203 protein-coding genes and 8 tRNA genes (2 of these 211 only partly in view) are annotated in these 230,686 nt (G+C 41.9%); 177 read left to right on the top strand and 34 right to left on the bottom strand.

Annotation, left to right across the window (positions count from 1 at the left end; translation table 11 throughout):
• On the bottom strand, positions 1-7 hold the beginning of the coding sequence (locus HXT60_RS06135; protein ID WP_004114108.1) for an RNA degradosome polyphosphate kinase. Its footprint begins 2,231 nt before the window's first position; the window shows 7 of its 2,238 coding nt (coding positions 1-7); the start codon lies at positions 5-7; its stop codon lies off the left edge, out of view.
• Between the two features lie 575 nt (positions 8-582).
• Here HXT60_RS06135 and HXT60_RS06130 point away from each other — a divergent pair.
• The 3 genes from HXT60_RS06130 (at position 583) to HXT60_RS06120 (ending at position 3,349) form a co-directional block, all read left to right on the top strand.
• Positions 583-1,314: an MIP/aquaporin family protein gene (locus HXT60_RS06130; protein WP_004573623.1), complete on the top strand. Its 732-nt coding sequence runs from the start codon at positions 583-585 to the stop codon at positions 1,312-1,314.
• Between the two features lie 150 nt (positions 1,315-1,464).
• Positions 1,465-2,514, top strand: a complete 1,050-nt coding sequence (locus tag HXT60_RS06125; protein ID WP_004137679.1) for a glutamyl-Q tRNA(Asp) synthetase — start codon at positions 1,465-1,467, stop codon at positions 2,512-2,514.
• Positions 2,515-2,548: 34 nt separating this feature from the next.
• Positions 2,549-3,349 (top strand): YggS family pyridoxal phosphate-dependent enzyme, encoded by an 801-nt coding sequence (locus HXT60_RS06120; protein WP_004137718.1) that lies wholly within the window; start codon positions 2,549-2,551, stop codon positions 3,347-3,349.
• A 49-nt stretch (positions 3,350-3,398) separates the two neighbouring features.
• On the opposite strand, the gene HXT60_RS06115 is transcribed toward HXT60_RS06120, so the two are convergent.
• Positions 3,399-4,214 carry a fumarylacetoacetate hydrolase family protein gene (locus tag HXT60_RS06115; protein ID WP_004137642.1) on the bottom strand — a complete coding sequence of 272 codons (816 nt, stop codon included), beginning with the start codon at positions 4,212-4,214 and terminating at the stop codon, positions 3,399-3,401.
• 218 nt (positions 4,215-4,432) lie between these two features.
• Here HXT60_RS06115 and clpB point away from each other — a divergent pair, with 218 nt between their 5' ends.
• From clpB to HXT60_RS06060, 11 genes are all read left to right on the top strand, one after another.
• The gene (clpB, locus tag HXT60_RS06110; RefSeq protein ID WP_004137632.1) at positions 4,433-7,027 is read left to right on the top strand and encodes an ATP-dependent chaperone ClpB; all 2,595 of its coding nucleotides are present in this window, start codon (positions 4,433-4,435) and stop codon (positions 7,025-7,027) included.
• Positions 7,028-7,296: 269 nt separating this feature from the next.
• Positions 7,297-7,485: a hypothetical protein gene (locus HXT60_RS06105; protein ID WP_016812439.1), complete on the top strand. Its 189-nt coding sequence runs from the start codon at positions 7,297-7,299 to the stop codon at positions 7,483-7,485.
• Positions 7,486-7,529: 44 nt separating this feature from the next.
• Positions 7,530-8,285 carry an ABC transporter ATP-binding protein gene (locus HXT60_RS06100; RefSeq protein ID WP_174190822.1) on the top strand — a complete coding sequence of 252 codons (756 nt, stop codon included), beginning with the start codon at positions 7,530-7,532 and terminating at the stop codon, positions 8,283-8,285.
• Between the two features lie 273 nt (positions 8,286-8,558).
• A complete protein-coding gene (locus HXT60_RS06095) occupies positions 8,559-8,705 on the top strand; it encodes a hypothetical protein (RefSeq protein WP_162860817.1) in 147 nt (48 codons plus the stop codon).
• 110 nt (positions 8,706-8,815) lie between these two features.
• Entirely contained in the window at positions 8,816-9,910 is a 1,095-nt protein-coding gene (locus HXT60_RS06090) for a hypothetical protein (RefSeq protein ID WP_415707034.1), read from the top strand.
• Entirely contained in the window at positions 9,900-10,631 is a 732-nt protein-coding gene (locus tag HXT60_RS06085) for a hypothetical protein (protein WP_415707013.1), read from the top strand. The genes HXT60_RS06090 and HXT60_RS06085 overlap by 11 nt, the downstream gene beginning before the upstream one ends.
• Before the next feature lie 54 nt (positions 10,632-10,685).
• The gene (gene rmuC / locus HXT60_RS06080) at positions 10,686-12,026 is read left to right on the top strand and encodes a DNA recombination protein RmuC (protein ID WP_004137617.1); all 1,341 of its coding nucleotides are present in this window, start codon (positions 10,686-10,688) and stop codon (positions 12,024-12,026) included.
• A 57-nt stretch (positions 12,027-12,083) separates the two neighbouring features.
• Positions 12,084-13,013 (top strand): hypothetical protein, encoded by a 930-nt coding sequence (locus HXT60_RS06075; RefSeq protein WP_421791035.1) that lies wholly within the window; start codon positions 12,084-12,086, stop codon positions 13,011-13,013.
• Between the two features lie 57 nt (positions 13,014-13,070).
• Entirely contained in the window at positions 13,071-13,877 is an 807-nt protein-coding gene (locus HXT60_RS06070) for a TrmH family RNA methyltransferase (protein ID WP_421791033.1), read from the top strand.
• A gap of 130 nt (positions 13,878-14,007) precedes the next feature.
• On the top strand, positions 14,008-15,027 hold the full coding sequence (locus tag HXT60_RS06065; protein WP_004573631.1) for an ATP-binding cassette domain-containing protein: 1,020 nt from the start codon (positions 14,008-14,010) through the stop codon (positions 15,025-15,027).
• The gene (locus tag HXT60_RS06060) at positions 15,024-16,013 is read left to right on the top strand and encodes an ABC transporter permease subunit (RefSeq protein ID WP_009993690.1); all 990 of its coding nucleotides are present in this window, start codon (positions 15,024-15,026) and stop codon (positions 16,011-16,013) included. The genes HXT60_RS06065 and HXT60_RS06060 overlap by 4 nt, the downstream gene beginning before the upstream one ends.
• 142 nt (positions 16,014-16,155) lie before the next feature.
• Here HXT60_RS06060 and vly read toward each other — a convergent pair whose 3' ends face one another.
• Entirely contained in the window at positions 16,156-17,706 is a 1,551-nt protein-coding gene (vly, locus tag HXT60_RS06055; RefSeq protein ID WP_004573633.1) for a cholesterol-dependent cytolysin vaginolysin, read from the bottom strand.
• 500 nt (positions 17,707-18,206) lie between these two features.
• On the opposite strand from vly, the gene gatC reads away from it, so the two are divergent.
• The 31 genes from gatC (at position 18,207) to nucS (ending at position 50,770) form a co-directional block, all read left to right on the top strand.
• Positions 18,207-18,503 carry an Asp-tRNA(Asn)/Glu-tRNA(Gln) amidotransferase subunit GatC gene (gene gatC, locus HXT60_RS06050; protein WP_004114131.1) on the top strand — a complete coding sequence of 99 codons (297 nt, stop codon included), beginning with the start codon at positions 18,207-18,209 and terminating at the stop codon, positions 18,501-18,503.
• Between the two features lie 3 nt (positions 18,504-18,506).
• Entirely contained in the window at positions 18,507-20,048 is a 1,542-nt protein-coding gene (gatA, locus tag HXT60_RS06045; RefSeq protein ID WP_020760446.1) for an Asp-tRNA(Asn)/Glu-tRNA(Gln) amidotransferase subunit GatA, read from the top strand.
• A gap of 32 nt (positions 20,049-20,080) precedes the next feature.
• Positions 20,081-21,580, top strand: coding sequence for an Asp-tRNA(Asn)/Glu-tRNA(Gln) amidotransferase subunit GatB (gatB, locus tag HXT60_RS06040; protein WP_004105892.1), 1,500 nt, complete (start codon positions 20,081-20,083; stop codon positions 21,578-21,580).
• Positions 21,581-21,801: 221 nt separating this feature from the next.
• On the top strand, positions 21,802-22,725 hold the full coding sequence (locus HXT60_RS06035) for a GNAT family N-acetyltransferase (protein ID WP_004114137.1): 924 nt from the start codon (positions 21,802-21,804) through the stop codon (positions 22,723-22,725).
• Positions 22,722-23,036, top strand: a complete 315-nt coding sequence (locus tag HXT60_RS06030) for a DUF2469 domain-containing protein (RefSeq protein ID WP_004105898.1) — start codon at positions 22,722-22,724, stop codon at positions 23,034-23,036. The genes HXT60_RS06035 and HXT60_RS06030 overlap by 4 nt, the downstream gene beginning before the upstream one ends.
• A gap of 103 nt (positions 23,037-23,139) precedes the next feature.
• Positions 23,140-24,756, top strand: a complete 1,617-nt coding sequence (locus tag HXT60_RS06025; protein WP_004114139.1) for an NAD(P)/FAD-dependent oxidoreductase — start codon at positions 23,140-23,142, stop codon at positions 24,754-24,756.
• Positions 24,757-24,935: 179 nt separating this feature from the next.
• Entirely contained in the window at positions 24,936-26,930 is a 1,995-nt protein-coding gene (gene rho, locus HXT60_RS06020; protein ID WP_004116351.1) for a transcription termination factor Rho, read from the top strand.
• A 432-nt stretch (positions 26,931-27,362) separates the two neighbouring features.
• Entirely contained in the window at positions 27,363-27,860 is a 498-nt protein-coding gene (locus HXT60_RS06015; protein ID WP_004114142.1) for an Lrp/AsnC family transcriptional regulator, read from the top strand.
• A gap of 7 nt (positions 27,861-27,867) precedes the next feature.
• Positions 27,868-28,227 carry a chorismate mutase gene (locus HXT60_RS06010; protein WP_004573640.1) on the top strand — a complete coding sequence of 120 codons (360 nt, stop codon included), beginning with the start codon at positions 27,868-27,870 and terminating at the stop codon, positions 28,225-28,227.
• Positions 28,228-28,325: 98 nt separating this feature from the next.
• On the top strand, positions 28,326-29,378 hold the full coding sequence (gene fbaA / locus HXT60_RS06005; RefSeq protein WP_101886641.1) for a class II fructose-bisphosphate aldolase: 1,053 nt from the start codon (positions 28,326-28,328) through the stop codon (positions 29,376-29,378).
• Positions 29,379-29,482: 104 nt separating this feature from the next.
• Complete coding sequence (locus HXT60_RS06000; protein WP_004114149.1) at positions 29,483-30,784, top strand: adenylosuccinate synthase; 1,302 nt, start codon at positions 29,483-29,485, stop codon at positions 30,782-30,784.
• Between the two features lie 47 nt (positions 30,785-30,831).
• On the top strand, positions 30,832-31,389 hold the full coding sequence (locus tag HXT60_RS05995; protein WP_004114151.1) for a fluoride efflux transporter FluC: 558 nt from the start codon (positions 30,832-30,834) through the stop codon (positions 31,387-31,389).
• Positions 31,386-31,805: a fluoride efflux transporter FluC gene (locus HXT60_RS05990; protein ID WP_421791029.1), complete on the top strand. Its 420-nt coding sequence runs from the start codon at positions 31,386-31,388 to the stop codon at positions 31,803-31,805. Before HXT60_RS05995 ends, HXT60_RS05990 begins: the two co-directional genes overlap by 4 nt.
• A 112-nt stretch (positions 31,806-31,917) precedes the next feature.
• Positions 31,918-33,276 carry a ClC family H(+)/Cl(-) exchange transporter gene (locus HXT60_RS05985; RefSeq protein WP_004114154.1) on the top strand — a complete coding sequence of 453 codons (1,359 nt, stop codon included), beginning with the start codon at positions 31,918-31,920 and terminating at the stop codon, positions 33,274-33,276.
• A 117-nt stretch (positions 33,277-33,393) separates the two neighbouring features.
• Positions 33,394-34,575: a hypothetical protein gene (locus tag HXT60_RS05980; protein ID WP_004114156.1), complete on the top strand. Its 1,182-nt coding sequence runs from the start codon at positions 33,394-33,396 to the stop codon at positions 34,573-34,575.
• A complete protein-coding gene (locus HXT60_RS05975) occupies positions 34,556-35,614 on the top strand; it encodes a CpaF family protein (RefSeq protein ID WP_020760134.1) in 1,059 nt (352 codons plus the stop codon). The genes HXT60_RS05980 and HXT60_RS05975 overlap by 20 nt, the downstream gene beginning before the upstream one ends.
• Positions 35,615-35,644: 30 nt before the next feature.
• The gene (locus HXT60_RS05970) at positions 35,645-36,283 is read left to right on the top strand and encodes a type II secretion system F family protein (protein WP_048730763.1); all 639 of its coding nucleotides are present in this window, start codon (positions 35,645-35,647) and stop codon (positions 36,281-36,283) included.
• A 30-nt stretch (positions 36,284-36,313) separates the two neighbouring features.
• On the top strand, positions 36,314-36,931 hold the full coding sequence (locus HXT60_RS05965; RefSeq protein WP_048730761.1) for a type II secretion system F family protein: 618 nt from the start codon (positions 36,314-36,316) through the stop codon (positions 36,929-36,931).
• A 101-nt stretch (positions 36,932-37,032) separates the two neighbouring features.
• Positions 37,033-37,308 carry a DUF4244 domain-containing protein gene (locus tag HXT60_RS05960; RefSeq protein ID WP_421791026.1) on the top strand — a complete coding sequence of 92 codons (276 nt, stop codon included), beginning with the start codon at positions 37,033-37,035 and terminating at the stop codon, positions 37,306-37,308.
• 159 nt (positions 37,309-37,467) lie between these two features.
• The gene (locus HXT60_RS05955; protein ID WP_004573653.1) at positions 37,468-37,872 is read left to right on the top strand and encodes a TadE/TadG family type IV pilus assembly protein; all 405 of its coding nucleotides are present in this window, start codon (positions 37,468-37,470) and stop codon (positions 37,870-37,872) included.
• The gene (locus HXT60_RS05950) at positions 37,869-38,279 is read left to right on the top strand and encodes an Rv3654c family TadE-like protein (RefSeq protein WP_048730759.1); all 411 of its coding nucleotides are present in this window, start codon (positions 37,869-37,871) and stop codon (positions 38,277-38,279) included. The genes HXT60_RS05955 and HXT60_RS05950 overlap by 4 nt, the downstream gene beginning before the upstream one ends.
• Positions 38,280-38,433: 154 nt before the next feature.
• The gene (gene dnaX, locus HXT60_RS05945; protein WP_421791024.1) at positions 38,434-40,749 is read left to right on the top strand and encodes a DNA polymerase III subunit gamma/tau; all 2,316 of its coding nucleotides are present in this window, start codon (positions 38,434-38,436) and stop codon (positions 40,747-40,749) included.
• A gap of 6 nt (positions 40,750-40,755) precedes the next feature.
• Positions 40,756-41,364, top strand: coding sequence for a recombination mediator RecR (gene recR / locus HXT60_RS05940; RefSeq protein ID WP_004114171.1), 609 nt, complete (start codon positions 40,756-40,758; stop codon positions 41,362-41,364).
• Between the two features lie 202 nt (positions 41,365-41,566).
• Positions 41,567-42,331 carry an aspartate kinase gene (locus tag HXT60_RS05935; RefSeq protein WP_004116323.1) on the top strand — a complete coding sequence of 255 codons (765 nt, stop codon included), beginning with the start codon at positions 41,567-41,569 and terminating at the stop codon, positions 42,329-42,331.
• Between the two features lie 70 nt (positions 42,332-42,401).
• Positions 42,402-42,983, top strand: a complete 582-nt coding sequence (locus tag HXT60_RS05930) for an ACT domain-containing protein (RefSeq protein ID WP_004114175.1) — start codon at positions 42,402-42,404, stop codon at positions 42,981-42,983.
• A gap of 88 nt (positions 42,984-43,071) precedes the next feature.
• Positions 43,072-44,139, top strand: coding sequence for an aspartate-semialdehyde dehydrogenase (locus tag HXT60_RS05925; protein WP_415705230.1), 1,068 nt, complete (start codon positions 43,072-43,074; stop codon positions 44,137-44,139).
• 51 nt (positions 44,140-44,190) lie between these two features.
• Complete coding sequence (locus tag HXT60_RS05920) at positions 44,191-44,811, top strand: DUF5701 family protein (protein ID WP_004114180.1); 621 nt, start codon at positions 44,191-44,193, stop codon at positions 44,809-44,811.
• Positions 44,812-44,890: 79 nt separating this feature from the next.
• A complete protein-coding gene (locus HXT60_RS05915) occupies positions 44,891-45,592 on the top strand; it encodes an ABC transporter ATP-binding protein (protein ID WP_004114181.1) in 702 nt (233 codons plus the stop codon).
• Between the two features lie 21 nt (positions 45,593-45,613).
• Positions 45,614-48,388, top strand: coding sequence for an FtsX-like permease family protein (locus tag HXT60_RS05910; protein ID WP_421791021.1), 2,775 nt, complete (start codon positions 45,614-45,616; stop codon positions 48,386-48,388).
• A 78-nt stretch (positions 48,389-48,466) separates the two neighbouring features.
• Entirely contained in the window at positions 48,467-49,939 is a 1,473-nt protein-coding gene (locus tag HXT60_RS05905; RefSeq protein ID WP_004114185.1) for an amino acid permease, read from the top strand.
• Between the two features lie 42 nt (positions 49,940-49,981).
• Positions 49,982-50,770, top strand: a complete 789-nt coding sequence (gene nucS, locus HXT60_RS05900) for an endonuclease NucS (RefSeq protein WP_004114187.1) — start codon at positions 49,982-49,984, stop codon at positions 50,768-50,770.
• A 146-nt stretch (positions 50,771-50,916) separates the two neighbouring features.
• On the opposite strand, the gene HXT60_RS05895 is transcribed toward nucS, so the two are convergent.
• Positions 50,917-51,912, bottom strand: coding sequence for an FKBP-type peptidyl-prolyl cis-trans isomerase (locus tag HXT60_RS05895; protein WP_004114189.1), 996 nt, complete (start codon positions 51,910-51,912; stop codon positions 50,917-50,919).
• 247 nt (positions 51,913-52,159) lie between these two features.
• Between HXT60_RS05895 and HXT60_RS05890 the strand changes: the two genes are divergently transcribed.
• The 3 genes from HXT60_RS05890 to HXT60_RS05880 all read left to right on the top strand — a co-directional run bounded on the left by HXT60_RS05890 (position 52,160) and on the right by HXT60_RS05880 (position 56,104).
• Entirely contained in the window at positions 52,160-53,965 is a 1,806-nt protein-coding gene (locus HXT60_RS05890; protein ID WP_421791019.1) for a hypothetical protein, read from the top strand.
• Between the two features lie 15 nt (positions 53,966-53,980).
• A complete protein-coding gene (locus tag HXT60_RS05885; protein WP_101887800.1) occupies positions 53,981-55,006 on the top strand; it encodes a hypothetical protein in 1,026 nt (341 codons plus the stop codon).
• A gap of 66 nt (positions 55,007-55,072) precedes the next feature.
• The gene (locus tag HXT60_RS05880; RefSeq protein WP_421791017.1) at positions 55,073-56,104 is read left to right on the top strand and encodes a co-chaperone YbbN; all 1,032 of its coding nucleotides are present in this window, start codon (positions 55,073-55,075) and stop codon (positions 56,102-56,104) included.
• 91 nt (positions 56,105-56,195) lie between these two features.
• Here the strand turns inward: HXT60_RS05880 and HXT60_RS05875 are convergent.
• Positions 56,196-56,269: transfer RNA gene (locus HXT60_RS05875), tRNA-Met, on the bottom strand.
• Positions 56,270-56,649: 380 nt separating this feature from the next.
• On the opposite strand from HXT60_RS05875, the gene atpB reads away from it, so the two are divergent.
• The 9 genes from atpB (at position 56,650) to HXT60_RS05830 (ending at position 64,905) form a co-directional block, all read left to right on the top strand.
• A complete protein-coding gene (gene atpB, locus HXT60_RS05870; RefSeq protein WP_004116298.1) occupies positions 56,650-57,510 on the top strand; it encodes a F0F1 ATP synthase subunit A in 861 nt (286 codons plus the stop codon).
• 90 nt (positions 57,511-57,600) lie between these two features.
• Entirely contained in the window at positions 57,601-57,834 is a 234-nt protein-coding gene (atpE, locus tag HXT60_RS05865) for an ATP synthase F0 subunit C (RefSeq protein ID WP_004105752.1), read from the top strand.
• A 60-nt stretch (positions 57,835-57,894) separates the two neighbouring features.
• Complete coding sequence (locus tag HXT60_RS05860) at positions 57,895-58,437, top strand: F0F1 ATP synthase subunit B (protein WP_004116293.1); 543 nt, start codon at positions 57,895-57,897, stop codon at positions 58,435-58,437.
• A 75-nt stretch (positions 58,438-58,512) separates the two neighbouring features.
• Positions 58,513-59,094 carry a F0F1 ATP synthase subunit delta gene (locus tag HXT60_RS05855; protein WP_004114200.1) on the top strand — a complete coding sequence of 194 codons (582 nt, stop codon included), beginning with the start codon at positions 58,513-58,515 and terminating at the stop codon, positions 59,092-59,094.
• A 17-nt stretch (positions 59,095-59,111) separates the two neighbouring features.
• A complete protein-coding gene (atpA, locus tag HXT60_RS05850; protein ID WP_004574834.1) occupies positions 59,112-60,773 on the top strand; it encodes a F0F1 ATP synthase subunit alpha in 1,662 nt (553 codons plus the stop codon).
• 3 nt (positions 60,774-60,776) lie between these two features.
• Positions 60,777-61,781: a F0F1 ATP synthase subunit gamma gene (locus HXT60_RS05845; protein WP_004116288.1), complete on the top strand. Its 1,005-nt coding sequence runs from the start codon at positions 60,777-60,779 to the stop codon at positions 61,779-61,781.
• 6 nt (positions 61,782-61,787) lie between these two features.
• Positions 61,788-63,275: a F0F1 ATP synthase subunit beta gene (gene atpD, locus HXT60_RS05840; RefSeq protein ID WP_004114207.1), complete on the top strand. Its 1,488-nt coding sequence runs from the start codon at positions 61,788-61,790 to the stop codon at positions 63,273-63,275.
• A gap of 2 nt (positions 63,276-63,277) precedes the next feature.
• Complete coding sequence (locus tag HXT60_RS05835; RefSeq protein ID WP_004114210.1) at positions 63,278-63,592, top strand: F0F1 ATP synthase subunit epsilon; 315 nt, start codon at positions 63,278-63,280, stop codon at positions 63,590-63,592.
• A 581-nt stretch (positions 63,593-64,173) separates the two neighbouring features.
• Positions 64,174-64,905: a hypothetical protein gene (locus tag HXT60_RS05830; protein ID WP_101887743.1), complete on the top strand. Its 732-nt coding sequence runs from the start codon at positions 64,174-64,176 to the stop codon at positions 64,903-64,905.
• Between the two features lie 254 nt (positions 64,906-65,159).
• Here HXT60_RS05830 and HXT60_RS05825 read toward each other — a convergent pair whose 3' ends face one another.
• A complete protein-coding gene (locus HXT60_RS05825; RefSeq protein ID WP_020760658.1) occupies positions 65,160-66,443 on the bottom strand; it encodes an ATP-binding protein in 1,284 nt (427 codons plus the stop codon).
• 267 nt (positions 66,444-66,710) lie between these two features.
• On the opposite strand from HXT60_RS05825, the gene HXT60_RS05820 reads away from it, so the two are divergent.
• On the top strand, positions 66,711-66,920 hold the full coding sequence (locus HXT60_RS05820) for an ATP-binding protein (protein ID WP_004116236.1): 210 nt from the start codon (positions 66,711-66,713) through the stop codon (positions 66,918-66,920).
• 236 nt (positions 66,921-67,156) lie between these two features.
• On the opposite strand, the gene HXT60_RS05815 is transcribed toward HXT60_RS05820, so the two are convergent.
• Together HXT60_RS05815 and HXT60_RS05810 are read right to left on the bottom strand one after the other, a co-directional pair.
• Complete coding sequence (locus tag HXT60_RS05815) at positions 67,157-67,459, bottom strand: HigA family addiction module antitoxin (protein ID WP_004116234.1); 303 nt, start codon at positions 67,457-67,459, stop codon at positions 67,157-67,159.
• Entirely contained in the window at positions 67,431-67,718 is a 288-nt protein-coding gene (locus HXT60_RS05810) for a type II toxin-antitoxin system RelE/ParE family toxin (RefSeq protein WP_004116232.1), read from the bottom strand. Before HXT60_RS05810 ends, HXT60_RS05815 begins: the two co-directional genes overlap by 29 nt.
• 383 nt (positions 67,719-68,101) lie before the next feature.
• On the opposite strand from HXT60_RS05810, the gene HXT60_RS05805 reads away from it, so the two are divergent.
• Both HXT60_RS05805 and HXT60_RS05800 read left to right on the top strand, forming a co-directional pair.
• Entirely contained in the window at positions 68,102-69,352 is a 1,251-nt protein-coding gene (locus tag HXT60_RS05805) for a Fic family protein (RefSeq protein ID WP_421791014.1), read from the top strand.
• 23 nt (positions 69,353-69,375) lie between these two features.
• Positions 69,376-70,425: an FAD:protein FMN transferase gene (locus HXT60_RS05800; RefSeq protein ID WP_421791425.1), complete on the top strand. Its 1,050-nt coding sequence runs from the start codon at positions 69,376-69,378 to the stop codon at positions 70,423-70,425.
• Between the two features lie 307 nt (positions 70,426-70,732).
• On the opposite strand, the gene HXT60_RS05795 is transcribed toward HXT60_RS05800, so the two are convergent.
• The gene (locus HXT60_RS05795; RefSeq protein ID WP_020760678.1) at positions 70,733-72,142 is read right to left on the bottom strand and encodes a sensor histidine kinase; all 1,410 of its coding nucleotides are present in this window, start codon (positions 72,140-72,142) and stop codon (positions 70,733-70,735) included.
• Between the two features lie 6 nt (positions 72,143-72,148).
• Positions 72,149-72,850, bottom strand: coding sequence for a response regulator transcription factor (locus tag HXT60_RS05790; RefSeq protein ID WP_004114219.1), 702 nt, complete (start codon positions 72,848-72,850; stop codon positions 72,149-72,151).
• Positions 72,851-72,989: 139 nt separating this feature from the next.
• Between HXT60_RS05790 and HXT60_RS05785 the strand changes: the two genes are divergently transcribed.
• The 13 genes from HXT60_RS05785 (at position 72,990) to HXT60_RS05725 (ending at position 90,351) form a co-directional block, all read left to right on the top strand.
• A complete protein-coding gene (locus HXT60_RS05785; protein WP_004138603.1) occupies positions 72,990-73,754 on the top strand; it encodes an ABC transporter ATP-binding protein in 765 nt (254 codons plus the stop codon).
• On the top strand, positions 73,751-74,476 hold the full coding sequence (locus HXT60_RS05780) for an ABC transporter permease (RefSeq protein WP_004138748.1): 726 nt from the start codon (positions 73,751-73,753) through the stop codon (positions 74,474-74,476). Before HXT60_RS05785 ends, HXT60_RS05780 begins: the two co-directional genes overlap by 4 nt.
• Positions 74,477-74,489: 13 nt before the next feature.
• Positions 74,490-75,254, top strand: a complete 765-nt coding sequence (locus tag HXT60_RS05775) for an ABC transporter permease (protein ID WP_004114222.1) — start codon at positions 74,490-74,492, stop codon at positions 75,252-75,254.
• A 494-nt stretch (positions 75,255-75,748) separates the two neighbouring features.
• On the top strand, positions 75,749-77,353 hold the full coding sequence (locus HXT60_RS05770; protein WP_421791011.1) for a type I restriction-modification system subunit M: 1,605 nt from the start codon (positions 75,749-75,751) through the stop codon (positions 77,351-77,353).
• Entirely contained in the window at positions 77,350-78,477 is a 1,128-nt protein-coding gene (locus tag HXT60_RS05765; RefSeq protein ID WP_421791009.1) for a restriction endonuclease subunit S, read from the top strand. Before HXT60_RS05770 ends, HXT60_RS05765 begins: the two co-directional genes overlap by 4 nt.
• Positions 78,478-78,714: 237 nt before the next feature.
• Positions 78,715-82,002 carry a type I restriction endonuclease subunit R gene (locus tag HXT60_RS05760; protein WP_421791007.1) on the top strand — a complete coding sequence of 1,096 codons (3,288 nt, stop codon included), beginning with the start codon at positions 78,715-78,717 and terminating at the stop codon, positions 82,000-82,002.
• Between the two features lie 247 nt (positions 82,003-82,249).
• Positions 82,250-83,986 carry an FTR1 family iron permease gene (locus tag HXT60_RS05755; RefSeq protein ID WP_004116200.1) on the top strand — a complete coding sequence of 579 codons (1,737 nt, stop codon included), beginning with the start codon at positions 82,250-82,252 and terminating at the stop codon, positions 83,984-83,986.
• Positions 83,987-84,058: 72 nt separating this feature from the next.
• Positions 84,059-84,691 carry an iron transporter gene (locus HXT60_RS05750; RefSeq protein ID WP_004116196.1) on the top strand — a complete coding sequence of 211 codons (633 nt, stop codon included), beginning with the start codon at positions 84,059-84,061 and terminating at the stop codon, positions 84,689-84,691.
• 112 nt (positions 84,692-84,803) lie between these two features.
• Positions 84,804-86,075: a Fe-S-containing protein gene (locus HXT60_RS05745; RefSeq protein WP_410310758.1), complete on the top strand. Its 1,272-nt coding sequence runs from the start codon at positions 84,804-84,806 to the stop codon at positions 86,073-86,075.
• 12 nt (positions 86,076-86,087) lie between these two features.
• On the top strand, positions 86,088-87,491 hold the full coding sequence (locus HXT60_RS05740) for an ABC transporter permease (RefSeq protein ID WP_101887734.1): 1,404 nt from the start codon (positions 86,088-86,090) through the stop codon (positions 87,489-87,491).
• On the top strand, positions 87,481-88,770 hold the full coding sequence (locus HXT60_RS05735) for an ABC transporter permease (protein ID WP_174142943.1): 1,290 nt from the start codon (positions 87,481-87,483) through the stop codon (positions 88,768-88,770). The genes HXT60_RS05740 and HXT60_RS05735 overlap by 11 nt, the downstream gene beginning before the upstream one ends.
• A gap of 65 nt (positions 88,771-88,835) precedes the next feature.
• Positions 88,836-89,681: an ABC transporter ATP-binding protein gene (locus HXT60_RS05730; RefSeq protein ID WP_081264778.1), complete on the top strand. Its 846-nt coding sequence runs from the start codon at positions 88,836-88,838 to the stop codon at positions 89,679-89,681.
• A 55-nt stretch (positions 89,682-89,736) separates the two neighbouring features.
• Positions 89,737-90,351, top strand: coding sequence for an FMN-binding protein (locus HXT60_RS05725; RefSeq protein ID WP_410310759.1), 615 nt, complete (start codon positions 89,737-89,739; stop codon positions 90,349-90,351).
• Between the two features lie 151 nt (positions 90,352-90,502).
• On the opposite strand, the gene HXT60_RS05720 is transcribed toward HXT60_RS05725, so the two are convergent.
• The gene (locus HXT60_RS05720) at positions 90,503-93,490 is read right to left on the bottom strand and encodes an InlB B-repeat-containing protein (protein ID WP_101892061.1); all 2,988 of its coding nucleotides are present in this window, start codon (positions 93,488-93,490) and stop codon (positions 90,503-90,505) included.
• A gap of 25 nt (positions 93,491-93,515) precedes the next feature.
• On the opposite strand from HXT60_RS05720, the gene HXT60_RS05715 reads away from it, so the two are divergent.
• Both HXT60_RS05715 and HXT60_RS05710 read left to right on the top strand, forming a co-directional pair.
• Entirely contained in the window at positions 93,516-93,695 is a 180-nt protein-coding gene (locus HXT60_RS05715) for a hypothetical protein (RefSeq protein ID WP_048730728.1), read from the top strand.
• Between the two features lie 441 nt (positions 93,696-94,136).
• Positions 94,137-94,907, top strand: a complete 771-nt coding sequence (locus HXT60_RS05710) for a DUF3800 domain-containing protein (protein WP_004114245.1) — start codon at positions 94,137-94,139, stop codon at positions 94,905-94,907.
• Positions 94,908-95,035: 128 nt separating this feature from the next.
• Here the strand turns inward: HXT60_RS05710 and HXT60_RS05705 are convergent, their stop codons facing one another.
• Positions 95,036-95,272 (bottom strand): hypothetical protein, encoded by a 237-nt coding sequence (locus HXT60_RS05705; RefSeq protein ID WP_004114248.1) that lies wholly within the window; start codon positions 95,270-95,272, stop codon positions 95,036-95,038.
• Between the two features lie 247 nt (positions 95,273-95,519).
• Here HXT60_RS05705 and HXT60_RS05700 point away from each other — a divergent pair, with 247 nt between their 5' ends.
• The gene (locus HXT60_RS05700; RefSeq protein WP_004573685.1) at positions 95,520-95,867 is read left to right on the top strand and encodes a hypothetical protein; all 348 of its coding nucleotides are present in this window, start codon (positions 95,520-95,522) and stop codon (positions 95,865-95,867) included.
• Between the two features lie 26 nt (positions 95,868-95,893).
• Here HXT60_RS05700 and HXT60_RS05695 read toward each other — a convergent pair whose 3' ends face one another.
• Positions 95,894-96,397, bottom strand: a complete 504-nt coding sequence (locus HXT60_RS05695) for a hypothetical protein (protein WP_248902681.1) — start codon at positions 96,395-96,397, stop codon at positions 95,894-95,896.
• 192 nt (positions 96,398-96,589) lie between these two features.
• On the opposite strand from HXT60_RS05695, the gene HXT60_RS05690 reads away from it, so the two are divergent.
• The 5 genes from HXT60_RS05690 (at position 96,590) to HXT60_RS05670 (ending at position 101,193) form a co-directional block, all read left to right on the top strand.
• Positions 96,590-97,330, top strand: coding sequence for a response regulator transcription factor (locus tag HXT60_RS05690; protein WP_421791000.1), 741 nt, complete (start codon positions 96,590-96,592; stop codon positions 97,328-97,330).
• Entirely contained in the window at positions 97,324-98,556 is a 1,233-nt protein-coding gene (locus HXT60_RS05685) for a histidine kinase (RefSeq protein ID WP_421790998.1), read from the top strand. The genes HXT60_RS05690 and HXT60_RS05685 overlap by 7 nt, the downstream gene beginning before the upstream one ends.
• 280 nt (positions 98,557-98,836) lie before the next feature.
• Complete coding sequence (locus HXT60_RS05680; RefSeq protein ID WP_004114257.1) at positions 98,837-99,298, top strand: hypothetical protein; 462 nt, start codon at positions 98,837-98,839, stop codon at positions 99,296-99,298.
• 34 nt (positions 99,299-99,332) lie between these two features.
• Positions 99,333-99,986, top strand: coding sequence for a LuxR C-terminal-related transcriptional regulator (locus tag HXT60_RS05675; RefSeq protein ID WP_415690769.1), 654 nt, complete (start codon positions 99,333-99,335; stop codon positions 99,984-99,986).
• A 34-nt stretch (positions 99,987-100,020) separates the two neighbouring features.
• Entirely contained in the window at positions 100,021-101,193 is a 1,173-nt protein-coding gene (locus tag HXT60_RS05670; protein ID WP_421790996.1) for an exodeoxyribonuclease V, read from the top strand.
• Positions 101,194-101,389: 196 nt separating this feature from the next.
• On the opposite strand, the gene HXT60_RS05665 is transcribed toward HXT60_RS05670, so the two are convergent.
• From HXT60_RS05665 to HXT60_RS05650, 4 genes are all read right to left on the bottom strand, one after another.
• Positions 101,390-101,563: a hypothetical protein gene (locus HXT60_RS05665; protein ID WP_004110365.1), complete on the bottom strand. Its 174-nt coding sequence runs from the start codon at positions 101,561-101,563 to the stop codon at positions 101,390-101,392.
• On the bottom strand, positions 101,560-101,853 hold the full coding sequence (locus HXT60_RS05660; protein ID WP_421790994.1) for a DUF2089 family protein: 294 nt from the start codon (positions 101,851-101,853) through the stop codon (positions 101,560-101,562). Before HXT60_RS05660 ends, HXT60_RS05665 begins: the two co-directional genes overlap by 4 nt.
• A 285-nt stretch (positions 101,854-102,138) precedes the next feature.
• On the bottom strand, positions 102,139-103,590 hold the full coding sequence (locus HXT60_RS05655) for an ATP-binding protein (protein WP_421790992.1): 1,452 nt from the start codon (positions 103,588-103,590) through the stop codon (positions 102,139-102,141).
• A gap of 286 nt (positions 103,591-103,876) precedes the next feature.
• A complete protein-coding gene (locus HXT60_RS05650; RefSeq protein WP_004114266.1) occupies positions 103,877-104,146 on the bottom strand; it encodes a type II toxin-antitoxin system RelB/DinJ family antitoxin in 270 nt (89 codons plus the stop codon).
• Positions 104,147-104,355: 209 nt separating this feature from the next.
• On the opposite strand from HXT60_RS05650, the gene HXT60_RS05645 reads away from it, so the two are divergent.
• A complete protein-coding gene (locus HXT60_RS05645) occupies positions 104,356-104,655 on the top strand; it encodes an addiction module antidote protein (protein WP_421790990.1) in 300 nt (99 codons plus the stop codon).
• A gap of 177 nt (positions 104,656-104,832) precedes the next feature.
• Here HXT60_RS05645 and nrdF read toward each other — a convergent pair whose 3' ends face one another.
• From nrdF to HXT60_RS05625, 4 genes are all read right to left on the bottom strand, one after another.
• A complete protein-coding gene (gene nrdF, locus HXT60_RS05640) occupies positions 104,833-105,927 on the bottom strand; it encodes a class 1b ribonucleoside-diphosphate reductase subunit beta (protein ID WP_004114270.1) in 1,095 nt (364 codons plus the stop codon).
• Positions 105,928-106,009: 82 nt separating this feature from the next.
• Entirely contained in the window at positions 106,010-108,232 is a 2,223-nt protein-coding gene (nrdE, locus tag HXT60_RS05635; RefSeq protein WP_421790988.1) for a class 1b ribonucleoside-diphosphate reductase subunit alpha, read from the bottom strand.
• A 95-nt stretch (positions 108,233-108,327) separates the two neighbouring features.
• Positions 108,328-108,822, bottom strand: coding sequence for a class Ib ribonucleoside-diphosphate reductase assembly flavoprotein NrdI (nrdI, locus tag HXT60_RS05630; RefSeq protein WP_004116137.1), 495 nt, complete (start codon positions 108,820-108,822; stop codon positions 108,328-108,330).
• Between the two features lie 66 nt (positions 108,823-108,888).
• On the bottom strand, positions 108,889-109,140 hold the full coding sequence (locus HXT60_RS05625; RefSeq protein WP_004114274.1) for a glutaredoxin family protein: 252 nt from the start codon (positions 109,138-109,140) through the stop codon (positions 108,889-108,891).
• A gap of 430 nt (positions 109,141-109,570) precedes the next feature.
• Here HXT60_RS05625 and gndA point away from each other — a divergent pair, with 430 nt between their 5' ends.
• Entirely contained in the window at positions 109,571-111,031 is a 1,461-nt protein-coding gene (gene gndA, locus HXT60_RS05620) for an NADP-dependent phosphogluconate dehydrogenase (RefSeq protein WP_013399773.1), read from the top strand.
• A gap of 246 nt (positions 111,032-111,277) precedes the next feature.
• On the opposite strand, the gene pgl is transcribed toward gndA, so the two are convergent.
• The 4 genes from pgl to HXT60_RS05600 form a co-directional block, all read right to left on the bottom strand.
• Positions 111,278-112,099 (bottom strand): 6-phosphogluconolactonase, encoded by an 822-nt coding sequence (gene pgl / locus HXT60_RS05615; RefSeq protein ID WP_421790986.1) that lies wholly within the window; start codon positions 112,097-112,099, stop codon positions 111,278-111,280.
• A 33-nt stretch (positions 112,100-112,132) separates the two neighbouring features.
• The gene (locus tag HXT60_RS05610; protein ID WP_416451150.1) at positions 112,133-113,086 is read right to left on the bottom strand and encodes a glucose-6-phosphate dehydrogenase assembly protein OpcA; all 954 of its coding nucleotides are present in this window, start codon (positions 113,084-113,086) and stop codon (positions 112,133-112,135) included.
• Positions 113,083-114,663 carry a glucose-6-phosphate dehydrogenase gene (gene zwf / locus HXT60_RS05605; protein ID WP_421790983.1) on the bottom strand — a complete coding sequence of 527 codons (1,581 nt, stop codon included), beginning with the start codon at positions 114,661-114,663 and terminating at the stop codon, positions 113,083-113,085. Before zwf ends, HXT60_RS05610 begins: the two co-directional genes overlap by 4 nt.
• A 96-nt stretch (positions 114,664-114,759) precedes the next feature.
• Entirely contained in the window at positions 114,760-117,204 is a 2,445-nt protein-coding gene (locus HXT60_RS05600) for an acyltransferase family protein (protein ID WP_410313173.1), read from the bottom strand.
• Between the two features lie 440 nt (positions 117,205-117,644).
• On the opposite strand from HXT60_RS05600, the gene HXT60_RS05595 reads away from it, so the two are divergent.
• Entirely contained in the window at positions 117,645-118,139 is a 495-nt protein-coding gene (locus tag HXT60_RS05595; protein WP_004105658.1) for an inorganic diphosphatase, read from the top strand.
• A gap of 100 nt (positions 118,140-118,239) precedes the next feature.
• Here the strand turns inward: HXT60_RS05595 and HXT60_RS05590 are convergent, their stop codons facing one another.
• Positions 118,240-118,965, bottom strand: a complete 726-nt coding sequence (locus HXT60_RS05590) for a hypothetical protein (protein ID WP_004114286.1) — start codon at positions 118,963-118,965, stop codon at positions 118,240-118,242.
• A 189-nt stretch (positions 118,966-119,154) separates the two neighbouring features.
• Here HXT60_RS05590 and HXT60_RS05585 point away from each other — a divergent pair, with 189 nt between their 5' ends.
• From HXT60_RS05585 to brnQ, 6 genes are all read left to right on the top strand, one after another.
• Positions 119,155-119,928, top strand: a complete 774-nt coding sequence (locus HXT60_RS05585) for a response regulator transcription factor (RefSeq protein ID WP_004114288.1) — start codon at positions 119,155-119,157, stop codon at positions 119,926-119,928.
• A 31-nt stretch (positions 119,929-119,959) separates the two neighbouring features.
• Positions 119,960-120,661 (top strand): endonuclease III, encoded by a 702-nt coding sequence (nth, locus tag HXT60_RS05580; RefSeq protein ID WP_004116115.1) that lies wholly within the window; start codon positions 119,960-119,962, stop codon positions 120,659-120,661.
• Positions 120,662-120,866: 205 nt separating this feature from the next.
• The gene (locus HXT60_RS05575; RefSeq protein WP_410313174.1) at positions 120,867-122,414 is read left to right on the top strand and encodes an ABC transporter substrate-binding protein; all 1,548 of its coding nucleotides are present in this window, start codon (positions 120,867-120,869) and stop codon (positions 122,412-122,414) included.
• Positions 122,415-122,546: 132 nt separating this feature from the next.
• Positions 122,547-125,315: a valine--tRNA ligase gene (gene valS, locus HXT60_RS05570; protein WP_421790981.1), complete on the top strand. Its 2,769-nt coding sequence runs from the start codon at positions 122,547-122,549 to the stop codon at positions 125,313-125,315.
• 167 nt (positions 125,316-125,482) lie between these two features.
• Positions 125,483-127,279, top strand: a complete 1,797-nt coding sequence (argS, locus tag HXT60_RS05565; RefSeq protein ID WP_285068346.1) for an arginine--tRNA ligase — start codon at positions 125,483-125,485, stop codon at positions 127,277-127,279.
• A gap of 215 nt (positions 127,280-127,494) precedes the next feature.
• Positions 127,495-129,051, top strand: a complete 1,557-nt coding sequence (gene brnQ / locus HXT60_RS05560; protein ID WP_013399771.1) for a branched-chain amino acid transport system II carrier protein — start codon at positions 127,495-127,497, stop codon at positions 129,049-129,051.
• Between the two features lie 121 nt (positions 129,052-129,172).
• On the opposite strand, the gene HXT60_RS05555 is transcribed toward brnQ, so the two are convergent.
• Positions 129,173-129,520, bottom strand: coding sequence for a phenylpyruvate tautomerase MIF-related protein (locus HXT60_RS05555; RefSeq protein ID WP_004114298.1), 348 nt, complete (start codon positions 129,518-129,520; stop codon positions 129,173-129,175).
• Positions 129,521-129,656: 136 nt separating this feature from the next.
• Here HXT60_RS05555 and HXT60_RS05550 point away from each other — a divergent pair, with 136 nt between their 5' ends.
• The 9 genes from HXT60_RS05550 (at position 129,657) to HXT60_RS05510 (ending at position 139,826) form a co-directional block, all read left to right on the top strand.
• Entirely contained in the window at positions 129,657-130,166 is a 510-nt protein-coding gene (locus HXT60_RS05550) for a GtrA family protein (protein WP_016636012.1), read from the top strand.
• A 23-nt stretch (positions 130,167-130,189) separates the two neighbouring features.
• Positions 130,190-130,822 (top strand): histidine phosphatase family protein, encoded by a 633-nt coding sequence (locus tag HXT60_RS05545; protein WP_415702511.1) that lies wholly within the window; start codon positions 130,190-130,192, stop codon positions 130,820-130,822.
• 90 nt (positions 130,823-130,912) lie between these two features.
• Positions 130,913-131,851 carry a hypothetical protein gene (locus HXT60_RS05540; RefSeq protein ID WP_421790978.1) on the top strand — a complete coding sequence of 313 codons (939 nt, stop codon included), beginning with the start codon at positions 130,913-130,915 and terminating at the stop codon, positions 131,849-131,851.
• Positions 131,852-131,878: 27 nt separating this feature from the next.
• Positions 131,879-133,441: a glutamate--tRNA ligase gene (gltX, locus tag HXT60_RS05535; protein ID WP_421790976.1), complete on the top strand. Its 1,563-nt coding sequence runs from the start codon at positions 131,879-131,881 to the stop codon at positions 133,439-133,441.
• Positions 133,442-133,626: 185 nt separating this feature from the next.
• Positions 133,627-133,699: transfer RNA gene (locus HXT60_RS05530), tRNA-Glu, on the top strand.
• Between the two features lie 40 nt (positions 133,700-133,739).
• A tRNA-Gln gene (locus HXT60_RS05525) sits at positions 133,740-133,811 on the top strand.
• Positions 133,812-134,300: 489 nt separating this feature from the next.
• Complete coding sequence (locus HXT60_RS05520) at positions 134,301-135,758, top strand: FHA domain-containing protein (RefSeq protein WP_421790974.1); 1,458 nt, start codon at positions 134,301-134,303, stop codon at positions 135,756-135,758.
• A gap of 18 nt (positions 135,759-135,776) precedes the next feature.
• On the top strand, positions 135,777-139,598 hold the full coding sequence (locus HXT60_RS05515; protein ID WP_421790972.1) for a helicase: 3,822 nt from the start codon (positions 135,777-135,779) through the stop codon (positions 139,596-139,598).
• A gap of 24 nt (positions 139,599-139,622) precedes the next feature.
• Positions 139,623-139,826, top strand: a complete 204-nt coding sequence (locus HXT60_RS05510; protein WP_004114310.1) for a hypothetical protein — start codon at positions 139,623-139,625, stop codon at positions 139,824-139,826.
• 7 nt (positions 139,827-139,833) lie between these two features.
• Here HXT60_RS05510 and HXT60_RS05505 read toward each other — a convergent pair whose 3' ends face one another.
• Both HXT60_RS05505 and HXT60_RS05500 read right to left on the bottom strand, forming a co-directional pair.
• Positions 139,834-140,505 carry a hypothetical protein gene (locus HXT60_RS05505; RefSeq protein ID WP_004138559.1) on the bottom strand — a complete coding sequence of 224 codons (672 nt, stop codon included), beginning with the start codon at positions 140,503-140,505 and terminating at the stop codon, positions 139,834-139,836.
• Positions 140,506-140,676: 171 nt separating this feature from the next.
• Positions 140,677-140,853 carry an FmdB family zinc ribbon protein gene (locus HXT60_RS05500; RefSeq protein WP_004114314.1) on the bottom strand — a complete coding sequence of 59 codons (177 nt, stop codon included), beginning with the start codon at positions 140,851-140,853 and terminating at the stop codon, positions 140,677-140,679.
• 240 nt (positions 140,854-141,093) lie between these two features.
• On the opposite strand from HXT60_RS05500, the gene HXT60_RS05495 reads away from it, so the two are divergent.
• The 10 genes from HXT60_RS05495 (at position 141,094) to fdxA (ending at position 148,153) form a co-directional block, all read left to right on the top strand.
• Positions 141,094-142,137, top strand: a complete 1,044-nt coding sequence (locus HXT60_RS05495) for a hypothetical protein (protein WP_410310075.1) — start codon at positions 141,094-141,096, stop codon at positions 142,135-142,137.
• Positions 142,138-142,329: 192 nt separating this feature from the next.
• Positions 142,330-142,623: a co-chaperone GroES gene (gene groES / locus HXT60_RS05490; RefSeq protein WP_004114319.1), complete on the top strand. Its 294-nt coding sequence runs from the start codon at positions 142,330-142,332 to the stop codon at positions 142,621-142,623.
• Between the two features lie 148 nt (positions 142,624-142,771).
• Positions 142,772-143,866 carry a histidinol-phosphate transaminase gene (gene hisC, locus HXT60_RS05485; protein ID WP_004114321.1) on the top strand — a complete coding sequence of 365 codons (1,095 nt, stop codon included), beginning with the start codon at positions 142,772-142,774 and terminating at the stop codon, positions 143,864-143,866.
• 128 nt (positions 143,867-143,994) lie between these two features.
• Positions 143,995-144,076: transfer RNA gene (locus tag HXT60_RS05480), tRNA-Tyr, on the top strand.
• Position 144,077: 1 nt separating this feature from the next.
• A tRNA-Thr gene (locus HXT60_RS05475) sits at positions 144,078-144,149 on the top strand.
• A 4-nt stretch (positions 144,150-144,153) separates the two neighbouring features.
• A tRNA-Met gene (locus HXT60_RS05470) sits at positions 144,154-144,227 on the top strand.
• A 50-nt stretch (positions 144,228-144,277) separates the two neighbouring features.
• Positions 144,278-144,448 (top strand): 50S ribosomal protein L33, encoded by a 171-nt coding sequence (gene rpmG, locus HXT60_RS05465; protein ID WP_004114322.1) that lies wholly within the window; start codon positions 144,278-144,280, stop codon positions 144,446-144,448.
• Between the two features lie 88 nt (positions 144,449-144,536).
• Positions 144,537-145,820: an FAD-binding protein gene (locus HXT60_RS05460; RefSeq protein WP_101886617.1), complete on the top strand. Its 1,284-nt coding sequence runs from the start codon at positions 144,537-144,539 to the stop codon at positions 145,818-145,820.
• A 213-nt stretch (positions 145,821-146,033) separates the two neighbouring features.
• Positions 146,034-147,665 carry an APC family permease gene (locus HXT60_RS05455; RefSeq protein WP_421791423.1) on the top strand — a complete coding sequence of 544 codons (1,632 nt, stop codon included), beginning with the start codon at positions 146,034-146,036 and terminating at the stop codon, positions 147,663-147,665.
• Between the two features lie 167 nt (positions 147,666-147,832).
• Complete coding sequence (gene fdxA, locus HXT60_RS05450; RefSeq protein WP_004114327.1) at positions 147,833-148,153, top strand: ferredoxin; 321 nt, start codon at positions 147,833-147,835, stop codon at positions 148,151-148,153.
• Here the strand turns inward: fdxA and dinB are convergent.
• The gene (dinB, locus tag HXT60_RS05445; protein WP_421790969.1) at positions 148,150-149,484 is read right to left on the bottom strand and encodes a DNA polymerase IV; all 1,335 of its coding nucleotides are present in this window, start codon (positions 149,482-149,484) and stop codon (positions 148,150-148,152) included. The genes fdxA and dinB overlap by 4 nt on opposite strands.
• 113 nt (positions 149,485-149,597) lie before the next feature.
• Here dinB and HXT60_RS05440 point away from each other — a divergent pair, with 113 nt between their 5' ends.
• The 52 genes from HXT60_RS05440 to mmsB all read left to right on the top strand — a co-directional run bounded on the left by HXT60_RS05440 (position 149,598) and on the right by mmsB (position 196,295).
• On the top strand, positions 149,598-150,536 hold the full coding sequence (locus HXT60_RS05440) for an EamA family transporter (RefSeq protein WP_020760791.1): 939 nt from the start codon (positions 149,598-149,600) through the stop codon (positions 150,534-150,536).
• 119 nt (positions 150,537-150,655) lie between these two features.
• A tRNA-Ser gene (locus HXT60_RS05435) sits at positions 150,656-150,742 on the top strand.
• Between the two features lie 319 nt (positions 150,743-151,061).
• Entirely contained in the window at positions 151,062-154,409 is a 3,348-nt protein-coding gene (locus HXT60_RS05430) for a hypothetical protein (RefSeq protein ID WP_421790966.1), read from the top strand.
• Between the two features lie 180 nt (positions 154,410-154,589).
• Positions 154,590-154,883 carry a metal-sensitive transcriptional regulator gene (locus HXT60_RS05425; RefSeq protein ID WP_004114342.1) on the top strand — a complete coding sequence of 98 codons (294 nt, stop codon included), beginning with the start codon at positions 154,590-154,592 and terminating at the stop codon, positions 154,881-154,883.
• A 78-nt stretch (positions 154,884-154,961) separates the two neighbouring features.
• Positions 154,962-155,603: an IMPACT family protein gene (locus HXT60_RS05420; RefSeq protein WP_020759949.1), complete on the top strand. Its 642-nt coding sequence runs from the start codon at positions 154,962-154,964 to the stop codon at positions 155,601-155,603.
• Positions 155,604-155,697: 94 nt separating this feature from the next.
• Positions 155,698-156,366 carry a hypothetical protein gene (locus HXT60_RS05415; RefSeq protein ID WP_004138770.1) on the top strand — a complete coding sequence of 223 codons (669 nt, stop codon included), beginning with the start codon at positions 155,698-155,700 and terminating at the stop codon, positions 156,364-156,366.
• Between the two features lie 109 nt (positions 156,367-156,475).
• Positions 156,476-158,644 carry a 4-alpha-glucanotransferase gene (gene malQ / locus HXT60_RS05410; protein ID WP_421790964.1) on the top strand — a complete coding sequence of 723 codons (2,169 nt, stop codon included), beginning with the start codon at positions 156,476-156,478 and terminating at the stop codon, positions 158,642-158,644.
• Positions 158,645-158,910: 266 nt separating this feature from the next.
• Complete coding sequence (gene rplM / locus HXT60_RS05405; RefSeq protein WP_004114349.1) at positions 158,911-159,360, top strand: 50S ribosomal protein L13; 450 nt, start codon at positions 158,911-158,913, stop codon at positions 159,358-159,360.
• Positions 159,361-159,380: 20 nt separating this feature from the next.
• Positions 159,381-159,869 carry a 30S ribosomal protein S9 gene (gene rpsI / locus HXT60_RS05400; RefSeq protein ID WP_004114350.1) on the top strand — a complete coding sequence of 163 codons (489 nt, stop codon included), beginning with the start codon at positions 159,381-159,383 and terminating at the stop codon, positions 159,867-159,869.
• Between the two features lie 372 nt (positions 159,870-160,241).
• The gene (gene adhE, locus HXT60_RS05395; RefSeq protein WP_004573722.1) at positions 160,242-162,947 is read left to right on the top strand and encodes a bifunctional acetaldehyde-CoA/alcohol dehydrogenase; all 2,706 of its coding nucleotides are present in this window, start codon (positions 160,242-160,244) and stop codon (positions 162,945-162,947) included.
• A gap of 365 nt (positions 162,948-163,312) precedes the next feature.
• Positions 163,313-163,621 carry a 30S ribosomal protein S10 gene (gene rpsJ, locus HXT60_RS05390; RefSeq protein WP_003808013.1) on the top strand — a complete coding sequence of 103 codons (309 nt, stop codon included), beginning with the start codon at positions 163,313-163,315 and terminating at the stop codon, positions 163,619-163,621.
• Between the two features lie 15 nt (positions 163,622-163,636).
• Positions 163,637-164,287, top strand: coding sequence for a 50S ribosomal protein L3 (gene rplC, locus HXT60_RS05385; protein ID WP_004116043.1), 651 nt, complete (start codon positions 163,637-163,639; stop codon positions 164,285-164,287).
• A 5-nt stretch (positions 164,288-164,292) separates the two neighbouring features.
• Positions 164,293-164,958, top strand: coding sequence for a 50S ribosomal protein L4 (rplD, locus tag HXT60_RS05380; protein ID WP_004114353.1), 666 nt, complete (start codon positions 164,293-164,295; stop codon positions 164,956-164,958).
• Between the two features lie 5 nt (positions 164,959-164,963).
• Positions 164,964-165,260 carry a 50S ribosomal protein L23 gene (rplW, locus tag HXT60_RS05375; RefSeq protein WP_004114354.1) on the top strand — a complete coding sequence of 99 codons (297 nt, stop codon included), beginning with the start codon at positions 164,964-164,966 and terminating at the stop codon, positions 165,258-165,260.
• 34 nt (positions 165,261-165,294) lie between these two features.
• Entirely contained in the window at positions 165,295-166,125 is an 831-nt protein-coding gene (gene rplB / locus HXT60_RS05370; protein ID WP_004114355.1) for a 50S ribosomal protein L2, read from the top strand.
• Positions 166,126-166,140: 15 nt separating this feature from the next.
• Entirely contained in the window at positions 166,141-166,419 is a 279-nt protein-coding gene (gene rpsS, locus HXT60_RS05365) for a 30S ribosomal protein S19 (RefSeq protein ID WP_004114357.1), read from the top strand.
• 16 nt (positions 166,420-166,435) lie between these two features.
• On the top strand, positions 166,436-166,795 hold the full coding sequence (gene rplV, locus HXT60_RS05360; RefSeq protein WP_004114358.1) for a 50S ribosomal protein L22: 360 nt from the start codon (positions 166,436-166,438) through the stop codon (positions 166,793-166,795).
• Between the two features lie 2 nt (positions 166,796-166,797).
• A complete protein-coding gene (gene rpsC / locus HXT60_RS05355) occupies positions 166,798-167,613 on the top strand; it encodes a 30S ribosomal protein S3 (RefSeq protein WP_004114360.1) in 816 nt (271 codons plus the stop codon).
• Positions 167,614-167,617: 4 nt separating this feature from the next.
• Positions 167,618-168,037 (top strand): 50S ribosomal protein L16, encoded by a 420-nt coding sequence (rplP, locus tag HXT60_RS05350; RefSeq protein ID WP_004114362.1) that lies wholly within the window; start codon positions 167,618-167,620, stop codon positions 168,035-168,037.
• Positions 168,037-168,288 carry a 50S ribosomal protein L29 gene (gene rpmC / locus HXT60_RS05345; RefSeq protein ID WP_004105502.1) on the top strand — a complete coding sequence of 84 codons (252 nt, stop codon included), beginning with the start codon at positions 168,037-168,039 and terminating at the stop codon, positions 168,286-168,288. Before rplP ends, rpmC begins: the two co-directional genes overlap by 1 nt.
• Before the next feature lie 2 nt (positions 168,289-168,290).
• A complete protein-coding gene (rpsQ, locus tag HXT60_RS05340; RefSeq protein WP_004114365.1) occupies positions 168,291-168,557 on the top strand; it encodes a 30S ribosomal protein S17 in 267 nt (88 codons plus the stop codon).
• Positions 168,558-168,647: 90 nt separating this feature from the next.
• Complete coding sequence (rplN, locus tag HXT60_RS05335) at positions 168,648-169,016, top strand: 50S ribosomal protein L14 (RefSeq protein WP_004114366.1); 369 nt, start codon at positions 168,648-168,650, stop codon at positions 169,014-169,016.
• A 1-nt stretch (position 169,017) separates the two neighbouring features.
• Entirely contained in the window at positions 169,018-169,353 is a 336-nt protein-coding gene (gene rplX / locus HXT60_RS05330; protein WP_004114367.1) for a 50S ribosomal protein L24, read from the top strand.
• The gene (gene rplE, locus HXT60_RS05325) at positions 169,350-169,922 is read left to right on the top strand and encodes a 50S ribosomal protein L5 (RefSeq protein WP_004114368.1); all 573 of its coding nucleotides are present in this window, start codon (positions 169,350-169,352) and stop codon (positions 169,920-169,922) included. Before rplX ends, rplE begins: the two co-directional genes overlap by 4 nt.
• 1 nt (position 169,923) lies before the next feature.
• Entirely contained in the window at positions 169,924-170,109 is a 186-nt protein-coding gene (locus tag HXT60_RS05320; RefSeq protein WP_004114370.1) for a type Z 30S ribosomal protein S14, read from the top strand.
• Between the two features lie 82 nt (positions 170,110-170,191).
• A complete protein-coding gene (rpsH, locus tag HXT60_RS05315) occupies positions 170,192-170,590 on the top strand; it encodes a 30S ribosomal protein S8 (protein ID WP_004114372.1) in 399 nt (132 codons plus the stop codon).
• 16 nt (positions 170,591-170,606) lie between these two features.
• On the top strand, positions 170,607-171,146 hold the full coding sequence (gene rplF, locus HXT60_RS05310) for a 50S ribosomal protein L6 (RefSeq protein ID WP_004114374.1): 540 nt from the start codon (positions 170,607-170,609) through the stop codon (positions 171,144-171,146).
• A gap of 1 nt (position 171,147) precedes the next feature.
• Entirely contained in the window at positions 171,148-171,519 is a 372-nt protein-coding gene (rplR, locus tag HXT60_RS05305) for a 50S ribosomal protein L18 (RefSeq protein ID WP_004114376.1), read from the top strand.
• Positions 171,516-172,244: a 30S ribosomal protein S5 gene (gene rpsE, locus HXT60_RS05300; RefSeq protein ID WP_004114377.1), complete on the top strand. Its 729-nt coding sequence runs from the start codon at positions 171,516-171,518 to the stop codon at positions 172,242-172,244. Before rplR ends, rpsE begins: the two co-directional genes overlap by 4 nt.
• Positions 172,244-172,426: a 50S ribosomal protein L30 gene (gene rpmD, locus HXT60_RS05295; RefSeq protein WP_004114379.1), complete on the top strand. Its 183-nt coding sequence runs from the start codon at positions 172,244-172,246 to the stop codon at positions 172,424-172,426. Before rpsE ends, rpmD begins: the two co-directional genes overlap by 1 nt.
• Positions 172,427-172,428: 2 nt before the next feature.
• Positions 172,429-172,884 carry a 50S ribosomal protein L15 gene (gene rplO, locus HXT60_RS05290; RefSeq protein ID WP_004114381.1) on the top strand — a complete coding sequence of 152 codons (456 nt, stop codon included), beginning with the start codon at positions 172,429-172,431 and terminating at the stop codon, positions 172,882-172,884.
• Between the two features lie 202 nt (positions 172,885-173,086).
• Complete coding sequence (gene secY, locus HXT60_RS05285) at positions 173,087-174,427, top strand: preprotein translocase subunit SecY (RefSeq protein ID WP_004116039.1); 1,341 nt, start codon at positions 173,087-173,089, stop codon at positions 174,425-174,427.
• A gap of 63 nt (positions 174,428-174,490) precedes the next feature.
• Positions 174,491-175,051 carry an adenylate kinase gene (locus HXT60_RS05280; protein WP_004114385.1) on the top strand — a complete coding sequence of 187 codons (561 nt, stop codon included), beginning with the start codon at positions 174,491-174,493 and terminating at the stop codon, positions 175,049-175,051.
• Between the two features lie 148 nt (positions 175,052-175,199).
• Positions 175,200-175,418, top strand: a complete 219-nt coding sequence (gene infA / locus HXT60_RS05275; protein WP_004105485.1) for a translation initiation factor IF-1 — start codon at positions 175,200-175,202, stop codon at positions 175,416-175,418.
• A 21-nt stretch (positions 175,419-175,439) separates the two neighbouring features.
• Positions 175,440-175,553 carry a 50S ribosomal protein L36 gene (gene rpmJ / locus HXT60_RS05270; protein WP_003842636.1) on the top strand — a complete coding sequence of 38 codons (114 nt, stop codon included), beginning with the start codon at positions 175,440-175,442 and terminating at the stop codon, positions 175,551-175,553.
• A gap of 132 nt (positions 175,554-175,685) precedes the next feature.
• A complete protein-coding gene (gene rpsM / locus HXT60_RS05265; RefSeq protein WP_004105472.1) occupies positions 175,686-176,063 on the top strand; it encodes a 30S ribosomal protein S13 in 378 nt (125 codons plus the stop codon).
• Between the two features lie 83 nt (positions 176,064-176,146).
• Positions 176,147-176,545, top strand: coding sequence for a 30S ribosomal protein S11 (gene rpsK / locus HXT60_RS05260; RefSeq protein ID WP_004105468.1), 399 nt, complete (start codon positions 176,147-176,149; stop codon positions 176,543-176,545).
• Between the two features lie 79 nt (positions 176,546-176,624).
• On the top strand, positions 176,625-177,620 hold the full coding sequence (locus tag HXT60_RS05255; RefSeq protein ID WP_004114387.1) for a DNA-directed RNA polymerase subunit alpha: 996 nt from the start codon (positions 176,625-176,627) through the stop codon (positions 177,618-177,620).
• Positions 177,621-177,699: 79 nt separating this feature from the next.
• Positions 177,700-178,134, top strand: a complete 435-nt coding sequence (gene rplQ, locus HXT60_RS05250; RefSeq protein WP_004114389.1) for a 50S ribosomal protein L17 — start codon at positions 177,700-177,702, stop codon at positions 178,132-178,134.
• A 153-nt stretch (positions 178,135-178,287) separates the two neighbouring features.
• Positions 178,288-179,568: an Mbeg1-like protein gene (locus HXT60_RS05245; protein ID WP_014554349.1), complete on the top strand. Its 1,281-nt coding sequence runs from the start codon at positions 178,288-178,290 to the stop codon at positions 179,566-179,568.
• 99 nt (positions 179,569-179,667) lie between these two features.
• A complete protein-coding gene (gene truA / locus HXT60_RS05240) occupies positions 179,668-180,600 on the top strand; it encodes a tRNA pseudouridine(38-40) synthase TruA (RefSeq protein WP_004116034.1) in 933 nt (310 codons plus the stop codon).
• Between the two features lie 99 nt (positions 180,601-180,699).
• Positions 180,700-180,785: transfer RNA gene (locus HXT60_RS05235), tRNA-Ser, on the top strand.
• A 616-nt stretch (positions 180,786-181,401) separates the two neighbouring features.
• On the top strand, positions 181,402-182,799 hold the full coding sequence (locus tag HXT60_RS05230) for a hypothetical protein (RefSeq protein ID WP_421790961.1): 1,398 nt from the start codon (positions 181,402-181,404) through the stop codon (positions 182,797-182,799).
• 585 nt (positions 182,800-183,384) lie between these two features.
• Positions 183,385-184,728: an ABC transporter substrate-binding protein gene (locus HXT60_RS05225; RefSeq protein ID WP_020760479.1), complete on the top strand. Its 1,344-nt coding sequence runs from the start codon at positions 183,385-183,387 to the stop codon at positions 184,726-184,728.
• A 133-nt stretch (positions 184,729-184,861) separates the two neighbouring features.
• Positions 184,862-185,749, top strand: a complete 888-nt coding sequence (locus HXT60_RS05220; protein WP_421790959.1) for a carbohydrate ABC transporter permease — start codon at positions 184,862-184,864, stop codon at positions 185,747-185,749.
• Positions 185,750-185,877: 128 nt separating this feature from the next.
• Positions 185,878-186,651 carry a carbohydrate ABC transporter permease gene (locus HXT60_RS05215; RefSeq protein ID WP_020760477.1) on the top strand — a complete coding sequence of 258 codons (774 nt, stop codon included), beginning with the start codon at positions 185,878-185,880 and terminating at the stop codon, positions 186,649-186,651.
• An 84-nt stretch (positions 186,652-186,735) separates the two neighbouring features.
• Positions 186,736-187,785 carry a LacI family DNA-binding transcriptional regulator gene (locus HXT60_RS05210; protein WP_004116267.1) on the top strand — a complete coding sequence of 350 codons (1,050 nt, stop codon included), beginning with the start codon at positions 186,736-186,738 and terminating at the stop codon, positions 187,783-187,785.
• A gap of 163 nt (positions 187,786-187,948) precedes the next feature.
• Entirely contained in the window at positions 187,949-189,955 is a 2,007-nt protein-coding gene (locus HXT60_RS05205; RefSeq protein ID WP_421790957.1) for a glycoside hydrolase family 36 protein, read from the top strand.
• Between the two features lie 685 nt (positions 189,956-190,640).
• Positions 190,641-191,990, top strand: a complete 1,350-nt coding sequence (xylA, locus tag HXT60_RS05200; RefSeq protein ID WP_004116263.1) for a xylose isomerase — start codon at positions 190,641-190,643, stop codon at positions 191,988-191,990.
• 220 nt (positions 191,991-192,210) lie between these two features.
• Positions 192,211-193,323, top strand: a complete 1,113-nt coding sequence (locus tag HXT60_RS05195; RefSeq protein ID WP_004138575.1) for a sugar-binding protein — start codon at positions 192,211-192,213, stop codon at positions 193,321-193,323.
• Positions 193,324-193,454: 131 nt separating this feature from the next.
• The gene (locus HXT60_RS05190; RefSeq protein ID WP_032834003.1) at positions 193,455-194,999 is read left to right on the top strand and encodes a sugar ABC transporter ATP-binding protein; all 1,545 of its coding nucleotides are present in this window, start codon (positions 193,455-193,457) and stop codon (positions 194,997-194,999) included.
• A gap of 66 nt (positions 195,000-195,065) precedes the next feature.
• A complete protein-coding gene (mmsB, locus tag HXT60_RS05185) occupies positions 195,066-196,295 on the top strand; it encodes a multiple monosaccharide ABC transporter permease (protein WP_004116257.1) in 1,230 nt (409 codons plus the stop codon).
• A 207-nt stretch (positions 196,296-196,502) separates the two neighbouring features.
• On the opposite strand, the gene HXT60_RS05180 is transcribed toward mmsB, so the two are convergent.
• Positions 196,503-198,011: a xylulokinase gene (locus HXT60_RS05180; RefSeq protein WP_174190794.1), complete on the bottom strand. Its 1,509-nt coding sequence runs from the start codon at positions 198,009-198,011 to the stop codon at positions 196,503-196,505.
• A gap of 235 nt (positions 198,012-198,246) precedes the next feature.
• Here HXT60_RS05180 and HXT60_RS05175 point away from each other — a divergent pair, with 235 nt between their 5' ends.
• From HXT60_RS05175 to HXT60_RS05165, 3 genes are all read left to right on the top strand, one after another.
• On the top strand, positions 198,247-199,482 hold the full coding sequence (locus HXT60_RS05175) for an ROK family transcriptional regulator (RefSeq protein ID WP_174190795.1): 1,236 nt from the start codon (positions 198,247-198,249) through the stop codon (positions 199,480-199,482).
• Positions 199,483-199,975: 493 nt separating this feature from the next.
• Positions 199,976-201,265, top strand: a complete 1,290-nt coding sequence (locus HXT60_RS05170; protein WP_421790954.1) for a hypothetical protein — start codon at positions 199,976-199,978, stop codon at positions 201,263-201,265.
• 170 nt (positions 201,266-201,435) lie between these two features.
• Positions 201,436-202,290: a hypothetical protein gene (locus HXT60_RS05165; protein ID WP_421790952.1), complete on the top strand. Its 855-nt coding sequence runs from the start codon at positions 201,436-201,438 to the stop codon at positions 202,288-202,290.
• Positions 202,291-202,600: 310 nt separating this feature from the next.
• Here the strand turns inward: HXT60_RS05165 and HXT60_RS05160 are convergent, their stop codons facing one another.
• Entirely contained in the window at positions 202,601-203,587 is a 987-nt protein-coding gene (locus HXT60_RS05160; RefSeq protein ID WP_009994299.1) for a LacI family DNA-binding transcriptional regulator, read from the bottom strand.
• Positions 203,588-203,862: 275 nt separating this feature from the next.
• Here HXT60_RS05160 and HXT60_RS05155 point away from each other — a divergent pair, with 275 nt between their 5' ends.
• The 8 genes from HXT60_RS05155 (at position 203,863) to HXT60_RS05120 (ending at position 213,853) form a co-directional block, all read left to right on the top strand.
• Positions 203,863-204,606 (top strand): glutamine amidotransferase, encoded by a 744-nt coding sequence (locus tag HXT60_RS05155; protein ID WP_009994300.1) that lies wholly within the window; start codon positions 203,863-203,865, stop codon positions 204,604-204,606.
• A gap of 65 nt (positions 204,607-204,671) precedes the next feature.
• A complete protein-coding gene (locus HXT60_RS05150; protein WP_004114440.1) occupies positions 204,672-205,643 on the top strand; it encodes a DMT family transporter in 972 nt (323 codons plus the stop codon).
• A 46-nt stretch (positions 205,644-205,689) separates the two neighbouring features.
• A complete protein-coding gene (locus HXT60_RS05145; protein WP_246943584.1) occupies positions 205,690-206,712 on the top strand; it encodes a linear amide C-N hydrolase in 1,023 nt (340 codons plus the stop codon).
• A gap of 411 nt (positions 206,713-207,123) precedes the next feature.
• Positions 207,124-208,152, top strand: a complete 1,029-nt coding sequence (locus HXT60_RS05140) for a LacI family DNA-binding transcriptional regulator (protein WP_004116592.1) — start codon at positions 207,124-207,126, stop codon at positions 208,150-208,152.
• A 296-nt stretch (positions 208,153-208,448) separates the two neighbouring features.
• Entirely contained in the window at positions 208,449-209,432 is a 984-nt protein-coding gene (locus tag HXT60_RS05135; protein WP_020759438.1) for a carbohydrate ABC transporter permease, read from the top strand.
• A gap of 19 nt (positions 209,433-209,451) precedes the next feature.
• Positions 209,452-210,252, top strand: coding sequence for a carbohydrate ABC transporter permease (locus HXT60_RS05130; RefSeq protein WP_004116594.1), 801 nt, complete (start codon positions 209,452-209,454; stop codon positions 210,250-210,252).
• Between the two features lie 22 nt (positions 210,253-210,274).
• Entirely contained in the window at positions 210,275-212,410 is a 2,136-nt protein-coding gene (locus HXT60_RS05125) for a glycoside hydrolase family 43 protein (protein WP_421790948.1), read from the top strand.
• 114 nt (positions 212,411-212,524) lie between these two features.
• Positions 212,525-213,853, top strand: coding sequence for an ABC transporter substrate-binding protein (locus HXT60_RS05120; RefSeq protein WP_415686564.1), 1,329 nt, complete (start codon positions 212,525-212,527; stop codon positions 213,851-213,853).
• A gap of 209 nt (positions 213,854-214,062) precedes the next feature.
• Here HXT60_RS05120 and HXT60_RS05115 read toward each other — a convergent pair whose 3' ends face one another.
• Positions 214,063-215,193 (bottom strand): RelA/SpoT domain-containing protein, encoded by a 1,131-nt coding sequence (locus HXT60_RS05115; RefSeq protein ID WP_004116602.1) that lies wholly within the window; start codon positions 215,191-215,193, stop codon positions 214,063-214,065.
• 47 nt (positions 215,194-215,240) lie between these two features.
• On the opposite strand from HXT60_RS05115, the gene HXT60_RS05110 reads away from it, so the two are divergent.
• Positions 215,241-215,699 (top strand): Panacea domain-containing protein, encoded by a 459-nt coding sequence (locus HXT60_RS05110; RefSeq protein WP_004116604.1) that lies wholly within the window; start codon positions 215,241-215,243, stop codon positions 215,697-215,699.
• A 258-nt stretch (positions 215,700-215,957) separates the two neighbouring features.
• On the opposite strand, the gene HXT60_RS05105 is transcribed toward HXT60_RS05110, so the two are convergent.
• Positions 215,958-216,623 carry a biotin transporter BioY gene (locus HXT60_RS05105; RefSeq protein WP_421790945.1) on the bottom strand — a complete coding sequence of 222 codons (666 nt, stop codon included), beginning with the start codon at positions 216,621-216,623 and terminating at the stop codon, positions 215,958-215,960.
• A gap of 150 nt (positions 216,624-216,773) precedes the next feature.
• Here HXT60_RS05105 and HXT60_RS05100 point away from each other — a divergent pair, with 150 nt between their 5' ends.
• From HXT60_RS05100 to pulA, 4 genes are all read left to right on the top strand, one after another.
• Positions 216,774-218,621 (top strand): biotin carboxylase N-terminal domain-containing protein, encoded by a 1,848-nt coding sequence (locus HXT60_RS05100; protein WP_421790943.1) that lies wholly within the window; start codon positions 216,774-216,776, stop codon positions 218,619-218,621.
• A complete protein-coding gene (locus tag HXT60_RS05095; RefSeq protein ID WP_116437030.1) occupies positions 218,618-220,270 on the top strand; it encodes an acyl-CoA carboxylase subunit beta in 1,653 nt (550 codons plus the stop codon). The genes HXT60_RS05100 and HXT60_RS05095 overlap by 4 nt, the downstream gene beginning before the upstream one ends.
• 171 nt (positions 220,271-220,441) lie before the next feature.
• On the top strand, positions 220,442-229,990 hold the full coding sequence (locus HXT60_RS05090; RefSeq protein WP_421790941.1) for a fatty acid synthase subunit beta domain-containing protein: 9,549 nt from the start codon (positions 220,442-220,444) through the stop codon (positions 229,988-229,990).
• A 542-nt stretch (positions 229,991-230,532) separates the two neighbouring features.
• On the top strand, positions 230,533-230,686 hold the beginning of the coding sequence (gene pulA, locus HXT60_RS05085) for a type I pullulanase (RefSeq protein WP_421791421.1). 5,885 nt of this gene lie beyond the right edge of the window; 154 of the gene's 6,039 nt are visible here — the first part of the coding sequence; its start codon is at positions 230,533-230,535; the stop codon falls past the right edge of the window.

The raw sequence follows: 230,686 nt of genomic DNA, 5'->3' as shown, positions 1-230,686 counted from the left end.
GTACCATACTCCGTAATTGTATGCGCTGTAAGGGATGTGCGCGACTGAGTGTCGGCAGCTGCGCGTGCTCGACACGCCGATAATTGCAATATGTGAACGCATCTGAACATGACAACCATTGCATATTCACAAAATGATGCAAAACCATCTATTTTTTATGTGCGAATGAACACTAATTACAATATGTGAACAAAGATGGTTTTGTACTTTACTAAAGAACAAAAAACAGTAATAATAAGAATCACAAGAACAAATTAAAAGAGCGGTAGACCACAGAAAATGTATGGATGTTAGATTCCAATTACGTTGGACGGATACATAAGACTTTACCGTTGCAACGAGGATGTTGTGCAGATAGAACCGCTGAAGATTGTTTTTGTAAGTAAGAGGCTCGCCAGTGTGGCGGGCCTCTTTTGATATATGACTATTTGATATTTACTCGCAGTGTCGTGTTCATAGGGGAAACTATCAAAGAATAATTGTTGGAATAATAATTGCTGGATTCATTTTCTTAGCTTCTTTGAAAATGAGATGTGGTACAAAAGCAAAAGCAACAAAACAATTAAGAAGGATCGAAGGACCATGCAACATTCATTTACAGTAATGTTGGCAGCCGAGTTTATTGGAACTGCCATTCTTATGATTTTTGGCAATGGAGCCGTTGCCAATGTTGAACTTAAAAACACTAAAGGTCATCACGCAGGCTGGCTAAACATTGCTATGGGCTATGGTTTTGGCGTTATGTTCCCAGTGCTAATGTTCGGTGGAATTTCTGGCGCGCACATAAATCCTGCTATGACAATTGCGCAAGCTGTTTGCGGAATGTTCCCTTGGGCAAACGTACTTCCGTATATTGTGGCTCAGCTTTTGGGCGCATTGGTCGGTCAGCTTATTGTGTACGTAACTTATTTGCCACATTACAACGAAACCGAAGAGCCAGAGGCTATTCTTGGAACGTTCTGCACTACGGATGCTTACAATAACAAGCTTAACTACTTCCTAAACGAATTCTTTGGCACGCTCGTGCTTGTTTTGGCTGCGCTTTGCTGCCTTACTTCTCCTTGGGGAGAGAAGAATTTGGCTGGAGCATCAATCGTAGTTGGCTTTGTTGTTTGGGGATTGGTGACTTCTATGGGTGGTCCGACTGGTCCTGCTTTGAATCCTGCTCGAGACCTTATGCCGCGTTTGCTCCACGCCATTTTGCCTATTCCACACAAGGGTTCTTCTCGTTGGGGCGAGGCGTGGATTCCAGTCGTAGCCCCTATTGCCGGCGCAATCTTGGGCGTGCTTATGTTTAAGTCGCTATTTGCATAAAACAGTTGCTTTTAATTGTTATTGATTGTGATTAATTGCGGTTGTAAGAAGCGCGTGATGCTAGTATGAATGCGTTACGCGCTTCTTGTTTTGCAAGTTTATGCTTTGCAAACTTGTGCTTATTAAGAAAGATATTAGAAAGACGAAATCATGTTTTCTAAGTCACCTATTGCAATTGGTCGTTTTGCGCCGACTCCTTCTGGGCGTATGCATATTGGCAATATGGTAGCAATGTTGGCTGCTTGGCTTTCTGCAAAGTCGCAAGGTGGAAGCATGATTTTGCGTCTGGAAGATCTCGATATTGCTAGAATGCCAAAAGATGCAAGCGCGCGAGTGATTGACGATTTGAAGTGGGCTGGGCTTGATTGGGTTGGTGAGCCGACTTATCAGCATGAGCGCACTGCACTCTACCAAGAAGCTCTTGATGCGTTAGAATCTTTGCAAGACGGAGACGGGAATTCCCTGATTTACCCGTGTTTTTGCTCGCGTTCCGATATTCGCGCGATTGCAGCGCCGCAAGAAGGCGACGGCTTTATACGCTATCCCGGTACGTGCAGAAATCTTCGCAAAAATGCGCAAGGCTTGGCGCAAATCGAAAAGCGTTTGCAAAATAATCAACAACATTCTTTGCGGCTTGCTGTACCGACTGCTGATTTAAACCAAGCGAATGTGAGTTTTATAGACGCGATTTTTGGTGCGCAATCGTTTAACATTAATCGCGACTTGGGAGACATGGTGATTCGTCGCGCGGATGGCGTGTTTTCCTACCAGCTTGCGGTTGTTGTTGACGATGTGCTTTCGGGAGTAAACGACATTGTGCGCGGACGCGATTTGCTTCGTTCTGCTGCGCTTCAAATTTGGATTGGTGAATTGCTTGAAAAATCTGGATTTTTTGCGGCTAACGGCGTGCACTATGTGCGTCCGCAATTTGCGCACTTGCCACTAATTGATAACGCTCAAGGCGAGCGACTTGCCAAAAGTAAACATTCGCTTGATGTTGGCGCACTTCGAGAAGCTGGTTGGAGCGCCGAGCGCATGATTGGCTATTGCATGTATCTTTTGGGATATAAAAATCCTGGGCAAACTCGCCCAGTAGATATGAGCGCTGCAGATGCGCTCGCTTTGTTTGAAAGCGACGAAACGCCGTGGGATTCTGTTAGCGCAAACCTAGCAGACAAATCCGTGCCCTTCCTTGACTAAACTATGTATTTAGAATGATAGATTGGGGTAATAAATGGCATACATGACGCAAAAAGATTTAGCGAATACTTGGGTCGATTGTGTTCGTGCGCGTCAAATTGCCGACGGTGTGCACAGTGTGCAAGACGCCATTGCTCAAGCCGAATCGCATTATGGGTGCAAATCTGAGTCGGTTACGCTGCTTGCTGCAACTAAAACGCGAGATGTTGGCGAAATTATGGCAGCGCTTAAAGCTGGAGTGCGCGTAATTGGGGAAAATCGTCCGCAAGAAATTGTCGCAAAAGCCGAAATTTTACGCGTGGAGTCCTCTAAAGAAGGCTTAAATGTTGGTGTAAACGGCGAAATTCCGCTCTATTTAATAGGTCAGTTGCAAAGCAATAAAATAAACAAAGTTTTGCCGCTTGCAAATGGTATTCAGTCGGTTGACAGCATTGAGCTTGCGCAAAAAATATCTGCTCGCGCTCAAAATTTGGGACTTTGCACAAACGTTATGTTGGAAGTGAATGTTTCGGGAGAATTTACGAAATCCGGATGCGCGCCAGAACGTGCGATTGACGAAGCTCTCGCTATATCTAGCCTGCCTGCGCTTAATTTGCACGGATTTATGACACTTGGAGCGCGCGTGGATGATGAAAAAATAGTGAGAAGTGGTTTCGCAAAATTGCGAGAAATTAGAGATTGCGTGAGTGAACAACTCGCGCAAGATCATGATGGAAACTCTACAAAATTAGAGCTTTCAATGGGAATGTCTGGTGATTTTGCGTGGGCGATTGCCGAAGGTTCGACGATGGTTCGAATTGGTTCGGCAATCTTTGGCCCGCGCGCATTTGTATAGTATTAAGTTTTGTCTAGCTTCTGATTTTTATCTTTTACTTTTATTACCGTTACGCATGCATAATCACATTGCGCAGCGAACCAATACCATCTACATGCACAATCGCTTCGTCGCCAGCGTGCAAAGTTCCTGCTGGATACGGCGTTCCTGTCAAAATCACATCTCCTGGAAGAAGAGTTGAGAAGCTTGAAATCGCAGCGATTTGCTCTGGAATACTGTGAATCAATCGCGCTGTGGTGCCGCTCGCCTCTGGCACATCTTTTCCATTAAGCGTAAACGAGATATGCGCGTCTCGCCAATTTAGCTCGGTTGTAATCCATGGACCAAGTGGGCAAGACGTGTCGAATCCTTTTGCGCGCGTAAACATTGGATCGCTGCCTGCGCAATCACGCAAAGTCACGTCATTTACGCAAGTAAAGCCAAAAACGTAGTCCATTGCCTTATCGACCGACACATTCTTGGCGATTTTGCCCATAACAACAGCCACTTCTGGCTCAAAATTCATATCGTTTGAAAAAGCAGGAATAACAATTGGGTCGTCTGGGCCAATTACAGATGTGCTCGGCTTTGTAAAAATCACCATGTCTGCTGCCGTGTGGCTTGACGACGCAGCAGAAGATGCGCGCTCTTCGGCAGAACGCGTATCGTAGTTTTTTGCCAATCCGTATACTTTTGAAGGAATCACTGGTGCAAGCAGGCGCACGCCATCGGCATCTAACTCGTAGCGCTTGCCTGTTGGCTTAACTCCTTGAGGGCTTAGTGGATGACCTTCTAGCGCTACTAAATAATCCTTGCCGTCTGCTTCGTCTTTTTGGACAAACGCGTATTGAGGAACTTCATTATAGGAAAAACGTGCAATTCTCATATTTTTAAGATTACGACATATTTAATACTTAGGAAAATACTTAGGAAAAGTCGCAAGCAACCGTTGTATAAGGAAACGCCACAAACATCTTGAAAACAAAACTTGAGTGTAGTAGACTCAAGTTTTAGAAATTGACAGAATGTGGTTTGAGTGCAATCGCAAAAAGTGCACGTAAATCACCTAAAATCCGCTAGATAGCGGTGCAAATGGGGGTAAATATGGAACAAAAATTTACGACCTTAGCGCAAGATGCATTAAGTGATGCTGTGCAAAGCGCGGCGGCAGCTGGCAATGCGCAAGTTGATACGTTACATTTGGCAGATGCTTTACTTCGCCAAGAGCAAGGCGTAGTGCGCGCGCTTATTGCACAGGCAGGGGCGGACGCGCAACAAATCGGCGCTGAAATTCGCAACGCATTAGTGGCACTGCCTTCATCTACTGGCTCAACTACAACTAAGCCAGACGCAAGCCGTCAGCTTTTAGCTGCGCTAAGTCAAGCAGAAAAAGAAATGCGCACAATGGGAGACGAATACGTTTCTACAGAGCACATGCTTATTGGCATAGTTGCAAGCGCGCCAAATGCTGTTGCGGATATTTTCAAAAAGCACAATGTTTCTGCAGACGCGTTGCGCAAGGCTGTGCCAACTGTGCGTGGAGGTGCGAAAGTTACCAGCCCAGACGCGGAAGGCAACTACAAAGCGCTTGAAAAATATTCGGTTGATATGACTGCGCGCGCTCGCGAAGGAAAGCTTGACCCAGTAATTGGACGAGATCAGGAAATTCGCCGCGTGATTCAGATTCTTTCTCGACGCACGAAGAACAATCCTGTGCTAATTGGCGAGCCAGGTGTTGGTAAAACGGCAGTTGTAGAAGGATTGGCTCAGCGAATTGTTGCCGGAGATGTGCCTACGACTTTGCAAAACAAGCGTCTTATCAGCCTCGACTTGGCTTCGATGGTTGCAGGTTCGAAGTATCGCGGCGAGTTTGAGGAACGCTTAAAGGCAGTGTTGAAGGAAATTCAGCAATCAGACGGTCAAATTATTACGTTTATTGATGAGATTCACACTGTTGTTGGCGCAGGATCTGCAGAAGGTTCAATGGATGCTGGCAATATGCTTAAGCCAATGCTTGCGCGCGGTGAGCTGCGCTTGGTTGGCGCGACTACGCTTAATGAGTATCGTGAGCATATTGAAAAGGATTCCGCTCTTGAGCGCAGATTCCAGCAAGTATTCGTTGGCGAGCCATCTGTTGAAGATACGGTGACGATTTTGCGCGGACTTAAGCAACGTTACGAAGCGCATCATAAGGTGACGATTAGTGACGATGCAATCGTAGCTGCAGCAACGCTTTCAAACCGCTATATTACTGGCAGACAGCTTCCAGATAAGGCGATTGATTTGGTGGATGAAGCGGCAGCTCACTTGCGTATGGAGCTTGATTCTCAGCCAGAAGAAATCGATGAATTGCAGCGCAAAGTTACGCGTCTTGAAATGGAAGAAATGCAATTAAAGAAAGCGGAAGATGCTGCTGCACGCGAACGCTTAGAAAAGTTGCAAGAAGAATTAGCAAACTCGCGCGAAAAGCTTACTGGATTGAAAGCGCGTTGGGATGCGGAAAAAGCTGGCCATAACAAGGTTGGCGATTTGCGAGCGCAACTCGACGCTAAGCGCGTAGAAGCCGACAAATTCACGCGAGAAGGCAATTTGGAGCAAGCAAGCCGTATTTTGTATGGCGAAATTCCAAGCATTCAAAAAGCTTTGGAAGAAGCAGAATCCGAGGCTGCTAATGCTAAGAGTGAAGCAAAAGAGCCAATGGTCCCAGACCAGGTTGATGCTGATTCTATTGCTGGAGTCGTTAGCGAATGGACTGGCATTCCTGTTGGCCGCTTGATGCAAGGCGAAAATGAGAAGCTGCTTAACATGGAAAAGGAGCTTTCTAAGCGCGTTGTTGGTCAAAGCGAAGCAATTCAGGCTATAGCGGATGCTGTGCGCAGAAGCCGTGCTGGAATTGCAGACCCGAATCGCCCTACCGGTTCGTTCCTATTCTTGGGTCCTACTGGCGTTGGTAAGACGGAGCTTGCAAAGGCTCTTGCTGACTTTTTGTTTGACGACGAGCGCGCAATGGTTCGCATTGATATGAGCGAGTACATGGAAAAGGCTTCCGTTTCGCGTCTAATCGGTGCTGCTCCTGGTTACATTGGCTACGAGGAAGGCGGCCAGCTTACTGAAGCCGTGCGACGCCGCCCGTATTCTGTAGTGCTTTTTGACGAAGTTGAGAAGGCACATCCAGAAGTATTCGACGTTTTGTTGCAGGTTTTGGATGATGGTCGTTTGACTGACGGACAAGGTAGAACGGTTGATTTTACGAATACGATTTTGATTATGACATCAAACTTGGGTTCGCAATTCCTTGTGCAAGAAGGCTTGGACGATGCTGCTAAACGCAAGGCTGTTATGAACGCTGTTCACGCTGAGTTTAAGCCAGAGTTCATTAACCGTTTGGATGAGCTTGTTATGTTCCATCCGTTGAGCCGCGAAGAGCTTGGTGGAATTGTGTATATTCAAGTTCGCCAAGTGGCTGCACGCTTGAGTGACCGCCGCATTAGCTTGGATGTGAGTGATTCTGCTCGCGCTTGGCTTGCGGAGCATGGCTACGATCCAGTTTATGGTGCTCGTCCGTTGCGTAGATTGGTTCAAACGGAAATTGGCGATCAACTTGCGCGATTGCTGCTTTCTGGCAAGGTGCATGATGGCGCTCGCGTAGTTGCGGATTGTGAGAATACTAGCGACCATGTAACTCTCAAGATTGCGTAATATATGCACTATTTAATGTAGTCAAATAATGTAGTCAAATAAAACAAAGCGTGCTGTTTATTGGATTATTTTCCATTAGACAGCACGCTATTTTTGTATCTAAATAAAAAATATTTGTAGAAGGAACTTGAAATAAAAAGGTGGAATCCCCCTTAATTTTTCAAGTTATTGCTGATAATTGGCATTATAGGATATGCATATCTTTTAAAATTTTAATTGGTTTTTATAAAAATCTATTTTTTTTTTCATATTAAATTATCATAAAATATATGTACTTATTCAAGGCTGAATACGTTATGAAGCAGATTGAAAATGGAGATACGAATATGTTCGCAAAGAAAGGATTTGCAATAGTTGCGCTTGCTACTATTGTTTATGCTGTGCCAATTTCAGCTTATGCTCAGATGAGTGGTTCTGTAGTTGGAATAGACAGAGAAAATATACGAAGTTGTAGGTAAGTAGTCTAGTTATTAAGTGGTGAGATATGCAACAAGAATCATTTATGGGCTCAGATGTGCAACTTGTTAATGTGAATTTTTCGTATGGGAAAAAACAAATTTTGCATAATCTTTCTATAGATTTATCTTTTGGCATATGTGGTCTTTTGGGGCCAAATGGTGCTGGGAAAACTACTCTGCTTAACGTTATAGCGACGATTTATGCTCCCTCTAGTGGAAAACTTTTTGTTCATGGCTTTGACGCGACTTGTCGTGCGGAAAGGGCTAAAGCTCGGTCAAATATTGGTTATTTGCCACAATCATTTGAACTTATGAATGCATCGAGTGTGTTAAAAAATGTTCAATATGCCGCATGGGCGCGAGGTTTATCGTGGAGCGCTGCGTATCAAGCTGCTTGGAATGCTCTCAAACAGGTTGGCTTGGAAAAACAAGCACATCGCATCGTTGCTAAAATATCAGGAGGTCAGCGTCAGCGTGCTGGTATTGCTTGTGTGATTGCTAGTCAGCCTGCAGTACTAATACTTGATGAGCCTACTGTTGGTTTAGATCCTGAGCAGCGTATTGATATTCGTAATTTTCTTAAGTCTTATTCGCAAAAGCATACTGTTATTGTTAGTACACATTTAGTAGAAGATTTAGCAGTAATTGCGGATCGGGTTATAGTTCTTAATGAAGGAATTATATTGCTTGATGGGAAAATGGATAATCTTCTTCAGTATGCTAATCGTGAAGATCTTATGGTAACTCCATGGGAATCAGGATATAGGCATTTGCTATCTAAATTTCATAAAAGTGAGTAGTAGCAGTAACTGGATATGTATAGTTTCTTATTTTGTTAATGTGGTAGTGAGTAGGGATGTGATTAAATATGCGTCAATATTCTAACTTTTTAACTGAATTCAGATTTTTTACGAAAAGTCATAAGAAGTGCACGATTGTTTCACATATTATGTCCCCATTATCTCTAATAAGCAGTTGTATTTTTAGCTTATTTTTGATTGCATATCCTATTTTTTTGGGTGTGGCAAATTTTTTAGCGCATAATAATAATTATGCGCTTTGGTTAAGAATTGATGTCACATGGATGCATTGTTTGTCTGATATTGTTGCTTGCATTTTTGGCGCATGGTGTTCATGTAAAGCTTGCTCGCCCAGATGTTTGGTCAATTCTGCGTGGTGTGCAGGAAAATCAGCCAGTCGTTACGCTATTCCTATACTAAAAGGCGCTATACTGTGCAGTTTGTTATATTGCGTAAGTATATTGCCAACAGTAATTCAGAGTGATGTAAATATTACAAATTTTCCGTATTTTCCACTATTGTGTGGAGGCGTGACGCCGAGTGCATTTTTTGCAATTGGTTTTACTTTAGGGGTAATTATTGGCAATCGTTGGGCAATTGTATTATCAGCTTTATTATCTTTTGCAATAATTTGGTGCTGTATTTATGGCGTCATTATAATGCGTAATGGCGTTATCCCTCAGGGAGATATTTTTCCTAGATATTGGGGTAGTAGTTTATACGCAACACTTCCAGTGTCGGATGCTGGTATTGGTGCTGAGCCTGGTTTGCGAATGAACCCATGGTTGGTGACTTTGCGCATATTCTTTGTGTGTGTTGTTATCGTTTCATGCATTCTTTGTTGCGCGCATATTAGATATTTTTGGCAAAAGGGATCTTATTGGTGCATAAAAGCAATAAGTATTTCTTTAATTATGCCAATAGTATGTGCTTGTTGTATAGCTATGTGGGGTCCAAAACCTTGGATTCGCTCTGGACCTTTTGTGCCTCAGTGTACGACGTTTAAAGATACTGCTTTTTCTGTTTGTGTACATCCTGAAGAAGCTTATATTCGTAAACTTCGTGCTGTTAAACATTTGAAAACTGTTGCTTCTTGGTTTCCTAAGAATCAGAGAGATTCGCAAGGCAAAGGAATTGTGCTTGTGCTTGGAAATGCGTTTACTCCAACAAATACTGAAAAATCTTGGAATCTTACTAATAGTGGTTTAATAAAGTTACGTAATCTTAAAGCTACTGTTATTCAACAACAAACAGATACATTTGTTAGGCGTTCTGAGAAATATGGTGATATGACTGGTATCGCTCAAGAAGTGTTACAAAGATTTGTGCCTGCAAAATGTGCATCAAATGCTATGAAAGAAGTATATGTAAAAAAGAATCTTGATTCAAACGCTTCTGTTACAGCATTTTTGCTTGCTCAGCTTCCTTCTCGTATAAGTAATGATGTGTATGGGTCATATGGATTTATTCCAGGTGAAGCAAACGATAAAGTGGCTATGAGTATTAATAATGCTGATGATGCTAAGCTGAAACAATTTGTAAAAAATCATGTTAAAGAACTTAATCAATGCCGCATAACTCCACAACAAGTCTTATCGGAACTTGGTGATAAGCATGAAAAATAATTTTCGCGCTTGGCTTGAAGGTAGGCATTATATTGTTGCAATCGTTGCAATTTTATTGTCCGTAGTCCTTCCCTCTTTAATGCTTGTTATATTCAGATCATTTGTAACGCAGTTGCCAGTTTATGTTGGTTATATTTGTTTGCCGGATTCTGCTAATGTGCATAATGCGGTAGGAGGTATAACGTTTCAATGTCAATCTGGTAGTAGTGTTGTTAATTTTGTTGTTCCTCTGTATGAAGTTATTGTAGTTGGGTTTATTGCCGCGGCATTCGTTTGTCTTGCTCCGATTATGGTATCGTGGGAACGTTTCGTGATGAAAAGGTTGCGAATATATGCATTGAGTGCTGCTTTATTGTGTTTGTTTGTTTCATTTGGCGCTTCAGTGTTGATTGTTCGTATAGTTGACTTGCAGCTATTTAGTACATTGCAGATGATTTTAGGTAATGCGTGGATTGATATTGTGCTCATAATGATTGGATTAGCCTGTTTTGGAAGGTTTTACGGTCTTGCATTTGGTGTCTTTTTAGTGGTGATGAATATTGCTACACAAGGTTTGCAAAGTAAAATTGGATTGATTTTGCGATGGTATCCTTATGGAACTTTGCCTGTAATTCCTGGACAATCCATATTGTTATACGTCATTGTTGTGCTTACTGTAATTGCAGTTTGCCTATGGAGCGGCACGTGTGGACGTGGATTGCTTTATTTTGAACGTGCTTAAAAGACGTGTCTAATTATGTTTCAAAAGTCAACTCAATAGTGTTTAATAGAACGTATGTTCGATAATATTGTGATGTTTGTTTTAATGGTGGTTGCTGTCGTAATAACCGCCATTGTTGTGCTGGCTATTGTTAAGCACAACAATGGAACGCAAGGCTCTAATGGCGTAAGCCAACGCGAATTTAACGAATTGCGCTCGCAGTATGAACAAGCGCGCGCTCAAGCGCAGGAAAATGGCAATCAAGCTATACGGTATCGCACTCAAGCAGAGCAGCTTGCTGAGCGATTGAAATTTGTTGAGTCTGAGCTGTTAAAAGCACAGCAAGCAGAGCAATTGCGAGTGAATCGCGAAGAACAATTGCGCGCAGAGCGAGAAGAACGCGAACGGTTAAATCGTGAAAAAACTTTGAAAGAGCAAGGTAAAGTCTTGGAAGCGCTTGCTCCAGTAAAAGACAATCTCGAAGCTTTGAAGAATAAAGTTTCGCAGATTGAAGAAGGGCGTAAGCAAGAAATGGGCGTGCTGAGCACTCAGCTTAAAGGCTTAAGCGAGCAGCAAACAAGGCTTGACCGCGAAACTAGTTCGCTTTCTGCAGCATTGCGAAATAATAAGGTTCGCGGAGCTTGGGGCGAGGCTCAACTAAAAAATATTGTGGAATCTGCAGGTTTGCTTGAGCATGTTGATTTTGATACGCAAGTTGTTGTAACGGGAGTAAATGGCGAACAGCAGAGACCAGATATGGTTGTGCATCTGCCAGGAGGCAAAACAATTCCAGTTGATGCAAAAGTTCCGTATGCGGATTATCAGCGTGCTTGCGAAATCCCAGATAACGCAAGCGACGAAGAATTAGCTAGAAGGAGCGAGCTTCTAAAAGCGCACGCTAAGGCTTTGCGAGAACACGTTAGAGTGTTAGGAGCTAAAGCATATTGGCAGGCTTTTGAAACAGCACCAGATTTTGTAGTTGCATTTATTCCAAACGAAGCATTGCTTCAGGCGGCTCTTGAGGCGGATCCAACGCTTATGGATGATGCATTTGCGCAAAAAGTAGCACTCACTTCTCCAGTGACTTTGTGGGCTGTGCTTAAGTCTGTTGCGTACGCATGGCAGCAGCAAAGTCTTACAGATGATGCAAAAGAACTTTTCGATTTATCTCGAGAATTGTACGATCGCTTTGCGGTTCTTGGAGAAAATGCTTCAAAACTTGGCGTATCTTTGGCAAGAACAGTTGCAGCTTACAATAAGTTTGCTTCCTCGCTTGAGTCGCGAGTGTTGGTAACAGCGCGTAAACTTCAGAAGTTAGATCAAAGTAAAGTTATTGCTTCAATAGATCTTATAGATTCTGATAAAGCTGATGTTAAAGAGCTGAGCGCTCCGGAAGTATCAGTAGAAGATCGTTAAGCATAAAAACATTAAAGCATCAAAAATTGAACAACTCTAAATGCTAAGGAGTGCAAAATGACAGAATTACAAGAAGAGCGCGCGGAACTTAAGCGCATGCTTTGTGCGGATATGAGTGCGAAACCATTTAGTGAACTGTTTTCTGTTACATTTGCTCAGCGCGGCTCCAAGTTGGTTGGTGATGTTCTTTTTGATGCAATTGAGAAAGCTGGGTATTCGTTAGAACGCGATGTTGACGCAGTTGGAGCGTTAACTGCTGCTGCAGTGCCTATGGTTTTTGCGCTTATTCATGCTGCAGAACGTAAAGGAATTGCACTCGACGGCTTTGTTATGGATTTTGTTTTCCCTGCAACAAAAGGTCCGTCAGTTAAAGGCAAGCGAGTATTGTTACTTGACTCTTGGCTTTCTGAAAAATCGTATGTTCAAACTTCTTCGCTTGTGACTTTACGACACGGAAATGAATTAAGTCTTGATTTTGGCATTGTTAATCAGCAAGGCGCGCAAATTCTTGCTATAGTTGCATTAATTGGTGGTGTTGACGCCGACGAACAAGGCACAAGGCATCTTCAATTAGTAAATCCAATAAGTAAGGAGAGTACTAAAATGGCATTTGTTCAAGCTTTCGGTGAAGAAGAATTACGCGCAGATGCAGAACACGAAGATTGCTGCAACGATCATTGCTGTGGCGGTCATTGCGAGGTTAAATGCACGGGTGATTGTGCTCATGATGGTTGCACTGAGCCTTGCTGTGAAGATAATTGCTGCGGTGGCCATTGCAAAGTAGAGTGCACTGGCGATTGCAAGCATGACGGTTGCACTGAGCCGTGCTGCGAAGACAATTGCTGCGGCGGTCATTGCAAAGTAGAGTGCACGGGTGATTGTGCTCATGATGGTTGCACTGAGCCATGCTGTGAAGATAACTGCTGCGGCGGCCATTGCAAGTCAGGTTGCACAGGCGATTGCGCAACAGACGGCTGCCAAGATTAGTTGCAATTACTAGCTACCAATACTAAGCAAAAGCATTAAACGGAGCAAAACTCACACATGCACGAACCGAATCCAATTACTTTGGCTGCAAAAGCTTCCGATGAGCCAGAATTCCGACCTATAGGAGTTGGCCCATGGGAAGAAGAACACCTAGGTGAGCCTCGTCCAGATAATCCAGAATCGCCAAATTATGATGCGCGGTTTAGCACTGAATTACTAGATGAAGGCGACCAGCGTAACGTTTTAGACCGTTACCGGTACTGGAAAGTAGAAGCCATAAAAGCGGATCTCGATTCTAAAGGCCGTCATGAGTTTGAAGTAGCTGTAGAAAATTGGACTCACGATTTCAACATAGGCTCTATGGTTCGCACTGCAAACGCGTTTACTGCGAAAAAAGTGTATATCGTAGGGCCTCATAAATGGAATCGCAAAGGCTCGTTAATGACTGAGCTTTACCAATACGTTGAGTGCTGCCCAACTATTGAAACTCTAGTAACTAATTGGCGCGAAAATATAGCACGAGAAACAGAAGAAGCGCATCAACTTTTGCTTAAAGCACAAGCAGATGGCAATAAAGAAGCCGAAAAAATCGCAAATATCAAGGAACAAGACGCTAAAAACGCTCGCGTTATAGCGCTCGATATTATTCCAGGCGCAGTTGCTATGGAAACCTACAAGTTCCCTAAACGTTGCCTTATGCTTTTTGGCGCGGAAGGTCCTGGTCTTTCTAAAAAAGCACTAAAAATGGCGGATGACGTTGTTTACATTTCGCAATTTGGCTCTGTTCGCTCGCTAAACGCAGGAGCAGCCGCAGCTGTTTCCATGCACGCGTGGATTGCGCAACATGCAGCACCAAATTGCTAACACAAACTACAAACGAGCGAATATAAAAAACAATCGCAAACAAACAATCACATTACAAAACGCATTAGCCTGTACTCATAAACACTTACATTTTAGGTGTATTTTTTTTTATTTGTGATATTGTTAATTTATGTTAGAATTTCAACATATTACAAAGCGTTTCGGCGCAAAAACAGCGCTTAACGACGTTTCTTTCGTCGCCGAAGACGGCAAAGTCACAGGCTTTTTAGGACCTAATGGCGCTGGTAAATCTACCACCATGCGTTGCGCGTTAAATCTTATTCATGCCAATAGTGGTACTTCTCTTATTGACGGAAAACCTTACGCAAAAATCGTATCCCCAATGACAGAAGTTGGCGCAGTTCTTGACGCAAAGTCTGCTCACAGGGGCCGTACGGCTTACAATCACCTGTATTCATTGGCTTTAACTCACGGAATATCAAAAAAGCGCGTTGACGAAGTGATTGATATTACTGGATTATCAAGTGTTAAAACCCGCAAAGCAGGATCTTTCTCGCTTGGTATGAGCCAGCGTCTTTCCATTGCGGCGGCTCTTTTAGCAGATCCGCACAATCTTATTTTGGACGAGCCAATTAACGGCTTAGATCCAGAAGGCGTTAAGTGGGTTCGTGAATTATGCAAGTATTACGCAAGCGAAGGCCGTGCAATACTTCTTAGCTCGCACTTAATGAGCGAAGTTGCGCTTACTGCAGATAATCTTGTGATTATTGCGCATGGCGAGATTTTGAAGCGCACAACGGTTCAAGATTTTGTTGACGCACATTCGCAGCACGCTGTGCGACTTGTAACTCCAGAAGGCGAAAAGCTAAAGCAAGTGCTTGCTCAAAATCATCCTGAGTGCAAGATTTTGCCAGATAATCGCACACCTCAAGACGTTCAAGAAGGCGAACTTTTTAGAATAACAGATTGCGAACTAAGTCAGATTGCGCGAGAAATTGCGGATAATCAAATTTTGGTATATCAGCTTAATTACGAGCACGCGTCACTTGAGGAAGCATATTTGGCTCTTACACACGGTCAAGAGCAGTATGTAACGAAGGCTGTTCCTAGCAGCGGCTCGAAGCCGAGTGAACAAAAGCCGAGTGAACAAAACGTAGAGCAATCTAATAATGAGGAGAGTGCAAAATGAGTGAGCAAGTAGCAAATCAACAAGTGCAATCTTCTGAGTTCAACGCACACCAATCCAACGCGTACAAAACAGGCCGCAGCATGAACGCTCAACACTTGCGCCTAACATTTATGCACACGCTTAAATCCGAGATTGTTAAGTTGCGCGGACTTGCATCCACCTGGTGGTGCATGGCATTAACAATTGTTTTGCCAGTAATCTTTAGCTTTATTATAGCGATTGTGCAAAAAGCAATGTCTAAAGTTGACATTAAGAATGGAGCAAATCAAGGCAAATCAAGCGCTGCAATTACTGTTGGGCCGAGCAATAAAAGTAGCCTTATTGCATCTCAAGATAGCATTTTCCACTTAGTTATTAGTTTTGCTTCTGTATCTTTGATTGTTCTAGCGATTTTTGCAGTGCTTGCTGTAACCGCGGAGCATTCTACAACTTCGATTCAGGCTTCTCTTACTGCTGTACCTAGAAGGGGTATGTTCTTTACGGCTAAATTTATTGCTGTTGCAATCTACGTTTTTGTAGTGCAACTTATTGCAATGGCAGTTTCGCTAGGCGCTGCAGAATTAGCCTTTATAGGAGACAACACTTCTGGATTATCTGGAAGCAACGCGTGGAAATTGCCTCTTACGCTGTTTCTTGGCTCTCCTGCAATTATGGTTGTTGTAGCAGCAATGGCGTACGGCTTTGGCATGATTTGCAAGTCAACTGCTGGCGGAATTATGTGCGTTATTGGAGCCGTGATGATTTTGCCTAGTGTTCTTAGCATTATTATGTTTGCAAGCAATTTCGCGAAGTGGAATTCAATACTTATACAGCTTTTGCCAGCCACAGCGGTGGAGAAATTCTTGGGCGGCTCCCCTAATTCGGGTGCACAGCTTCCACCAAACGCATATGTTTTTACATGGTGGCAATCAGGCTTGGTGGTTCTTGCTTGGGGCGTAGTCATGTATGCAATTGGCCACGTTGTGGAAAAGCATCGCGATATTTAGCGCGATATCTAAAATATTTAAATATTCTGCAAATAATATTTTGCAAAAACAATAAGGGCTTTATCTCGTAACTGACTACAAGATAAAGCCCTTTCCTGTGTTTACTTTTCTATTTTTCTATATTTAATCATGTGTTATGAATTCAGTCGTTCTTTACAGTTTCAGCAACGCGAGGCCACAAGGTTGTGCCCCAGTTGCTAATAGTACGCTGACGAACTAGTGGCAAATCAGAACGGTCATATACTGTGCGCCATGGTTCCCAAACCAAACCAGTCTTTTCAACCAACTTGATTCGTAGATTGCGTACATTTCCTTTGAACTGAATAGTGGTGTTGAAGTGAGCTGTACGATACTTACCATTGCCTTCCCAAGCGCGAGAACGCACGTAAGGAGTGCCGTCAATTTCGGTGCCGTACTCATCCCAGTAGATGTAGTAGCGAGCTACATAAGCTCCACGGTGGTCCAAAGTCAAGTAGCCATTGCGATAAGAAGAAACCTTCGTTTCAATATAATCGCTGTTGGATTGCAAAGTTGCTACTTCGTTATCCTTGACGAAGGAAGTGGTGTATGCAATTGGAACCGCTGGGCTAGAGGTGCTCAAATTTGCACCTTCCTGAATCAAAGCCTTAAGCGTATCGATATTGCCTGTAATAACTTTAGCTGCACCATTAGCGCTGCCACCAAGAATCACTGCAGTAACAGAAGTATTCTGGAGAATGCGATGGAATTCGGTGTTTGGCTTGATTTCTACGCCCTTAATTGCTGCTTCTACCGCAGCCTGGAAATCAGTGCTCTTGCTGGTGGTATCGAACTTTACGTACATTGAGCGACCATAAGCTACGTTTGACACGTAAACTGGTGGGCGCTTGTTGTCAACGCCACGGTTCTTCAAGCTGTCTGGCGTAGTGCAAGGAGCAAAGAAATCTGCTGGGCTATCTGGTGCATCAACGCTTACGGTGTAGTAAGTTTGCTTGAAGTTCACAATTTGAGTCTGCTTCTCACCCTTGTGTACTGCATCGAAATCAATCTTCAGCGGAACACCAATCTTGGCAAAATCAGCACCAAACTTAGCCTTGAGCTGGTTCATGCTTTGTGCGCTTGCAGAATCGTACTGCATGCGAGCTGCAACATGATGACTTGCTCCATATTGTGCATTCCACTTAGAAACTAAGCCGTTCACTGCGGAAGTTACAGAGCTCTTGGTTGGGCGCTGAACAGTTACAGCACTTTCGCCGCCGTGGAATCCCGGCAAATCAACGCTCAACGTTATTGGAGCGCGGTTTGCAGAAATCAGGCTTGGCATATTGTCCATCAAATTCTTATCAGCACGGAAAAGAGCACCTGGGTATACGCGATCATCGTTGGCGGAAGTAACCGACAAATTTGAAGTTGTATTGGTGATGTTCTTCTTCTGATGCTCAACAACAACGAATTCACCGTTCTTGTTGAAGCTGTCGCTGGAGAATTTGTTCTCAATGGTTTCGCCATGACGGGCGAGAATGTTTGTTTTATCGTATTGCAAATCCCACAAATAATTATTCAACGAGTCTTTCTTAGCTGCGCAAGATGTAGCTGGTTCAGAATCCTTAGCGGAAGGAGCGGCCATTGCTGGTGCTGCTAGGCATTGTGGAACAATAGTTGCGCCCGCGAGGAGCAACATTGCTGCATTACGGTAGAACTTTGTACTCTTCATATGTATCCTTATATTATGATATTTTCTGTTATTTTTTATGAGATACCGTAACTTATTTGCTTCTATGCATGGCATGCTTCGCTGCATTAGCTTAATATCTCATAGCATCTTATTATTACATGCTTTTTTATTTCTGGGATAGTGAAATAAAACAAATTTTTTTATTCTGCAAATAAACGTATGAAGAAGGTTGGAATGCCAACATTCTTTTATTGAATTATTTACATTTCATGGCGTGTTGACATGCATAGACCTTCGTTTTCACATATTTTATACTCGTTAATTTTATGAAAACTGTATGTGACAATAATTGTTATTTCGCTTATTGTCTCACTAATAAAATTTTTTTAATATTACACATAATTTTCCCTAGAAAATATGGATCGACAATCATGTTCTAAAATTGGGAAAATATTTCTACAGTAACGTGTGTAAATCTTTTATCAATATTGCTTTTTTCTTCTATAAGAAGGTCACGCATCACACATATAGTTGAGGTTATGCCTACATTCACACGCGAAGAAATTGAGCATTTGGGTGTTTTGTCCCAGATTGCTTTAAGCGACGAAGAAATCAGTCGCTTGCAAGGCGAATTAAACGTCATTGCAGAATCTATTAACAAAGTGCAGGAAGTTGCTGGCGAAGATGTGCCACCTACTGCAAATCCAGTACCTCTTGAAGCGTATTTGCGCCCAGACGAGCCTGCTACGCCATTGACTCAAGAAGAAGCGCTTTCTGGCGCTCCTAGAAGTGAGTCTGGCATGTTTGTAGCACCTCGAATTTTGGGGGAGGAATAAAACATGACTAATACTCAAGATTTAGTAAAGCTTTCTGCTGCCGATATGGCAAAGGCTGTAAAAGCTAAAGAAGTCTCTAGCCGCGAACTTGTTGAAGCTCACTTGGCAGTAATCGAAGCAGCCGAACCAGAAATCAAAGCATTCTTGCATGTTTCTGCAGATATTGCTCTTGAGCAGGCAGATGCTTTTGATGCTAAGAACGCTAAGGGTGAGACTGAAGGATTGCCTGAGCTTGCAGGTGTTCCAATTGCCATTAAAGACATGATTGTTACTAAGGGCATTCCAACTACTGCAGCCTCTAAGATTCTTGAAGGCTGGGTTCCACCTTACGATGCTACTGTTATTGAAAAGCTCAAGGCAGCTGGCATGCCAATTCTTGGCAAGACTAACCTAGATGAATTTGCTCAAGGTTCTTCTACCGAGCATTCCGCTTACCAAACCACTTGCAACCCTTGGGATACTGAGCGCGTTCCTGGCGGTTCTGGCGGCGGTTCTGCAGCTGCTGTTGCTGCATTCGAGACTCCTATTGCTTTGGGTACAGATACTGGCGGCTCTATTCGTCAGCCAGGCGCTTTAACTGGTACTGTTGGCGCAAAGCCAACTTACGGCGGAGTTAGCCGTTTTGGCGCAATCGCCATGGCAAGCTCGCTTGATCAGATTGGCCCTGTTTCTCGTACCGTTCTTGACTCTGCACTTTTGCAGGAAATCATTGGCGGCAACGATAAGCGCGATTCAACTTCGATTCCTGCTCCTGTTCCTCCAATGGCTCAGGCTGCGCGCGAGGGTGCTCGCCGTGATTTGAAGGGCGTAAAGGTTGGTCTTGTTAAAGAGCTTAGCGGAGAAGGCTTCCAGCCAGGCGTTGAAGCACGCTTTAATGAGGCTGTGCAATTGCTTAAGGATATGGGCGCAGAAGTAACAGAAGTCTCCTGCCCTCATTTCCCTTATTCTTTGGCTGCTTACTACATTATTATGCCTTCCGAAGTTAGCTCTAATTTGGCTCGCTACGATGGCATGCGCTACGGTTTGCGCGTAATGCCACCAGCAGACAAGCCTCAAACTGCTGCAAACATGATGGCTGCAACTCGCGAAGCTGGCTTTGGCGACGAAGTAAAGCGCCGTATTATTCTTGGCACTTACGCACTTTCCGCCGGCTACTACGATGCTTGGTATGGCTCTGCGCAAAAGGTTCGTACGCTTATTATTCGCGACTTTGAAGAAGCGTTTAATAAGGTAGATGTTCTAGTCTCTCCAACAAGCCCTACAACGGCATTTAAGTTTGGCGAGAAGATGAACGATCCACTCTCCATGTACATGAACGATATTGCTACGATTCCTGCAAACATGGCTGGCGTTCCAGCTTTGAGCCTCCCAGCTGGCTTAAGCGACGATGCCCTGCCTGTTGGTATTCAGATTATTGCTCCGCAATGCCATGATGAAAAGATGTACAAGCCTGCAGCAGCGTTGGAAGCAGCGCTCGAAGAAAAGTGGAGTGGCCCAATCTGGAAGTCGCTTAAAGCTGGTTGGCTCGATTCATTGGCTAAGTAAAGTGAAATAAAGCTTAAGTAAGAAGGATTCTCATGGCTGAAAAACTTATGAAATACGCCGATGCTGTGGAGCAATTTGACCCAGTTTTCGGCTTGGAAACTCACGTTGAGCTTTGCACGCGCACAAAGCTGTTCTGCCCAGCAGAAGTATCTTTTGGTGGCGAGCCAAATACTCAGCTAACTCCTGTAAGCCTTGGTTTGCCAGGCTCTTTGCCAGTTGTAAACAAGACTGCAGTTGATTACGCTATTAAACTCGGTTTGGCATTGCATTGCGAAATCGCTGAGTGGAGCCAGTTCGCTCGTAAGAACTACTTCTACCCAGATATGCCTCGTGATTATCAGATTTCCCAGTACGATAAGCCTACTAATGGCAATGGTTACTTGGACGTTGAGCTGGAAGACGGCACCGTGTTCCGCGTGCCGATCGAACGTGCTCATATTGAGGATGATGCTGGTAAGAATACTCACGTTGGCGGCGCTGACGGTCGTATTGAAGGCGCAAATCATTCTTTGGTTGATTACAATCGTGCAGGCGTGCCTTTAATTGAGATTGTAACTAAGCCAATCGAAGGTGCGGGTAGCCGCGCTCCAGAAATTGCTGGTGCTTATATGCGTGCTATTCGCGATATTGTTCGCGCTCTTAACATTTCCCACGCTCGTATGGAGCAGGGCAATATGCGTGCTGACGTGAACGTTTCGCTTCGCAGAAAGCCAACCGATCCATTTGGTACGCGTTCCGAAACTAAGAATGTGAACACATTCCGCGGTATTGAAAAGACGCTGCAATATGAGATTCGTCGTCAGGCTGCTATTTTGAGCGAAGGTGGCGAGATTTTGCAGGAAACTCGTCACTGGGATGAAGCAACTCAGACTACTGCTGGCGGTCGTGTGAAGTCGGATGCTGACGATTATCGCTACTTCCCAGATCCTGATTTGGTTATGCTTCATATAACTAAAGAGCATATTGAGCGCATGAAGGCCGAGATGCCAGAAATGCCTCGCGAGCGCCGTAACCGTTTGCAAAGCGAATGGGGCATTAGCGATCTTGAAATGCGAGATATTCTTAACGCGGATGCTCTTGATTTGGTTGAAGAAACCGTTAAGGCTGGTGCAAGTGCTGCTGGTGCTAAGAAGTGGTGGCTTGGTGAGCTTGCTCGCGAAGCAAACACTCGTGGCGTGACTTTGGAAGAATTGCCTATTACTCCGCAAGATGTGGCTGAAGTTGAAAAGCTAATTGCAGATGGCAATCTTAACGATAAGCTCGCTAAGCAAACTGTTGCATGCGTTTTGGCTGGCGAGGGTAAGCCTGATGAAGTTGTTAAGAAGCACGGATTCAAGGTTATGAACGACGACGGCGCTTTGGAAGCTGCTGTTGACGCTGCTCTTGCTGCTGATCCTGAAGTTGCAGAAAAGCTTAAGGCTGGAAATATGAAGCCGATGGGCGCAATTATTGGCGCTGTTATGCGTGCGACTAAAGGTCAGGCTGATGCTAAGGCTGTTACTAAGATCGTGATGGCAAAGATTAAAGGCTGATTTAAATTTTAGTTAGATTAAAATTTAGCTAGAAAAGAATAGTTTATAGATGCACTTTTTGCATTTTATGCTTTGCGTTTTAACCTTGTGTTTTATAGCATTGTGTAGAGTGCAAAAAGTGTAATCTTATATTGTAGTTGCTTACGCATTTGTATTTTGCTTATGCTTTTTGTAGAACTTTTTGTAACGCAAGGTCAATTAGGTACAGGAAACAGGTGAATATGCAGGAAGTCAATGCTGACTCTACAAACTCTCGAGAGTTACCAGAAAGTATTGTAATTCCGTCAATACGCGGCGAGATGGCTCGTCTTAGGCAAGCAACCATCGAAGATTTAGCGAGGATGGATTCATTACATGCTTTTGATGGTGCGGCTGTTATAACTGGCAAGGATTCACAATCTGAACGTGCTATGGTTCATGCGTGGGTTGAGCGTTCTGTGCAGTGGTCTTTGGGCAATAATGATAAAAGTATGTCTGATTATGCTGGGGTTGTTGGAGATGCTCAATCACGCCCAACAATCGCATGGTCAATTGTGCCAGATCTTATTGATGACGCTAAAAATACCAATGGCGATATTATTGGAATGATTTTTTTGATCGACATTGATGGTTGGTCTAAATCCGCTAGAATTCAGGTGATTCTAGGACGCGATTATAGGGGTCGTGGGTATTCTAGAGATGCAATGCCTAGAGTTATGACGTATGGTTTTGCTCCAGACACAGTTGGTTTAGCATTGCATAGGATTTGGGTTGGTGTTCCAGCAGCGAATACGCGTTCTCTTTCTGTTTATCAGTCTCTTGGTTTTGTAAAAACTGGAACAGCTAGAGATGCTTTGTGGGATTCACAAAATCAAAAATATCAAGATTTTGTTGTTATGGACACTCTCGTAGATGAATATGATGCCATTCGTTCTTTAGACGCTTTTGGTCTGCACGTTATTGAAGATAATCCTGGTGTTTGTGAAGCGCTAAGTGCGCATGAGCATTCAATTGCAATACCTGTTAGCAAAGATAATTCCGACGAATCGTGGCCGTATAATGCGGCTACAGTCAAAGAAGATTCTTCTAAACGTGCATGGTGGCGTATTATAGGACGCGGTCGTAAGCGTAACACTAATGGCAATAATGCGGAAGGGAAGCGATGAGCGCTGAAGATCTCGACAATTACGAAACTGACGCCGAGCTTGCGTTGTACAAGGAGTATCGTGACGTTATTAAGCTTTTTACGTATGTTGTAGAAACTGAGCGACGATTCTATTTGGCAAACAAGGTGGATTTTAACGTGCGTTCTGCAGGTCAAGATGTGTATTTTGACGTGCAATTAACAGACGCTTGGGTGTGGGACGTTTACCGCCCTTCGCGGTTTGTGAAAAACGTTCGTATTGTTACGTTTAAAGACGTAAATGTGGAAGAAGTGCAGAAAACAGATATCGATATTCCAGAATCTATCGCATGATAAGAGTATGCTAGTAAAGCTTATGTTTAGATTTTAATATAGATACGTGCTTGCAATTTTGCGATTTTGACTTTATAAAGCGTCTTTTAGGTATGGAGGAAAATTGACTGATACACAATCCCAGAAACAATCTGTAGTGATTATTGGTGGCGGTCCGGCAGGGTTGACGGCTGCATGGGAGCTTGTAAAAGATGGCGGAGCTAGCCGCTACGATGTAACTGTTCTTGAAGCATCTAAAGAGTTTGGCGGAATTTCTCGCACTGTAAAATACAACGGAAACCGCATGGATATTGGCGGTCACCGATTCTTCTCTAAAGATGATCGAATTATGCAATGGTGGCGAGATATGCTGCCACTTCAAGGCGCTCCTTCTTACGACGACAAAAAACTTGGCAGACACCACGATTTAGAGAATGGCGGCCCAGACCCAGAAGTCGAAGATGAGGTTATGCTTAAGCGTCATCGCGTTTCTAGAATCTTCTGGAATCATCATTTCTTCGACTACCCTATCTCTCTTTCTGCGTCTACTTTGCGCTCTATGGGCTTTGTTCTTACTATGAAGGTTGGTTTTAGCTACCTTTGGTCTATGATTCACAAGTTGCCAGAAACAAATCTCGAAAACTTCTACATTAATCGCTTTGGCAAAAAGCTGTATTCTATGTTCTTTGAGGGCTATACCGAGAAGCTTTGGGGAAGGCATCCAAGTCAGATTTCCGCAGATTGGGGTGCTCAGCGAGTTAAGGGTTTGAGCATTGTTGAAGTTTTAAAGAATGCTTTCTCTAAGCTTATGCCGAAAAAGAAGGCAAATCAGGAAGTTGAAACTTCACTGATTGAAGAATTCTGGTATCCTAAGCTTGGTCCTGGTCAGCTTTGGGAGACTGTTGAACGTCGTTGCCGTGAAAATGGCGCTACTGTTTTAACAGATGCAAAAGTTGTTGCTATTAAACAGTGCGACGGTAAAATTTCTAGTGTTGTCGTTGAAAATCAAGATGGTTTGCAGCAAGAACTTCATGCGGATCAGTTTATTTCTTCTATGCCAATAAAAGATTTGGTTGCAGCTATTGAGCATGGCGCCGAAGGAAATGAGTCTGTGCAGGTTCCAGCCGAATTACAACGAGTTGCTAAAGGCTTGCCTTACCGTGATTTCGTAACCGTTGGACTTCTTGTTAAGCGTATGCGTTTGCGTAATACGACTGATATTCCAACGTTAGGTAACCCTCCTATTGTGCCTGATTGCTGGATTTATGTGCAGGATCCAGGATACAAAGTTGGTCGTTTGCAAATCTTTAACAACTGGAGCCCATATCTCGTTAAGGATGTTGACAACACTGTGTGGATTGGTCTTGAATACTTCTGCAATGAGGGCGATGATTTTTGGAATATGAGCGACGAAGAGGCTCGTAAATCTGCGATTGATGAGCTTACTCGTATGCAGGTTATTGATGGCGAAGATGATGTTTTGGATGCGCATCGTGAGCGTGTTCCAAAGGCTTATCCAGCTTACTTCGATACTTATGCTCAGATGCCTGAGCTTGTTAAGTATTTGGATGGTTTTGGTAACTTGTATTGTGTTGGTAGAAATGGTCAGCATCGTTACAATAACCAGGATCATTCTATGGCTACTGCTATTGAAGCCGTGTCTAATATTAACAGTGGAAAACAGTCTAAAGATAATGTTTGGTCTGTTAATACAGAAAAGTCATATCACGAAAAGAAGTAGCGTTTTTTCTTTTTGCCACGCCGTGTTGTTGTGAGTCGCATGAGTGTAGTAGCATACATTTATCAGCGATTAAGTCACATTGTTATGTGCTTATCGTTGTATTCACAACGGATTTTTCCGAAATCTTCCATGTAAAGCTCCAAGTAGTTTGTTTCTTGGGGTTAGGGAAAGGTATAACTGTGGCAACAAGCCAAAATCTTGATGATATGAAGCTTTCTGAGCTTAAGGATCTTGCGAAGCAAATGGGCCTGCGCGGTACGTCTACAATGCGTAAGCCGGATTTGATTGCTACGCTTACCGCTGCGCGCAATGGTGGGGATGCGCCAGCAGGAGTTAGCGTACATGTTCCTAAAAGCATTGTTAGGGATAGTCGTTCGTCGCTTAATGATGAGGATGAGTCTAAATACGATTCATCTTCATCTTTTAGGTCGCGTCGCAATTTTGATGATGATAGTGGTGAGTCTGCTCGTAAATCTGCTGATGAGGATTTGTTAGAAAATCTCGGCTTGCCTGATTCTGTTGAATCTTCTGATTCTGATGATTCTGTTGATTCAAATAGAAGCGGTAAGTCTAGGCGTCGTCGTGAGTTTACGCGTGATAATCAATCTCAGCGTCGTCGTCAGTCTGATTTTAAAGATAATTATCGCGGAAATAACTCGGATGATGCAGATGATACGGAAGATGATTTAGATCAGATTCTTGCTACTTTGCCAAGTGAAAAGTCTTCTGATTCTAATGCAAATCGTGATTCTGAATCTCGCAGGCAACGCGGAGCTTCGCGTTCTAATGGCGATGACGATTATGATACGCATTCAGATAGGAATGACAGGTATCAACGCCGTATGCGTGGTCGTGGACGCGATAGAGATGATTACGATTCCCGCTCGGATCGCTCTGATCATTTAGAGCGTGAAGATCGACCTACGAGGAATGATCGTTCTGATCGCAATGATATTCGTGAAGACCACGAGTCTCGTGAATCAGCTTCTCGTAGAGAGGAACCAAAAGAAGAGCTTGTTCCAGTTGCTGGTATTGTAGATGTGCTTGAATCTTATGCGTTTGTGCGCACTTCTGGATATTTGCCTGGTCCAAATGATGTTTACGTTTCTATGAGCCAAATCAAAAAGTATGGTTTGCGCAAGGGAGATGCGGTTCAAGGCTCTATTCGTGCTCCTCGCGAAGGTGATCGTAGGAATCAGCGCCAAAAATTTGTTCCTTTGCAAAGCGTTGACAGCATTAATGGCATGAGCGTAGAAGATGCTCAGAATCGTCCACAATTCGCTAAGCTCACGCCTTTGTATCCGCAAGAGCGCTTAAAGCAGGAGACTACGCCAAATCGTATGCTTGGCAGAATCATTGACCTTGTGGCTCCTATTGGTAAGGGTCAGCGTGGTTTGATTGTTTCGCCTCCTAAGGCTGGTAAAACAATCACTTTGCAAAATATTGCGAACGCGATTGCTGTTAATAATCCAGAAGTGCATTTGATGGTTGTTCTTGTAGACGAGCGTCCAGAAGAAGTTACCGACATGGAGCGCACTGTTCAGGGTGAGGTTATTTCTTCTACATTTGACCGTCCAGCATCAGACCACACTACTGTTGCTGAGCTTGCGATTGAGCGTGCTAAGAGGCTTGTAGAGCTTGGCCAAGATGTTGTTGTTCTTCTTGATTCTATGACTCGTCTTGCTCGTGCATACAATATTGCTGCTCCTGCATCTGGTCGTATTCTTTCTGGTGGCGTGGATGCTCAGGCGCTTTACCCTCCTAAGAAGTTCTTTGGTGCCGCGCGAAACATTGAAAATGGCGGTTCTTTGACTATTATTTCTTCCGCTTTGGTGGAAACTGGTTCAAAGATGGATGAAGTTATTTTCGAAGAGTTTAAGGGCACTGGAAACATGGAGCTTCGCTTGAGTCGCGATTTGGCAGATAAGCGCTTGTTCCCAGCAGTGGATATTAATTCTTCTGGCACGCGCCGCGAAGAGTTGATTACTCCTGCTCAAGAATTGCCTATTATTTATCGCTTAAGGCGACTATTTGGCGGACTTGAGCCAGAGCAGGCTTATCAGACTTTGGTGCCACGCTTAAAGAAAACTGCGTCGAATCGCGATTTTCTCGCGGCGATTGTGCAGCAAGCGAATAACTCTACAAATGGCGGGTCGCCAGCAACCGCTGCTTAAGTAGGTTATGTTCGTGTAATTTTATAAATATAACTTTAAAAAATACACTTTAATTACCCCTTGGTTTGATCAATCGAGGGGTAATTTTTATTGTTTATTTTTTAATACTGTTTTTATTACAAACTCATTTTGTGTTTTAAAATAAAAAAATATACGTTTATATATAATTATTTTCCTATAAAATACACTATTCTTGGTAATTTTTACTATTGATAATGCGTATGCAAATAATAAAAATTAAATAATTATAATTACTTGTCAAAAGTTTATTCCTATAAACATTTGATATTTAATGTGAAAAACCGTGATTTTTTATATAATTTTGTTCTTTTTCGTTAAAAAATACGATACGATTGAAGAGACTGCAGGGTAGCGCAATCTGAAATCTACAACAGTATTCAGGAAGATGCGCTGTATGAGGATGGAGGTCGTATGACAGGAAACTCTCATAAGATTGAAAATAATATTCCTTCTGGCTTGAACGCTAATGTGAGCACAGTTGCTCCTATAGATTCTACAGATGCGATTATTGTAGATATTCTTGAACATGATGGTCGTGCAACATTAACCAGACTAGCTAAAGCATCTGGATTATCGGTTTCTGCCGTACAATCTAGAGTACAAAAGCTTGAGCGCAGAGGAATTATCACTGGTTACCGTGCGTTGATTGACTATGAGCGCAGAGGCTTGCCAGTAAGCGCATTTGTTGCTGTAACACCTCTTGACTTTGAGCAAGAAGCATCTGTTCCAGCCAAGTTGAAAGATATTGAAGGTATTGAAGCCTGCTATTCTATCACTGGAAGCCCAAGTTTCATGCTCGTAGTTCGTGTTGCTACACCTAGCAAGCTAGAAGAGCTAATTAACACGATTCATAGGATTGTGCCAGTTAGCACAGAAACAACTATGGTTTTGCAGACTTATTTCGACTAGAAGTAATATGTGTGAATTTCCTAAAGAATCGGTTGGCGCGCGTAAGCATCAGATTGAACCGAGTTGCAATGATTGTAACGATTCAATAAGCGAGATTTTTGCGTTGCGTCAATCGATTGACAATATTGACAATGCAGTTGTTTCACTTCTTGCAGAGCGTTTTAAAGTTACGGAAAAAGTCGGAGAAATAAAAGCTCGCGCAAATCTTGCTGCGGAAGATAAATCTAGAGAAAATCGCCAAGCAAATCGACTTAAAAAAATTGCTGAAGAATCTGGATTAAAAGAAGAAATTGCGCTCGAATATTTACATTTTGTTGTAGCTGCCGCAAAAAAGCGCCATCAAGAAATAAAAGATAGCCAGAAATAGTTAAAAATAGCTACAAATTTAATCAAAAATCTAGTCAAATTTAGTAAAAAATCTAGCAAAATATAAAAAATATGCGCGCTTAGAGTCATAATAAAAATATGACTATTGCAACCGTTGAACGTTACGCACAAATGCTTGATGCCGCCAGCAAAGGTGGATACGCCTACCCTGCAATTAATGTTACTAGCACGCAGACTTTAAATGCTGCACTACAAGGATTTGCAGAAGCGCAAAGCGACGGAATTATTCAAGTATCCGTTGGGGGGTCCGCGTATTTTTCGGGACAGTGCGTAAATAATCGCGTTGTCGGTTCGCTAGCGTTTGCTCAATTCGCGCATCAAGTAGCAGCGCAATATCCAAATATTACCGTTGCCTTACATACGGATCATTGTGCAGAAAGCTATTTAGATGATTGGATTAAGCCGCTTTTAGCCTATGAGGCAGATCAAGTTGAGCACGGCAAAGAGCCGATTTTCCAGTCGCATATGTGGGACGGATCCACAGTTAAGCTTGAACACAATTTAGACGTTGCGGAAGAATTGCTTGAGGCGTCGGCGAAGGCTCATACGGTGTTAGAGATTGAAATTGGGGCCGTGGGAGGCGAAGAAGACGGTCATAGAGCAGACATTGATGAAAAACTATACTCAACGCCGCAGGACGCTATGCGAGTAGTTGAACGATTAGGTTTGGCAGAGAGCGGAAGATATATGGCTGCTTTTACGTTCGGCAATGTGCATGGTGCATACAAGCCTGGTGTTGTCAAGCTGCGACCACAGTTGCTAGACAACATTCAAAGCGCTGTATACAACAAGTACAAGCTTGATTTATGTAATCGCAAGTTTGGTGTGCCAACAAAACCATTCTTATTGGTATTCCATGGAGGTTCTGGATCTACTCCCGAAGAAATTGCGCAAGCTGTAAGCTACGGCGTAGTAAAAATGAACATCGATACAGACACGCAATATGCGTTTACTCGAGCAATAGCAGATCACATGTTCCACAACTACGACTCAGTTCTTAAAATCGACGGAGAAGTTGGAGCCAAAAAACTCTACGACCCAAGGTCTTGGGGCAAAGAGGCAGAAAAAGCAATGGCTCAGCGTGTTGTTGAAGCCTGTGTACAGCTTGGCTCTGCCGGTAAAGCCTTATAAGTTCATCAAGTTGCAAATTAAATTCGGTATTGGCTTTGCGCTAGTCTTAACACGTAGGAATTGTGTTTATTTGGGCAACGTTAGCCCAAAAATGGAGGTTCAGCATGCCTGGAATTGTGCTTATTGGCGCTCAATGGGGTGACGAGGGTAAAGGCAAAGCGACTGATTTAATTGGTTCTAAGGTAGATATTGTCGCAAGATTTAATGGCGGTAATAACGCTGGACATACTGTTGTTGTGGGAAACGAGTCTTACGCTTTGCATTTACTTCCTAGCGGTATAATCAGCCCTAATGTAACTCCTGTTATTGGTAATGGTGTTGTTGTAGACCCAGAAGTTCTGTTTGAGGAGATTGACGCACTTGAATCTAGAGGTGTTGATTGCTCTCGTTTGAAAGTGAGCGAGTCTGCGCATGTGATTACACCTTATCATCGCGTAATTGACAAGGTTACGGAGAGGTTCCTTGGCAAGCACAAGATTGGTACAACAGGTCGCGGAATTGGCCCGACTTATGCAGATAAGATTAATCGCGTTGGTATTCGTGTGCATGATTTATTTAATGCAGAGCATTTGAGGGATAAGGTTGAAGCTAGCTTGCATCAAAAGAATCAGATGTTAGTTAAACTTTACAACCAGCATCCAATAGATATTGATGATGTTACAGCACAGCTTGTGGAGCTTGGAAAGCGTTTGAAGCCTTATGTTGCAGATACTTCGCTTATACTGAATCAGGCTATAGAAAATGGCAAAACCGTGCTTTTTGAAGGCGGTCAGGCAACCATGCTGGATGTCGATCATGGAACTTACCCATTTGTAACATCCTCAAATCCTACTGCAGGAGGTGCTTGCACGGGAACTGGCGTTGGTCCAACTCGTATTACGCGAGTAATTGGAGTTGCTAAAGCCTATATCACTCGTGTTGGTGAAGGTCCATTCCCTACGGAACTTTTGGATGAAAGTGGCGATTGGCTGCGTGAGCAGGGTCACGAATATGGCGTAACTACTGGTCGCCCTCGCCGATGCGGATGGTTTGATTCCGTTGTAAGCCGCTATGCTACTCGCGTAAATGGCTTAACTGATATTGTCCTTACTAAGTTAGATGTTTTGACTGGCTTAAAAGAAATTCCAGTTTGCGTAGCTTACGATGTAACTTTGTCTGACGGAAGCGTTGAGAGAATGAACGAAATGCCAGTAGATCAGTCTCTGTTTGCTAGCGCTAAGCCAGTTTACGAGATGCTTCCAGGATGGAGTGAGGATATTTCGCAAATTCACAAGTTTGAAGAATTGCCAGCAAATACTCAAAGCTACGTAAAGCGCTTAGAAGAACTCTCAAAGTGCCGCATTTCGGCAATTGGTACTGGTCCTCAGCGCGACCACATTATTAGCGTTCATTCGTTGATTGATTAGTGACTATTTGAATAGCTATTTAAGGCTATTTAAGGCGGCTAAAAACTATGAGTATTCCAAGCAGTAATTGCCACGACTTGCCTAAAAAGCATAAGCATAAATCACTTGGTGCAAAAACATATTTTGTTGTGTTTATTGGCGGATTGCTTGGCGCTTTTGTGCGTAGTGAAATAAGTGGTTTTACGCACGGCATGCATTGGGACTCGGGATATTCTATGCTTTTTAGCCGCTTTACTTTTGCAACTCTTTTGTCGAACGTTTTAGCATGTTTTATTCTTGCTTTAGTAAGTTCACTTGTTGTAAGTGGGAAGAGCTGCAAGAACAAAGACTTAATAAAATACGGTTTTTGCACAGGATTTTGCGGCGGACTTTCAACAATGTCTACTTTTGCTTTTGAGGGCGCGCATTCCGCATTTACTGCAATGAACATTGTAGAAGTAATTGCCATTATGGCGTTGTCTATGGTTCTTGGCGTTTTAGCAGTGCTTGTTGGGAGTCTAATTGGAGATAAAATTTTTGCTTTTAAAGGCAATGGCAGCGTAAAAAATGCTGGTGATTCAAACGTCATCAATAAAATAGACGCTAACAGGGGCGGTGCAAAATGATGTCTTACGCATATGTTCTTTTTTGGCTGCCTGTTGTTTTCGCTGGACTTGGTGCTGTTCTTCGTTGTGCAATATCTGACGCAATCGGGCGCGTTTATAACCATGATTTTCCAATCGCAACTTTGCTAATCAACGCTTTTGCGTCTTTTATAATGGGCTTAGTTGTATTTTTAAGTTCTTCGATTATATACGATTTAACTTTTGCTTCGACTATTATTTACACGTGCGCATTGGGATTTTTAGGCGGATTTTCAACGTTTTCAACCGCAATCTTAGAAATCGTAAGCCTGTTTAAGCTAAAGAAAATCAAGCTTGGACTATGGCTTTTTATTAGCGAACTAATAGTGACATTCTTGTGCGCATTTATTGCATACGCTGGACCGTCATTTGTAATATTTATGCTTCTAAAGTCTTAAGTTTTGAATTTTATTAATTGACGTATTTTATTAATTTATATTTATTGTGTTATTAAAAATGTTAAAATGCTTGATGTATTTGTTTGCGATTTGATTTAAGAATAGGTTTATTGTGACTTTAAAGAACGTAGGCGGTTTTATACGCGATTTTTTGCGCGACTTTTCTGATCGCGTTCTTAAAACGCTTAAGCATCTTAGATGGAAGATGGTTCTTGCTGGCATAGTTGTTGGTCTTGTTTCTGGCGCGCTTGTAGCAACTTATAGACTTGGGATTGAGTACGGAACCGATTTTGCGCGATGGATGTATGCGCAAATATTGCAAAACATGCTTTGGATTGTGCCTTGCGTGGTTTTTGCAATTGCTGCTGGGCTTTTTATTGGCTGGATGAGTCGCAAAGAAAGTATGGCGTCTGGAAGCGGCATTCCACAAGTTGTTGGATACGTTCAACGCGGTCTAAAAATGTGTTGGAACACTATTTTGCCTGTTCGATTTGTAGGCGGATTGTTGGGTTCGCTATTTGGCTTGTCTCTTGGGCGCGAAGGCCCTTCGATTCAAATCGGAGCTTGCGGCGCGCAAATGATGTCTCGCATCTTTAGAAAGGGCAATAAAAACGATACGCAAGAGCATTATGTTGTAACCGCTGGAGCGGCAGCTGGCTTATCTGCAGCGTTTAGCGCTCCACTTTCTGGGCTTATGTTTGCTATGGAAGAAGTTCAACACGGATTGTCTTCTACAGTTCTTATGGGAGCTGCTGCTGCATCTATTTGCGCGGACTTTGTGTCTCAAACATGCTTTGGACTTCGACCTGTTTTAGACTTTGGAAGAATTCCAGACTTACCAATGACACTTCATTTTTGGCTGATTCCACTTGGCATTTTTGCAGGGCTTATTGGCTCTTTAATGAACAGATCCTTGCTTGGATTACAAACGCTGTATAAGTATTTGCCAAAGTGGGCTCCCGTATCTGTAGCATGCTTAATCGCGATTCCTGTTGGCTTATATTTGCCAGATGTTCTTGGAGGAGGATCGAATCTTGTTAAGCTCTCTGAATATGGAAAAGCAAGTATAGCGCTTCTGTGCATCCTGTTTGTTGCAAAAATGCTATTTACTTCTACAAGTTTTGGATGCGGAGCGCCTGGCGGAATTTTTATGCCAATTCTTGCTGTCGGCGCACTTGCAGGCGGCGTTGCTTCTCGCGCAATAATAAGCATTCCGATTCTTGGCATTGACGCAAAGCTAATGCCAATTTTTACAGTGTGTGTTATGGCTGGCACGCTTTCGGCTTCTGTAAAAGCTCCGCTCACTTCGATTTTGCTAACTGTAGAAATGTCGGGAACAATGATTCACACTCTTCCAGTTGCTGCATCTGCTTTTATTGCGCTTCTTGTATCCGATATTTTGCACACTAAGCCAATCTATGGCGAACTTCTGGAAAGATATATGGCTTCTAATCCAAAACTTGTGCGTTAATACAACAAAAACAGCAATGTGGATAACTTTTTGGCGGAATTGCAACGTTTATTGATCCTTTAACCACATTGTTTAAATAGTATTGCCTAATGGTTTAGTATGCGATTCAATAGCCACATGGACAATATGACTATTGATAATTACGATGCTCCTTCTTGCGTTCCGCGCATTATAGAAACGTACCCGCCTCAGGCGAGTGCGATAAAAAGTATGCGCAAAAGTACATCTGATAGTAATAAGTTGGAAGATTCGACTGTTATCGCATCTTTGAATCATGCGAATCATGTGGATAATGCAGATTACGCAAATCATGTAGATTACGCGACTGGTGTATCTTCTACTTCAGTTCATAGCGATTTTGATGCATTAGATAATCATAGTGTTCAAAAAAATATTGGTAGCTTGAACTATTCGCTAAAGCCTTTTCCAAAAAATGTTGTAATCGGTTCATCGGCAAATGATGGAGTTGGTTTAAGCACTACTCTTGCTCTTCTGGCAAGTCATATATCTAGTAAAAAATATGTTGTTGCACTAATCGACGCAGATATTTCTAACGGCGGATTAGATGTTTTGTTGGGATTGGAGCAGGACGAGGGTAGAAGATTGCAAGAGGTTCAAGCTCCTTTAGGACGATTAGACGGATATGTATTGCGTTGTGAACTTCTGCACTGGAATAACGTTGATATTTTGGCTTACGCTCCTTGGAAAAGTGAAGAGCCTAAGCCATGGGTTATTGAAGCTGCTATTAGAGGTCTTTCCAACGCTTGTGATGTAGTAATTGTTGATATTGGATCTGGTTTTTCAGCAAGAAGGCTTTTAAAGAATCTTCCAACTTTGGCGCAAGTTCCAACCATATTTGCTGCAGAGCTTAGTGTTCTTGGTCTTGCCAGATTGCGCGCATATTGGCGAAGCCTAGAATCTGACCATAAAGATTACTCTAGAAAACAAACTTCTATTGTCGCAGGATTAAATCCGCGTGGTCTTTCTAAAAGGTTTTGCCCTGTAAATGTTAATGAAGCTTGTGATTATTTGCTTTGCGATGTAGAAGGCCCAATTGGTCACGATCCTAAAATGTACGAAGACATAATATCTGGTTACGGTATAAGAGATATTCCAAAATCCGCCAAAATTCCAATAGAAAAAATAACAACATGGTTGCTTGGAGACTCCTCTAATTCCTCTTTGAAAATATCTGGAAAACAATCTGAACAACAATATAAACAATCAAATTCACAATCATATGAATCTGAAAGATTCTCAAAAATATCAAGGGGTAAGCATGGTTTTAGAAGATATTGATTTTGGCATTCTGCAAGAGCTTGCGGATAACCCTCAAACAACAGATATTGTTGTTACAGACACAGGTCGCGTTTGGGTAGATAAAGGTTTTGGGTTGCAAGAGTACAATCCAAGAATTCCATTTGATAATCCTATGATTTTGCGAGAATATGCAGTTTGGCTTTGTGCACAATTAGGCAAAAGATTAGATGATTCATGCCCAATCGCAGATGCTTCTAGCCCAGTAGGAGTGCGAGTACACGCTCTTATTGCTCCAATAGTTTTAAGTGGTGCTGCTATTTCGATTCGTTTTCCCGCTTTAAAACGCTATTGCTTAACAGAGTTAAGTAGTAGAGGAATGTTTCCTATTGAATTATCTAGAATACTTTATTTATTGGTAACTCAACGTGCGAATATTTTGATTACGGGAAGCACTGGCTCTGGTAAAACAACGTTAATGAAGTCTCTTTTAGCTTCTTGTGATGAAAAAGACAGAATAGTTACTGTTGAAGAAACAAGAGAATTAGGTTCATTATCTAAGGATCATGTGTCTTTAGCTACAAGAGAAGCAAACGTTGAAGGAGTAGGCAGCGTTGGCTTGTCGGATCTTGTAAAGGCAACTTTGAGGATGAGACCAGACAGAATTATTTTAGGTGAGTGCAGAGGTCAAGAAATAGCTGATTTATTACGCGTTTTTACATGTGGTCATAAAGGTGGAATGACAACTTTGCATGCTGATAAAGTCCAAAAGGTGCCAGCCAGATTAATGTCTTTAGGGCTTCTTGCAGGACTGGAACCTTCTTCACTATGTGCTCTTGCCGCTGATGCTTTTGATGTTGTTATACATGTAGAAAGAGTAAATGGTATGCGAATTGTAAAAGAACTTGGAATATTGCGTTCTACGGATTCTGGCGCGTTAGAAGGTGTGCCAATTTTAAGATTAAAAAATTGCGTTAATTCTAAGGATAGTAATTTTTCTGCTCAGATAGAGGCAACGTCTGCTTGGAAAAATTTTGCTGTTAAATGGCATTTACCGTTGAATACAGGGTTGTTTCTGTAATTGATACCGACAGTAAAGGATTTTTTGAAAATGGGTATTGAAGAATCACTAGCTGCTCTTATTGCTTCTTTGCGTTCTGGTGCTTCTTTTGAATCGATTATAAGAGGAGACAGCAATAATGAGAATCGCAATGGACTTATTGAAGAGACCGATAATGACAATAACAATTACAACAGCAATAACAGCGAAAGCTATTTCCAAGTTATAAACGTTGAATCGGTGTTTAAATGGATTGATTCTCGCTGTTCTAATAGGATTAAAAATCTTAGCGCTCGCCAAAGAAGTAAAGTTAGAAAAGACATGCGCAAGATTGCACAATCGCTTATGTCTGTATACGAATTGAGCAGTTCTATAGGATGCTCTATGACTGATTGCGTTCAAGCTGTTTCTGACTCTTATCATGCCAATAAGAGGGTTAATGATTTAAGCTCAGAAGTTTTTGCGATGCCTAAAGCAACTATTAGATTGCTAACTGCTCTACCATTTTTGGCCCTTCTTACTGGACAATTGTTGGGTGTAAATCCAATATTGATGATTTTTACAAGTTCTAGAGGATACGCACTCTTAGGTATTGGCTTATTGTTTTATGTAATCGGTCTTTTATGGGTTACATGGATCATGAAGTCATCTAAAAAAGCAATGCTGAGTGCTGTTTCTAATGTCGATTAATGAGTTAATGGTTATTAAGGATCGTGGAAAATGTTTAAGGCAATTATCGTTTGGATTATTTTAGTAGCTTATATAGTTACATTATGCAAATTTTTTACTAGACAGATGATTCTTAACCCGTGCTATGAGCGCGCTTGTAAACCTGCGATTTCTATGAGAGACAATTACGATTTTAGGCGTAACAAAGTTGAAGATATAGATCCAATTTTGGGTTTGCAAATGATGATAGTTGCTTTAAAAAGTGGAGTCGCAATTACTAGAGCGCTTGACGCTGTTGGATCATCTATTCCTGGAGGAAAAGGGATTTGGCTAAGGAATGTTTCTAAAGCACTACTTTCTGGAGATACTTGGATAGAAGCTTGGAGTGCTCCTTATGTGTGCTTCGATAAAAAAGATAAAAATCCATCTGCATCTTTTGTGTTAAGTATGTGGCTTAGACAGTCACTTAGAGAGTCATGGAGTTGTGGAAGTTCTCCAGTTCCTGTACTCATAGCGATTTTACAAAATTATGAGCAATCTATGCGAAACGTGGCAAAAAAAGAAAGCTCTAGGCTTTCTGTTCGTCTGCTTCTGCCTGTTGGGTTATGTTTTCTGCCAGCGTTTATTTTCGTAGGAATTTTGCCGACAGTATCTGCATTTATGTATTAATCGCAATCTAAAAATAAAAAATTTGTATCCCAATATTGGGTACATAAATAAAAGAAAAATAACAATAAAAATAACAAAAAGAAAGGTAACGGTGAGTGATTATGAGATTAATTACTGCTGCATTGTCAACATGGTATTGCATGTGTTCAATGCGAATGAATGAAGGATTAATTAAAGCTGAACAAGCATGTAATAGAGTGCAGAATCGTTTGAGCAAAGATTTAAAGCAGTGTGATTATGGGGCTGTTACGGCAGAATATGCTGTTGTTCTTATAGCTGCCACAGCTTTTGCTACAGTGCTTATTGCTATTGCCAAATCAGATGCTGTTCGTACAGCTATCAGTGAGCTTGTTACAAAAGCTCTACATGTTAGCTAGCTTTAAGTAAATAGTCATTTGTAAAACTGTGAAACATTGCGTGAAACTTAAAACATACTTTGAAAAACGTGATATGAAATATTTATAAAGTTTTTTTGACCGTGATGTTTATGTGATTTGTTGTGGGATTTTAACTAATGCGAAAAGAAACGAGACAAAATGGAGAATCATGTATTTTTGAACATTTTAGATAAGAGAACGACTAAGAATAATTGTCATAAGATAAATAATTCAAAAGATTCTGGGGCTGTTACCGCAGAATTTGCGATTATTCTTCCTGCAGTTGTGGTACTTGCTTTAACGTTATTTTTTGTTGGTAAATCAGTAGTAAATACAATGAATTGCCATGATGCAGCAGGTCAAGTAGCATACTATGTTGCTTCGCACCACAATTCTAAAGATGCGCAAAATATAGTATCTAAAGTATCTGGAGTTAATAGTTCTGTAAAAGTCAAATATGTTGGGAATATGGCAGATATTGTTGTAAGCTGCCCAGTTGTGCCAGACCCTTTAAAAGTATTGCCATTGTCTGTGGAAGCTCGCATTAGCCAGGTTTTAATATGAGTCAAAAAATATGTAAGCGATTAAGCATTTTAAATACGCAATATTACAGTTTTAAACATTTGCGTAGAGCAGATTGTGGTTCTGGAACTATGCTAGGCATAGGATTGGTAATAGCAATCTGCTCTATGCTTGTTGTTTGTGCGACTTTAGGGTCAATTTTGGTGCAAAAACACCGAGCTTACGCTCTTGCAAATGCATCGGCTATATCAGGTGCAGTTGCTATGAGAAATATGCAAGATGATGCATGTCAAGTTGCAGAGCGCACAGCAAAGGCAAATAATGGGAAAATAGAATCTTGTGTTGAAAAAGATGATGATGTATTAATCAGTCTAAGTGTGCCTTTACGACTTCCTATGGTTAATAAGATAAATGTAACGGCTAGAGCTGGTTTAATAGATTGTGACTAATAAGTGTGTGGAAAATATCAAGTATTCATGCGATTGGTCATAATGTAGCATGTTAATAGGCGATTAGCATGTTAATGTCTAAATGTTTAGAATAGAACAGAAACTTTGCTCAAGTAGAGTTGAGCTAATATTCAGGTGACGGTAGGTTATAGTTATGGCACTTGCATTGTATCGAAGGTATCGTCCAGACACGTTTGAAGGAGTGATAGGACAGAATCAAGTTACCGTTCCTCTTATGAGAGCGCTAGATCAAGGCAAAATAACGCACGCCTACCTATTTTCGGGTCCACGCGGTTGTGGAAAAACAAGCTCTGCGCGTATTCTTGCTCGTTGTATTAACTGCAAAGAGGGTCCTACTTCTAAACCATGCGGAAAATGCCAAAGCTGTAAAGATCTTGCAACAGGCGGATCAGGTTCAATAGACGTTGTAGAAATAGATGCTGCAAGCCACAATGGTGTTGACGATGCTAGAGAATTACGCGAACGTGCAGGTTTCGCTCCAGCGCGCGATCGATATAAGATTTTTATTCTTGATGAAGCGCACATGGTAACTCCGCAAGGATTCAATGCTTTGCTGAAGATTGTGGAAGAGCCACCTGAGCATGTTATGTTTATTTTTGCCACTACTGAACCAGATAAGGTGATTGGAACTATACGTTCTAGAACCCACCATTATCCGTTTAGACTTGTTCCTCCAGAAGTAATGGGACCGTATTTGCAAGACATTTGCAAAAAGGAAGGTATTCAAGCGCAAAAGGGCGTTTTGCGGCTTGCTATGCGCGCTGGCGGCGGATCCATGCGAGACACATTATCTGTTTTAGATCAGCTTATGATTGGTTCAGATAATGGTGTTATCTCGTTAGATTCAGCAGTTGCTTTGCTTGGTTTTACGCCTTCTAATCTTATTGCAGATGTTATTGATGATCTTATTGAAAAAGACGGTGCAAAATTATATGAAGTTGTACAAAAAGTGGTAGTCGGAGGATTTGACACTCGTAAGTTTGTGGAAGATCTTCTCGGACGATTGCGTGATTTGTTGCTTTTGGTTTCTGCTGGTCCAAATTGTGCTAAAAACTTGTTAGGCGATTTATCGCCAGAAGACATGCAAGATTTGCAACGACAATCAAGTCAGCTCACTTTGCGAAGCTTGTCCAAAATGGCAGAAATCGTCAATAATGCTTTTGCTGGAATAGCAAATGCGGTTTCTCCTAGAATGAATCTTGAGATTCTTATGGCTAGACTTCTTGCTGATATGCAATCTGGTACTACTGCGCAGGAACCATTTTCTAAAGCCACTAATCAATCTCTTGCAAAGTCCTCCTCGCATCCTGCATCTTCTGCAAGGCATTTTATTGGTTCAAATTCTGCTGTAAATTCAGTTAATCCTGTTAATCCAGTAAATCCAGTAAAAATTGCTGAAGCTCCTTCGGTAATTCTTGATGATAAATCTGAAATCAACAATAACACGCAAGCGAATTGGTCAACTGCAACCGTTGAAAAACAGACAACACAAGAGCTTGACGTGGACGAAACTTGGGATAATCTGGTTAAAAATCTGCCAGACGATGTTCGTGAATACGTAGAGAGAGATCGCGTTCCAAAAGTTAGATTAGACGATGGAAATGCATCAAAAAGAAGGCTTGTATTAACTTTTGACCAGCCTATAAGCCAACATGCTTTTGCGCTCGCGATTTGCACAACAGAACCTTACGATGGTAAAAAAGTGCCAGTTGTGGTTATGAACAAAGTAAAAGACGCATTTGGAAAAAACGTTGCAATAGCGCCAGATTTAGTAGCTGCAAACGGCGAAAAAGTGGAGTCTGTTGCAAGAATGACTCCGCAACGACTAGCACAAGTTAAGCGAGACTTGCTTATGCGAAAAGCTGGAATCGTAAAAGGATTCGGAAAAATAATCGAGAAAAGTTCTGATTCAAATTCAAATAATTCGAATTCCAGTAGCGATGATGCTGGCTCTAGTGACGATTCAAGTGCTGGTGCGGAGACTAGCGATTTATCTGGTTCTGCAATTTCAGAAAGTGCTTTAGATTTAGATATTGAGAAAGATGACGCATGGGCAGGTATGGGATCTGCTCCAATGGGAGATGCGATTGCTGCATTGCAGAATGCAGATTTTAATGCTGAAGTAGTAAACGATTCAGAAAACGCAGATAACGATGCATCTAACGCGCAGCAATGGGGGCAAAAGTCGAAGATAAGCCAGCAAAATCCTCAGCGCGCAAATTCAGAATCACAGGCAGATAATGAGTCAAAAGCACGAATCTCTGATGGTGTAAACGGCGCGCAAGAAGACGAATGTTCAATGCAGGACGAATCGTTAGAGTCTGCAACCAATTTGAGCATAGATGATTTAGAGAAGATGTTTGAGGTGAAATCTGTAAAAGAATTCGCTGCAAGTGATCCAAAAAATCCTAAAAATGCAGGATTGCATAAGCGAAAGCAAGAGGAGTAAGTAAAAGTGCATAACGTGTCATCGTATGACGGTGCAATAGGCAGAGTTATTGATGCGTTCTCTAAGCTTCCAGGAATAGGACCAAAAGGCGCGCAGCGAATTGCATTCTATATACTTTCATCATCTGATGTACAAACGCAGGATTTAATTGACGCAATCAGTGACTTGCGCGAGAATGTGCGATTTTGTGAAATTTGCGGAAATGTTTGCGAGCAAAGCCCTTGTGTTATTTGCCAAGATCCGCGAAGAGATCACACAAAAATATGCGTTGTAGAAGAGCCAAAAGACATTATGAGCATTGAGAGAACTCACGAATACGCTGGCGTTTACCACGTTTTGGGCGGTGCCATTAATCCAATGGCAAACATTGGACCTGCAGACTTAAAAATAACGCAACTACTTGAGCGCTTAAAAGACGCGCAAGTAAAAGAAGTCATTTTAGCGCTTGACCCAAATATTGAAGGAGAAGCTACAGTAACTTATTTAGCACGTTTGCTTGAGCCGCTTGACATAAGTATTACGCGACTTGCAAGCGGATTGCCAGTTGGTGGAGACTTAGAGTATGCAGACGAGATAACTCTTGGTCGCGCATTTGCAGGAAGACAAGAAGTATAGAAGATTTGTGAATTCATAAGCAAACGCGTTTGATAAGTCGCAAGAAACCGCTTGTTGTATATACGCCACTCATAATATCTCTAAAACTAAAAATAAATAGAGCACAGTTGATAGTCTAATTTTAGATTAGTCTTATTTGGATTAATTCTTATTGCATTAGCGTGCTTTAGATAATAGTGACGGCTGAACATAAGGGGTTACAGTGGCTCTTATAGTGCAGAAATACGGTGGATCGTCCGTAGAAGATACGGACGCAATTCAGCGTGTAGCCAAAAGGATTCTTGATACAAAAGCTGCTGGTAACGATGTTGCTGTTGTCGTTTCCGCTATGGGAGATACCACAGACGACTTGATAGACCAAGCAATGAGTGTAAATGCGCATCCTCCTGCTAGAGAGATGGATATGCTTATGACTGCAGGAGAGCGTATTTCCATGAGTCTTCTAGCAATGGCTATTCATGCTCAAGGCTCGCACGCATACTCTTTTACTGGTTCTCAAGCTGGATTTATGACAGACGCGCAATTTGGAGCAGCTCATATTCGCGCTGTTAAGCCAGATCGTGTTCAGCATGCGCTTAAAAAAGGCAGTGTTGCTATTGTTGCAGGATTCCAAGGAATCAGCGAGATTGGTGACGACACAACGCTTGGTAGAGGCGGATCAGACACTTCGGCAGTGGCGCTTGCTGTTGCTCTTGGAGCAGATGTTTGCGAGATTTACACAGATGTTGATGGCGTATTTACGGCAGATCCTCGAATTGTTCCAACCGCAAAGCGAATTCCTGTTATCGATTATGATTCAATGCTTGAGATGTCATCTTGCGGATCTCGAGTGTTAGCTTTGAGATGCGTTGAATACGCACAAAGATTCAGTATGCCTCTTCATGTTCGCAGCTCGTTTTCGCACAGAAACGGAACATTAATTGTGCCGAGTGGAGTAAATCCAAAGAGCTTGCCGAATTTAAGCTAATTATTTATTAAAGAAGACACAAGCATAACAACAGACAGAACGCATAGGCAATAGACATAAGGCGGCAAAAATGGCAAATAAAATAACAAATGTAGACATTCGCTCAACAATGGGCGATTTATTCCCAGACTTAGGCCCAGAGACCCCTGTGATTTCTGGCGTTGCACACGATAGAAGCGAATCTATGATTACTCTTCGAGGCGTTCCCGATAAGCCTGGAAACGCTGCAAAAGTGTTTACAACTCTTGCTGCTGCAGACGTTAACATAGACATGATTGCTCAGGCAAGCGCATCCACCGAAACGGCTGACATATCGCTTACGGCTCCAAGCTCGTCCCTAGACGCCGTTTGCAAGGTTTTGCAGGGCGCGCGCGGCGAATTGCAATTTACGTCTATGGACGTGGACCCTTCTGTTGGCAAAGTCGCAGTTGTTGGCGTTGGAATGAAAACCTATTCTGGTCTCGCAGCAACCTTCTTTACAGCGCTAAGCGATCACGGTATTAATATTCTTATGATTTCTACATCAGAAATTCGTATTGCAGCGATTGTTCCAGTAAAACAGCTTGACGAAGCGGTTCGTGCGCTTCACACAGCCTACGGATTAGACGCAAGCAAAGTCGAAGCCGTTGTTTATGGAGGAAGCGGACGCTAATCGCGCGCAAAAATTACGCAAAAATCACGCTTAAATAATCGCAAAAATCAAAGAAAATCGCAAAAACACGCAAAATAAGGGAGACAAAATGGCAATTATAAGCAACAAAGGCGTAAACCTTGCGGTTTTAGGCGCCACTGGCCAAGTTGGAATGGTTATGCGCCGCGTATTAGACGAGCGCGATTTTCCAATTAAAAACTTGCGATTTTTGGCTTCCGCACACTCTGCTGGAACTGTTTTGAACTATCGCGGCAAAGATGTTGTTGTAGAAGATGTAGAAAAAGCAGATTTAAGCGGAATTGACATTGCGATTTTCTCCGCAGGCGGCGGAACATCCAAAGTGTGGGCACCGCGATTTGCAGATGCGGGTGCAATAGTAATAGATAATTCTTCTCAATGGCGTATGCATAACGATGTTCCGCTGGTAGTTGCAGAAGTAAACCCAGAAGATTTAAATGATATTCCGCGTGGGATTGTTGCCAACCCTAATTGCACAACAATGGCGTGCATGCCTGTTTTAAAACCGCTTTCTGACGCTTTTTGTCTAAGGCGACTTATTGTATCTTCTTATCAGGCAGTTTCTGGAGCTGGTAGAGCTGGAGCATTGCAGCTTATGAACGAAGCGCAAGCTGCCTTAGATCAGGGCGCGGATAAGCTTGTGTTTGATGGAGATGCTATTGATTTTCCGCAGCCAACCAAAGTTGCGCGCACAATCGCATTTAACGTTGTGCCATTCATTGGTGCGATTGTTGAGGACGGATCGCAAGAAACCGACGAAGAGCAAAAGCTTCGCAACGAAAGTCGTAAGATTCTTCATCTGCCAAAGCTCGCAGCAAGCTGCACATGCGTGCGCGTAGGCGTTTTTACAGGTCACGGAATGAGCATTAATGCCGAATTTGAGCGCGATGTAACTCCAGATATGGCTCGCAAAGTATTAAGCAAGGCTCCGGGAGCCGAGCTTAGCGATATTCCTACTTCGCAACTTGCTGCAGGAAAGTCTGCAAGCTACGTTGGGCGTATTCGCCAAGATCAAGCGGTTGATGGAAAGCACGGATTGGCAATGTTTATTACAAATGACAATCTTCGTAAGGGTGCTGCTCTTAACGCTGTGCAATTGGCGGAAATCGTAGCTAAAAAACGACACTTTGTGGATTGATTAGACCTGCGCGAATTCGCTATTATAAAAAATTTTACGTAAAATGTAATTATGTCTATAGCTTCGCAAGAAATACAAAAGCAGCTTGATCGTATTGTTGCTCTTGGCTACCCAGATGTTGCAGATATGAGTGCTGCATCGTTTCGTGCTTTAGCTTTGCCGCTTATTCGCGCTCTTGATCAAAGCGATTTGGGTACTAATATTCTTCTTGTGCCTACTCGTGAGCTAGTTTCGCCAGAATCCTTAATTTCTAGGACGAGTATTGATCGTATGGCTGGTTTTACAACAATGCCGCCTAGAGATATAGCTAGTTTTCTGCCACAAGATGGTTTTGAGCCTCCAGAAGGTCCATTTTACTTGGCATTAGACCCTCATACAGGCACATCGTATTTGAATCGTGAGCCAGATGTTGCCAGAAAACTTATAGATTCAGACGAGCGTCTTCCTTTGACTTTAGAAGAAGGATTGGCGGTTGTTACTCAGCATCCAGACTGGCTTGAAATAAAAAATGGTTTTAATCTTCTTGGGTCTAAAAGTTCCGATGGAAGAGTGCCGAGTATTTGGATGAGTCAAGGTGCTCCTCGTCTTGGAGCTGTATGGCCAAATTCAAGGCATACTTGGCTTGGCAACGCATATTGTACAGCACGTCGTGGTGTATCTCTATTCCAATGAAGAGTATTAAATATTAATCTAATAAATTAAGAAGTTGATAGAAAAAGCGTCATTAGGTAGTAAGTAAGCAAGGTGTATTGTGGCATACATAACTTTTGATCATGTTGTAAAAGAGTATCCATCTGGATCAAGTGTTGTGCGCGCTCTAGATGATGCTAGTTTTACAGCCGAGCGCGGTAAGCTCACCGTAATACTAGGGGCTTCGGGCGCAGGTAAAACTACAGCATTGAATATTTTAGGCGGTATGGATACGGCAACAAGCGGTAGCGTAACTGTTGGTGATTTAAATATTACAAAGCTAAATGGTCGTGGGCTTGTAAAGTATCGAAGAGAAGATATTGGTTTTGTTTTTCAATTCTATAATCTTGTTCCAAACTTGACGGCGTTAGAAAACGTGGAGCTTGCTTCACAAATCTGCTCAGATCATTTTGATCCAGCTCAAACACTTATTGACGTAGGTTTGGAAAAAAGACTTAATAATTTCCCAGCGCAACTTTCTGGAGGCGAACAGCAGCGAGTTTCTATTGCGCGCGCACTTGCTAAAAAGCCTAAGTTGCTTTTATGCGATGAGCCTACGGGTGCGCTAGATTATGAAACCGGAAAAGCTGTTTTGCAATTATTGCAAGATATTTGCCAAAAAGAAGGAATGACGGTTCTTATTATTACTCATAATGCTGCTATTGCTCCTATGGCTCATAAAGTTGTGAGATTCCATTCTGGAAAAGTCGTGAGCGAAACAGTACAAGAAAATCCTACGGCAATTGCAGATATTGAATGGTGATTTGTAGAGTGGTGGTTTGTAGTGAGTAGCGAAACTGTAAAATCTAAGAAAATCAAGCGTAAATATGCGATTAGTAATAAGCGCTCATGCTCTATTTTTCCAATGGTTTTTATTAGTGCTATTAGAATGTGGTTTCACGAATGGCGTCGTTTTTGCATACTAGCAGTTATAGCAATGCTTGGCGTTGCTGTTATGACTGGCATTTATGCAGGATGCAACGATATGCTTCTTGGAGCAAATGATACTTACTCTAAGCTCAAAGCTTACGACCTACAAATTATTTCTACGCTTGGTTTGACTGACAAAGATGTTAAAGCAATCAAAAAATTGCCATTTGTTAGTGAAGCAGAGGCGGGAAAGTCGTTTAAAGCTACTGCTCATCCTTCGAATAATGCCAATTTGTCTTATGCAATGAACGTTGTGCAATATAATCACAATGTTAAAAAACTGAATCGTCTGCATTTGATGCGTGGCGATATGCCAACAAACAATCGTCAAGCTGTGGTAACTGAACGATTTTTGCACGATAGCGGATTGCGAATTGGTAGCACACTGTTTTTGAGTATGCAACAAGTCACTAATCAGCCTAATTCGTCTAATCAACCGATTCAAAATCAAAAATATAAGCTTCTAATTACAGGAAGTGTGTTAGACGTAAACGATTTGGATAATCCAAACGGGTATCAATCAAAAGCTTTCCGCAATTCCGTAATATCACGCTACCCTATTTTTACCTCTGCGATTACTGAAAGCACAAATAATCTTCCATACACAGCTATATATGTGCGCCTAAATGAGGCTCGACGCGTTAACGATTTTTCGCAAAAGTATCGCGCAATTGTGGCAAATGCTTCAAACCAAATTAAAGACAGTGTGCAGAGTGATTGCCAAGAGGCGCGCACAAATCAGGTTGTAAAAGACCAGACTGATCAACAAGTAGATCAAACTATAGCCAATATGCCAATGCTTAAAAACGCTCCCGACTCGGTTTTAGCTAATGCTCGCGCACAAATTTACGCAAAAATTAAGCCAGAAGTGCAAAAGCATGTTCCTAAAGCAAGATGGCATATTTTTGCTCGCATATCAAACGGGAGCTATACTCGCTTGCGTTCTGATGTTGCCTCGATTCAATCTCTTGGATACGCTTTCCCAGTGCTTTTTCTTGTGGTGGCAATGATGATGAGCCTAACAGCCATGGCAAGAATGGTAGAAGAAGAACGAGGACTAATTGGAACGTACTTAAGCTTAGGTTATGGACGTTGCGCAGCAATAACAAGGCACGCTTTCTTTGCGATTTTTGCTTGTCTAGTAGGAGGCGGAATTGGCGATATTCTAGGATTCTTAGCAATTCCATCTTTACTACTTAAGATTTTGCGCGGATTGTACACAGTTCCAGGGGTTGTTTTACGATACGATTGGCTTTATGGTTCGATTTGTGTACTCGCGTTTGTAATACCAGTTGCAATATGCACAATAATCGTAAGCTGGAGGGAGACAAGGCAAGTGCCAGCGGCATTATTGCGTCCAAAATCTCCAAAAGCTGGCGCTCGCGTGCTTCTTGAACATTTACCTTTTATCTGGAATCGTCTAAGTTTCCTCAACAAAGTATCTATAAGGAATCTGGCTCGTTTTAAAGGCAGACTATTTATGACGATTGGTGGCGTGGCTGGTTGCACGGCATTAATCGTGTGTGCTTTAGCATTAAACGATACTGTAGCAACTCTTGGAATCCGCCAATATGACGGCATTTACCGCTACGATATGATTTCTATTTCCACTCCAGACGCATTCCAAAATATGAAGAAAAGTGTGCAGAAAGATAAATCCAACAACCTTGTTGATGTTATTTTGCCTGCCTACATTAGTTCTGGGGAAATCGCAAAAAGCGATGCTAATAATGGTAAATCTAATAGCAATTCCAATAACAATTCGCATAATAAAATCGTTGAAGATTCTGAAAGCGTGCAAATTGTAGTTGTTAAAGATGCCGAAGCTTTGTCTAATATGGTTCGTCTACAAGATGTTAACAATAATTTGCAAAATATTTCGCTTAATGATGATGGTCCGCTTCTTTCGCAGAGCGCAGCATCGTCGTTGGGAATTGCGAATGGAAACTATATTACAATAACAAACTCCAGTTTTAAGCGCGCAAAAGTGAAGTTGCGTGCAATCGTGCGTAATCTTATTGGTTCAAATATCTATATGACTTCTCGCTGCTATGAAAGAATATTCAGTTTTAAAAATGGGAAAAACGTTAAGAATAATGCGCTAATATTGCGCCTTCGTGGAGACGATGATGCAAAAATGTGTTACGCAGACCATGTGTCAGATAGGGATGGCGTGTTAGCTGTTATGAACATTACGCGCATGAAACATTCGTTTAGCTTTGATTTAATGAATGCTGTTGTAGCGCTTATAGTAACTCTTGCAGCAGGCTTGGCGTTAGCCGTGCTGTTTACATTGGCAAGCACTAATATTTCGGAACGCACGCGAGAGATGGCAACTTTAAAGGTTCTTGGCTTTTATCGTAGAGAAGTTCATGCTTACGTGCATAAGGAGATGCTTACTCTTACTGTAATTGGTATTCTTGTTGGTTTGCCTCTTGGAAGATTGGTTGCAGGCTTGTTAACAAATGCTTTGCGCATGCCTTCTCTGTATTTTGAGGTTGAAGTGTCTCCATTAAGCTATGTTATTGCTGGCTTTGCAACGCTGATTTTTGCTTTAATTGTTCAATGGTCAACTAATCCCGCGTTAGACCGCATTGACCCTGTTAGTTCGCTTAAAAGTGTTGAATAAAGTTGAATAATGAAATTCAAATATTTACGGGTTCTTATAAAATTGAAAGCTCACGCCTAAAAGAATGGAGTTATAGCAATGAGTGATATTGACCAAACTAACAATGGTCACACTAACAAGATGGAGCGCAGCCTTACAAAAAGACACGTGCAATTCATTGCTATAGGCGGAACAATCGGCACGGGACTATTCTTAGGTTCTGGCAAATCCATTAGTCTTACGGGTCCAAGCATTATGCTTGTGTACATAATTGTTGGTTTAATCATGTTTTTGCTTATGCGCGGCATCGGCGAACTTATGTACAAGGATCCAAACCAGCATACATTTATTAGTTTTATTACTAAATACTTGGGCAAAGGCTGGGGCGATTTTGCAGGATGGTCGTATTGGATAGTGCTTGTGCTTATTGGCATGAGTGAGATTACGGCTGTAAGTACGTATTGTGTTACATTTTTCCAAACTTTTGGCATAGACGTTAGCAGCTGGAAATGGCTTATAGAAATAGCGTTTTTGGCTGCTTTAGTGTGCATAAATCTGGTTGCTGTTAAGCTATTTGGCGAAACAGAGTTTTGGTTCTCAATGATTAAAATCACGTTGATTGTGGCTCTTATTGCAACTGCTGCAGTTATGGTTATTATTGGCTACCATTACCCTGCAACACAGATTAGCGGCGTTGCAAATCCTGCAGGCCACGCAGGCTTTGACAATATTTTCAACAACTTCTCGCTTATGCCAAATGGATGGTTGGCATTTTTGATGAGTTTCCAAATGGTGTTCTACGCATACCAGCTTATTGAGTTTGTAGGCGTTACGGTTTCGGAAACTAAGAATCCTCGCCAAGTTTTGCCAAAGGCAATCAACGAGATTATTATGCGAATCTTGATTTTCTACGTTGGAGCGCTTGCTTCAATCATGCTAATTGTTCCTTGGCAACAATTTAAAGCTACCGATTCTAAAGGCGTTTATATGTCTCCGTTTATAATGGTTTTCCAATATGCGGGGCTTCATTGGGCTTCGGCGCTTGTGTTCTTTGTGGTAATAACAGCCGCATCTTCTGCGCTTAATTCGCTGCTTTATTCTGCAGGAAGGCATATGTATCAAATTGCGCTAGAATCTAATTCTCCTGTTCTTTCACATTTGCGCAAAGTTTCGCGCACTAAAGTTCCTGCACGAGCAATCATTTTTTCTGCTGCGCTAATCCTGTTCTCTCCGATTATTAACTCAATTCCTGGAGTGCATGGCGCGTTTATTGTGTTTGCTTCTGCGTCTTCGGCAGTAATAATCATGATTTACATTTTGATTATGGTTACGCACAGAAAGTACCGCGCTTCTGCTGATTTTATGCCAGATGGTTTTGTTATGCCGCATTATAAGCTGCTTAATTCTCTTACTATTGCATTCTTTGTGTTTGTGTACATAACGCTGTTTATTAGCGAAGACACTCGCGGATCGGCAATTGGCGGCATTATTTGGCTCTTGCTTTTTGGAGGCTATTGCGCGTTGCATCAGCGCTGGCAGAATCGCGATTTAGCGGCGGCTTTGGGCAGATAGTTTTTGTGCAAGTAGTTACGCGATTTATGCTACGCTTTTTGTGTGCGAATTATTGTTGCGGATTGTAGTGCAGAATATACGGGTAGGCTTAATGCAAGTCTTCCAGTGGCTAAGCGCGTGTTGCTTATTAAGGCTGATGGTAGTGTACTGATTTTTTCAGAGTTAGGGTCCTATAAGCCACTTAATTGGATGGTTGCTCCTTGTACTATGCGCGTTATTGATGGAAATGTTTCTAAAGATAACGATTGTTCTTGTGAAGACGACGATTCGAGTTCTGTTTCTTCAGATGGTGCTGTCGGCGCTTGTAGCACGGAGGCTTTCGACTTTTCGCGCGTTTTTGGCGATGGAACTGTTTTAAAAATTGCTGCAAAAAAGGGCAATGACCTGCTTCGCATTGTTCTGCAACACGTTTATAGCGATTCTTCGTATGATTTAGGCACAGACCCAGGTCTTGTTAAAGATGGTGTAGAAGACCATTTGCAGCGCTACTTAGCTGAGCAAATTGAGCGTATTGGCGATGGTGCTACATTGGTTCGCCGAGAATATCCTACTGCTATTGGCCCCGTGGATATTATGGCGCAGGATTCAAACGGTGTTCATGTTGCTATTGAGATTAAGCGACACGGTGGTATTGATGGTGTTGAGCAGCTTACTCGTTACTGTGAGTTGTTGAATCGAGACCCGTTGCTTAAACCAGTTCGAGGTATTTTTGCTGCGCAGACTATTAGCCCGCAAGCGCGAGTTTTGGCTGAGGATCGTGGCTTTACTTGCTTAATCCTCGATTACGATGAAATGCGCGGTGTTGAGTCTAACGATCTTCGCCTGTTTTAGCTTAGCGATTTTTTGCTTTATCTGTAATTTATTACGAAATTTACGTAAATTTACGTATAAAAATGCCGCGCAAGATTTATTCAAGCGCGGCATGATTCGATTGGTAATTAATCACTAAGAGAATTAATCATTAAGAGATTAATAGATCAGGAAGCATAGAGAATATCTACAACAAAGTAAAGCGTTGAATTTGCAGGAATTGTTACATTTCCTTGTGCATCCTTCTTATCTTCTTTGCCATAGCCATCTTCTGGAGGAATTACCAAAAGAACTTGAGATCCGACTTTCTTCCCAGCTAAGCCTTTAGTCCATCCTGGAATCACTTGACCTGCAAGAGAGAAGTCTGCAGGCGTGCCGCGCTTCCATGACGAATCAAATTGATGCAATTTGCCGTCTTTATCGATAGTCCAGCCAGTGTAATGAGCGGTTACAGTGCTTTCTTTGGTCACCTCTTTACCAGTTCCTTCAATCAAAGTTTGAGAAACCAACTTTCCATCTGGCACGTAGTTATTCTTATCTAACGATGGTTCTCCAGATTTACTCAGAGTTACTTTCGGCAGATTTTCAGGGATATCCTTAACTTTATTGCCTGTTGCGCGTTCAAGAGATTTCATTGAAGAAACAAGAGTTAACACCATTACGTACGCATCTTGCTTAGTTTGCGGATTTGCAGGCACACCAAATGCAATCGTGGAATTAATTTTTCTTCCCTTAAACAGTGCATAATAAGGTTTACTCGTAACGCCTTTTTTAACAACGATTGAGCAATCTGGTTTGCCTTGTTTCCATGTGTTCATAAGCTCTTTGCCGTTTTTAGCATTGTACACAATGCCATTAGCGCATACGCGACTATTTTCTTGGATTTTAGCACCGTTTCCGTTTTGCAAAATGGCGTAAGAATTTGGCTTTACGTCTATAGGAGTAGTTATATCGACCTTTGGTTGTTTGCCTAAAGTTCCACTAGCCTTAACGCCGCCTAAAACTTGCATTCCAGCAGCATTCGCGGCTGGGTCTGCCATTCCGTTATCATTCGTGCTATTCCCGCTGCAAGATGCCATTGTAAAACACAAGGCTGCAGCGCTAATTGTGCTAATTGCGCGTATTGCAAAAGATTTGATTGTGTATAATCTGGTTTTTCTCATAGGTTTAAGACTATCGCTTGAGTCTGATTTTAATTATTCAGTAGCAAATATATTAAATATTACGAAGAATTGTAAAAGATTAATAAATATAACAATCGATTAATTATAAAAGATTATGAAAGATTGTAGAATAGATAGGAGCAAATACGATATGACGATTATTAAGGCGAATATCAAAAAGAATTCATGCTCTGATTACAAGCATAATGCATGATTTATTGCTGATTAGGATGCAGAAAGAGGTTTGATGCAACGACCTACAAAACGAGCTAAGTTTATGCGAGGAATCGTGGCACCTATTTTTGGGTTGCTTGCTGTGCTTAGTATTGTTCTTGGTGTTCTTAATGCCACAGTTTGGAAGCCAAACTCTATTGTTTCGGCTCATACAAACGTGTATGGTTCAAGATACATTGTTACGGATCCAGGTGTTTTAAATCTTGTGGATTACCGCGTAAAAATTAGTGTTGCGGCTCTTAATACTCGTAAGCCGATTTGTGTAGCAGTTGGTTTGGCTAAAGATGTTCGTGGGTGGACTCGTGGCTACTCTGTACAGAGAATAACTGGTTTGCAAGATTGGGAGAATCTTTCTACTGTCCCTATGAAGGCGGATGATTCTGCAAAGTCAGATGTGAATAACAAAAATTCTGTAGATTCCGCGAATAACTCTGATTCTAAGGCTTCTAAAGATGTAGATTTTAAAGATTCAGATTTGTGGACTAATGCTACTTGCCAAATGGGTTTGGCTAAATTGTTTGTTAATGCGGAAGATTTTGAACAATCTGAGAACATTGTTCCTGGAGATTTGAGCAGTGGCAATGCTGTAAATCAAGAAAATCAAGCAAATCAAGAAAATAGCCAGTCGAATCATCAAAAAGTTTCATCCGCATTGCGTGCAAGGATTTCTCGACGCGTGCTGATTATTGACTTAGGTAAAAATTCTCCTGAAGCATTCGTAGAGTTTCGTTGGCGTAGACACAATCTTCCAGATTTTGCAACTCCTTTGTATTTTGTTGGAGCACTGTTTGCTCTGCTTTGTGTCCTTTCTGCTTCTGTGTTCGCTATGGCTCCACATCGCAGGCGTAATAAGCGTTTGGTGGCTAGTAGAAGTGGTCTTATTACTGTAGAAAGTGTATCCAGAGACGAAGAAGTTAAATTCTCAGATGCTTTTGCTGGCACAATGGCTAGTATTTTTGGCAGTTTTGCTAAAGATAAGAAGTCAAGGCATAAAGGTTCTTCAGCTTCTCATGCTCGTCATGGTTCTCATTCAAAAACTCGTGTTGCAAAGTCGCAAGCAACCGTGGATTTGTCTGTAAACGTAAAGTCTGGTTTAAATTCTTCTCCAACTCCATCTTTGGATGAAACTGCTGTGATTTCTAAAGAAGATTTGCAGTCTTATTTTGCTCGTTTTGCTAGTGAATCATTCTCGGATGTTTCCAAGAATAATAGCGATTCGTCTACTGTTTTAGAAGTTTCTGATGCTTCTTCTGATAAATCTTCCTATGATTCTTTTAAAGATGAAGATGCTATACGTGATTCCAAAGATTCTTTGAATGATGATTCTAATAAAAAGCAATCTTCAAAGGAATATTCAGGGAATAGTAGCAATAATAATTCTAGAAAGTCGAGTCATAGCAATCGCGGCAACCGCAATAGTAGATATGGTAGAAGAAATCGTGATTCGCATGACAATCAAGATGGTCGTTCTAGTAGTAGAGATGTAGAAAATCGCAAATATAGGGATAATCGTAGTAAATCAGCGGAGGCTTGCGACTCAAGCAATGAAAAGTCAAATAATCGCAGCAAGTCGCGAAATCAAGGGAATAATCGTGATTTGAGTAATCATCGCGACCAGCGTAAGAATAGTCAGAATAATCAGCATAGTCAGCGCGGGCAAAAATATGGCAAAAATCGTCGATCTAACGAATTAGATAATCGTAATAGAAATAGCGGCGAAAATAATGCAAATAACAGAAACGCTGGTGGCAACACGAATTCAAACTATAACCAGAATCGTAAGCGTAAAAATAATGCGCGTGGAAATGAGCAAAAGTGAGTGTGGAAAGTAAGTATGACTATGTTTTATGCGCATAAAATCAAATATTATGTAAGATTTACATTCGCTACAATAATGACGCTAATTATGTGTTTTGCTCTTAGCGCTTGCGATGGTCAAGTTCCTAAAGCCGCTGAGGGGCATAGCACAAAGGAACTTCCAAACGTAACGTCTATTAGAGAAAAAGATATACGTTTAAGAGTTTTGAGGTCTCTAGAGCGCGCGAATGAAGAGAAGAATTCTAGTAATCTTGATTGCTATATGAGTGGTCCTGCAATGCTTGTGCGAACTAGTGAGCTTGCGATTGCGGCTAAAACAGGAAAATTGGATCCAAAAACAACAATTCCTCGTGAAGTTGCTCAGACTATTGTGCCTACGAATGCAAACTGGCCTCGTGATTTGATGACGATTACTACTACAACAAAAGACCAGCAGTCTAAGAGATTGTTGGTGATCCGTCAGGATAGGGCACGCTCAAACTATAAATTGTGGGCAGTTGCAAGACTGTTCCCTGGTGTGCGTCTGCCAAAATTCCCTGTTTCTTCAATCGGCGCTTCAATGGGTAAAGCAAATGATTCTGGTCTTGTTATGACTCCTCATGCGGCAGCAGCGGCTTATGCTGATGTTCTGCAGCAAGGAGAATCTAGTAAATTTGCAAAGAGTTTTGCTAGTGATTATTTGCGCGCAAAATTAGCAGAATTATCTAAGACTGTTCAAGCGGGAATGGAGCGAAACAAAGGTTCTCAGGAACAGGTTTTTGCTTCAGTTCCAAATCAGATTAGCGTTATGCGCGCAAGCGATGGTAGTGATTTAGTGGTTGCGCGTATTGACTCCGTGTGGACTAGGAGAGCTGGAGAAGGTCGAGAATCAAGACCAGCGTCTGACGAGGAGAAAGCTTTGTTTGGAAATGCTAAAGCTACTTCTACAATGCGTGTAACTTACGTAAATGTTGTAGCAATGGTTGTTCCACCAGCTGGCTCTAATGCGCAGATTGTTCCTGTTGGAGCGGAGCGTCAGCCTATAAAGGTAGAAGCCCTGTAAGCAGTTGTATAAGCAATATAAGAAATGTAAGCAAAGTTGTAAGCAATATAAGCAAAAGAGGAAATTATGGTTGATTCACAATCGATGGGTATGAACCCAGGCGGCTTCTCTCTGGCTGGAGCAGTGGACTTGGAAGGTGTAAAGCGCAAAGCAGAAGCTCTTGCAAAACGAGAAGCGGCTGAAAAGTCAGGAAAACCTCAGTCTAAGATGCCGTCTGCTGGTGGGTATGTGATTGATGTTAATGAACAAACTTTTCAGGCGATGGTTCAGACCTCTGTAAGTTTTCCAATTATTTTGCTTGTATGGCAAAAAAGCGATGAAACTTCTTACGATTTAGCACAAAAACTTGCGGATTCTATTACTGCGTTAGATGGCAGAATGCAGCTTGCTCGTATTGATGCGGATGAAAGCCCATCAATTGCTCAAGCTTTACGCGCACAGCAGCTTCCAGCTGTATATGGATTGGTTGGAGGCAGACCAATGCCTATTTGCCAGGGATTGCCTAGTGCAGATGAGTTGCAGCAGATTAGTAATGATATTCTGCCTCAGTTGGTTAAAGTTGCGGAAAAATCTGGTGTAGCTGGGATGGCTCCTTATGTTGATTCAGGTGATTCTGCAGGTGATTCTAAGGATACGCCAGTTGTTGGTGTAGGTGATGATTCTGCGGTTGCTGGCGACTCTTCTGACGTTCCGCCAGAACATAAAATTGCTCATGAGGCGGCTATGAATGGCGATTATGCTTTAGCTGCAAGTGAGTATGAAAAAGTATTGCAGGCTAACCCGAATGATTCTTTGGCATCTCGCGAATGCGCTAAAGCATTGCTTCTTGGCAGGAATACTAATACAAATGTTGATGCAGTTCGTAAGGCTGCTGGCGATAATCCTAGTGATGCTTCAGCTCAGCTTGCTGTAGCAGATGTAGATATGATTGATGGTCATATTGAAGATGCTTTTAGTAGACTTCTTGATTTTCTTGCTGGTCATCGTGATAGTGCAGATGTGATCAAAGAACGTATGCTTGAGTATTTTGCGATGCTCCCAGCTGGAGATGAGCGTTTGAATCGTGCGCGTCGTCGCTTAGCAGTTCTCCTGTACTGATATACCACGCAAAAGACTGCGCCAACTAAAAAGATTAAAAGAAAAGCCAAGATTCGCATTCGTGAGAAATATGCGACTCTTGGCTTTCTAGTAGCGGGGCATGGATTTGAACCATGGACCTCTGGGTTATGAGCCCAGCGAGCTACCGAGCTGCTCCACCCCGCGTCGGCTACTTTTAGCAGCTCTATCTACGATAGGTGCAAATTGTGATTTGTCAAGTTCTCGGCGTGTTTCTCTCGTAAATTTCTCGCGTAAATAGTTTAATTCTAAACAAATGTGGAGTATAATAAACAAGTGACTAAAGCGAGTTATTAAGAATTTGCATGTTTGCTATAATCGCAACACTCGTTAATAATCAGCAATATAACTCAAATATAACTCAAATGTACAAACTAAGAGTAGAATCAGCTTTTTAGAGATATATTTTCGTTTCGCGCATATATCAACGAATGAATTTACAGGATTTACGGTTTTACAAACTAGCTTGTGAATAACTTTATATTTAACGCAGCTGTATTGTAAAAGAGTCCTACAAGGAGGCACGAATGAGTGGAGCTATCGAAGTTTTAGCGAAAGCTGCGCATATAAATGTTGCGGCGCTGCTAGCTTCAGCAAAGCCAGAGATGCCAAGCATTAATGACTTTTTGCCGCCAGAGATTTTATTCCAAGGCACACCTTTTGCAATGAATCGAATTGTTATGGTGCGTCTTATTATGGCCGTAATCGTTATGATTATTTTTGGCATTGGCGCAGCCCGCGCAAAAGTGGTTCCAGGAAGATTCCAAAGCGTACTAGAAATTCTAATGGACTTTGTGCGATTCAATATTGTGTACGAAATGATTGGCGAAGAGCGCGGCAAGCGTTATGTGCCAATGATAACAACTCTTTTTATAACAATATTCTTCTTTAATCTTTGCTCAGTTATTCCAGGCTTAAATATGGCTGCAACAGCAACTATTACAGGGCCATTAGTGTTTGCTCTTTGGGTTGTATGCCAATACTTAATCACTGGAATTAGAGAAAAAGGATTCTTAACGTTCTTCCGCGAATCCTTGTTCCCAGCAGGCGTGCCATGGCCGATTTACTTTATTCTTACGCCGTTGCAGCTGCTGGAATTGTTGATTGTGCGACCACTTTCGCTTACAATACGTTTGTTTGCGAATATGATTGCTGGCCATTTGCTGGTGGCCACTTGCCTAGTATTCACCAACTTCTTTGTGGTGGATTCCAGCAATAAACTCCTTGCCTTAGGCGGTGCATTATGGCTGCTTGGTGGCATTCTGTTTACAGTGTTCGAAATAATAGTCGCAGGCTTGCAGGCGTTTATTTTTACCGTTCTTGCATCTGTATATATTTCGGAAAGTTACCCTGAGAAAGAAGAAAAATCTGCTGTTGCTATTGCGTAAATAGGTAAAACTAATTAAAGCAAACAAATAAGTCAGGTTTGATAATCTTAGGGTTTATAACTGGTTACTGTTCCTAAAGAAAGGAAACCAATGAATAGTATCATCGCTCTCGCAGGATTGACGGGCAACCTTAGCATTCTCGGCTTTGCCGTTGCTACTCTTTCTCCTGCTATCGGAATGGCAATGGTTGTATCCAAGGCTATGGAATCCACTGCACGCCAGCCAGAAGTCGGCAACCGTATTCAGTTGTTCATGTTTATTGGCTTGGCATTCATCGAGGTTCTGGGCTTGCTCGGATTCGTTGCATACATTATGGGAAGCTGAACCGAACGAAACAACTCGTTCCAACGCATACAAGTGTTGAAAGAATAGAAAGGACAAGCCATGGCATATGCAGCCGAAACTAATAAACTGGCGTTGTTCTTGCCGGAGCCTTACGACGTTATATGGTCGCTGGTTATTTTAGTTGTTCTTGCAGCGTTTTTCTACAAGTTCGTTATGCCTAAATTCCAGGCAATTCTTGATGAGCGTGCAGAGAAAATCGAAGGCGGAATGTCTAAAGCAGCAAACGTGCAGCGTGAAGCTGATGAGTTAAAAAGCCAGATGGAAGAAGAACTTGCCCAAGCTCAAGCAGATGCTGCAAAGACTCGCGAACAGGCTCGTGCACAAGCTTCCAAAATTGTTGATGAAGCAAGACAGCGTGCGGAAAAAGATGCTGCGAAGATTATTAGTGAAGCTCAGTATTCCATTGAGGCTCAGCATAAGCATGCCATGTCCAGCCTCCAAGGAGAAGTATCGGTACTCGCTGCAGCATTAGCTGGAAAGATTCTTGCGTCTAAGCTAGATGACGATACTGTAGGCTCTAAAATCATTGATCATGTTATTGATGAAGTGGGAGACGTTAAGAGTTCGGGTCAAAACAGGTAGTTAAGAGAGTAGCTAAAACGATTTTTTAGTATTACTTAATTGCTACTTAAGTTTTGCATGAATTAGGAGGTAAGAATGCCAGAAAAGGCATCGCGAGTAAGCGAAAACTTATCGCGTTCTTCGCTTGCGCAAGCCATTTCAGATGCTCATGATGAAGCTCAGCGCATATCTGATGAGCTTTCAACAATGATGGATACGCTAGAAAAGTACCCAGAGCTTTCTGACGCTATTACCGATCCAAATAGGTCTTCGGAAGATAAGTCACGACTGATTGACGAGCTTATTGGAGGTAAGGCGCATCCTGTTGTATTGCGCATTATGCACTATCTTGTAGGTACTTGGCATGGCGGTGCAGAAAGTGGCAAGACGGGCAGCTTTGGAGGCGCATGGTCTGGTTTTGAGCGCGAAGCAGGCGAAACTTTGGTTACGGTTACAACCGCTCAGCCTCTTACGGATAAGCAAATCAAGCGTTTGATTGAGATTTACAGCAACAAGTTGGGTCATCGTGCCTACATAAACCCAATTGTGGATCCAAACGTGCTTGGTGGTATGCGAATACGTATAGGCGATCAAGTAACAGACCGCACAATGTTGATGCAGCTTAAGCAGTTGCAGCGTTCTGCGCGAAATGGTGCTTGGACACAGGCAGTGAAATAAGTTAAATAAGGAGAATTATGGCGGAACTATCTATTGATCCCGCCCTTATACGCAAGGCACTTGACGGGTTCGTTGACTCGTATAAGCCGACAGACATGCCAACACAAGAAGTTGGTTATGTTGTTACGGCTGGTGACGGCATTGCGCACGTAGCTGGATTATCTGGCTGCATGGCAAACGAGCTGCTCACCTTCGAAAACGACACCCTTGGCTTAGCGTTTAACCTTGATGCTCACGAAATCGGCGTGGTTATTCTAGGCGATTTTACGGGCATTGAAGAAGGGCAGGAAGTTTACCGCACTGGCGAAGTGTTATCGGTGCCAGTGGGAGACGCCTATCTTGGTCGTACAGTAGACCCATTGGGTAATCCAATTGATGGTCTTGGTGCGATTGAATGCAAGGAGCGTCGTATTCTTGAAGCCCAGGCTCCAGACGTGATTCATCGTCACCCTGTGGACGAGCCTTTGTCTACTGGTTTAAAGGCAATTGACGCAATGACGCCAATTGGCCGCGGTCAGCGTCAGTTGATTATTGGCGATCGTCAAACTGGTAAAACAGCAATCGCAATCGATACGATTATTAACCAGCGCACAAACTGGGAAAGTGGAGATCCAAAGAAGCAAGTCCGTTGCATTTACGTAGCAATCGGACAAAAGGGTTCAACAATCGCTGCTGTACGTCAAAGCCTCGAAGAAGCAGGCGCTATGAAGTACACAACAATCGTTGCAAGCCCAGCTTCGGATTCTGCAGGTTTTAAGTACATTGCACCTTATACTGGTTCTGCAATCGGTCAGCATTGGATGTACAACGGCAAGCACGTTTTGATTGTTTTCGACGACTTGTCTAAGCAAGCAGAAGCATATCGTTCGATTTCTTTGCTTCTTCGTCGCCCACCTGGGCGTGAAGCATATCCAGGTGATGTGTTCTATCTTCACTCTCGTCTTCTAGAAAGATGCGCAAAGCTTTCCGACGATATGGGCGGCGGCTCAATGACTGGCTTGCCAATTATTGAAACTAAAGCAAACGACGTTTCTGCATACATTCCAACCAACGTGATTTCTATTACCGATGGTCAGATCTTCTTGCAGTCCGATTTGTTCAACGCAGGTCAGCGTCCAGCAGTCGATGTTGGTATTTCCGTGTCTCGTGTTGGTGGCGCAGCTCAGGCCAAGGCTTTGAAGAAGGTCTCTGGCATGCTTAAGATTTCGCTGGCTCGTTACAAGTCTTTGGAATCATTTGCAATGTTCGCTTCCGATTTGGATGCAGCTTCCAAAGCACAGCTCACTCGTGGCGCTCGTTTAACCGAGTTGCTTAAGCAGAAGCAGTTCTCGCCTCGTTCCATGGAGCAAGAGGTTGTTTCTGTGTGGGCTGGTACACACGGAAAGTTAGATGACATTCCTGTAAAAGATGTTTTGCGTTTTGAAAGCGAATTATTGGATTATCTCGATAAGGGAACCGACATTTTGCAAGTGATTCGCGATACTGAAGATTTCACTAAAGAAACAGAATCGAAGCTTGATGCTGCAATTGACGACTTCCGTAGGATGTTTAAGACTTCTGCAGGTAAGCCTTTGATTGTTAAGGATTCTCTGCCTCCAGCTGAAAACCCTGCTCCAGTTGAAAAAGAGCAGCTTGTTGCAAAGCCGAAGTCGGATAATCGTGAATCTGAGGGGAAGTAGCGTATGTCCTCCCAACTTGCATTGAAATCGAGAATTATTTCCACACAGTCTTTAGGTAAAATCTTTAAGGCTCAGGAAATGATTGCGTCTTCTCATATAGCAAAAGCGCGTGATATCGCTCTAAATGCTAAGCCTTATAGCGACGCAATTTTCGATGCCGTGCAGGCGTTGGTAGCTCATCATGAAGCGAATATTAAGCATCCTATTTTTGGTAAAGAGCGTTCGGGTAATCGCGTAGCCGTGTTGGCGTTGACTTCCGACCGTGGCATGGCTGGCGCGTTTACATCATCGATTATTCGAGAAACCGAGGCGTTGCTCGCAAAGTTGGATGCGGAAGGAAAGCACGCTGAGCTGTACGTGTATGGTCGCCGTGGCGCAACCTATTACAAGTATCGTAATCGCGATGTTGCAGGCACTTGGGAAGGGTCTACTGATCATCCTGATGTGACTATTGCGGAGCGAATTTCCGATACTTTAATGGATGCGTATATGACTCCAGAAGAAGATGGAGGAGTTTCGGAGCTTTACATTGTATTCACCGAATTTATAAACATGGTGAGGCAGAAGGTTCGTACGCTGCGCATGCTTCCAGTTGAGCTGGTTCCTTTAAAGGACGGCGAAGAGTTTGCCATGCATCGTCCAGATTACGAGGCAGCTTCTGGTCCTTCGGCTTCGCTTTCGTCTACGGGTGCGGTTTCGGCTCGAGAAGAAGCGGTTAGCCGCAGTAATCCGGACGCTGTGGAATATTGCTTTGAGCCAAGTCCAAGCGAAGTGTTGGATTCGGTTTTGCCAAAGTATATTCAATCGCGTATACACGAATGCTTGCTTACTTCTGCTGCTTCCGAAACAGCTAGTCGACAGAATGCTATGCATACGGCTACAGATAACGCCCGCAATTTGGTGGAGGATTTGACAAGAAAGCTTAATGCTTCTCGCCAGGCTTCCATCACACAAGAACTTACCGAGATTATCGGCAGCGCTGACGCGCTGAATAATGAGGAGGAATAGGAGCATATGGCTGAAGATCAGACCACAGCACCTCCAGAAGATGCAAAGGAAAGCGACCCAACGGCCGGCCGCGTAACCCGTGTTCAGGGTTCCGTGATTGACGTTGAGTTCCCAGTTGGCTATCTTCCAGATATTTATAATGCTCTCAAGGTTGATATCAACACCGTTGGAAACACGGAGGGAGATACCGTCCACGAGATTACATTGGAAGTTGAGCAGCACCTTGGTGATTCAACTGTGCGAGCAGTGGCACTTAAGCCTACGGACGGCTTGGTCCGTGGTGCTTTAGTGCGAGATACTGGTGGCCCAATTTCTGTGCCTGTTGGAGATGTTACAAAAGGTCACGTTTTTGACGTAACTGGTAACATTTTAAACGCTAAACCAGGCGAAAACATTGAGGTGACCGAGCGCTGGCCAATCCACCGCAACCCACCTGCTTTCGATCAGCTTGAGTCTAAGACTCAAATGTTTGAAACAGGCATTAAGGTTATCGATTTGCTTACGCCTTACGTTCAGGGCGGAAAGATTGGTCTGTTCGGTGGTGCAGGCGTTGGTAAAACTGTGTTGATTCAGGAGATGATTCAGCGCGTTGCACAGAACCACGGCGGTGTGTCTGTGTTTGCTGGCGTTGGCGAACGTACTCGTGAGGGTAACGATTTGATTGGCGAAATGGCTGAGGCTGGCGTTTTGGAGAAAACAGCGCTTGTCTTTGGTCAGATGGATGAGCCTCCTGGGACTCGTCTTCGTGTGCCTCTTACTGCTTTGACTATGGCTGAGTATTTCCGTGATGTTCAGAATCAGGATGTGTTGCTGTTTATCGACAACATCTTCCGCTTTACTCAGGCAGGTTCTGAGGTTTCCACGTTGCTTGGTCGTATGCCTTCTGCAGTTGGTTATCAGCCAAACTTGGCGGATGAAATGGGTGCGTTGCAGGAGCGCATTACTTCTACGCGCGGTCATTCTATTACGTCGCTTCAGGCTATTTACGTGCCTGCAGATGATTACACCGATCCTGCACCTGCAACAACCTTTACGCACTTGGACGCTACTACTGAGCTTTCGCGTGATATTGCGGCTAAGGGTATTTACCCAGCTGTGGATCCTTTGACTTCTACTTCGCGAATTCTTGATCCGCGTTATGTTGGTCAGGCTCATTACGATTGCGCTAATCGTGTGAAGGCTATTTTGCAGCGTAATAAGGAGCTTCAGGACATCATCGCTTTGATTGGTATTGATGAGCTTGGTGAGGAAGATAAGACCACTGTGAGCCGTGCTCGTAAGATTGAGCAGTTCCTTGGTCAGAACTTCTATGTGGCTGAAAAGTTCACTGGTCGTCCAGGTTCTTATGTTCCAGCTGATGAGACCATTGAGGCGTTTACGCGAATTTGCAATGGTACTTACGATGAGATTCCTGAGCAGGCGTTCTCTGGCATTGGTGGCATCGATGATCTTGAGCGTCGTTGGCACGATATGAAGCAAGAGTTTGGTGCGTGATTATGGCAGAAAAGCAAGTGAAAACGCTGCACGTTAGTGTGGTTGCAGCCAGGCATCCTGTTTGGGAAGGCGATGCCAAGTTTGTGGTTATTCCTTCTGTGAATGGCGCAATGGGTGTTCTTCCTGGGCATGAGGCTGTGCTTGCGTTGATTGATCACGGATTTGTAAAGGTTGACGATTTGAATGGCGTTCGTCATGTTTTTAAGGTGACTGACGGATTCTTTTCTGTTGACTCAGACAATATTACTATTGCTGTTGAGCACAGTTGTAACGTTGATAAAGACGGCAATGTGTTGCCTAACGCTAAGGTGATTTAATGTGATCTAAGTTAATCTAAGGCTGGCTTTTGTAATAAGGTACGCTAGATAAGCAGGAGTTTGCGATTATTTATCGCGGCTCCTGCTTTTTTGTTTCTTTTATCCCGAATTTGTTCCCAAAATCGCCAAATACGTAAACAAACGCGGGATAGGAAATAGGCAGTGTGAAGCGCTGTGTTGGTGTCGGCGTGTTGCGTGTGTAATGTGTGTGGAATGTTGATTTTTCAATGGTTTTATAGTGTTAGTGTTCTTGTTCGAGTAGTTTCCTGAGAAAAGTCTGGGAAAATTCTTTAAAAACCTTGAAACAATGTGTTTTTACGGTTTTATTAGTGTTAATCCACAAATATTATGGTGAAAATAGTTTTTATTGTGGATTAGTTTGTGTGTAACATTATTTTTTTCTGTTTGTTTTGTGTGGTTGCCTCTTGACTTTTTTAAACGGGGGGGGGGTATGTTAATAAGCAAACGCCAGCTGCTCCTAGTTTTGGCTGGTGTTTAAACCACTATTCACGTGTTGTGGATTGTGGAGCAAATTTTTCTCTGCGCCCCTAACGCAGAGGAGAAGAAGAAAGGAAATTAAAATGATGAATAAGAAGGCTATCGCCGCTTTCGCTGCTGGCGCTACTTTGCTTGCTGGCTTCGCAATGGCAACCCCAGCAATGGCTGAGTCTCTAATACCAATGTATAACCAGAATAATGGTTTTGCTGAGGTTTCTGATGGTACTGATGCTTCTGTTCTTAAGGCTACTATCGAGCAGGATAAGCAGGAAATCAAAGCTGCTGAGGACTGGAATGATAAGGTAAGCTCTGCTTACGCTAATGCTAACACTAATACAGCAACAGTTACTGTTGATGGTGTTGTTCCTGCAGATTCAAGCCAAGCAACTCATGTTCTTGTTCTTGGCAAAGATGGTAAGTTGAACCAATTAGTTAAGGCAGACGCAGTTACCCAGGCTCAAGTTGATGCTCTTGTGGCTGCTGCTAATAAGGCTGAGGCTGCTGTTGATGCTGCTAAGAAGAAGCTTGCTGATGATGAAGCTGCTTTAGCTAAGCTTGAGAGCAAGAAAGTAACTCCTAAGAAGGATGATAAGAATACTCCATCCAAGCCTGAAACAAAGCCTGTTGTTCCTGGTGTTCATGTGAAGACTGCTGATAAGGCTGCTGCTAAGGGTGAGCTTGCTGCTAAGGGTGCTAAGGGTCATGGTAAGTCTGGCGAGAAGCTTGGTAATGCTGGTGTTGGTGTTGCTTTGACTGCTTTGGCTGCTTCTATGCTTGCTGGTATGGGTGCTGCTGTTCGCAAGATGCGTCACTAAGTTAAAAAGGCTTGCGTTGAGCGTGTGATACGCGTGTTGTTTTGCTTCGCGCGTATCACGAGCTTTCAAATAGTGGCTTGGGTTTCGTGTGGTTTGCCGAAAATTTCCTTTTCTTACCATGTGGAGTTTGGGTTGCTGTTTGATTGTGCTTGATGCTTGTTACTGGTTGGTTGTTTCCCGCTAGGGACGGGATTCTTCCTTCTGGTTTTAAGGGTTTGTTAGATTACTTCTAACAAACCCTTTTTATGTTTTTCTCAGTTTGCGCTAAGTAGCCATCGTGCTATGTCTATTACGCGGATTCCTTCAATGTCGTAAGAATCGTGGCGAGTGTTTGCAAGCAGAATTTTAGGATAAGCGTCTTTTATTGCTTTTAGTGGCGAAAGTTCGCGCTCCAACGTTGCGTCGTCACTAATATTGTCTGAAACCTGAATATAAAGCTTTTTGCTCGCATTTACTGCCACAAAATCTACTTCTTTTTGGTAAAGTTTGCCAACATAGATTGTGTATCCTCTTCGCATAAGCTCAAGTGCTACAATATTTTCGTAAGCTCTTCCGTAATCCATGTTGCGAGTTCCCAAAATTGCGTATCGAAGTGCAGTATCTGCTAAATAGTATTTTTCGTTTGTTTCTAAGTATTTTTTACCGCGAATATCGTAGCGTTTTACTTTATAAAACATGAATGCATTGCATAAATATTTTAGATAATTGCCAACAGTTATGTGAGTTGTTTCAATCTGATTCTGCTTAAGTATTGAGCTTACATTGTTTGCGGTTGTGAGATTTGCAATATTATCCATTAAAAATTCGCATATTGAGTCAAGAAGTGACACTTCTGATATTGCGTATTTGTCTACTAAATCGCGTTTAACAAGAGTTGTATACACGTTTTTTATGTACGCTTTTGCATCGTCTTGGTTGGCGTAAACATATGAGCCTGCGAGTCCGCCCTGTTGTAAATACTTTTGCAGAGCATCGTTAAAGTTGCTTGTTATTTCAAAGTATTCGCAATATTCTGCAAAACTAAACGGAAATACTGGTATTTCAACAAATCTCCCACTAAACAGTGTTGCAAGATCCGAGCTAAGTAAGAATGCGTTGGATCCCGTTAAGTAAATATCGTATTTATTGCTATTGTGAAGGCTATTAATTGCAAGCTCAAATTTTGGGCACAATTGCACTTCGTCAATCATAAGAACGTTGTAAGCGCCTGGTATATAACGGCTTTCAACGTATTCAAAAAGGCTTTTGTAATTTTTCAGATTTTCATAATTTAGGTTATTAAAGTCAATGTTGATTATGTTAAGTTCGTGGTTGTTTGAGTTATCTTGTTGCTGTAGTGCGTTTGGGAGTTGCGCATGCTTTGCTGACGCATAAAGTTTGCTACTTTGATTGCTGTAGGTGTTTTCTAAATATGTGCGGTAAGCACGCAGCAACTCAGATTTTCCGCTGCGTCGAATGCCAGTGATGATTTTTATATCTGGTGTGCCTTTAAGTCGCTTTAGGCGATTTAGATAATCTGTTCTCTCGATTAGTTTCATTTCAATCGCCTTTCGCCTTCAGAATCGTAGTATTTTTCACTTTTGAAAGTAGATTCGTGTTTTTACTTTCAAAACTTTAATTTTATTTCACTTTTGAAAGTATTATATCATTTTCACTTTCAAAACTGTAATATTTTTTCACTTTTGAAAGTGGTATTTGGTATAGCGCACAACTTGAACTTCTAAAAATACAAAGTTTGAGTTATCAATAACCTAAACTTACGAAAAATAAAAGTTTAGGTTATGAATAACTTAAACTTGTAAAAGGTGGATTTTGTTGCGACTTCTGCTTCCGAAAAGCTTTATATTCAAGTAACTGAAAGCATGATGGATGAGTCTGTGCGCGAGCGAGAGTTAAAGCCGCTTCGTAAGATTCAGAATAATTACGAGAAACTGGTTATTACTTTTAGTAAGGCTTTAGATGATGACTACGATGGCATTCGCGTTGAAAACATTGTTGATTGGTTGCTTAAGTAGGAGATAGTGCTTAAGGTTTCGTAGTTTTAAGGGCTTTCGCTCGCATTCGCTTGTTTGCGTTCGCGCGCGAAGGCCCTTCTCTTTTGCACTTTTCGATTGCGTTCTGTTTATTGGGTTCTTAAGCTTTTATGAATATAATCTCACTTCGCAAAATTAAAAAATTTTCAAATTTGCGAAATGATATTTGCTCTGTTTTGCGAAATTGATTTTGCTTGGTTTAAAGCGTGTAAATCATTCTACGCCGAAACAAGTGGTGTGATGTTGCCTATGCTGGATTCGTCAAATCGCAAAATGTCGTAGTCTCGTTGAAGGTTGAGCCAAAAGTCTGGGGTTGTTCTAAAAGCTTTAGATAGCTTGTATGCCATTGTTACACTGATTGAGCGTTTGCCGTTTAAAATTTCTCCAATAGCTGTTTGCGATGTGCCGATAGTGTGAGCAAGCTTGTATGAGCTTATTTTAAGAGGTTCCATAAATTCTTCGCGCAAGATTTCGCCTGGAGTGCTCAAATAGTTATCTGTGGTAGTCGTCGAAGTAGACATCGTAAGCTTCTTTCGTATTATCGTTCCATTTGAAAATTAGTCTGTATTGTTTATTTACTCTGATGCTCCAGTATCCAAGTAGATTGCCTTTGAGTGGTTCAAGCTGATTTCCTGGCGGTGCTTTAAGATCTTGCAAATCGTATGCAGCTTTTAGTATTTGCAACTTTCTTTTTAGGATTTTTTCTAATCCAGTGGGATAACCTTTTGGGTACGAGCCGCCGTATAGGTAATCATTAAGTTCCTTTTCTCTGGTTTCCATAAAACTATGGTAATGTATTGCGTTACTAACGTCAAGCGTTACTGTTGCTTGACTAGTGGACGGTGATGTTGCTGATGCTATCAATATTTCTATAGTGCGTTTTTGCAAAAATGTTGTTATAGGCTAATATATTCTGCGTACTATAGCGCTTTTTTGCGAAAATGTAGGTATAGATGAGTATTTTTTGCGTGCTATGCCTTCATTTTGCCAAAATGTATGTATAGAATATATTTTTACATTAGCTATGCAATCATTTTGTGATAAATGCGTTATTTGCGTATAGGTAAAGATATCGCAAGCAAGATATCGCAAGCAAAATATTGCAAGACATTACTGCAAAATCCTCAATAATGTAAACGCAATAACGTAAATGGAGTCGCATTATGGATTACAAAACAATACGCACAATAGTTGCAATGTCTAAAAGTAATGCAAAACCTTGTGATATTGCGGAAGAAGAATATCGATTGCGCATTGATAATCCTGCAACCTATCGTTCTGGAATCATATTTGATGCGCATGAGATTTTTGCAATGTGTGTAACGGATCTTGTAACGTGCATGAATTATATTGCGAATACTGAAAAAGCGGTTGAAAAAGCGTGGAACGAGTTGTCGCGGTTTGCTCAGCGCGAGTATTTAATGCAACTTATTGCAAAAGAAGTGCAAAATACCAACATTATTGAAGGTGTTCACAGCACTAGAAAAGAGCTTTCCAAAGCACTTGATGCTGCAAACGAGCAGAATAAGCATACTCGTTTTAGTGAATTTACTAAGCTTTTTCTCGAGCTTGCGGATTCAAGTGAATGTGACACTTCGATTCCACAAACCTTGCAAGATATACGAAAAATCTACGACAGTATTATGCAGGGCGAATTAGAAGCAAATAATATTCCAGATGGTGAGATTTTTAGGAGTGGAAAAGTAAGTATTCGTGATGGTGCAAATAATGTAGTGCACGATGGCGATGCAACGGAAGCGGAAATTCAAAAGCATATAACTGAGTTATTGCATTTGATGAATAGTGCCGAAGTTCCAACGCTTATCAAGGCGTGCATGTGCCACTATGCTTTTGAGAGCGTGCATCCATTTTATGATGGAAACGGCAGAACTGGGCGGTTTTTGCTTGCTTTGCAATTGCATGAGCAGCTTTCAATGCCAACAATTTTGAGCTTAAGTTCTATAATTTATGCAGAAAAGTCTGGATACTATGCTGCTTTTTCTAAATCACAAGAACTGTTTAATTGCAATGATTTAACTATGTTTTGTTGCACAATGTTGGAATATATTGTAAAAGCACAGGGCGAAGTGTTTGAGAATATTAGTGTGCAATTAAAGCACATTATTTACTGTATGGGTAAGCTGCGTGAGCTTTTCCCAGAGGAAGAAATTTCTAAAGTGCAGCGTGAGGCTCTGTCTATTTTGTTGCAAAATAAGCTTTTTTCGTATAATCCAACTCCGATGACTCGCAAGCAACTAAGCGAATACGTTGGCAATGCAATTGATGAGAAGATTGGTGAGAGAAAGATTGTGAGCGCGCTTAACGGTTTGATTGAGCTTGAAATGGTTGATTCTATTGGCGAACGCCCTCTTCGGTATGAGCTTTCTAAAAAAGCGAATGAAATGTTTGCGTGAGGCAAGCGATGTTTAGGAATGTAATGGCGATTGAGCGTGCTCTTGGAACGGGGATTATTATCTCTAGCAGCAAGCCGATTTCGCAGCGCGTGCAGAAGCGGATTCGCGCTTTTGTTGAAGAGTATGAGCACACTCTTTCGCGCTTTCGTGCAGATTCGCTTGTTTCGCGCATGGCTTGTGCGGATGATGGCGGCGATTTTGAGTTTCCAACGTGGGCGCAGCCGCTTTTTACGCTTTATAGTGAGTTTTACGCTGCTACGCACGGTGCTTTCGACGCGTGTATTGGTGCAGATTTGCTTGCGCTTGGCTACGATAATTCCGTGCAATTCGTTCCGCAATCGGCAGTTAGTGCAGGTAAGAATGAGAATAGTAGCAGTGACAGTTGGGCTAATTATCGCCGCGCTTTGCCAGTTACGTGGGCAGATATTTCGCGAGATGACGGCGGCACAACGCTTCACACGAATCAGCCAGTGCAGCTTGATTTTGGTGCAGCGGGTAAAGGTTATTTTGTAGATCTTGTAACACAGATTATCAAAGAGGAGCTTAGTGGAGATTCGCCTTCGAATAGCGATTCTCGTGCCGATTTTGATTTTTTGGTTAACGCTGGCGGAGATATGCGCGCTTGTTTTAGCGAAGAGAATAATCAAATAAAAGTTGCTCTGGAAAATCCTTTTGACACAACTCAAGCAGTTGCAGTGGCATCAATTGCAAGCGGAGCGTTGTGTGCGTCGTCTAGCGCAAGAAGGCGTTGGAAAGTAAAAGAAGCAAGTTACTTAGGCAAAGATGCAAGTGGCTTTGAGTCTAATTTAATTGCGACTCACTTGATTAATGCGCTTGATGGCATTCCTGCTTGCGATTTATGCGCAAGCTGGGTTTATATTCCTGCTAAAACTTGCGATTTCCCAACTGCTTACGCTGATGCGCTCGCAACTGCGTTGTTTGTATCGCAAGAAAACGATTTGCAAAAAATCGTGCAAACCACCAGTGCTGAGTTTGCTGTAATGCTGCCTAATAAAACGCTTCGCAAAACGCGTGCATTCCCAGCGCGCTTTTTTCGGAGTGATGCTGAGTAATGCTGAATAATTCCAACTAATGCCCAATAATGACTATGCGAGCTAGCTTGCTTGCAAGAATCGAAGCTAGACGCAAACAATACGGTAGCGTTGCAATCAGCTTCCACTTTCAAATGTGCATAGTAAAATTGTAAAATAAATTTTACTGTAAAGTAAAAAATTGCAGAGAAGGAGATTGTGTGTAATGTCTTATAAAACAGTTGATTCTTTAATGCGACATCTTAGAGATAGCGGCTTAATTATTTCTGGTAGTGTACAAAAAAGACAACTAATAAGTACTGGATATTTGGGTTATAGGCCAAAAGACCTATAACCCAAATTTTTTACTTGGCACTGTTAACTCAACCTTAAGCCCACCATGTTTGCTTCTGCTTATATCAACCGTTCCGTTATGAGAGCTAATAATCTGTTGAACAATTAGCAGACCCAAACCATGCCGTTGCTCTACAGTACTTGTATCGCAAATCATATAGTGCGGTGCATGATTAAGCTTTTCGATTTTTTCATCTGAAGCACCTATACCATTATCCTCAACGCAAATAATACAATTGTTATTATTTGCAGCAACGGATACATAAATCGTACACCCATTTTCATTATGAGATATGCTGTTCTGAATAAGATTAGATATTGCTCGTTTTAATAAATCTTTGTCTACATTAATATTGCAAACAGTCAATTTAGCATCTGTTTCCCACTTAATCGAAAACTCATCTTGCATACCCATATTCATAAAATCCACAACAACTTGCCTAACAACAGCAACAATATTTTCTTCTTTTTTCATAATGGGTTGCATATTATATTCAAGTTTTGAAGCCAAATTAAGGTCATTAATCAAATTCTTCATTCTTGCACTTTGCTTAATAATCATCGTCGCTTTTTTACGATCTTCTTGCGAAATATGGAGAGAATTTTCTAACTGTCCCGCATATCCCATAACCATAGATAACGGAGTACGAATATCATGCGAAACTCCAGCTATCCAATTCGCTCTTGCAGTCTCCTTTTTTCTCAATTGTTCTTTTTGTATTTGCAAAATATCGGAAGCAGAATTTATGTTAGATGAAATTTCTGAAAGTGCTCCTGTTTCTGGAATATGCACGCTTTCTCCACTAGATAAACGTTGTATCCCTTTTGTAATTGGATTAATTGATTTTAGTAGTTTTATATTAGCTATTAAATAAATTCCAAGAATAAGCAAAATGTTGATGAAGAATACGCTTAAAACAATCTGTGGAAAATTTGAGATTAAACTGTAGTTCCAACTTGGTTGCGTATGTTTCCAAAAGCTTTTGTGCGGAAATCCGACTACGACAACTCCATTCTTATTATCACCAGTGTAAGTTGGATAACCATCAATGTAGCCAATGCTCAAATTAGCTACATCAGACAAAGTATAATCGTTTGGAATAGTTGCAGGAACGTCTTTTGTTTTCCATACGACTCTTAACGTATTATTATCAATCAAAATTGCCCATGCGCCAGAATTTGTCAATTTGGAAGACATATTTTTTGATAATACATAATCCCCACTTGCGGATAATTGTAATGCTTCTCCCGTCTCTTTTGCTATGTTATAGGGAGACATCTCTTTATCGGGTGCGTAACTCCCTATAAGTACAACAAACGCAATAATATTCATTAATACTATGAGCACAGTGCTTAGTAGAAAAATACTTATGAAGCGTTGTATTAGTTTTGGTATGCTTTTCATTCTGCTTTACTCCACAATCAGCTTGTATCCTAAACCTTTTACTGTTACCAATGAAACAGGCTGCGATGGATTGAGTTCTATTTTTTCTCTTATACGACGTATATGTGCCATTAAAGAATTTTCATATCCAAAAGGATTATCACCCCATGCAGCTTCACATAACGCGTCAATTGTTACGATACGTCCCGCATTTCTATATAAAGCAGAAAGCAAATCGTGTTCTTTGGCTGTAAGTGGAATATGTTCGTTATTTTTTATTACTTCTGCAGAAGAAAAATCAATCTGACTATTTTTCAGTTTAACAATGGGATTTTCGCTCTTGTAGCTTCGTCTTAAAATTGCCATAATGCGAAACGTTAGCTCTTTTGGAAGAAACGGCTTTACAATATAATCGTCTGCTCCTAAGTCAAATCCCTTAAACTTATCTTCATCTTCACCGCAAGCAGTAAGGAATAAAATAGGACAATCACTATATTGTTTTATCTGCTTCATTAGTTCAAACCCATTACCGTCGGGGAGCATAACATCAAGGATTGCTAATTCTGGACGTAATTTTTGTGTTGCTTCTACGGCATCTTTTATACTTTTTGCAGTCGTTATATTATAAAAACCGTATTCGTTTAATATGGACACAACCATATCTAGAAGTTCCTGCTCATCGTCAACAAGCAGCAGATGCTTGTTCAATAAATAATCATTCAGATTCATGGAGAACCCCCTAACATATATTATGCCATGTGAATATTCATTTTTTGACCTCGCATAAAAATGTAAGGTAGATGTAAGGTGAAGAGAATGTTGTAGAAAGGTTGACGCAATATCATAAATCCTGAAAGGAGATATTGCCATGAACAATATTGTTACAACAGAACATTTAACAAAAAAATATAAGTCATTTATTGCTGTTAATGATGTTTCACTTCATATTCGCAAAGGTAGCATTTACGGCTTTCTTGGGCCAAATGGAGCTGGAAAATCTACAACAATGAAAATGCTCTTAGGGCTTACGGCTCCAACAAAAGGTGTGTTTACAATCGACGGAAAGCAGTTTCCTGCCGACCGCATACCTATTTTGAAAGAAATAGGCTCGTTTATTGAATCGCCATCTTTCTATGCAAATCTGACAGGTAGAGAAAATCTTGACATTATACGTCGCATTTTAGCATTGCCTAAGAGTGCAGTTGATGACGCATTAGAATTAGTGGGTCTTTCTGAGTTTGGAGACCGTCTTGCAAAAAAATATTCGCTTGGCATGAAGCAAAGGCTTGGTCTTGCTGGAGCATTGCTTGGTAGACCACCTATTTTGATTTTAGATGAGCCAACAAATGGACTAGATCCATCTGGCATACATGAAATCCGAAATCTGATTAAGTCGTTGCCAGATCTTTACGATTGCACGATTCTTATTTCTTCTCATATGCTATCCGAAATTGAGCTTATTGCAGATGATATTGGAATACTTAATCACGGACACTTGTTATTTGAAGGTAGTTTAGATGAACTACGACAGCATGCTTTACAATCTGGTTTTGCTTCCGACAATTTGGAAGATATGTTCCTATCCATGATTGATGAAGACAATAAGATCAGGAAGCAGAGTGCAAGACTATGAAAACGCTTGTAATCGAACTAAAAAAATGCAAGAGAACTGGTTTTATAGCTCTTATGATTGCTATTGGCATTATGGGAGCAGCGTACGCTTTTGTGAATTTCATTGTACGAAAAAGTACATTATTAAACCTGCCTTTAGCTCCTATGGATATTCTTCTTACACAGCTTTACGGCATGATTATGGTGTTAAACATGTTCGGCATAATAGTCGCCGCATGCATTATCTACAACATGGAATTTAAGGGAAATGCAGTAAAAAAGATGCATATGCTTCCTATGAGTGTTCCTGCTATGTACCTATGCAAATTTATTCTGCTGACTGTTCTATTACTAATCGCTATTTGCATACAAAATTTAGCACTTGCAAAAATCGGTGTAACAGATTTGCCACAAGGCACGTTTAATGTAAGTACTCTTATATCTTTTGCTGCATATTCATTTATTACATCAATGCCTGTATTGTCCTTTATGATTTTTGTATCATCACTATTTGAAAACATGTGGGTGACGCTTGGAATTGGTGTAGCAGGATTTTTAAGCGGCATGGCATTGGCTTCGTCAGACATCGTGCTTTTTATGGCATCGCCTTTTATCGTTATGCTAAAACCAGCAGTTGCCATGAGCGCGCAACCTAATACTACGGTCGTAATCGTATCAATAGTTGAAACACTTCTGTTTTTATGTTCTGGATTGTGGACAGCTAAGAACCTGCACTACGAATAAGGAGATTATGAAAATGAGATTTTTTGAACTTCTTAGAATCGAATTTAAGAAAGTAAAGCGTAGTAAAATTATTCCTTTGATTTTTATTGCGCCACTAATTGTGGTTGGATCTGGTGTAGCAAGCCTTCATAGATACTTCACTCCAGAATATACACACGCATGGGCTGCTATGTTTATTCAAAGCGCATTAGTCTATTCATACTATTTGCTTCCTCTTAGTATGATTGTTATTTGTGTGATGATTGCCGGACGAGAAACAAGCAATAACGGAATACTAAAAATGCTGGCACTGCCTGTTAGTCGATACGCGATTTCTGCTGCAAAATTTTGCGTACTGTTATTTTATTTGCTTATGGAAATGGTCGTATTTTTTGCTGTATTCGTTATAGCAGGATTGTTTGCAACCAGTAGCACAGGAGTTACAGAAACGCTCCCAATTATGTATCTACTAAAATGGTGTTTAGATCTGTTTTTGACTATGATTCCAAGCGTAATAGTCATGTGGGCGATTACTGTTCTTTTTGAAAAGTCAATGTTATCCGTTGGATTAAATATACTTCTTGTGATTCCTGGCGTATTAATAGCAAATACTCCACTTTGGGTAGTTTATCCTTATTGTTACAGCGGATATATGGTTTCCCGCTCTCTACATGCAGTTACATCAACAGGATTAGGAAACGGATTTAATCTTATACCATTTTTGCCATGTGCAATTGCAATATCTGTGTTTGTATTTTTGATTGCAATAACACAATTTGGCAAAAAAGAGATGAGATAACAAGGGGTACTAAATAACAATGCAGTGAAATAACAAATGTAGATGTGACTTGCAAAATCGCGTATAAGTTTTTAGCTATACACAAAATGCGTAAAACGTTCAAAACGCAGTATGGAAACAAATAGAACAAAAACAAAAAGCTTTCGGTTTTGAATGCCCCTAGTAGCAAACAAAACCGAAAGTTATATTGCGTAAACTATTAAATTCTCATTTGAGAATCAAACTGCGCTAGCAGAGTGTAGGAGTTTGCGAAAAATGATTTCAATTATGCCGACGATTCCGGGGTTATAGTCCAAAGGGGGTTATTTCCCGAGATAAAATCTCGTTGCAAGCAATACGAATACTATCGCTGCTGATTGTGCGCGTTTACAGTAGAATATTAAAGAACGCTTATTTAATTATTGCGTAATATTGCGTAATATTGCGCTTGTTTAATTAGCTTATTTAATATTGCGCATACGCTTGCACGAATTGCACGAATAGGGAGCAGCAGAATGGACACTCGCAAAGAAGAAGAACGCGCGGAATTGCATCGCACGATTTGGAAGATTGCAGATGATTTGCGAGGTTCTGTTGATGGCTGGGACTTCAAAGCATACGTGTTGTGCACAATGTTTTATCGCTATATTTCCGAGAATTTATGCGATTATATCAATAAAAACGAGCATGAATCTGAAGGCGGCGATCCAGATTTTGATTATGCAAAAATAAGCGATGAAGATGCCGAGCCTATTCGCAGCGAAATGATCTCGGCTAAAGGTTTCTTTATACTTCCTAGCGAACTGTTTTGCAATGTGTTGAAGCGTGCTCCTCAAGATAGTGATTTAAACGAAACGTTGAGCCGCGTGTTCCGCAATATTGAAGCGTCGTCTCAAGGAACTGATTCGTCTGGTGATTTTAAGGGATTATTCTCCGATTACGATGTGAATAACATTAAGCTTGCAGATACTGTTGAAGGCAGAAATAAGCGTTTTGTTAAGTTATTACAAGTGATTAGTGAGATGAAGCTTGGTAGCGTAAACAACAACGTGATTGAGGCTTTTGGTGATGCTTACGAGTATTTAATGGGCTTGTATGCGTCTAACGCTGGCAAGTCTGGCGGCGAATACTTTACGCCTGCAGAAGTCTCAATGCTGCTCACACGTCTTGGAACAGTTGGAAAATCAAGCATTTCCAGCGTGTACGATCCCGCGTGCGGTTCTGGCTCGCTTCTTTTAAAGGCCAAAAAAGTGCTAGGCATTGAAAATATTAATGGCGGTTTTTACGGTCAAGAAAAGAATGTTACTAGCTACAACTTGTGCCGCATGAACATGTTTTTGCATGATGTGAATTTTAACAAGTTTGAGATTACTTGCGGCGATACTCTTATAAATCCGCAAATTGATGCTAATAAAAAGTTTGAGCTGGTTGTTTCTAATCCTCCTTATTCCACGAGTTGGGAGGGGAATTCTAATCCGTTGATGATTAACGATCCTCGTTTTGCTCCAGCTGGAGTTCTTGCTCCAAAAAGTAAGGCGGATATGGCGTTTGTGTTGCACTGTTTGGCACATCTGGCAGAAGATGGTGCTGCTGCTATTGTTTGCTTCCCTGGAATCATGTACCGCGGCGGAGCCGAGCAAAAGATTCGCCAATATTTAGTTGAGCATAATGCTGTTGATTGTGTGATTCAACTTCCAAGCAACTTATTCTTTGGCACTTCGATTGCTACGTGCATTATGGTTTTGCGCAAAAACAAGCGGAATGATACTTCTGTACTGTTCGTTGATGCTAGCCGAGAGTTTGTAAAGTCAACTAATAGCAACAAGCTTTCGGATGAGAATATTGAGCAAATTGTTAAGTGGTACACTTCTAGGCAAGATGTGGAGCATATTGCGCACGTAGCGTCTTTGGAAGAAGTGGAATCCAATAAATACAATCTTTCGGTTTCTACATACGTTGAAGCAGAAGATACTCGCGAGAAGATTGATATTACGGAGCTTAACGCGCAATTGAAAACGATTTGCGCTCACGAGCAAGAGTTGCGCGAACAGATTGAGAAGATTGTAAGCGAGATTGAAGCTGGCAGCGTTAACTTTGATAATAGCGAGGTGGCTCAATGACTAGCAGGCTTGAGGATTTAATCGCTGAACTTTGCCCGAATGGTGTGGAGTATAAGAAAATTGGCGATATTGCGGATTATGAGCAGCCAACGAAATATATAGTAAAAAGTACAAAATATGATGATTCTTTCGCTACTCCAGTATTGACTGCTGGACAGAGCTTCATACTTGGATATACAGATGAATTAGATAATATTTATTTAGCATCAAAAGATAATCCTGTAATTATTTTTGATGATTTTACTGGCGCAATTCAATGGGTTGATTTTCCATTTAAAGTTAAATCATCTGCTATGAAAATGATTACAGCGAAGCCTAATGTGTTAATACGATATTTATACCATTGGATGGCACTTCTTGGATTTTCTTCTTCGGAACACAAACGTCTTTGGATTAGCACATATTCTAATTTTGAAATCCCAGTGCCGCCGCTTGAGGTTCAAGCGGAGATTGTGCGGATTTTAGACACATTCACAGAGCTTACAGCAGAGCTTACAGCAGAGCTTACAGCTCGTAAAAAGCAATACGAATACTATCGAGATACATTGCTTACATTTGACGACAATAATCCTCTTCACTCGCTTATCTCACGCTACTGCCCAAACGGCGTGGAGTATAAGACTCTTAAAGAAATTCTTACGATAAAAAATGGCAGAGATTATAAGCATCTTCAAGAAGGAAAATATCCAGTATATGGTTCTGGCGGAATTATGACGTATGTTTCTGAATACACATATGCTGAGCAGTCTGTGCTTATACCTCGTAAAGGTTCTATAAATAAGATTTATTATGTTGATGAACCTTTCTGGAATGTTGATACTATTTTTTACACGATAATTAGGAAAAATATTGCTATACCTAAATATGTTTATTTTTGCTTGTTGAAAGAACATTTAGAACGATATAACACTGCTGGTGGTGTGCCAAGTTTAACGCAGAGCGTTTTGAATTATGTCACAATCCCCGTGCCGCCTCTAGAAGTGCAGCGTCAAATTGTACAAATTCTGGATCGCTTTGACGCACTTTGCAATGATTTAACTCAAGGTTTGCCTGCAGAAATCGAAGCTAGGCGCAAGCAATACGAGTACTATCGAGATCAACTCCTAACCTTCAAGCGTGCGTAATTTAGTTATGCACAATTTATGTAAAACAAACTATAAACGCGTATTTAGTATTACAATTTACATAAATTACATTTCTAGTGAGACTCGCCGAAGAGATTGAGGAGGTAAAAAATGTCTGATAGACTTGCTGATAACAGCAGCCCCCTAAGCCTACTAACAGTGCTCAAACCTGGGGGTTCTTCTTTGCCTCTTACCCAAATTGTGAAAAAGATGTGATGTGAGTAAGAAGGAAGCAAAATGAAAATTGTGTTAGAGAATCAAGATAGCACTGTAATGTCTACGTTTACGCCAAGCTCGCGCAACGACGGCAGCTATCAAAGCGAAGCACAACTCGAAGAAGAGTTTATTAACATTTTGCAATCTCAAGGCTACGAGTATGCTCACATTCATAACGAGAAAGATCTTATAGCAAACCTTCGCGTGCAAATCGAAAAGCTCAACGACTACCATTTTTCAAATGATGAGTGGGAAAGATTTTTCAAAGAAAATATTGCAAACAGCACTGACGATATAGCCAATAAAACAGATACTATTCAGCGAGATAACGTTAAAATACTCAAAAAAGATGACGGCACAGATAAGAACATTACTATTATTGACAAAGAAAATATTCACAAGAATATTGTGCAAGTAATCAATCAGTATGCTGTTAATGCAAGCGATAATGATGCAAATGGTCCTGCGTGTAGCAATCGTTACGATGTGACTGTTCTAGTAAACGGCTTGCCAATGGTCCACATTGAGCTAAAGCGCAGAGGCGTGCCTATTCGAGAAGCATTCAATCAGATTAACCGTTATGCTCGTGACTCATTTTGGGCTGGAAGTGGGCTATTTGGATACGTGCAAATTTTTGTAATCTCAAACGGCACTGAAACAAAGTATTACTCCAACTCAACTCGCAATAATGCTTACAGAGAGCAGAAAAGTAAAGGATCTAGCAAAAGCACAACAAGTAACAGTTTTGAATTTACAAACTATTGGTCCGATGCTCAAAACACTATAATCTCCGACTTATGCGATTTTGCTAAAACCTTCTTTGCAAAGCACGTAATTCTTAACATTCTTACAAAATATTGCGTTTTTAATGCAGAAGATTGCTTGATGGTTATGCGTCCATACCAGATTACTGCAGCAGAAAACATAGTGAATCGCGTAAAATACATGTTTGCTAATGCGAGCAAAACGCCAGCATCAGAGCGTCAAAAGGGTGGTTATATTTGGCATACTACTGGATCTGGCAAAACGCTAACCAGCTTCAAAACATCGCAGCTAGTAAAAGCTTTGAAAGACGCAGAAGGCAAGAATCTTGTTGACAAAGTTTTGTTTGTTGTAGACCGTAAAGATCTTGACTATCAAACAATGAGAGAATACGACAGGTTTGAAAAAGGAGCCGCAAATAGTAACACGTCAACATCTGTGCTTACAAAACAGCTAGAAGACAATACTGAAAAACGCAGACTTATTATAACAACTATTCAAAAGCTTAGTAGATTTATAAGCAACAACCCGATCCATGAAATTTACAAAAAGCGCATAGTGTTTATTTTTGACGAATGCCACAGAAGCCAGTTTGGAGGCATGCATGCAGATATTGTAAAACACTTTAAAAATGCTCTGCTTTTTGGGTTTACTGGCACGCCAATTTTTGAAGCGAACGCTGCTGGATCCGACGCTGCGCATATTTCTACAACCGAGCAAACCTTTGGACCGTGCTTGCACACGTACACAATCATTAACGCGATTAACGATAAAAATGTGTTGCCATTCCGCGTGGAATACGTTGCTACTGTAAAAACGTCTAGCGAGCTGGAAAAAGCAACCGACGAATTGGTTAAAGATATTAATCGACCAGATGTAATTAGGCACAAAGATCGCGTGCATAATGTTGTTCAATACATTATTGAGCATTTTACTCAAAAAACGTATAGGAATGAGAAAACTTACAAGTACAAGCGCATTATTAACGTTAAAGAACTTGCTGCAGATAAGCATAATACTTTAGAGACTAAAAAATCTTCTGAAGAAGTTGACATAAACGGCTTTAATTCAATCTTTGCTGTTGCAGACATTCCTCTTGCAAAAGCGTATTACAACGAGTTCAAAAAGCAGCAGCAAAATCTGCCTCCAAGCGAACGCTTAAAAGTAGCAACTATTTTCAGCTATGCAGTAAACGAGGGTGAGTCAGATTCTTCGGCGTACGCCAACGGCATGGGTTCTCTTGGAGAAGAAAATTCCGAAAGTACTGCAAAGCTAGACGCAAATTCGCAAGAATTCTTGGAAAGCGCAATAAAAGACTATAACGAAATGTTTAATACTGCGTATGATGCGTCAAATAACAAATTCCAAAACTATTACAAAGACGTTTCAATTCGCATGAAAAATAAGGAAATTGACGTTTTGATTGTAGTCAACATGTTTCTAACTGGTTTTGATGCAACAACTTTGAACACGCTTTGGGTAGATAAAAATCTTCGCATGCATGGGCTTATTCAAGCGTTTTCGCGCACAAATCGAATCTTAAATTCCGTTAAAACATTCGGAAACATTGTGTGCTTTAGGGATTTGAGTTATAGAGTTGACGAAGCGGTAAGTCTTTTTGGAGATAAAGATGCGCAAGGTATTGTGCTTTGTCCTACGTTTGAGCAGATTTACAACGGTTACGTTGACGCTAAAGGAATTGAGCGTTGCGGATACAGTGATTTAGTAAATGAGCTTATGGAAAAGTATCCGCTGCAAGGCTTCGACATTGTTGGAGAAGAGAATCAGAAAAAGTTTATATCGCTTTTTGGTAATATTCTGCGCTTGCGTAACCTGCTGAAAGCTTTCGATCAATTTGAAGGCAACGAGATAATCAAAGAGCGCGATATGCAAGATTACTTGGGGCATTACCAGGATTTGCATGAAGAGTGGAAGCGCAAAGAGCAAAAAGGCGATATTGCAAACATTACGGACGATGTTGTGTTTGAGATGGAGCTTGTGCGGCAAGTAGAAGTAAATATTGACTACATTTTGATGTTAGTAGAACGTTACCATAGCAAGCATTGTAAGGATAAAAATGTTCTTGCTTCTATTAGGGTGGCAGTTGACTCTAGCCCGCAGTTGCGTAGTAAAAAGAAGCTTATTGAAGGGTTTATTGCGCAGCTTAACGAGAAGGAGCTTGGGAAGCTTGTGGATTCTGAAGGTAACATTACTGTTTACGATTCTAACGGCAATAAGTTGAGTATTGTTGATTGCTGGAGCGAGTATGTTGAGCAAAAGTATGATCATGACTTGGAACAACTTGTGCAAAGTGAAGGATTAAACGATGCTTTGACTCGCAAGTTTATGGAGAAATCTTTTAGCGCTGGCGAAGTAAGTGAGCTTGGTACAGACATTAATGATTTAATGCCTAGAATGAGCAGATTTGGCGCTGCGGCGATTGCGCGCGCTGAGAAGAAAAGTCGCATTGTAGAAAGTATGAGAAACATGTTTAATGAGTTTGTTGGGCTTATTGGCTTTTCTCAATACGATTCGCAAAAAGATTGATAATTATCATTATCAATATCATTTTTGTAATATTTGCGTGTTTTTTGCGTCTAACTATATCAATCTACTTGATATATCGATATTATGTTCATGGGGTTACTTGCGAAGCGACTTTAAACAGAATAAAAACGGAAATACAAACCGTGCAAAAGCCGCCAAAAAATTTGAACGATTAAAACTAAACGAAAATAGAAAAAATTGTGTGCGCTCGATGGGGGGATAGAGCCAAAGGAGATATGGAGACATTATGCACGCGTGTGCAAAAGCGCGCCAAAAAGTTGCGAGCGCATCGGCATTTTTGTTGTCAATATGCATTTTAATAAGTTGTGCAATGGGAGTAGTCGGATTAGTAGGATTAGTTGGAGAGCCAACAATAGCCTACGCAACTGACGCTGACAAAACCTATAACAGTTGGTCAGAAGTTTCTTCAGCAGTTACAAGCCAAATAGAACAAGGTAAAAACGAATACAATAGTGCAAATATGGCAGGAGCTGCAACCAGATTTCAAGCTGCATACAATTCGGTATACGTAGCATCAAACTTCATAACCGTTGTTCGAGACACAATTGGTCAAGATAAGGTGCAGTCGCAAAGTGACCAGTTCCAGCAACTGCAAACTTTGGTATATCAACAAAATCAAAGCGCACAGATTAGTGAAGTGGCATCTACTCTGGAAAGAGATATTGCGCAAACCGCTTCTCAACTCGATGCAAACACGCAGCTAGATAAGCCGAATGTTTACGCAGCCAAGTTGCGCGCGCAAATCGCAAAAGAGCGTAAAAAGCTCGATGCAGCAAAAAAGAAAAATCTTGGGCGAAATGGTAGAACTTGGAGCCAAGTTGCGCGAGAAATGAATGTTATACTCGATAAATCTGCATCAACATATAAAGCAGCAAAAGGAAACAAGCAAGAAGTTGCCAAAGCTGTTGATTTAGTAAACGAAGCCTACTACCAATATTACGAAAAGCTCGGTTTTGAGAAGAACGTGATGAACGCAATAAGCGGCAGCCGAGTAAGCACTGTTGAATACCAGTTCAAAGAGTGCAGGCAGGCTATGAACAATGGCAAAACGTTTGAGCAAACAAAAAAGTTCGTGACCGATCTTAAGTCAATGCTTATTGAAGATGCAGCAAAACTAGACGGCGGAGCGGCATCTAACTCCAACCCGTTTATGCAATTTATAACAAGCTCCTTTGGGCAGGCTTTTATAATCTTGTTGCGCGAAGGGTTGGAAGCGCTGCTGGTTGTGGCTGCAATAATCGCGTATCTTATTAAATCTGGGCACAAGAGCATGGTTAAGTATATTTACATGGGGCTTGTTGCAGGAATCATAGCTTCGCTTATTGTTGCTGCGCTATTTGGATTGTTGTTTAACGGTTCTGGTCCGCAGCAAGAAATCACTGAAGGTGTTGTAGCTCTGTTTGCAATGCTTATGCTGCTGTACACAAGCAATTGGATGATTTCAAGATCTTCTGTGCAAGCTTGGAACGAGTATATTCGCAACCAAACGACAGCAGCAGTTTCTAAAGGAAGCCTGATTTCTCTAGCGCTGCTAAGCTTCTTAGCAGTGTTTCGCGAAGGTGCAGAAACTGTAATCTTCTATCAAGCGATTTTTGCTGTATCAAGTGGAGCAGACTCCATGATCTGGGGCGGGTTTGTATCCGCAGCCGCTGTTTTGGTTGTAATCTTCCTGCTGATTCGCTTTGCATCCGTTCGCATACCAATTCGTCCATTCTTTACAGGAACCAGCGCGCTTATGTGCATTTTAGTGGTGATTTTTGCTGGTGGAGGTGTGCACGCGCTTATAGAGGGTGATGCGCTCGCTGGAGTTTATATTCAAGGCTTGCCAACTAACGATTGGCTTGGATTCTATCCGTACGTTGAAACGATTTCGGCGCAAGTCGTAGCTGCAATCGTGGTTATTGCACTGCTATGCGTGTCTATTTTGCGCACACACAAGTCGCAAGCAACCGTTCGCGGATAAGTCAAAACTAAAAATCAAAACTAAAAATCAAGCAATAATAAACAGATAATTAACTAACAGAAAAGGTTAGATATGAAGAACAAAAAGATGATGGCAATTGCAGCCTTAGCGCTGGCAGGAATGCTAACACTCACTGGTTGCGGTGCAAACGGAAACGCGGCAAAATCTGCTGCAAAGCCACAAGCATCTGAGCAGAAGGCCGACGATAAGGGCGGAGACAAAGGCTTTGAAGAGGTTCCAGTTGGACCTAACCAAGACCAGAACATTGGCCCACTTACGATTGGCGCCGTGTACTTCCAGCCAGTTGACATGGTCCCAGCAGGCATGGGCTTAAAGGCAAGCGAGGCAAGCTTCCATCTTGAGGCAGATATTCACGCAAACAAGGAAGGTACAAAGCTTGGCTACGGCAAGGGCGAGTTTATTCCAGATTTGACTGTGAATTATCAAATTATTGATAAGGCGAGCGGTGAAGCTGTTGTAAAGGGAACGTTTATGCAAATGAACGCTTCCGACGGTCCTCACTACGGCGCAAATGTTAAGCTCGATAAGGCTGGAAACTACAAGTTAGTGCTTTCTGTTGAATCGCCAGAAAAGAAGGGTTGGATGCTTCACGTAGATCCTGCTACGGGTGTGACTGGCCGATTCTGGACTGAGCCAATTACCGCTACATTCGACGATTGGAAGTACACTCCACGTCAGTGGTAGTTTTGCAGTGGTGTTTTTTCCAGTGGTAGTTTTTACAAATAAAAACAACAAATAAATAATGCATAATGCATAAATAAAAAACAAAAATCATGTAAACAGCAAAGGAGGGAACATGCTCAGGATGTTCGTTACAGTACTTCCAGGGCTGCTCCCTCTTGCGCTGCTTACAATGGGATTAAGCGCAACGCTAAGCGTTGGCGAGGGACGAGATAAGCCAATCAGCTGCCGCTGGCGACTTTTTGGTTTGATTTTTGGAACAGTTGCGGCGCTTGTTTTTGCATTTTTGCGCGCAAGCGTGGTGATTAATCAGCGCAATTTTGTGAATCTTCCAGCGCTTTGCATTGCTGTTCCGCTAGATGTTGCAACAATCGCCTGTGTTGGCGCATCTGGCAAAACGGTTACAAAATGGCGCAAAAATCCGCTGCCCTTGCACATAAGTAATGCAATTGGCGCGCTTTGCCTAGCGTTTACAGTGTTTTACGCGCTCCCAGACGTGATTTTGCAGCTTACGATTTTCGTAGACTCCAGCACGCCTCCGTTTACTTCCGATATGCTTCTTCGCGCGCTAGGATTTATTCTTGGCGCGGCTGCTGTGATTTGCATAAGTCTTATGGTTAGGTCTTTGCGCACGACCGCCAGTAAAGTCGCCTTTAGAATCGCAATTATTCTAAGCATGATAATCTTGCTAATTCAGCATTTAACGTCTTTGTTGCAAATTATGCAAGGAAGTATTTTGCTGTATATAGACGATTTTTCGTTTAGCATTCTTGTTTGGCTTATAAACAACGCTCCGCTTATGATTATGGCGCAAATTTGCGTGTTTTTGATTCCTGCATTCGCCTCTCTTGTAATTGGTTTTAAGACGCCTGTAGTTGGAGAAAATTCTGCACAAATCCGCGCAAAGCGAGCGTTTAAGCGCAAGTCTAGAAGGTCTGCGCTTGCGGCGCTAATGGCTGCAATTGTAGTAATACTTACGCTTACTGCTGGTGTGTCTCTTATGAATATTAAGCCAACGCTTACGCCGCCAGAACCGTACGAGTTGCATGATGGCGTAGCAACAATCAACTTTGTGCAAATTAGCGATGGTCACTTGCATAGATTCCAATACAAAGCTAAAGATGGCACTGTTATGCGCTTTATAATCATCAAGAAAAATGGTGGAGCGTATGGAGTGGGCTTGGATGCTTGCGAAAATTGCGGAGACGCAGGCTACTACGAAAAAGACGGCAAGATAATATGCCGAAAATGCGATGTTGCAATAAATTTGGCGACTATTGGTTTTAAGGGCGGATGCAACCCGATTCCATTCCCATACAAGGCTGGTGGCGGCAAAATTACCATTCATACAGCCGATTTAGACGTGCTTAGCTCGCACTTTAAGTAGGAGTGCTTGCAAATGTTTATGATTCGAATGGTTGCGCGATCTCTTGCAAGGCAGATTAAAAAGCGAGTTCTTATAGCGATTGTTGTGTGCTTGAGTGCGTGTGTAAGCGTTGCAATGCTTAGCGTTGTTTACGACGTTGGAGACAAAATTAACGCGGAGCTTAGCTCTTACGGGTCCAATATTATTGTTCAGCCTAAGTCGAATGCTGTTGTGAACGACTTGTATGCGTCTCGCACAAAGTCAGGCTATAGTAATTCGCAAACTTTGCAAACTTCTCAAACTTTGGCGGATGCTGAAAGTCAAGAATCTACCGCTTTTTTGAAGGAATCGGATGCTGCAAAAATCAAAATGATTTTTTGGGCGTTTAACATAACGAATTTTGCGCCAAAACTAACGATTTATGCAAATCTTAAAGCAAATTCTTCTGCCGAATCTGCTAATTCTTCTTCTGCTAAATCCACTAATTCCGCTAAATCTGTTAATTCAGTAGTCCCGATTGTTGGCACGTGGTTTAATCGCAAGCTTGCGCTCGCTTCTGGAGAAACAACAGTTGTTGGTGTGCAAGGAATGCGGTCTTGGTGGAAGATGCTTGAAGGCAGATTCCCGCGCGATTTTAAGCACGAGGCCGCTGTTGGCACAAATCTTGCTAAAAGTCATAATCTAAAAGTTGGTCAGCGAATAAAACTAGATCGTTCTAGCAGGCAAATCTCACTTAAAATTGTTGGTATCTACGATTCTGGAGATAGCGACAATAACGCGATTTACGCGGATTCCAGCCAGGCACAACGCCTTTCAAATAAGCCAAATATGGTTGAGGCGATTGAAGTTAAAGCATTGACTACGCCAGAAAACGATTTAGCGCGTAAAGCGGCGAAGAATCCAGCGGCTCTTAGCCAAGAAGAGTGGGAGACGTGGTATTGCACAGCCTACCCAAGCTCGATTACTTACCAAATTGAAGAAGTGATTCCAGGAGCTGTTGCAAAGCAAGTGCGGCAAGTTTCGGCTATGCAAGGCAGCGTGCTTAACAAGACGCGCGCTGTGATGGTGCTTATGACGGCGCTTAGCTTGGTTGCGGCGGCTGTTGCGGTTGCGAATCTTATGGCGGCTGCGATTTCGGAGCGCTCGGGGGAGCTTGCGCTGCTCAAGGCGCTGGGTGCGCGCGATGGTGCTGTTGCGCGGCTAATGCTTATGGAAACAGCGGTTATTGCATGCGCTGGTGCGCTTATTGGCATGATTGCAGGCTTTGGCGTTGCGCAAGTGATTGGATTTAGCGTGTTTGGTTCTGCGATTTCGCTTCGACCAATGGTGTTTGTGCTGGTGTTTGTGCTTCTTGCGATTACTGTTCTTGCTGCTGCTGGCTCTTCTATTCGCTCTATTTTGCATGTGCGTCCTGCGGAGGTGCTTCATGGGCGTTAAATCTGGTTCGGGTATGACTTCTAATAGCGCAATGTTTGCGACTATGCTTTTTGGCGCTGTTTTTCGCCGAAAGTCGCGTGCGCTTATGGCAGTAGTTGCCACTCTTGTTGGTGCCGCTACGCTATTTTGCTTGGCTGCAATCTGCATTGTTGTTCCTCAACAAATGAGTGACGAAATGCGCGCATACGGAGCGAATATTATTGTGACGCCGCTTGCAGGCGAGTGGAAAAATGGCATTGATCGCGCAATGGTTTTGCACACTAACGACATGGTTCTTGCAAAAGGTGCTATGCGATTTGCTACCTACCGTTACGAAAATGTGCGCATTAATGCGGCTCCGTACGTGCTTGCTGGAGTGGATGTTTCCGCTGTTAAGTCGCTTAATAAGCATTGGAACGTGGACGGCGCTTGGCCTAGCAGTGGCAACGTTATGGTTGGGCGAGATGTTGCTTCGGCTATGGGCTTGAAGATTGGTTCGCGCATTGCAATCGCGTATCGCGCTGGCGATAATTCCTCGGATTCGCATAGCCTTGCGCAAAAATCGCAAGGTAATCAAGCAGATAATCAAGCAGAAAATCAAACAGATAAATCTTCTCAAAAAAAGCTTGTTGAAGGCAGAGTTTCCACAGATATTATGGATACTCACGGCACAACTTTCCGCGTTTGCGGCATTTTAGATACGGGAGACGCCGAAGATTCCATGCTTTACGCAACTAACGCGGATTTGCGTGTGCTTACAGGCGTTAAGCGCGGTGCGGACGTGATTGCTTACTCGTCTTCTGCTCCGAACGTAGATGCTGTTGTGCGCAGCATTAACGATATGACTTCTATGCGTGTTCGCGCGCAACAAGTTACTAAAGTTACAGCGGCAGATACTGGCATTATTGCTATGCTTCGCAGCCTATTTTGGATTGTTTCGCTGGTTGTTCTTGCGTTGATGATGGTTGGCGTAAGCACTACGATTTCTTCGATTGTGCAGCAGCGCCGAAATGAGATTGGCTTGCGCAAAGCTTTGGGTGCGAGCGCTAAGAGCATTGGCGTTGAGTTCACTGCAGAATCTGGGCTTTATGGTTTTATTGGCGGAATCGCTGGTACAGCAGTGGGGTATGGATTTGCGCGATTGCTTGCGTCAATGGTGTTTGCGCGAGATTTGAGCGTAAATTGGTGGCTGGTTGTGTTTTCTATTGTGTTTAGCGTTGCAGCGTCTTGCGTTGCTGCGTTGCCGCCTGTTTTGCGCGCTTCAAAAATAGACCCTGCGATTGTGCTTCGAGAAGAATAGCTTTTATAGTGATTTTTAGAGTGATTTTAGAGTGTTTAGTTAAGGATTTTAGTTAAGGATTTAATATGACAGAGAATAAAGAAACTAAGCTGGAGAGCACAAAAGCTGAGCCAGAAATGCTGTTGACTTTGGACCATGTTTCCAAGATTTACGGCTCTCTTCGCGCTGTTGACGATTTGTCGCTTACTGTGCCGCAAGGCGAGTGGCTTTCGATTGTTGGCTCGAGCGGCTCTGGCAAAACTACGCTAATGAACATTATTGGGTGCATGGATTCGCCGTCTAAAGGCTCCGTTGCTTTGCAAGGCCGCAAACTCGAGGATTTGAACGCGGGTCAGCTTGCAGACGTTCGCAAAAACGTAATCGGTCTTGTGTTTCAAAAGTTTTATCTTGTGCCACATTTAACAGCAGTTGAAAACGTGATGGTTGCGCAATATTATCATTCAGTTGTAGATGAATCGCAAGCAATGGAAGCCTTGGAACGCGTGGGATTAAAGGACAGAGCACATCATTTGCCGAGCCAGCTTTCTGGCGGTGAGCAGCAGCGCGTTTGCGTTGCGCGTGCTCTTATTAACTGCCCGAAGTTGCTTCTTGCGGATGAGCCGACTGGTAATTTGGACGAAAAGAATGAGCAGATTGTACTCGACTTGTTTAAGCAGCTTCATTCCCAGGGCACTACGATTATTGTTGTAACGCACGATTCTTTGGTTGCTCAATGCGCGGATCGTGAAATTATGCTCAACCACGGTGTGCTTGTTGGCGAACGTTGGAATAATGAGGTTGCGCGCAAAGCGTACGAGGCGATTGGTGGCAAGCCTGCGTTTACGAGTGCGCATGTTGATGAAAGCATTGCGCAATCTTTGCAAAATCATGAGCCTACCAAGTCACCTAAATTAGCGAATTTAGATGATTAGTTTTTAAATGATTAGTTGCGCACAGTTTTAATTTAAGATTTAAAGGCGATGATTTATGATTTTAGACAATATGTTTCACAATGTTTCACGCTGCACTAATTTGCGTGATGATTTGAAGTCTAAAAAAATTGCAAAAACGGTTGCTGCGATTGCGGTTTTAGCTAGCTCAAGTGCGCTTCTTGCATCTTGCGGCGAGCCGAGTGCTGTGCCGATGAATGATGAGTTTGCAGGAAACTCTGGTCAAAGCGAAAATGATAGTGGCAATGCTTCGAAATCTTACGATTCTGGTGCTCAACAATCGCACGCTTCCGCGCAAAGTGAAGATTCGCAAAATCAGCAAAATCAGCCTAAAACAGATACCGGCAACTACAAAGATGGCGATTACAGAATCAAAGCTACGTATGGTCCAGTTGCAGAAGACAGTATTGATGTGAATTTAAGCGTTGCAAGCGGCAATGTGAGCAGTGTTGAAATCACGCCTCATCCGTTTACGCCGATTTCTAAAAAACACATGAGCGCTTTCAGTGAGGCTATTCCAGGAAAAATCGTTGGAAAGCCGCTAAAAGATTTGCATATTTCGGTTGTTGCTGGAGCAAGTTGGACTAGTGACGCTTTCAACAAAGCGCTTGACGTTGCTCGCCAAGAGGCTTCAATTCAATCCGCAAAATAATCTTGAACTACCTTACTTTATTAATATAATCGTGACTATAATAATCGTGATTATATTGTTGAATATTTGCGTGTAATTAATAGGGGTTAGTAGTGCAGTTGTTTACAATACTAACCCCTATTTTGTTTGTTTTTTCTTATGAAATTATTGTTTATTTATTTTTATGTGCTTTAATTTTTGCTATGATTTCAGCAAGTCCAAACGTTAAAATTGTAGAAAAAGCGGTTAGTGATATTGCGCTTCCTGTTTTTGGAAGTTGGTTATTATCATTTTTGCGTTTTTCTACGATTTTATTATTTGGATTTTCTTTTGGTAGTGGCGTAATGTTTGGTGTTTTTTCTGGAGTCGGCTTATATTTTGGCCATGGTGTTTTTTCTGGTGTTTGTTTTGGTGTTGGTTCAGGAACAGGCGTAGGTTCAGGAACAGGCGTAGGTTCAGGAACAGGCGTAGGTTCAGGAACAGGCGTAGGTTCAGGAACAGGCGTAGGTTCAGGAACAGGCGTAGGCGGTGTAGGTGGCGTTGGAGGTGTCGGAGGAGTTTGTGGATCATATTCTACGGTGAGAGAAATATCATTAGCGCCTGCTGCTGCGTCAGAGTTCTTACCATCGTTTGTTTGTGAGCCGTTCCAAGTAAAGTCAAATAATTTCGTTGTTCCATTAAATGTTGCAGCTGCGTGGAATGAGCCAGATACTGTTCCAACGATTGTAGCTTTTCCGGAGAAATCTTGATTTATCTTTATTCCCGGAATAGTGATTTTCATTGCGTCGCCAAGATTTGTTTGTACTGCTGTCTGCAATGCTGCATACGTTGTAATGCCAGATTTCAAATTAATAGTAACTGTTACAGTCTTGTCTTTAACTTGCACATCCTGGATAGCAAAAGTATCTGAGAACCCATCGAGCTTAAGTGTATTTTTTGTGATATTTTCAGGCAGCGTTAAACCGTCTGGGATAGTAAATGTAGCCATGAACGAAGATGTCATATCTTCGAGAGTAATTTTGTCATAATCTTTCGCATTTACTGTGTTAAATTTCTTTTCTATCGTCTTCATTTGGTCTTTTACTACTGAAGCTGTGATTGTGCCAGTGAAATCAATAGTTTGTCCTGGAGTAACTTTATACGCTGTAGTTGCTGTGTTCTCGCCAGTTAATAAATCTGCAGGAAGATTAATATCCTCCTGTTGTATCTGTTTAACATTTGGATTAATCTCCCACTTAAGGTAGAAGGTAAGATCGTCGTTCACTCGTAAATTGTTATCAATACTAGCTTTTTCAGTTCCATTCTTGTCTTTGAACCAATAGTAGTAACTTCCAATCGTAATTCCGAATATACTGTACGATTCATCTTTATTCTTAAGCGTGTAGTATTTGCGCGTGGCTAGATTTGTATAAGTTGTGTCTGAATCAGAATCTGCTTTGCCACTAATGCCAGGTGTGTCTATATTGACATTATCATCCAAACTTTTAATAAGATTGATTAGCGTCCTGTTTTCGCTAAATGTTGCTGTTTTCTTAACAACAGCAACATCTCCACCGCGCTTATCTTTTTTAATCTCAAATACTTTTGTATTTGTCTTAAATATACTGTTATTGGAGAAAGTTCCGCCATTTGCAGAGAATTTTACTGTAAATTCTTTTTCTTCCCAATTTGCATATAAGTCAATTAAGTTTTCACTTTGCGATATAGAAATATTGCTACCTGCTTTTACAGTCTTGCCTTTGCCGTTTTTATCGGTAGTCCAACCTTTGAAGACCATTCCCTTTCGGGCAAATTTTGCATTATTTTTAACAACTTCGTAGAATGAAAGAACTTTGCTAGTGCGTTTTGGACTAGTTTCACTAACAATGTATGTTGCATCATCTTGAGCGCAATTATGGTAGCGAACAGCATAAGATGAGGAATCTTTTTCCCACTTTGCGTACACTGTTGTGTCGCTTTTAATTATCATTTTTTCAGTAAATTTTTGCTCGCTATGCTGAGCGTTTTTGCAGAACCACCCGAGGAACTTATATCCAGGAGCAATTGGATTTGCTGGTACTTCAGTACTTCCTCCTGCCACTGTTTTTGCAAAGTTTAATGCGTAACCGCGTATAGCAAGGGATTCTTTTGCTTTAGTTGAAGAGTCAGAGAATATAGCTCCTTTAGCTTTTTTAGAATCCTCAGCTTTTGTATCATTGAGCTCGAATGTCACTTTTGCTGCTGGAACCCATACGTGCTTTTCGTTATCTTTAGAAGCTTTATTAACTGAGTATATGTAGGTATTTCCTTTTTTGTTAATTGGTTTTATCTCATTCACAGAACTATCAGCAAGAGTAAAGAGACTTAGCTTTTCGTTACCGTTTTCTTCACCGTTTACAGGAACAGTGCTTCCCTTGTTGCTGTGATATCCAGGAGCATATGTAACCATGTGTGAGCCTCCAGTCACAACATAGTTATTTCCTGTTCCAGCTCCACCGTCTGCATTTTTATTTGCTGGGCTATCTATTAAGCAGTCTCCCTTAAGTTCAATAGATCCACTGTTTTGAGCTCCAAAAAGCGCTCCACTATTTTTTCCATCACCTTTGATTGTAGAATTGGTGAGAATTACTTTTCCGCTATTTACATTTAAGCCGCCAGCGCCACCATTATTAAATTCAAGAGTAGAGTTGGTAACGGCTAATTTTCCATTTGATATTCCAACGGAAATGCCTGCAGTAGATCCTGCATTAGCAACAATTCGTGAATTATTGGTAACAGTTGAGTCGCCTTGAATTGTTAAACCAGTTGAGTGTCTCCAACCAATTTTATTAATCACAAACTCCGAATTGTCCATGTTTAATTTGTTTACATAGTATGACATTCCGAAGCCTGCTACAGTAAGTGAAGAATTTTTCAAAGTTAAATCATATGCGTCAAACCATGTGCGAATTTGTGATTTAACGTTAATAGTAGCATTTTCGAAAGTAATACCATCAGCATAAAAACCTGTATTACATTTGTCATCAGCAGTAATTTTTAATTTATCTTTGCTTGTGCCTTTTACTGTTCCCGCAAGGTAAATTCCGTGACTGTCTTCTACTGCGTTATCTTTGAAAGTGTATGTGCCATCTGTAATAAGAGAGCCTTTTTCCGCTGTAAGAGCTACCTTAAATGCAGTCATTTTCAATTCGCCGTCACCGCGAAGTGTGGAACCAGATTTCAGCGTGATTCCATCGTTGGTATTATTTGAGCCTGTTATTGTGGCGCCGGATTTATCGATAGAAAGTGTAATGTCTTGTGGAATTTCTACAGGTGTATTAAGTGAAAAATTGCCTTTAATGGTAATATTTGCAGGTTTTTGTGCAGTTTTTTCAAGAGCTTTTTGAATAGTTTTTAATGGCTTACTTTCAGATCCATCGTTTGTGTCTGATCCGTTTGTGCCATCTACAACAAGTTGTGTTTTTGGAGCTGGGTTACTTACGGTTACTTCTGTTGATGGGGGGGGGGGTAATAGCTAATGCACTTATTGGATATACAGAAAGTATCGACATTGCTGCAATGATAGTTGAAGCAGTAAGTATGCGCATGCCTTTATATTTATTATTTCTTCTCATTGTTAGCTCCATATTGTCCGCTGAAGTTGGGCGCTAGTTAATGCATCATATTAATACAGTTTCTACACTATACCTGTAGAAGGCAAAAGTATACTCGTATTTGTATTAAATACAATAGTTTATAAATATTTGCATAATCTAATTAATAGTGCAATAGTAGCTGTGCTGTGTTTATAACTGTAGAATGTTGAATATTTCATATAAAATATTCTCATGCAAATTCTTTTTTTGGACGAGAGTGGAACCGCTCCTAAACGTGATGCTGTAGAGCAAAATCCTTATTTTGTTTTGGGCGGATTAGTCATTCCAGAATCGCAATGGAAATCATTACAAAGTAATCTGCATGGATTAAAAAAGAAATATGGGATTGAGGGGGAAGTTAAGTGGCGTTATTTCATTAATCATCCATTAAGCAACGAGACCACGCCTCTTTCTAATTTGAGTGTTAATGAATTGAATGAATTGCGTGAGAATCTGTTTAAGCTGATTTCGGAAAATGAAGATTTTAAAATTATTGCTGCTGTAGTGAACACTAAGGAGTATTACGATAAATATAAAGATGGCAATGCTGAAAATATGTATCACACTGCGTTTGAAAAAATATGTGAACGTTTTCAGTATTATCTTCAAGATTTAAGTAAAAATGCTGGTACAAAAGTTTATGGAATGATAGTTATTGATGCTCGTAATAGTAAACAAAATAAGCAACTTGATGATTTCCATTTTGATCTACTCAATAATCATGACTCACATCGAGCTGATTATAACAATCTAATTGAAGGATTATTTATAGCAGCTTCTCATCACAGTGTAGGTGTGCAGTTTGCAGATTTAGTTGCAGGAGCAGTTTATAGAAAATGTTCTAAAAGAGATTCAACTTTTTATAATATGATAAGAAATAACGTTCGTAGAAATAGTCAAGGTAAAGCGGAAGGATTTGGAGTAGTGGCTGTACCTAGTGGCAGCCGTATTATTGAAAATTGAAATAATAAAAATAGACGCCGTGTTGAAGATTAACCTCAAACCTACAATATGGCGCAGTCACGGCGTAGTAAAATTATATCATAAATTGTTTATTGTTTGCAATATTGCGTTTTAGCGCCATAATCACCTTACTCCTTGACTTCAAAAATAGTTCCTTCGTTGCGAATCGTTGTTGCTATCATGGCTCCGGTTGCTGCCATAAATGGAATAATAGCATCTCTGTATTCGTGCATGAATTGTGCAAAATCATGATTCCAAGAAATAATCGCAACGTACAAAAGAAGGAATTCGATTGCTGTAAATATTGCCCACTTAAGAATCCAAATAAGCGTTTTTTTAATAAGTTTTATAGAGTCCTTGCTCATGAGTTGTTTCCCTTCCAATTTGCTGTTTTGTTCGTGAGCATTGTAGCTAATTTGTGTACGCTGCCTATCGTTCGTATGTATTTTGTATTTCTAGTATAAATATTGCAATTCTTTGCAGCAATATGATGTACTCAAAACTCAGTACTCAATATTGCGCGGAAAATGTTTGTAATTAGACTTAAAGCAACGCACAAATGTGCTGCGAATATAAGTTGTGAATATGTTACAAATACAAGGAGACACAAACATGAGTAGCGCAAATATGGGTAGTGTAAGCATGAGTGATTTTGGCATAAACTCTTGGCAGCCAGAAGATAACGTAAACAAAATAGGAAATGTTAGTGAAAATAGCATTAATCAAATTCAAAAGCAGGAAGATAACTTTGCGGAAAATAGTAGCGATGGGCTTTCACAAGATGAAATTGATGAATTAGCTAAGCAATTAGAAGAATTCTTTACAAAATATATTGTGCTAGAAAATGGCTCTTTTGTTGTAAAAGAGGATGCTATTATTGCAGACGGTTATGGCGATCACATAGAATATTTTCGCAATGCTGCAAAAGGATTAAATCTTTCAATGGAAGATCAGCAATAAGCTTAAATCCTTAAAGTCTTAAATCTTTAAAAATCGCTTTCATCAATAGGGTGACCTTGTGGACGCTTTATTACTCGCCACAGAATCACTAATGTTAAAACGCCATTTGCAATTCCGTAGTAATAAATCCAAGGAACGTGAATAAGCCCACAAATAAAGCATGTAATAATATTTGTTAAATTATTCGAGTAATTGTTGAGTATTTGCTTATTTTGTGATTCGACTTTTTTGCGCTCTTGCTCAAGAGTAATTATGTAATCTTTGCTGTTCTCTATATTCTCAACATCACTACTTATGCTGTTAGTGCCCGCACAGCTAAGCTTAGATATATTATTTTCTATATACGCATTTTTTTCTTTAATAACGCTTTTGCGCAAGAAAAAATATGCATAAGAATACAATGCAACAGAAAGAAGTCCTAGAACAAGCCACAAAGCGAAAAAGTCAAAGCTACGCATAAAAGCAGCTGTTGAGGCAAGCGCCATCGCAGCTACTTCTGCGGAGTGCAATACTATTAGTCGTTTTGTCATATAATCCTGCTGCAATCATTATTAAAGATGAATTTCAACGCAACCAAAAGTCGCATATTGTTACTTATTATAACCAAGTTTGACTTACATGCATTACTTGTAATCATTTATTACTACACGATTTGCCCTACTTTGCGCGCGTTTATAAAGTAGAATATAAGAAAAGTAGCGTGTGATTGCAAGAAAGCCATTATGCCAAAAACGTATGCAATAGTAGATAACGACCCATTAGTTTTAGCGGTTATGCGAAACGTGCTCAGCAAGCTTTTGCCAAGCGAGTACGTGTGCAAATGGTGCGTAAAATCAGGCGTGCAAGCTTTGAAATATTGCCAAGTAACAAAAACTACTCCGGATTATATTTTGATAGATATGTCAATGAAAGACATGTCTGGAGTAGAGGTAATACGCGCAATTCGTGAACAAAACAACAATATTGTTTTAATTGGCATGACTTCGTATGATTGTAGATCCTACGCTTCGATGGTTGCGCAAGTTGGTGGGCAAGCAATGGTTGCTAAAGACAATTTCAAAGGACTAGCAGAAGCTTTGCAATATTGCGATAATCAGCATGCGTATGGCTGCCGATGTGTTAAAGATGTTGCTTACGATTTTGCTACTCCGCAAGAATCTTTTATTAGACTTTCTAAATCAAGGTCGCGTAGCGTTTTGCCGCCTCAAGAACTAAAAATCATGGATTTGCTCGCTAAAGGCTACACAACAAATCAGATTGCGGCTCAACTTGGTCTTATGCCAAACACTATTAACACGCATATTCATAGGATTTACAAAAAATTGCACGTTTCTAACCGCGTGCAAGCAATATCCGCATTTGCTGCAATGCAAAATCGTGAGCAAGCTAGCAATCTGCAATATTTTAATGATTCGCCGCAGAATCATCCGAATCTTTTTCAAGAAACGGATGGCGCATGTTAATGAAAACATTTTCGCGCGTTATTGAGTTGGTTAAAAGCTGGAAAATTCAGCGAACTTTATTCATAATATTGGCGATTCTTGTAGTGTCAATGGATGTGCAATCTTGCAATACAGCTGGTTTGTGGCACAATCCATTACAATCTGCGTGTCAATACGTTTGGATGTTCGTAATATTTCTTTTGATTGCTTTTTCGCGCCAAATATCCCTCGTAACTCCGATTTTATATTGCGTAACGTTAGCAGTACCAGGCGTAAATGCAACTTGCTTTCTTTTTTCATTGATTGCTAGCATGTTTGTTGCAGGCTTTTACGATTCGTGGAAGTATTTGCTTTGTGCGTACATAGTTTCGCTGAATATTATGTACTTTGCAAAAATGGCGTACATTCCGCTTACTTTCCCTTGTTTTATTCTTATTTCCATGATTTGTGGCTACGCTTTGCGCAAGTATTTGAACATGTTGGAGGAAAATAATCGCGCAAAAATGGATATTGTGCGCAGTGAGTTCCAGTCTTATATTGCTTCTGTTGCATTGCAATTGCACGACGATGTGAACAATGAGATTACGGATATTACATTGCTTGCGACTGATGCTTTGTATGCCGAGAAAAGTGATCATACAAAAGAGTCGCTAGAGCAGATTGTTGAGCATTCTCGTAATGCGCTTTCTAAAACGCGACTTGTTATTAATCTACTTGAGCAAGCTGAACATAAGTATGATGATTCTTTAGATTCAAATATTGCTAGTATTGCTGGCACGCAGTTTATTTATGGTTCTAATGGTAATAATTGCATGACTTTGGCTGATTTTTTATGCAATATTCGCGCACGATTGCAATCTGAGCGTAAGATTTGCGAGCAGCTTGGGTATTATGGCTCTATAACAGTGGTTGATAAAAGTTCGGGAAGTAACGATTTTGCTGCATCTGCAACTGTTAGTACTGAAAAAGCTCAATGTGCTATTCGCATGTGCAGCGAGCTGCTTACTAATATTCGTAAGCATTGCAATACTAGCGTTGATTTTTCTATGAACGTTACGGTTGATAAGCGCGAATGCAGAATAATGTGTATGAATTCGATTTCGACGTTGAATAAGTTTGGCGAAAGACTTGTTTTTGGCAAAGGTCTACTATTCCACAAAAAATCTGTGGAACGTTTAGGTGGATCTTTAAGCGCGCAAAAAGATGACGACACTTGGCTGGTCAATGTTGTTATTCCGCTAAACTAGTATCAATCAGACTCTTGCGTTATCGTGGCAAAAATCGCAAATCTAACAGAATCTGCCACGATAACTCCATAAGTACGCCTCTATTTAAAAATAATTCCAAAACGGAAATATTCTTAAATGTTGATTGTTGAGAACATACAAACTACTAATAGTAAAAGTTTTTTAAAAAGTTTTCTAAAAGCACTATCGTTAAAAATAGGTACGCTTATTTGTGTAGATAAAATCTGCACGCTAGTATGTTGGTAATTTACAAAACGAGAATCACGAGGAGGTGCTTATTATGACTAATCCTTTGCGCGGTATACGAGAAGAAGATATCGTCAAGTATTTTAAAGATCACAATCTTTCAGTTGATAAGACGTATGTATTTACAATGAAATACGACCCTTGGTGGAAAGATTTAATCAAACTATTTTTGTTACCTAAATTATTCTATGTAGCGCAAGGCGTTGTTGCGCGTATTATTGCTGCCACTAATAATGAGTTTATTATTGTTAATCCGAATGTCATTTTAGGCTCGGGTAATCTAGCTAAATTAGACGATAAGTATCTTCGTCGTATTGCGTGGAATCAACTCACTAATTTTGAAGTTATAAGTAAACCAACAACTCAAATAATTCGTTTTACTGCGAATGGCAAAACCGAAGAATGGAGTGTGCCAACGGAAAGTGCTAGCGTATGGCACTTTAATGTGTACAATCTTGATAATTTGAGAAAAACAATACAATCGCACATCTCTTGATAAGCGGATTCCAAAACAAGATATCATATATTGTATGAACACTACTTACGCAATTGTTGATAATGACACGCTTGTATTGCGATATATGCAACTTCTTCTTAAAAGTCGTTTGCCTGAAAACTTTGTTTGTGCATGGATGTGTTCTTCTGCAAAACAAGCTATTCATCGTTGCGTTGCAGAGAATACTCCTGACGTACTTTTAGTAGATATGTCAATGAGAGAAATGAGTGGTGTTGATGTAATTAAGGCAATTCGCGAGCGCAATAGCAATATTGTTTTAATTGGCATTACTTCCTACATGCTAGATGAATACGTATTGCAAGTTGCTAAGTCGGGTGGTCAAGCGCTAGTACATAAAGACAATTTAGCAGACGTAGTTGCAGCCATCCAATCGCGCGCAACAAGCTACGGTTGCCCAGAATTGCCACAATATATTGACTATTTTCACACTCCGCAAGAATCATTTAATATGATTTCTCAACTTCCGAAGACTTCAGTTTTGTCTCCTCAAGAATCGGAAATTATGCGCTTGTGCAAACAGGGGTATTCTACGAAAGAGATTGCAGATCAACTTAATGTGAAAGTTTCAACAGTAAACACGCATTTACGGCGTATTTATGGAAAACTTCAAGTCCGAAGTCGAATGCAGGCGCTTGCTGCGCTCGCAAAGTATTCGCATGACATATAACGTGTAAGAAATTAACGTGTAAAAGTAGGTAGTTATGAAATTATTAACGCGTATGATCAATTTTTTGCCGCATGACGCATGGCAGAAAATTGGAATTGGTGTAATCATAAGTTGTACTTTGATTCTTGAAATTTGTTCCTATAATAATCTTCATTACTACTCTAATTGGCATGCAATTACAGTTGAAATAGTATGGATTGTAATCTGCTTATGCATTGCAATATGGCCACGTAAAGCATCTTTTATTGTGCTCATTTGGATGCCGTTGGTAATTGTTGCACCCAATATCAACTATTCATCTATGATGCTTACCATATTGATTTGTTTGGCAATTGCTGTAATTACTCAACCTTGGTACACCGTGCTTGCTTCTTGCGGAGTATCTTCATGGCTCTTTATTATATGCGATTTTCAAAACGCTTATGTGTTGGGGTGGTGGCTTCTTATCACTCTTATTTCTAGCGCAATCGTAAAATACTATATTTCTACTATTCACCAGCAACAGGAACAGTTATTTGCACAGCGTTACAACGTTTTTCAAAAATATGCCACTATTGCGGCAATTCGCATGCACGATGAAGTAACTAATGAGCTTTCCAGTATTATGATGATGGCCCAACAATCTATTGAACCTCAAACGACTCATGAACAAGAGCATGAAAATTCTCGAGAGATTCTTCAACGTGCTACTACAACTGTTCATAGAGCACGTAATATTATTTCTCTTCTTGACAATGCTACAACTGCAAGCACTGGCGATGCTATGCAATCGACTACATGTTATAAAGATTTTTGCACAGGCTTACGCGTTTTATTTGATGGTGAGCAAAAGTCATTTGAGAAGCTTGGCTATATTGGTTCCATTGATTTGAACAGTGATTTAGTTGCTGAAGATTCGAGATCAGCGCATTTGCCTTTTGAAGAATGTGCTCAAATTGAATATATTTGCCGAGAACTACTTGCAAACGTAAAAAAGCATGCTGCAAAGCCTAAAGAATACGCCATGAATGTAATGCTTAATGACCATGAATGTCATATTACGTGTATAAATAGTGCGCAACGCGGTATTCTTGCTAACTTGCAATTAGGATATGGACTGCGTTTTCATAAGATGCTTGCGGAACGAGTTGGCGGAACTTTTAAAGTTATTGAAGATGACGATTCGTGGATTATTAATGTACACGTTCCGCTTCATGTAGAGAAATAGCCATTATGCAAGAATAATTAATTATTGTGCTTTCTTGCGATTTAATCGAGTATTTGGACGCGCCTTTGTGCAGCAGATGCAAGTAAGCGGTTAATATGTGATGCAGAATGCTGTTTCGTTGCTATTTTATATCGAGTTATCGTGGCAAAAATTGCAAATCTAGCAAAAACTGCCACGATAACTCGGTTTTTGTGTTTTATAAGTCCTGTAACGCAATTCTTTTATCTTCTGCAGACTGCTTAGATGACTTATCGTCCTTTTTAAGAGAATGCGCATAGCGAATAAGACTTCTTGCGATAAAGAACACTAAAGCACATATAGCAAGTGCGATAAGAATGTCAATTATCGGACCAAATAATGCATAGCTCATGATTCATTCTTTCTTTTTCTATATTCGTTTATGAGTGTTCGAGCTGTGTCAACATCGTATTTATCGTCAATAGCAAGACTCTTTACTAAAAGAACGAACGGGTCTTCTGGTTCATTGTCGCTTATTTGAATTTTTTCAATGAGCCTGTTAAGCCTGATTCTCATCGTTGGGTAAGAGACTTGATACATTTGCGACATTTCTTTTAACGATCCAGACGATAATACAAAGTTCTTTATAAACGACATGTCTTCGTCTGTGAGATTAGCCATCCATCTTGGAATATGATCCATATCACTCCTTTCTTCAGCCTATAAACTTTAATTAAATTAAACTTTTATTAAAAATATTAAAGTTGCTGTATGAGTTTGTCAAGAATAAACATGGGAAATATGGCACAAAGCGACATTTTTATGTCGCCAAAATTGTCGTTTTGTCGCAAAAATAATAAAGATATATATTTACGTAACATATGAGAAGATGAAGTTATCGTGACAAAAATTGCAAATCTTATAAAAACTGACGCGATAACGCGTGATTTCGGCTGCGCGATATAGTACGTAACTATTGTCGCGCAATCAGTTAAAAAACATTGTTTGTGCGTCAACGAAGTTGATGATTGTTTTAGCATGACGAGGATTGTAAGAAGTTGGATGTTTTGTAAACAACATAAATATTTTCTTATAATCGCTATTTTTTGCATTCTCAACTAAAGTTGCGCGCTGCAACAACTTGCTCACTGCTTCAGCTTCGTTAAGATTATTACGCCACTTACATTCTGCAATAAGAAGCTGCTTGTTAATATCGTCTTCTGCAACAATATCAATATCGGTTTGCTCACGAGCAATAGGATCCGCACCCCACCATTTACCTAACTTAGTTGGCAAAAAGTCCATTCCGTCAACTTTGCATTGGTGCACAATCCACTGTTCGCACATTTTCTCAAACTGTTGACCTACAAAAGTACTAAACGCTTCATGCTCACCGCCAAGAACACTACTTGCGGCAGCGTGTGAAAGTCCGCGTTCGATCAATCCTTTATTAGGCGCTACAAACCTATACCAATACGCAAAGAATGGGTCACAAATCTGCCATAATCCTTTTTTGCAATGAAGTGGATTCATGCCAAATGGAATATTTCTTTCAATTAATCCAAGGCCTTCTAATGTTTTCAAATACACGTTCACTGATGTAGCTGGCAATCCAATGCGATCCGATATTAAAGTCGGAGTATTGCATCCCGTAGCAAGAGCATTTAGCACACTATTGTATGTTGAAGGATCGCGCAATTCCTGGCGCATGAGCATGTCTGGTTCAGCGTACAAAATTCCCGAAATGTTAAAGCATAATTGCTCAAGATTTTCCGCAAACGAAGACTTATTATCTAACTGCTCTATATAGTATGGTGTTCCTCCAAGGGATGCAAAATAGTTGATTTTATCTTCCCAAGTAGCATTATTTGGCATAAGCTCAGATGCTTCAAAAAGATTAAATGGTTGCAAGCGAATCTGTGCGGTACGTCTTCCATAAAGCGGACTCTTTTTGCCAAGCACTTCACTTTCCATGAATCCTTCGTTACTGCCGCACAAAATAAGAGTCATGTTCGCGTTTTTAAATTTATGATCTATTGCGACTTGGAATGTTGACGCTAAGGATTTATCTGCTTGAGCTGCGTACGGAAATTCGTCGAAAACTAGAATAAGTGGAGATTTAGGAGCATTCTGGTCTACGGCGTTAGATTGTTGCGCAACAAAATCGAGAGCGTCGTTCCAATTATTAAACGATCCTGTAGTTGACGGTAGATTGAAGAAGTCGTACACAGTGTGCGAGAAATCACGCAAATTCTCGATATTAGTTTGCTCGCGAGCAGTAAAAAGTATTGCGTGCTTATTTTTACAGAATTGTGAAATAAGCGAAGTTTTTCCTATTCGTCTTCGACCATAAACTATTGCCATCTGGAACGAGTGTTTGCTGTTCTCATATAATTTTTCAAGTACTTGTAACTCGTCTTGTCTGCCAACAAAAACCATATTCCACCTGCCGTTACGCCAATAATTGCAATACTTTTCAGCGCATCTTATTGCTGCTGAATCTGCACTCTAGTTAATATAATCGCGATTATTATAATCATAATTATAATAATCTAAATTATATTATTTTTCAATATGCTCAACGCAATCATGCGTTATCGTGACAGTTTTTGCTAACTAGAATAAGTCGTCATGAGATCCTAAGCGTAGGAATATAATGCAATCTTCTTTAACTTGATACAACAGTAGAACATCTCGCAGATAGATTGGACTATAAAATGGCGGTTTAGGCATTGCGCATCAGCTCAGCAAAATCGTCAACAGTACCTGCAGCTATTGGTTTTTCTTTCATAGCTTCATCAATAGAGTGCTCATATGGAGAACTTTCAAGTGAAAATGGGAAACGTTGCGTATTTACAATCTGATACAAAAATAGGTTGACTGCTGAACTCATATCAAGACCATAATGTTCAAGAACTTGCGATGCACTATCTCGTATTTCTGGATTAACTCTTACACTTAATCTGCCTGTTTTAACCGTTTTTGTAGAAGTCATGTCGTTTCCTTTAAGCTTAGAATCATAAATTTGTTATTCGTGCTTTGCTTTATTGTAGCAGACATGTAGCACCCAACGTAATGCCAAAGTAGCGCCATTGTGTACACAATTATTACAAAATAACAAGTTATCATGGCAAAAATTGCAAAATTGTATCCTGCAGGATAAAATATTTTTATGGAGATACTTAAAACAGATGAGTATCGCAATTGGATGAGAAAACGGTAAATATAAGTAAATGGGATGCGAGTGAGTATCTTGAGAACGATGATGATGTTATTGCGTATCTCAATGCTGCAGCAGAACTTAACGATCCTCGCTTGTTGCAAGCCGCTATAGGCGATATTGCAAAAGCTAGAGGAATGAAAGAAATTGCTCAAAAAGCCGAGGTTGGAAGGGAAAGCCTTTACAAAAGCTTAAGACGAGACGGCAATCCCAGCTTCCAAACTATTGCGAAGGTTGTTCAAGCATTAGGTGGACGTATTGCAATAGAACCAGCAAATGTGTGACGCACACAGTTATCATGGCAGAAAATGCAAATCTTATAAAATCTGCCACGATAACTCAGTAAGTACGCGGATATTTAAAAATAGTTCCAAAACGGAAATATTCTTAAATAATTAAATAAAAAAGGTTGCTTATGAAAGTGCATAAGCAACCTAATTAATTAGTAAAGCGACTAGCGACTAGAAATCCCAATCGTCGTCGTCGGTTTCAACAGACTTGCCCATAATGTAGCTGGAACCAGAGCCAGAGAAGAAGTCGTGATTTTCGTCGGCTGCAGGAGATAGAGCCGCAAGAATCTCTGGGCTTACGTGAGTTTCTTCTTCGCTGTACTTAGCAGGGTAGCCAAGGTTCATCAAAGCCTTGTTAGCGTTGTAACGAACGAAGTCAAAAACGTCATCGTGGAAGTCAAATCCTTCGTAAATCTGACCAGAATACTCAACTTCCAAATCATACAAAGTATCAAGCAAGTTCATAGTGAACTTTTCAAGATTCTTCTTGTCGTTCTCGCTTCTAAGCTCCAAACCGCGCTGGAACTTGTAGCCAGAATAGTAGCCGTGAATCGCCTTATCTCGCAAAATCAAGCGAATCATATCGGCAGTATTCATCATCTTGCCGCGGGAAGCAAAGTAAAGCGGAAGGTAGAAACCTGCGTAAAGAAGCAACGAAGAAAGCATAGTTGCAGCAATCTTACGCTTAAGTGGATCTTCGCTCTCATACTCGCAAAGCACGGTTGTAACTCGCTGCTGCAAAACGTCGTTTCCAACAGCCCAACGGTAAGCCTCGTCAATCTCCTCGCTAGAGCAAAGAGTGGAGAAAATAGAGGAGTAGGAGCGCGCGTGAATCGACTGCATAAAAGCAATATTCGTGTAAATAGCCTGCTCGTGCTCCGTGCGTGCGTGCTCAATCTGGCAAAGTTCGCCAATAGTTGCCTGGCTGGTATCAAGCAAAGTTAAGCCTGTAAAAACGCGAGTAGTTGTCTTGCGTTCAAGATCGGTGAGGGAACGCCAAGAAGGAATATCGTTGCTCAGCGGAACCTTTTCAGGAAGCCAGAAGTTAGCAATAAGACGATTCCAAACGTCCAAATCCTTGTCGTCAACAATATTATTCCAATTAACTGGGCGCACGCGAGATCCGTGATGATAGCGGTATTGAGCTGGGGTGATGGAATCTGCCATCATAGCGTCGTCTGCGATTACGCGGTTCGTGCCGAAAGGCTTATCTAAGCTACTGCGAAGTTCTGTTGGATCGAGCGCAGTTGGGCTGAGTTCTGTCATAATTACTCCTGATTCTGTGTTTACGTTTTATAAAATTTTTAAGTTTTTGATTTAATTTGCGAAAGATTTACAACCATAAGGTTTACAGCGTGCAGCTTACGCAACCCTCGATTTCTGTACCTTCCAAAGCCTTCTGGCGAATACGAATGTAGTAAAGAGTCTTAATACCCTTACGCCACGCGTAAATCTGAGCTTTGTTCAAATCGCGAGTAGTCGTAGTGTCTGGGAAGAACAAAGTAAGAGACAATCCCTGATCTACATGCTGAGTTGCCTCCGCGTAAGTGTCAATAATTGCCTTCCAACCAATCTCGTAAGCATCCTTAAAGTACTGCATATTGTCATTCGTCATGTATGCAGCAGGGTAGTAGACGCGGCCAACTTTGCCCTCTTTGCGAATCTCAATGCGAGAAGCAATCGGGTGTATTGAACTCGTGGAATGGTTTATGTACGATATGGAACCAGTTGGAGGAACAGCCTGCAAATACTCGTTGTAAATGCCATCGCGCAAAATCTCGTCGCGCAATTGCTCCCAATCCGAAACGGTTGGAATTGCAACGTTAAAACGAGCAAACAAATCGCGAACCTTTTGAGTTTTAGGCTCAAGCGAGCGGCTGCCATCAGTGTACTTATCGAAGTAGTTGCCTTTTCCTGCAGGCTTAGCGTAAGCGCTAGTCTTAAAGCTTGCAAAAGCAGTCCCGCGCTCTACAGCCAAATCGTGAGAAGCCTTATAAGCGTGGTAAGCAACCGTCATAAAGTACATGTCTGTAAAGTCAAGAGCTTCCTCGCTTCCGTACTGCATGTGCTCGCGAGCAAGGAAACCGTGCAAATTCATTTGACCCAAGCCAATAGCATGGCCCTCTGCGTTTCCGCGACGAATCGAAGGCACGGAATCAATCGAAGTATGCTCCGAAACAGACGTGAGCGCGCGCACAGCCAAATCAACGCTTGTACCCAAGTCGCCATCCATCGCCTTAGCAATATTAAGCGAGCCAAGATTGCAAGAAATATCGCGACCAACGTGGCTATAAGACAAGTCGGCGTTATAAGTGCTTGCCTCTTGAGTTTGCAAAATCTCGGAGCACAAGTTGCTCATAGTAATGCGGCCTTCAATAGGATTTGTGCGATTTACAGTATCTTCAAACAAAATGTAAGGGTAGCCAGACTCAAACTGAATCTCCGCAAGCGTCATAAAGAATTCGCGAGCGTCAATGTACTTCTTGTGAATGCTAGGATTTGCAACCATCTCATCGTAATGCTCAGTAACAGAAATGTCTGCAAAAGGCTTGCCATATTCGCGCTCAACGTCGTAAGGGCTAAACAAAGCCATCTTTTCCTTACGCTTAGCAAGCTCAAAAGTAATATCTGGAATCACAACACCCAAAGAAAGCGACTTAATACGAATCTTCTCGTCCGCGTTCTCGCGCTTAGTGTCAAGGAAACGCATAATATCTGGGTGGTGAGCGCTAATATACACGGCACCAGCGCCCTGACGAGCGCCAAGCTGATTAGCATAAGAGAATGAATCTTCCAAAAGCTTCATAACAGGCACAACGCCACTCGACTGATTTTCGATGCGCTTAATAGGAGCACCAAGCTCGCGCAAATTCGTAAGAAGCAGAGCCACGCCGCCGCCGCGCTTAGAAAGCTGCAAAGCAGAGTTAATTCCGCGTGCAATAGACTCCATATTATCTTCCAAACGCACGAGGAAGCAGCTCACAGCCTCTCCGCGCTGAGCTTTACCAAGATTCAAGAACGTTGGAGTGGCTGGCTGGAAGCGGCCTGCAAGCATCTCGTCCAAATAGTTGAGCGCTGCTTTTTCATCGCCATCTGCAAGTTCCAAAGCTACGGCTGCTGCGCGCTGAGCGAAGTTTTCCAAATATTGCTTGCCGTCGAAAGTCTTTAAAGCGTAAGAAGTGTAGAACTTAAAAGCACCCAAGAAAGTGCCAAAAGTGTGGTGAGCAGCTTCTGCGTGCTCGTAGAACTTATCTAGAAACTCGCTGCTATACTTGCTGAACACGTTTCCGTTGTAGTAGTAGTTGCTAATCAAATAGTTCAAGCGCTCATGAGTTGAAGCAAACTTCATGCTGTGTTCTTGCACGTAACCCGAAACGTAAAGCTTTTCTGCTTCCTGATCTTTATCAAACTGAATACCTTTTTCTGGGTCGAAAAGACCGAGCATAGCGTTAAGAACGTGGTAGTCGCGGCTGTTGCGAATGCGCTCTGCTGTGCTGCTAGCAGTGTTGGTGTCGTCAGTGTGATCAAGATTAAGCGAAGTAGATTCGCTCATCGGATCCGTGCTATTCATGGTGTTTATTCCTTTCCTCGTGCGTTAGTTTTGCTTTTCAAACGCTGTTTTTTGTTGATTTTGTTTATTTGTTTATTTCGTTTCTTCTGTTTCTTCTATTTTTCTGTTTCTTTTAATTGCCTTAAAAATTTTGGTATTCCCTGCGCTACTTTTTCTATATCTTCTGCAGTTCCTGTAAGTTCAAACGAATACATATTTGGGATTGCGCATTTTCCTGCGATTTGACCGCCTGCAGCGCAATATGCGTCTCCAAAATTCGTATTTCCAGAAGATATTACGCCGCGAATAAACGAACGATTTTCGCGATTGTTTAGGAATTTTCGCACTTGCATTGGTATTGCTTTAGAAATATTTCCGCCGCCGTAAGTCGGTACAATCAAAACGTATGGCTCGCGCACGTGCAATTCTGGCTCTTTTGGTCGAAGCGGTATGCGATATACGTTCACATTGTTGCTTGGAAAATCGCAATTTTTCACGAATCGTAGTGTGTTTTCGGAGACGGAAGAAAAATAGACTACAGCTCCGATTGATTCGCCTTGTGCGCGCGCTTCTGGCTCGCTTGGTTGTGACATATTTTCTTGATCACACATTTTTATGCTTCTTGATTGCTTTGATTATTTTGATTGTTGATTGTTTATTCTTGATTCTTGATTGCTTTAATCGTTTTTATTTTCGTCTTCTAGTTGACTTGCGATTTGGGCAATCAAATCTGGGCGGTATCCGCTCCACGACGAGTTTGGAGTAATCACCACTGGCGCTTGGCGATATCCTGCTGCGCGCAACTGGTCTAAAGTAGAAGGGCTTTGAGTTAAGTCTACTGTTTCAAAATTCACGCCTAGCTTAGTGAATTGACGCTTTGTGGCATCGCACTGTGGGCAATGTGGCTTGGTGAAAACTGTAATAGTCACGGTTCTTCTCCCTTCGTTGAGTGTATTCTAAGTCTTTTTTCTTTATGATTATTTAAGTTTGTGCTTTTTGGCACGATTTAACAGTCTACTACCACTTAACACTATTTATAGTGGCGTGTTGTATGTCTAATCCCTATATTTAGTGTGTCCAAATTTTGGCTATCACGCGTGTCTGTAAGATTTAAGCGGTATTTATGTTTTTTTAATAGCGACTAATAAAAGTAAAAATGTAATCTTTATCACAAAATTGCCATTAACGCGTGGGCTATGTCGTAGGCTTTGTGATCGTATGAATGACGCTTGTGCATATAGGTAGATAAACTTAAAAAAGTGTGTTTTGATTGGTTAAGTGTTAAAAATAAAGCAATCATAAAATAATAAAACGGTTATAAATATTACGGTTATAAATATTAAAAGATAGAGGTGCAAAATGGCGGAAAATCAAGCTAGAGCAAATATTGGCGTTGTTGGTTTAGCGGCTATGGGGTCGAATTTAGCGAGAAATCTTGCACATCACGGTAATACAGTTGCTGTTTATAATCGTCATTATTCGCGCACAGAAACCTTGATGAATGAGCACGGCAGTGAAGGTGCTTTCGTTCCTGCTAAAACTGTTGAAGAATTTGTTGCTTCGCTTAAGCGCCCACGCACTGCAATCATTATGGTAAAAGCTGGTGCTCCTACAGACGCTGTTATTGAAGAGCTTGCAAACGCTATGGAGCCAGGAGATATTATTGTTGACGGCGGAAACTCCTACTTTGAAGATACGATTCGCCGAGAGCGTAACATTCGCGCGCGCGGTCTTCACTACGTTGGTTGCGGTGTTTCTGGTGGTGAAGAAGGCGCTTTGCGCGGTCCTTCGATGATGCCAGGTGGCACGGAGGAGTCTTGGAAGACTCTTGGCCCTATTTTAAAGTCGATTGCAGCTGTTGCAGAAGGTGAGCCTTGCGTAACCCATATTGGCACTGATGGCGCTGGCCACTTTGTGAAGATGGTTCACAATGGCATTGAGTACTCGGATATGCAACTTATTGCAGAAAGCTACGATTTAATGCTTCGTGGTTTGGGCATGAAGTCTGACGAAATTGCGGACGTGTTTAGCGAGTGGAACAAGGGCGAGCTTGATTCTTATTTGATTGAGATTACGGCAGATGTGCTTCGACAGAAGGATGCTAAGACTGGTAAGCCTTTGGTTGAGATGATGGTGGATCACGCTGGTATGAAGGGCACGGGTACTTGGACTGTGCAGTCTGCGCTTTCTCTCGGAATACCTGTAACGGGTATTGCTGAAGCTGTGTTTGCTCGCGGACTTTCAAGCCAAGTTGCTTTGCGAGAAGCTGCTGAAAGTCAAGGCTTGACTGGTCCAGATATGCATTTTGATTTGAACGATGCTGAGCGTAAGGCGTTTATTGAGGATATTCGCCAAGCTTTGTATGCTTCTAAGATTGTTTCTTACGCTCAGGGATTCGACGAGATTGCAGCTGCTGCAATTGAGCATGATTGGAAGATTGACCAGGCTGCTGTTGCTCGCATTTGGCGAGGCGGATGCATTATTCGTGCACAATTCTTAAACCGCGTTTCCGAGGCTTTTGAATCTGGGCAGGCGAGTGTTTCCTTGATTTTTGCTCCTTACTTTAAGGATGCTATTGAAAAGTCTCAAGCTGCTTGGCGTCGTGTTATTGCGCGCGCAGTTGAGCACGGGGTTCCTGTGCCAGCATTCTCTAGCTTGCTTGCATACTACGATGGCTTGCGTTCCAAGCGTTTGCCAGCTTCGCTTATTCAGGCTCAGCGCGATTTCTTCGGCGCTCACACTTACGGTCGCATTGACGAGCCAGGAGTATTCCACACTTTGTGGGCAGAGCCTAATCGCCCAGAAGTAAAGCAAGATTAAATCAAATAATATTTATAACTAACATGCCTTTGCATTATTATGCAGAGGCATGTACTCTATTCTGATCTTTTTTAGCATATTTTATTGCTGAATTTTACTAATATTCTTAAATTGATTGATTTCCTTGATATTTCAATGGTTTTATGAAGATTTTCCCAAATGCGCCATGTTTTAAACATGCTATTTTCGCATTTGCGCCAATTTATGTAGCGCATTTAATTTTTGACTTGCTGAATATTATGCAGATTACTGAATTGCAGCGTGCAAAGTTTCTGCGGTGGTTAGCCATGCGATTTCTTCCGTGCCGTTGGCAAAAGACGCAGGATAATCTGGGTTATTATCCGAAGAAAGCGCGTTCATTAAAGCTTTTCCTTTTTGCTCTCCAGCCGTTAAGAACCAAGTGCGGCGGCTATGAGCCAGCACGGGTGCGCTAAGAGTTAATCTCATTGGCGGTTGCTTAGGGGAGTGATTCACGCCTAAAACTATGCGATCGCGATTATGAATTTGCGGCAATCCTGGGAAAAGTGAAGCCATATGTGCGTCTGGTCCCATGCCAAGAATTGCCAAATCAAACACAGGCTCTTTGCCTAGTAAGCCTATAATTTCTTCTTCGTAATCGCGTGCTGCTGCGTCTAAAATCGCATTGTTTTCAACATCGCTAGCATTTGCCACTTCTTGCGCATTGCGATCATCTGCAGGCATTTCGTGAATATGAGACTCCTGCAAAACTTTGTGATCGCTAAGCATATTAAGAAGTAGCTCGCGAGCCTTGAGCGCATTGCGATCGTCGCTGTTATAAGCTACAAAACGTTCATCTGCCCACCAAATATGAACATTGGACCAGTTGATTGCTGGAAGCAATGGGTTGCTAGCTAACATTTGAAACATGCGAATAGAATCTGTTCCACCTGTTAGCAAAAGATGGAATGGCTTATTAAGATTTTCAACATTGTTTTGCCATTGCATAATCAAAGTCACAAGTTTTTGCGCAGCAACAGCAGCTAGAATATCTTGATTATCGTAGCCGTACACTGTTGCGTTATGCGCAAATCTAAAATCTTCAGCCATAATGAATCCTTTTATTATTTTTTACCCGTTGTATTAAAGTTCGTTATCTTGCATTGTGCAACAATCTGCGTGAACAAGTTGAGCATAGATCTCATCTGGATCGATTCTACGCAACTCCTCACTCAAGCAATCTTCTAAAGATCTAATTGGCATTGCAATTGGCTGTGTTGCTTGTCCTGGAAGACTTATCATTGCTTGTTCTTCTCCAGAAGGACGAGTCAAAGAAAGCACGCCATCTTGTCTTTTAAGACTTACCTCCGTAATTGCATGCGCACTCGAATCCTCAACAATTTCAACAGGAACATTAAGCGATATTTTTAGCCATTGTGCGAGCAAATGCATCGGAACATAATGCTTTGGACCGCTAACCTTAGCGCTAATAACAGGTAAATGCGGAGGCTGATCAAGCATAGAAGCTAGCATTGCACGCCAAGGAGTAAGACGAGTCCAAGAAAGATCAACATCTTTAGAAGACCAGTTTTTGCGCAAATTTTTCACAGTTTCAAGGGTATTGTCCGCATTTTGAGCATCAGTGATTCTGCTACTTGCCATAGTTCCAAGCAAGTCCTTAGCAGGATTTTCTGGTGCATTTGTAGGCCACCACGCAACAATCGGCGTGTCTGGAACAAGCAGAGGAATAACAAGCGTATCTGGATGTCGAACTAAGCCATTATGAGGGTAGAGAATAATGATTTCCCCAGCTCCAGCATCTGCGCCAAAGCGTACTTGCGCGTCTAAGTTTGGCGTTTCTTCGCTTTGTGAATCTGCTATATTGACTTGTGATTCGCGAACAATGGCAATAACTCTACAAGGGTGTTCGCGACTAGCTGCATTTGCTGCTCCCAGTGCGTTTTCAAGATCTTTAAGAGTGGTGTCAATAAGAAGAGTTAGCACGCGTCCAGTTGCAGATTCTCCACGCTCTTCGTGAAGCTCGTCGATTTTTGCAGAGATTTTAGACGTGTTTGTGTTAGGAAGATTAATAATCATGGCAGCCTCCAATGGCGATTATCGCGAGCAAGCATAGCGTCAGCTTCCGCTGGACCCCACGTTCCAGCACGGTATGGCTGAGGCTGTGTACCAAGCGAACTCCAAAAATCTTCAATAGGATCTAAGATTTTCCAACTTAAATCAACTTCTTGTGTAGTTGGGAAAAGCGGTGGCTCGCCAAGTAAAACGTCTAGAATAAGGCGCTCGTAGGCTTCTGGAGAGTTTTCTGTAAAAGATCTTCCATAACTAAAGTCCATAGAAACATCGCGAACTTCCATAGATGTTCCGCCTGGCACTTTTGCGCCAAATCGCATTGTTACGCCTTCATCTGGCTGAACGCGAATCACAATCGCATTACTACCAAGTTCGCGCACAGCAGTGGACTCAAAAGGCAAGTGTGGAGCGCGCTTAAAAATCACGGCAATCTCTGTAACGCGCTTTCCTAAGCGCTTTCCGGTTCGCAAATAGAACGGAACTCCAGCCCAGCGACGAGTGTCTACGTCTAAACGCACGGCAGCGTATGTTTCCGTAGTGCTATCCGGGCTAATTCCTTGCTCTTGCAAATATCCAACGGCTTTATACGATCCTTGCCAACCTTCTGCGTATTGACCTCTCGCAGTATTTGTTGCTAAATCTTTAGGCAAGCGTATAGCAGACAAGACCTTAGTTTTTTCAGCCGTCAAGTCACTAGCACTAAAACTTACTGGCTCTTCCATAGCAGTAAGAGCCATTAGTTGCAGCAGATGATTTTGAATAACATCTCTGGCTGCTCCAATCCCATCATAATATCCAGCTCTGCCGCCTATGCCAATATCTTCTGCCATAGTAATCTGCACGTGGTCAACATAATTAGCGTTCCAAATTGGCTCATACATTGCATTTGCAAAACGAAAAGCCAGCAAATTTTGCACAGTTTCTTTGCCTAAATAGTGGTCTATGCGGAATACAGAATTAGGGTCAAAAACTTCGGAAATTACGCGATCCAACTCTTGTGCGCTTGTTAAATCGTGACCAAAAGGTTTTTCTATTATCACTCGTCTCCACGCGTTTTCGGAGGAATGTGAAAGCCCCGATGCTGCTAACTGCTGTGCCACAACAGGGAAGCTAGAAGGCGGAACCGACATGTAAAACGCGTGATTTCCGCGAGTTCCGAGATCTCTGTCTAATTCGCTTACGGTTTTGCTTAAGCGCTCAAATGCGCTTGCGTCGTCGAATGTTCCGCGAACAAAACGTATGCCTTTAGCAAGGTTAATCCATGTTGATTCACGAAATGGTGTGCGGCAGTGTTGTTGAATATTTTCACGCACAAAGTTTACAAAATGTTCATCTGTCCAGTCGCGTCTTGCGAAGCCCGTTAAACCAAATCCAGGTGGCAAAAGCCCTCGATTCGCCAAATCGTATACGGCTGGCATAAGTTTTTTGCGCGCTAAATCGCCAGTAATTCCGAATATTACTAAACTACATGGTCCTGCAATACGAGCCAAACGCAAGTCTCGTGGATCGCGTAGCGGATTTTTCCAAGCTGTTGTTTCTTCGCTATGCGCAGTCGAGCATATTGTGGTTCTTAATTCAGTCATGTATACCATCGTAATGTTTCGACTTGATTTGCTGCGCAGGACTTACCAAAATTTGCGCAGGACTTACCATGATTCTTACTAGGATTTACCAGTAAATTATCCTCCGCACACGGCTAGTCTTATCATTTGCGCGTATTGTGGACCTCCAATAGGAGTCAAATGTATTCCATCGTCTGTTAAGAATTCGGAGTGTCCTGCGCTTAAACCATACCAGTCTATTATTCCAACGTTTTTGCGTTTCGCTGCAAAAGCGCGCAGTCTTGCGTTTGTTTCGTCTTGCCAAGGCTGTGGAACACGGGTTGTTACAAAATACACTGGTTTGCCGCCTGTAACATTTACCATATTTTGCAAAACAGATTCGTCTCTAGGAGGTCCGTTTGTTCCAAGCTCATAGATTACAACGCTTCCAGGGTGTTTCCCAACTAAATCTTGCTGATAATCTTCCGCTCCGTGGAATATTTGTCTGCTCACTTTTCCGTCAATCCAAGCGTTTGGTAATGCTTGCATAAGGTATGGTTTTGCGCCTTCTGTTACGGAATCTCCAACCATTGTTATGTCTGCAGTGCAAACATTGCGTTTTGAGTCTATTTTCCATGGTTTTGTATTTATGTTTTCTGGCACTTTTTCTGCAATCGGGTTGAGAATCCTATGGTCAGATGGTTTTGTTGGAAGCGTTTGTTTTTCTATATTCTCGCGCTTTCCGCCTGTTTTTTTCTTCGTATTAGCGGAATTTTTTTCTTGTGCAGTTTTTTCTTGTGCAGTTTTGTTTTGAGTATTCGCGTCTTGCGCGTTTAATTCTGGTCTTAATTGTATAGCTCGCGCTTGCGCAATACTATTCCAGTTAACTGGCGCTGCAATTATTGCTAGCCCAACTATTGCACAAATCACTATTACCGTTCTTCTTAAAACAAACGGCAATCTTATATTCTTACTTTTAACGTTTAACGTATCTGAAGATAAATCAGGAGATAAATCAGGGTTTTTCGCGTCGATATTGTCCGAGATAATATCGTCTTTCTGGCTAATACTAAAGGTTATATGCTTATTTGCAAGAGGCATCTCGAATATTCTGTAAAAAACCTCTGCTGCAATAATAACTATTACGCATTGCCCTGCCTGTTCCCAAAGAGTTATCTGTGTGGTTCTTGTAGCAGGGTTTAGTATTTCTAGAATAGGGAAGTGGACTATGTAAATCGCAAAAGATCTTAGACCTATATATTTCAGTGGAGCAATTTCAAGTATTTTAGTGCAAATACTATTTTTCTGTAGGCAGGACCACATTAAAATCGCGCAAACTATTGCGAATATCGTGTATCCGCCGTAAACAATCCAGGTTTTTGAACCGTCTTCTTTCACTAAGCACCATAGAATAAAAATTAACGCAGCCAATCCTATAATCGATTTTTGTAGTGTGCTTAGAGGTTTTTGAAGAGTTTTTGCTATTTTTGCGAATTTACCAGATTCTGATTTATTTTTTAGATCAGTTTTTACTTTATAAGTGTTTTCTGATTCGTTGGTTTGTTGCCACTTTTCCCCAGCAATTTCATTATTAGATTCATCGGATTCGTCATATTCGCCATCTTTATCAGATTCCATCATGTTTACTTGCAATCCTGCTAGTAAATCGTCTGGTATCGAGGCTTCTGAGGATTGGCTTTTATTTTGCGTATTTTGTGTATTTTGCGCTTCTATCTCTGATGAATCCTCTATTTTTTCGATTTGTGTTTTTTTGCTTTTGTTTCCAACAATATATTTACAAGCATCTGCAATAATTTTGATAATGGAACGTTCGCTAAACCATGTGCAATACATTGCTAGTAATGCACCAATTAAGAATTCTCCAGCTCGAGTGTCAATAGAGTAATACACGCGCGCAATGGTTTGGCCATCTCCATAAAAAATCGTAATTGCTAGGTTTGCCAACGAACATGCAATCATAAGAATCGCCGTAACGCACATTCTTACAAATTTAGAGTGCACAATTTTAAGAATCGCCCATAGTATAATCGGCCAAAATACAAAGATTTGCATAATAAGTCCCAAATACCAAAGGTGTTTTATTGGGGATGGTAGTCCTGATTGTTCAAAGTAAGATACTTTTCGTAAAATATACGCCATATTGCTTGTAAAGCTAGCGCCTGTTAGTGCGTCAGATTGTAGTTTTGTTAAAAGACTTGGTGAAAATAGCCACATTAGTGGGGCGCTCAGAGCAATAATCCCTATAGTAGACGGCCAAATTCGTTTTACGCGTTTAAACAAGTATTTTAAGTAGGCGAATATTTTAGACTTTACCGGTATTTTGGTTTGTTCGCTGGTTGCTGGCGACTTTTGCGCATTTGATGTTTCAAACATTTTTAGCAGAGATACAGTGCTGAAGTATCCAGCCATAACAAGAAACATTGTTACTCCCAAGAATCCTCCTGGAAGTACTATTGGACGTAGGTGGAACGCTACAATCGCAATAACAGCAATAGCACGCATGCCATCTATTGCAGCGTTGCGTTTGCTTGTAGTGTTAGCTGCGTTGTTTATCTCTGTCATTTTGCCTGCAACTTGCTAATACGTGGTTTAATTTTGGTTGTGGACATGATGTGGGTATGAATTGTTTTATGACTAACATCGCCCAAAACGTAGTCATATTATCTACGTATTAAGACACTGTAGTTAGTTATAGCGTGTCTTAGTTTTTCCCTAGTTTTTCCTTGATTTTTCTTATGTTTTTTGCAAGTTTTATGAAATTTTTTAATATGGATTTAAATATTTTTCAAGGTAATTATTCGTTTTTATTAAGATTTTTCTCTGCTATTTTTTAGTGCGGTTGCTTTCGACTTTTGTTTGCTAAAATGCCAATGTTATACAACGCGTTTTACGTGCTCTTTGCTGCGCGCTAGAGTTAGACTGAACAGTCTAATTTAGGTGTATAAACGTTAGATTGATAAACAGTGTGTTTTACGCATTATTTTACGCATTAAGGAGTAAACATGGCAGAAACATTCAATGTTGTGGTAGAAATCCCACGCGGATCCAAGAATAAGTATGAAGTTGATCACGAAACTGGTCGCGTTTTCTTGGATCGTACCCTTTTCACAGCTATGGGTTATCCAGATGATTACGGTTACATTGATGGAACTTTGGGCGAAGATGGCGATCCACTCGATGCTCTTGTTATGATTCCAAACTCTGTGTTCCCAGGATGCGTTGTTGAGTGCCGCGCTGTTGGCTTGTATCACATGGTTGACGAAGCTGGCGGAGACGATAAGGTTTTGTGCGTTCCAGCAGATGTTCGTTTCGATGACATCAAGGATATTGATGACGTGAATGAGTATCACAAGGCTGAAATCAAGCACTTCTTCGAGCAGTACAAGGCTTTGGAGCCAGGTAAGGAAGTTCTTCCTGGTGACTTCTGGGCTGGAGTTGAGCAGGCTGAAAAGGAAATTGTCGCAGCTCGCAAGCGTCTTGAAGAAAGCGAAAAGTAGTTTTCGATATTAGTCGCGAATCTTCCGAGCGTTTTAGAAACGCGTTTGCTAGTGTCTAACACATTTTTATGTGTTAGACACTTTTTTTATTCTAAAAAATTTAAGCGATTAGTAGCATTCCTAAACCAGTTGCGTAAACAACCATTCCGCCCATCATCACGGGAATCAAAGCAGTACCAACTTGTGGCAAAAGCATGTCAGTATTGTATTTTGCATCTTTAACCCAAAGATGAGAAAGTCCAGCTAGAACAATCACGGCAAGCAAACCCAATACTGCTACCAGTATGCCAAGTTCTAGAATACGCACGGAGAATGTGAAACGAATAATCGAAGGCAAAAAAAGCCATCCTGGAAGAGCTGCACAAGCGATACTTGCTGTAAGAGAATGTGAAATATTTCTTACCAGATTAGATCTCTCTTCCCTAAGCATTTGACGACCAAAGCTAACAAAAGTTGCAGCAACAAGAATTAGAGCAAAGCTAACAGCCCAACGTTCATATGGGTGAATAGCTGCAATGAACTTATCCATACTAACTTCTGTATTATCTATTACGCTGCTAGGAAGCCAACCTTTTAAAGCTAATGTCGCGCACCACATGGATGCGATTCCGGCAAAAAGCGGAATAGCTTTATCTGCTGTAGAACCTTGTAACGGCCAGAAAGTAACTAGAGCAAGAAGAATAATCACGCAAACGGTTATAACGGCTTTTGTTGTTGCTATTGGCAGAATGGCTGCAATTGCTAAAAGAGCTATAGCAACGAATTGAGTTACAATAATCGTAATGTGATTGTGCATTGCATTATGTGCGATGTTATCGTTGCTCATATTACGCTCCTATCGCGTTTTATAAGATAATTTTAATAAATTGTTTAGCCGTATTAACTTATTTTATATGTAAGCGTACACTTGCATGCTTCGATTCTTATTAAGTATCTTAAGTATGGATTACAATTCTCTTTTAACAGCTTGATTTTGAATTTGTTATTCAATTCTATGCGTTCTGGAGGTATCAATATGACGGATATTACATTGATGACCTCTTGTGCCGCGCCTGCAAAAGTTTTGCCATCTTTGACTCTACTTTCGCATAGAGTGCGAGTGCTCCCAATGGAACCGTCTAGTATGCTTAAGATGCCAGAAAACACTATTCTTCTTGTAGATGCTAGAGAAGATTTGTCTTTGGCGAAATCTTTATGCTCTATTGTTCGTGCTTCTAATTTAACAATGTCTGTTATCTTAATTCTTACAGAAGGCGGATTCACAGTTGTTAATGCATCTTGGGGTGTTAGCGATGTTATGCTGACAACCGCTTCACCAGCCGAAGTAGAAGGTAGACTTAGACTAGCTTCTCAACGAGGTGGGTCGGCTGAATCTACTTCTAAAGAACATGTAGCTGATTCTGGTAGCGTGGAAATTAACAGTAGCGGTCAAATGTGCTCTGGGGATTTAGTCGTAGATACGCAGAGTTACACAGTTAGCTTGCACGGAAAGCCTATTGATTTAGCGTATAAAGAATTTGAGCTTCTTAAATACTTTGTTCAGCATCCTCGGCGAGTATTCACTCGTGCTCACCTACTTCAAGAGGTTTGGGGTTACGATTATTACGGTGGAACTCGTACAGTGGATGTTCACATTCGTAGGTTACGCGCGAAATTAGGCGTTGAATATGAGCACGTTATTGGAACGGTTAGGAATGTTGGATATCGTTTCGATCCTTTAGAGTCTCAGGATGAAGTTGTAGATTCTACAGATTCTGATAATAATGATTCGTCGGCAGCTTCCGACTAGAATTTCTGTAGAGGATTAGTGGTTTATTATATTGGTTAAATTACAAAGCGTGAATAGTAGTCAAGAATCATCTTCCAATTCTAGAAAATCTAAAAAAATTGCTAGGATGAGTGAAGAGTATAGGATTTTATGCGAAGAAATACCGAATCCAAAGTGTGCATTAAATTTTACAAATCCATTTGAACTACTAATAGCCACTGTTCTTAGCGCACAAACCACTGATAGACGTGTAAATATTGTAACGGAACAACTTTTTAGAACTTATCCTACGCCAAAAGATTTAGCGCGCGCACCAATATATAAGGTACAAGAGATCATCCATCAACTTGGATTTTATAGAGTAAAATCGCAGCATATTATAGAGCTTTCGCAAAAACTTATGGACGATTTCAATGGTGTAGTTCCAAATAATATGGATGATCTTACAAAACTTCCAGGTGTAGGAAGAAAAACAGCAAACGTTGTATTGGGCAATGCTTTTGGTATCCCAGGGTTTCCAGTAGATACCCACGTTATGCGTGTGACGTCAAGGCTTAGATGGAGAAGCGATTGGAAAATAGCTAAGTCAGATCCTATAAAAGTTGAGCGTGAAATTACATCTTATTTTCCGCCAGAAGAATGGACTAATTTGTCTCACCGCCTTATTCTTCATGGTAGAAAAATATGTACAGCTAGGAATCCGCATTGTGCTGACTGCCCTCTAAGATTTCTGTGCCCATCTGTTTCGCTGTAGCTATGTTGTAGGTTTTGTTGTAGGTTTTGTCGTAGCTGCGTTGTGGTTGTCGTAACGGATTTTTCTAATATCTCATATAATTAACTTTTAGAATATTCTTAGGGTATTTTTAGATTATTTTCTGCATAAATTCTACGTATGATTCAATCGATGATATACACTGTTGGCTATGTCTGAATTTGAAAGATACTCATCTGGATCACATATGAGAAAAGCACGTTATGCAAAAAAAGCTAAAAAAGGCGTGTCCTCGTGGGTTATTTTTATAGTCTTAATTGCCATTATGTCTGTTGTTGCATGGGGTGGATGGCGATTTTTAGATGGAAGATCAATAGTTCCAGAAAGTATTGTTCCAGCATCAGGCTCAGTTTTAAAAATAGGCTTGCGTACAGCCCCAGCATCCTTAGATATTAGGACTGACGACAGTGATTCACTGCAACAAGCTCTTATTGAAAACGTTTATGAAACGCTTATTAAACGAGACGGCAATAATGCTTTAAAACCAGGTCTTGCTCAGTCTTGGAGCGTATCTTCCGACGGTTTGAATTATAAGTTTAGGATTCGTTCAGGCGTGAAGTTTGCAAATGGAGACGTAATGGACTCTGGCTCCGTACTGCAATCACTTCAACAAGGTATTACAAAAAGCTATCCAGGCTATGAAAAGTTGACGAATATTACAAGCGTATCTAACTCAGGACCTGATATTCTAAACATTTCATTAAAAATGCCAGATCCATTACTGCTGCGAAGATTAGCAGGTAGAGCTGGAATTGTATATGACACTCGCGCTTCATTAAACTACGCTTCAGACGCTATGGGAACAGGACCTTTTAAAGTTAACGGTTATAGTAAAGGTTCAGACCTTGTTCTTGTGAGAAACGACAAATATTGGGGTACAGCATCTGGCTGCGCTAGCATAACTCTTAAATACTTTAATGACGATACATCTTTAGCAAATGCCATGCAGAATGGCGATATTCAAATGGCTGTTCCTCTTGATGGCAATGAAAACAAACGTATGGCGTCAATGCCAAATACTCAACTTGTTGAAGGTCAGAGCACTAGAATACGAATGATTGCTTATAACACTGGAATATCGTCTATTTTCTGCGATCAGCACGTTCGTAGAGCAAGCAGTTACGCAATGGATATAAACACTGTTTTATCGGCTGATCCATTTGGTGGTCAAATTGTGCGCGGACCAATTTCCCCATTGTCGCCAGGATACGAGGATTTAAGTGGCACTTATCCACATGATCCTCAAAAAGCTCGATCTCTATTCTCATATTTCTCTGCTGCCTACCTTGGTAAAATTACATTCCTCGTACCTCTTGGAATGAGCAATATTGGTAATGCGCTTGCTTCCCAGTTAAACGCTACTGGCGGTTTCCGTGTGAATGTCGAAGAAGTAGATGAGAACACTATGAAACAGCGAATTCATGATGGTAAATATGACTTAGCACTCACATGGATGAATCACACTTTGGATTCTGGAGCGTATGCAGATACAAAGTCTACTTATTTGTTCCAAGATCATGAGTCTCAGAAATATTTTGCACAGGCAATGAAATCAACAAATGCAGAAGGATATGAGTCAAATATCAAACAGTATGCTAGAGAGTTGAATAATTACGCTGTTTCTGACTGGATGTATGCGCGAAAGAGCATTGTGGTAGCTAAATCTAATGTTAGTGGATATCCTACAAACATGACTGATCAACTTTTACCATTGCACGATGTAAACGTAAAATAAATCCAAGATTATTTCAGGAATATAAGTGCGTGTGGTTTGGGATTAGTCGCCAGCAACCGTTGATTTGAATAATTTTTACAAATATTTGTAAAAATATTGACGTTGTCGCGCTGAGTTTCTAATATTCAGTTCATGAGTGAACAGGATAATAACACAGTAAAACACGCACATTTAACGCCGCTTCCTAACAAAGTTGGCGTTGATGGTCTTGAAGACAAGTGGCGTAGTAATTGGGACGAAGCTAAGACTTACGCATTCCATAATTCTCGCGATCGTAAGGCCGTGTATTCTATCGATACTCCACCTCCAACCGTTAGTGGCCACTTGCACGTTGGTCACGTATTTTCTTACACGCATACGGATGTTATTGCACGATATAAGCGCATGCAAGGTTTTGACGTTTTCTACCCAATGGGTTGGGATGATAACGGCTTGCCAACAGAACGCCGCGTGCAGAATTATTACGGTGTGCGAGTGGATACTTCGTTGAAGTATGACCCTGATTTTAAGCCGCCTTTTGAAGGCACTGAAGGCAAGAAGATTGAAGCTAAGGATCAGGTTCCTGTAAGCAGACAGAACTTTATTGAGCTTTGTGAGCGCTTGACTTCTCAAGATGAGAAGCTTTTTGAAGCTTTGTGGCGTAGGCTTGGTCTTTCTGTTGATTGGTCGCAAACTTATCACACTATTGGCGAGCAGCCTCGCCGAGTTGCACAAAAAGCATTCTTGCGCAATCTTGCTCGTGGAGAGGCTTATCAGAAAGACGCTCCAGGCTTGTGGGATGTTACATTCCAGACTGCAGTTGCGCAGGCTGAGCTTGAAGCGCGCGAATATCCTGGCTTCTACCATAAGATTGCGTTCCGCTTTGAAGATGGTACGCCAATTTATATTGAAACTACGCGCCCAGAATTGCTTGCTGCATGCACTTCTTTGATCGCGCATCCAGACGACGAGCGTTACAAGAAGTACTTTGGTCAGGAAGTTTACTCACCGCTGTTTAAGGTGAAGGTCCCGATTTTGGCGCATCCTGCAGCTCAAATGGACAAGGGCGCTGGCATTGCAATGTGCTGCACTTTCGGTGACGTAACCGACGTTGAGTGGTGGCGTGACTTGAGTTTGCCAACTCGACCAATTATTCAGCGTAACGGCCGCATTGTAATGACGACTCCTGATTGGATTACGGACGAGTCTGGCCGTGAAATGTTCGAGAAAATTGCCGGCAAAACCACGTTCTCCGCTCGCAAGGAAGTTGTTGAAGCTTTGCAAGCAGCTAGAGATATGGAAGGCGAACCAAAGCCAACAAAGCGTATGACGAACTTCTACGAAAAGGGCGATAAGCCTTTGGAAATCGTCACTTCTCGCCAATGGTATTTAAAGAACGGCGGCACGGACGAAAAGCTGAACGCTGAGCTTATTGAGCGCGGCAAGGAACTTAACTTCCACCCAGACTTTATGCGCGTGCGCTACGAGAATTGGGTTCACGGCTTGAATGGCGACTGGCTTATTTCTCGCCAGCGCTTCTTTGGTGTGCCATTCCCACTTTGGTATCCAGTAAACGAAAATGGGGAAGTGGATTACGAGCATCCTTTGACGCCTAGCGAAGATCGTTTGCCAATCGACCCAACTATTGACGTTCCAGAAGGCTTTGATGAATCTCAGCGAGACCAGCCAAACGGCTTTACAGCTGAGCAAGACATTATGGACACTTGGGCTACATCTTCCTTAACTCCACAAATTGTGACTCGTTGGGAAGAGCCAGGTGAGGAAAATCAAGCTTTGTTTAAGGCTACTTTCCCAATGGATTTGCGTCCACAAGGCCAGGATATTATTCGTACTTGGCTGTTTAGTACGGTTGATCGCGCGCATCTCGAAAACGGCTGCTTGCCTTGGAAGCATGCTGCGCTTTCTGGCTGGATTTTGGACCCAGACCACAAGAAGATGTCTAAATCTAAGGGCAACGTGGTTGTGCCAAATAAGCCGATCGAAGAGTTTGGTGCGGATGCTGTGCGCTACTGGGCAACTTCAGCAAAACTCGGCTTGGATGCAACTTATGACGAAGGCCAGATGAAGATTGGCCGACGCCTTGCGATTAAGCTTTTGAACGCTACGAAGTTTGCGCTCGCAATTGGCCGCGAGAACGAGGAACATCAGGTTCTTGAGTCTGCTAGTGCGGATTGGGATTTTGCAAACGTTACGGAAGTCTTGGATCGCTCTGTTATGGCAAAGCTCGCATCCGTTATTCGTACCGCAACTGATGCGCTTGAATCTTACGAGCATTCCAAGGCTTTGGAAGCAATCGAAACCTTCTTCTGGGAGTTCTGTGACGATTACATTGAGCTTGCAAAGAATCGTGCTTATGGTACTGCAGAGTCCACTGGACGTACTCCAAGTGAAGCTGCTGTAAAGTCTGCTCGCACAACTCTTGGTCTTGCTCTCGATGCTTTGGCTCGCTTGCTTGCTCCTTACTTGCCTTATGCTACGGAAGAAGTGTGGAGTTGGATGCATGACGGCGAAGGCTCTGTGCATCGCTCTAGCTGGCCATGTGCTAAGGCATATGAGGCTGCTGCAAACGGTGTTTCTGCAGACACTTTGGCTTACGCGGGCGAAGCTTTGGCTGCTTTGCGCAAGATTAAGTCTGAAGCAAAAGTTTCTATGAAGACTCCTATTTTGCAAGTAACTTTGAACGTAGCAGAAAACGCTTATAAGTCTGTTGAGGAGACTTTGGATGACGTTGCGGAAGCGGGACGCGTTACTGGAGAAGTAAAGCTTAACGCTGTTAAGGCTGCGGATGCTGGCGATTCGGCGGCGGATTCTTCGTCTGCAGATGCAGATTCTGATGCAACTAATGTAAACGTTTCTGTTGCTCAAAGCGAACTCGGTGAAGCTCCTGCAAAAAAGAAGTAATCGCCAGTAATCGCAAGTAATCGAAAATGATTAATCGCGAAGTAACTAATCGTAAGCTGCTTCGCGATTAATTGCAAAACAAAAGCGCTGTAAGTTAATCTTTGACTCCAGCGCTTTTTGTGTATTGTAAATACTAAGCATCGCGCGGTAACGCTAGACTGTAAACCATGAATCCAGAAAGCTTAAGTGAATTAATTGAAAAAATTGCTAAAGATTTAGTAGCAAGCGGTAAAGCTGGCAGTCTAACAGAAGATTTGATTCCTGCTGCCGAAAAACTCGCAGTTATGAGGCCAAAAGATCGCGCACACGGCGATTGGGCCACGAATGTTGCTATGCAACTCGCTAAAAAAGCTGGTATGAATCCTCATGATTTAGCCGAACTTTTTGCCGAGCGTTTGCAAGAAGCGCAAGGTATTGCGCGCGTAGAAGTGGCAGGCCCTGGCTTTATTAATATAACGCTTGATTCTGCGTCTGCAGCGGCTGTTGTTGACGAAGTATTAAAGCAGGGCGCGGATTTTGGTAAGAATGCGCACTTGGGCGGAAAAACCCTAAACCTTGAGTTTGTTTCCGCAAACCCAACTGGCCCAATTCATATTGGTGGCACTCGCTGGGCGGCAGTTGGTGATTCTATGGCTCGAGTTTTGGAAGCGAACGGCGCAAAAGTTGTGCGCGAATACTATTTCAACGATCACGGTGAGCAAATCAACCGTTTTGCTAAGTCTTTAGTTGCTGCAGCTCACGGCGAAGAAACGCCTGCAGACGGATACAAAGGCGCGTATATTAACGAAATCGCGGATGCTGTTATAAAAGAAGCGCAAGCAGACGGCGTTGATGTTCTTTCCTTACCTCGAATTGATCTTGGTAAAGACGAGGAAGGTTTGCCGCTTGGCGAGGGCGACTCTGAGCAGCGTGAAGAGTTCCGCAAGCGCGCAGTGCCAATGATGTTTGCTGAAATTCGTAAGTCAATGCGCGATTTTCGCGTTGGCTTCGACGTGTGGTTCCACGAAAACAGCTTGTACGAGGATGGCGAAGTTGAGCGCGCTATTGCAGATTTGCGTGAGCGTGGAGACATTTTTGAAAAAGATGGCGCAACTTGGTTTGAATCTACTAAGCATGGCGACGACAAGGATCGCGTAATTATTAAGTCTGACGGCAATTACGCCTATTTTGCTGCAGATATTGCGTACTATCGCAACAAGCGTCATCGCGAACAGAATCCTGCGGACGTAGCAATCTACATGCTTGGCGCGGATCATCACGGCTATATTGGCAGAATGATGGCAATGTGCGCGGCTTTTGGGGATGAGCCAGGCGAAAACATGCAGATTCTTATTGGTCAGATGGTAAACGTTATGAAAGATGGTAAGCCTGTGCGCATGAGTAAGCGTGCTGGAAACGTTATTACGATTGACGATTTAGTTGATGCAATTGGCGTTGATGCTTCTCGCTACTCGCTTGCGCGCACCGACTACAACACAAGCGTTGATATTGATTTGGATTTGCTTGCTTCTCACAGCAACGATAATCCTGTGTATTACGTGCAATACGCTCACGCACGCAGCTGTAATGTGGCTCGTAACGCTGCGGATGCTGGAATTAGTGCAGATGGGGCCGATTTAAGCTTGCTTAATACTGAGGCAGATGGCGAAGTGTTGGCTGCTTTGGCGCAATGGCCTGCAGCTCTTGCACAAGCTGGCGATTTGCGTGCTCCACACAGAGTTGCGCATTATCTTGAAGATTTGGCAGCAAGCTACCACAAGTGGTACAACCTTGAGCGCGTAGTGCCAATGGAGTTGAGCGACCCAGAAAATCGTTTGCCAGAAGCAGAGCGCGAAGCTCAGCGCATTGCAAAGTGCCCAGAGCCAGCACGCGCTGCAGCTCGCTTAAAGCTTAACGAGGCTGTTCGCACAGTTATTGCATCTGGCCTTGATTTGCTTGGAGTTTCTGCTCCAGACAAGATGTGATTTAGTGCATTTGCTTTTTTATTTAGGACGTTAGTTTTTACGCTAGCGTCCTTTTATTTTTGACTAGTAGACACGCGCGAAATTGCAAATTTTTGTCGATTAAGTACATGCGATTGATTAGTATACCCCCTAATATTATTTTTCGGTTTCAGTTTTGTTATTCAATGCGTTAAATAATATGCTTAAACAATTTTTCACCATATAGGAGGTGTAGCATGAGCGTCACAACACAAAGTGTCAGCACAGACAGTGCCCCGAAAAAAAGGAACTTGACAATTATTGAATCCGCATACGTGGCGGTCATGTTGTTCGGCATGTTCTTTGGCGCTGGAAACCTGATTTTCCCAGTATTCCTTGGTGCTAACGCAGGAAACAATTCTGCGCCTGCAGCAATCGGTTTTATTGTTACTGGCGTTGGCTTGCCATTGTTGGGCGTTACGGCTCTTGCAATGAGTCGCGCAAACGGTCTTTTTGAGCTTTCTAGCAAAGCTAGCAAAAAATACGGCATGTTCTTTACATGCGTTCTTTATTTAACAATCGGCCCGTTCTTCGCAATTCCGCGCTGTGCAACAACTTCATACACTGTTGGATTGGAGCGAATTATTCCGCAAGACGGAAACGGACAACTGTACTTGTTCTTGTTCTCTGTAGTGTTCTTTGCGCTCGCATTCTTCTTTGCTATGAAACCAAGCGGCATACTTACGTGGGTTGGTAAAGTTCTTACGCCAATCTTCCTTGTGTTCCTAGCTGTTTTGGTATTTACTGCACTATTTTCTCCTATAAGCGGTGCTTCTTCGGATGCTGCTCCTATAGGAAATTATGTTAATAAGTCATTCTTTACAGGATTCTTAGATGGCTACAACACAATGGATGCTTTAGCTAGCTTGGCATTTGGAATTGTTGTTGTTAGCACCATTCGTCAGTTTGGTGTAAAAGATCCTAAAGATGTGGCAGTTAATACTGCCCGCTCTGGATTCTTTAGCTGCTTGCTTATGGCGTTGATTTACGTTGCGATTGTTGTTGTTGGTGTGCGTAGCCGCGCGCTGTTCCCACCTGCGGAAAATGGTGGCGTGACTTTGGCGCAAGTTGCACGCTATCATCTTGGAAACGTTGGCTTATTCGTGCTTGCTGCAACTGTAACTCTTGCATGCTTAAAGACGGCAGTTGGCTTAATCGTAAGCTGTTCGGAAACTTTCTCTAAGCTATTCCCTAAAGGTCCTAGCTATCGTGTTTGGTCTGTATTGATTACGCTTGTTTCGTTTGGCCTTGCAAACTTTGGTTTGAGCGCAATCATCGAATATGCGGTTCCAGTATTAATGTTCTTGTATCCGCTGTCAATCGTGCTGATTCTTTTGGCTTTGTGTGGTCGACTTTTTGGAAATTCCAAAGTTGTGTACGCTTGGACACTTGGTTTTACTGGTGTTGCAGCTGTATTTGACTTTTTAAATAGTTTGCCATCCGCTTTGCGCAACGCATTGCATATGAACGATATGTTGTTGGTTGCTCAAAACTGGTTGCCGTTCTCGGAATTTGGAATGGCTTGGGTTTGCCCTGCTGCTGTTGGATTTGTTGTTGGCTATGTTCGTATGGTTTTATGTGACAACAAAGGTATGGAAGAAGTGGCTCGCGTAGCTGCTGGCCCAGATCTTGAAGGCAGCGTTGCTAATAGCGATGATTATTCTTCAAGCGATGCTGATTTTGACGAGTCGGATGCGTTCGCTGTATCTGCTAAGTCTACTGTTGACGAGCCTAATTTTGGCAATCAATCCTAGTGACTAATTCACAACTATTTGTATAGATAGTTGTAATAATAAATAATCGCCATATTAATGCTCATATGAGCTGCGATATGGCGATTTTTGCGAGTTGAGATTTTAGGCTTGCGACTTGCGACTAGAAGTTGCCGCCGTTCCAGCCCCAGTCAGTTGTTGCAGTGTAACGAATGTAAGTGCGATCTTGTGGTACGCCAAGCTCGCGATTCAAAGCTGCCATAATCTGCTCTGTCAACTTTTCCCAAGCAGATCCTGGCACGCTAGAGCCAAAAACGTTCACTTCAACGTAAGCTGCAGGCTTAGAATTGTCTCCTGCAAAATAAATTGGCATATTGTCTTCAAACGGGCACATGAGCCAATGTTCGCTTTTGCCTGGAACTGCGCTAATCGCCTTGCCGTATGCTGCTTTTAAGGCATCGCGCTGAGCAGGTGTAGTGCTTACAGAAACATGAGTGTGAATAACTGGCATAATCGCTCCTTTGCTAAGTTTTATGAATTTTCTAAGTTTATAAACTTGTGCTGCGCAACATATGTTACGCAATAATAAACCTGTGTTACGCAATAATTATAGTGAATTGTTAGCCTCCGCGTGTTTAATTGAATGTATGAAAAAACTTATTGAACAGGTTGTTAAGTTTGGAATCGTAGGAATCATTGCGCTGATTATTGACGTAGTATTGCTAAACCTGCTTCTTCTTGTGCATCTTAATAACGTTGTTGCTGGAACAATATCTTTTATAATCTCGCTTATTTTTAACTATATTGCCAGCATGAAGTACGTGTTTAAGCACCGCGAAGACATGGCTCGTTGGATGGAATTGCTGATTTTTGTTATTTCTGCAGTTATTGGTTTGCTTATTAACGATGCGATTATTTGGCTTAGCACGCTTGGAATGGCACAAACTTTGCGTGGTACTGCGATTTACATGCTTCGCACAAACATTGGCAAGCTTATTGCAACAGTTGTTGTAGCTGTGTGGAATTTTGTTATTAGAAAATGGCTTTTAGATGACACAAAGTCGCAAAAACCTGATTATGATGCCGCTAAAGACAATACTTTTGCTCACAAGTTGGGCGAATGGTCGTTAAGTCACACTCCAAAAGGCTGGAAGTAGGTTTGGAAGTAGGTTTAGAGAATATGCAAGCTACGACTATTCATTTTGTGCGCCACGGGGAAGTGGAAAATCCAAATCACGTGCTTTACGAGAGGCTTCCGGGATTTCACTTATCTAATCGCGGCTTAAAAATGGCTTGCGCTACAGCAAAATATATTGCGACTGTTCCACAAATGCGCGGAATTAGTGCGATTTACTCGTCTCCTTTGGAGCGCACGCAAGAAACGGCGCAACAAATCGCAAACGCTTTGCAAATTGGCCCGATTATTTTAGACGATCGTCTAATCGAAGCGGAAAACAATTTTCGAGGGAAAAGAATCGGCTACGGCGAAGGCGCTTTGTGGAAAAACAACAATTGGAAGCTTGTATCTAACTTGTGGAAGCCGAGTTGGGGAGAATCCTACAAGAGTATTGCTGCACGCGTTGGCGATTTTGCGTGCGAACAAGTGAAAAATCACCCAGGTGAACAAATCGTAGCTGTAACGCACGAATCGCCAATATGGTCTTACCGTCATTTGTTAGAAACGGGTCATGCGGAGCACAATATGCTTTTGCGTAAAACGGCCTTAGCATCGATTACGTCGATTACATATGATTGCGCAAATATGAATGTGCTTTCCATCACATATGTGGATCCTGCGGCGCGTGTGCAATAGAACGTGTGGAATAATAAGCAATAGACTTTAAAATATGCATAAAAGATGCGTAGAAACTGTTTTTTACAGCTAATGCGAAGGAGCGTTATTATGGGTGATTCTGTAGAAGAGCTGGATTCAAAGGCTTTGAGTCTGCTTGAGTCTGCTGCAAAGTCGGCCGCGGATTTAACTAAATTGTGGCCTTTAAGCGAAGCTCGCCATTTAGATAATGACGCAAAATATGCTGAAAATCTTGAGGTTAGGGCGATTCGCACTATTGCTCGAATTATTACAGATTTAGACGTTACTGTTCCAGATGCAGAGTTTGTGTATGAAGGTGCAGACGAAATTCCAGGACGCCCTCAAGAGATAGTTGACGCGCTTTTAGCTGCTGCAAACGCTTACGATGATATGGATTTATGCTACGAACCAGACTACAGCGAAGCGCAAGAAGAGCTAGAAAATAACACGAATGATGTTAGCGCTATTTTTAACAAGCTTGAATCAAATCTTTCTAATGATGTTAACGCAATCAACGGTGCTGCGGATTCTTTAAGCGTTGCAGGTAATTGGAGTGTTGATAGCTTGCAAGATGCGTTTAGATGCGCAAAACAAGAGTGCGATTTTTGCGGACTTAATTCTGTAGAATCGCAAAAAATTACTGCAATACTGTTTATTCTTAAAAGTCTTATTGAAAAAACAAGCAACATTTACGAAACTTTGCCTATATTCCTATATATTAACGAAGTGTGTGAGTGCGCGGGAGTTCCGCGAATGATGTTTAAGGATAATCAGTGGCGTGCGATTGTTGATTGCGTAAAAAGTGGCGATGATGGCGAAACTGGCGAAAATAGTATGAGCACGCTACTTGAAATTGCAGCCCCATTGCTTGAGCGCGAATGGTTAAAGCATAAGGAAGACGTACTTTGGGATCCAGAAGAGGCTAAGAAGCTTGCAAAAGAAGAAGACGATAGAAAGTCTCGCGAGGCTCTTGCTGCAAAGTTTGCGCATGTGGAAGGTAATAAGGAATCAACGCAAGCGCTTGACTAGATAGGCACGTCCGTAACGCGCGGCACAATGGAACCTATGACTGATACAGAGGAAACTCAAGAAGTTGCTAATAATGCAACAAAATCCACAAAGCCTGAACTTCCAAAGAATGTTCGTGTGCGTTTTTGCCCTTCGCCAACCGGCACGCCTCACGTTGGCATGGTTCGTACAGCGCTGTTTAACTGGGCGGAAGCTCGCCACGCGCATGGTAAATTGCTTTTCCGCATTGAAGATACAGATAATGAGCGAGATAGCGAGGAAAGCTACCAGCAGATTATTGAGGCTCTTCGTTGGCTCAATATTGATTGGGACGAAGGCATTGATGTTGGCGGAGAAAATGGCCCTTACCGCCAGTCTCAGCGTATGGAAATTTATAAGGATGTAGCGAAAAAGCTTTTTGATGCAGGATACGCTTACGAGTCCTTCTCTACTCCAGAAGAGATTAAAGAGCGCAATATTGCTGCAGGGCGCCCAGCTGAGTTTGGTTACGATGGTTATGATCGCAACCTTACTGAGGAGCAGAAGCAAGCTTTCCGCGATGGAGGTCGCAAGCCTGCACTTCGCTTGAAGATGCCAAATGAAGACATTACTTTTAACGATTTAATTCGTGGCGAAATCACCTTTAAAGCTGGATCTGTTCCAGATTATGTGATTGTGCGCCCGAATGGTGATCCGCTTTACACGCTTACGAACCCTGTTGATGACGCGTTAATGGATGTGAACGTTGTTTTGCGCGGTGAGGATATTCTTAGCTCCACACCTCGTCAGATTGTGCTTTACCGTTATCTTATGGAAATGGGTATTGCGAAGGAAACTCCGCTTTACGGCCACATGCCTTACGTTATGGGCGAAGGCAAGAAGAAGCTTTCTAAGAGAGACCCTGAGTCCAACTTGTTCTTGCATAGAGATAACGGCTTTATTCCAGAAGGCTTGCTGAACTACTTGGCTTTGCTTGGATGGTCTATTGCGCCTGATCGCGACGTGTTCACTATGGACGAGATGATTGAAAAGTTTGATGTGCGAGACGTTAAGGCAAACCCTGCACACTTTGACTTGGATAAAGCAATTTCCATTAACGCTGAGCATATTCGCATGCTTGATTCGCAAGACTTCTTAAATCGCTCTGTGCCTTATTTGCATAAGGATGGCGTAGTTAGCGCGGACAATTGGGATGCCTTAACTGACCGTGAGCGTGAAGTGCTCACCGCTGCTGCTCCTCTTGTTCAGCCTCGAGTGCGTTTGCTTGGTGAAGTTGCTGGAATGGTTTCTAGCTTGTTGAGCGAAGATGGCTATATTGAGCCAGATGACGACGCTCGTAAGCAGCTTAAGGAATCTGCTGGTGATGTGCTTGACGCTGCGCTCGCTGCTTTGCAAAGTGTTGATGCTTCTGATTGGCATACGGATTCTTTGCACGAGCTTTTGAACAAGAAGCTTGTTGAAGAAGCTGGATACAAGCCGCGATTGGCATTTGGCCCTGTGCGAGTGGCTCTTTCTGGTCGCAGAGTTTCGCCTCCGCTTTTTGAGTCCATGGAAATCGTCGGTAAAGACGTGACTTTGGCTCGTTTGACTGGATTGCGTGAGCATTTGTAAATCGCAAATAGCTTTTAAATCTTAAGTAGATTTTGTATAAAGCGGGAATGTAGTGGAATTCTGCATTTCCGCTTTTTGTGTTTTTAGGAGTTTTAGCGTATTTTCGACACGCCGCGGTTGCGTATTGAGCTGTTATGTTGTAAAGTCGACATTTGTTGCGTCTAGAGGCGTAGCAGATAAATGAAGCCCCCGTCGTCTAGCGGCCTAGGACTACGCCCTCTCACGGCGCCAACACCGGTTCAAATCCGGTCGGGGGTACAAAGACGGAACGGTTCCAAGAGCCGCGAAGCCTGCCAATTGGGGTATGGTGTAATTGGCAACACAGGTGATTCTGGTTCATCCATTCTTGGTTCGAGTCCAGGTACCCCAGCGAATAACCCTCGTATTTTACGAGGGCTTTTTTGTATTTCAAAGATAAAAGATATAGCTTACATTGCTCGTACTTTTCTTGTTTGTTATATTTGTATCGCGTGTGAGGCATTTGTAACGTTTTTTGGCTGTTTTTCGTTATATTTGCATCATCGGTGAGATGTTTGTAACGTTTTTTGCGGTAAAAACGTTACAAACGCATCATGTGAGCTACGAATATAACGCAAGCTATTGCTTCTGCTCTAATAGACTCAGCGAATCGTTCCTCACGGGCTATTAGTAGCCGTGAGGCTGATTTGACACATAAAGTCTACTGGACTTTATATTTAAGCCAAATCACGCTTTGAAGGAGCTTGAAATGCGTTATGCAATTTCAAGCTCAGTCAAAGCGCTTCTCGCGCATTATGCAGCTCGGAGTTGTCGATTCGCGCAATATACACAAAGCATGACACAATAGTATGTAGTGTGTTTTTTGAAGGGAGCAGGTTCCGTGGGAAGTCGACAAACCTTGCAGCGTTGGATGATTACAGTAGGTGGTGTCGAGCAGGCGCGCGTTGGAGCGGGTCAGTCTGTGGAGATCGGCAGAAAGCCTATACGACCTTTGCGCGAAGACGGTTTTATGCGTGTAGACATTGTAGACAATAAGCGCTCAATGTCTAAAAGGCATGCGCTTCTTATAGTAGACACAAGTGGCGTGGCGACTATTCGAGATTTGCATTCTACAAACGGAACTTATCTTGTAAACGAAAGCGGAGATTTGCTGCGACTAGATCCAGATGTTGATTTTCATATGCCAGATAGCATTGTTCGCATGCAATTTGGAGATGTGCCAATTGACTTTGTGCGTATAGAAGAGCCAGTTCCTTTGGCTGAAAATAGTGCGGAGCCTGTACGCGACTTGTTCTCTTATGCTGCTGACGGTTCCATTAAAGAGCCAGATGCTTCGGATTTGTCGGTCGATGATATTCTTGATATTCGTGCTGGAGAGCCAACAGGCGTTTTCCGTGCACAATCTGTTTCACACCCTAATTTAGTGTGGGATAATCAGTCCAAATTAAATGCTGCCGGTAAAGCTGATGATGTTTATAGTGCAAGCAAGGCTGATATTTCAGTAAATCCTGTAAAACAAAGCGATCCCGTGATTGCTAATCAGGTTGTTCTTCCTGTTGTGCGTGAAGATTTTGAGTCTGCTGCAGAACCTCGTAATCTTTTTGATGATGCAGCACAAGCTAATGCATCACAAGTTAATGCAGCACAAGCTAGTAGTGACAAAACTAATAGTGATGAAACTGTAAATCCAGATAATATTGTGGATAACAGTGCTGTTGCAGGTAACGCTGCTATTTCTGACAACAGTGTTGTTGCAAATGATTCTTTTGATTCTCACGATGTTCAAGACGATTCTAAAATTCCGGACTCGCAAAATGTAGATGTTGAAAACGAGGATCACACAACGCAAGATCAGAATACTGAACAAGAAGAGATAGCAGAAATTCAAATCAATTATCAAGATGAGAATGAATTACAAGATGGGGCAGAAGATGAGTCGCCAGCAACCGACGATTCATTGCAAGATGAACCTCAAATTCAACTAAATCATGAACAATTCATTCGATCCAATTCAGTCAATATTCAAGAAGATTCGCAATACACTCCAGCTTTTGAACCAGGGTCTGTGTTCGAAAAAGTGTCAAATGGAGAATTCAATGCGCATAAAGAAATTGTACAAGCAGGTGGATTCACTTCGGAAGAAGCTCAGAAAACCACTGATTTCTCTAAGCAGTTTGAGATAGCAAAATATCAAGAATTACTTCCATTTTTAGCCATGAATACAGGTCTTTATGACGATTTATACGCTTGGCTTTCAGCTCAAGGCAATGCAGACGTAGATGAAGCTTTAGCGCAAAATAGCGGGTATAACGCTTATCGCAACGCAGTAGGTTTATAAATAGGGGAGTTTAGTAGTATGAGCGGCGAACAGAATGATTTTATAAGCCAAGTAAATCAAGCACATAATGCAAGTGAACAAAATTATCAAGAAGCTTACGAGCAGAATGCGCAAATGAAGCAGGAAAGTGCGCAGGCTACAGCTTCACGAGACGAAAAGTTAAGGCGAATAAACTCTTGGCGCGAACAATACAAGTCACAGCTTGCGCCTTCGCCGCTTGAAGACATAACGAAACTTTCCGCACAATTAGAATTAACGCATGCTCACCCATCTGGGATAGCGCAACTTTTTGCGAGTGGAAAAGTAACTCTTCAGGCGTTATTCCGCGATTCTGGAATGTTGCGCGCGGCAGGACGCAGACTAGACAGGGTTTTTGAAGATAGAGACAATAAAGCGCACGAAAATGGTGTTTCGGAGCTTTCGCTTGTTGTTGGAGTGGCATCGTGGAGCGGTAATCATGTGCCAGTTTTAACATACCCAGTGCGAGTTATTCGAGACTCTGGCAAGGATGAAACATACGCAACAATCTACTTTTCTGGCAATGTGCGCTTAAACCATGCTCTTGTTCTTAGATTGCAAGAGAGAGGCGTGAATCTTAGTGAAGATGCGCTTTTTGACGGCGCAAACTATGAAAGCGGAACACCAGAAACGTCAGCTGTTTTTGATGCAATTTGTGCATCTGCTCGCAGCGTGTTCCCAGATTTTGATATTGAACGAGATATTGTTCTTGGATGTTTTACTGATTCGGGATCCAGATTTTTGGCTGAAAGCGCTCAGATTTTGCAGGCGCTTAAAGTTGGGAATGCTGGAAACACTATGATTGATGCGGTTGCTGGCGATGAGCGTGCGCTTCAAGAGTTGGCGGCAAATGATAGGCAAGAGTATTCTCCTCTAGATGTAGACCCTCATGGTGAATATGAAGTCGGTGATGTAGATAATGTTGTACGTTATGCATCTGGTTTAGCTGCTAATGGCGTTTCTCTGGCTTTAGACGTGGATGCTGGATCTGATTCTGCTTCTATCGCGGCTGCGATTTCTTCACGCTGTGTTCTTGCTGGAAAGTCCATTTTATATGTTCCAAATGTTATGGAACAACAGCGTCGATTCCGTCATGCTCTTAGTGCGAATGAGATTTCTTCGCTTGCGCTAGACGTTTCGGATTCTCACCTTGCGAAACATGTGGATTCTCAGCTCATAGCTGCAGTTGGGGCGCGTCAAAGCGTTGCTTCTAGCCGTTTTGAGCAGGTTTGTGACGAGTTAGTTGGTGTTAAAACTCGCTTAAATCGTTATTTGGGAGACTTGCACGGAGTAGATGAGCGTTGGGGTGTGTCAGCGTATCATACAATGCAAAATCTTGCTGCTATTGCAATGTTGCCTACTCATCCTTGTACTCATGTAAGACTAGATGTTGCTGCTGCAAGATCGCTTTCTGGTCATTTAGATGAATGGGCGCAAAAATTACATCAAGCAGATGAGCTTGGAGAATTTACGATAAAGCCTGAAGATACCCCGTGGTTTGGCGCGTCTTTGTTCAATGAGAATGAGGCTGTTGCTGTATATCAGCGCGTTGTAGATGTTCTACTAAAGCTTCTTCCTGCAGCACGTGAACATGTTAAATCAACTGTTCAAAACTGCGGTTTTCCTGTTCCTGCTACCGCACGCGAATGGGGTAGACAGGTTACGGTGTTAAAGAATCTTCGCCGAGTTTTAGATGTTTTCCAAGCAGATATTTTTGAACGTGATCTTAGCGCGATGATTGAAGCAAGTAAGCCTAAAGCTGTTCGCAAGCGTGAAGGTACAGTAATGGGCTTCTGGGAGCGTAGACGTCATATTAAAGAAGCTCGTAGTCTTTTGCGTGTAGGAGCTAAAGTAGATGATCTTCATGAGGCTTTGAAGATTGTTGCTCAGCAAGCTGCTCAGTGGCGTACTTTTGTTCCTCATGGAGGGTGGCCTGTGTTACCGCCTAAGTTAGATGAGATTGTTAGTACTCAGGAGCTTTTGGATCGTAATCTTGTAGCTCTTGATGCTGTTCTTTCCACCACGCGTTTGGGTGCTGATCTTGAAAATGTTGAGTTTACTAAACTTGATGAGCGTTTACAGGCTTTACATGACAATCGTGCTTCCTTAGATACTTTACCTGGTAGGTGTGTGATTGAGCGCGATTTACGCGGTGTTGGTTTAGAAGACCTTGTTTGCGATTTGCGTAGGCGTAATGTTACTGGTTCTGCGTTAGATGGTGAGCTTCACTTGGCTTGGTGGACTACGGTTTTTGAAGATATCGTTAATTCTTCCGCGATTATTTCTAACCAAGATGGTTCGGCTATGCAAGATGCTTCTGACCGTTTTGTTCAGGTAGATACTGAGCATGTGCGCTCTGTGGGGCCTATGGTTCAACAAGAGACTTTAAAACGTTTGTGTGAACTTCTTTTCTCTAGGTCTCAGGAAGCTAATCAGCTTCACACAACTCTGGCAAGTAATAGTTCTGGCGTGACTTTTACCAAATTGATGAATTCTCATGCAGATCTTCTTCTTGCTGCTAAGCCAATTATGGTTGCTATGCCTTCTACTTTGACTATGATGACTGAATTTAAGCCGATTGTAGACATTGTGATCCTTGATTCTGTTGAGCATTTGAGCAATATTGAGCTTCTTAGCATTCTCGCTCGTGCACGCCAAGTTGTAGTTATTGCTCATAAGAATACGGTAAGTTCACAGAGCGTTAACGATTTGATTAGTGTTTTGCCTTCTGTACATGTTAAATCTCGTGCTACTAGGCGTTCGCTTCGTCTTGCCAATTTCCTTGAAAATCATGGGTATGGTTCGCTTCGTCACGATGTTCCTGTAGATAGAATGCAAGGTAAAGTTAAGCTTCACCAAGTTGAGGCTTCTGGTGTTCCTGTTATGTCTACTGGTTTGATTGAGAGTAGTCAGAGGGAAATTGACGAAGTTGTTTCCTTGATAAAACAGCGTGCTACGACTTTCACGGTAGTTCCTTCCAGCTATGTTCTTGCAGTTGTAACTCTTACGAGTGTGTTTAGGAATCGTTTAGGAGCGGAGCTTAAGGCTCTTGCTATTAAAGATGAAAATATGAATAGATTCCTTCGCCATGTTCGTCTTGTAGATGCTAGTGAGTCTGTTGGTGCTGCCGCTACGGATGTTATTCTTTCCTTATGCTATGCAAAAACTTCTCACGGTAGGCTTTTGCAACAATTTGGTGTTTTGGAAGAAGAAGGCGGTAAGGGTATACTTCTTGATTCGTTAGCATTAGCTCGTAGGAATTTAGATATTGTTTGCGCGTTTAAATCTAGTGATATGGAAGATGAACGTTTGCATCAGGATGGTCCTAAGCTGCTTAAAGAATTGCTTATTTGGGCTGAGCAGTTGGATGATAGTCCAGTAAATCCAACTGATTTTGATGAAGCAAAATCTGAATATGATCAAGATAAGGCAGAAGATAAGGAAGAAGCTGCAGGTGCGCGTGCGGAGGCTTTTGATTCTTCAGTAGACAGTTTTAATAATGTTTTGTTTACTGATTTGGCGGATCGTATTCGCGCTCGCGGATTGTGCGTAGCGGTGAATTACGGATTTGATAAGGAACACAGTATTCCTCTTGTTGTTGGTTTGCCAGATAAGCCTTTTGCTCTTGCTGTTTTAACGGATGATATGAGATTCATGAATATAGAATCAACGCGTGAACGTCATCGCATGTTTGCTCAAGATTTGGAGTATCTTGGCTGGTCTGTTATGAATGTTTGGAGCGTTGGAGCATTCGTAAATCCTGAAAAAGAGGTTGAGCGGGTCGTTTCTAGAATAGGCGAGCTTTACGGTGAAGATCAGTGAGCCGTGATAGGTGAGTGACTATAAGTGAGTGACTATAATCCTAATCGCAGATGTTCTAGAACGCATAATCGAGTAGTTCGTAAAGGCTCTGAGCTTTTTGATGCTGATGGCGTTAAGCTGGAGCCTTCGGATTTTCAGACTTTAGACCAGCGCTCTAAAGATGACGATAATCGTATTCTTGGAGAGCTTCCGCCTCATTGGGCAGTTTTTAGTGAACGTGGTAGGTAAAACTGTTTTATCCTCGTATTGCAATAACCGCAAGGTTTGGAATAATAGATTGTGTATTTATTATCTGTAATGCAGACTCTGCAGGCATGGCTAGTAACGCGTTTTGAGATGAATTGCCTGTTTTGACTACTATTACGTCGTGGATAAAAGAAATGTTTTTATTTTCTTGAACAATGTCATTCTCGTTGTGATCTCCTCTTGAAACTTTGCTAAATGCTATCGAAATATTTTCTCCAATGTTTAAATCTTGGTTGTTGCTTGCCAGTTTTATTGAAATCGTTGTGAATCCTGGTGGAATTTTTGCTTGTTGCGTAATCTGACTAGTAAAGATAGGCATACCATATTTGATATTGCAGGTTGCGATAATAGCATTTTTGATCAAATCTTTGTTAATAACATGATTAAAAACACTGTTTTTGGGCACGTTAACATAAGACAAATCATCTTGTTTAATAAGAGTGCCTTTAGATATATCTCTAATTGCTACAGGTATGATTTGCGTTTCTTGACAGCTCGTAATCATATTTATTGCAATAAGTGTTGCAACGCTAATAAAAAATATGGTAAGCGTATTTAACAAAAGTGCTTTCTGCCTGCGTTTTAAAAGCATGGCTGGTACTTGATTTTCGTGCGCATCATGCGTGCTAGATGTGTTTTTTAATATTGATATCATGCTCATAGAAGCATCATCTAATAAAAGGTGATGCTTCTACAAGATATTTTTGTCAATGTGGTTAAAGGTTATTTTCTATTGTAAATCAGATGATTTTTATACACTTTTCCACAAATTGGTTAATAAGCGAAATTGTTTATGCACATTTCCACAAATTGTTTGTACCTGCTTGAAAAATTATTTATCAGTGCGATAAAATCCGCTACCTTTAAAATTGATTGGTGGCGCAGAAAACACCTTACGAAGTTCTGGTTTTCCGCATTTTGGACACACTGTAATTGGGTCATCTTCAAACGATTGATATTCCGAAAAATCATATCCACATTGCTTGCAACGGTAATGATAAGTAGGCAACGGTTCCTCCGATCTTTATTTCCATCACATATCCTAGCTCATTCCCGCACCGCATGAAAGATGACTTAAAATATATGCAAAAAGATGCAGTAATTTGTAAAAATTTAATGTAATAATTCCTATAATTGCGACACGCCGAATTGGTTTTGGCTCTTCACATCCGTAACGCACTTTATATTTATACGTATGGGTTATGAATCGGTGAGTGCGTTAATTGTATTAATCATCATCATAGCCTTAATGTTTGGTTGGTTGCCTAAGCGCACTGTTAACAGCATGAAGTCAATGTTGGAACACAGCGAAGATAGGTATTCACCTTCGCTGCATATTGTGGATGAGCGTAGTGCTTCGCTGTTCCATGAGTGTAGTGGTGCGATGGCGAAAGGGGTTGGAATGCAACCGTCAGAGAAGCGATCGAATAAAAATAAGAACACTAAAAATAAGAGCAATAAGTCAAAGGTGTTAAGAGATAATTTTACTCCGCAACATGTGGCTCGTATTCGTGCTCTTCGTCGCGCTGCGGTTCGTCGTCGCCGTATTTTGGTTTTTTCGCTTGTTTTCTTGACTCTTGTGGTTCTTGTAGCTGGTTTGTCTGGATTATATTCTGCTTGGTTCGCTCTTATACCGTTCGCTATGGTGTCAACAGTTCTTTACTTTGGCTCTATTGCGGCAAAGCATGCGCGAGATTGGGAAGCGCGCGTTGCTGCTTATAACAAATCTGCTGGAGTGCCGCAAAACTATGGTAAAAAAGGTTATGGCGAATCTAGTGAATCTATTGTGGAACCAGTTTTTGACGCAATTGTCAATTCTGTTGTAGCTCATGAAGAAGAGTATCAAAATTATTCATCAGGTTCTGTTACACAATATTCGTCGAATACTCAAGACAATACAGAAACTTCTGTTATGCAGCAGCGTGAAATTAGTATGGCTTTAGAACGCGTCAATTCGCAGAATGCTAATGATTATATTGCTGCTGGTAATCAGTCATCGTCTTTGCCTGATGTATCTTATTCTTCTGGCACGTCTGATTCGTCTGAATCTCATCAAGATTTAATATCTTTCTCGTTTGGGTCTGATTCTACAGAATCTTCTTCAAATGACAAGAATAATGGTCCGTTAAGCTTGGAAATAAAGTCCACTAAGCAGGTTGCTAAGGCAATTTCAGCTAAAAAACCGCTTTCTACTGAAGAAGCTTCCGATAATAATGTGGAACCACCAGTTATTACTGAAGATTCATTAGGAAAAGCTGATTTGCGAGATGTTTTAGCTCGTCGCACTGCATGAAAATAAGTTTAAAAGTAGATTAAAATACACATATTTTTAAAAAATTTTCCAAAATTTTAGCACTCTAGTTGGTAGAGTGCTAAAAACGCGCTATTATAAATCACAGTGCGCGATAGTTTTGACGTGATCGTCAGCCTCGTCAATATTATTTGTGCGAATAGTTACATTTCTCTTAAGAAAGAGGTGGCGACAGTGTCGATTAAGCTCACACCGTTGGAAGATAAGATTATTGTTAAGCAAGCTCAGGCAGAAACTCAAACTGCTTCTGGCTTGTATATTCCAGATAACGCTAAGGAAAAGCCACAACAGGGCGAAGTATTGGCTGTTGGACCAGGTCGTCGCGACGACAAGGGTGAGCGCATTCCTATGGACGTTAAAGTTGGAGATAAGGTTCTTTACTCCAAGTATGGCGGCACAGAAGTTCATTACGAAGGCGAAGATTATTTAATTGTTTCGTCTCGTGACGTTCTTGCAATCCTTGGCTGATTTTTGATTAATTGTTTGGTTGATTGCTTTGCTAATCGCTTGTAATTAATCAAATAATATTTGAATCTATTTAACGCTGAAAATAACGGTTCGCCGCTGTTTTCAGCGTTTTTGCTTAATTTGTTTAAGACGCGACTATTATAAAATCATGGATTACAAACACCGCAGTATTCTAGATAGTTTGCCAAATTACAAGCAAGGCAAACCAGCGCCCGCATTAGACGGCATTCGCGCATATAAGATTTCGAGCAACGAAAACCCATTTGAGCCGTTAGAAAGCGTAAAAGACGCTATTTCTAACCGCGCGCTTGGTGTTATTAATCGTTACCCAAATATGCGTGGAACAGAAGTTGTAGAAGAGTTAGCTAAAAAGTTTAGCGTTACTCCCGATGAAGTTGTGCTTGGCTGCGGCTCCACGGAGGTTATTACGCAGCTCGTAGACTTAGTTGCGGGTCCTGGAGACGAAGTTATATACCCTTGGAGAAGCTTTGAGGCATATCCAATTATTGTTACGGGTGCTGGCGCTACAAGCGTTAAAATTCCTAATCGCGCAGATGGGTCGCACGATGTGGACGCAATGATTGATGCAATTAATGAGCGCACGCGTCTTGTTATTTTGAACAATCCAAACAATCCTACATCCGCGCAACTTTCTGATGAGGATGCTAGAAAGGTTTTGGATGCTGTACCAAGCGACGTCTTGGTGCTTATTGACGAAGCGTATGTGCAATTTAACAACGCAAAAGGCACGGCAGATGGCATGCAACTTTACCGCGAATATCCAAACGTTGTTGTTGCTCAAACATTCTCTAAGGCATACGGTTTAGCTGGCTTGCGCATTGGATACGCTATTGGCGCTGCAGATGTTGTAGACGGCATGAGAAAAGTGGCTGTTCCATTTGGAGTAAGCCAAATTGCACAAGTGGCTGCCATTGCCTCTTTGGAACCTCAAGCGCTTGTAGAGATGCGCAATCGCGTAGATGCGCTTGTTAAGGAGCGTAATCGCGTTGTAAGCGGTTTGCGTGAACAAGGGTGGAATATTGTCGAGCCGTACGCAAACTTCTTCTGGATGCCGTTTGGTGAAGACACAGAGCGAGCTAATCAGCGTTTTGTTGATGCAGGTCTTTCTGTGCGAGCTTTTGCTGGAGAAGGTATTCGCATAACAATTGCGGAAACAGAAGCAAATGACCGTGTTCTTAAAATATGCGAGTCTTTAAAGAAAGATGGTTTTTCGCTTAAATAATCATATTTTTGACTGCATTTAGATGCGGTTTTTGCCTTTCGGCGTGTCTTAATCTTGCATTAGTCTCGCGTTCGTGGCAAAATAACAAAGTTGCCGTTTGGAGATATTCTTCTCCGTTCGGAAACATTGGCGGGTTACCAGAGCGGCCAAATGGGACTGACTGTAAATCAGTTGCTTCGTGCTTCAGTGGTTCAAATCCACTACCCGCCACGCCTCGATAGCTCAGTGGTAGAGCACTTCCTTGGTAAGGAAGAGGTCGTGAGTCCGATTCTCACTCGAGGCTCTCTGGCGGGGTAGCTCAGCTGGCTAGAGCGTACGACTCATAATCGTAAGGTCAAGAGTTCGAGTCTCTTCCTCGCTACAATGGCCAGCAGGAGTTGGTCAACACACAACATTCTAGAGGTGAACGAAATGGCAAGTAAGAGCGCAGACATCCGTCCAGGCATTACGCTTGCATGCACGGAGTGCAAGGAGCGTAATTACATCACGACGAAGAATCGTCGTAATACGCCTGATCGTCTCGAGTTGAGCAAGTTCTGCCCACGTTGCGGCAAGCATACTCTCCATCGCGAGACTCGCTAAGCGAGTGAGCTTCGGCGAAGTTTTGTAGCTTTATTTACCCCGCGTTTTGCGGGGTTTTTTGTTATTTAGTGCTGTTAGGATTAGGCATATGAGTATGCAATCATCCTTATCGAAATCTGATAATCCAACTTTCGCAGACCTTACAACAATTGGGGTTGGGGGTAGTATTGCTCGTTTTGTAGAGCCTAATAGCAGGGTGGCTGTTATTGAAGCTGTAGAAGATGCCGATTGTGCGGGATTGCCATTGTGTGTTATTGGTGGTGGATCTAACATGCTCGTTAGCGACGAGTTGTTTAACGGAGTTGTTGTGCGCGATGCTCGGCGTGAAATTTGTGTTTTAGATGAGGCGGCTCCTAGCGAAGATGGCGTTGATAAGGATAGTGGAGATTGTTTAGTTCACGTTAGTGCAGAAGCAGGATGCAATTGGGATGATTTTGTATCGCATACGATTCAGCTTGGCTTAGAAGGCGTAGAAGCGCTATCTGGTATTCCTGGAACTGTTGGGGCATCTGTTGTGCAAAACATTGGCGCATATGGTGCGGAAGTGGCGCAAAGCGTTGAATGTGTAGAAGTTTGGGATCGTAAAGATAAAACAACTTTTTATATGAATCTTGCGGATCTTAAGTTTGGATACCGCACGTCTGTTCTTAAAAAAAGCATGTATAAGGCGCCTGGTGTTGCTGCCGATTGCTTCTTCCCAACGCCTAGATATGTTGTTTTATCTGTTACTTTTTGCTTAAAGCATTCAAAAACGGGTGTTGTGGCTCATTCTCAGCTTGCTCACGCGCTTGGCGTGCAAGTTGGCGATAGGATGGAAACATCTAAGATTCGTCGCGAAGTTTTGCGCGTTAGAGCGTCTAAGGGCATGCTTGAAGATGCTATGCGTTACGCAAATAAGTGGATGTGCTACGCAAAAAGCGAGAGCGGTGTTGAGTCTGCGATTAGTCTTCAAAATGAAGACTATGTTTGTGGAGATTTGTTAGACGGCGATTCTAAGTATGCCGATCGTCATAGTTGTGGAAGTTTCTTTATGAATCCGATTTTGACAGAATCTCAGGCAGATTTGCTTCCAGAAGACGCTCCGCGATTTGACGCCACTTTGCCAGATGGATCTAAGGGTGTTAAGACTTCTGCCGCATGGCTTATTGATCATGCAGGATTCCATAAAGGATTTAGGCTTACGCAAAACAATGGTATAAAAAGTGAGGCTGGGTTGTCTTCTTTGCATACTTTGGCATTGACCAATCGCAATAACGCAAAATGCAAAGATATTGTTGATTTAGCGCGCAAAATCATAGATGGTGTTTATGATTCTTTTGGCGTAAAACTTGTTCCAGAGCCTGTTCTAATCGGCATTAACTTAGATTGTTAATGTAAGTTGTTAACACAAATTTAGCATAATTTAACATAATAAATCGCGATTCATGTTGTGATTTTCTGCTGAACACAGTACTATGCTCTTTTAATATCGTAAAAATTATTGTTTGATGGCACTTAATGTGTGTTGAACTGTATTTTTTGCTATTAATAACATATATACCCTTATATGGAATGTTTTAGACGTAGTTTTAGAGAAGGTTGGATTATGCAAATATGGAGAAAAAAGTCTGTTGAACAGACTATTGCAGAAACAATGGATGGTGATCGCCATCTTAAGCGTACGTTAAATGCATGGGATTTGGCAGTTATGGGAGTAGCTGTGGCTGTTGGTGCTGGCATCTTCTCCGTTGGTGCTCAGGCTGCAGCGTTCCACGCAGGTCCTGCAGTTATTATTAGCTTTATCATCGCTGGTATTGTTTGCGGAACGGCTGCAATGTGCTACGCTGAGTTTGCTTCGATGATTCCTGTTGCTGGTTCTGCATACACCTTTACGTATACCACAGTAGGCGAGCTTATTGCTTGGATTATTGGTTGGGATATGATTCTGGAAATGCTTATGGCAGGATCCGTTATAGCCAAATATTGGGGCGTTTATCTTAACGATTTAATGCACTTGTTTGGTCTTAATGTATCTACTTCTGTAAAGCTGGGTAATTTTACTTTCGATCTTGCTCCAGTAGTTATCGTTGCATTCTTTACGATTATGCTTGTTGTTGGAACAAAGCTTTCTGCTCGTTTTGATGGCGCTTTAACAATCTTGAAGATTGGTATTGTTCTATTCGTTGTCGTTGTTGGATTCTTCTACATTAAAGCTTCTAACTTCACTCCATTCGTTCCACCTGCAACAGACGTTGCTAGCGTTAAGGGAATCCACGTTTCTGGCACCATGAGCCAGCCGCTTTGGCAATGGATTACTGGCATGCAGCCAGCTGTTTACGGTGTTACTGGTATTCTTTCTGGCGCAGCTCTTGTGTTCTTTGCTTTTATTGGTTTTGATGTTGTTGCAACTACTGCAGAAGAAACTAAGGATCCACACAAGAATATCCCTAGGGGCATTGGTCTTGGTCTTTTGATTGTGACTGTTCTTTACATTCTTGTTGCTGTTGTTACAACTGGCATGGTTTCGTACAAGGATTTGGCTAAGCAAGAGGCTCCTTCTCTTTCTACAAGCTTTGAGCTTGTAGGCGCAACTTGGGCAGCAAAGATTATTTCTCTTGGCATTGTAATCGGCTTAACAACTGTTGTTATGGTTCTTCTTCTTGGTCTTACGCGTATCGTGTTTGCTGTGAGCCGCGATGGTCTTCTTCCTCGTAGCTTCTCTAAGGTTAGCAAACGCGGCATTCCTGCACGTATTCAGATTGTTTCTGGCATTGTAGTTGCTATAATCGCTTCTACATTAGATATTGGAATTCTTTCTGATATGGTGAATATCGGTACGCTTTCTGCATTCTTGCTTGTTTCTGCAGGTGTTCCGATTATGCGTATGCGTAGACCAGATTTGCACCGATCCTTTATGGTTCCATGGAATCCAGTTTTGCCTATTTTTGCTGCGCTTTCTACGTTCTGGCTTATGCTAAACCTTTCCGTGCTTACATGGATTCGTTTTGCGATTTGGCTTGCGATTGGCTTTGCAGTGTACTTCGGCTATTCCTACCGCAACTCTTTGCTTGGAAGGCAGTTACGCAAGGCTAAGAAGCTTGGTGTTCCTGTAGAGTCATTGTTTGCTCAAGATGCTGTTGCAGCTGAAAAAGTTGCGGAAGGCGAGTCGGAAGACCAAGCTCGAGCTGAAGCTGCTCAAGAGGCGGCCGTTGGGTCTGCTCAAGAGGCTGCTCAGTAAGCTTTGCCTTTGATATATTAATTTAGATATATTAATTTAACTGTATTGAGTCGGCATGCGGTTTTACGCGTGTCGACTCAATTAGTTTTGCGCGCCGTGTTTGCACTATAATAGAAAAGTTAAATTGTTTCATTAGAGCAAAAGAATGCAGAAGGGGGGCGTTTGTTATGCCTTATGTTATTGCAGAACCTTGTGTTGACGTTAAGGATAAAGCTTGTGTTGACGAGTGCCCTGTTGATTGCATTTATGAAGGCGATCGTACGCTTTATATAAACCCTAATGAATGTGTTGATTGTGGTGCTTGTGAACCAGCTTGTCCTGTAGAAGCCATTTTCTACGAGGATGATGTTCCAGAAGAGTGGGAATGGTATAAAGACGCTGCAGTAGAGTACTTTAACAAACTTGGTGATTTAGGCGGAGCGCAAGAAGCTGGTCCATCTGGCTGGGATGAAGATCGTGTAGCTGCTCTTCCTAAAAGAGATGCTTAAATACCTAGTTGCGCTGCATTGTTTCCATATTTTTCTCTTACAGCATCTAAAACATGTTCTGCGTGACTTATTCGTGCATAAGTATTTTTTACTGCGTTTTCTCTAATTGGTGTTGAATTTTTGTATGTATCGTTGTTTATTGCGGTTTCTCTTTTGCTTTCTTCAAGAATGTCATTAATAGTTGGTTGAATGAACGTTTTGCTGCATTTTACAAGATTGCTAGCGCTTACTCCTGCCAGTCTAACTGGGCTTAATAAGCAAATATTATTTCCGCCTAATTTATGATTGTGTACTATAGGGTCTGCGTCCATTAACAATGCGTCAACGTGTTTATATAATTCATGGGAAGAATCCGTTGCGTTTCTTAACGTTTTAGATCTAGTAACATAGTGCAAATCGCTGAATCGTAGCTTTAACGTGACAGTTTTGGTTGCCATATTGCGTTTGCGTAGTTCTTGCGCCACGTCATTGCAGCAGTGCCTGATCAGGTTTTTCACTGCTGCAATATCTGTGGTGTCAGAATTGAGAGTTTGTTCTGTACCAATGGATTTTTCTGGAACATGGGGCATGACTTGCCGATTATCGATTCCGCGCGAAGTGTTATAAAGCATTTGTGCAACAATCTTAGAGCCGGCAATTCGTTCCAGAGTCTTTTCATCTATATTTCTTAGTGTTTCTATACTATTTATTCCCCATGCTGCTAGCTTTTTTGCCAGAGCTGGTCCAATTCCTGGTATTGCTCGTAATGGCATTATTGACACAAAGTCAGCGTTGCGGTTCTGGGGGACAACCAGCATTCCATTTGGCTTTGCATTTGTTGATGCTATTTTTGCTATTAATTTATTGGATGCTATTCCCACTGAGCAGGTGATATGAAACTTACGCGCGACTTCGCTTCGTATCCATTCGCCTATAACAATAGGCGAATGCCAGCGTAAAAGTGCGGAGTTAACATCCATATAACATTCGTCTACAGAGACTCGTTCAACCCTATCTGTGATTTTTGAAAAAACCTCCTTAAAAATCCTAGATGAAATGGAAACGTAGTATGGCATATCTACCGGTAAGAAAATGCCATTAGGGCACAAGCTTCGTGCTCGCGCTGTAGGCATAGCTGAATTGACGCCATACTTACGTGCCTCGTAGCTGGCTGCCGAAACTACGGAGCGTGAGCCTGTGCCAATAATCACAGGTTTACCAAGCAACCTAGGATTACGCGCCGCCTCGAGTGATGCGTAAAACGCATCCATATCGATATGAAGTATTGTGCAGCCAGACGTGTCATGCCCCCAGTCGCGTTTAGCTGCTGTAACTCGCGGTGCTGTGCTCATGGATTTATGGTAGAACAAACGTTCGATTTTATCTATAGTGTGTCGCAATAAATTTTACGAAAAATATAGTCAAAAATATGCAAATATAACTACTGCCGTGTAGGGTATGCTGTATGAAACAAATCATAGTGAACGCGCTAAATCGCATGCCTGTTTTGCTGATTGTTGTTGTAGAAGCGGCGATGGTTTATTTAGCAACATCAATAGCGAAAGTCGCGTTTAGTCAGCTCGATCCGTTGTATTCTGTGTGGTATCGCGTTGGATTTATGGCTTTGTTTTTGATTGCTTGGAGAAGACCTTTTTCGCACCATAAGCGCGCGCGCAATTCTTTGCCTAAAACGTTAAAAGAATGGTTAATTGTTGTTGCAGTAGGAATTTCCGTTGTTCTTATGAACACCATGTTTTATTTAGCTATTAGTTGCATGGCTGTGGGGGTCGCAGTAACTATCGAGTTTGTAGGACCTTTAATGGTTGCTGTTATAACAGGTAAAACGTGGCGTGAGCGCATTGGTATAGTTATTGCCGCGTGTGGAATAGTGCTTCTTGCAAGCGCTTCTATGGGTTCTAATGAAAGCCCGCATTTCCTTGTTGGATTAATTGCAATTCTTATTGGCGGATCCATGTGGGGAATGTATATTGTCTCTGGGCGAATGTTGGCTAGAGGTTCTAATGCCATAGACAGAGTTAGTGTAGCTATTTTAATTGGATGGTTGTTGCAGTCTAGCGTACTTGCCGTTCCTGCGATTTCTCATGTTATATACCCTAAGCCAGGAGCTACTTGGGCTGCACAGTCTGGCGGTTCTATAAAGCTTTTAGCTTTGATGGTTGTTATTGCGATATGCGCATCTTTTATTCCTACGCTGTTGGATCAAGTTCTTTTAAAGCGCGTGTCTTCGGCAAGATATTCTGTTATGCAGGCTTTATATCCCGCTATTGCGGCAGTTGTTGGAATGGGATTTGGAGAAGTGCCAACTTGGATTGATGTTTGTGGAATGGCTCTAGTTATGTTGGCTGTTGCGATTACATTTTCGGGAGACCATAATCCTGCATAAATCTTGCTGTTTGGCTATTCAATCCACTTTTGTGTGTTTGGTGTGTCGCTGAAGCATTGTGCACGTCCTCAAGAGGTGATATAGTCTGAATCTGTTGCTATCTTGAATAGCTACAAAGTGGAGTCATGCCTGAGTGGCCGATAGGGGCACCCTGCTAAGGTGTTAGTCGTGTAAGCGGCTCGAGAGTTCGAATCTCTCTGACTCCGCGGTTTTAGCTCTAAATCGTTGATTTTTCAATGATTTAGAGCTTTTTGCGTTTGTGCAGATTCCCGTAATTACAATTTTTCCTTGAGATGTTTTGGGCTATTTCTCAGGTTGTTTCCCATTGAATAGCCGCTAGCAACCGCAAGAATTGTGGATAACTCTGTGGATAAGTCGCCTTTAAAATAGGCTTTAACCACATTGATAAATTTTTATTTACATAATTAAATCCCTAAATCATAGTTAGAGCATGAGCGATTTTTCGTTCATCGTGGCTAGCAAAACGTTTGTCACGTAAGAGAAAACAACGTTTAAGGAGTTGATATGGGAAAACATGTATGTAAAAAGATTCCAATCTTTTTACGCAATAAGCGCACGCGAATGTTCTCTTTACTGACAGCGTTGCTGGCGACTATTGCAATTGTTGTTGGAAATGGTGTAATTAGCGGAGCATATGCGTTTGACGATATTCCTACGTATATAAGCAATTACTATGGTTGCGGAGCTGAAGGTGACCATAGATTGTATTCAGTTAATGACGACATTACATATTGCGTTGATCTTTATGAGTCTGGAAACGCGTTTGCAGATACTTCTTGGGGTCCTGTAGTAAATAATCGTGATGTTGCGATTGCTGCAATGATGATAAAACTGAGCGTTAATGGAAAGTATTGGCGCGGTGACTATAGAGACAGAGTCGCAATTGCTTATGCTATTCATGAACATTTTGAAGATAAAGACAAATGGAATAATGCGAAACAGCATTCGTTCACCAGTACTAAAGATTTTAGTGAAATAGCTGCTAAAGCTGATGAACTTTGGAATGAAGCTGCTAGCAAAATTCCTACAAAAGTTTCATTTGAAAATTTGTATGGGACTTCAGGCAATTCTGGTGAAATAAAAGTAAAAGCAGAAGGAGTTCTAAGAACAGCATATAACGGTGATGACGGTGTTGATTTTAAAATAACTGCATCGAATAGAAATATTATGTTCAAAGATAACTATTATTACAACAATAATGAATTAAAAGCAGAACGCAAAGGTTTTATACGTACAGACAAAGATTATTCAGATGAATTTGTTTGGGTTGCGTCTGGAGAAGGCAAAGTTGATATTAATGGCGAATATTATCTTCCAAACTTGGAGAGAAGAGATACAAAAAGCGGTTGCTACTTGCTTAGGTTGTCGCAATCTCCTGTGAAATATAATATTGATAGTTCAATTTCTATTGATGCGCATAGAGATTTTTACCCAGCTGTTACATCAAAATCTGAAGTTAAAAAGTTAAAACTAGGCGATTCTGTAGAAGGTAATGTAAAAAGTAGCGTTAATAACGAAGAGAATAAGCCTTGGATTGAAAATAAGAAGATTCGTGCGCGCGGATACTACTTTGTAGGATCGTATGAAAATATTCTAAAAGAACGTGCAGTGGGTAGTAGCGTAGATGACTATATAAAAGAGTTGCGCGCTGATTCTAGCATTAGACAAGTAGGTGCAAGTGACGTTTACTTTACTAAATCAGGTGAAGAAGCTAAAACAGTTGTTCATGTAACAAATGGAGATATGAAACCAGAAAATCTTGAAAAAGCAACAGAATATAAAGTTGGTGAACAAGATGCTGGACTATTTGGTACATGGGTTTGGACTATTGCTAAAAATGAGCAAGATAATGACGTTAAAGATTTTGTTTCTAGTGATTTTATTGAAGGTTTTGGTAAAGCACAATCTACTTTAACTCATATGACAAAAGTAAACATAAAACATGTTAAAAATGCTAAAAATAAAGATTCAAATGAAGTATCAGATACGATTGTTGTTAGTGGCGCGCCAAAAGATTACGGAATGTTTAAAGGCAATAAAGAGTATGGATTTGATGGCGATGAAAATATGAAAGTTCGCTTGTGGTGGATTGGGTATGAAAATGGCACTGTTGATAAAGAGTCTATGAGTAAGTTAAATCCAAAATCAGATAAAGAGCCTGAGGAAGACGATAATCACAAGAAAATTGGCGAATGGTCAGTTCCGCTTAGAAATGGCGTTTATACGATTGCTAACGGAAAAGTGATGCTAAAGGAAGATTCTGCGGATGGCGCTGGTAATAGTGGTGCTGTTGGCAATAGTGAAAAGGGTAATGAAAAAGAAGAGTCAGAGCTTGGAAAGAAAGTTGCCGATATTGTTAATTTGAAGTCTGGCAATTCGGGCGAAAGTGGAATGTATGTGTTTGTATATGATTTCCCTGGTTCTTCTAGAGCAGAAGCGTTTAAAACAGCGTTTAACGATGAAGACAGTAGAAGCATATTTACTCAAGAAAAAGAAGAGCATAAAACAGTAAATAATAATTCTGCAGGTAATGCTGGTGGCGCAAAGCCGAATGGTGATAAGCCGAATGGTGGGTCTAAGCCGAGTGTCGGAGATGTAAAACCAAATGATGACGTGAAACCAAATGGTAATAAGCCAAATGGTGATGAGAAGCCGAACGGTGACGTTAAGCCGAATGGTGGTGATAAACCGAGTGGTGATGTAAAGCCAAGTGGTGATGCGAAGCCGAATGGTGGTGATAAGCCGAGTGGTGATGTAAAGCCAAGTGGTGATGCGAAGCCGAATGGTGGTAATAAAAGTGATAACGTATCTACGAATAACAATGATAATAAAGTAAACAACAATGATAATAAAGTAGAAGAATCTGGTGAAGTCACTAAGAATGAGATAGATACAAAAACGTCTGCTGGAGGCGCTGTTGTAGACAATATCGTCAACAAGCAAAACTCTCATGATCAAGGTGCGCAACAAAATAATAAACAAGATACTCAGTCAAATACGCAGCCAAATACTAATCAAAATACACAAAGTCAAGGCAATAGTACCCAAACTGCGCAGAATCAAGGTGGTCAAAATGCTGGTTCGCAAAAACAACATAAGCAAACTGGTGATGTTGAAGGTAAACAAAATAGCAATATTAATGCAGATAGTTCTCAGAGTGGTTCTGATTCTCATTCTGCTGTTAATAGTGATAATACAAATGTAAACGGTTCTTCGCAAAAGAATAATGAAAGTAACAAAGTCGATAAAAGTGATAAAGAAAATAATGCTGGCGTAGTAGATAAAACAAACGCAGGTAAATCAGGTAAATCAGATAATGCTGGGAATGCTGGTAACACAGATAATGCTGGTAAATCAGATAATGCAAGAAACGCTGGTAGTGCTGGTAAATCAGATAAATCTGTGAATGCAGAGAATACGGAAAATGCCGATAATGAGAATTTGAGTAGCAAAAATGTTCACAGTGATAAAGCAGATAAGTCATCTAAGAAAGATTCTGGTAGTAGCGTAACTGTGCATAAAGGCAATACGAATAGTGATAAAAAAGATGGTCGCACAACAAAGAGAACAGCTTCTGCAGCGGTTTCCAGCCTAAATACTGATGAACAGAATGATAATAAAACTAAAAAAGAAGCATCTGATTTAGGATCTGAGTCTCTTGCAGAAAGCCAATCAGAATATACAAATACAAAAAGGAATAAGCGCAGGCATGCTCGTGCAGGTGTTGTAAGTGCCACATCTTTATTTAATGCTGGTATAAAAATTGAGAGTGTCTTGATGCTTTCTATGGCAGTATTACTTATTGCTGGTGCTATAGTTTTGGGAAAAAATATATATCGCGTTGTATATTAACAAAATATTAAATACAAATAAAATTGTTGCGTTGTATAATATGCATAATTTATTCTATAGATATCGTTTTCTATAGATATAGTTTATTGATGCGGCGTAGTTTATGCATGCATACTATACAACGCACAATTTTGATATAGACAATATGTAAGAAGTACTGTTTATACTACGAGGTTTTATATGAGCGACTACAACATAGATAAAGAAAAAATGTTGGTTCGTCTACATAGGGTATGTGGACAGGTTCATGCTGTTGAGAATATGATCGAAAAGGGAGAAGATTATACAAATATTCTTATGCAGCTTTCTGCTTCTACTGCAGCTCTTAGAGCTGTTGCTCTTATAGTTGCTCATCAGGAAATCTCAAAAGCTTTAGAGGCGGCGCAAAATGCTTCAGATCAAAAAGTTACCGACAAGAAAGTTGCTGAACTTGTTGATGTTGTAGATCATTTAATGAGATACGATAAATCGTGATTTGTGATTCTAACGGTTTCGTATGATTTATCGATAGCGTTTAAACTGTTTGAATTGAAAACGATTTGAATATTAAGTATGAATAATATGCGAACCGTAACTGATTTATGCGAAAATCCTGCGCACTTTGCCTTCGTGGAAAAGAAGTCTGAATTTATTTCAGATGCTTGCCATATAACAACTCTTGAAGAAGCAATAGATTTTGTAGAGTCTATTAGGCTAAAACATCCTAAGGCGCGGCACGTGGCTTATGCTGCTGTGTGCGGAGACAATAATGGCAGACTGTGTGAGCGCATGAGTGACGACGGAGAGCCTTCAGGTACTGCTGGGAAACCTATTCTAGATGTTGTAAGGGCTTCTAATCTTACAGATACAGTTGTAACAGTTACGCGTTATTTTGGTGGGATTTTGCTTGGCTCTGGTGGATTGATGCGCGCTTATTCACATGCAGCAGCTGGCGCTATACAGTCGAGCAAAATGGCAGATATCATAGAATGTAATTGTTTTTCTTGCAAAGTCGAATATACTCAGCTAAGAATGTTTAAAAGCTTATTGTTAAAACATAACGCAGAAATTATGGATGAAGAATACGGAATTTCTGTAGATTTAAAGGTTTGTGTTCCTTTTGAAGAGTCAGACAGATTTTTAGAATCAGTAAAAAATACATTTTCAGCTATAATAATTCCTAAATCATGTGGTGTTTACAGTAGGATTTCCTGATAAAGTTTTTCTCACCTTGTCGGTTTTAGAATTTGTGTCGTAAAACTGATACATTATATTGGATATTGGTAGCTAAAAGGTTGGTGAGTAGATTATGAGTGATATACAAGATCAAAATAATCTTGAACACAATGATGATTCGCATAGTAATTCTCATGACGATTCTCATGAAATTTATGAGCCTTTGACATCTATTTATGAGCGTTTACGCCACTCCAGTAATTCTAAAGAGCTTCACGAATTTGCTGTAAAAGAACTCCCAGATAGAGCAGATCAAGCAGAATTTTCTAGGGCTACGGCATTACTAGAAGCTGTAGCAGGCAACATAAATACTCCAGAAGAAGATCGTATTCATCTAGCAACAGTGATGCCATTCCCTAATATTTTGGTTAAACTTTCACAGGATAAATCTGATAACGTTCGTTTAGCTGTTGCTAAAAATCGTAATGCTAAAAATTGGCTAGTAGGAAGACTTACTAAAGATTCTTGCGGAGAAGTTAGAGATGCTGCATTGTGCAATCCGCAGACATCATGGAAAATGCGTCTCGAGGGTGCTCAAACCGAAGGCGTTGGGGCACAAACATTAGATTACTTAGCCTCACTTGGTGTAGGTGAAGAAAGTAAGGATTCGCCAGTACTTTCCGCAATGGTAAGAAGAGCAGTGGCGCTTAATCCTGGTGTGTCGCAGTCAACATTGATAGCTTTGTCAAAAGACAAAGACCCAGATGTTTCCTCTGCCGCATTAGAAGTTTTAAATAAATAAAGTTTTAAATAAATAAAAAAATTTAGATAAGTCTTGAGTGTAAAATTAAATTAAACAATAATTGCATACGTTTGCATAAAAAACTCACATATATACTACGATGGAAACTATGAACAATAAAAATGAAGAAAGTACTCAGCAAACAAGCCCATTAAGGCGTTTGGCTGAGTTAATGGGAGTGCGCTCCAAATTCGTTGGATCGGATGGAATAGAACATCAGATTGCTGATAACGTGCTTGTAAAAGTATTGCGCTCTCTGTGCGTAGATGCAAGCACTGATAAAGCGATTGAAGAATCAATGCAGAAGATTCTTTTGGAACGTCATACACGTTTAGTTGCTCCAACGGTGTTGCATACAGTTGGTAAAGAAGACACCGTTATAATCAACACAGGTATTTTGGAGTATCCTACAGCAACTTTGATATTGGAAGATGGAGAACAGTACAAAGGTGACTTGCAGATTTCTCCATGCAAAGATGATGTTGCGTTCCCTGTTAATGGCACTTTTGTGGCAAGCTCTTTGTTGACAATTCCAGCAGACGTGCCTATGGGGTATCACACTCTAAGAATAAGCGTTGCGGATCGAGTAGAAGAGGCGTCACTTATTAGTGCCCCAGAAAGCATTGATACTCTAGAAAAGCTTGAAAAAGATGGAAAGCAGATCTGGGGATGGATGGCTCAGCTTTATTCCATTCGTTCTTCTAAGTCTTGGGGTGTTGGTGATTACGCAGATTTAGCTGATCTTCTTGTGCAATCAAAGAAAAAAACAGGTGCAGATTTTGTGCTTGTAAACCCATTGCATGCAGGTGAACCAGTTGCACCATTAACACCGTCTCCTTATTTGCCAGTCGCAAGAGGAATGGTTAATGTAACCTATATTCGCCCAGAAATAATTCCAGAATATGATTCGCTTAATGATAAGGATCGTAAGACTGTTGACGATCTTCATAACGAAGTAGAGCCTCTTAATAATGATGCTCAAATTGTTGATCGTGACTCCATGTGGCGAGTAAAAATGCATGCTTTGTGGATTATTTTTAAGTCTGGACTTTCTGTTGAACGCTCCAAAGAATTTGAAGCATTTAAGCAGGACATGGGTGAGCGTCTTGAATCTTATGCAACTTGGTGCCTTTGCTACGATAAGTGGGGTGCTCCTAAGGGAGAAGACTGCTGGGAGAAGCATCTTACTAAAGATTCCGATGAGATTAGTGCTTTATGTAAACAATTCCCAGATACTCTAGAGTTTTATCGTTGGCTTGAGTGGATTGCGTTTACGCAATTGCATGATGCTCAAGTTGCAGCTAAAAATGCGGGTATGCGCATTGGCATTATGTCGGATATGGCTGTTGGCGTGCATCCTGCAGGCTCCGAGGTTTGGTGGAATCCAGAGCGATTTGCCAATGGTGCTTGCGTAGGTGCGCCTCCTGATTACTTCAATCAGCAGGGTCAAAACTGGTCTCAGCCTCCGCTTAATCCATTCGAGCTTGAGCGCACTGGATTTAAAGTGTACAAAGATATGGTTCACGGAATGTTTGCGTCTGCTGGCGCTGTGCGAATTGACCATATTCTTGGGCTTTTCCGCTTATGGTGGATTCCAGAAGGATCTACTCCAGGTGATGGAGCTTACGTTTACTATGATGCAGACGTTATGCTTGGCATTCTTGCGATTGAAGCCACTCGCGCAAATGGTGTTGTAGTTGGAGAAGACCTTGGTGTTGTGCCAGCTGAAACTTTGGAAGTTTTGGCTAAGAATAAGGTTCTTGGATGCACGGTTGAGTGGTTTGAACAGAGGGATGGTGCATTCCGCGAGCCTAAGAAGTGGCGCGAAATGACGCTTGCTTCTGTAAATACTCACGATTTGCCACCTGCTGCAGGATACTTAAACTACGAGCACGTTAATATTCGCGAGCGTTTGAATCTTCTTTCGGGATCCGTAGAAGAATTCCGCGCTGGTGCTGTTAAAGAGCATAATGCGATGCTGAAAATGCTTGTTTCTGGAGGTTTCTTAGACAAGAAGGCTCTAGAAAATGAATCTGAGCATGAGCAAGAGATTGTAGAAGCATTATATCGAGCACTTAAAGCTGCTCCTTCCAAGCTGCTTGCTGCATCCATTGTTGATGCAACGGGTGAGCATCGTGCTCAGAATCAGCCTGGTACCAATGATGAATATCCAAATTGGCGTATTCCTTTGGCTGATGCTAATTGTAATCCTGTTCTTTTAGACAACTTGTTTGACTTGCCTAGAGTTAAGTCTTTAGCGCAAATCATGAATAAGTAGTTCTAGATGCGTGATTAATTGCGGGCTGTAGCGTTTGTTGATATTCGCGAGCGTTGCAGTCCGCATTGTATGTAAAATAGAAACTTGCAAATAGTCGTCATATGGCGATATACTTGCAGATTGTTGTGTTTCCCTAAGGGGTCCTTCAAAGCGCTTTTCCCACTCGCCATCGAGGACTTTCAGGGAGCCCACGGATTATGAGCAGCATATCTCCTATAAACCAAGAAGATATAAAGCTCGAAACACAATAGAGAAAAGGTACGATTGTGAAGACTTTCACACCGAAACCAGCAGATTTAACTCATGACTGGTATATTATCGACGCCACTGATGTGGTGCTTGGTCGTTTGGCTTCCCAGGTAGCCATTTTGCTGCGTGGTAAGAATAAGCCAACATTTGCTCCTCATGCTGATTCTGGCAATCACGTCATTATCATTAATGCAGATAAGATTGCTTTAACTGGCAATAAGTTGAGCAAGGAATTGTATTCTCACTCTGGTCGTCCAGGTGGACTTCGTCGCGACAGCTATGCTGAGCTTTTGGAGAAGAATCCAAAGCGCATCATCGTTTCCGCTGTGAGGGGAATGCTTCCAAAGAATCGTCTTGCTAAGGTTCAGCTTGATCGCCTTCGTGTGTTCACTGGTGCTGAGCATCCTCATATTTCACAAAAACCACAGGTCTTCGAGATCTCTCAGGTCTCTCAGCAGGCTAAGTGAATCGTAAGGAGAATATGATTATGGTAGATAACAACAACTCCGCGGTTCTTGAGAATGAAGAAGAACTGACTAGCTATACAACTGAGACAAACGCTGGTGCAGGCACTGGTACTTCTGCTGTTGCTCCAGGCTATGGCACTGGTCGTCGTAAGGAAGCCGTTGCTCGCGTTCGTTTGATTCCAGGTACTGGCAAGTGGACTATTAATGGTCGCGCTCTTGAGGAATACTTCCCATCTCGCTTATTGCAGCGTGAAGTTAATTCCCCATTTGTGCTTTTGAAGCTTGAAGGTAAGTTCGACGTTGTCGTCTTGGTAGATGGTGGCGGTACCACTGGTCAGGCAGGTGCAATCCGTTTGGGTGTTGCTCGTGCTTTGAATGCTATTGACCGTGATGCAAACCGTGCTTCCTTGAAGAAGGCTGGCTTCTTGACTCGCGACGCTCGCGTTGTGGAGCGCAAGAAGGCTGGTTTGCACAAGGCACGTCGTGCACCTCAGTTCTCAAAGCGTTAAGCTGCGAAGAATTTATATTTTCAATGGCTTCTGGCTTTTGCTGGAAGCCATTTTTGTATCTAATGCGGTTGAATGTTCTAAATGTTATTAATCGTTTATAAGTAATCATTAAATCTAACATTCTAGAAAATTTAGAGGATAATCGCACATAAATAGTCACAAATAATAACAAATAACGAACATTAGAGGATAAACCTCGCTCATAAATAGCGCAACTCGCTGCAAATCCAAAATAGTACAGTAAATCAAGTAGATTGTGAACTGTATCACATTGTTAGACATTTAAGATGTGTTTATAAAGAAGATTCTTCATGTAAATGTCTGCATATGAAATGTAAATATAAAAATATATGAATGATCGAGGAGGACCAAATGGCGCAGGCGCAAGAAAAGGCGCAAGAAACAGTGCTTGATGAAAAAGAGCAAGCCGCATTAGCAGCCAAACGAGAAGTAGATGAATTAGCTAAAAAAGCAAAGGTTGCTTTAGAAGAGTTTGAAAAATTAAATCAGGAGCAAGTAGACAGAATAGTAGCAAAAGCGTCTATTGCAGCGTTAAACAAGCATTTAGTCTTAGCAAAAATGGCTGTTGAAGAAACAGGCAGAGGATTAGTTGAAGATAAAGCCACAAAAAACATTTTTGCATGCGAACACATTACCCATTATCTTGCAGGCCAGCGCACAGTAGGCATTATTCGCGAAGATGATGTTCTTGGAATCGATGAAATCGCTGAGCCAGTTGGCATAGTAGCAGGCGTGACTCCAGTCACAAACCCAACATCTACAGCCATTTTTAAATCGCTAATTGCTCTTAAAACTCGTTGCCCAATTATTTTTGGCTTCCATCCATTCGCTCAAAAATGCTCCGCAGAAGCGGCAAGAGTTGTGCGCGATGCAGCGATAGAAGCAGGCGCGCCAGAAAATTGCATTCAGTGGATTGAACATCCATCAATCGAAGCTACGGGAGCTTTAATGAAGCACCCAGATGTTGCAACAATTCTTGCAACAGGCGGTCCTGGAATGGTTAAAGCTGCTTATTCTTCGGGAAAGCCAGCACTTGGCGTTGGTGCAGGAAACGCTCCAGCATATGTTGATGCGGACGTAGATGTTGTGCGCGCTGCAAACGATTTGGTGCTTTCAAAGCATTTTGATTACGGTATGATTTGCGCAACAGAGCAGGCGATTATTGCGCATAAAGACGTGTATGAGCCATTGTTAAAGGAATTGAAGCGCAGAAAAGCATATTTCGTTAATGCCGATGAAAAAGCGAAACTTGAACAGTATATGTTTGGTTGCACTTCGTATTCAGGTCAAACTCCTAAGCTTAATTCAGTTGTTCCAGGAAAATCTCCTCAATATATTGCGCATGAAGCTGGGTTTGAGATTCCAGAAGATGCTGTGATACTTATTGCCGAGTGCAAGGAAGTTGGCGAGATGGAGCCTCTAACAATGGAAAAGTTGGCTCCTGTTCATGCTTTGCTTCGCGCTGAAAATAAGGAACAAGGCTTTGAAATGTGCGAGAAGATGCTTGTTCACGGAGCTGGTCACACTGCTGTGATTCACACTAATAATCAGCAGCTTGCTCGCGAATATGGCAGCCGCATGCACGCTTGCCGAATCATTTGGAACTCCCCAGGATCTTTGGGTGGTGTTGGTGACATCTACAACGCAATCGCACCTTCTCTCACTTTGGGCTGTGGTTCTTATGGTGGAAACTCTGTTTCTGGAAACGTTCAAGCAGTAAATCTTATTAATATAAAGCGCATAGCGCGAAGGAATAACAATATGCAATGGTTCAAGATTCCGGCCAAAACGTATTTTGAGCCGAATGCTGTTCGCTATTTGCGAGACATGTATGGCATTGAGCGCGCAGTTATTGTGTGCGATAAAGTTATGGAGCAGCTTGGCATTATAGACAAGGTAATTGATCAGCTTCGCGCTAGAGACAATCGCGTAACGTTTAGGATTATTGACTACGTTGAGCCAGAGCCAAGCGTTGAAACTGTTGAGCGCGGCGCGGAAATGATGCGCGAAGAGTTCCAACCAGATACGATTATTGCTGTTGGCGGCGGATCTCCTATGGATGCTGCAAAAATTATGTGGCTTCTTTACGAGCATCCAGAAATTTCCTTCGCTGATTTGCGCGAAAAGTTCTTCGATATTAGAAAGCGCGCATTTAAGATTCCGCCTCTTGGTAAAAAGGCTTGCTTGATTTGTGTACCAACGTCTTCTGGAACAGGATCGGAAGTTACTCCGTTTGCAGTTATTACAGATCATAAGACTGGCTACAAGTACCCGATTACTGACTACGCAATTACGCCTTCAGTGGCAATCGTGGATCCAGTTTTGGCACGCACACAGCCTCGTCGCTTGGCTTGCGATTCTGGTTTTGACGCTTTGACGCACTCTATGGAAGCTTTTGCTTCTGTTTATGCTAACGACTTTACGGACGCAATGGCATTGCATGCAGCAAAGTTGATTTGGGATAATCTTAACGATTCTGTGAATTCCAATAATTCCGAACGCAAGATTCAAGCTCAAGAAAAAATGCATAATGCGGCTACTATGGCTGGAATGGCGTTTGGTTCGGCGTTCCTTGGTATGTGCCACGCAATGGCGCATACAATCGGAGCTTTGTGCCATGTTGCTCACGGCCACACGAATGCAATTTTGCTGCCTTATGTGATTCGCTACAATGGTCAAATTCCACAAGAGCCTACAAGCTGGCCAAAGTACAATCGCTACATCGCTCCGGAGCGATACCAGCAGATTGCAAAGAATCTTGGCATAGATCCTGGTAAAACTCCTCAAGAGGGCGTTGAGAATTTGGCGCGCGCTGTTGAAAATTATCGAGATAATCTTCTTAGTATGGATGCTTCGTTTAAGGCATGCGGTGTGGATGAAGAATACTATTGGTCTTTGTTGGATCAGATTGGCATGCGTGCTTACGAAGATCAGTGCGCTCCTGCAAATCCTCGTATTCCTCAAATCGAAGATATGAAAGATATTGCGATTGCAGCGTATTATGGTGTTTCCCAAGAAGAAGGACATCGTATGCGTTTGGAGCGCGAATCTAAGTGATTATTGAATAATTATTTAAGTGATTTTCGAATGATTATTTAGATGATTATTGAATAATTATTGTATATTTAGTTGCAAATGGCAGAGGCTGCACTAGCTGTAGTTTTCTGCCATTTTTCGTTGGAAAATAGCCGACACGCCCGATTTTTGTTAATCCAAGGTTGATGGTTTAATTACTTAGTTGCCTGTTTTTAAGGCTCGCATATTGTAATTCAAAAAAGCGAGCGCAGAAACAGAAATCGCAATTTTTGTTGATTTTTGTAGGCTGCGCACTGATGTGGAATGACCTTTAGTGTCTATTCTCCCGGTGCCCTTTAATACAGGTTGGTAAACAGTAAACGAATCGCTAGAAAGGGCGGACGGCAATGGCGGGACAGAAAATCCGCATCAGGCTTAAGTCCTATGACCATGAGGTCATCGACCAATCGGCGAAGAAAATCGTCGAGACGGTGACGAACGCGGGCGCCACAGTAGTGGGTCCGGTTCCTCTGCCGACCGAGAAGAACGTGTTTGTTGTTATCCGTTCTCCTCACAAATATAAGGATTCTCGCGAGCATTTCGAGATGCGCACTCATAAGCGCCTCATTGACATCGTTGATCCAACGCCAAAGGCTGTGGATTCTTTGATGCACATTGACCTGCCTGCGGATGTAAATATCGAGATTAAGCTGTAGGAAGGGGGGTAAATAATGTCGCAAAATAAGAATCGCACTGCTTTGCTCGGCCGTAAGCTGGGCATGAGCCAGGTTTGGGATGAAAACGGCCTTTTTGTCCCCGTAACTCTGGTTGAGGTCGCTACTAACGTAGTTACCGCTGTTAAGACCGAAGAAACTGACGGTTATTGCGCCGTACAGCTCGGTTATGGCCAGATTGATCCTACCAAGGTTACCAAGCCATTGGCTGGTCACTTTGCAAAGGCTGGCGTGACTCCTCGTCGTCACCTCGCTGAGGTGCGCACTGAAAATGCAGCAGATTACAAGCCAGGTCAAGAATTGACCGCTGAAGTATTTGCTGAAGGTGCCGAAGTCGACGTAACGGGTACTACAAAGGGTAAAGGCTTTGCTGGCACAATCAAGCGTTGGGGCTTCAAGTCTTACCGTCGTACTCACGGCTCGCACAAGAATGAACGTCGTCCAGGTTCTGTGGGCGCATGTGCAACTCCAAGCCGCATTTTGAAGGGCAAGCGTATGGCTGGTCGCATGGGTCATGTGACTTCTACTGCGCTCAACCTCACAATCGTTTCTTCGGATGTTGAGAACGGTATTTTAGCTATTAAGGGTGCTATTCCAGGACCTAAAGGTGCTATCGTTCTCGTCCGTTCGGCAGTGAAGGGAGCCTGATTTAAATGGCAAACGTAACTCTGAACGTAACTGACACCAAGGGCAATGCAAACGGAACTGTTGAAGCTCCTGCTGAGATTTTCGGCATCTCCAACGAAGACGTTTTGGCTCACGGTCCATTGGTTCATCAGGTCGTTATTGCTCAGCTTGCTGCTGCTCGACAGGGTACTCACGCGGTTAAGAATCGCGCTAATGTATCTGGCGGCGGTAAGAAGCCATGGAAGCAGAAGGGCACCGGACGTGCTCGTCAAGGCTCCATTCGTGCTCCACAGTGGGTGCATGGTGGTGTTGTACATGGTCCAGTTCCTCGCAAGTATGATCAGCGTACTCCAAAGAAGATGAAGGCAGCTGCTCTTCGTTATGCTCTTTCGGATCGTGCAAATGCTGGTCGCATTGCAGTTGTGGACTTTGGTATTAAGGATGTTCCATCCACCAAAGCAGCAGTTGCAGCACTTACACCAGTAACTAAGGATCAGTTCACCACTGTTGTTCTCTCTCGTGAAAACATCAATGAGTGGATGTCTGTTCGTAACATTCCAACGGTGCATGTGATCTTCGCTGATCAGCTCAACACCTACGATGTCATCACCGCTCAGTACGTAGTCTTCTCCAAGGAAGGTTTCGAAGCCTTCGTTGCAGCTAAGACCGAGCCTGAAGTTAAGGAGGCCTGATTTAAATGGTCGCAGTCCATAACCCAGCACATGACATCATTTTAAAGCCAGTTGTTTCTGAAAAAAGCTATGCAGCTTCCGATCGTGGTCAGTACACCTTCGTGGTAGCTCCAAATGCTAACAAGGTTCAGATCAAGCAGGCTATCGAAGAAATCTTCAAAGTCAAGGTAACGAATGTTAACACCTTGAATCGCGCTGGCAAGCTTAAGCGCTCTCGCACCGGCTTCGGTCGTCGTGTGAATCAGAAGCGTGCTATTGTCACCGTGGCACAGGGCCAGACAATCGATATCTTTGGTAACTGAAGGCTAGCCGAGAAAAGTAAAGGAATACTACATTATGGCTATCCGCGTTTATAAGCCTACGACTGCAGGACGTCGTAACGCATCCGTTTCGGACTTCTCCGAGATTACGCGTTCCACTCCTGAAAAGTCGTTGGTACGCAAACTCAGCAAAACTGGCGGTCGTAACTCTTACGGTCGCATGACTTCCCGCCATCGCGGCGGCGGACACAAGCGTCAGTATCGTCTCATCGATTTTAAGCGTTGGGACAAGGATGGCGTGCCAGCAAAGGTTGCTCATATTGAGTATGACCCTAATCGTTCCGCTCGCATCGCATTGTTGCATTATGCAGATGGTGAGAAGCGCTACATTATCGCTCCTGAAGGCATTTCCCAGGGAGATGTTATTGAGACTGGCGCTCAGGCTGATATTAAGCCAGGCAACAACTTGCCTCTTAAGAACATCCCAACTGGTACCGTGGTGCACGCAATTGAGCTTCGTCCACTTGGTGGCGCAAAGATTGCACGCTCCGCAGGTGCTGCCGTTCAGCTCGTAGCTAAGGATGGCGCTTACGCTCAGTTGCGTATGCCATCTGGCGAAATTCGTAACGTGGACGCTCGTTGCCGCGCTACAATCGGCGAGGTTGGCAACTCTGACCACGCTAATATCGAGCTTGGTAAGGCAGGTCGTGCTCGTTGGCTTGGTCGCAGGCCAATCACCCGAGGCGAATCTATGAACCCTGTTGATCACCCTCATGGTGGTCGTACCCGTGGTGGTAAACCACCTGTTTCTCCATGGGGCAAGGGCGAGGTTCGTACCCGCCGTCCGAAGAAGGCTTCGAACAAGATGATTGTTCGTCGTCGTCCGAATGGTAAGAACCGCAAGTAAGGGAGTGTCGAACAGATGACTCGTAGCATCAAGAAGGGCCCTTTCGTCGACGCCCACTTACAGAAGAAAGTCGACGAACAAAACGACAAGGGCACGCATAACGTCATCAAGACGTGGTCGCGTCGTTCGATGATCACTCCTGATTTCATTGGACACACCTTTGCCGTACACGATGGCCGCAAGCATGTGCCGGTATTCGTTACCGAAGCAATGGTTGGTCATAAGCTCGGTGAATTCGCCCCAACCAAGACCTTCAAGGGTCATGTGAAGGACGACAAGAAAGCACGCCGCTAAAGGAGAGTTAGGACACATGGAAGCTAAAGCAATCGCTCGTCACGTACGTGTGACGCCGCGCAAGGCTCGCCGCATGGTCGACCTCATCCGAGGCAAGCGTGCAAGCGAAGCTATTACCATTTTGAAGTTTGCTCCTCAGGACGCATCTTTACCAGTGCGTAAGGTTCTTGAAAGCGCGATCGCTAACGCTCGCGTTAAGGCTGAAAAGGCTGGAGAACCATTCCGTGAGCAAGACTTGGTCATCAAGGAAACCTATGTGGATGAGGGTGTAACGCTTAAGCGTTTCCGCGCTCGTGCACAAGGTCGCGCTGCGCGCATTAACAAGCGCACAAGCCATATCACTGTTATCGTCTCGCTTAAGGAAGGGGATCGCTAAAGATGGGTCAGAAGATCAATCCTTTCGGCTATCGCCTGGGCATTACCGAGAATCATCGCTCTAGGTGGTTCTCTGATTCTACTAAAGCCGGCGAGCGTTACCGTGACTTCGTCCTTGAGGATGACAAGATTCGCAAGGAAATGAGCCATGACCTCGAACGTGCAGGCGTGTCCCGCATCGTTATCGAGCGTACTCGTGACCGCGTTCGTGTTGATATTCACACCGCTCGTCCAGGTATTATTATCGGTCGTCGTGGCGCAGAAGCCGAGCGTGTTCGTGCAAAGCTTGAGAAGCTCACTGGTAAGCAAGTACAGCTCAACATTTTCGAAGTGAAGAATGCTGCACTTGACGCTCAATTGGTTGCTCAGGGAATTGCGGAACAGTTAACCAATCGCGTTACATTCCGTCGCGCTATGCGTAAAGCACAGCAGGATGCAATGCGCGCAGGTGCAAAGGGTATCCGTATTAAGCTCTCTGGTCGTCTTGGTGGCGCCGAAATGAGCCGTTCTGAGTTCTATCGTGAGGGTCGCGTTCCACTGCAGACCCTGCGTGCCCTTATTGATTACGGCTTCTTTGAAGCTAAGACTACCTACGGCCGTATCGGCGTAAAGGTATGGATTTATAAGGGTGATATGACCGAGCGTGAGTTCGAAGAGCAGCAGGCCCAGCAGGGTAAGCGTGAAGGTCGCCGTGGCGATCGTCGTCCACGTCGTGGCGCACGCTCTGCCAACCAGCAGAAGGCTGCCGAAGCACAGGCTGAGAAGCCAGCTGAAGCTGCAGCTGCTGAAGCTCCTGCCGCAACGGAAACGAAGGAGTGAGCAGATGCTTATCCCAAAAAGGACTAAATATCGCAAGCAGCACCGTCCTACCCGTAGCGGCATGTCTAAGGGTGGAACCGCTATCGCTTTCGGCGATTTCGGTATTCAGGCGCTGGCTCCGGCGTACATCACTAACCGTCAGATCGAGGCAGCCCGTATCGCAATGACCCGCTATATTAAGCGTGGTGGTCGCGTGTGGATTACGGTTTTCCCTGATCGTCCATTAACCAAGCACCCGCTTGGTGCACGAATGGGTTCCGGTAAAGGCGCTCCAGAATTCTGGATTGCTAACATCCATCCAGGTCGTGTAATGTTCGAGATCGGTGGTGTTTCTGAGGACGTCGCTCGCGAGGCTTTGCGCCGCGCTATCGACAAGCTCCCAATGAAATGCCGTGTTATTGCGCGTGAAGGCGGTGACATCTGATGCCAGTCGGAACTGCAGACTACACCATCAAGAATTTAAACGAGAAGACTAATGCTGAAATCGAAGGCTTCTTAAAGAAGTCTAAGGAAGAGCTTTTTAACTTGCGCTTCCAGGCAGCAACTGGTCAACTCGAAAACAGCGCTCGCCTCAAGGCGGTCAAGCACGACATAGCCAGGATGTATACTATCCTGCGTGAGCGTGAACTCGGCATCAGCCAAGAGCCTGGCGCCACTGAGGTCAAGGAGAAGTAAGCATGGCTGAGAACCAAGAGCGCAACTTCCGCAAGGTTCGTCGCGGCTACGTCGTGTCCGAGGCCATGGACAAGACAATTGCCGTGGAGCTGGAGCAGCGTTCGACACACCCACTTTACGGTAAAGTCGTCCGCTCCACACGCAAGGTCAAGGCACATGATGAACACAATGAGGCGCATATTGGCGATCTCGTGAGTATCATGGAAACTCGGCCTTTGAGCAAGACCAAGCGTTGGCGTCTCGACTCGATTATCGAGCGCGCCAAGTAAACAAGTTCAGCAAGGCTCCGCGCTTCACCTGTGCCTGTTGTTTAGTAGGTACGGGTGAGCGGGGAGAACCAGCTCGACTAAGGAGAATCAATGATTCAGCAGGAAACGCGGCTTCATGTCGCCGACAACACGGGTGCTAAGGAATTGCTTGCCATCCGCGTGCTCGGTGGATCGAAGCGACGCTATGCCGGCATCGGCGACATCATCGTCGCCTCCGTTAAGGATGCTATTCCTGGCGGGTCGGTCAAGAAAGGCGACGTAGTTAAAGCTGTCGTCGTCCGTACTGTCAAGGAACATCGTCGTGTTGATGGTTCCTATATTAAGTTCGACGAGAACGCCGCTGTTATTCTCGGCTCTGGCCGTGAACCAAAGGGCACTCGTATCTTTGGACCAGTCGGTCGTGAATTGCGTGATAAGCGCTTCATGAAGATTGTGTCCCTCGCCCCGGAGGTGATCTGAGATGGTAGCCAAGATTAAGTCCGGCGACCAGGTAAAGGTTATCCGCGGCAAGGATCGCGGTAAGGAAGGCAAAGTACTTCGTGTACTCGCCGAAGACCGTTTGATCGTCGAGGGTGTTCAGGTTGTTAAGAAGCATGTGCGTGCTACCCAGCAGGGTCAGCAGGCAGGCATCGTCTCTGTTGAGGCTCCAATTCACCGTTCTAACGTTATGGTGATTGACCCAGAGACCAAGCAACCAACCCGCGTGGGCGTGATTGTTAAGCAAGAAGCTCGCGACGGCAAAGTAAAGACCGTGCGCGTGCGTGTAGCTAAGAAGTCCGGAAAGGAGCTGGCATGACCGATACTACAGTTGAGGCGCCGGCAACTCCGCGCTTAAAGCAGCAATACAATGATCAAATCGTTCCAGCTTTGGAAAAGGAATTTGGCCACACTAATCCTATGCAGGTGGCTCGTTTGCAGAAGGTCGTCGTCTCTATGGGCGTTGGCGCTGCAGCTCGCGATTCCAAGCTTATCGAAGGTGCGATTAAGGATCTCACTTTGATCACTGGTCAGAAGCCAAAGGTTACTAAAGCTAAGAAATCTGTTGCGCAGTTCCATTTGCGCGAAGGTCAGGCTATTGGCGCTTACGTAACTCTTCGTGGTGATCGTATGTGGGAATTCTTGGATCGTTTGCTCACTCTGGCTTTGCCACGTATCCGCGATTTCCGTGGTATTAATGGCAACCAGTTCGACGGTCAGGGTAACTATAACTTTGGTCTTACGGAGCAGTCAATGTTCCACGAGATTGATCCTGATTCGATTGATCATCAGCGTGGTATGGACATCACCGTGGTGACCACCACCAAGGACGATGTGGAAGCGAAGTCGCTACTTAAGCACCTCGGTTTCCCATTCAAGGAGAACTGATATGGCAAAAACCGCTCTGAAAAACAAGGCGGCCGCTAAGCCGAAGTTCAAGGTGCGCGCTTATACGCGTTGCCAGGTTTGTGGTCGTCCTCACTCCGTGTATCGCAAGTTCGGTCTGTGCCGTGTATGCCTTCGTGAAAAGGCACATCGCGGTGAGTTGCCGGGTGTTACGAAGTCCAGTTGGTAAATATCGACGCTGAAGGTCCACTGCTTTAAGAATAACTAAAACAGGCGGTGGAAACCACGGCGAGAAAGGGCGTTAGCCCAACATGACAATGACAGATCCTATCGCAGACATGTTGACACGTCTGCGTAATGCGAGCGCGGCAAAGCACGATACCGTGGAAATGCCGTACTCCAAGTTCAAGGCGAATATCGCCGAGATTCTGAAGCGTGAAGGCTATATTAAAGACTTTGCTGCTAAGGAAGCCAAGGTTGGACAGACTTTGGAAGTCACATTAAAGTATGGCTCCAATGGTCAGCGTTCCATCCAGGGCATCAAGCGCATTTCTAAGCCAGGCTTGCGTCGTTACGCAAAGTCTGATTCTTTGCCTATGCCTCTTGGTGGTCTCGGTATCGCTATTATCTCGACCAGCTCGGGATTGTTGACTCAGAAGGAATGCCTCGACAGAGGCATTGGCGGCGAAATCGTCGCCTACGTATGGTGAGAAAGGAGAGCTGAAAATGGCATCGCATATTGGTAAGCTCCCCGTCGACATTCCTGCAGGCGTGGAAGTAAAGATTGAAGGTCAGTCCTTTAGTGCTAAGGGCGCTAAGGGTTCTGATTCCTATGTAATTCCAGAAGGTATTACCGCTGAAGTTGCTGATGGCAAGATCGTTTTAACCCCAGCTGATGATTTGCGTCCAACTCGTGCAAAGCACGGTTTGGCTCGTGCAATCGTAGCGTCCATGGTTAAGGGTGTGCATGAAGGCTACACCAAGACTTTGGACATTGTTGGAACTGGTTATCGTGCTGTGATGAAGGGTAAGGGCATTGAGTTCTCACTCGGATATTCTCACACTATTACCGTTCAGCCACCTGAGGGTATTGAGTTTGAATTGCCAAACGCAAATCAGGTAATCGTCAAGGGTACTGACAAGCAGGCCGTTGGTCAGGCTGCCGCTAACATTCGCAAGCTGCGTGCTCCAGAACCTTATAAGGGTAAGGGCATTAAGTACAGCGATGAGCGTATTTTGCGCAAGGCTGGAAAGGCTGGTAAGTGATATGAGCGTTAAGATTTTCGGTAAGGGTACCAAAGTCGCGCGTTTGCGTCGTCACGCCCGTCTTCGTAAGCGCATTTCTGGAACTCCAGAGCGCCCACGTTTGGTAGTTTCTCGTTCTAACCGTCACATGGTTGCTCAGATTGTGGATGACACTAAGGGTCTTACCCTTGTAAGCGCTTCCACCTTGACTTCTGACTTCGCTGGTTTTACTGGTACGAAGACTGAAGCTGCTACCAAGGTTGGCGAGTTAATCGCTGCCAAGGCGAAGGAAGCGGGTATTACCGCTGTAATCTTCGATCGTGGCGGTAATAAGTATCATGGTCGCGTCGCAGCAGTAGCTGAAGGCGCCCGTCAGGGAGGTCTAGCACTGTGAGCGATAACGAAAAGGAAACCCAAGTGGCTGAAGAAACTCAGAACACTCAGGCATCCGCCGAGGAGCGTACTGACGATCGCCGTTCCCGTCGCTCTAAGGGCGAAGGTAAGCGCGGAGAGCGTCGTAACCGTCGTGAAGAAAACCGCGGCGAAGAGCTTCTGGATCGCGTAGTTACTATTAACCGTGTTTCCAAGACTCACAAGGGTGGTCGTACCTTTAGCTTTGCAGCACTTGTTGTTGTTGGCGACGGTAAGGGCACTGTTGGTGTTGGCTACGGTAAGTCTCGCGAAGTTCCAGCAGCTATCGCTAAGGGTCAGCTTGATGCTAAGAAGCATATGTTCACTGTTCCACGTATTCGTGGTACCGTAACCCACCCTGTGTTGGGTCACGATGCTGCTGGCACAGTTTTGCTTCGTCCAGCTGCTCCAGGTACTGGTGTAATTGCTGGTGGCGCTGTGCGTGCTGTTATGGAGTGCGCTGGCATTACCGATATCCTCACCAAGTCCATGGGCTCTGCAACCGCTGTTAACGTGGTTCGCGCTACTGTGGATGCTTTGAAGAAGCTTGAAGAGCCAGAGGAGATTTGCGCTCGTCGTGGACTTTCCCTCGAGGAAGTTGCACCAGACGCATTGCTTCGTGAGCGCGCTGCAGGCATTGCCGAAGCTCGCAAGGCTCGTGAAGAAGCTCAGGCTGCTAAGGCTGCCCAAGCAAAGGATGGTGAGTGATGGCTAACTTGAAGATCACTCTGGTGCACGGTTTGGTTCATTCCACCGAGCGTCAGCGCGCGAACGTTCAAACTCTCGGTCTTCACAAGATTGGCCAGAGCGTTGTTCGCGAGGACAATCCAGTCAATCGTGGCTTGGTTATGGCCGTTCGCCACTTGCTGAGCGTTGAGGAGGTTGACTGATTATGGCTAATGAAGAACCAATGTTGCACATGCACACGTTGCGTCCAGCTCCAGGAGCTAAGAAGGATCGCATTCGCGTGGGTCGTGGTGAAGGCTCTAAGGGTAAGACTTCGGGTCGTGGCGATAAGGGTACGAAGAAGCGTTACCAAGTTCGTCCAGGCTTTGAAGGCGGCCAGCTTCCACTTTACATGCGTTTGCCTAAGCTTCGTGGCTTTAAGAGCCCATTCAAGAAAGAGTTCCAGGTTGTTAATGTTGCAGCCCTCGAAGAGCTCTTCCCAAATGGTGGCGAAGTTACTGTTGCTGATTTGGTAGTTAAGGGCGCTGTGCGTGATGGTTACCCAGTTAAGGTTTTGGGTGATGGCGATCTTAAGGTTGCTTTGACTCTTAAGGGAGTTAAAGCTTCTGCATCTGCTAAGGCCAAGATTGAAGCTGCTGGTGGCTCTGTTAGCGAAGAGTAATGTACTCAGCTGATAATGCTAATTAACGCAGTGATTTGACTGTTTAATAATCCCTCTAGTTTTGGCTGGAGGGATTATTTTTTATTGTCTAAACTCACGGAATGACTGTATCGGTATGCACCGTGATATAAACTATTGCCTCAGAGTTTGTTTTTTTACTGTTGCGCCTAGATCGTAGCGCAAAAAAGGGAGGAAGACCCAGGTGAAAACGTTAATCCAGGCCTTCAGGACGAAGGAGTTGAGGAATAAGATCCTCTTCGTCTTCGCAATGATTATCATCTACAGAATTGGTTCCTTTATTCCAATTCCTGGCGTTGATTACAAAGTTATACGTGCTTGCACAGCTAAGCTTGCCTCTTCTAGTGAAAACTTTATTGGTTTGGTGAACCTGTTCTCTGGTGGTTCGCTTTTGCAGCTGTCTATTTTTGCATTGGGCGTTATGCCTTATATTACGGCGTCTATTGTTATTCAGCTGCTTAGGGTTGTGATTCCTCGTTTTGAGGCTCTTCACAAGGAAGGTCAGTCTGGAGAAACAAAGCTTACTCAGTACACTCGTTATTTGACTATTGGCTTGGCAATTTTACAGTCCACAACCATTTTGGTTACTGCACGTTCTGGTGCACTATTTAATTATCAGTGTGGTCAGGTTATTCCAGATGGCTCTATGTGGAGCTTACTGGTTATGGTTTTGATTATGACTGGTGGCACTGGTTTGATCATGTGGATGGCAGAACTTATTACGGATAAGGGTATTGGTCAGGGCATGTCAGTGTTAATCTTCATGTCTATCTGCTCTGGCTTCCTTCCAAAGCTGTGGGAAATTGGTTGGGGAACCAATGGTACTAATGGCGATTGGACCAAGTTCTCTATTGTCGGTGGCGTTCTGCTTGTAATTCTTATTTTTGTTGATTTCGTGGAGCTTGCTCAGCGTAGAATTCCTGTACAGTATACGCGCCGAATGATTGGTCGTAAGATGTATGGCGGTTCTTCTACATACTTACCTCTTAAGGTCAATATGAGTGGTGTTATCCCACCAATTTTTGCATCCTCGATTCTTGCTATTCCAACTCTTCTTGCTCAGTTCGGTGATAGTCGTAAGGATTGGGTGCGTTGGATTAATGCCAATTTAGCAAACTCTACTTCTGTGTGGTACATAGCCTTGTACACAGTTATGATTGTGTTCTTCTGCTTCTTCTACACTGAGATTACTTTTAATCCAGATGAAACTGCAGATAACATGAAGGAATACGGCGGTTTTATTCCAGGTATTCGTGCTGGTAGTGCTACAAGTCGCTATCTTAGCTATGTCATGAATAGATTAAACACTGTTGGTGCTGTCTATTTGCTATTCGTAGCGTTGATTCCAACAGTTTTGATTATGTCTTTGCACCTTAATATGAAGCTTCCATTTGGTGGTACTACGATTCTTATTATCGCAGGTGTTGGTTTGGATACTTTGCGTCAAGCCAAGGCTCAGACCGAGCAGTTCCAATATGCTGGATTCTTGTTTGATCATAACGATAGTAAGCAAGTTGCTAAATAGTATTACTAGATAGGTTTTGTTGTTAAGATTTGCGATGGAGCATAAAGAAACAAGGAGATTAATATGCGATTGCTAATTATGGGACCACAGGGCGTTGGTAAGGGCACTCAGGCTGCTTTGCTTGCAGAGCATTATGGGATTCCTGCTATTTCTACTGGCGATATTTTCCGTTACAACTTGAAGAATCAAACGGAGCTTGGTAAGAAGGTTCAGGGTTATCTTGATAAGGGTGAGCTTGTTCCAGATGAATTGACAAATAGCATTGTTAAGGATCGTCTTGCTCAGGATGATGCTAAGAATGGCTGGATTCTTGATGGATATCCACGTAATGCGTCTCAGGTTAAGGCTTTGGATCTTATGCTTGAGGAGCTTGGTACTCCTTTGGATCACGTTGTTGCTCTTGAAGCGGAGCGTGAGGTTTTGCTTGAGCGTATGAAGAAGCGCGCAATTGAGCAGGGTCGTTCAGATGATACTCCTGAGGTAATTGCTACTCGTTTGGAAACTTACGAGAAGGAAACTGCTCCTCTTCTTGATATTTATGAAAGCCGTGGTCAGCTTGTTGAGGTTGATGGTGTTGGCGATATTGCTGAAATCAACAATCGCATAGTTGAGTCTTTGGTATGAGATTTATTTAAAATTTAGATTTTCTCGTATTTATAATGCGCCTTTTGCGACACGCCGAGTGTTGTATTGGGCGCATTTACTGTATCATAGAAGATTGGCGTGTCTTCGGATACGTAAAGTAGTACGTCCAAGGAACGGAACGAGGCTCATGGCAAAAGACGGTGTGATTGAAGTCGAAGGCACGGTAGTTGAAGCACTGCCAAACGCGATGTTTCGCGTTCAGCTTGAGAACGAGCACATTGTACTGGCTACGATTTCTGGAAAGATGCGTAAGAATTATATTCGTATTCTTCCTCAAGATCGTGTTGTGCTGGAGATGAGCCCTTATGATTTGAACCGTGGTCGTATTACGTACCGCTATAAGTAAAGGTACAAGCAAAGGAAAACCATGAAGGTCAGCCCTAGCGTGAAGAGGATCTGCGAAAATTGCCGCGTGATCCGCCGTCACGGTCGCGTCATGGTGATTTGCATCAACCCACGTCATAAGCAGCGTCAGGGCTGAGTGGATCCCCACCGCGAAGATAAAGGATAAGGCGCTAAGTCGCAGCTAAAGCTGAACCCTGGGTGCGCAGGCCCAGGCCGCAGGATTGCGGGAGACTTGGTGCACGACCTGCGTAATAGTAAAGGAATTACAATGGCACGTCTTGCCGGAGTAGATATTCCCAATGAGAAGCGCATTGAGATTGCCCTCACCTACATTTTTGGTGTAGGCCGTACTCGCGCTAAGGAAACGCTTGCCGCGACCGGTGTTAATCCGGATACTCGCGTCAAGGATCTTACGGATGAACAGTTAATCACTTTGCGTGATTATCTTGAAGCTAATTATAAGATTGAAGGCGATTTGCGTCGTGAAATCGATGCAGACATTCGTCGTAAGATTCAGATCAACTGCTATCAAGGCCAGCGTCATCGCAAGGGTCTTCCTGTGCGTGGTCAGCGTACTAAGACTAATGCTCGTACTCGTAAGGGTCCGAAGCGTACTGTCGCCGGGAAGAAGAAGGCCACCAGATAGTAGTCGGTGGTCGGCTCTAGGCCACGAGTTAATTCTCATCGCCTAGACATACCAACTAATTCGTCATTAGGAAACGAGGGTCAATGGCAGCTGCAAAGCAAGCCTCGCGCAAGCCGCGTCGCCGGGACCGCAAGTCGGTACCGGTTGGGCAGGCGCATATTAAATCAACATTCAATAACACGATTATTTCCATCACCGATCCATCGGGTGCAGTCCTTTCTTGGGCTTCCGGTGGCGATGTCGGCTTTAAGGGTTCCCGCAAGTCGACTCCTTACGCTGCAGGTATGGCTGCTGAGTCTGCTGCTCGTAAGGCAATGGAACATGGCCTGAAGAAGGTCGACGTGTTTGTTAAGGGTCCAGGTTCCGGTCGTGAAACCGCTATCCGTTCCCTTCAGTCCGCGGGTCTTGAAGTCGGTTCTATTACCGACGTCACCCCACAAGCGCATAACGGCGTTCGCCCACCAAAGCGTCGCCGCGTCTGAGCACTCTTACGAATCCATCCATCCAACCCGCTTATGGGCGGCGAGTGCACCACCGACCAGAAGCTGAAAGGATACAAAAGTGCTTATCGCACAGCGTCCAACACTTACCGAGGAATCACTGAATCCCCAGCGTTCTCGCTTTACAATTGAGCCGTTGGAACCAGGTTTCGGATACACGCTCGGCAATTCGCTGCGTCGTACCCTATTGAGCTCCATTCCAGGTGCTGCCGTAACTTCGGTACGCATTTCTGGTGCTCTCCATGAGTTCACGACTCTGCCAGGTGTTGAAGAGGATGTCACTGAAATCCTGCTGAACATTAAGGGTATCGTACTTACAAGTGAGTATGACGAGCCAGTAGTGATGTATCTTCGCAAGAGCGGCAAGGGTGAAGCAACAGCTGGAGATATTACTCCTCCTGCTGGCGTCACTATTGCCAATCCAGAGATGCATATCGCTACACTTGCTGAAGATGGTGAGCTTGAAATTGAGTTCACCGTGGAGCGCGGTCGTGGCTATGTACCTGCTCAGATGAATAAGCAGGAAAACAGCGAAATCGGTCGCATTCCAGTGGATTCGATCTACTCACCAGTTTTGAAGGTGAGCTATAAGGTCGAAGCTACCCGCGTGGAACAGCGCACGGACTTCGATAAGCTCATCCTGGATGTGGAAACTAAGCCAGCTATTACACCACGAGATGCAGTTGCATCTGCTGGTTCGACTTTGGTTGAGCTTTTTGGTCTTTGCCGTGAGCTTAACGTCGATGCAGAAGGTGTTGAAGTTGGTCCAGCTCCAGTCATGGGAGAAGTTGATTCTCAGATGGCTACTCCGATTGAGGATTTGAATCTTACGCAGCGCAGCTACAACTGCTTGAAGCGTGAGGGAATCCACACTGTTGGTGAGCTGGTAGTACACACTGAGCAGGATTTGCTCGATATTCGTAATTTCGGCATGAAATCCATCGATGAGGTTAAAGAGAAATTGCAGTCTATGGGATTGTCTCTTAAGGCCTCGCCGCTTGGCTTTGACGCCAATAATCTCGAAGGTGGCACGTTCTTCTCGCCAGAAGACGAGTAAACAGTCCACCGCCAATCGTCGTGGTTTTTGGATGTTCGGGTTTTTGCCCACCTGAATTCTGCGACAATAAGGAGTAATAATGCCTACACCGAAACAAGGGCCTCGTCTGGCTTCTAGCCCAGCGCATGAGCGCCTGATGCTGGCCAACATGGCTACTAGCCTCTTCCAGCACGGTCGTATTGTGACTACTTTGCCAAAGGCAAAGCGTCTTCGTCCACTTGCTGAGCGTTTGATAACATTCGCTAAGCGTGGCGACTTGCATTCGCGCCGCCGTGTGTTGCGCGTGATCCGCAATAAGTCCGTTGTTCACATGCTTTTCACTCAAATTGCTGAGCAGATGAAGCAGCGTGAAGGTGGCTATACCCGCATCGTTAAGATGGCTCCTCGTCGTGGTGATACTGCTCCACAAGCTATTATTGAGCTTGTTGTTGAGCCAGTAAGCCCAAAGAAGGCTGTCGTTAAGGAAGCTGAGTCTGCTGCTAAAGTTGCTGCTAAAGAAGAAGCAGCCGAGTAGCTTAGATTAGCATCTTGATGCATCGGTAAGTAAATCTTTCTACGAGTAGTCGTCGTGTTTTAGATTTATTGAACGGGTTGGAGTTTTATCTCCAGCCCGTTTTTCTATATCTGATATATCTTTTCTATATCTGGTATCAATTATTATTGAAATATGACAAATATTCTCGATTTAGTGAATAACGATTTTACTAACTTTAAAGATAGAAAATTCAACGCCGTAGATTCGCTTATTTTATGCGAGTTGGCGTATGTTTGCATGCCTGAATCGATTCCAAAGTATAATGACGATTCTAACGCACTAGCAACCGTTCCTTTAAGCGAATTGCTTCGCGGTGAGGATTTTTCTTCAATGTTTAGCTCTGGTTCAGCTAAAGTTGATGATTTTCGTAAGAGTCTTCTTCTCGCTGTTGCAGCTAGTCCGCGATATAGGGGAATGCGAGTCGGCGAGGTTCTTGAGCGTTTTGATGAGTCGAAGGTTGATGATTCGTGTGAACAGCAGTTTGCTGCAGTTACTTTTGATTTGACTGATTGTGTTGGCTATAGATGTTTTGTTGTTGCTTTCAGGGGGACTGATAACACTCTTGTTGGGTGGAAGGAAGATTTTAATATGGCTTTTCGCTGCCCAGTTCCCGCACAAGAGTCTGCTGCAGAATATTTGCTCTCGATAGCAAGGCGTGTGCATAAAAATTATTGCAATAGTAGCGTTAAGAATAATATTTTTCATAGAATTTTTGGTTATTTTGCGAATTTGTTTGGGAAGAAGCCAGAGCAAGCTGATATGTCGCAAGCTGATACGCTGCAAAACGATATTGTGAATCAAAATAATGATTCTAATATTTTTGTTGTGGGTCATTCAAAAGGCGGGAATATGGCTGCATATGCGGCAATGCGTTTGGATGCAGAAAATCAACAACTTGGTGATCTTGTCAGTAAAATTTATTCTATGGACGGTCCTAGTTTTGGCTCGGATGTTGTTGATCCAAAGGTTTTTTCTCGTGTTGTTTCCAGAATCGAAAAAGTCGTTCCACAATCTGCTTTTATTGGATTGATTATGGATACTGGCGTACCGTATAAGGTTACGCTTGCTGATTCTATTGGATTGATGCAACATTTTGGCATGTATTGGCAGGTTAAAGATGGAGATTTTGACTATTGTGATCATGTAACTCCGCGTGCGCTTGCTGTTTCTAAAGCTGCTAATGATTGGATGTTGAATTTGCCTTTCGAAGAAAGAAAACGCAGAATCGATAGTGTTTACAACGCTTTAACTAGCTTAGGATATCCTACTTTTGATGAAATTTCTGCGCATTGGTCGGAGCTTTTGCCGAAAATATTGAGCATAGCAACGCATATGGATTCAAAGACTTATGAGTTAATTCGTAATATTATGAGTGCGTTTACTGGTGTTGGTGGATCAGAACATAAGAATTGAAAAGATTATTGTTGCAGTCTGGCGACTAGGGCGACTAAGGCGACTAATATTCGGTTTTTTTTTTCTAATAATTGTATAATTTTTTGGAAGGTTTTTTTGATGCGTCTTCGTTTAGATTTAGCTTATGATGGCGGTGATTTTTACGGTTGGGCTAGGCAGCCGAATTTAAGAACAGTTCAAGGCACTTTGGAAGACGCTTTATATAAAGTTTTGCGTGTACATGATGGCGATTCTTGTTTTCCGCTTCGACTAACAGTTGCTGGGCGCACGGATACTGGCGTTCATGCTTCTTATCAGGTTTGTCATTTAGATGTAGAAGATGATATTTTACAAAATTGCGTCGGTCACACAAATTTGACGCCTGTAAAAGCTTTAGAATATAGGCTTCGTGGGGTTTTGCCTAAAGATATTTCGATTCACAGTGTAAGCATTGCACCAAGCGGTTTTGATGCTCGTTTTTCTGCGCTTGACCGCACATACGTGTATAGGATTAGTGATGCGGCAAATCGCGAGAATTTGGATCCGCGTATGCGTGGTTTTGTGTTGCAAATTGATTACGATTTAGATGTCAATTCTATGAATCAGGCAGCACAGATGATTGTTGGTTTGCATGATTTTGGGTCTTTTGCTCGTCCAAATCCTGGTGGAACTACGATTCGCTGCGTTAAAAAAGCGGTTTGGAATCGCGTTTGTTTGGATGGTTGCGCGCCTGTTGGTTCGTCTATTGCTTCTAGATCAACTGGCAATATTCCACCTATTGAGCACGGTTTGATTGAGTTTACTATTGTTGCTGATGCGTTTGCACATAATATGGTTCGTTCTCTTGTTCAGGCTTGTGTACAAGTTGGTTGCGGTAAGCGTTCTGTTGACTGGTTTAAGGATAAGATTGAAAATCCGATTCGAGAAGGATCTACTGGTCCTATTGCGTCTAATGGTTTGACTTTGGAATATGTTGAATATCCTCCGAAAGATCAACTTGAAGTTAGGGCTAATGCGATTCGCGCTCGTCGAACTCTTGAAGAACTTGATTGATTGTTTGCAAAATTCTCAACACAAATTTGTGTATATTCTAGGGTTGGTTTACAATTGAAAAGTTGCGTTTCTTTCTGCATTTTGCAGTTTGCGCAAAATGGATGAATGTCCGAGCGGTCTAAGGAGCACGCCTCGAAAGCGTGTGAGGGTTACACCCTCCGCGAGTTCAAATCTCGCTTCATCCGCAAGCAGGGTTTCTAGCGATTGGCTAGAAGCCCTTTTTGTTTGCGTTTGTGTATTTTTGCCTGCGTTTGTTTCTTTTCGCCCGATATTGTTTCCAAAATCGCCAAATACGTAAACAATCTCGGGAAAATGTTCTTGCTTTCGTTTCTTTTTGCCCGCATTTGTTGTCATATTTGCTAAAAAAGGGAACAAACGCGGGATAGTAGGTGTTGTGTTGGTGTGGTGTCGGCGTGTTGCGCGTGTGGGTTGTATGGAATGTTGATTTTTCAATGGTTTTATAGTGTTAATGTTCTTGCTTGAGAAGTTTCCTGAGAAAAGTCTGGGAAAATTCTTTAAAAAGCTTGAAACAATGTGTTTTTACGGTTTTATTAGTGTTAATCCACAAATATTATGGTGAAAATAGTTTTTATTGTGGATTAGTTTGTGTGTAACATTATTTTTTTCTGTTTGTTTTGTGTGGTTGCCTCTTGACTTTTTTAAACGGGGGGGGGGTATGTTAATAACAGCTGCTAGCTAGATGCTCTAGATGGTGGTTATCCGCAATGTTTTGAATGTTGTTGGATGTTTAAGATTTTTCTTCGTGTACCTGCACGGAGGAGAAGAAGAAAGGAAATTAAAATGATGAATAAGAAAGCTATCGCCGCTTTCGCTGCTGGCGCTACTTTGCTTGCCGGCTTCGCAATGGCAACCCCAGCATTCGCTGGTGAATACACTGACAAGGTTTATGCAGAGGCTTTAACTGTTAAGACTGGTGCTGAGGCTAAGGTTGCTGAGGCTCAGGCTGCAGTTACAACTGCTGAGAATACAGCAACTGAAGCAACCAAGAAGTACAATGATGGTCTTGCTACATTCTTGAAGACTCAAGGAAATACTGAAGAAAAGTACAAGCAGGATAATGCTGGCAAGCCTTCGTTTGAAGCTATGACCAATGCTAATGCAACTCTTGCATCTAAGAAGGCTGAGTTGCGTAAGGCTAATGTTGCTCTCCGCAGGGCTGAAGCTGATTTCTCTGCAGCTGATCTTGCTAAGAGGCTTCAGGATGCTAAGGATGCTAAGGATGCTAAGGCTGCTGAGGATCTTTATGAGCATTCCCAGTATGGTGAGTCATATCATCCATTCCTTAAGGAAGATGGTACTTTGCGTCAGGAGAATCCTGATGGTACTCCAAAGCAAGACGACAAGCAGGCTCCTAAGAAGGATGACAAGAAGGACGATACTACCACTCCTGATCAGAAGATCAAGGATCTTGGTAAGTTGAACTTGTCTGATGCTGCTAAGAAGAAGCTTGCTGTTCATTACGTGTATAAGGCTAAGCTTGCTTTGGATGAGGCTGATAATAATCTTGCTGAGAAGAAGGCTGATTATGCTGCTAAGAGGAAGACTCTTGTTGAGACTATGACTGAGCTTGCTGCTCGTAAGGCTGCTGCTGAGAAGGCTAACCAGGATTTGACTGATTTCTTGGCTTCTGGTGAGAATAATTCTGCTAAGGAAACTGCTCTTCGTGATGCTTTGAACCGTGCTCATGCTCATGAGCAGCGTGCTTTTGATGCTGAGCAGAAGGCTGAAGCTGAGTTTAATGCTGCTCGTGATGCTGCTTTCGCTGCTGTTGCTGCTTATAACAAGGCTTTGGCTGAGTATAAGGATGCTTATAATGATGCGGTTCGTTTGGGTGTGAATCCTGCTGCTCTTCCTCCTGTTGTGACTTCTGATCCTTTGGCTGCTGATTTCCCAGCTGTTCCTGGTACGAAGCAGATTTATGCTGATGCTTTGAATGGTAAGTTTGGTCCTGCTGCTCAGGCTTCTGCTAAGAAGACTGAGGTTGCTAAGGCTCAGGCTGCTGCTCCAGCTGCTGCTGGTAAGGCTGCTGCTAAGGGTGAGCTTGCTGCTAAGGGTGGCAATGGTCATGGTAAGTCTGGCGAGAAGCTTGGTAATGCTGGTGTTGGTGTTGCTTTGACTGCTTTGGCTGCTTCTATGCTTGCTGGTATGGGTGCTGCTGTTCGCAAGATGCGTCACTAAGCATTATTTACCACCTTATTTAGGGTTTGCGCTCAACGACTGGTGTGGTGTTTTGTAGGGAAGCATCACACTGGTTTATTCCCGATTCTCTTTGGTTTTATTGTTTTAACATTGGTTTGCTATTGTTTTTCTTTTCTTCCCAGTGTTGATTCGTTTAGCTTGTTGGGTTTGGGTGTTGAGTGTTGTTGCTTTCGGTTTTGTTTGCTACTAGGGGCTTTCAAAACCGGAAGCATTTTTTTGTGTTTAAGGGCTTATTGTGTGTGATAGCTTTCATAATTAATACTCTATGAGTATTATTTTCTCGATAGATGAATTTAAAAATTAATTTTTATATAAATTTTGAGCTTTTAATAATAATTATTGATTTTAATGGTGCAACGATTTTTATTTGAAAACGTTTTCAAATTTATTATTAAGTTTATCGTTAACTGCAATAAAGCCATTATATATAAAGAAAAAATCATATTTTTATTATTTTTATTATTTTGGTAGCGCTTTCAAACAATATGCGTTACTATAAAGGTGTCACAAGCTTTGTCGAGTGGCGTATGAGTTTATTGCCAAGAAGGTTCAAAGGAGAATTCAATGAAAAGGCAAACTATTCTACAGCTGGCATTAGTTGGTGTACTCAGTCTAGGATTGACTTTGTCGGGATGTGGTAATCCTGCTGCTATGAGTAATAATTCTGATGAGTCTACAACTTCTGCAAATTATTGGCCGAATGCAAATAGGAAATTATCAGGAGTTAAGCTGACTTTTTGGGTTGGTCAATCTGATAATAAAGTACCTGTGCGTGTTATAAAAGATTTTGAACATGCTACTGGCGCAAAAGTTGATTTACAAACAATTCCAGACACTTATGAAAATAATGTACAAACAAAGATTACTACTGGAGATATGCCAGATTTAGCAACTTGGGAACCTACAAATTCCATGCTTGCTGGGTTTGTTAGTACAGGAAAATTACAGAAGTTGGATCACGCTCCATGGGTTAAAAATTATGCGTCTGGTATTTCTGATTTAGGAAAAACAAAGGGTCATCGATATGCAGCTTTAATATCCCCGGTTAATGTTATGGGCGTTTGGTACAACAAGAAAGTATTTGAAAAAGCTGGTATTACTGATCTTCCTAAAGGATGGGATGGGCTGCTCGAGGCTGCTAAGAAAATACAAAAGACGCATGCAGCACAGTCTCCATTCTTCGAAATGGGTGGTTCTCAATGGGGTACTCAGTGGGGTGTTCAGGTTCAACTTGCAGAATCGGCTCGTGCTGGACTTTGGGATCGTGTAAATAGCGGCAAAGAGAAGTTTACAGACAAAATCATTATGACTGCTATAAAGAATTATAAGAAGTTATTTGATGATGGATTGTTTAATAATGATGCTGGTTCTGCAACGCTTAATGATCAAGCTGCAGCATTATTTGAAGGCAAAGCAGGTATGATTTTTGGTAATAACGCTCAATTTAATATTGCTGCTGCATTAGCCAATAATGATAAGAAAGTTATAGATGATACTTTAGGGTTCTTGCCGATTTCTGCTTCTGGTAATATTTCGTCGTTGTCTCCTGGAGCTTCAAGCGCAGTAGTAGCTTTCAAGACTGGTGATGCGCAACGTGAATCTGCTGCACGACAATTCTTGAATTTCTGGATGTCTGTTGGTTATAAGAATTTTGTTAATGATCGTAACCTTGTTTCCGCTCTTAAGACTGTTGCATCTCCATCAACTGTTCCTCAAGCTTTGATTGATGCTGCTAATTCTATTGGTCATAGTGCTCCATCTATGCAGTCAGCTGCTATTGCTAATCCAGATCTTTATTTGAATCTCGCTAACATGATAAATGGAACTGTGAATCCAGAACAAGTAGCTAAAGCAACGCAAGATCAGTTTGCCCAGATTGCAAAAGCCCAGGGTGCAAAAGGATTCTAACAGAGTTTTGATTCTTAAAAATATTCATTAATGAGGTGATTAAGAGATTTATTTTTTAAATCTCTTAATCACCTATAGCGGGTATTGAATTATATTCATCTGTCTGCGTGAAGTTATTTGAAAGGTATTTATTATGGGTGCTCATAGTAGTTTAATGAGAAAAAATTACCCCTTAGCTTTTTTGATTCCTGCAGGTGTTATGCTGACAGTTTTCTTTATTGCTCCAACAATTATGAATTTTGTTTATGCATTTACTGATTGGTCTGCTTTTAAAAATACGATTAATTTTAATGGTTTTGATAATTTTCTTTCATTATTCCAAAACGGAATCTTAATGAAAGATATACAAATAACATTGTTTTATGCCATATGTATTGCTATTTTTCAAAATGTATTTGGATTATTCTTGGCTGTTTTGTTAGAAAAGGATACTCTGTTAAATAGATTAGCAAGAATAATGTTTTTTATCCCTGTAATTATGTCTGCATTAGCTGTTGGATATATTTGGCAGGCAGTTTTAAAAAATTCAGGTGCGCTAGATCAGATTCTCTCAGGTATATTTGGTCATAGTATAACTACTGGATTATTGGCTAATACCCATACTGCAATCATTACAATTGCGTTCGTTCAAGGATGGAAGTGGATGGGTTTGTCAATGCTTATATTCCTTGCAGGATTAAAAACTATTGATTCAGATGTTCTTGAAGCTGCTTATATTGATGGTGCAAGTAGCGGTCAGATTTTCTGGAAAATTAAATTCCCTCTGTTAGCTCCCGCATTCACGTTTAATGTTGCGACAAGTTTACTTGGTTCATTAAATGGATTCGATATGGTGCAGGCTATGACAAAGGGTGGACCTGGTGGTTCTACAGAAATTCTTAACATCTTTATTTGGCGTACATTTGGGCAAGGATTATATGCTCAATCGACAACAATGAGTATGATTCTTTTCATTTTAGTAGCACTTATTGCTTTACCTGTTATATATATTCTACGCCGTAGGGAAAGGAATATTTTCTGATGTTAATGCGTTTGTTAAATTTATGTTTTCGCAATCGGACGATTGTAAATTCCAATAGTTCTGTTAGATTATCAAAGATTAATCGCGTTGCTCGACGTGTAGTTCATGATATTTTTGTAATTTTTATCATGATTATATTTCTTGCAATTCCATTTTGGCTGTTGATAATTACCGCTGGTAAAACACAGAGTGAAGCACTGAAACTTAGTATGTCTGTTCCTAAACAATGGCATTTGCTTGAAAATTTTTTGACTGTTATACGTGATGGGAAAATGTTAGCTGCATTTTTTGGATCTATAATTGTTACATTGCCATCTGTGTTTATTGCTATATTTGTCGGGTCAATGGCTTCGTGGGTTTTAGCAAGACGTGCAACTAAGCCTGTTGCAGCTTTGTATGTTGTAGGTATATCTGGGCTAATATTGCCTCCTGCCGTAGTTACAGTAATGATGCTGTTGAAAATGATTGGTCTTTCTGGAACTGCAGTAGGAATGATTTGCGTTTATGTTGGTATTTATTTGTCTACAGTTATATTCTTTGTAACTGGATTTATTCGTACTATACCTACGGCTTTAGAAGAATCGATGAGGGTAGATGGTGCTTCGCCTATTAGAATATTCTTCATGCTAATTCTTCCGCTTCTTGCACCAACAATTGCTACTGCAACCATTCTTCTTATACTCTATATATGGAATGACGTTTTTTACGCTCTATTTATACTTTCTGGAAAGATGAGTACATTGCCTCTTAATTTGTATAATGTTGCTAGCGCTGGATTGTATCTTAATAATTGGCATTTGATTTTTGCGTATATAGTTCTTATGAGTCTGCCATTGCTTATAGTTTTTGGTATAGCACAGCGAAAGATAATCAGTGGTATTACTGGAGGTGCAGTAAAGTAGTAGCTGCTATTTGTGGTTGCATTGGTTGTTAGATTTAATTAGTAGTTTTAATATTAAATTGTGGTTTTGATGGGAGATTATATTGTGACAAAGAGGTCGAACAATAATAATAAACCGCCATCTATTAGTGATGTGGCTAAGCTTGCTGAAGTATCTACATCGTCTGTATCTAGGTATCTTAATCATTCTGAGAGTTTAACGCCAGCTAAGAGGGAAAGTATTGCTAATGCTATTAAATTACTTGATTATCATCCTTCATTGCTGGCGCAAGGTTTAGCTTCAAAACGATCTAATGTAATAACATTTTTCGCTGGTCAAGATTTACTATATGGCGTTGTTGGTTGCATAAAAGGCGTTGAAAGAATAGCTTCGCAATCAGGAGTTGTGGTTAACGTTATTTTGTTTGATGAGCATCAATCTCCTTATACTCTTAAGCAATGTATTAAGTCAGCATTAAGTACTAATCCATTGGGAATAATAATTGATCAACCTCGATATGGAATAGCGTGTGATGAAATTATTAGAAATGCGCAGAAAGATTTACCAATTGTTCTTATTGGTGGGAATAGACGTAAGGGACAGTATCAATTGTTCACTCACGATGATCAGGGTGGATATGCGATAACAAAATATTTGTTATCTCTCGGATCGGATACTGTCTATTATGTTGCGCCTCCAGAAGAAGATGAAGAGCAAACTAGGCAATCTGGTTGGAAAAAAGCCTTAGAGGAAGCTGGAGCAGTAATACCAAATCCATATAAAACCTCGTGGGATCCATTAGATGCTGAAAAAATTGGTGTATCTCTTGGTAGGCGCAATGATGTAACTGCTATTTTTGCTGGTAATGATGAAATTGCTTTAGGAGTTATGCGTGGTTTATATTCAGTTGGTAAACATGTTCCTGAAGATATAAATGTTATTGGATTTGACGATAACCCAATTGCTAGATTATCTGTTCCAGCATTAACGACATGGCACCAAGATTTTGAACTTTTTGGAGCTTATGCTGCTCAGATAATTCTAGATCAGTCAAATGGTAAAGCAGTAATAGATAAAGATGAGCCACATTTTATAGGTCATAATACAGAGCAATTAGTTATTCGTGAATCTACTCGTTATCGTAAAAATGGATAGTTTATATGGCTTTTGTGTTGCTAGTGGTTAATCAGGTGAAAGAATAAATATGATGTTGAAAACTAAAATTTTTACAAATAATGGGATATCGGTTATTTATCGAAATATAGGTTGCGATAACGTTGATTTTATATTGGTTCCAGAGAAATTTGCCGATAAAGCAATGCGTGATGATTGCAAGCCAGAACCATTAGTACAAGCGAAAATTGTTGGTGATTCTTATCCAGATGGTTTCGCGCAAGGCAGAACAATGAGAAATTCATCTACGGTGCAGGGTATGCATTTCGTTTCTCAGAATTGCGTTATGAGAGGCAAATCTTCGTTTATTACTACAGTATTAGAAGACAGTAGACATGTACAGTATATTCATAATTTGCAATTTGGAGCTTGTTCGTCAACTGTAGAAATCACTACAGAAGTAAAAAATTGTGGAAATAAACCCGTTACGTTAGAGATGTTGTCGAGTTTTACTTTAGGTTCTCTATCGCCATTATTGACAGGTCTTGCAGCAGAAAGCATGAGAATACACAGACTTCATAGTACTTGGAGTGCAGAGGGACGTTTAATCACAGAAAGACCAGAAGATCTTCAGCTAGAGCCTGATTGGCAACAACATAGTGCAAATTCTTTACGGTTTGGAAGTGTAGGGTCTTTCCCTGTGAGAGAGTGGGCTCCTTTTATTGCAATAGAAGATATTGTAAATAATGTTACATGGGCTGTATCAACAACTCATGCTTCTAGCTGGCAGATGGAAATATATAGGCGCGATAATGGTCTTTCTATATCTGGAGGTATTGCAGATCGTGAGTTTGGTCATTGGATGCATACAATTAACCCTGGGGAATCTTTTACTGCTCCTTCTGCTATCGCAACTGTAGTACAAGGTGGAGTTGACTTAGCATCTCAATGTTTATTGGAACATACTCGTGAGAATTTATCTCTGCCGAAAAATGAGAAGGCATATCTTCCTATAATTTTTAATGAATATTGCTCAACATGGGGATTGCCTACTGAGAAAAGTGTTCTTTCGCAATCTAAAATAATAAGTAAGCATGATATTGACTATGTTGTTATTGATGCTGGTTGGTTTGATCATGAGTCGTTTGATACTGCAATAAGGTTCGGAAAATGGTGTGTTGATAAGCAATCTTTTCCTCACGGTATGAAATATGTTGTAGAAAGGCTTCATAACTTAGGTTTAAAAGTTGGAATATGGTTTGAATTTGAAGCAGTGGGAGAAGATGAAGAATCCTTATTCAATCGTACGCAATGGCTGCTTAAAAGGGATGGTGTTCCTATAACGTCAGGGCAACGTCGTTTTTGGGATATGAGAAATAAAAATGTAAGAGAATACTTACGTGTGCGAGTAATTAATTTCTTGAAAGAAAATAAAATTGATTACCTTAAAGTGGATTACAATGACTCTATAGGCATAGGTTGTGAAACCTTAGATTGCGATTATAGGTGTGATTGTAACTCTCTTGGTGATGGTCTTTACTCGCATATTCAAGCTACTATGTCTTTCTTTGATGAAATACGAAAATCTTTACCTAATCTTGTTATTGAAATATGTTCAGCTGGTGGTCATAGATTAGTTCAATCTTTTATGCAAATTGCTTCAATGGCTAGCTTCTCTGATGCGCATGAATGTATTGAATCTCCTATCATTGCAGCCAATATGCATAGGATGATTTTGCCGAGACAATCGCAAATTTGGGCAGTGATGAGGGAAAATCTTGATGAGAATGCTGTCATTTATAGGCTTTGTACGGGTTTTCTAGGTAGATTGTGCCTATCTGGGGATGTTGAAAGTTTATCTGATTGGCAATGGAGGTTAATAGATAAGGCTATAGGTCTGTATCAAAAAATTAATAAAACAATTGATTGCGGTATAAGCAGTTGGATTGGTAGTGGAATAGTCAGCTATCGTAGTCCTAAAGGTTGGCAAGCAATCATAAGGAAACCTATGGATTGTAATAATCCTCTATTTGTTGTGCTGCATACTTTTGCTAAATCACCTTGTAAAGTTATATTGCCTATTCCGCATCAATTTGTGAATAAAAATATAGAAACTTTTATGTCAGAAAGTATGAAAATATCGTTCGATGGCGATAGCTTGTGTATAAGTAATCTTCATGATTTTGAAGCGGCTGTTATTGTTTTTGACTAAAATGAGAAAATTTTGCAGGGGTTAATGTAGCGTTTAAAAATTGATATGTTTTTGATAATTCGGAATTAAGGGTTTATATATGTGACTTATTGATTCATTGTCATCGCGGCTACGAGTGATTTATGGTGGACAGTATAAGCGGCAAACCAAAATTCTCGTAGCTTTCTCCTATAGGGCGGCATGAAGTTTGTGTTTTACATGAGCTCCATGCCGCTTTGCTTGTATTTGTGCATGTTTTGTGTTGAATCTGGTGTAAAGCGTGGTCATGTTGCTCGCGCGGTTTAAGAACGAAGTCGTAGATTCGCCCGTGTTTGTTCCCAAAATCACCAAATACGTAAACAAACACGGGCAAAAAGAAACGAACACGGGCAAGTATTCCCGCATTTGTTTCTATATTTGCTAAAAAAGGGAACAAACGCGGGTTTATGTTCTTATGTTTTGACCTTTTGATCATATTGTTGTGTATTTGGTATCGTATAATTCATTGATTTTGTGTGCAATTTACATTTGTGAGTTATCGGTCCATTGGCGTGTGTTGCTTGCTGATTTAATTAAGCTATTTTTCTAGTCTCAAGTAAATTTGTAAGAAACGCCGAAATAGTAAAATCATTTGACAAACTTAGGTTAATCATTTTACTATATTGATATCGGCATGAAGTCGTGCTGGTTTGAGCAAAGGAGCAATATGAGTTTATGGAATATTGATAAGATCGAATATGTAGGTAGAGCGCAAGGTCCAAAGGAGGGTCTAGCTTTTCACTACTACGATGCGGATAGAGTTGTAGCTGGAAAAAAGATGAAAGATTGGTTGCGCTTTGCTGTTGCATGGTGGCATACTTTCGACCAAACTCTTGTTGATCCATTTGGAACTGGTACGGCTCATAGACCGTATTATGGCAAATATAGTGATCCTATGGATGAGGCTTTAGCTAAAGTCGATTATGCATTTGAGCTTTTCCAGAAATTGTCTGTGGGATATTTCTGCTTCCATGACCGCGACATAGCTCCAGAAGGCGATACTCTTCGTGAAACAAATCGCAATCTCGATCGTGTAGTTGATAAAATTGAAGAGAACATGAAGTCAACAGGTATTAAATTGCTATGGAATACCTCATCTCTGTTTACAAATCCTAGATTTGTGTCTGGCGCTTCAACATCTCCATTTGCAGATATTTATGCATACTCTGCAGGTCAGCTAAAGCATAGTTTAGAGATTGGCAAACGCTTAGGTGCTGAAAATTATGTATTCTGGGGTGGTCGTGAAGGATACGAAAACCTGTGGAATACACAAATGAAGCGCGAACAAGAACATATGGCAAAATTCTTCCACATGTGCCATGATTATGCGCAGGAAATTGGTTTTGATGCGCAATTCTTGATTGAGCCAAAGGCTAAAGAGCCTACGATGCATCAGTATGATTTTGATGCTTCGACTGCAATCGCATTCTTGAGAACATATGATTTGATGGATGTATTTAAGCTGAATCTCGAAGGTAATCATGCTAATTTAGCTGGTCATACTTATCAACATGAGATTCGTACTGCTAGAGAAGCAGGTGTTCTTGGATCTTTGGATGCAAACCAAGGCGACAAGCTTATTGGGTGGGATATGGATGAATTCCCAACTGATCTTTATGAAACTTCAACTGTAATGTGGGAAGTTTTGCAAGAAGGGTCGATTGGTCCTCATGGTGGTCTTAATTTTGATGCTAAGCCACGTCGTACGTCTTTTGATGCTGAGGATTTGTTCCGTTCTCATATTGCTGGTATGGATTCATTTGCAGCAGGCTTATTGGTCGCTGCAAAAATGCATGAAGATAAATTCATTGAGAATTTACAGGCAGATCGGTACTCTTCATACGATTCTGGTATTGGATTAACTGTAGAAAATGGCACAGCCAGCTTGTCATCTCTTGAAGAATATGCTTTGGATATTCCTCAAGAAAAGTTGATCGCTGCAACTAAATCTGATCATCTTGAATCAGTGAAGGCAACGATTAACAATTACATTATTGATGCTCTAAGAGAAGGGTGATTCAAACTGTATCTAGTATAACTGAGTAAAAGTGTGAATATTTAATAACAAAATATTTGTTAGAGTTATTGCGTCATTCTCTTCCTTCCTCCTAACTTGGCGTGTCGCTCTGATTTTTCGGGGTGACACGCTTGGTTGTATGTAAGTATTTGAAAAAGATATTTTACAATTTGTCGTTATTTACTAAATAATATTCCGTTCAAAGCCGAAAGGGATAATGATGAAAAAGTGGAAAAAGATCATTGGTATCGCTGGTGCGTTGGCTATGTTGTTGCCATTTGCTGCTTGTGGAGCTCCTTCTACGCGTGGTGGTGCTAGTGGGGCTGTTAATAAGAGTGGAAAGATTAGTGTTGGAATTTCTATGCCAGAACAGCAATTGGAACGCTGGCAGATTGACGGCGAGAATCTTAAGAAAGAACTTGAGCATTTTGGCTATAAGGTCACCCTGCAATATGCTGATGGTAAAACTGATTTACAGTCTTCTCAAATTCAGAATATGGCAAATCAAGGTGCAAATTATGTAGTTATTGCATCAATCGATGGAACTGCTACTGGTGCTGCTGCTGAGCTTGCTGAGTCTAATGGTGCAAAAGTTATTGCCTATGATCGCTTGATTATGAACACCGATGCTGTTGACTATTATGCTACATTCTCTTTGACAGATGTCGGTCGCATGCAGGGAGAGTACATTGTAGACAAGCTTGGTCTTAAAGAAGGTAAAAAGGGACCATTTAATGTCGAATTGATGTCTGGATCTCCAACAGATAATAATGCTAGATATTATTATGAAGGTGCTTGGAAAGTGCTAGAGCCTTATTTTAAATCTGGTGTCTTGAAATCTAAGTCCGGCAAAGTTCCAAAGAGTCTTGATGATTGGAAGTCAATAGGTATTGACAATTGGGACAGGCAAAAGGGACAGGCTGAAATGGAAAACCGCATTAATTCCTTCTATAACGATGGTACGAAGTTAGATGCAGTTCTTGCTCCAAATGATGCTATTGCGTTGGGTACTGTTAACGCTGTTGAGTCTGCTGGATGGAATTATTTCCCAATTATTACTGGTCAAGATGCTGAAAAGGCTAATGTTGCTGCAATTGTTCAAGGCAAACAGACTATGACAGTGTATAAAGATACGCGTAAGCTCGCTAAGGCTACAGCAAAAATGATTAAAGATCTTGTTGATGGTAAGAAGCCAAATACAAAGGATGTCTTTAATAACGGTAATAAGGATGTTACTTCTATGCTTCTGTCACCAGTATCTGTAGATAAAACGAATGCCAAGAAAGAGCTTGTTGATTCTGGCTATATTTCGGCAGCTGATGCTGGTTTGTGATACTAGTCGAGCACTCGGCTGCTAATCAATTATGTAGCTGAGTGCATTTGATACTGGTTCAGTTACGACAATATCGTATTTCATTAAGAAAGGAAAAATCAGTGACTGACAAACAAGATGTCATCCTTGAAATGCGTCATATCGTGAAACGTTTTGGTTCGGTTACAGCGCTTGAAGACGTAACATTGAAAGTTCGACGTGGACAAATATTTTCAATATGTGGAGAGAATGGCGCTGGTAAATCGACGTTGATGAATGTTCTTTCTGGTGTATATCCTCATGGAACGTATGAGGGAGACATTATTTATGAAGGTAATGTTTGTAAATTTAAAACGATTCGTGATTCTGAGGCAAAAGGAATTGTTATCATTCATCAAGAGTTAGCTTTAGTTCCGTATATGAGTATTGCTGATAATATTTTCCTCAGCAATAGGATTAAAAAGGGAATTGCTATAGATGATACTGAACAATATCGTATTGCTCGCGAAGTTATGAAAACTGTTGGATTGGATGAAGATCCAAGTAATCTTATTGCTAACATTGGTGTTGGTAAACAACAGCTTGTTGAGATTGCAAAAGCTTTGACGAAAGATGTAAAGCTTTTAATTCTTGATGAACCTACTGCAGCCTTAAATGATGAGGATTCTGCAAATTTGCTTCATCTAATTGATCGTTTGCGTCGTGAGCGTGGTATTACGGCTATTATTATTTCCCATAAACTTAATGAAATAGCTTATATTGCTGATGCTGTACAAGTGATACGTGATGGTAAGACAATTACTCATATTGATGTTGATGATCAGCATCCATTGGATCAAGATGAGTTGATTCGCCATATGGTAGGTCGTCCTCTTACTAATAGGTATCCTGAGCATGTTGCAAAAATTGGTAATGAGGCTTTTCGAATAGAACATTGGAAAGTGCATCATCCGTTGGATGAAAAACGATTAGTTGCCAATGATGTTAGTTTCAATGTGCGTAAGGGTGAGATTGTTGGCTTAGCTGGATTGATTGGTGCAGGGCGAACTGAAACTGCGATGAGTGTTTTTGGTCGTCAATATGGCACTAATGCGTCTGGTAAATTGTACTTAGATGGCAAAGAGGTTAAATTCAATTCTGTTCGTTCTGCAATTGATCATGCTGTGGCATATGCTACAGAAAATCGTAAAGTTTATGGATTGAATTTATTAGCTTCTATTCGAGAAAATACGTCGTTAGCTAATTTAAAGTCAGTTAGTAATCTGGGTGTTATTGATAGACATAAGGAAGCGAAAGTTGCTGAAGAATATCGTCACGATTTTCGTATGAAGTGTAACACTATTGAAATGCCTGTTGGCAATCTTTCAGGCGGTAATCAGCAGAAGGTTGTATTGGCAAAATGGGTGGCAACTCAGCCTAAGCTTCTTATTCTTGATGAGCCTACTCGTGGCATTGATGTAGGCGCTAAGTATGACATTTATGAGATTATCGACAAGTTAGCGGATTCTGGTAGTGCGATAATTGTTATTTCTTCGGAATTGCCAGAATTGCTTGGTATATGTGATCGTATATACACGATGAGTCAAGGCAAAATTACAGCTTGTTTGAATGCTCATGAGACAAATCAAGAAGAATTAATGAAGTATATGACTTGTGATGTTCCATTGGAATATGAGAAGTCATTTACCGTTGAATAGTTCAATCTATCAGATTTTATTAGTAATTAAACTTCGCATCGTTGCGTAGCAAAGAAAGAGGATATTATGTTTGGATCAATATCTGCTTATTCAAAGAAGAAAAATACAGCTATTGGTGCTCCTGGATTAAAAGAGCTATTGCTGGGGAATGCTCGTTCTTACGGTATTTATCTTGCTCTCGTTGCTGTTATCATTATTTTCCAAGTGTTGACTGGAAATAGGTTGTTGTATCCAAATAATGTTGTTGCATTATTCCAACAAAATGCATATGTTATGATTACGGCAATCGGGATGCTTATGATTGTTGTTGCTACACATATTGATTTATCTGTTGGATCTGCTGTTGCATTCATTGGCGGCTTAGGTGCCTTTGCTATGAAGCATTGGGGAATGAATTGGATGCTTGCAATCGCTTTCATGCTTTTTATAGGTTTACTAATAGGTGCTTGGCATGGATTCTGGGTAGCGTATGTTGAAGTTCCTGCATTCGTAACCACTTTAGGTGGCATGTTGATCTTTAGAGGTTTGGCAACTGTTGTTGCAGGCGAGTCTATTCCATTACGTTCTCGCGAATTCAGAGCTATTGCAAAAGATTATCTTCCTAATATTTTTGGATTCTGGGGCGGATATGATGGATTAACTATAGTTGTAGGTGCTCTTGCCATTGTAGGTGTAATTGTTGTGCAACTGCGTAAGAGAGCGAAGTCGTTGAAGACTGGATTATTGATTGAGCCACTTTCGTTTACTATTACGAAAATTGTTGTATCTGTTGCAGCTATTGGTTTTATCACTTATTTATTGGCATCTTCTGGAAATTCTCAGCAAGGCGGTATTCCAATAGTATTGGTTATTATTGCGGTTCTCGTTGGAGTTTTTTGGTTCGTGTTGAATCGCATGATTTTTGGTCGTGATATTTATGCTGTTGGTGGAAATAGAAAAGCAGCTATTCTTTCTGGCATAAATACTAAATTGGTTGATTTCAAGATTTTCTTAACGATGGGTGTTCTTACAGCAATAGCGTCTGTTGTAACATTGTCTCGACTTGCATCTGCTACCGCTGCAACTGGGCAAGAATTTGAGATGGATGCTATTGCTGCATGCTTCATTGGTGGTGCTGCTGTTTCTGGTGGAACTGGTACGATTCCTGGCGCCATGGTTGGTGCATTAATTATGGGTGTTCTCAATCAGGGCTTGTCTATTATGGGTGCGGATGCCGCTATTGTCAAAACTATTAAAGGTTTGGTGGTTGTGGCTGCTGTTGCTTATGATTTGATTAGCAAGAAGCGCAAAAAGTAATTGTATTAATTAAAGTACTTAAGTAGTTTTAGTAATTATTGTAATTAAATTATTGTAATCAAAATTGTGCATGTATCGTAAGGTGCATGCACTTTTTATATTTTTAAATACACATGCATATATTAAAATGCTCTGTTATATTACATTGAACAATGTGCTATAACAGAGCATTTTCAAATAAATGTCATATTGGAATATTTATTTTATTTATTTTTCTAAGTTGCGGTAATGTAAATACTTTTTATATATTTCTTCGTTAGGTTCTCCAGACAAAGTTGTTTCTATTTCATTCTGCCAAATAGGTGGATACTCTTTACCTGAAAGGGTCCAAGCTGCTTGTTTTGCAGCACCGATAGCAACATATTCGTCGGTTTTTGGTAAAGTGACATCACTTCCTAATATAGATGGTGCTAATGCTCGTATTGCTGATGATTTTGCGCCACCTCCAATTAGTAGAATCTTTTTTACTGTGACTCCTAGTGATTTTATTAATTCCAAACAATCGCGCTGAGAGCATAACAATCCTTCTGTAAAAGCGCGCGCTATGTTAGAAGGTTTTGTGTTTGCTAATGTTAGCCCATATATACTAGCTGTAGAATTTGGTCTATCTGGAGTGCGTTCTCCGTCAAAATATGGTATAAGTGTAATTCCTTGTGCTCCTGGTATGCTTTGTGCTGATAGATTTGCGAATTGTTCGTAGTCGACGCTTAGCGCTTTGCATCCAGCGTCTATTATTCTCGAACCATTAATTGTGCATGCTAATGGAAGCCAGTGCCCAGTGCAGTCGGCAAAACCTGCAACTGCAGTAGTCATATCGTATATTGGTGTTTGACAAACGGCTGCGGCTACTCCTGATGTTCCTAGTGATATAGATACATCTCCAATTCCCATGTTTAAACCCAAAGCAGCCATAGCGTTATCTGCACCTCCGGGAGCTATTAAGCATCCTCCAGCTACATTTTTACCTGCTATTTCTGGATCTGCATATGCTCCTATTTCGTTAGGGTTTAAAACTTTAGGTAAAATTACATCGTCTCTACCGAATGCAAGTTTTATCAAATCTCGTCTGTAGTTATTAGTGGTTGGATCAAAGTATCCTGTTCCAGAAGCGTCTGAGCGATCCGTGAAAAGTTTATCAAGTCCAATAGTATCCCTATTAGAAGGATTAGAAGAGCTAGATGGACCATATCCTGCAATTCTCCAGCTTAGCCAATCGTGAGGTAAGCAAATAGCCGCTACTTTATTTGCTAGTTCAGGTTCATGATTGGCTACCCAAGCAATTTTTGTTACAGTGAATGACGCTACAGGGGATAATCCAACTGCACGAACCCAGTTACGCTTTCCTTCAAGGGTTTGGATTTGTTTATCAGTGTTTTTTTCTGATTTACCTTGTAGACTCTCGATTAACTGTGTAGCCTCTGGTGCTGAGCGAGTATCATTCCATAGTAGTGCATCTCTAACAATGTTTCCTTGCTTGTCTAGAAGTACCATACCATGTTGTTGACCTCCGACTGACAGTGCGCTGACGTCATCTAGTCCTCCGGCTTGTTCTTTTGCTTTTAGGAACGCTTCCCACCATCTATCTGGGTGTATGCTAGTTCCTTCTGGATGTTTTGCTTGTCCGAAACGTACTAATTTTCCTGTTTCGGCATCTGTAATTCGTATTTTTGTTGATTGAGTTGATGTGTCAATTCCAGCAACAAGTATTTGTTTCATAGTTACTCCTGTGTAGACTGTTATTCTTTTTGACATTTTTATTTTTTCTATTCATCTGAAGGCAATTGCGCAAACATTGCACTCGCTGATTTGCAATTAGTTAGATGAATGAACTAAGCTAAAGCTTAGCACGGTTTAGGAGAATTTTCTATTAGTATTGTGACCTATAGGTTGGTTACTTGTCCGTTAGATTTATGTGTTGTATTAGAATTTGTCAAGTAGCGAAAGAGGTAGTATGTCAGCTTTACGAAGTATAAATCAGGATGATTTGCGCAATCATAATTTGTCTGTTGTTTTAGACACTATTTTGCGTTCTGTAGAGCCTATGACTCGTGCAGAATTGGCTCGCGCAACTGGTTTAACCAAGGCTACAATATCTTTGCTTGTGCAAATACTTATATCTAGTAAGGTTCTTCATGAGGCAGATAGTGTTTCTGTGCATTATGGTCGTCCTGGTACGTCACTCGCTGTTAGCGTTGGAAGTTTTTGTGCTTTTGGATTACAAATAAATACTGATGGTTATGGTTTTGCTGCTGTTGATATAAATGGTGATGTTATTGACGAGCAATGGGTTGATTGCGATATGGAGCAGCTCACTGCTAATGAAGTTTTTGATAATCTAAATAATATTGTGCTTGATAGTGAAACAAAAGCTAGAGAATTAGGGTACATTATACTCGGCGGTGCATTAGCTTTGCCTGGTGTTGTGATTGATGGATCTATCTTGTTGGCGTCGCCGAATTTAGGATGGAAAAACCTTAATCTTGGACAATATGAGCTTGTTAAGAGACTTAATGTGTTTGCTGCAAATGAAGCTAATCTTGCGGCTATAGCGCAGATTCCTGGTTTTGCTACGCAGCGTAAAAACGATAGCATTATGAAGCCTTCAGATTCTTTTATATACATATCAACAGATATTGGTATTGGTGGTGCTGTTGTTAGAGATGGACATGTTGTTTATGGTGAAAATGGTTTTGCTGGAGAAATAGGTCATGTGTCTGTGTCTTTAGATGGTCCTGTTTGCAGGTGTGGAAGGCGTGGATGCTTAGAGGCGTTTGCTGGTAGGAGAGCATTGGTTGAAACTGCTCACATTGCTAGTGGGTGTGATGCAACAAAAATTGAAGCTGTAAATGTTTTACTTGAACGTTGGAAATCTGGTGATGAGATAGTTGTTAGCGCTGTCGATAAAGCAGTAGAAGCTTTAGTATCTGTAATTGGGTCTGCTGTGAATCTACTGGATATTAATACGGTTATTTTAGGTGGTATTTGGCAGCGATTTGGTGTTGGTCTTACGCAAAGAATTAGTAAAGAACTTACTTCTGAAGTATTATGCAGCGAAGCTGTAAATGTTAGAGTCTTAATGTCAGAAGTTGGTGGAAGGTCTGCATTGCTTGGAGCAGCACAAGTCGCGCTTCGAAGGTTTATTGATAAACCATTAGATTATATTGAGAAATCAAGCATTGACGAATGAAGTGAGAGTTTATAATTTTAACTTTTGTAATAATTATCTTGTTTTTATAGTAGTTTTCTTGTTTTTATCGTAATTTTGTTTGATTGTAGTTGTGTATATGAGTCTGAATAGATATTGTTGTGTAGTTTTTAATAGCAATAACTTTGGCAGTGTGTCATAGACGACACGCTAATTAAATGCAAACCTTAAAAAAACCTGAAAGAATCTTAAAAAAATTCTATATACGGCGTGTCTTGGATATTTTTCTGTTTTTAAATATGATTAATCGTAATTTTTACGCTTTATTGGTTATATTATTGTGATTTTTTAGAAAAAATTCAAAACAAGCCTGAATGTAAGCTGAATGTTTTGGTTGATTTTTGTTAAAGCATGTTGTATCTTTTGAATCAGCAACCAGTGAATCCCTAGTTCAACTGGTGCTACGCGGGAAACCGCATAAGGCAAATTCTTTTTCGTGTTCCTAGCACGGAGGAGAAGAAGAAAGGAAATTAAAATGATGAATAAGAAGGCTATCGCCGCTTTCGCTGCTGGCGCTACTTTGCTTGCCGGCTTCGCAATGGCAACTCCAGCAATGGCTGATGCTGATACTGATGCTAAGATTGCAGATCTTAAGACGTCTATTGCTCTTCTTGAGACAAAGATGAAGAATAACAATCTTAAGCCATCTGAGGATGTTCTGAACAATTATGATCAGGCTAAGGCTAAGTTTGAAGAGACTGATAAGGCTCTTACTGCTGCTTACGCTGCTTATGACGCTGGATTTAAGGCGTATAAAGCAAAGCAAGGCAATGAGAAAAAGTCGACTGACGACTTCGACAAAGATACAGAGAAGGCTTACGGAGCTGATAGTAAGCAGAGTGGTGATGATTTAAGTAAGGCACTTGAGGCTGCGAAGACTGCATATAACACGGCTAATACTGCATTTGATGAAGCCAAGGGAAAGTTAGCGGCATATAATTCTGGTTATACTCAGGATGTTGCTAATCTTAAGGCTTTGAAGGAAGAGCTTGCTAAACTTGTTGGTGGTAAGACTACAACTTCACAGCCAACTAAGCCAGGTGAAGCAAAGCATGTTCATGTGAAGGCTGCTGATAAGGCTAAGGCTGTTGAGGCTGTGAAGACTGCTAAGTTGCATCTTGATGATGCTTTTGCTGCTTATACTAAGGATTATGCTGAGTATGAGAAGGCTAAGGCTACTTTGGCTGGTAAGGTAGCTGCTCAGGAAGCTGCTGAGAAGGCTTTGAAGGCTGCTCAGGATGCTTTGGAAGCTTACAAGGTTTCTGCTAAGAATGATTCTGCTTTGGCTCAGCGTCTTGCTGATGCTGTAGATCGTGCTCAGGCTAAGGTTGATTTTGCTGTTGCTGAGACTGCTAAGGCTAATAAGGATTATGCTGAGGCTAAGGCTAAGGCTGTTGCTTCTACTGCTAAGTATAATGCTGCTTTGGCTGAGTACAAGGCTTGCTATAACGATGCGGTGACTTTCGGTGTTGAGGCTTCTAAGCTTCCTCCTGTTGTGACTTCTGATCCTTTGGCTCCTAATTTTGAGGATGTTCCAGGTGCTACTAAGGCTATGAAGGATGCTGCTAGTGGCAAGCTTGGTAAGGCTGCTCAGCAGGAGGCTGGTAAGGCTGCTGCTAAGGGTGAGCTTGCTGCTAAGGGTGCTAAGGGTCATGGTAAGTCTGGCGAGAAGCTTGGTAATGCTGGTGTTGGTGTTGCTTTGACTGCTTTGGCTGCTTCTATGCTTGCTGGTATGGGTGCTGCTGTTCGCAAGATGCGTCACTAAGCACTACCTACTTGGCTTTACTAAACTAAGAGCGTATGCTCCTGTAGTAGAGCTGAGTAAGTTGCAACTTCCAGTGGTTTGGTTTTACTAAGCCACTCGGGGGCTGGGTTCTCTCAGCCCCCATTTTCATATCTAAATAAATTACTCATTGAATCGAGGCGACGTTGCCTATGTCTAATAAAATCCCTGTGTGTGAGGATTGTTCTAATTTGCAGATTAAAGCTTATAAAGAATGTATGTGTAAAAAAATTCTAGACCTTATTGGTGCTTATATAGGATTCTTTTATATTATTCTAGTTGCTATACCATTATCAGCGATGTTTATTTTTAATACACAAAATAAACAATTTTCTTCTTTTTTATTTTGTTTTTGCTTTTTTCTCGGTGGTTTTAATATTTATGCGATTCATGATTATTCTTATTTCTCTATTGTTTATGTAAATTATTTTATTTTGATTTTTTATGTTGTAATTATTTTATTTTTCTTTATTTACTCCCACTACAAAATAAAAAAAGTTTGCTGTAAAGAAATTTATGATTATTTATATGATGATTTAAGAGATAATCGCATGTATATGTATGCTTCTACGACAATTATGTTTATGTCTATTACTGTTCATGATTTTATTTGTTATAGAAATTCTCTTATTCCTAATAATTTTATTGTTGTTAAAAATCTCGTTGTTAATGATGATTTTGTTATTTCCAACGATTTTGCTATTAATAAGTCAGTTGTAGATTCTAGGCAAATAGTGGCTGTAGCTATTCTTCTAATTTCTTGTTTTATTGGAGTTCGTATGAATATTTATAAAAATAAATCTTATTCAACAAAAATTGATTTGGATGATATGACTGTAACTGATAAATATTTAAAATCTGATGATAAAGATAAAGAAAGTGAACTTTTTATTAAAAAATCTATGCTAAAGTACTATAAAACAATGGAAACAAATTATCAGTTGTTATTATTGTTCTTTACATTTTTAACATCTGTATTTAGCTTAAAATCTTTTAACATTTTTTAATACGTAGCTAATTGTTTCGCATTAACAATGAATTGAATTAATCCTTTTTGGGACTCTAATGAAAGAATTATCTTACGCAAGTAAGTGGTTGTAGTGTGTGTCGTTATATTGGCGTGTGCTCTTATATTTGTTTATTTTTGCCCGCGTTTGTTATCATATTTGGCGATTTTGGGAACAAACGCGGGGAAGTGTTCTTGGTTTTGTAGTCGAATAAGCCGTTGTATATGAGCTTATTTCCAATATTTTCGTGGGTATCAATATGAATTACTGTTTTTACGAGAGCTTGTAACAAACGTATATTTCAGATGATCTAACTTTTTATTCTGCAAGTAGAATTTCTAATAGTTAACGTTAATGGTAATTGAATATGTTTTGTTTCTCCATTAAAACTTATTAATTCTAAAGTAGATTTAGCAATAGCTTCAAATGGTTGCTGCAATGTTGTTAAGCTAGGATGCGCCCATTTGCCAATATGAATTCCATCGCACCCTATTACAGATAAATCATCTGGTATCTTTAATCCATATCTTTCAGCTGCTCCAAGTAACCCTAGTGCTGAAATATCTGAGCTACAGAATATTGCGGTTGGTGGATCTGGGTTACTTACTATGTATGGGAATATACTTTCTCCAAATTCCTCAGTATATGGACCAGAAAATATTAAAGAATCATCGTATAATATTTTGCTATTTGATAAAGCAGATAAATAGCCATGTTTTCTGTCTGAGGTTGTGCTTAATCCATCTGGTCCTGACACGTAGGCTATTCTCTTATGCCCCAGGGAAAGTAAATAACAGACAGCTTGGTATGCTCCAGAGTAATTGTCAACAGTTACTGTTGATATATTAGATAATTTTTCATCATTCATTTGCTCATCTATTAGAACGGCATTCATTCCAGAAGGTATTACTTTACGCAAAGCTATATTATTGTTATTTAATCCAGCGTATATAAGTCCAATATACTTTTGCTCTTTAATTATGGATTCAACAATATTTCTTTCTTTTATTGGATTTCCTTGCGATATTTTAATATTTAATGTATATCCTAAACCATCTGCTGCCATGGATAGTTGTTGACATAGTTCACTATAAAATGGGTTATTTAATCCAGGAATAACAAGCGCCAGTGCTTTGTAAGTTGTCTTTGAGTTTATTTTAGTTGTGTATTTATAGAAATGTGCAGCCTCGTCAATTCTTTGTGCTGTAGAGTCTTCTACGTTTAACGTACCATGCAAATATCTCGATACGGTAGATGTAGATACATTTGCTCTTCTAGCCACTTGAACAATTGACATATAGACTCCATAAGTTTTATTGAAAAAGCAATAGTTTAATAAGTAATTTAATACTGTTAATGCTACTATTGCGCAAAAACTTTTACAATAGAAAAATTTGCGCAAAAATATTATAGTATTCTAGCAATGAAGCCCTTTTAGCCCATATTTTTAGCGTTTTTTGTGTTTGTTTTATTTGCGCAAAAGATTTATTATTTTTTATAAGAACATCCTTAATGTGTGAGATTTACAAAATAGAGATGTTTTTATTTATTCAAAGCAAAGGAGCTGTTTATATGACAAAAGTTTTACTAGCTGGAGAATCTTGGATTTCATCCACTACAGAATATAAAGGTTTTGATGAATTCACATCCACTAAATTAGAAATTGGTTGCGTGGAATTTCTTGATGCTCTTAGAAAGTTTGGTCACGATGTTACACATCTAAAAGCTCATGATGTTCCAGAAAACTTTCCATGGACAATGGATGAATTAAACAAATACGATGTTGTGATACTTTCAGATATAGGAAGTAATTCATTTTTACTACCTAATAGGGTATTTGGTGAAGGAAAAAGATGCGTAAATCGTTTAGATTTATTAGCTAAATGGGTTCGTGAAGGTCATGGACTGATGATGGCAGGTGGATATCTTTCCTTTGCTGGATTTGAAGGTAAAGCTCATTATCATGGTACATCTATTGAAGATGTGCTTCCTGTTGAAATAAGTCCATTTGATGATAGAGCTGAAAAACCTCAAGGTGTAATTCCTAAAATAGTATCCAATCATCCAATTGTGAATGATTTGAGTCCTATTCCAATTCTTCTTGGATATCAAAAGCTTTTAGCTAAAGAAAGTTCTAATATTCTCATGAAAGTTGATGATAATCCTTTGCTCATTGTTAATGAGGTATATAAAGGCAGAAGTATTGCTTTTGCATCAGATATAGCTCCTCATTGGGCTCCGGAAGCGTTTATGCAATGGAGTGGATATGGTCAACTATTTTCTAATTGTGTCAAGTGGCTTTCTAAAGAAATTTAATAATTGCAAATTAAAATTATTATTCACTATAAGAGTGAAGAATTATATGAAAGGAGATAATCATTATGAATAGTAAACAACGTTATATGGTTCCTTTATTGTTCATTGGAACGGTATTGGCTGGTATGCTTTCTCCAATGCAATCTGCTGTGAATGGACAATTGGGAAAAGAATTAGCTGATGGCAATGCTTGCGCAGTAGTATCATTCGGTTCGGGACTTGTTGTTATGTTTATCATAATTCTCTCTCGAGCGTCTACAAGACAACAATTTGCTTCAATTCCTTCGAAAATTCGCTCTAATAATATACCTTGGTGGAGTTGGCTAGCTGGATTATGTGGAGCTATGGTTGTTTTTTCTGAAGGAGCATCTGCGTCCGTACTTGGTGTTGCAACATTCCAGACAACTTTAATCTGCGGAATGGTTTTGTCTGGATTATTATGCGATAGATTTGGAATAGGTGTAGATACAAAGCAACCGTTTAATTTACCTCGTATATCTGGTGCAATTCTTGCAATTGTTGCAACTATTATGGTTGTTTCACCAAGCTGGCATGCTCCGTCAGTTGTATTTCTAGCTGTTCTACCATTTGCTGCTGGTCTTTTAGCGGGATGGCAACCTGCTGGTAATTCGGCAGTGGCTAATGAAACTGGTTCTATGTTAGTTTCTATAACTTGGAACTTTATAGTAGGTTTTTCCGTACTAGCAATTGCTCTTATTGTTAGAATCGCTACAGGTCAGACTTCTTTCCATCTTCCATTGACTTGGTGGATGTACTTAGGTGGTCCGCTTGGATTATTGTCTATAGCCTTAATGGCTTTATTGGTGAGAGGATTAGGTCTACTTCTTCTAGGACTAGCTTCGACGGCTGGACAATTACTTGGGTCTGTGTTGATCGACTGGCTTGTTCCAGCGTTAGGTGCAAAAGTATACGTTATTACACTTATTGGAACAGTTGTAGCACTAGTAGGTGCTGTTATAGCTGCAATACCTTCTGCTCGTAATGATCAGGATGAATTAGTCTCACAAGTCAATTGATAAAAAATTTTTATTTTCAGTTAGTTATTATAAAGGAGTAATAACAATGTGTACTGGAATTGGAATAAGAAGCAAACAAGGAAATTCATATTGGGGAAGAACCCAAGATTTTGAACAAGAGTTTGAATATGCTGGTATGAAGATACCGTCTGGTACCTCTATAGAATCAACCTATACACCATTTATTACTAAATGTGCAGTAATGGGTGTTGCTTGGGCTAAAGATGTGCATAAGAACCCTGTTATTTTAGATGGAATAAATGAATACGGAATATGCGGTGGGTCTTTCTATTTCGATCACTTCTTCCGATATGTGAGTAAGAAAGAAATTGATGATTCTAATAAAATTGCGCTTCGTGGAGAAGAATTAGTTACATGGATATTAACTCAGTATTGTTCTCTCGATGAGATCATTAATTCACTCAATTCGGATTTAGGAATAGTTAATGAACCTGGTCCAATGATGGGGATGTCTGTTCCGCAACATGCTGTTTTTTCCGACGAAACAGGGAGATCTATAGTTGTAGAACCTTCTATTTCTAATGGTTTTAAAATATTTGAAAATACAGTTGGTGTATTTACAAATGCTCCGACCTTTGACTGGCATCTTAATAATTTGAAGGCTCATCTTGAACGTTCTACCAATCGCAAATATCTTTATGACAACAATGAAGCTGTGAATAATGTAGGATTGGATGAGAACATAAGTGGATTACTCGATATACCTAGCGACTATAAACCAGAAAGTCGATTTTTGAGAGCGGCTTATGCAAAATTAATGTCTATGCCAGTTGATGACGAGAATGCGATTAATGAAGTATTTCAATTGTTGTCAATGGAGAACACCCCTAAGGGAGTTCTACGAATATCGGTAGATGATGAGATGTTGGTTCCATGGACTCAATATACGTCTGCATACGATATAAGTAATAAAGATTTATACGCATTTTCGTATGATAATCACAATTTGAAAGTATTACATTTTGGTAATCCTGACGAATGGGGTCATGTAAGATATTTTGATTTTGTTTTGAAACAGACATATGAACCATTTGAAGAAGAATTGTAATTAGAAATAAGTTGGGTGTGCATGCTTTTGCGTAACAAATATGCATAGAATGCGCACCCTTGTATTGTCGTATTAATTTAAGTTTTTAATATAATTGTGTTTTTTGTTGATTACGCTAGCCCGCGTTTGTTTATTTTTGCCCGCGTTTGTTGTCATATTTGGCGATTTTGGGAACAAACGCGGGGAAGTGTTCTTGGTTTTGTAGTCTAATTGTAGTTCTTTAATACGCGACAATTTTATATGCCCATTTTTCTTTAATTAAGTAATGTATAAACAAATTAATACGTTATATTTTATTTATTGTAAATTTAGATTATCCTGTAAATCTTAGGTATGATTTACACTTACTTCTAAAACCATTCAGAACTTTAATTTCATATTATATAAAACGATTATTTAAGGAAATATATTATGTCTGCTGAATCACGCAGATCAACTTTACGCGACGTTGCCAAACTTGCTAATGTGTCTATGGCCACAGTGTCTAATTATCTTAATGACTATCCGTTTATGAAGTCTACAACGAAACAAAAGATTCAGAATGCAATTGAAGAGTTGGACTATTCTGCTAATCAGCAAGCTCGTAATTTACGTCGTGGTCATACAGGATTGATTTCATTATCAATACCAGATCTTACGCAGATATATTTTGCTGAATTGGCCGAGGAAATAATTAAAGCTGCTCGAGAGTATGGTTATCGAATAATAGTCGAATCTACTGGAAATGATCGTGAGCATGAAATTAGCTCAATCAAGGCTATGTCGCGTAATATGACAGATGGATTAATACTGAGCCCAACATGCATGACATCGATTGATGTTGATGAGCTTAAAGGCAACTATCCTTTGGTGATATTGGGTGAGCGTATTTTTAATGCCCCAGCCCCGCATGTGGTAATAGCCAATGATTCTGGTGCCATGGAGGCTACTAATCACCTTATAAATTCAGGATGTCGTACTATAGCAGTAGTGGGTGGAACGCTAGATGAAATTATACCATCTTCGCGTTCGATGCGTACTAAGGGATATATGATGGCCTTGGCTGATCATGGAATAGCATTTGATCCGTTAATGATTCGTGAATGTGGTGATTGGACTAGTGAAGAAGGTGCAAAAGCTGTACGTGATATGTATTCACAAGGAATAAGGCCAGATGGTATTTTTGCTTTGAATGATTTATTAGCACTGGGCGTAGTGAGTCAGTTGCGTGAGATGCGAGTGAGTATTCCTGAAAGTGTTCGCGTAGTTGGTTTTGATGATATAGATGAGGCAAAGTACACAATTCCGTCTTTGACAAGTGTAAACCCATGTCGTAAACAGATTGCTAAATTGTCAGTTAAATCCATTGTAGATCAAGTTGTATCAGGTGGACGTTTTCCTCGACAGCGTATTGATGTTGATTGTTGTCTTGTGTGCCGTAAATCTTCTCCAAGTATTTAACGCGTGTATCTGTAGTAGAGAGTTATATTATATATTTCAATAATTCATTTTCAATATTATTTATTATGTATTGACAAAATTTTGAATTATTCTATACTTAAAATAAGTAAATAAAAACTGAATCGTTTCAGAGATAAGATATGAAAACATCGATATGGGTAAGATATTTGAAGTAGTAAGTTTGTTGCTGTAGATATTTTGCTCTTGTTGATTGCTTTTTCATTAATTATTGCGAGTTTTTGTTCAATAAATCTGAAACGATACAGAAATTTACTGAACACCAACGGAGGTTTCTCATGATGTCAGCAATGGAAAACTGCACGACTAAAGGCTCTATAGATGATACTGCTGTTCATCGTAACGACTTGTCTAAAATGATGATGAAAAATAGTGGGAATAATATTGGCTCTTGGAAAACTAAGATTCGTCCATACTTATTCATAGCTCCATTGGTTATCCTTTCAGGTTTCTTTATCTATTATTGCATAGGTTTTACAATTGCAACTTCATTCACTGACTGGGATGGTATTTCAAAGGAGATGGACTTTATTGGTTTAAAAAACTATATTAAGTTGCTTGTTCCAAATTCTATTTTCTGGATAGCGTTAAAAAACAATATAATATTTATGGTAGTTACTGTGTTCATCCAGGCTGCACTGGGTCTGCTTCTTGCTGTTATCCTCAAGGAACGTTTACGAGGATCTAGTTTATTTAAAGCAGTTTTCTTTATGCCGATTGCGATGGCTCCTGTTATTATTGCTGCTATTTTTCGAATAATTATGGATACTAATGTAGGTGCTATTAATGAAGCATTGCGTTTTCTACATCTTGGTTTCTTGTCGCAAAGTTGGTTGGGTAATCCACGTATAGCACTTTATTCTATATGCGCTATCAATATATTTGAGTGGATGGGCTTTTCGATGATTATTTATTACGCAGGTCTTATGTCAATTCCTGATGATATTTACGAGGCAGCTAAAATCGATGGATGTGGTTTTTGGAATACTCTTTTTAGAATAACTATTCCAAATCTTTCTGGTACTACTAACACTTTGATTCTTTTAGGCATTGTAGGTTCTCTTAAAACTTTTGATATTGTTATTCAAACCACTGGTGGAGGTCCTAGCCGTTCTACTGAATTCCTAAACACTTACCTATATAAGACAGGTGTTCAACAGTTTAATGGGGGTCTCTCTGCATCTATTGGAGTAATGATTCTGATTATTTCTGTTGTTCTATCAATAATTCAAGTTGTTATTAATGATCGATCTAACAGATGATTAAGGAAAGGATATTACAATGAAACGTAAAGTAAGCACGACCGCTATTATGTATGTTGTACTTGTATTCTTTCTTTTGATTTGGCTTTTTCCAATAGCTACTGCAATATCTAAATCTCTTAACTTCAACGGTTTTAAAAGTTATGAGTCAGTAATAACTAATGAAAATGTACATTATTTCAAAGTAGTATTTAATTCATTCCTCATATCTATATCTACTGTCGTAATAGTTGTATTTATAACATCGCTTGCGGGTTTTGCTTTTTCAAAAATGAAATTTACCGGAAGAAAAGTTATTTATATATTAATGCTCGCTTGCATGGCTGTTCCAATTGCTTCGGTGACAATGCCATTATTCTTCACAATAAAAACTTTTGGACTGATCAATACGTATATTGGTATGATTATTCCACTTGTTGCATTTAATGCTTTGCAAATGCTTTTGCTATGGAAAAATTATTTTGATTGTATACCTAACGAAATCATTGAAGCCGCGAGAGTAGATGGTTGTTCTACTTGGAGTATTTATTCACGCATACTTATACCAATTTCCACGCCTATGGTCGCTACTACTGGAGTTCTAACATTTGTATATAGCTGGAATGAGTATTTAATTCCTCTGTTACTTATACGAGATGAAAGTAAGTACACTGTCACTCTGGCATCAACATATTTTATGGAAACAAGAAGTCAAACTCCAGAGATGATTTCACAAGAATATGCTGCATTGATTCTTATGACAATACCGTCAGTAATTGTTTACATGATTAGTCAAAAATGGCTTCAGTCTGGTATTACTGCTGGAGCAGTAAAGAACTAAGCAAATGTATAGGAGTAATACTATGGGTTCATTAAACGTAGGATGCGTTGATGTTAGCAATAATGTGAATTCAAGTGCATTACATAATGAGTGCAATTCCGATTTTTGTTTAAACATGTTGTTGACTGAAAAACACTATAGTAATCCAGTTCAGTATTCTGATGGTGAAAAACATACTGCTCCTGATCCATTTGTGATTCGATATCGTAATTTGTACTATTGCTATGCTACTGACAAAAATGGTGTTTTAGTTTCAACATCTACAGACATGGTTCGTTGGGTATCACATGGTTATTGTTACACAGAAAATAATAGAAAGAATTTTTGGGCACCTTCTGTAATTTTGATTAATGGTATTTTTTATATGTATTTTTCAAATATGCCACAGTGTGAAAATGATACTCATACAGAAATTATGCGTGTTGCTGTAAGTAAAAATCCTCTTGGTCCATTTGAAAAGAAAGCTGAACTATTTGATACATTCGCTATTGATTCACAGGTTGTTGTTGGAGATGATAATCAGTTATACATGCTGTATGCGGATAATCAGGCATGTGGTTTATCTAATTTACGACCTGGTACTTCTGTGATGATTGACAGAATGGTAAGCCCATACAAGCGAGAAGGATCTCCGAAGCCATTAATTTTACCTACAATGGATGAAGAAATTTTTGCTCGTAATCGTTTTGGAGATGGGAGAGATTGGCATACTGTAGAAGGTGCTACATACTTTACTTTCCGAGACAAAGGTTTTATCACCTATTCTGCCAATGCTTATGAACATGAAGATTATTTTGTTGGGTATTCAGTTGCTACATTACCTAAGGTTCCTTCTGATAGGCATATAGACAAGCTTTCATGGGTAAAGCAATGTAATAATGGTCATTTTGATCCACTTATTATACGCTCTGATAAGGTTGAAGGTACTGGTCATAACTCTATAGTAAAAGCACCAAATGGGGTTGATGATTGGGTGGTTTATCATGGTCGTGATGCTTCAGATGAATTGCATGATGGTACTGAGAAACGTGTTATGCGTATAGATCCTCTATACTATTCAGAGGGATTGCTCGATACTACTGGACCTTCAAATTGCGTATGTGATGCTCCTTTATCTGCTGATGTATGCACTGATTTCACTGATGGAATTCCATCGGATTGGAATATAATATCTGGTTCTGCACATGTTTTGGAAATTGATGGACAACCTTCTATATCTTCTTATGATAGTTATGGTTTTTCGGCAATTTCTCCTCTTATTTCTTCAACGTTAACTATTAGTTTGTGGGTGAAGGGTGGTAATGGTCCGTTAGGATCTAGATTTGGCTTAATCCCTCGTTATTTTGATAACAATAATTACACTTACGTTCTGGTTGATGTTGGATTGCATTGTTTGCAAGTGATAGATAGTGTATCTGGAATAGTTAGACAGATAAATACTATGTTGCCTTCTGACATAAATTTATCTTATTGGCATGAGCTAGTTGTATCACGTGAATACGGAATTTTGGCAGCTCGCTTTGATGGTCGTTATGTAGCGACGATAAGTGATATTAGCTCAGAACAAGGATTTTGTGGTGTAATTGTAAAAGATAATGATTCTGCAATTTCGTCTTTCTCTGCTGTAAATCATGTTAATTTATGGGGAAAGTCTTTATGCAATATTGTGAACGAGATTAATGTTGTCGATCGTTTTCGTCTTACAAGCAATGAGGTGGAACCGTTTAATGTTACTTCATCGCGAATGAGATTACGCAATTTGCTTAATGGTAACCGTTGTGTAATAGACTTTGCGCTTACTAATGATCGCTCGGAGTCAGTAATTAATATAGGCGAATACAGCTTAGTGGTATGTATGAATTGTATTGATTTATTGCGTGATGGAAAATCTATTATAGCTTGTGAAGAACCGTCGAGATTGAACTTGCAAGATGATGCAAGAAGAGATACTAGAGGACGAGTATTGAGGACTGTGCGCCTTGCTGCTTCTGATAGGATGCTTTTTGTTCATGTGCGTAATCATAGTTGGCGCTTGCCATTTATTGGAAACAAAGTAGTAGATATTACCCTTAGTGAAGCTTCCATCACTGGATATACTCGTACCTCATTAGGTATTTCAGTTGATAGATCCGTAGAACGCGTGGAGAAAGGAGTGTGAAAAACTGAATAAATTGCACTATAATCTTGGCAATTTGTCAGGGTTAAGTAGATATCACAAAGAAGTGAAAACTATTGCGTTGATGAAAGACGCTAATAAAACAAGGAGAATACTATGTTTAAAAAGAATAAGATTATTGCAGCTTTAGGAGCAGTTGCCATGTCAATTGGACTCTTTGCTGGATGCGGTTCAAGTTCTGCTAGTAAATCTGATGAGGGGTTAGGAACAACTGATAAGCCTATCACTTTGACATTTTGGACATGGCAGCCTACTGATGCTCAATGGAAGAGAATTTATTCTGTTTTTAATAAGAAATATCCGAATATTAAAATCAAGTGGTGGCGTACCTCTGAAATGTCTGATTATCAGAAAAAACTACAAACAGCTATGGCAGGAGGCGATGGCCCAGATATATTCGGAGTACAGGCTGGGTCTACTGTTGAACAATATGGTCGTTTTGCTGCGGATATGAAAAAGCTCGCTAACAAGTACATGCCAGAATGGGATTCTAAAGTTTCTAAAGGAGCTGTTGAACAAACAACCAATATGAGCGGAAAAATGGTTGCAATGCCTACAATCACGTCTGGATCTGAGTATATTTTATACAATAAAACTCTTCTTGACGAGAATGGTGTTAAGGTTCCTCATTCATACAATGAACTTTTGGAAACAAATAAAATTCTTACATCCAAAGGATTAATGCCTCTTGCTCTTGGTGCTAAAGATGGGTGGCATCTTGATGACATTTTTGTATGGCTGTCAAATCAGTATGGAGAGGGTGACATATATTCTGCAGCAGCTGGAAAGAAATCTTTCACTGACAAAACTTTTGTTAAAACCATGAAGGCTTGGAAAAAGATGATATCTGATGGATTGTTCCAAGATGGTGCTGTAGGAACATCCACATATCCAGATGCTCGTGATAATTACTTCTATGCTCGTAAAACCGCATTTTTCCCTACAGGTTCTTGGCATGTTTCTGCTGTTTTACCAAATGAAGAGACTAAGGGAACTGCAATTGAGAAAGATGAATTAGGTATGATTGAATTTCCTGCAATAGGAAATAAAAATTCTGGTTCCACTACTGGCGTTGACTTCGGTTTGTGTGTTAACAAAGACTCCAAAAAGAAGGAAGCTGCAATGAAATTCATTGAGTTTATGACTATTGGCGATGGGCAACAGGAGTGGATTAACACTTTGCAAGGCGCTCCAGTAGATAAAGACATGAAGGTCAAAATTCCAGATGATGCGACACAATCAGCTAAGATTTCTATTGATCTTGTCACTGAAGGTCAAGCTCGCTCAAAACTTGCGCGAAAGTTAGCTTATCAGGAGATTAATGATGAAATTGCAGTGCAAATGCAGAAAATCTATACAGGAGACGCTACTGTAGAATCTGCGTTGAAAGCAATTCAGACAGTAAGTGAGAGTGTTAGTCGGTAAATTCTGATTTCATTTTATATATATTTTCAAATTGTAAGGCGCTTTCATTCATATGCAATGTGGCGCCTTACATGTTTTGAAATAAATATGAAGTAGTTGGCAATATGCATATTGAAAGATATGTTGTTTATTGCATAATCTACATTTCGACATTTGTGCGTATAGCCGTACCTGAGATAAAATAGTTCAAGAAAGCATGATGGGTAATATTATCTAGTTTCTACAAAATCGATGAATTTTCCTATAGCATATGAATAGTTAGGATATGCGTCGTATAGTTGTTCATTGTTTTTTGCATACACAAGAACCCTATTGATATCCCTGACTTTTGTATTTACTGTAATACTGTTAGTGATTGATGAATCTTTTTGATTCTTATCTTTTTTCTGTGAAGCATCATTATTCACGCCATATTTTTTCTTATATCTAATATTATTTTCACTATTGTTGTAGTCTTCTATTGCTTCATCTGTTAAATCAATTGTGTATGAGTATACGTTCAGTTCCTGTGTTTCGCGAGAAAATTCTAGCAAATATAATCTCTTTTCATTTATGTCAAAGCTTCCATGGATTTTAATAGAAATACTTTCTTGTACTAATGTAAGATCTTCAATGATTTCCCTAAAATCAGGTTTTTCTAATTCTGCATTTATTGATTCAATAGTCTTATTTGATTTGCTGTTTTTATATTCTCGTGCAATAACTAATTCAGATATTAATTTGAAGAATTTTAAGCAGGATTTTATACGATGCGTATTGTCACATGCGGACAAAGTAGGATTCTTATATTCTACGCCATCAATTTCTCCCATTGCCTCTACGGCAGTAGACCAATAATGTTGTAGCCTAGTTCGTATTTGTAGTTCAATCCTATACGTTCTGCTTTCTTCTTCATAAGAGCAGAGTTGATTTATTATAACGTGCAAGGATCTATAGCCAGATGATTCAGGCTCTTTTATATAGTCCTTTATGGTTTTAATACCTATGTATCCTGATTGTTTAAGATCAATAATTTCGTTGTAGATCTTATATACTTCATCTACAGAATCAACTATTACTCTGCACCCTACTATATCGTCTATTTCTCCTAATTTAAAATGATTATTATTGCGATTTAATTTATTAAGTATTGATTCTTTGCGTTTAAGACGATAAGTTGCAATTGAGTTTGGATATTTATTTGTAATCTCAAGAAGTTTTTTGAAAAAGATTTTAGCAGGATTTTCATGCTGTTTACGCCATGCGTCAAGAATCGATATTGCATCATAATACTCATCTGAAATTTTGCCAGTCTTGAGTATTTTTCCTGCTCTGTTTGCTTGGCTTCTGCTAATTGTCATCGTAATAGTATACTATAAAATATTCGCTGTTTAAAGAGGAGGTGCGTATGACAACAATTTTTAATGTGGCTGCGTATATCCTTGAGCTTACTGGAACTGTTACTACTATGAAGTTGCAGAAGTTGGCTTATTATTCGCAGGCTTATTGTTTAGCCACTACTGGAAATCCGTTGTTTTGTGAGAATTTTCAGGCTTGGAGAAATGGTCCTGTGGCCCCGACTCTGTTTAGTCGCCATCGCGGTAAGTTTTTGATTCGTAAAGGCGAGATTAATCTTTCGGATATTGAGCAGTCTGATTCCAATATTTTAACTGACGATCAAAAGCGTATTATTGAGAAAGTATGCGATAAATTTGGTGCGTATACTGGCAGCCAGTTGAGTGAAAGAACGCACAAAGAAGCTCCATGGAGTGATTTGCGTGAAGGTGTTGATGACTCGGCTGTTTGCTCTAAAGTGATTACCAAAGATTCTTTGAAAGAGTACTATACTCGTAATCCTTTGTTTTAAATTTACGTTGTTGATTACGCTAGTACGCGTTCGTTTATTTTTGCCCGCGTTTGTTGTCGAATTTGCTTAAAAAGGGAACAAACGCGGGAGGAGGGATTGCGCGATTAGTGTTTAGAACGAAAAAGACCGCAGCGACGAGACTGCGGTCTTAGATAGTTAGCGCGTTACGCTTGCGATTAATTGCGCATTGCGTATCATTCATTACGAATCGCGAATTGCGAACCACGCATTACGCATCATGCGATTTATCGCAATTAATCACGCATTGTGATTGCGTTTAAACGCGCCATACAATCCTGCGCAAGCAGCGCTAGCGATTGCAGCCTTAATAATATCGCCCACAATAAAGCCAGTAGAAGCAACGGCGATTGCCAAAACAGGCAAGTGCATCATAAGCGATTGACCTACAAATCCAAATGCGTAAATCACAAGAGAACCAACAACAGATGCGGCAAAATACGCGCCAAATCGTGCAAATTTCTTAGCAACAGAATCCTCTGGCATAGCAGCATTAACAACGCCTTCGAGCGCAGACTTTACAAGCGCAATCACAGCCACACCGAACACGAATCCAACAAGGAATCCAACGCTAGGGCCTGCAAAAGCCACAACGCCACTCTTTCCGCCTGCAAACACTGGCATTCCAGCAGCACCAATAGCAAGGTACATAAGCACAGAGCTAACGGCTTGGCGCCAAGTCAAAGTAAGACCTGCCAAAGCCAAAACCAAAGTTTGCAAAGTTACAGGAACAGGAGTTCCAGGAATTGGCAATGCGCCAGCCATAGTGGCAGCGCTAATAAGAACAGTAAACAAAAACGCCTTAGCAAATGGAACAGCCAAACGATTAACGTCAAAAGCCTTAGATGCAACTGCGCTAGAGCCTGCACCAGTGTTTGCACCAGAGTTAGATTCAAAATTAGCCACGATATCCTTCTTTCGTATTGTTTTTCGTTGCTGAATCAAAGATTAGACAAAAATCACCAGCCGCGCGTTGGAGAAGTTTACAAAAAATCGCATAATGTTTTGTTCAAATTCACGGATACTATAAGTCAAATTTCCTATAACTTGTAACGTATGGTTACGAATATCAAAAAAATACTTGTGGCAAATCGCGGCGAAATCGCGCTTAGAGTGATTCGCACTGCTCAAGAGATGGGAATACAAACTGTAGCTATTTATGCGGCATCCGACCGTCAAGCACAGTATGTTGAGATGGCAAGCGAAGCGTACGCGCTTTCTGGAGACACGTACAGAGACACTTATTTAAACGAAGACGCGATTATAGACATTTTGCATAAAAGCGGCGCGGATGCTGTACACCCAGGCTACGGATTTTTATCGGAAGTAGCGAGTTTTGCGCAAAAGGTGATTGATGCTGGCGCTGTGTGGATTGGCCCGAAGCCAGAAGCTCTTATTGATTTAGGGGATAAGATAACCGCTCGGCGCGTGGCAACTCGCGCTAAAGTGCCGCCCGTACCAGGCATATCGGAGCCTGTAAAAGACATTCGAGAATTGTTGACTTTTGCGCAAACACACGGCTACCCGGTTATGATGAAGCGCACGGATGGCGGCGGCGGTCGCGGAATAACCGTTGTGCACAACGATGACGAGCTTCGCGGATTCTACATGAACCACGACGCTTTGCAAGGCGGCGACCTTGACGAGTACTTTATTGAGCGTTTTATAGACAAGGCGCGCCATGTGGAAACACAAGTTGGCCGCGATTCGCATGGAAACTTCACCATATATTCCACGCGCGACTGCTCGGTGCAACGCCGAAACCAAAAGTTGGTTGAGGAAGCACCAGCGCCATTCCTTACCGATGACGAGAACGCGCAGCTTCACCGATATTCTCGTAACCTATTTGAAGCTGTTGACTACGTTGGTTTGGGTACGTGTGAATATATGGTGACATCTCAACACAAGGTTTACTTCTTGGAAGTGAACCCACGATTGCAAGTTGAGCACACAGTTAGTGAGGAAGTTAGCGGACTAGATCTTGTGCGCGAACAGCTTACGATTGCCGACGGCGGTGAGCTTACGCAAAATCACCCTTCGCGCGGGCATAGTTTTGAGCTTAGAATCACTTCGGAAGACCCAGCAACGAATCTTACGCCTAGCGCAGGCACACTAACAAAAATCGAGTGGCCATCTGGACCTGGAATCCGTGTGGATTCTGGAGTAGAAGTTGGAGATAGCGTGTCTCCAAAATTCGACTCCATGATGGGCAAGCTTATTGTTACGGCTCAAAATCGCGATGCGGCGATTGCTCGCGTAAGACGCGCGCTTAAGGAGCTTTGCATCGAGGGAGTGCCTACTCCTGCTAAGCTTTTTGAGCAAATTTTTAACGATCCTGATTTTACAGCGCAAGATCACGATTTTGATATTTCTACAAAATGGCTTGAACGCAAGTATTTGAACCGCACTGCTGCAGCGGCAAATGGCGGACAGCCTGCTTCTTTGGATTCCAATAAGTCTGGTGAAGACGCGCAAAATAAGCCAACTAAAATGGAGTCTTTTGTAATAGAAGTAGACAATAAGCGCATAAAACTTACGATTCCGCAAGATATTGTAGACAATCTTACTGGCTCTGCGCGAGTTAGAAGCACAGTTCGCGCATCGCAGCCGCTTAGAGGACGAGGATTAAGAGGAGATACTCACAAGTCGGAAACGCCAAAGGATGCTCCTGGCGTGATTTCTGCTCCAATGCAAGCTGTGATTACACGCGTAAACGTTGCGGAAGGTCAGAACGTAGCTAAAGGCGATTTACTTGCTGTTCTTGAATCTATGAAAATGGAAAACTACGTTTATGCACCTGCAGCTGGCGTAGTTACTGGCATTTTTGTGGGGCCTGGAGATGGTGTAGAAGCAGGCGAAAAGCTTGTAACAATTGACGTGACTAAAGGCGGTAGTGCAAAATGAGTGCGCTTACTAAAGATGCTACACAAGTTGCAAAAGATGTTAATAAAGATGCTGCGCAAGTTAGTAAAGACGCACAAACTATGCAAAATGCGCAGCCTACGCAGCCTCAGCGTGGAAAATCAGCCGTAGAACACGCGGCTCGCCTTGCTAGAGACGCCGAGCAGAATGCTTTAGAGCGCCAGCATGCAAAGGGAAAATCCACAGCAAGAGAGCGTTTGGATTTGCTTTTTGATACGGGAACGTTTGAAGAGATCGGCCGCTTTAACGGTGGAGACATAAATAACGATATTGCAGGATGCGCTGTAATCACGGGCTTTGGCGAAGTATACGGCAAAAAAGTGGCAGTTTATGCGCAGGATTTTTCCGTTCGTGGCGGCACGCTTGGACGCGCTGAAGGTCAGAAAATTTGTCATCTTCTAGACATGGCGTTGCAGCTTGCAGTTCCAGTTGTTGCGCTAATCGACTCGGGCGGCGCTCGCATTCAAGAAGGCGTTAACGCACTTACGCAATATGGCAGAATCTTCAAAAAAACTTGTGAAGCAAGCGGTTTAATTCCGCAAATCTCACTAATTCTTGGACCTTGCGCTGGTGGTGCAGTTTATTGCCCTGCTCTTACGGATTTTATAATCATGACTCGCGAACATTCCAACATGTTTGTAACTGGTCCAGATGTTGTTAAGGCTGCCACAGGCGAGTCAATTAGCATGGACGATTTAGGCGGTGGATATGTGCATAACTCCACTTCGGGCGTTGCTCACTACTTGGGCGAAGACGAGGCGGACGCCATTGACTATGCGCGCACAATCTTGGCTTATTTGCCGCAAAATTGCAATCAAAATCCGCCAACATTCGCATACGCTGCCACGCGCGCAGACAGAGAAACCGCTAAGCAGCTTGCGACTATTGTTCCAAGCAATGATCGCCAGCCGTACGACGTTTTAGACGTTATTCGCGCAATCGTAGATTATGGCGAATTTGTGCAAGTTCAAGAGCTTTACGCAGCATCCGCAGTAGTCGGTTTTGCTTGCATAGAAGGTCATCCTGTTGGAATAGTGGCAAATCAGCCTAAAGTCAATGCTGGAATTCTAGACGTTAATTCTTCCGAAAAAGTAGCGCGATTTGTGCGATTGTGCGACGCGTTTAATCTTCCTGTTGTAACTCTTGTAGACACTCCTGGATACAAGCCGGGATCAGATCAGGAACATGCTGGAATTATTCGCAGAGGTGCAAAAGTGATTTACGCGTACGCAAACGCGCAAGTTCCGCTTGTTACCGTGATTTTACGCAAGGCTTTTGGTGGAGCGTACATTGTAATGGGCTCAAAGTCTATGGGCGCAGACTTTAACTACGCTTGGCCTACCAGCCAGATAGCAGTTTTGGGTGCTCAAGGAGCTGTGAACATTATTCATCGCAAGGATTTGCAAAAAGCAAAAGAGCGCGGTCAAGATGTTGACGCTTTAAGAAAAAAGCTTGTTGAGAATTACGAAAATACCACTGTAAACGCGAATCTTTCGCTGGAAACTGGTCAGATTGACGCAATGATAGATCCAGAGCAAACAAGAGATGTTATTGCTAATTCTTTGAAGATTTTAAGAAGTAAAAAACGTGTTTCGAGAACGGGGAAGCATCATGGAAACCAGCCAATGTGATTTGGGAATAATTTGGGAATAATTCGGGAATTATTTGGAAAACACTCAAAAGTCGCCAGCAACCGCGCATAAAGCGACCAAAGATAAATAAATCCAAAAAGCACAAATAATCCAAAAAGCACAAATAAATTTTAAAAATAAAACTTAAACCCACGAACAAAGGAAAATAAAATGACAACATACTTATTTGACCAGCTCGCACAAACACCACACATTCTTACCTTCGCAGGACAATCCACACCATGGGTGCAAGCCTTAAAAGAAACACAAAACGATGCAGAATTAAATAAAGAATTACGCGAATATAACAAATTAGCAAAAACTTTACTATCAAACATATATCCACAGTTATTAGCAAATGCTGGAACTGACATAAACGTATTCGATGCTTTAGAAAATCCTAAAATCAACACAGCCAGCGCACAATTAAGCGTACCAGGAATCACAATTGCTCAGCTTGCAAGCGTAAAAGACCTAACAAACTTAGGCTACAACTTTGAAGTAAACAAGCCAATTGCAAGCATTGGACACTCTCAAGGCATAATAGCCGCAAAAATAGTAGAAGCTCGTATAAAAGCAGGGTCATGGCAAAACGCGCAAAACCAAATAGCTGAACTTATAGCAATCGCATACATAATCGGAGCAGCAGCAGACCGCGAAGCGCGAATGTTAGAAATCAGTGGAAACGGCGAAAAAACACCAATGCTATCGCTAAAAGGCGTGACGTTTGAACAGGCAAAAGCCTTGATTAAGCGAGTAGAAAGAACCAGAGGCGTTATATCAATCGCAGTTAAAAACTCGCGAAATCACATTGTGCTATCAGGATATCCAGAAGACATGGAAGCCGTGCAAAATCAGGCACAGAAAGAGTCGCAGCGTTCCAAAAAAATGCGCGAAATGAAGGAACGAGGCGGATCGGTTTTTGCGCCAATTGCAGAGTATTTAGACGTTACAGTGCCATTCCATTCTCCAATCATGAAACCTGCTGTAGAGCAAGTTGAAGCCTGGGCAAAGGACGCAGGATTAGATGCTGAACTTGCACTAAATCTTGCAAATGCTGTGCTAGTAGAGCCAGTAGATTGGGCGAATCAAATAGCAGAAGTTTTAAACAACGTAAATGCGCGAGAGCTATACGTGCTAGACATGGGTCCAGGAGAAGTGCTTGGCAAGCTAACAAACGTGCTACTACAAGGAAGCGGAGCTGGCGTAGTAGAAGTCGGAACAATGAACGCGCGCGCAAAAGCAAGCATAACTAGCGCTGCAGAAGCTGAATTATTGCGTACCGGATGCTGGGCGGATTTTGCGCCGCGAGTAATCGACACTCCAGCTGGAAAGAAAGTTGTAACAAAATTCAGTAAGCTAACAGGCAAAGCTCCAGTACTGCTTGCTGGAATGACTCCAACCACAGTAGACCCAGAAATTGTAGCCGCCGCAGCCAACGCAGGATATTGGGCGGAACTTGCAGGCGGTGGACAAGTAACAGAAGAAGTATTCGACAGACACATGGATTCTTTGAGCAAGCAATTGCAAGAAGGAGCAACCGTAGAATTCAACGCCATGTTTATGGATCGCTATTTGTGGAATTTGCAATTTGGCAGCAAACGTATAGTTCCAAAAAAACGTGCTTCTGGAGCGCCAATCGACGGCGTAGTAATTTCTGCAGGAATCCCAGAGTTAGACGAGGCAAAAGAACTTGTTGAAACTCTTCAAGCCGACGGATTCCCGTATGTTGCTTTTAAGCCAGGAACAGTAGAGCAGATTCGCCAAGTAGTTCGCATTGCAAAAGCTGTTAAACCAGCAACAATAATCGCACAAGTAGAAGGCGGATCTGCAGGCGGGCACCACTCTTGGGAGTCGCTAGATGATTTGCTGATTAGCACTTATGCTCAAGTGCGCGAATGCAATAATTTGGTGCTTGTAGCAGGTGGCGGAATCGGCACCCCTTCGCGAGCTGCCGATTACATTAGTGGCGAATGGGCTTGCGAATACGGTTTGCCAAATATGCCTGTAGATGCTGTGATGATCGGCACTGCAGCAATGACAGCAAAAGAAGCGCACACAAGCGCGCAAGTTAAGCGCATGTTGGTGGAAACGCCTGGAATCACAGAAGCAAATGATGCGTGTGTGGAAGGTCTTGGCGCAAGTGAAGATCCGTTTGCTCCGATTGGCGAGCGCTGGGTGCCTTCTGGAAAGGTTGTTGGCGGAGTAACAAGCGGTTTAAGCCATTTGCACGCGGATATTTACGAGATTGAAAACGCGTCTGCACGCTGTGGTCGTCTTCTTGTGCATATGATGAAGCATCCAGAAGAGCTTGAGTTACGTAAAGACGAGGTTATTGCTGCTCTTAACTCTACAGCAAAGCCATATTTTGGCGATGTTGAAAATATGACATATACTCAGTTTGCGCAGCGATTCCTTGATTTAAGCTATCCTTGGGCAGATCCTACTTACGCGGATCGCTACATGCATTTGTTACAGCGTATTGAAGCGCGTTTAATAAGCCAAGATTCTGGCGAATTTACTTCGATTTTGCCAGATATTAAGCAGATTGCTGAAAATCCTCAGTCTGCTCTTGATTCTCTTGTGCAAGTTTTTCCTAATGCGAGCACGATGAATGTTGTTCCAATGGATGCTGCATGGTTCCCAACCTTGGTGCGCGAATATCCTAAGCCAATGCCGTTTGTGCCAGTAATTGACAATGATCTTCTTCGCTGGTGGGGTCAGGATCAGCTTTGGCAGTCGGAAGATTCGCGCTACTCTGCGGATGCTGTGCGAGTAATTCCAGGACCTATTTCTGTTGCAGGAATAACCACAATGGATGAGCCAATCGCGGATATTTTAGGAAGATTTGAGGCTGCGGTTATAAATCGTTCGGTTGCTTGCGACTTGCCTCTGGGCTTTAATCAAAACGCGTTTAGCCAAATAGACTGTGCGCAAAATGTTGAAGAATATGTGCGCTCATGTCCGAATATTTCTTGGATTGGTCACGTAACCAATAATCCTGCTTATAAGACGCAAAATAATAGTGAAAACTATGTTATAACCGTAATAAGTGAAGAAAATAGCGTAATTAAGCTTGATCTAGACATTAAACTAGACACGTTCTGGGATGAGCACGAAGCCGACAATGAAAATAGTGGTAAAAATAGCGTAAAGAACAGCGGCAAAAATCATGCTGTTAGAGATATCGTAATTCCGCTTATTGTAGATGCAAAGCGTGCTGGAAGCATACCAGTAGTCGACCGCGAGCGACTACCAAAACACGTTTATAACATGTTGGCAGCAACCGCAGGCATTGGAAATACTGCGATTACTGGAGATGTTTTAAGTGAAATGCCAAAAGTAGACGCAAGCCAAGAAGCGTGCGAGCAAGTTAAAAAAGAAATAGCTTGTGGAAAAGCTAACAAATCAGCCTGTGAAACAACATGTGAAACAGCCTGCGAAATACCATTTGGCGTGGTTAAATCAGCATACACGCTTTCTAGAAACCTAGGAATCGACCACGAATCTGCTACAGCTGGACGCCTGCCAGAAGGTTTGCAAGCATCAAGAATCGTGCCAGACGCGCTAGTAGGTCCAGCATGGCCAACAATATACTCAGCACTAGGATCCGTAATGGTAGACGGATACCCAGTAATTGAAGGACTACTCAACGCAGTACATTTAGACCACCTAATAGAACTAGATTTATCTACAGACGACCTGCAAAAATATGTTGGAACACGCATAAACCTCACTGGTTGGGCAGAAGATTACGCCGAATCAGCTTCTGGGCGAGTAGTGACAATACACATAATTCACAATGCGCAAGACGGAACAAAAATCGCGCACGAAACAGAACGATTCGCGATTCGTGGACGAAGCTACAGTGCAGCACTACCAAAGTCTGCTCCAGAATACGGAGATGCGGCAGAATTACACGGATTTAGCGTAGACAACACGCCTAGAAGAGCGCTTAGACGCGTCGTAATTCGCGCACCTAAAGACATGACAGCTTTTGCGCGCACATCAGGTGACTTTAACCCAATACACACATCCAAAAGAGGAGCCGCAATCTCTGGACTTTCCGCACCTCTAGTACACGGCATGTGGCTTTCAGCAGCAGCTCAGCATGTTGCTCAAGCATTGGATGAAAAAGGCGCACGCTATGATCTTGTTGGCTGGACGTACAACATGTACGGCATGGTGCAGCTTAACGACGAGGTAGAAATTACCGTAGAACGAGTAGGGAAAGTACGCCGCGGAGGGCTAGCGCTAGAAATCACATGCCGAGTAAACGGGCAAATAGTTTCTAAAGCGAGCGCACTTACACGCGCGCCGCGAGCAGCATTCGTATATCCAGGACAAGGTATTCAAAAACAAGGAATGTCATTGGATGAGCGCGCCAAATCGCCAGCTGTGCGCGAAACTTGGGAGCGCGCAGACAAACTCACTCGCGAAAAACTAGGATTCTCAATTCTTGCTGTAGTGCGAGATAATCCTAAGGAATTAACAGCAAATGGCGTAACATATCGTCATCCAGAAGGCTTGCTCAACTTAACACAATTTACTCAAGTTGCGCTCGCTACTGTTGCTTTTGCGCAAACCGCTCGCTTAAGAGAAGCAGGATGCGATATTTGGCCTGCGTATTTTGCTGGTCACTCGCTTGGCGAATACAATGCGCTAAGCTCCTTCGCTCAAATTATTCCGCTAGAAACCGTGTTGGAACTCGTGTTCCACCGCGGATCTACAATGCATCACTTGATTGAGCGAGATGAGCAAGGACGATCCAACTATCGAATGGGTGCTTTGCGTCCAAACCAGTTCGGTGTGGACGATGATGGTGTAAACGCGTACGTTGAAGGAATCTCTAAGCAAACTGGCGAATTCTTGCAAATCGTAAACTACAATTTGGCAGGTCAACAATATGCAATAGCAGGCACAATAAAAGGTTTGAAAGCTTTGGCTCAAGATTCTGCCAAGCGAGCTAAAGAGTATGGCGGTAAGCCTCCATTTATGCTTGTGCCAGGAATCGACGTGCCTTTCCATTCCAAGCTGCTTAGAAAAGGTGTGCCAGAGTTTCGCGATAAGCTGGATTCTCTGCTTCCAGCACATATTGACTACTCTGTGCTGGTTGATCGTTATATACCAAACTTGGTTGCATGCCCGTTTGAGTTTACGCGCGAATTTGCGCAAAAGATTTTGGATGTTGTGCCATCTGAGCGCATTGAAGCAGCTTTGGAAGATGAAACTACATGGAAATCTTATGCAGAGGATGAGCAGAAGCTCGGCAGGTTGCTGCTTACGGAGCTTCTTTCCTGGCAGTTTGCGTCCCCTGTTCGCTGGATTGAAACGCAGGCTCTTATGTTTGCCGATCGCGCTCGCGGCGGTCTTGGCGTTGAAGAGTACGTTGAAGTTGGTTTAGGAAACGCGCCAACTTTGGCAAATCTTGGTGCTAAAACTCTTGCTTTGCCGGAGTTTAGTGGCGAAAAAGTGACTGTTTACAACGTTGGTCGTGACGAAGGTCGCGTTTATATGACTGACACTGATTCGCTTGTGCCTGAAGTGTTTACTGAGGAAGATAGTCAAGAAGCAAGTAGCACTGCTGATGCGACTACTGCTCCTGCAGCTCCTGCAGCAAATGTTGTCTCTGCTGCTCCTGCAGCTAATGCAGCCGCAAGCGGACCTGTAGCAGACTTGCCATTCAAAGCATCCGACGCAATCTCAATGCTTATTGCGTATAGTGCAAAAATCCGTCTTGACCAAATCGGCGACACTGATACAACTGATACGCTTACAAATGGCGTATCTTCGCGCAGAAACCAGCTTCTTATGGATATTAGTTCCGAGCTTGGCGTGGCAAGCGTGGACGGTGCTGCAGAAGCTCCAATGAGTGCGCTTAAAAAGTTAGTTGATTCGGTTGCTCCTCGCTATAAAGCTTTTGGTGCCGTGCTTTCCGATATTGTGCGCGAACGTTTGCGTGCGCTTTTCGGTGCAGCCGGTGTGAAACCAGCGCAAATTGACAAGCGAATCTCTGAAGTCTGGCAACTTGGAGAAGGCTGGCGTGCGCACGTTCTTGCGGCTTTGGTTTTGCAAACGCGTGAAGGTGCTAGCGTGCGCGGTGAAAATCTTGCGCAACTTTCAACTGATCCTGCAAAGAATACTGCTGCAGCTGACGCTTTAATCGACGCAGCAATTGCACAAGTTGCTCAAGCTCACGGCGTTAGCGTTTCTCAGCCTGGTGCTGCTGGCGCAGCCGGCGGTGCTGTTGTTGATTCTGCAGCTCTTGACGCTTTCGCTCAGCAGGTTGTTGGCGCAGATGGCATACTTGCTGCAACTGCTAAGTTTGTGCTAGCAAAGCTTGGTGTTGAGGCTCCTAAAGCAGAAACTGAAAGTGACGAAAATGCTGCTGTTGTGTCTGCTGTTGAAGCTGAGCTTGGTGCAGATTGGCCAAAGCAGGTGGCTCCTCGATTTGATGAGCGAAAGGCAATTCTTTTCGACGACCGCTGGGCTTCGGCTCGCGAAGACGTTGCTCGCTTGTACTACAAGTATGCTGGAAAGAATGTTGATATTCAGGTAAATGAAGTTTCTGAAATCTTAAATGATTTTGGTAGTTTCCTTGGTGCAGGGGAAGCAGTAGCTTCGGAAGCTGAGTGGTTTGCAAGTCTTTCTAAATCTCGCGAATTAAACAATCTTGCAACAATATTTAATGGTATTGCTCGCGATTCTCGCACTAAACTTGCGCAAAACAACGCCGATACTGCTCAAGCAACTCGTTTTGCAGGAGAAGTTGCAGTAGTTACAGGCGTTGCTCCTAATTCGATTGCTGCTCGCGTAGTAACGGGCTTGCTTAAGGGTGGAGCTACGGTTATCGCAACTTCGCACAGTTTCAAGCCGAGCGTTAAGTCTTGGGCGAAGAAAGCGTATCGCGAAAACGCTCAAATGGGCGCAAAGTTGTGGCTTGTTCCAGCAAACTTGTCTAGTTATCGCGATGTTGACGCGCTTGTAAAGTGGGTTGGCACAGTTTCGAAGAAAGTTAGCGGCGCAACTACTACTATTTTGAAGCCTGCTTACGAGCCGAGCATGTTCTTCCCGTTTGCAGCTCCACCAGTTCACGGTACTTTGGCTGATTCTGGTTCGCTTTTTGAATCGCAATCGCGCTTGATGCTGTGGGGTGTGGAGCGTGCAATAGCCGGATTTGCACAGATTGGAGCAGATACAGATGTACAACATCGTATGCATGTTGTGTTACCTGGCTCTCCAAACCGAGGTATGTTCGGCGGCGATGGTGCTTACGGCGAAGTCAAGAGTGCTTTCGACGCGATTGTGAACCGTGCGCATGCAGAAAGTGTGTGGTCGGATCGCGTGACTTTTGCGCATCCTAAGATTGGATGGGTGCGTGGAACCGGCTTAATGGGTGGAAATGATCCGCTTGTGGCTGTAGTTGAACGTCATGGATTAACTACCTACTCAACGCAAGAAATGGCAGATCGTTTGCTCGATTTGTGCACGAAGGAAGCGCGCGAACAGGCCGCAATCGCGCCTTTGAACGTTGATCTTACGGGTGGATTAGGCAAGGAGCCTCTTGATTTGAATGCTCTTCGTGCAGAAGCACTGGAAGATCAGAAGCGTGCTGAAGCTGCGGAAGCTGCAGAAGAAGCTGCAGAATCTTCTGTTAAATCAACTGCTAAATCAACCAACAAAGCACTTCCAACGCCTTACGTGCCAACTCAGCCGCGAGTCAACTTGGCTGATTGGAAGAACGTAACAGCGCGTCCAGAAGACGAAATTGTAATCGTCTCAGTCGGCGAACTTGGACCATGGGGTTCTGGACGTACTCGTTTCGAAGCAGAACTTGGAATTCGCGAAGATGGATCCGTGGAGCTTTCTGCAGGAGCAGTACTGGAATTGGCTTGGAATATGGGCTTGCTTACTTGGCAGGATTCACCAAAGCCAGGCTGGTATGATGCGGACGGCACGCTTGTTCCAGAAGAAGATATTGCAGAGAAATATCGCGATGAAGTAGTGGCGCGCTCCGGTATTCGACCATTCGAAACCGGCATGGGTGGCGACTACAAGGATGGAGCGAACGAAGAAGAAGCAGAAATCTTCCTCGATCACGACGTGAGTTTCAGCGTTCCAACAGAAACAATTGCGCGCGAATACGTGGCGCTTGACGAATCGCACACTGAGATTGCTCGCGATGCAGAATCTGGCGAATGGACTGTTACGCGCAAGGCAGGTTCTATGATTCGCGTGCCGCGTAGGGCTGCAATGACCAGAACCGTCGGTGGACAATTCCCTAAGGGCTTCGATCCGCTGAAGTGGGGTATTCCAGCTTCAATGGTTGGAAGTGTTGACACGATTGCGCTGTGGAATATTGTCACAACTGTAGACGCTTATATTTCTGCTGGTTTCACGCCTTCGGAGATTTTGCAATCTGTGCATCCGTCGATGGTTGCTTCCACGCAAGGAACCGGTTTCGGCGGCATGAGTTCAATGCGCAAACTGTACTTGGATCGCTTCCTTAACCACGAAATTCCTACGGACGTATTGCAAGAGGCGCTTCCAAACGTTGTTGCAGCTCACGTAATGCAAACCTATATCGGCGGCTACGGAAATATGGTTCAGCCGGTGTCTGCATGCGCAACTGCAGCGGTTTCGCTCGAAGAAGGCGTCGACAAGATTGCTCTCGGCAAAGCTGACTTCGTAGTAACTGGCGCAATTGACGATATCGGCGTGGAATCTGTAGTTGGCTTCGGCAATATGAACGCAACTGCCAATAGCGAAGAAATGTATGCGAAGGGCATCGATCCACGATTCTTCTCTCGCGCAAACGATCGCAGACGCGGCGGCTTCCTTGAAGCACAAGGCGGCGGTACGATTTTGGTTACGCGCGGCGATATTGCTTTGAAGCTTGGTTTACCTGTTGCTGGCGTAGTCGGATTCATTCATTCGTATGCTGACGGCATTCACACTTCTATTCCTGCTCCGGGCTTGGGTTCTTTGGCTGCGGGCATGGGTGGAGCTAAGTCTAAGCTCGTGCGTGATTTGGCAGCTCTCGGCGTTACTCCGGACGATATTGCTGTGGTTTCTAAGCACGATACTTCTACGAATGCAAACGATCCGAACGAATCCGAGCTGCACAATACTCTTGCGCACGCAATCGGACGCACGGACGGAAATCCACTGTTCGTAATCAGCCAAAAGACGCTGACCGGACATGCAAAGGGTGGTGCGTGCATCTTCCAAATCAACGGTTTGACACAACTGTTTAGAAGTGGCGTAATCCCTGGAAACGCATCACTTGACTGCGTGGATCCTAAGCTTGCGCGCGACGACCACATGGTTTGGTTGCGTGAGCCGATGCGCATTGGCGATGGTGCAGGTTCTTGTGCAGTGAAGGCTGCTCTCGCAACTTCGCTCGGCTTCGGTCACGTTAGCGGATTTGTGGCATTAGTTCACCCTGGTGCGTTTGAGGCTTCTGTGGCAGCTAGCGCTGGTGCGGATGCGCTTAAGAATTGGCGTACCAAGGCGAATGCGCGTTTGGCTGCGGGCCAGAGGCGATTTGAGGAAGGCATGATGGGTCGATCTGCTTTGTTCGAGCCTGTTGAGAATCGTCACTTGCTGAAGGATGGCACGCGCCTTCCGGATGGCACTCGCTACGATGGTCACGAAGCAGAAAAAGCTATGCTGCTAAACCCAGACGCTCGCCTAGATGCAAGCGGCTACTATTGCTAGCGTAGACATGAGTGTGGCTAATCTGCAATAGCGATTTTCCCGAGAATGTTGCTCAAATCGGCAAAATCAACAACAAAATGCGGAAATGTTGCTCGCGCGGATTAGCCGCGCTGTTCCTAACGGCTATTAGTAGCCGTTAGGCTGATTTGGCATGTAAAGTCCACTGGACTTTACATGCCAAATCACGCTTTGAAGGAGCTTGAAATGCGTTATGCAATTTCAAGATCAGTCAAAGCGCCCATGCAAGTCGATTCGCACACAAGCTTGTGCGGGTTCGCACTACATGTGCAACTAATATCGCAGTTGTATTTTTGACTTTTGTAAAAATTGCAAAAGTGTTACAATAGCTCCTTACGTGCAAAATTGCGAAAAATTCAATGTGCTTATGGCGATTTGCGTTCAAAATAAGCAATCTTATGTGTAAACCAAAGTTGGTTGTAATAAGAAGTGAAACATAGTTGTGTCACCTATAGTTTTCATGTTTTGCATGGAATAAAACAATATAGAAGCATGTTTGTGCCAACGGAGGAAAGGATATGCAGATGGTCGCTCATCGCCACCTTGCGTCGAAAATAGTTTCTATGATTGCAGCGAGTGCAATGTTAATAACAGGTTTTGCTGTTGTTGGCAATGCAAGCGCTAGTAGTGAGTCTAGTAGTGAATCTAGTAATCCTCAATCTAGCAATCTAACTCTTA

The organism is Gardnerella sp. KA01002 (assembly GCF_049244015.1).
In the GTDB taxonomy this organism is placed as follows: Bacteria; Actinomycetota; Actinomycetes; order Actinomycetales; family Bifidobacteriaceae; genus Bifidobacterium; species Bifidobacterium vaginale.
The sequence above is the reverse complement of the archived record's forward strand: the minus strand, read 5'-3'. Positions and strand labels throughout refer to the sequence as shown.

Coding starts and splice junctions, on each gene's coding strand:
- HXT60_RS05665 (WP_004110365.1), bottom strand. CDS start 101,563: ATGAGCTATGCATTATTTGGTCCGATAATTGACATTCTTATCGCACTT.
- HXT60_RS06060 (WP_009993690.1), top strand. CDS start 15,024: ATGAGTGAGCAAGTAGCAAATCAACAAGTGCAATCTTCTGAGTTCAAC.
- gatA (WP_020760446.1), top strand. CDS start 18,507: ATGACTAATACTCAAGATTTAGTAAAGCTTTCTGCTGCCGATATGGCA.
- HXT60_RS05775 (WP_004114222.1), top strand. CDS start 74,490: ATGAGATTTTTTGAACTTCTTAGAATCGAATTTAAGAAAGTAAAGCGT.
- HXT60_RS05100 (WP_421790943.1), top strand. CDS start 216,774: ATGGTTACGAATATCAAAAAAATACTTGTGGCAAATCGCGGCGAAATC.
- HXT60_RS05730 (WP_081264778.1), top strand. CDS start 88,836: ATGACAGAGAATAAAGAAACTAAGCTGGAGAGCACAAAAGCTGAGCCA.
- HXT60_RS05550 (WP_016636012.1), top strand. CDS start 129,657: ATGAAAAAACTTATTGAACAGGTTGTTAAGTTTGGAATCGTAGGAATC.
- nrdE (WP_421790988.1), bottom strand. CDS start 108,232: ATGAATAGCACGGATCCGATGAGCGAATCTACTTCGCTTAATCTTGAT.
- nrdI (WP_004116137.1), bottom strand. CDS start 108,822: ATGTGTGATCAAGAAAATATGTCACAACCAAGCGAGCCAGAAGCGCGC.
- gatC (WP_004114131.1), top strand. CDS start 18,207: ATGCCTACATTCACACGCGAAGAAATTGAGCATTTGGGTGTTTTGTCC.
- HXT60_RS05420 (WP_020759949.1), top strand. CDS start 154,962: ATGAATAATATGCGAACCGTAACTGATTTATGCGAAAATCCTGCGCAC.
- rmuC (WP_004137617.1), top strand. CDS start 10,686: ATGTTCGATAATATTGTGATGTTTGTTTTAATGGTGGTTGCTGTCGTA.
- HXT60_RS05590 (WP_004114286.1), bottom strand. CDS start 118,965: ATGAGCAACGATAACATCGCACATAATGCAATGCACAATCACATTACG.
- rpmJ (WP_003842636.1), top strand. CDS start 175,440: ATGAAGGTCAGCCCTAGCGTGAAGAGGATCTGCGAAAATTGCCGCGTG.
- rplO (WP_004114381.1), top strand. CDS start 172,429: ATGGCTAATGAAGAACCAATGTTGCACATGCACACGTTGCGTCCAGCT.
- fdxA (WP_004114327.1), top strand. CDS start 147,833: ATGCCTTATGTTATTGCAGAACCTTGTGTTGACGTTAAGGATAAAGCT.
- HXT60_RS05825 (WP_020760658.1), bottom strand. CDS start 66,443: ATGAAACTAATCGAGAGAACAGATTATCTAAATCGCCTAAAGCGACTT.
- rplV (WP_004114358.1), top strand. CDS start 166,436: ATGGAAGCTAAAGCAATCGCTCGTCACGTACGTGTGACGCCGCGCAAG.
- zwf (WP_421790983.1), bottom strand. CDS start 114,663: ATGACTGAATTAAGAACCACAATATGCTCGACTGCGCATAGCGAAGAA.
- HXT60_RS05855 (WP_004114200.1), top strand. CDS start 58,513: ATGCCAGAAAAGGCATCGCGAGTAAGCGAAAACTTATCGCGTTCTTCG.
- rplF (WP_004114374.1), top strand. CDS start 170,607: ATGGCATCGCATATTGGTAAGCTCCCCGTCGACATTCCTGCAGGCGTG.
- HXT60_RS05745 (WP_410310758.1), top strand. CDS start 84,804: ATGCTCAGGATGTTCGTTACAGTACTTCCAGGGCTGCTCCCTCTTGCG.
- atpE (WP_004105752.1), top strand. CDS start 57,601: ATGAATAGTATCATCGCTCTCGCAGGATTGACGGGCAACCTTAGCATT.
- HXT60_RS05650 (WP_004114266.1), bottom strand. CDS start 104,146: ATGACTTCTACAAAAACGGTTAAAACAGGCAGATTAAGTGTAAGAGTT.
- malQ (WP_421790964.1), top strand. CDS start 156,476: ATGAACAATAAAAATGAAGAAAGTACTCAGCAAACAAGCCCATTAAGG.
- HXT60_RS05195 (WP_004138575.1), top strand. CDS start 192,211: ATGAAAAAGTGGAAAAAGATCATTGGTATCGCTGGTGCGTTGGCTATG.
- HXT60_RS05705 (WP_004114248.1), bottom strand. CDS start 95,272: ATGAGCAAGGACTCTATAAAACTTATTAAAAAAACGCTTATTTGGATT.
- HXT60_RS05545 (WP_415702511.1), top strand. CDS start 130,190: ATGCAAGCTACGACTATTCATTTTGTGCGCCACGGGGAAGTGGAAAAT.
- HXT60_RS05230 (WP_421790961.1), top strand. CDS start 181,402: ATGATGAATAAGAAAGCTATCGCCGCTTTCGCTGCTGGCGCTACTTTG.
- HXT60_RS05430 (WP_421790966.1), top strand. CDS start 151,062: ATGGGAAAACATGTATGTAAAAAGATTCCAATCTTTTTACGCAATAAG.
- HXT60_RS05675 (WP_415690769.1), top strand. CDS start 99,333: ATGAACACTACTTACGCAATTGTTGATAATGACACGCTTGTATTGCGA.
- rpmD (WP_004114379.1), top strand. CDS start 172,244: ATGGCTAACTTGAAGATCACTCTGGTGCACGGTTTGGTTCATTCCACC.
- HXT60_RS05795 (WP_020760678.1), bottom strand. CDS start 72,142: ATGAAAAGCATACCAAAACTAATACAACGCTTCATAAGTATTTTTCTA.
- HXT60_RS05130 (WP_004116594.1), top strand. CDS start 209,452: ATGAAACGTAAAGTAAGCACGACCGCTATTATGTATGTTGTACTTGTA.
- HXT60_RS05150 (WP_004114440.1), top strand. CDS start 204,672: ATGAATAGTAAACAACGTTATATGGTTCCTTTATTGTTCATTGGAACG.
- HXT60_RS06125 (WP_004137679.1), top strand. CDS start 1,465: ATGTTTTCTAAGTCACCTATTGCAATTGGTCGTTTTGCGCCGACTCCT.
- HXT60_RS05805 (WP_421791014.1), top strand. CDS start 68,102: ATGGATTACAAAACAATACGCACAATAGTTGCAATGTCTAAAAGTAAT.
- HXT60_RS05455 (WP_421791423.1), top strand. CDS start 146,034: ATGCAAATATGGAGAAAAAAGTCTGTTGAACAGACTATTGCAGAAACA.
- atpD (WP_004114207.1), top strand. CDS start 61,788: ATGGCTGAAGATCAGACCACAGCACCTCCAGAAGATGCAAAGGAAAGC.
- HXT60_RS05755 (WP_004116200.1), top strand. CDS start 82,250: ATGCACGCGTGTGCAAAAGCGCGCCAAAAAGTTGCGAGCGCATCGGCA.
- HXT60_RS05600 (WP_410313173.1), bottom strand. CDS start 117,204: ATGACAGAGATAAACAACGCAGCTAACACTACAAGCAAACGCAACGCT.
- HXT60_RS05975 (WP_020760134.1), top strand. CDS start 34,556: ATGGTTTTAGAAGATATTGATTTTGGCATTCTGCAAGAGCTTGCGGAT.
- HXT60_RS06075 (WP_421791035.1), top strand. CDS start 12,084: ATGACAGAATTACAAGAAGAGCGCGCGGAACTTAAGCGCATGCTTTGT.
- HXT60_RS05925 (WP_415705230.1), top strand. CDS start 43,072: ATGGCAATTATAAGCAACAAAGGCGTAAACCTTGCGGTTTTAGGCGCC.
- HXT60_RS05125 (WP_421790948.1), top strand. CDS start 210,275: ATGGGTTCATTAAACGTAGGATGCGTTGATGTTAGCAATAATGTGAAT.
- gatB (WP_004105892.1), top strand. CDS start 20,081: ATGGCTGAAAAACTTATGAAATACGCCGATGCTGTGGAGCAATTTGAC.
- HXT60_RS05515 (WP_421790972.1), top strand. CDS start 135,777: ATGAGCGGCGAACAGAATGATTTTATAAGCCAAGTAAATCAAGCACAT.
- adhE (WP_004573722.1), top strand. CDS start 160,242: ATGGCGCAGGCGCAAGAAAAGGCGCAAGAAACAGTGCTTGATGAAAAA.
- HXT60_RS05690 (WP_421791000.1), top strand. CDS start 96,590: ATGCCAAAAACGTATGCAATAGTAGATAACGACCCATTAGTTTTAGCG.
- HXT60_RS05140 (WP_004116592.1), top strand. CDS start 207,124: ATGTCTGCTGAATCACGCAGATCAACTTTACGCGACGTTGCCAAACTT.
- rplN (WP_004114366.1), top strand. CDS start 168,648: ATGATTCAGCAGGAAACGCGGCTTCATGTCGCCGACAACACGGGTGCT.
- dinB (WP_421790969.1), bottom strand. CDS start 149,484: ATGAGCACAGCACCGCGAGTTACAGCAGCTAAACGCGACTGGGGGCAT.
- HXT60_RS05995 (WP_004114151.1), top strand. CDS start 30,832: ATGAGTATTCCAAGCAGTAATTGCCACGACTTGCCTAAAAAGCATAAG.
- HXT60_RS06015 (WP_004114142.1), top strand. CDS start 27,363: ATGACAGGAAACTCTCATAAGATTGAAAATAATATTCCTTCTGGCTTG.
- rplE (WP_004114368.1), top strand. CDS start 169,350: ATGACCGATACTACAGTTGAGGCGCCGGCAACTCCGCGCTTAAAGCAG.
- HXT60_RS06100 (WP_174190822.1), top strand. CDS start 7,530: ATGGGCTCAGATGTGCAACTTGTTAATGTGAATTTTTCGTATGGGAAA.
- HXT60_RS05810 (WP_004116232.1), bottom strand. CDS start 67,718: ATGGAAACCAGAGAAAAGGAACTTAATGATTACCTATACGGCGGCTCG.
- HXT60_RS05765 (WP_421791009.1), top strand. CDS start 77,350: ATGACTAGCAGGCTTGAGGATTTAATCGCTGAACTTTGCCCGAATGGT.
- HXT60_RS05750 (WP_004116196.1), top strand. CDS start 84,059: ATGAAGAACAAAAAGATGATGGCAATTGCAGCCTTAGCGCTGGCAGGA.
- HXT60_RS05320 (WP_004114370.1), top strand. CDS start 169,924: ATGGCAAAAACCGCTCTGAAAAACAAGGCGGCCGCTAAGCCGAAGTTC.
- rplB (WP_004114355.1), top strand. CDS start 165,295: ATGGCTATCCGCGTTTATAAGCCTACGACTGCAGGACGTCGTAACGCA.
- HXT60_RS05660 (WP_421790994.1), bottom strand. CDS start 101,853: ATGGATCATATTCCAAGATGGATGGCTAATCTCACAGACGAAGACATG.
- HXT60_RS05680 (WP_004114257.1), top strand. CDS start 98,837: ATGACTAATCCTTTGCGCGGTATACGAGAAGAAGATATCGTCAAGTAT.
- hisC (WP_004114321.1), top strand. CDS start 142,772: ATGGATTACAAACACCGCAGTATTCTAGATAGTTTGCCAAATTACAAG.
- HXT60_RS05110 (WP_004116604.1), top strand. CDS start 215,241: ATGACAACAATTTTTAATGTGGCTGCGTATATCCTTGAGCTTACTGGA.
- rplC (WP_004116043.1), top strand. CDS start 163,637: ATGTCGCAAAATAAGAATCGCACTGCTTTGCTCGGCCGTAAGCTGGGC.
- gndA (WP_013399773.1), top strand. CDS start 109,571: ATGGCGGAAAATCAAGCTAGAGCAAATATTGGCGTTGTTGGTTTAGCG.
- HXT60_RS05415 (WP_004138770.1), top strand. CDS start 155,698: ATGAGTGATATACAAGATCAAAATAATCTTGAACACAATGATGATTCG.
- HXT60_RS06010 (WP_004573640.1), top strand. CDS start 27,868: ATGTGTGAATTTCCTAAAGAATCGGTTGGCGCGCGTAAGCATCAGATT.
- rplW (WP_004114354.1), top strand. CDS start 164,964: ATGGTCGCAGTCCATAACCCAGCACATGACATCATTTTAAAGCCAGTT.
- HXT60_RS06000 (WP_004114149.1), top strand. CDS start 29,483: ATGCCTGGAATTGTGCTTATTGGCGCTCAATGGGGTGACGAGGGTAAA.
- HXT60_RS05155 (WP_009994300.1), top strand. CDS start 203,863: ATGACAAAAGTTTTACTAGCTGGAGAATCTTGGATTTCATCCACTACA.
- HXT60_RS05595 (WP_004105658.1), top strand. CDS start 117,645: ATGGCAGAAACATTCAATGTTGTGGTAGAAATCCCACGCGGATCCAAG.
- HXT60_RS05440 (WP_020760791.1), top strand. CDS start 149,598: ATGAAACAAATCATAGTGAACGCGCTAAATCGCATGCCTGTTTTGCTG.
- atpA (WP_004574834.1), top strand. CDS start 59,112: ATGGCGGAACTATCTATTGATCCCGCCCTTATACGCAAGGCACTTGAC.
- HXT60_RS05790 (WP_004114219.1), bottom strand. CDS start 72,850: ATGAATCTGAATGATTATTTATTGAACAAGCATCTGCTGCTTGTTGAC.
- HXT60_RS05610 (WP_416451150.1), bottom strand. CDS start 113,086: ATGATTATTAATCTTCCTAACACAAACACGTCTAAAATCTCTGCAAAA.
- HXT60_RS06130 (WP_004573623.1), top strand. CDS start 583: ATGCAACATTCATTTACAGTAATGTTGGCAGCCGAGTTTATTGGAACT.
- fbaA (WP_101886641.1), top strand. CDS start 28,326: ATGACTATTGCAACCGTTGAACGTTACGCACAAATGCTTGATGCCGCC.
- HXT60_RS06065 (WP_004573631.1), top strand. CDS start 14,008: ATGTTAGAATTTCAACATATTACAAAGCGTTTCGGCGCAAAAACAGCG.
- HXT60_RS05190 (WP_032834003.1), top strand. CDS start 193,455: ATGCGTCATATCGTGAAACGTTTTGGTTCGGTTACAGCGCTTGAAGAC.
- HXT60_RS05725 (WP_410310759.1), top strand. CDS start 89,737: ATGATTTTAGACAATATGTTTCACAATGTTTCACGCTGCACTAATTTG.
- HXT60_RS05205 (WP_421790957.1), top strand. CDS start 187,949: ATGCGTGATGATTGCAAGCCAGAACCATTAGTACAAGCGAAAATTGTT.
- mmsB (WP_004116257.1), top strand. CDS start 195,066: ATGTTTGGATCAATATCTGCTTATTCAAAGAAGAAAAATACAGCTATT.
- HXT60_RS05880 (WP_421791017.1), top strand. CDS start 55,073: ATGGTTGATTCACAATCGATGGGTATGAACCCAGGCGGCTTCTCTCTG.
- pgl (WP_421790986.1), bottom strand. CDS start 112,099: ATGGCTGAAGATTTTAGATTTGCGCATAACGCAACAGTGTACGGCTAC.
- HXT60_RS05280 (WP_004114385.1), top strand. CDS start 174,491: ATGCGATTGCTAATTATGGGACCACAGGGCGTTGGTAAGGGCACTCAG.
- brnQ (WP_013399771.1), top strand. CDS start 127,495: ATGAGCGTCACAACACAAAGTGTCAGCACAGACAGTGCCCCGAAAAAA.
- rplP (WP_004114362.1), top strand. CDS start 167,618: ATGCTTATCCCAAAAAGGACTAAATATCGCAAGCAGCACCGTCCTACC.
- gltX (WP_421790976.1), top strand. CDS start 131,879: ATGGAACCTATGACTGATACAGAGGAAACTCAAGAAGTTGCTAATAAT.
- rplD (WP_004114353.1), top strand. CDS start 164,293: ATGGCAAACGTAACTCTGAACGTAACTGACACCAAGGGCAATGCAAAC.
- HXT60_RS05115 (WP_004116602.1), bottom strand. CDS start 215,193: ATGACAATTAGCAGAAGCCAAGCAAACAGAGCAGGAAAAATACTCAAG.
- HXT60_RS05585 (WP_004114288.1), top strand. CDS start 119,155: ATGACGGATATTACATTGATGACCTCTTGTGCCGCGCCTGCAAAAGTT.
- HXT60_RS05815 (WP_004116234.1), bottom strand. CDS start 67,459: ATGTCTACTTCGACGACTACCACAGATAACTATTTGAGCACTCCAGGC.
- HXT60_RS05120 (WP_415686564.1), top strand. CDS start 212,525: ATGTTTAAAAAGAATAAGATTATTGCAGCTTTAGGAGCAGTTGCCATG.
- HXT60_RS05555 (WP_004114298.1), bottom strand. CDS start 129,520: ATGCCAGTTATTCACACTCATGTTTCTGTAAGCACTACACCTGCTCAG.
- HXT60_RS05895 (WP_004114189.1), bottom strand. CDS start 51,912: ATGAGAAAAACCAGATTATACACAATCAAATCTTTTGCAATACGCGCA.
- HXT60_RS05845 (WP_004116288.1), top strand. CDS start 60,777: ATGTCCTCCCAACTTGCATTGAAATCGAGAATTATTTCCACACAGTCT.
- HXT60_RS05160 (WP_009994299.1), bottom strand. CDS start 203,587: ATGTCAATTGTTCAAGTGGCTAGAAGAGCAAATGTATCTACATCTACC.
- HXT60_RS05860 (WP_004116293.1), top strand. CDS start 57,895: ATGGCATATGCAGCCGAAACTAATAAACTGGCGTTGTTCTTGCCGGAG.
- HXT60_RS05505 (WP_004138559.1), bottom strand. CDS start 140,505: ATGAGCATGATATCAATATTAAAAAACACATCTAGCACGCATGATGCG.
- rplX (WP_004114367.1), top strand. CDS start 169,018: ATGGTAGCCAAGATTAAGTCCGGCGACCAGGTAAAGGTTATCCGCGGC.
- HXT60_RS06115 (WP_004137642.1), bottom strand. CDS start 4,214: ATGAGAATTGCACGTTTTTCCTATAATGAAGTTCCTCAATACGCGTTT.
- HXT60_RS05835 (WP_004114210.1), top strand. CDS start 63,278: ATGGCAGAAAAGCAAGTGAAAACGCTGCACGTTAGTGTGGTTGCAGCC.
- HXT60_RS05685 (WP_421790998.1), top strand. CDS start 97,324: ATGTTAATGAAAACATTTTCGCGCGTTATTGAGTTGGTTAAAAGCTGG.
- HXT60_RS05740 (WP_101887734.1), top strand. CDS start 86,088: ATGTTTATGATTCGAATGGTTGCGCGATCTCTTGCAAGGCAGATTAAA.
- HXT60_RS06095 (WP_162860817.1), top strand. CDS start 8,559: ATGTCACATGGATGCATTGTTTGTCTGATATTGTTGCTTGCATTTTTG.
- HXT60_RS05890 (WP_421791019.1), top strand. CDS start 52,160: ATGCAACGACCTACAAAACGAGCTAAGTTTATGCGAGGAATCGTGGCA.
- HXT60_RS05695 (WP_248902681.1), bottom strand. CDS start 96,397: ATGACAAAACGACTAATAGTATTGCACTCCGCAGAAGTAGCTGCGATG.
- dnaX (WP_421791024.1), top strand. CDS start 38,434: ATGGCACTTGCATTGTATCGAAGGTATCGTCCAGACACGTTTGAAGGA.
- rpsI (WP_004114350.1), top strand. CDS start 159,381: ATGGTAGATAACAACAACTCCGCGGTTCTTGAGAATGAAGAAGAACTG.
- HXT60_RS05905 (WP_004114185.1), top strand. CDS start 48,467: ATGAGTGATATTGACCAAACTAACAATGGTCACACTAACAAGATGGAG.
- rpsC (WP_004114360.1), top strand. CDS start 166,798: ATGGGTCAGAAGATCAATCCTTTCGGCTATCGCCTGGGCATTACCGAG.
- HXT60_RS05135 (WP_020759438.1), top strand. CDS start 208,449: ATGATGTCAGCAATGGAAAACTGCACGACTAAAGGCTCTATAGATGAT.
- HXT60_RS06035 (WP_004114137.1), top strand. CDS start 21,802: ATGCAGGAAGTCAATGCTGACTCTACAAACTCTCGAGAGTTACCAGAA.
- HXT60_RS05885 (WP_101887800.1), top strand. CDS start 53,981: ATGACTATGTTTTATGCGCATAAAATCAAATATTATGTAAGATTTACA.
- HXT60_RS05655 (WP_421790992.1), bottom strand. CDS start 103,590: ATGGTTTTTGTTGGCAGACAAGACGAGTTACAAGTACTTGAAAAATTA.
- HXT60_RS05215 (WP_020760477.1), top strand. CDS start 185,878: ATGATTATATTTCTTGCAATTCCATTTTGGCTGTTGATAATTACCGCT.
- HXT60_RS06105 (WP_016812439.1), top strand. CDS start 7,297: ATGTACTTATTCAAGGCTGAATACGTTATGAAGCAGATTGAAAATGGA.
- HXT60_RS05540 (WP_421790978.1), top strand. CDS start 130,913: ATGGGTGATTCTGTAGAAGAGCTGGATTCAAAGGCTTTGAGTCTGCTT.
- HXT60_RS05990 (WP_421791029.1), top strand. CDS start 31,386: ATGATGTCTTACGCATATGTTCTTTTTTGGCTGCCTGTTGTTTTCGCT.
- HXT60_RS06070 (WP_421791033.1), top strand. CDS start 13,071: ATGCACGAACCGAATCCAATTACTTTGGCTGCAAAAGCTTCCGATGAG.
- HXT60_RS05245 (WP_014554349.1), top strand. CDS start 178,288: ATGACAAATATTCTCGATTTAGTGAATAACGATTTTACTAACTTTAAA.
- HXT60_RS06030 (WP_004105898.1), top strand. CDS start 22,722: ATGAGCGCTGAAGATCTCGACAATTACGAAACTGACGCCGAGCTTGCG.
- HXT60_RS05930 (WP_004114175.1), top strand. CDS start 42,402: ATGGCAAATAAAATAACAAATGTAGACATTCGCTCAACAATGGGCGAT.
- atpB (WP_004116298.1), top strand. CDS start 56,650: ATGAGTGGAGCTATCGAAGTTTTAGCGAAAGCTGCGCATATAAATGTT.
- HXT60_RS05425 (WP_004114342.1), top strand. CDS start 154,590: ATGAGCGACTACAACATAGATAAAGAAAAAATGTTGGTTCGTCTACAT.
- rpsK (WP_004105468.1), top strand. CDS start 176,147: ATGGCAGCTGCAAAGCAAGCCTCGCGCAAGCCGCGTCGCCGGGACCGC.
- HXT60_RS05710 (WP_004114245.1), top strand. CDS start 94,137: ATGCAAATTCTTTTTTTGGACGAGAGTGGAACCGCTCCTAAACGTGAT.
- HXT60_RS06085 (WP_415707013.1), top strand. CDS start 9,900: ATGAAAAATAATTTTCGCGCTTGGCTTGAAGGTAGGCATTATATTGTT.
- HXT60_RS05170 (WP_421790954.1), top strand. CDS start 199,976: ATGATGAATAAGAAGGCTATCGCCGCTTTCGCTGCTGGCGCTACTTTG.
- HXT60_RS05800 (WP_421791425.1), top strand. CDS start 69,376: ATGGCGATTGAGCGTGCTCTTGGAACGGGGATTATTATCTCTAGCAGC.
- argS (WP_285068346.1), top strand. CDS start 125,483: ATGAATCCAGAAAGCTTAAGTGAATTAATTGAAAAAATTGCTAAAGAT.
- HXT60_RS05950 (WP_048730759.1), top strand. CDS start 37,869: ATGAGTCAAAAAATATGTAAGCGATTAAGCATTTTAAATACGCAATAT.
- rplR (WP_004114376.1), top strand. CDS start 171,148: ATGAGCGTTAAGATTTTCGGTAAGGGTACCAAAGTCGCGCGTTTGCGT.
- rpsH (WP_004114372.1), top strand. CDS start 170,192: ATGACAATGACAGATCCTATCGCAGACATGTTGACACGTCTGCGTAAT.
- infA (WP_004105485.1), top strand. CDS start 175,200: ATGGCAAAAGACGGTGTGATTGAAGTCGAAGGCACGGTAGTTGAAGCA.
- HXT60_RS05220 (WP_421790959.1), top strand. CDS start 184,862: ATGGGTGCTCATAGTAGTTTAATGAGAAAAAATTACCCCTTAGCTTTT.
- HXT60_RS05960 (WP_421791026.1), top strand. CDS start 37,033: ATGAGATTAATTACTGCTGCATTGTCAACATGGTATTGCATGTGTTCA.
- HXT60_RS05460 (WP_101886617.1), top strand. CDS start 144,537: ATGAGTATGCAATCATCCTTATCGAAATCTGATAATCCAACTTTCGCA.
- HXT60_RS05180 (WP_174190794.1), bottom strand. CDS start 198,011: ATGAAACAAATACTTGTTGCTGGAATTGACACATCAACTCAATCAACA.
- HXT60_RS05225 (WP_020760479.1), top strand. CDS start 183,385: ATGAAAAGGCAAACTATTCTACAGCTGGCATTAGTTGGTGTACTCAGT.
- rpsJ (WP_003808013.1), top strand. CDS start 163,313: ATGGCGGGACAGAAAATCCGCATCAGGCTTAAGTCCTATGACCATGAG.
- rpsS (WP_004114357.1), top strand. CDS start 166,141: ATGACTCGTAGCATCAAGAAGGGCCCTTTCGTCGACGCCCACTTACAG.
- HXT60_RS05090 (WP_421790941.1), top strand. CDS start 220,442: ATGACAACATACTTATTTGACCAGCTCGCACAAACACCACACATTCTT.
- HXT60_RS05760 (WP_421791007.1), top strand. CDS start 78,715: ATGAAAATTGTGTTAGAGAATCAAGATAGCACTGTAATGTCTACGTTT.
- HXT60_RS05970 (WP_048730763.1), top strand. CDS start 35,645: ATGGGTATTGAAGAATCACTAGCTGCTCTTATTGCTTCTTTGCGTTCT.
- HXT60_RS05165 (WP_421790952.1), top strand. CDS start 201,436: ATGTCTAATAAAATCCCTGTGTGTGAGGATTGTTCTAATTTGCAGATT.
- HXT60_RS05830 (WP_101887743.1), top strand. CDS start 64,174: ATGATGAATAAGAAGGCTATCGCCGCTTTCGCTGCTGGCGCTACTTTG.
- rpmG (WP_004114322.1), top strand. CDS start 144,278: ATGGCAAGTAAGAGCGCAGACATCCGTCCAGGCATTACGCTTGCATGC.
- rpsM (WP_004105472.1), top strand. CDS start 175,686: ATGGCACGTCTTGCCGGAGTAGATATTCCCAATGAGAAGCGCATTGAG.
- HXT60_RS06120 (WP_004137718.1), top strand. CDS start 2,549: ATGGCATACATGACGCAAAAAGATTTAGCGAATACTTGGGTCGATTGT.
- HXT60_RS05955 (WP_004573653.1), top strand. CDS start 37,468: ATGGAGAATCATGTATTTTTGAACATTTTAGATAAGAGAACGACTAAG.
- nrdF (WP_004114270.1), bottom strand. CDS start 105,927: ATGACAGAACTCAGCCCAACTGCGCTCGATCCAACAGAACTTCGCAGT.
- HXT60_RS05920 (WP_004114180.1), top strand. CDS start 44,191: ATGTCTATAGCTTCGCAAGAAATACAAAAGCAGCTTGATCGTATTGTT.
- HXT60_RS05780 (WP_004138748.1), top strand. CDS start 73,751: ATGAAAACGCTTGTAATCGAACTAAAAAAATGCAAGAGAACTGGTTTT.
- HXT60_RS05145 (WP_246943584.1), top strand. CDS start 205,690: ATGTGTACTGGAATTGGAATAAGAAGCAAACAAGGAAATTCATATTGG.
- HXT60_RS05735 (WP_174142943.1), top strand. CDS start 87,481: ATGGGCGTTAAATCTGGTTCGGGTATGACTTCTAATAGCGCAATGTTT.
- HXT60_RS05720 (WP_101892061.1), bottom strand. CDS start 93,490: ATGACTGCATTTAAGGTAGCTCTTACAGCGGAAAAAGGCTCTCTTATT.
- clpB (WP_004137632.1), top strand. CDS start 4,433: ATGGAACAAAAATTTACGACCTTAGCGCAAGATGCATTAAGTGATGCT.
- xylA (WP_004116263.1), top strand. CDS start 190,641: ATGAGTTTATGGAATATTGATAAGATCGAATATGTAGGTAGAGCGCAA.
- HXT60_RS05495 (WP_410310075.1), top strand. CDS start 141,094: ATGTTTGGTTGGTTGCCTAAGCGCACTGTTAACAGCATGAAGTCAATG.
- HXT60_RS05785 (WP_004138603.1), top strand. CDS start 72,990: ATGAACAATATTGTTACAACAGAACATTTAACAAAAAAATATAAGTCA.
- HXT60_RS05095 (WP_116437030.1), top strand. CDS start 218,618: ATGAGTGCGCTTACTAAAGATGCTACACAAGTTGCAAAAGATGTTAAT.
- rplQ (WP_004114389.1), top strand. CDS start 177,700: ATGCCTACACCGAAACAAGGGCCTCGTCTGGCTTCTAGCCCAGCGCAT.
- HXT60_RS05175 (WP_174190795.1), top strand. CDS start 198,247: ATGTCAGCTTTACGAAGTATAAATCAGGATGATTTGCGCAATCATAAT.
- rpsQ (WP_004114365.1), top strand. CDS start 168,291: ATGGCTGAGAACCAAGAGCGCAACTTCCGCAAGGTTCGTCGCGGCTAC.
- valS (WP_421790981.1), top strand. CDS start 122,547: ATGAGTGAACAGGATAATAACACAGTAAAACACGCACATTTAACGCCG.
- HXT60_RS05965 (WP_048730761.1), top strand. CDS start 36,314: ATGTTTAAGGCAATTATCGTTTGGATTATTTTAGTAGCTTATATAGTT.
- HXT60_RS05575 (WP_410313174.1), top strand. CDS start 120,867: ATGAGAAAAGCACGTTATGCAAAAAAAGCTAAAAAAGGCGTGTCCTCG.
- HXT60_RS05770 (WP_421791011.1), top strand. CDS start 75,749: ATGGACACTCGCAAAGAAGAAGAACGCGCGGAATTGCATCGCACGATT.
- HXT60_RS05980 (WP_004114156.1), top strand. CDS start 33,394: ATGGACAATATGACTATTGATAATTACGATGCTCCTTCTTGCGTTCCG.
- vly (WP_004573633.1), bottom strand. CDS start 17,706: ATGAAGAGTACAAAGTTCTACCGTAATGCAGCAATGTTGCTCCTCGCG.
- rpmC (WP_004105502.1), top strand. CDS start 168,037: ATGCCAGTCGGAACTGCAGACTACACCATCAAGAATTTAAACGAGAAG.
- truA (WP_004116034.1), top strand. CDS start 179,668: ATGCGTCTTCGTTTAGATTTAGCTTATGATGGCGGTGATTTTTACGGT.
- HXT60_RS05700 (WP_004573685.1), top strand. CDS start 95,520: ATGAGTAGCGCAAATATGGGTAGTGTAAGCATGAGTGATTTTGGCATA.
- HXT60_RS05670 (WP_421790996.1), top strand. CDS start 100,021: ATGAAATTATTAACGCGTATGATCAATTTTTTGCCGCATGACGCATGG.